This window comes from Myroides oncorhynchi, from assembly GCF_020905415.1.
GTDB classification, from domain to species: Bacteria; Bacteroidota; Bacteroidia; order Flavobacteriales; family Flavobacteriaceae; genus Flavobacterium; species Flavobacterium oncorhynchi_A.
Genome location: NZ_JAJJMP010000001.1, coordinates 367501 through 582500, shown reverse-complemented (window position 1 = coordinate 582500; position 215000 = coordinate 367501). Strand labels below are relative to the sequence as shown.

The window sequence follows — 215000 nt, the reverse complement described above, 5'->3', positions numbered from 1 at the left end:
ACATAGTATCCAATAAGGAGGCGAACCCGCTGAACTGAAACATCTAAGTAGGCGGAGGAGAAGAAAACAAAAGTGATTCCGCAAGTAGTGGCGAGCGAACGCGGAATAGCCCAAACCAAAGTTGTTACGGCAATTTTGGGGTTGTAGGACCACGATATTTCTTGCGGATTGAATTAGAACTACTTGGAAAGGTAGACCATAGAGGGTGATAGTCCCGTATAAGTAAGAGAAGATAAGAATAGTGGTATCCTGAGTAGGTCGGGGCACGTGAAACCTTGATTGAATCCGGCGGGACCATCCGCCAAGGCTAAATACTCCTGAGAGACCGATAGTGAACCAGTACCGTGAGGGAAAGGTGAAAAGAACCGTGAATAACGGAGTGAAATAGATCCTGAAACCATACGCCTACAAGCGGTCGGAGCTTCTACGTGAAGTGACGGCGTGCCTTTTGCATAATGAGCCTACGAGTTACCGTTGCTGGCAAGGATAAGTGATTAAGTCATGGATCCGTAGCGAAAGCGAGTCTTAATAGGGCGCTTTAGTCAGTAGTGGTAGACGCGAAACCGTGTGATCTACCCATGGGCAGGTTGAAGTTTAGGTAACACTAAATGGAGGACCGAACCGTTTAACGCTGAAAAGTTTTCGGATGACCTGTGGGTAGGGGTGAAAGGCCAATCAAACTCGGAAATAGCTCGTACTCCCCGAAATGCATTTAGGTGCAGCGATAGTCGATAGTTACTTAGAGGTAGAGCTACTGATTGGATGCGGGGGCTTCACCGCCTACCAATTCCTGACAAACTCCGAATGCTAAGTAATGATACCTATCAGTGAGGGCATGGGTGCTAAGGTCCATGTCCGAGAGGGAAAGAACCCAGACCATCAGCTAAGGTCCCCAAATGTATACTAAGTTGAAATAACGCGGTTTGATTGCCCAGACAGCTAGGATGTTGGCTTGGAAGCAGCCATTCATTTAAAGAGTGCGTAACAGCTCACTAGTCGAGCGATCGAGCATGGATAATAATCGGGCATAAGTATACTACCGAAGCTATGGATTTTCGCATCATATGCGAGAGTGGTAGGGGAGCATTCTAACGGGGTAGAAGGTGATTTGTGAGAATTGCTGGACCTTTTAGAAAAGAAAATGTAGGCATAAGTAACGATAAGGGGTGCGAGAAACACCCCCGCCGTAAGACTAAGGATTCCTGAGCTATGCTAATCAGCTTAGGGTTAGTCGGGACCTAAGGCACACCCGAAGGGGGACGTCGATGGCCAACGGGTTAATATTCCCGTACTACTTATAATTGTGATGGAGTGACACAGTGATGAAAGCACCGCGAACTGACGGAATAGTTCGTTGAAGCACGTACCTATTGGTTTGATAGTAAAATGCGTCAGACTAGGAGAAATGCGATAGTACTTTGCGTCTTCGGACAACGAGATAGTGTGCCTAAGGGCTGTCAAGAAAAGCTTCTAAACTTAGATTATAAGTACCCGTACCGTAAACCGACACAGGTAGTCGAGGAGAGTATCCTAAGGCGCTCGAGAGATTCATGGCTAAGGAACTAGGCAAAATAGACCTGTAACTTCGGGAGAAAGGTCGCCAGCAGCAATGCTGGCCGCAGTGAAAAGGTCCAGGCGACTGTTTATCAAAAACACAGGGCTCTGCAAAATCGTAAGATGAAGTATAGGGCCTGACACCTGCCCGGTGCTGGAAGGTTAAGAGGAGATGTTATAGATGAGCAATTGTTTAGAAGCATTGAATTGAAGCCCCAGTAAACGGCGGCCGTAACTATAACGGTCCTAAGGTAGCGAAATTCCTTGTCGGGTAAGTTCCGACCTGCACGAATGGTGTAACGATCTGGACACTGTCTCAGCCATGAGCTCGGTGAAATTGTAGTATCGGTGAAGATGCCGATTACCCGCAGTGGGACGAAAAGACCCTGTGCACCTTTACTATAGCTTAGTATTGTTCTTGGATAAGTGATGTGTAGGATAGGTGGGAGACTGTGAAATGGCGTCGCTAGGCGTTGTGGAGTCATTGTTGAAATACCACCCTTTGCTTATTTGAGATCTAACTCCGCGATTGTGGAGGACATTGCTTGGTGGGTAGTTTGACTGGGGTGGTCGCCTCCAAAAGAGTAACGGAGGCTTCTAAAGGTTCCCTCAGCACGCTTGGTAACCGTGCGTAGAGTGCAATGGTATAAGGGAGCTTGACTGAGAGACATACAGGTCGATCAGGTACGAAAGTAGAGCATAGTGATCCGGTGGTTCCGCATGGAAGGGCCATCGCTCAAAGGATAAAAGGTACGCCGGGGATAACAGGCTGATCTCCCCCAAGAGCTCATATCGACGGGGGGGTTTGGCACCTCGATGTCGGCTCGTCACATCCTGGGGCTGGAGAAGGTCCCAAGGGTTGGGCTGTTCGCCCATTAAAGTGGCACGCGAGCTGGGTTCAGAACGTCGTGAGACAGTTCGGTCTCTATCTACTGTGGGCGTTAGAAATTTGAGTGGATCTGAATCTAGTACGAGAGGACCGATTTGGACCAACCTCTAGTGCATCTGTTGTCTCGCCAGGGGCATCGCAGAGTAGCTACGTTGGGAAGGGATAAGCGCTGAAAGCATATAAGTGCGAAACCCACCACAAGATGAGATTTCTTTAAAGGGTCGTTGGAGATTACAACGTTGATAGGCTATAGATGTAAAGGCAGTAATGTCAGAGTCGAGTAGTACTAATAACCCGTAAGCTTATGTGTACTCCCCTTGTTTAATACAAGGGGAGGGCAACTTTCTAAAACACAAACGCTTGTATTCAAAAAAAGTCTAACAAAGTAGTTAAGGCATATCAATATAGTTCAAAAATATTAGTTACGTCAATGTAACAACCGATTTAAGGTGGTTATTGCAGCGGGGCTCACCTCTATCCATTTCGAACAGAGAAGTTAAGCCCGCTAGCGCAGATGGTACTGCTAACCAGTGGGAGAGTATGTCGCCGCCTTTCTTTAGAATCCCCAATCTCGTATGAGGTTGGGGATTTTTTGTTTTATAAAACACTTTTTTTATTCTTTTCATTTTGATATTTGTATCTTTAAAATCTAAAATATGAGAGAATAATATATTTGATTGTACGCAAATTGATGAATAAGCTATGTTAAAAAAGATGAAACGAATTTTGATAAGGTTAGTTATTGGCCTTTGTAGTTTAATAGTATTAGTTTTTGGACTAATGTATATTGTACCTATATTTTATGCTGATCAAATTAATATTAAAGTTAAGGAGTTAATGAAGGAGTCAATTAAAGGTGAAGTTGACTTTGATGACATTAATTTGTCTTTTTACAAAAAATTCCCTTTATTGACCGCAACTATATATAAGCCGAGTGTAGAAGGCGTTCAAGTAGATTCATTACTTGTAAATAAACTTTTTGAAGCAGAGTCTATTAATTTGGGAGTTGATATTATGGCTTTAATGGATGGCAAGCTTTCTTTTAATAAAATATATATAAATAATCCCTTAGTTTATGTGAATGTAAATGAGGGAGGTAGTGCTAACTATGATATTTTTGTACCCTCTAATGAAAAAGAAGAGACTGATGAAAGTCTTGAATTGAAGATAGAAGAACTTCATATTGAGAAAGCTGAGATTATTTATAATGATTTAGCTAGTAAATTAAGTTTTGTGGCTTCTGGTTTTGATTACCTTGGACAAGGTAAGATGAGTGATGACGTATTTGATTTAATTAGTAAGGCTAGTATCTCTTCTTTTGACTTTAATTTTGATGGAGTTCATTATGTAAAAGAGAAACCTATATTAGCTAAATTAGAGACTAAAGTGGATACAAAATCCTTGACATTTGTGTTTGCTAAGAATGATGTTCGTATTAAAGGATTACCTGTTGATTTTAAGGGACATTTTGGTTTTGTCGAGAACGGCTATGATATGTTATTTGATGTAAAGACTGAAAATGCAACTCTAGAGCAATTGCTTTCTATAATACCTCCTGAATATCAATATTGGTTAGATGATACTAGGTTGGCTGGTGACGTAGATGGTATGTTTCATTTAGAGGGGAAGTATGTCATTGTGGAGAATTTAGCTCCGAGTGTGAGTTTATCGTTAAAAGTTAAGAATGGTTTTATACAGAATAAACAAGTTGCTAAGCCCCTTGAAAATTTGAATTTAGACTTCTCATATACTTTACCTCGTTTAGATATTTACAAGGGTATTGTTGATGTAAAACAATTATCATTTGATTTAGATGGAAAGCATAGTGATTTGAATTTTAATGTAGAAGGTTTAGAAGCAATTAAGGCGAAGGGAATAATTAACGCTAACTTGAATCTTGATTTATTTCAAAAAGCTATAGGTATTGATGGATTCGCTATGAAAGGTGAATTAGCATTAAATGGTACTTTTAATGGAATGTATTCTAAGGGGGTAGTGGAACGTAGAACATTGCGCAAAGTATATCGTGATAGTACTATTACTAGTATTCCTACCTTTGATTTGAAGGGTTCTCTTAAGAATGGGTATTTTAAACTTGCTCAGTTGCCAAAAGCTCTAGAAGACATTAACTTCAATTTCGATTTAGTAGCTAAGGATTCTAATTATAAGAATACATCAGTGCGTATATCAGATGTGTCTCTTGTTGCAATGGATAATCATATTAAAGGTAATCTATATTTAAAAAATCTTCACGATTATTATATTGAAGGGGATATAGATGCTAAAGTAGACCTGGAGAATATTAAAGAATTCATTCCGGTTGAAGATATTGTTTTAAGAGGTCTTATAGATGCTAAAGGTAGTATAAAAGGGACATATGAACCTAAACGAAAACTGTTTCCTATCATAGACTCAGAGATTAAGTTTGTCAACGGATATATCCAATTCAAACGTATACCTGATCTACCAATCGAGAATATTCAAATACATACAATTATCAATAGTAAGAGAGGTTCGTTAAATGATCTAACAATTAAAGTACTTCCCATTGATTTTAAAATTGCAGGTGAACCGTTTCAGTTAGCAGCAAGTTTGTATAATTTGAACAACTTAAATTATAACGTCAAATCAAAAGGGACATTAAATATTGGAAATCTTTATAAGCTATTTAAAGTTGATGGTATAGACGTAAAAGGTAGATTACTTACGAGCTTATTCTTAAGTGGACTGCAAAGTGATGCTGTGACTGGTAATTTTGATAAGTTGAAGAATGGTGGACGTTTTGAGGTAGATAATATTACGGTAACTATGGAAATGTTTCCTAAACCTTTACACATTAAGAAGGGAGTGTTTTCTTTTTACAAGGAGAAGATGAAGTTCGAGAAGTTTGAAGCGACCTATGGTAGCTCTAAATTTTCAATGAATGGTTATTTGACTAATGTGATTGGTTATATGCTGAAAGGTGATACATTAAAGGGAAGTTTTGATTTGCAATCTCCTTATATGAATGTAGATGAATTTATGATGTTTGCCAATAACAAGACGAGTAAAACTACCACAGCTAATACAGCAAATGCTGGTGTAATTCAATTACCTAAAGATGTAAATATTACGTTCAATGCATTAGCAGATAAGATTAAATATACTGAGTATAATTTAGAAAACTTCACTGGTAATCTAGTTGTAGATAAGGGAGGAATAGATCTAAAAGACACTAAGTTTAATCTGATAGGAACTAATGTGGTTATGAATGGAACATATAAACCAACGGGTTACAGAAGTGCAGAGTTTAGTTATAATCTAAAAGCATCAGAGTTTGATATTCAAAGGGCATATAAAGAGATTACTCTATTTAGAGAAATGGTTTCTATGGCTAAGGATGCCTACGGTACAGTGGCATTAGATTATAGTTTAAAAGGAAAGTTAAACAGTAGTATGTTTCCTGTTATGAGAAGTTTAGAAGGACAAGGTACATTGTCTCTAGCAAATATTAGCTTTAAAGGATTCAAACTTTTAGGTGCTATTGCAGATAAAACAGATGCTAAGTCTTTAGAGAAAGGTACACTATCAGATGTAAATATTAAGTCTAGTATAAAAGACAATGTAATGACCATCGAACGTACTAAAATGAAGATGGCAGGGTTCCGCCCTCGTTTTGAAGGACAGGTGAGTTTAGATGGTGATTTAAACATAGGGTTTAGACTAGGATTACCTCCTATGGGAATTATTGGTATACCGATGAGAATTACAGGTAATGCAGAAGATTTTAATATTAAATTAGGTAGGTATAAAGCAAGTGAAGTTTTTGGTCAAGGTGGAGATGACGATGATGATGAGGAAGAAGGATCAGATGTTAAATCTATAAATGATTCCATACCTCCAGCACCAGTATTACCAGAAGTTGTAAAGCAAGATTCAATTGCTCCTAAAAAAGTATAAATGAAAAGCTCAGATATTATCTGAGCTTTTTTTATTTATGTAAGCTTTTAGTTATATTTTTGAAGTGTAAAATAAATAATCATGAATACCTACAGTAAGTTAAGCGATATTGAAAACCAATTTATACAACAGAGCAATGTAGACATATCTATGCATGTTTATCAAGTTGATAATCTTTTAGAGAAGCAAGTCCTTAAACAGCGTTGTGAAGAAGTCCTTCCGACAGATGAGAATCTGAAGTATTTAATCGCACGTATGTATAAAACAGTAAAGCATGATGAGAAACCAGGCGTTGGTATTGCGGCACCACAAGTAGGTATCAATAGAAGAGTTTTCTTAGTACAACGTATGGATAAAAAGGACGAACCATTTGAGTTCTTTATTAATCCTGAGATTATATGGTATTCTAAAATCTTACGTAGGGGGGATGAGGGATGTCTGTCTATTGCTGAAACGTATGGAGAAGTACATAGAAGTTTAGCTATACATATAACCTATTATGATTTGAGTGGTGAACATTTCCAGGAAGTAGTAGAGGGGTTTACAGCTGTGATTATGCAACATGAGTTTGATCACTTAGAAGGAGTACTGTTTACGGATCGTATATTAGAACAAGAGAATAATCAATATTATAATGCATCGCCTACAAGTGAGATTGTATATCAGAGATAATTACTTTAAAGGAGTATTTGTAATATTGCTTTTTTTTACACAGCAGATTTATGCACAATATCTAGATAAAGAGTATGCTTTTGAGACATTAGAGTTAAGTTGTCCTATTGATGATACAGATATGTTGGATTTATTTAAAACAGGCTTAGAAGCTCTTAATTCACCTAAGTATTATAATATAGCTGGTAAAGTATTTTTTAATATAATCCAAAGAGATAACACATTATGTGATGCTTATTTTTTCACAGGAGTGGCGTTGACAAAACAAGATAAACATGAGGCTGCTGTAACGTATTATTACTACGCGGATAGTTTATCAAGTAAGAGTAATTCAGTATTTAAGGAGGAATTAGCAGAAGCGGCATTACGAGTTAATAATATTGGATTAGCAAGGAAGAAGTATGAAGAGTTAATCAAAGACTTTCCAAATGACCCAGATGGATACTATGGCATTGGATTGACAGCTACGACTATTGGTGATGTCGTGAATGGTTTACAGAAATTGAGTATAGCAGAAGAGTTATATATCGCTGAAAAAACTTGGACTTCACAACGGGAGCAAGAAGTATATCTAATGAAAGGAATTCTATTTATCGCAGATACACAGTATGTCGCAGGCTTAGAATATCTAGATAAATGTTTCCATACTTTTCATAAGTTAGATGATTATAATGCCAACTATGCTTTAGCATGTTTTGAGTTATTTAAAGATGCAAAAGAGGAAAGTTATAAACTAAAAGCAATAGAAGCACTTAGTAGAATCAAAGATAAAAATAAATTAAATGAAGCGTTCTTAAAACGCTTTCAAGACTTAAAAATAAAAGAGGCAATGTAACAGAAATTACATTGCCTTTTTTATGCGATCTTGGTTCGGCTGAGTCCATAGTGAGTCCATAATGAGTCCATAGTGACTCCATTAAAACAAGCTTTTTAATGGAGTCCCTATGGACGCACGATGTTATTACTATGGATTAAATAGAATGAAGAGTAAAAGGGCAAAGAGGTTATTACTTGACCACAAATGGTATGTAGGGGAAGTGTCAGAGCACTTGGGATATAAGAATCCACAGCACTTCACAGTAGCGTTTAAGAAATACTACGGTGTACTACCCAGCTTATTTAAGGGATAGATTAATCTCAAAACCGATACCTCTTAGACTTGCTATACTAATGGTATCATCGTGTTGGAAGTATTTTCTCAGGCGAGTAACGAATACATCTAAGCTACGCCCATTAAAGTAATCTGCCGAAGGCCATAACTTCTGTAGGATCTCTTCACGAGAGATAATCTTTCCATTAGAAGCAATTAGTAGTAATAACAAATCTCTTTCTCGCTCTGTCAATCTAATAATCTCAGTAGGATGAACCAGTTTTAGCTGTATAGGATTAAAGGTATAACTTCCTAACAGATATTGCTCTGTCTTCGGGCTTGCAGTTCGCTTTAAGATATTTTCTATGCGAAGCTTTAGTTCTTCAGGATCACACGTTTTAGATATATAATCATCAGCACCAAGCTTTAACCCCATTAGGCGGTCTATATTTTGGTTCTTTGCTGTTAAGAATAAGAAAGGCAAGGTAGGTAATACCGTATTAATCTCTTTAGATAATGTAAAACCATCTTTCTGTGGGAGCATAATATCTAATATTGCTAAGTCAAAGTGCTCTTGTTTTATAGCCTCCACAACTTCTTCTGGAGTAATGAACCACTTCACGTCAAAACCACAGATACCTAAGTACTGTTGGATCACAGTACCATAATCAATATCGTCTTCTACTAATAACAATTTATACATAAGGTATTGTGATTTTAAAAGTAGTTCCTACTTGTAGTTTGCTATTTATATTAATATTTCCGTTAAGGGATTTTATTATTTGTTGTACTTGGTATAAGCCGATTCCTAACCCTTGTGTATTATGGATATTCCCTTCTTGTATTCTATAGAATTTCTTGAATATGTCTTTCTGTTTATCTTTAGCTATTCCCATTCCATCGTCTATAACTGTCATAATGTAATGATGAGTTTCTGATGAAATGATACATTTGATCTCTGTACCTCCATATTTAATACTGTTTTCTAATAGGTTAAGAATTACAGTTTCTATTTTAGTTTTAGGAAGAGTGATTTCTTCTTTAGTGTTCCATTCTATAGACAAGTATACTTCAGGATAAAGGTTTTGTAAATCCTCTATCATTCTTAAAGCTTCTTCTTTTTTATAGGTTTCATGTCCTTCAGAGAACACAGGAGCTAGGCTATTCTGTAGTCTATCTAATCGATCTACTTGACGCAGTAATAGCTGTACAGTAGGAGAGTCATATTCTTTTGATAGATTCTTACATCCATATTTGAGTGTTGCTATTGGTAGTTTAAATTCGTGAGAGACGTTGTCTACCATATTGTAGAGATTAATGACTTCATTTTCTTTTTGTTTAATCGTGCGATAGGTGATATAATACACTATAAGTAGCGATATGGCTACTACAGCAGTCAAAACAAGTAAAGGTAATAGTGATAGAAGAGCAATGCTTATGATATTTTTGATATCAATATATTGATTTTGATAGAGAGAGAAGTGATGTTTATACTCTTTTTGTTCCTCTCTTACATCAGTTCGTTCACTACTTTCTTGTACTTCCCAATTAGAAGTATTGGTTTTATATGATTTATCTACTTTACGAGAAGTTTGAAGTAAGGTTATTGGCCTATCTAATAAATCTTTTTTTGGGTTATGTAACTTTAATTGAGACATATCATACCTCACTGCTACTTCGTACTTTTCATTAACAAATAAACTATCTATGATGTGGCTAAAATGTTCTTCTCTTGATTTTAGTATATTCTGATTAAATTCTTTAAACTCATCTAATGTCTTTTCTCCATGTATTATTTCTAATAGCATTCGATATTGCTCATTCTCTTTCTTTATTGTGTATTTATTTAATATTCCAGAGTCTTCTAGATTGTCTATTTTGGTATTTACAACAGACACAATCTCTTTGCATTTTAGTTGAAAAGCATGGTATATGTATGCTCCCATTACTCCTATCAGTAGTAAATAGAAGAGACAGAAGATGATAAAGTAATATTTAGATTTTAGTTTTTTCATATAAACAAAGATACTTTTAAATGGCTTTTATTCTATATTTACATTTACTGTTAACCCTTCATTAACCGTTTGTTAACCGCATTTAGAAGGCTGATTCTACACCTTTGCTTAAAATTAAACAAATTATGGTACGTATACTTATTTTATGGAGCATATTATTGTTGGGTGTTGTCGTAAACGCTCAAACAATCGATACTACAATTAAAGGAAAGGTAGTGGATAGTAAACAAGAGTTATTGGCTTTTGTAACAGTGGTAGCAAAGGATGCAGATGGCAAAGTGATTCAATCTGTTTATACTGATGAAGAAGGTAATTATGTAATAGAACCTAATGTGTTGATTAGCCAAGTAGAGTTTAGTTATGTTGGTTTTCAATCCAAAGTAATAGGTATAGGTGGTGATTCATCTAAAGTAGTGTTGGCAGAAGATAATGCGGTATTAGACGAAGTGGTTATCACCGCTAAACGTCCAACGATAAAGAGAGAGATAGACCGACTAGTATTTAATGTACAAGATACATCATTAGCTACTACGAATGCTTGGGATATTCTGAAACAAACACCTGGAGTTACTTCTATAGGGGATAATCTTAGTATTAGAGGTAGTCAGAGTATATTAGTAACCATTAATGATAGAAAGGTAATGTTGACAGGAGAGCAGTTAAAGGAGATGCTTGAATCTACAGATGGTACACAGGTAGAGGCTGTAGAAGTTATCACGAACCCTCCTGCGAAGTATGATGCTCAGGGGGGAGCAGTATTAAATATTAAACTAAAGAAGAATGTCAGCTTAGGGTATAAAGGGAGTATTACAGATCGCTTTAAACAAACTACCTATGCGTATAATACGCTGAGTACACAACATACATATTCAGGTGAGAAGATTAACCTATCAGGGAGTTATTCTTTTGGTAAGGGAGAAACAGTAAGATATAATGAGGACAATGTAATCTATGAGAATGGGGATAGATGGAGTAGTGTGATGACTCGTAAAAATAAAATGAGAGGTCGTCATAGCTTTCAGTCAGAGATGGACGTGAAGGTGGATAGTACATTGACTTTAACCGTTGGTGGTAATGGATATATCAATACCAAAACTAAAGGAGATTATGTTATTCCTACGCTAATCTATACTAAAGATAATGTAGTAGAGTCTAACTATACAACCTTTAATCAGAAGCGCGCTAATATGGATACGTACACAGGCTATTTTATGTTAGACAAGAAGTTTAGTAAAGAAAAGAAGTTATTATGGTCATCTTACTTTACGTATGACAATCAAAAAGACAACCAAGATGTACTAACTGAGCTTAACTTTAAAGATCAAGTACCTACTGAACGCTTTTTTGCAACGAAAGACAAATCACGTACACGATTAGCAGTGTCAGGTATTGACTATTCTATTGATAAAGAAACAACCAAATGGGAATTAGGAGGAAAGTATAGTATCGTGAAAGCATTATATTCCTTAGATTTCTTTGAAAATAAAGATGAAGGATATAATAAAGACAAGAGTAATGACTATGAGTACCAAGAGATTAATTGGGCAGGGTATACCTCACTTACTAAACAGTGGGATAAATGGCAAGTAAAAGCAGGATTGAGAGGAGAGTACACAGGTATACAGACTAATAGCGGTGGGGTAGGGAGTAATAAACAGTCTTACTTTAAGTTATTCCCTACAGCTTATGTGAAGTATGATCTAACAGACGATCATCACTTGAGTTTTTCGTATGGAAAGCGTATTGACAGACCTTCATATTCTTGGATGAATCCTGCGAAGAGTTACTATAATCTGTTTTCATACTTTCAAGGAGATCCAGATTTAAAACCAACTATTAGTCATAATTTTAGTTTGGGATATGATTATAAAGAATGGAGTATTGAAGCTATGTATAAGAGAGAAATTAATCCTTCTATGGAAATATCTTATCAAGAGGAGGCTACGAATACACTAGTATATCACTATACAAATATTGATAAGAGACAGCAAGTAGGAATTGTATTGAATACACCATATAAAGTAGGAGAATGGTTATTACTAAATAGTTATCTAACAGCGGGATATCAAGAGGACTATTATTATGGTGTAGATAAGAAGTTATATAAGAATGATGTAGTGGGTATATATGGCCGATTATTTGCTTCAGTAGATTTACACAAGAAGAGTAATTGGAAAGTAATGATGACTTATTCTTATTCATCGCCAAGCGTACAAGGTACCTTTAGAATAAGTAGTTACCAACGTACAGATTTTATTATGAGTAGGGAGTTCTTAAAGAATAAACTATCTGCTAACCTATATGTATATAACATATTCGGTAGCGATAGACAGATTATCAGTACAAACTATGCGAATCAAAATAACTACTTTAAAGACTATAGCGATACACAAGGCTTTGCTATTTCATTAAAGTATAATTTAGGAAATCAAAAGGTGAAGTACAGCTCTAAAGAGATAGATATGCAGGAGAAAGATAGGCTTTAGTGTAAGATTACTATTTGTTAACAGTTCGTTAATAATCCTTTGAATTCTTAAATCTAATAATGACAATTTCTTTACGTGTTCAAAATCAACAGGTAATAATGAAGGAATAGTTTTGACTTCATCAATCAACCTAGTTAATAACGTAATGAAGAAAAAATTACACTTAGCAGGACTTGTATGTGCTACATTATTTAGCGCACAAGTTTTCGCTCAAACTACGCAAGCTTCTATTCAAGGAATAGTATTACAAGATAATGCTATCCAACAGGGTAAAGAAGTCTTAATCAAGAACACATCTACAGGGTTTACTACTCGTACGAAAACAAATGCTAATGGGGAGTTTGTATTTAAGGAGATACCATTAGGTGGACCATATATTGTTATCACACAGGATGAAACAGGTGCCGAGTTTAAAAAGACGGGATACTATGTTAACCAAGGTGATAATGTATTTGTTGACCTTGTGATAGGGGTAGAAGATCAGCACTTAGAGGAGATAGTGATTGATGGGAAGAGCTTAAAAAACCAAAGAGAATCTTTAGGTGCAGCGACTACATTCACAGCAAGTACGATAAAAAACTTACCGATTAACGGGCGTAACTTCTCTAATCTTACAGATTTGTCACCCTTGTCTAATGGTGGTTCTATAGGTGGACAGTTAGGTTCGTCTATTAACTTTACAATAGATGGTACTACAGCTAAGAATCCTACTTCAGGAGGAGCGACTACGAGTAGAAGTGGTGCTCCATATTCTGTATCAATGGTGGCTGTACGTGAGTTTCAGGTTGTGACGAATCAATATGATGTGACATTAGGTCGTAGTGGTGGAGGTACTGTAAGTGCTGTGACTAAAGCAGGTACTAATGAGTTCTCTGGATCGATGTTCTCTTATATGCGTGCAGACTGGTTATCTAGTCCGTATGACATCAATGGAAATAAAAAAGGAAAGACGGATTACTCTACGTATCAGTACGGGGTATCGTTAGGAGGGCCTATTATAAAGGATAAACTACATTACTTCGTAGCCTGGGATCATCAGTTAGATACACGTTCTCTAATAATTGCGGATATTAAAGGACCTCAGGATGAAGATCGTTATGGTATTACCAACCAGACTTTAGACAAATTTGTAGGTATTGCTCGCGATAAATACGGTGTATCTGATAATCCACAGTATGGAACATTCGACAAAAGAAGAAATTCTGATGCTGCTTTCTTGCGTTTAGATTGGCAGATTAATGAGAACAACTTGTTGACTGTACGCAATAACTTAACGTATGATTATAATCCATTAGGATTAGGAGATAATACTCAGATCAACTTATACGAATCTTATGGTACAGATAAGAGTGTCGATAATAGTCTATTAGCGACATTGAGAACTAATATTAGTCCTAAACTTACGAATGAGTTAAAAGTTCAGTATTTATATACTTCTCAAGATAGCTATCAAAATGCACAATTGCCAGGATGGTATATACCTCGTGCTATAGTGGAGAATGTAACATCTAATATTGGGGGAGGAGTGAGATCTGCTAATCTTCAGTTTGGAGGACATCGTTTTGCACAAGAGAAGTTTACAAATAATGTTTTCCAAATCGTAAATAACCTTTATTATACTACAGATAAAGTGAATTACACTTTTGGAATAGATGTAATGCAAACGAATTCAAAGTCAATCTATGGAAGTGAAGTGAATGGTCGTTTCCACTTTAATACAGATCCTACTTTAGGATATTCTTCTATGGATAGTTTTGAAAAACTGAGACCATATAGATATTACAGGGAGGTACCATTAGTAGATGACCTTACAGTAGATGGTAATATACTTAATGCTGGTCTATATGGACAAATGAAAACAGCGCTATATCCAGGATTAGATATGACATTAGGTCTTAGGTTAGATTACGCTAAGTATCCTACAGCAAAGTATAACCAGTTAGTATATGACGAATTAGGGTTAAGAACAGATAATAAATTAAAATCATTAATTGTACAACCTCGTATTCAATTTGACTGGAATATCAACGAGAATAACACAGACTTTGTACGTTTAGGAGGTGGTATTTTTGGTTCTGATATCAATAATTATGCAATGATTAATAACTTGACTTTTGATGGTAGTAAGTTGGCAACTGTTGACGTCATGGGAGCAGATGTACCCACACCTGATTTCTATGGCTATAGAGAAGATAAAAACTTAATACCTTCATTAAAGCAGCATCAGCTAAGTACAATCAACTTTACAGGTAAAGATGCGAAGGTACCGATGGTTTATAAAGCAAACTTATCTTATACTCATTTTTTTAATAGTAGGTTTAAAGTAAGTGTGACAGGGTATATGAACTTAGCTCGTAATAACTATTTCTATAAAGATAGAAATATGGTAGATAATCCATTCTTTACTTTAAATAATGAAGGAGGGAGAGGTGTATATGTCCCAGCTGAGACAATATTAGCTAATGGCGCATCTGACTGGAAGCAAGGTAGAAAAACAGATAAGTTAGGACGTGTTTTAGAATTAGTGAGTGAAGGTAAAGTCAATAATTATGCTTTAGTATTTGATACGAATTATAATTATTATAAAGATGGGCAAATTGCAGTAAGTTATACATGGAACTCTACGAAGGATAATACTTCTTTATGTATGTCCGTTATTTGTCATAAGCTGTAATATTGGCAATAATAAGCCTATCAAAGAGCTTTTCACCAAAGTATCTTCTATTAAGTTTATAAACGAATTCATCTAAGTAAGCTTGAAGGTATTTTCGTTTAATTTTATGGTAATTTCCCAGTAGATTTCTTTTAGCATTACTGATAGCTATATGTACCCATTTTAGAGTCTCTTTTGTTGTTTGTTCTGATGATTTTTCAGTAATATGTATCTGAACAAAATCTGAAATATCTACATAAGAAGTACTCTTATCAGTTAAGACAATGCTACTTTCTTCAATATTTTTCCTGATCATTTCATTAACACTTTCAGCTTTATGATCTTCTAAAACAACAGCTTTAAAAAAGCGTACATGATTTTGTTTTTCACCTGTTTCTATGTTCTCTAAAACTGTACTTTCAGCCATAATAGCAACATTTTGAACACCTGTAGATCCTCGACCACTTTTAGTTTTAGATTTCTCTATTTCAGATGTTTCTACTTTAAAATATCCCTCATCCATCTCTAACATTCCCTCTAAAGTATACTTGCTATCTCTATTACCCATTGCCTTGCGAAGCTTATGTACCATTGCCCATACTGGCTCATATCTTTTTAGTCCTAATTGCTTTTGAATTTCTAAAGTTGAAAAGCCTTTTTTAGTCGCTGTCATTAAGAACATTGTCTTATACCATATCAAAAAAGATAGTTTTGAATGCTCCATAATTGTACCACTTTTTAAAGTCATACGAGAACGACATTTTTTACATTCATAACTCCATCTACTTTGAATCCAATAGTGGGCATCATGACCACATCTTTGACAAGTAACTCCTAACTTATCACGTTGCTCTTTAAAATGTAAACGGCAAGCTTCTTCACTTGTAAATTCAGCCGAAAAGGTAAAAAGGTTTAGCATGACTTTCTTATGTTTTAGACTACAAATATAGCATTATGTCGTTAAACGGAGATACATTTACTTCTTTTAATGGTAACGTTGCTAACTCTGCTACATTAGGATTACCAGTAGCGAGTGATCCAAGGGATTTAAGTAAAATGAGTTATTCAGATAATCATTTTAGACATAAGTTGGTTATTTATGGTAATGCACCTAGTTTTTATGGGGTGAATGTTGGTGTTCGTTTCTCAGGAATTGGAGGGACTAGATATAGCTTGTTATCTGGAGGAAATACGAATGGAGACTTTGTCAGTGGTAGTAATGATTTAGCGTATGTATTTGATATCAATGATCCTAAGACTCCACAACATATTAAAGATGGATTACAGGCAATCATAGATAATCCAGAAGTAAGTAGTAGTCTTAAAGATTATATACAAAAAAGTTATGGCAGTGTAGCAGAACGCAATGGCGGTAAGAATAGCTTCTTTGGAGTTTTTGATTTACGTATAGCAAAAACATTTACTGTAAAAGGTAAGCATAGGTTTGAATTATCTGCAGACATTTTTAATGTAGCAAACTTGTTAAATAAAGATTGGGGAGTGAATAAGTCTATGAGAAGTCAATCGTTATATGCATTAGGAGCACCTAAGAAAGGTGATGTTGCAGCATTACCTGGTTTTGATAAAGATAAACAAGAGTTTAACTATAGAGTAAATACAAAAGGAACTCCTGTAAAGAGAGGAACTCCTTATCAAATACAAGTAGGATTAAAGTATAGTTTTAATTAACTTGCTTATAGATAGTATATTATATTAGTTTAATTAGATAATTCAAAAGAGATAGCTTGAGATAGCTATCTCTTTTATTTTATACCCACTGTAAAAGTGGCATAATGCGCTTAAATGTTGTAATTTTAACAGTTAAATGTTTGAATATGGAATTTGATTACTTTGACAAGATTAGGAAGATTAGAACTGGTATTCGTTTTTACAGTGAGCTATTAATAGAGGCTTCATGGAATATGTGGAATATCAAGACTAGGGTTGGTATCTTTTTCTTTTCATTGCTTGCAGCTTTAGCAGGGACTTATTTTTTGTCACCTGATGTTTTTACAGAGGCACAACGTTATACGATGTTTATTTTGATATTCTCTATATTGCTGTGGGCGACAGAAGCTATTCCTCCCTTTGCAGTTGGGATTATGATTATAGGTTTTCTAGTCTATACGATGGGGAATATGCAAGGGGCAACTATTTCTCCACAGGAGATATCCGCCACTTGGTCTGACAGTGTTATTTGGATATTTTTAGGAGGGTTCTTTTTAAGTGAGGGAATGCGAAAGACCAATCTCGACTTGTCGTTGTTTAAGAAGACAATCTCTATTTTTGGTTCTAATCCGAATACATTAGTATTGGGAATTATTATTGTTACCTCTATACTATCTTTGATTATCTCTAATACAGCTACAGCAGCGATGGTATTAGCTTCTGTGATGCCATTGATAGATAGAGAAGGTAAAGACTCATTGATGTCAAAAGCTATACTTATAAGTATTCCTGCAGCAGCTACCTTTGCGGGTATGATGAGTATGGTGTCAAGTCCACCTAACTTGATTGTGGTAAACGTGTTAAAGTCAAAGGGATTTGACGTAACATTCTCACAGTGGTTACTATTAGGTTTTGTACCTGCAGTAGTATTACTTGCGGCCTTTTGGTATGCAGTAGTACGCAAGTATACTTCTAAAGTTAAGGGATTAGATGTATCATTTGCTAATAAAGCATTAGATATGACTAATAATATGCGATTACAACGTCTAGCTGTTATTGTGATTTTAATAATTACTGTATTAATGTGGATGTTAGGAAGTAAATTGCATATACCTACAGCTGGGGCGGCTATGGTACCGATAGTATTCTTGCCTATGCTTGGTATTATTACAGCAGAAGATGTGCGTAGATTGCCTTGGGATACGCTGATGCTAGTAGCAGGAGGACTATCTCTAGGGATGGCTATTAAAGAACTATTAGCACCGTATTACTCACAGTTTTTAGCAGGTATGGAGTTTAATATGATTGTGATGATGATCATATTTGCTGTAGTTACAGTCTTATTCTCTAACATTATGAGTAGTACTGCTACTGCTACTATTGTGATTAATATAGCAGCTATCGTTTTACCTGCTGAGCAGTTATTACCTGTTGGTTTAGTAGTAGGTTTATGTTCTTCTTGTGGATTATTCTTACCAGTTTCTACACCACCTAACGCCATTGTATTTGGTACAGGAATGTTGAAGCAGAAAGACTTTGCCCTCGGAGGAATGTTTGGTGCTGTTTTAGGAACAACAATTATTATCTTATGGGTACTGTTCTTACAATACTTCACAGGATTCTTCGAAAGTATATAAACATTGATAAATAATAAAAGGCGTGTTCAATCAGAACACGCCTTTTTGCTTAAAATAATCTATTTGTATGAAATTAGATCCTCTCTGGGAAGTTGGTAATGATACCATCTACTTTTAATTCTTTTAGTACTTTGATATCACTAGGCTCATTTACAGTCCAAGGATAAATCTTTAAGTTAGCTTGTTTGATTTTGCTAACGTTCTCTGCATTGAGTTTTTTGAAATAAGGGTTGATAGCTACAGCTTTTACTTTATGTGCGAACTCAATAGCATCAGCAGGTTCTTTCTCTGTTAATACAGCGATGTCTATAGCCTTATTTGCTTTGCGCATTAATTCTAACTCATCCCATTTAAAACTAGAGATAATGAAGTTAGCATCTGTCCATCCTTTTTGCTTAAATGCTTCTATTACTTTAGCTGTAGGTTCTGCTGTCTTAGCACCTTTTAGCTCTATATTTAGTACAGCCTTTTTATCGATTGCTTCGATGATTTCTTCTAATGTAGGTATAAGGTATTTTTCATCTACTAGTAGCTTCTTTAATTCAGCCTTAGTATAGTCTTCTATTTTTCCTTTACCATTCGTTTTGCGTTCTAGGTTATCATCGTGGAATACCATAAGCGCACCATCTTTCACTGTGAATACATCTATCTCGATTACATCACATTTCATCTCTACAGCTTTCTTGATTGATTCTACTGTATTCTCTGTTATATGTCCCATAGCACCTCTGTGTCCTATGCGTAGTACGTTATTATCTTGTGCAAATGTTATTGAGCTCATCGCTAAACATAGTATTAAGAGCCTTTTTTGAAATTTCATAATCTTGTGTTTTAATATTGAAACAAATATGCGTGTTCTATATTATTCTAACTTTATCTAAAGATTATTGTAATGTAAAGATTAGTTAATCAACAGGATCAGATGCTTTATTATAAAGGTAAAATCTCTAAAGGCTACGTGGTTACTTATAAAAATAAAGATATAAAAAAAGCTGCTCATTTTTGAACAGCTTTAGTATGTTATTTTACTGGTGTACCGAATAAGTCAAACTCATAAGCACTATCAATGTGAATATCTGCAAACTCACCTATCTTAAGATAGTGTTGCGTAGCGTCTATTCTCACTTCGTTATCTACATCTGGACTATCAAACTCTGTACGTCCGATAAACTCAGTTCCTTCTTTTCTATCAATCACACAACGCAATGTTTGTCCAACTTTCTCTTGGTTTAAGTCAAAAGATATTTGCGCTTGGATCTCCATGATTTCGTTAGCACGTTGTTGTTTTACTTCTTCAGGAACATTGTCTTCTAAAGAATAAGCATGTGTGTTCTCTTCGTGAGAGTAAGCAAAACATCCTAGGCGTTCGAATTTCATCTCTTGTACCCAATCTTTCATGATTTGGAAATCCTCTTCAGTCTCTCCTGGGTAACCTACGATTAACGTAGTACGGATAGCCATTTCGGGTACAGCTTCTCTAAATTCTTTTAATAACTTAGTAGTCTTCGCTTGTGTAGTACCACGGCGCATAGACTTTAAGATATTATCCGAGATATGTTGTAATGGAATATCTAAGTAATTACAGATCTTAGGTTCTTTCTTCATTAACTCTAATACATCCATAGGGAATCCTGTAGGGAATGCATAGTGAAGACGGATCCATTCGATACCTTCTACTTTAGCAAGGTTCTCTAGTAACTCTGCTAAGTTTCTCTTTTTGTATAAATCTAATCCGTAGTAAGTCAAATCTTGAGCAATCAAGATTAGTTCTTTCACTCCGTTTTTAGCTAATCCTTCTGCTTCTTTTACTAACTTCTCAATAGGTTGAGATACGTGAGCACCTCTCATTAAAGGAATAGCACAGAAACTACAAGGACGGTCACATCCTTCAGCGATCTTAAGGTAAGCGTAGTTCTTAGGAGTAGTCGTCAGACGCTCTCCTAATAATTCGTGTTTATAGTCAGCACCTAATGCTTTTAATAATAAAGGCAAATCAGTAGTACCGAAATATTGGTCTACATTAGGTATTTCAGCTTCTAAATCAGGTCTATATCGCTCAGATAAACATCCAGTAACGAAGACTTTGTCAACAATACCTTCCTCTTTTTTCTCTACGTACTCAAGGATCGTGTTTACAGACTCTGCTTTTGCATTATTGATAAAACCACAAGTATTGATAACTACAATATTCGCTTCATCAGTAGCCGCTTCGTGTGTTACATCTTTTCCGCTCGCTTTTAATTGTCCCATTAACACTTCACTATCGTAAACGTTCTTAGAACAACCTAAAGTAATTACGTTGATTTTATTCTTTTTTAAAGTTTTGGTTCTCATTGATTTAAAAAAATTGGACTGCAAAATTACATCTTTTTTAGCTAGAAAGCATATGCTTTAGTATAATTATATGAATCACAGCATTTAATTATAAACATTCTGTTTTGACGAATGCCTAAAAGAATCACCTGCAAATAAAAAAGAAGACTTCTTTTTCATTTTAGGGATATAAAGGAGCTTATATGAGTTCAAAATAAGTATTTAAAACAGTGTTTTTTTTCAAAACACCTCCTTTTAAGGTGTATATAGAGAAATATTTGAAAAAGTGAATACATTTTTTTGACATGAGTAATTGTTAATATGTTTGTTTTTAGTGTGTTAGGTGTTTTTTGTTATGTTGTCACTATTTCTACAACCTCTCTCAATCCCAGTAAGAATCAGTATGCATGCTAAGTTGCTCGAGGATTACTCGAGTATTAGCCGTAAATAGTCGGTTTGAGAAAGATTATACGAGAAAAGGTTCTTGTATTGATAGGGGACTCTCGAATAGGTGAGGATCATGATTAAATAGGAGATGAGTTTTAGTTAGAAGAAGAGAGATGAACTATTAGTTATGTGTTATGATTATGATCGTGTGAAATGTGGTATATTTATTTGTATATATTAAAGAGGTGGTGTTATGGAGGTAGGAGATGGTTGAATAATGACTATAGGGGACTAAGGGGTAAGTGGCTTTTATACTTAATACTACAGTAATAAAACAAAAAAAGGTTGCCAAATAAATGACAACCTCTTGATATGGTTAAGTATATTGTTCTTAGAACAATTGCTCTTATTATAATCTAAAGATACCTCCGAATGCGATAACTGTCTGACCGAACCAGAAGTTGTGCATCGCTTTATCCGCTTTATCAGAAGTAGTACGTACATCATACATATCGATGTATCCACCTTTAAGTTCTGCTTGAACGAAGAAGTGCTTAAAGAATGTAATGTTAAGACCAGCTTTAGCAGAGAAACCTAATCCAGCTACGTGGAACTCATCGTATCTTTCTTTTCCTAATAATTTTGTATTCGTTTTTGGGAATACTAAACCAAAACCTACACCTTCAGTAAGGTTGATTTGTACTTTATCTGTATTCCAAATACCGAATAATTTAGATATATCATCTACACGGTTTATTTCAGCATTGATGTAGTTTAATCCATCAGTGTGTTCGAATGTAAGGAATTCTTCTGTCAATAGTACCTTTCCTGGTTCTCCAGGTACTCTCTCTCCATATATTCCATTTCCATTTTCACCTGTATCATTAGATCCTGGATAGTGTCCTGTATAGTTGACTATTTTGTCTTGATCCATTACATACTTCATGTGATCTACTCCAAAAGAGATGTTGTATTTATCACTGATAAAATAACCTACCCTTAAGTTAGTCTGTGGAATTGTCATACGAGTAGGGTTAATGTAGTCTATGTGCCATCCTTTAGGTCTGTCAGATGCTTGTACATTCTCTAATGTAAAGTCATAATCGTCACCTCTGAATCTGATATCAGAATTAGTAAAGTAACCACGGTTACCACCCCAGTAAATATAGAATTTACCTTTGTTAGAATCTGTATAACGCAATGGCGTAGTTACGGCTTCTTGAGCAAAACTTGTAGCGGTAGCAAGCAAGCATATTGCTGTGAAAAGTTTAAAAATACACTTCATTATTTGCTTTTTATTATATTTTATAAAATCGAACTGCAAATGTATAATAAAAAAATCTCTTTACTGGTTTATCCAATAAAGAGATTAAGTACTCTATCTTCTAAATTATCTTAGAAGTTAATATTATAAGTTAAACTAACAAAGTTGTTTGTCGTTTTAATATTTGCAGCAGTATGGTTACTAAGGCCTGTAGTATCTACTAGGTACGTTTTGTAAGACTGGGTATTTCTTGAATAAGATAAATCTAATCTAGAGCTTCCAAAAGTGTATCCTATACCAGCAGAGGCACTGTTTAAGTCACCATACATTTTAAAGTCATCTTTATATGGACTTTGTTCAAAGCGATATCCAGCTCTTAAACTAACTTGTTTAATTAAGTATTCTCCTCCAATACGAATTTCACTAGTTCCCTTCATCATCGTAGTGATTCCTTCATTTAAACCATAATACGTGTCATCACTTGTAGGTTTAAATTTATTGTCGCTATAATCTTTATAAGTATAGTCAACACTAATCAATCCTTTATCTTTAAATATGTAGGCTAAACTTCCTGTAAAATGAGACGGAGTTTGTATGCGGTAGCTATTTGATAAGTTAACAACTCTAGGAAAGAATGTAACTGTACCATCATCTTGTAAATTATTGCGCATACCTTGAGTTAATTCGTCTTTTAGTGAATACCAAGTAGGTGATTGGTATGATACCCCAGCTCTTAACTCTTCTGTAATTTTACCAATAACTCCTAGATTAAATGAGAAACCAGTACCATAAGTATATGTACTATTAAAGTAATTAATCTGAGAGATAGCTCCTTTACCGCCTGGGTTTTCAATGTTTTCGCGTGCATGGCTATCTACTGTGTGGTCTACTACATGTATATTAGCGTTTGCTCCTACATAAAATCTGTCTCCTATCTGTGCAGCGAAGTTACCTGAGAATTTGCTGGTAAAACCTCTAGAACTTACATGTCTTGACTGATCATATTTACTGTTCTGGTTATAGTTAGCTACATAGGTACCGTCTTGTTGCCCTGCTTTAATAATATCAGTTTGATGAGCAAAAAAAGCTTGTTGGCCAACATATCCTCCATAATAACCAGCATCACTATAAGTTTGATCGTAATCATTTATTCCTCCTGGATTCGCAATGTTATGAGGGACTCTAGCATTATTAGCCATATCTAAGAAGTAATCTCCTATGCTGTTATTAGGGTTAGTTCCTCTGAAGAACATGTTATTTCTTAAATTTTTAGTGTTATCATAATTTAATCCAATAGTGAACTTCTTCATAGTAGCATTTTCATTATAGTTGTTAAAAACGAAAACGGCACCCATTTGACCTAAATCTAATCCATCATAAGATTCTTTCTCAGTATTATTATAATAGTTTGACTTATTAGATTTACCTAGATAAGATAAGCTAAATGCTGCACTATTATAGTTAAAAATAGCACCACCAGCAGGGTTAATACTAATAGCTGATAAGTCTCCTCCTACAGCTCCAAAGGCTCCACTCATTCCTCTAAAACGAGCTGTACCATTTAGGTCTGACTGATTATATCTCATTATATCAGTTGGTGTAGGCTCTTGTGCATATGTAGATGCAGCTGTAAGTAGAATAGAGCTTACTAATGTATAGAAATGTTTGTTCATTTTGATTGTCATGTTTTACTTATATATTATCTACTGTAACTGCTACGTGAGCCACCTCCACCTGAGGAACTTCTAGAACCTCCACTATAGCTACTTCCACCACCACGAGAGTATGAAGATGAAGAAGAAGGCGTAGAGTATGAACTTCTTGAATAAGAGCTTCTAGAATTATTAGAATTACTGTTATTAGAAGAGTTATTATAACGAGGGTTATTTGAATTAGTCCCATAAGAAGATCTCGAATATGAGCTTCTAGAGCTATTGTTATAACTAGAATTAGAGCTGTTTCCTCTATCATAGTTTTGATATGAAGATCTCGAATAAGAAGATCGACCAGAGTTAGAGTAATTAGTATTACCTCTACCAGAATAGCTACTACGTGAATATGAAGAATTACCTTGATAACCACTATTGTTATAAGAAGATCTAGAGTAACTAGATCTACCACTATTAGGATAAGTTACAGTAGAGTAGTAACTGTTGCGGTAAGGATAGTAACCTCCGTAGTAAGGATGACCGTAGTATCCGCCCCATGGACTTCCATAGTATCCACCACCCCAGCCCCAACCGAAGCCAAATCCAAAACCACCGCCCCAATATGAGCCATAATATCCTCCGTAATAAGGAGAACCATATCCGTATCCATAATAAGGAGAGCCATAGTATCCATTATTGTAGTAATTGATACTAATACTACTTGGTTCAGTACCCCAAGAGCCATATGATACGGCTTGTTTTGGTTTGTGTTTGATCACACTGTCATTTACGGACGAAGTATATTGGTTTACATCTGTGAAGTATTCTAAGTCATCACTTTTAGACTTAAAGTATTCCTCATAGTATTTGCCGTCAGGATTTTGATTATTGCGATATTGTTGAGTGTTTCCACTTTGACTATATACACCATCATTATAAGAGGTGTTATAATACGAACCACAAGAAACAGTTAGTCCTCCTATAAGTAAAAACATTCCGATTTTACTTAGTATTTTTGAAGTTTGGATAATTGTTTTCATTTCGTTGTTTTTTTAATTGTCGGTCAAAACAAATTTAGTTAGTTTTGTGGAATTATTATAGTTAATTAAGAGTTAAACAATTTTAACTGCTAATGTATTAAAAATGAGCAAGAATATTACTAAAAGAAGTGAGGATTACTCTAAATGGTACAATGAATTAGTTGTCAAAGCAGATTTGGCAGAGAATTCAGGTGTACGTGGATGTATGGTTATCAAACCTTACGGATATGCTATCTGGGAGAAGATGCAAGCAGAGTTAGACAAGAAATTTAAAGAAACTGGTCACCAAAATGCTTATTTCCCCTTGTTTATCCCCAAGTCTTATTTTAGTAAGGAGGCAAGTCACGTAGATGGATTTGCTAAGGAGTGTGCAGTAGTGACTCATTACCGATTAAGAACAGCAGAGGACGGAAAGACTATCGAAGTAGATCCTGATGCAAGGTTAGAGGAGGAGTTAATCGTACGTCCTACATCAGAAACAATTATTTGGGATACATATAGAAAATGGATTGAGTCATACCGTGACTTACCTATCTTAGTGAATCAATGGGCGAACGTAGTTCGTTGGGAGATGAGAACTCGTTTGTTCTTAAGAACAGCTGAGTTTTTATGGCAAGAAGGACATACAGCGCATGCTACTGAAAAAGAAGCTGTAGCTGAGGCAGAACAAATGTTAGATGTATATGCAGATTTCGCGGAGAACTTTATGGCTATTCCAGTAGTTAAAGGATTCAAAACAGAGAATGAGCGTTTCGCAGGAGCGATAGAGACATACTGTATTGAAGCATTAATGCAGGATGGTAAAGCGTTACAAGCAGGTACATCACATTTTTTAGGACAGAACTTTGCTAAGGCATTTGACGTTAAGTTTACATCTCAAGAAGGTAAACAAGAGCATGTATGGGCTACTTCATGGGGAGTTAGTACACGATTAATGGGAGCATTAGTTATGACACACTCTGATGATAATGGATTGGTATTACCACCGAACTTAGCACCTATACAAGTTGTAATCGTACCTATTCATAAAACTGATGAACAGTTAGAAGCTATTCGCGAAGAGGTGAAAAAGATTACAGATAGATTTAAGAAGTTAAATATATCGTTCAAATTTGATGACCGTACAACTTTTAAACCAGGTTGGAAGTTCAATGAATATGAATTGAAAGGAGTACCTGTGCGTATAGCTGTGGGACCTAAAGATTTAGAGAATGGTACATTTGAGGTAGCACGTCGTGATACATTTACAAAAGAAGTAGTTGCTAAAGACGGAATCGTGGAATATGTCCAAGATTTATTAGAAACTATTCAAAAAGATCTTTTTGACAGAGCATATCAATATAGAGCTGATCATATGACAGAAGTAAATTCTTTTGAAGAATTTAAAGAAGTGTTAGATGGTAAAGGAGGATTTGTTTCAGCGCATTGGGATGGTACTGTTGAGACAGAAGAAAAGATTAAAGAGCTTACTAAAGCTACAATTCGCTGTATTCCAATTGATAGAAAAGAAGAAGAGGGAGTATGTGTGTTTACAGGTAAGCCATCAAAGGGAAGAGTATTATTTGCTAAAGCATATTAATTTCGATTTTTTTTGTTTTTCTCTTGCGGGATAAAAAATTTATTGTAGTTTTGCATCCGCATTAGAGAAACAAATGGTCCGTTCGTCTAGGGGTTAGGACGCCAGGTTTTCATCCTGGTAACAGGGGTTCGATTCCCCTACGGACTACAAGGTTCCTTTTTAATGGGATTTCTAATGCAAGTTGGTCCGTTCGTCTAGGGGTTAGGACGCCAGGTTTTCATCCTGGTAACAGGGGTTCGATTCCCCTACGGACTACAGTTCTTTGAATAAAATATATAGATAATTTAATGGTCCGTTCGTCTAGGGGTTAGGACGCCAGGTTTTCATCCTGGTAACAGGGGTTCGATTCCCCTACGGACTACAGATTCTTTTATAAGAGTTTATACATTATATTATTGGTCCGTTCGTCTAGGGGTTAGGACGCCAGGTTTTCATCCTGGTAACAGGGGTTCGATTCCCCTACGGACTACAGATTCTCTTTATGGGAGTTTATATATTTTAAAACAATGGTCCGTTCGTCTAGGGGTTAGGACGCCAGGTTTTCATCCTGGTAACAGGGGTTCGATTCCCCTACGGACTACAAATCTCTTTTTATTAGAGAAAAAATGATTATATTTACGGTCCGTTCGTCTAGGGGTTAGGACGCCAGGTTTTCATCCTGGTAACAGGGGTTCGATTCCCCTACGGACTACAAGAGAAAAATAGTATAGACTTAATAAAATATTTAAGAAATGGCAAATCATAAGTCAGCTTTAAAAAGAATTAGAAGTAACGAAAAGAAAAGAGTGTTAAACAGATATCAGCATAAAACAACTCGTAATGCTATCAAAGCTTTACGTTTGATCGAAGATCAAAAAGATGCTGCTGTTAAATTACCATTAGTAGTTTCAATGATTGATAAATTAGCTAAGAAAAATATCATTCATGACAACAAAGCTTCTAACTTGAAATCAAAATTAACAAAACACGTTGCTGCTTTATAATTGTATAGAGACAACGATTTGGTTTGTAAGTAAAAAAATATCAAGCTCTCAATATCTGAGAGCTTTTTTTGTTGATACTATTTGTTTTAAAATGAATATATTTGCAACGCGAAAAGAGAATTAATTTTTAAAATCCCTATATGACACCAATTAGGAATATTGCTATTATAGCACACGTTGACCACGGTAAAACTACTATGGTTGATAAAATTTTACACCACTGTCAATTATTTCGTGAGAATGAAAGCACAGGAGAATTGATTTTAGACAACGAAGATATCGAAAGAGAAAGAGGAATTACTATTGTTTCTAAGAACGTTTCGGTAAGCTATAAAGGAACAAAAATTAATATTATCGATACTCCAGGTCACGCGGATTTTGGTGGTGAAGTAGAACGTGTATTGAACATGGCTGATGGTGTTCTTTTGATTGTAGATGCTTTCGAAGGACCTATGCCTCAAACTCGTTTCGTACTTCAAAAAGCGATTAGTTTAGGTTTAAAACCTTGTGTAGTAGTAAACAAAGTTGACAAAGAAAACTGTACTCCAGAAGAAGTACACGAGAAAGTGTTTGACTTAATGTTTGAACTTGGAGCAGAAGAGTGGCAGATGGATTTCCCAGCTGTATACGGATCTGCTAAGAACAACTGGATGTCTAATGATTGGAAACAACCAACAGACTCTTTTGAACCATTATTAGATATGGTTTTAGAGCACATTCCAGCTGCTGAAATGAAAGAAGGAACTCCTCAAATGTTGATTACATCGTTAGATTTCTCTACATTCACAGGACGTATTGCTATTGGTCGTTTACATAGAGGTGTTTTAAAAGAGGGAATGAATATTTCTTTAGTTAAGAGAGACGGGAAAATCGTTAAATCTAAAATTAAAGAACTACAAACTTTCGAAGGTTTAGGACGTATGAAAGTTAGTGAAGTACGTGCAGGTGATATCTGTGCTGTAGTAGGTATTGAAGGATTTGAGATTGGTGATGTTATTGCTGATTTTGAAAACCCAGAAGCATTGCCAACTATCACTATCGATGAGCCTACAATGAGTATGTTATTTACTATTAATGACTCTCCATTCTTCGGTAAAGAAGGTAAATATGTTACCTCTAGACACATTAAAGATCGTTTAGCAAAAGAATTAGAGAAAAACTTGGCTTTACGTGTACATGATACTGATAGTGCTGATAAATTTATGGTATTCGGACGTGGTGTATTGCACTTATCTGTATTGATCGAGACAATGCGTCGTGAAGGATATGAATTACAAATTGGGCAGCCACAGGTAATCATCAAAGAAATAGATGGTGCTAAATGTGAGCCTGTAGAGGAGTTGACTATTGATATCCCAGAGAACTTATCAGGACGTGCTGTAGAGTATGTTTCCTTAAGAAAAGGTGAAATGCTAAGTATGGAACCTAAAGGAGAGCGTATGATCATTAAATTCTTAATTCCTTCTAGAGGTATTATTGGTTTAAGAAATCAACTATTAACAGCGACTGCTGGTGAGGCTATTATGTCACACCGTTTCTTAGAGTATCAACCATACAAAGGTGAAATCGCTGGACGTAACAATGGTTCATTAATCTCTATGGAGAATGGTAAAGCTATTCCTTACTCTATTGATAAATTACAAGATCGTGGTAAATTCTTCGTTAGTGCTAATGATGAGATTTACGAAGGTCAAGTTATCGGTGAGAACTCTCGTAGTGATGATATGTGTATTAACGTAACTAAGGCTAAAAAACAGTCTAACGTTCGTTCTTCAGGAAATGATGAAAAAGCGAGAATTATCCCTCCAATCATTTTCTCATTAGAGGAAGCTTTAGAGTACATCCAAAAAGATGAGTACGTTGAGGTAACTCCAAAATCTTTACGTTTAAGAAAAATCTACTTAAAAGAGACAGATCGTAAACGTAATGTTATCAAATAATAAATGTATTATTTTATATATGAAAGTAAGCCGACCATTCCTGGTCGGCTTTTTTGTTTGTATAAGGTCTTATAAGTTTGTAGGTTTAGATGCTATCTTTTTGTATATTTCAAGCAATTATCACATGTAGAAGTCTTTTTTTGACTTAAATAGGCAAATCTCTATAGGTAGTAGAATTGTATACTTTGGAATAAAATTCAAAAGAAAATAGGTAAAAAAACAGAATTTAAATAGATGTGATGAGAGTAATTAGGCAATAGAAGTATAGTTTTTGAGAGAATGATAATTTTATTTTTGTCTATTAAAAGTCTGAAATATTATTAAATTTGTAATTTGTATTAGAAAACACAACCTTAGGTTATAAATATGGCAAAGTTCGAATTGAAATTACCCAAAATGGGAGAGAGTGTTGCAGAGGCAACAATTACAAACTGGTTGAAGAATGTAGGGGATCATATTGACGCTGATGAGACAGTATTAGAAATCGCTACTGATAAAGTGGATAGTGAAGTACCGTCAGAAGTTGAAGGAACTTTGGTAGAAATATTATTCCAAGTAGATGATGTTGTTCAAGTAGGACAAACTATCGCTATTATAGAAACAGAAGGTGGTGCAGCTGCTCCAGCTCCAGTAAAGGCTAGTGCTCCTGCGGAAGCTAAAGTTATAGCGGAAACAGTAACAGCAGCGCAAGATACAGTATCAACTCCAGTAGATTTCTCTGACTCTGAGAAATTCTTTTCACCTTTAGTGAGGAATATCGCAAAAGAAGAAGGTGTCTTGTTAGCAGAATTAGAAGCTATCGTTGGAACTGGAAAAGATGCAAGAGTTACTAAAAATGATATTTTAGAGTACGTAAAAAATAGAGGTAATCAACCTCAAGCAGTTGCTGCAAAAGTAGAAGCTCCTAAAGCTGCTGCACAGACTGCTACTAAAGCAGCTCCAGTATCTGTAAACGGTGCTGACGAAATCGTAGAGATGGATCGTATGCGTAAGCTTATCGCTGGATATATGGTTAAGTCTGTTCAGACTTCTGCTCACGTACAGTCATTCATCGAAGTAGATGTGACGAATATCGTTAACTGGAGAAATAAAGTGAAAAACTCATTCGAGAAGAGAGAAGGAGAGAAATTAACATTCACACCTATCTTTATGGAAGCTGTTGCGAAAGCATTAAAAGACTTCCCTGGAATGAATATTTCTGTTGAGGGTGATTATATCATTAAGAAAAAGAATATTAACTTAGGTATGGCTGCTGCATTACCAAACGGAAACTTAATTGTACCAGTTATTAAAAATGCTGATCAATTAAACTTAGTTGGTATGGCTAAAGCTGTAAACGACTTAGGTAACCGTGCTAAAGCTGGTAAGTTAAAACCAGACGATACACAAGGTAGTACATATACAGTAACTAACGTAGGAACATTTGGAAGTGTATTCGGTACGCCGATTATCAACCAACCAGAAGTAGGTATCCTTGCTTTAGGTGCTATTCGTAAAGTACCAGCAGTTATCGAAACTCCAGAAGGAGACTTCATCGGTATCCGTCAGAAGATGTTCTTGTCTCATAGCTACGACCACAGAGTAGTAGATGGTGCATTAGGAGGACAGTTCGTTCAGAGAGTAGCTCAAATACTAGAAGCATTCGATCCAAATAGAGAAGTATAATTCTTTATCATCATAAATTAATTAAACGGTTTCACTTTAGTGAGACCGTTTTTTTTATATCTTGTTTATAAACTAAAATAGAATGAGAAAAGCTTTCTTAAATTGGAGTAGTGGTAAGGATGCCGCTTATTCATTGTATCAGATACAACAAGGAGATGAATTAGAAGTAGTACGTCTAATGACGACTGTCAATGAGCATTTCGGACGTGTATCTATGCACGGAATAAGAGAAGAAGTATTAAAACGACAAGCAGAGTGTATAGGGTTACCTTTAGATATTGTATATCTAACAGAGAAGCTAACACTAGAGGAATACGAAAGTATAATCATAAGTAAACTAAATGAGTATGCTAATAAAGGAATAGTGGATAGCATCTATGGAGATATACTCTTAGAAGATTTAAAGGTATTTAGAGAAGCTCAATTAAATAGATTAAATATCACAGGTGTATTTCCACTGTGGAATAGAGATACTACAGAATTAGTATACGAAATGATAGACAGTGGATTAAAGACAATCGTGATTTGCGTAAATGAACAATACTTAGATAAGAGTTTTATAGGGCGTACGATTGATAGGCAATTTATCGCTGATCTGCCTGAGGGAGTTGACCCTTGTGGAGAGAATGGAGAGTTTCATACCTTCGTATATGATGGACCAATGTTTAAAAAACCTGTTCCTTTTGAATTGGGTAATATTGTTTACAAAACTTATGATGCTCCTAAACAATGTCATCAAAAGGAGATATTACAGTACGGCTTTTGGTTCTTAGAGATTCTATAAGGTGAATTTGTTTTGTAGTATTTCAGGAACGGAGACTGTAGTTTTGTTTTGATAATCGAAAGTTACCATGCCTGTTTTTGCTTTAGCGATTATTTTGCTGTCTGTTTGAACTAAGTAATATAAGTCAAAGCTCACTCTACTAAAATCGCCAGCTACCACCTGAATAGATAAAGTATCACCATAGAAGGTTTCATTTTTATACTCAATAGCGACATTAGCCATAATAAGACCTACACTAGCACAATCCATTTCTGTATATCCAAAGTGTGATAAAAATAGAACTCAGGCTGCATGCGAGATTGATAATAGTTTATCATTACCTAAGTGGTTGCCATAATTAAGGTCAGTTATTCGTACAGGTATTTTCGTTTCGAAGATAAATTCAGTCGGTAGGTTTAGTTTTACTCTTGCCATAATAATATTTAGATGATAGTAATGTACAAAAAAACCAGTAGCGATGTTACTGGTTTTATATATTATAGTTTATATGTCAAATTGACAAAGAAGTTTCTACCAGGGTTAGGTATCTTGTTCCAGTCTGCATAAGTAGAATAATAAGTGTCTAATATATTTTCTACACCGATACCTATATTTAGAGATTTTGACTTAATAGCAAAGTCATAATTCGCATTCCAATCTAGTATAGCGTAAGAAGGCGTTCTAACTTCTCCATATGCTTCTGCTGCATTGTTCTTCACTGCGTTTCCTTTAATACTTAGCTGTGTTTTAAACGCATTGTATTTATAGTCAACAGCTGTTCTATAGGCTACTGGAGCTATAAAAGGTAAGGTGTTTTTGTCACTATCTTTTCCGTAGCTATAAGTTAGTCCACCTGATACTTTCCAATTCGCATCTATGTTGTATGTAAAGTTCCAATCTAATGTACCTTGTATAGCATGATCTATATTCGCATATTTCTTAACACCTAAGCCACCATATGTCATCGCATTGTACACAGGATCTATTACACCGATAATATAATTATTTAAGTAGAATATAGAACCTGATACTTTAGTAGAGAATGCAGGTGTTGCATACTTAACAAAGAAGTTTGCTTCATACGAAGATTCATTCTTTAGATTAGGATTACCGATGTAATCATAGCGATCTCCACTATTAAATAAATAATAGCCATAGCCTTCTGATACAGAAGGAGCGCGGTTACCATACCCTATACCTATTCCATATAGCCATTCATTTTCAAAACGTTCATAGTTAAGAGCAAAGTTTCCTACTGTACGTGTTTTATTCTGTTTAAAAGTATCGTCATTTAAGAATATACTCAACTGATCAACTCCTTTTTGACTCACATGATTAAAGTTAATACCTAATGTTCCAGAAACAAGTAGGCTATTCTTATCATCTATTTGCCAATGGTCTTTGATTGTAAGACCACCATAATTCGTTTTTATATTAGGCCAAGTATAAGCAAACATATTTGTAGCCCCTGGTATATTAGAAAGCATTGTCATCTCTGCTAATGACTTGTTATAATATGTATTTGCATTAATACTTACATGGTGTTTCTCTTTTACTGTGGTAGTAAGGGTAGTATAAGCACCATAAGTATCTGTCCAACCAGGCATATTCATTCGGATAGGAACTATAGGGCGCTTTGTATCATCCATTCGATGTGTGATCGTGTTGTAATACAACTTAGTTTCCCATTTGTCTATCCATGAGTCAGTAGGGGCGTAAGTATGCTTAAACGAAGTAATGATAGCCTCTGCCAATCCTACATCCATAGGAAGTGCAGGATATCCCACATCAGTAGCCTTGTCATATATAATAGAGGCTTCTAAGCTATTGCTTTCATTGATAGCATACCCAATAATACCCGAAGCGTTTAACTTTCTGAATTGAGAATATTGTATTTCTTTATTTCTCCCAGCTTTATAGTTATCAGCATCTCTAAACATAATAGAACCACTAGCGTAAAACTTCTTAGAGGTAAAGTCAAAGTTACCACCTATTATCTTTTGTTTGTTGATACTTTCAAAACCTGTTTGTACTTGTCCTTGAAAAGTATTTTGTTCTGTGAAGGATAGTTTACGCGTGCGCAAATCAATACTTCCACCAAGAGTTGCCCCAAACATAGAACCCTGTGACCCAGAAGTAATATCCATTCCATCTAGGTTGTTAACCTCAACATACGATGTGATAGGATCCATCTTATCTGTACATGCATGGAATATCTGCATACCATCTATAGTTTGTCTGGTACGTTCGATAGCCATGTTATTGATCATTGGTTCCCAAGCATAAGCACCTCTTCTCACTAAAGTAATATTCTCTTGTTTGGCAAGGTAATCATCAACTGAAGCTAAAGGTTTTTTGTCTTGTAGGTTTTTGCTTTGAGATTGGTGAGTAACAACGACTTCTTGTAGAGCGCTGTTACTTATTGTATCATTTGTCTGACCAATAACTAATGTTGGTAAGATAACGAATACGCTTATAATATGTTTTCTTTTTAATATCATGTCAAATGGGGTACTTGTATAATTAATGATGAAGTCACTTATTAGAATACGATATCAAAAAATTTGTCTCCATTTACAGTTTCTTTACCATAAGCATCTTTACTTACATTTTGACCAGCTATTATCTCACCTGCTTGGTTTTTAATCACTAGATTTAAGAACCAATATCCAGACATACTGAATGGAAGCTTGCCTTCATACTGTTTTGTAGTAGCGTTATAGTTTAGAGATATGATACCTTCTTTTACTCCATGGTTACCCATATCTGGCATTCTCGGATCTATCGTAACGATTAAGTTCTCTACTTCAGGAAACTCATTACCCATTTTCTCATTTCTATAGATCGATACAGCTATATTATTAAGACCTGTTTTCGGGTCATACATTGGGTGTAGAGCAGTATAGTGCTTCACAGCATTAAGTGAGAATGTCTCAAGTGTTTTCCTATCGCTATTTACAATCGTATTAATATCTTGACGATCGTAGAATTTACCTCCTCTAACAGTAGTTTTAAAAGTTGTATTTATTTTATTGTTCTTATTTGTAGATTCTACTTTGATCTCCCAGTAGTTAGCTCCAGGCTCCATTCCTGCCATAGAGAACATAATTTCTCCTTCGAATTTGTTCGTTGTCCCTGCTACAGGTTTAAGTTGACTGATAGGAGCAGAGTGAGACATTTTATGACCATTCTCCATCGTCATATACATTGTGATAGTCATAGAAGTATTCGTGAATGACTTATTCGATGCATCACTCAGATCGTTTATTTCTACAACTATAGGTGTTGTCGAAGGAGCGTAGAATTCTTTTACGTTGCTATATACTGTAAACTGAAAGTTGTTTTCTTTTGCTTCAAGTACTTTGATAGTTGGTTTTGTCACACCAGGATTTACACTCGGTCCTTTATCCATAGCATTATCATCAGAAGTACACGATGTAGTTAGTCCTAATGATAGTATAGTCAATGCGAAGTATATAATTTTTTTCATTTGTTTAATCTTAAAATATTTAAATAGGTGAGAGTACGTCTATTAATTATAATGAATAATAGATGCGTGAAGCGATACCGTACCTGAGATACAGTCTGCTAAGTCGATAAATACATAAGGATTAAACGAGGGGTGGCTTAGTTAAGTCTAAGGTGGGTAAGTAATAGTAATCAGTGTGATAACTATCAACTACCTCAGTAGAATAGTTATGCTCTACAAGTGGAGCTAGTGACCAATCGTATTGGTTAAAGAACAGAACTTCTAATTGTGTTTGAAAAGTCTTTTTAGCAGAGAACGGGTTCTCATCCTGAGCAGTTTTCGCTAATTCACTCTTAAGGTGACACGAACCATTACAGGCTAACTCAGGTCTGTCTTTATTAACACACAGCTCTTGTATAGCATCATAGTTTATTGCGAAGTCAAGTATAGGAAATACTGGCTTAGCAAAGAATAGTAGTACTATGAATAATATACATTGTTTCATAGTGCAAAGATACATAAGCTAGAAGTAAAAAGACTATGACTTAAATCACTTTTTGCAATTAATCAACTCTTTGGTTTAGATAATTACTCTTTTAACGAGAGATTATCAGACGTCAGCCTCTATTAGGTTTCCCAGCCGATATCTATATTATTACCGTTCTCATCTGTTGACACAGATAGATGTATATCACCCATATCAATTCCATTTATATCATAAAAGTAATTGATATAGTATTTCTCAGGATATCCATCTTGCGCTTGCACATCAATTAAAATAAGCTTTAGGTTATTGATAACTTTATCTATATTTTTAGAAGCAGGTTTATCTATACCTACTTTTTTTAGTTGTTCAGCATTAGTATTGTTGATGAAAAAGTCAATATTTTCTTTTACAATGCTGGTAGGATTTGAATAATCCTTGCGAATAGCTTCTATGTTTTGTCTATTATAGATAGCGATATTCTTACTAAAGGTTTTCTCATCAATGTTAAATCTCTCTGTATTTACTACAGCGTATATGGTATCTGTATCTACGATTATCTTTTTCATATCATCGATACTCGGCTCGTCGGTATATTCTGCTCCTTGTTCATTGACGGGAATTAAGTCAATTCTAGCAGGAGAGGGCTTGCGCAGCATGAATATGCCTATTAGTACAGCAACTATTACAACAGTATATACAATCTTTTCTTTCATCGTATTGTGGATTTTTTTAGCAGTATAAAAATACAGATATATTTTATAAGTTATTTAAAATGATTGATAATGTGTTGGATATGTTGTTTTGTTTAGTGAAAGTGAACTAGAGAATTCATATCAAATGTCTTTTTTTGGTGGTCGGCATGTGGTCGGCTTAAAAGTGCTAAAAACAGCCTATCACCTGCCTATCACTATCCTATCAATAAGGAATCATTATGGAGAGTGATGCGGTATGTAAAGGCATCATATAAACGAAAAGAGCCTAGATAATCGATGTTATCTAGGCTCTTCGTATATTTTAGTAGGTGGATTATTACATAAAGAATTCTCCTGTATCGCTCATACCGATAGGTAGAGCAGTTCGGTCTATCCATTCTTGAGCTTGTAAGCTAGGGATAGGAGCTGTGTGCACTTTAGTCGCAAATCCTTCTCGTGCTTTAGAGACTATCTGTTCTTCGATATTCGAAGAGTTGGCTGTAAAGAATTCAATCGTTTCTTCAGCGATGTGAAGTAAGGTGATTTGGGTTTTGTTATCTACTTCATAGATATCGATTATTTTAAAGTATGCACCAGACTGTAGCATCACGTGTCCATACTGTTCCATCTGTGGCACTAATGCTGAGATATCTTTCACATGTGCAGATGCAATTAGATAACGCAAATTAGTAGCTAGACCTCCGCCTTTATATGATGCATCAGCAAAAGTACGTTCTTGTATAATCTGTCCTATTTGGTATTTATTGATAAAATCTTGACTTAGTTCGCAGTCACGGTAGAATAGCGATAGTCCTGCGAAAGTCTGATTAAATATTTCTTCTATTTGATGTTTGTTCATTTGGTATGGGGTGTGCTCCTTATATTAATAAAAAGCAAAGGTAAGTGTTTTACTCTGTTACCTCTTCATTAAAATAATTCTCATTCATCTTCATTACTCGTTTCATTATCTTCTTTTGTAGAAGTTTAGGAGCGATTACTTTCATCGATTCACCGAAGCCGAGTATTTCTCTTTCGAGTTCGAAGTTAAGGACTACATCTATGCGTATCTTCATACCTGTCTCGTCCTCTTCTAATACCTGCTGGGAGTGGTGTATCGGTTTGGTCTTTACATAGGGAATGTTGTATTTATTCACCCATAAGATAACTTTTTGAGCGCGGTCTTGTGCTGTTTTGGTTACCCCAAGCGCATCCTCATAATATCGGTCGAAGTCTACGCCCTCATAATCTTTATAAGGTTCGTTCGCTAAGGCATATACATTGAGAATTCGGTCAAGTGCTAAAGTCAATAAATGCTTATGTGTACTGCTACGCACAACTACGAACCACCTGTTGCGATACTCTTTTAATAAGTAAGGATAGTAGATATTCTTAGTAGCTTCCTTAGATTTGAACGATTTGTATTCTATCAGAAGGGTTTGTTTATTCTTAATCGCCTCGTATAGCGGGCTGATATACTGGATCCCCTTAAGAAGGTGGTTACCCTCCATCTGTATATAATTTGGCGCCTTGGTACTTCGGGTAAGCAGGCTGTTATCTAACTTCGCGATTACCTCACTCATCTCGTCTATTTGACTAAATCCATTGAGGTGTTTTAGAATAGCAACTACCTCTTTTAGCTTCTCCATATCGGCATCGTTGATAGGAGAGTTTTTTATACTGTAGTTGACATCTTCATAAGTATAGTACTTTCTATCCACCACTACTATCGGTGCGTTATACCCTAATCCCTCACTGCGCATAGCCTGAATGTCGAGCTGTATGGTACGCTTGCTAATTCCAGTGTCTATGCCTTCATATTCATATAGCCCATTAGCAACCTTCTCGATGAGGTCGTTAAGCGTCCATTTTCTAAATCTGTTTTGCAGACATTCATCGATAATTCGGTAGCGTAATAGTGCTAATTTATTCGTTGCCATAGCTTTTTAGTCATTTTTGAGTACTCAAATATACGTATTCTCTTTTTTATGTACGCGTTGTATTTGCGTAGTTGTTTTTTATTTGATTTTTTTTTGGTTTTAATTAGTTGATAATTAGTGTTTAATAAAATAATTTGTAAATATTTATTGGTGCGCAATTTGGTTGCGTAGGTAGGTATGCATCTTTGTACTGTTCGAAAGATACAAACCTTGGAAGCGTTTCGATATAGCGCAGAAGTAAGGGGCAGTAGTTTACCTTATCCTGTTTGTAACCTGTAGAATAAAGAGGTTCGATTCCTCAAGCTTATGAGAGTAAGTGACTAACGGTTTAGTAAATAACGTTCGGGTCGTGGGTTCAACTCCTACTATTATCTCAGGATAATATAGCTCAGTTTGGTTAGAGCAGAACAATTGCCTTTTAAGCAATTTTAGGAGAAGTCGGGGAACTTCTATAAATATCCCCTCCATTAAAAAGGTTCAGTCAAATAGTGTTTCTGTTTTTTGTACTTCTAAGTTTTAGGCTTACAGTGCGAAAGACAACTTATCAAAGCCTGTAAAAAAAAGCTATTCTGTGGAAGAGGAATAGGGGATGATATAGAGTGGATGACTTGCTCAGTGAATCATTCAGGACTATACACGAACTATTCTATTGTGCAGTTTACTTCTTTTTCCGCCTGAGATAAGCGAGACCTATTTGGACTGTTCTTTATGATAACAAATTAAAATATTAAAAATATACAACTATGAAAAAGTTACAAGTAAAAACAAACCACGTTGCCTTAGTGTCTAAACAAGGAGAATTACAGAGAGTATATACTGCAGGTCAATATTGGTTATGGGGTGAGAAGGAAGTGGCGGAGTATAATATGTCTGAGAACTTCGGTATGCGTAGAGATATAGAAGCATTGTTACAGAATGCGGAGTTAAGCGCGATGTTAGAAGTGATCGATGTGATGGATAACGAGGTCGTGTTAGTTTATAAAAACAAGATATTTAATACAGTCTTAGGGGCAGGAAGACATATCTACTGGAAGTCAGCTAAGGAGTATTCGTTCGAAAGATTTAATACTGAAGCATTAGTTGTGGATAGCGCTATCGCAAGAAATATAATGGGGAAAGGCAATATGTCAAACTTCGTGAGAATGTACACTGTGGGGGCTAATGAGAAAGGATTGTTATTCGTAGATGGGCAGTTCGAAGAGATATTAAAAGCAGGGGAGTATAGATATTGGAAAAACGATATCAAGGTACAAATCATATTAGTAGATGTACGTCAGCAAGCAATCGATATGAACGGTCAGGAGATCTTGACAAAAGACAAAGTACAGTTGCGTATCAACTTTAACTTGGTGTACCAAGTGCAAGATTTGTTAAAGGCGTATGTCAATAATAAAGAGGTAGAGAAACAGATGTATAACGTCGTGCAGTTGATGTTGAGAGAAAAAGTAGGTAGAATGTCATTTGACGAATTGATGGAGAACAAGGAGAACTTGTCTTTAGAAATCTTAAATAGTGTGAAAGAAGAGATTGCATTATTAGGTATCGAAGTAAAAAACTGTGGTATCAAAGACATCATCTTACCAGGGGATATCAGAGAGATTATGAATCAGGTGCTTATCGCTGAGAAAAAAGCACAGGCGAATATGATCACTCGTAGAGAAGAGACTGCTGCTACACGTAGCTTGCTTAACACTGCCAAGTTAATGGAAGAGAACGAAATGCTGATGCGATTAAAAGAGATGGAGTACATCGAGAAGATCGCTGATAAGGTAGGTGAAATTAGCTTGTCTGGTGGAGGGAATGTGCTAAAGCAGTTGAGAGAGGTGTTTTCGAGGTAGTTATAGGTAATGGTTGTTAGTAATCAGTGGATGATAAAAGATGGATAATGAAGAGGGATTGGGTTATAATTAATTATTACAAATCAGATTCGTGATAAATACCTCTGTCGTTGATTAAACAACACCATTTGGCAATGTGGTTAGGTATTGGGTTAAGGATAGCAATACCTTCAGCGAGTAGGTTATCAGGATTGCCATATTCATCAGAATCATCCATATAGATTAGTACAGTGTTGCCTTCCTGTAAATAAATAGCGTTACCTAAGGAGTCAGTTTTATATTCTGTTTGGGAGAGTAGTACTATGTTGAAATCTATCATTTCATTGAAGTCAACATATAGACGAGGTTCTTTCATTCTTTCTGAGATTAGAGAGATAAAGATAAGAGGATTTTATTAGATAACTGAGTTAATTCACTACTTAGTGAATTGTGAAAAAGAATATCTTTGTGATCAGTTTAAAAACAATAAAACACAATGAAAAAACTCTTAGTATCACTTACAGCCCTATTTGCCTTTTTTGGGTGTCAGAATAAGCAAGCGCAAGGTGCAGAAGTTAAAGTACCTAATCAGACTGTTGTATTCAGTACAAATGGCAAGGTCATCAACTTTGACTTAGATAATAAAAAGGTCGTGTGGGAATATACTTCTGCTCAAGATGAAGCTGGAAATAGGAACAAGTTTACCTTCGATGAGACGACACTATTTATGCCTTTTGAGAGCGGTAAGTTTGTCGCTTTAGATATCCTAACAGGTAAAGAAAAGTGGGTGTATGAAGCGGGTCAAATAGGGATGATGGATGTGGCAGTAGATGCATCAGGTGGCTTTGAAACAGAAGCTGGTAGTGAGCCGTATTTTATGGGGCAGCCTTTACAGTATCAAGATAAAGTTTATTGAGTTATCTGTTTAGTTTCCGCTAATCGTATTTAAAGTAGTAGGTTTAGCTTTAATCATCTTTACAATTGTGTTATGAAAAATAGTTTCCTTAAATAAGGATCTATTTAATCTATATACGAACTCATTAAAGTAAGCTTGGATGTATTTCTTATTAATGTGTGAAGGCACAGTCCTAATCCACGATTTAAGTTGGTGAATTACTACGTGTAATTCTTTAAAATTAGCACCTTTATCACTTTCTTTTTGTGTGATCTTATACTTTTTTTTCAAGGGATTATACCCTCTCCATTTATCCGTAACTACATTGGCATCTTCTGAAATATGTTGTTCGAATATAGTAGTTAATGACTTAGCAGAGTAATCGTCAATACACTTAACATAGGCTCTTTTTACTTTTCTTTCAGTATTTAACTCTACAGCTATCACTGCTTTAGTTTTTTTGGTATCATAGCTTCTCCCTGGTTTTCCTTGTTCATAACCTCCCACAACAAACTCATCAACATGAACTGTTTCAGTCATAGGATATTGCTCGCTACTTTGCATAGCTAAACGAACTTTATGCATAAAGCCCCATGCTGTTGGCTGGCTTATACCATAGCGTTTACCCATTTGAATACTAGAGATACTTTTGGTAGAAGTTGTCATTTCAAACACAATCATAAATGCTTTCTGTAAACCAAATTTGACTTTGTGAAATAAGGTATTAGCTGTTGAACTCTCAACATGCTCACAGTTATAACAATAGTATGAATGATTAGATTTTAAGCAACCTTTTTTGTGTCCACATTTTACACAAGTAAAACCGTTTGACCACTTAATTTTACTTAAATAAGCTTTACATGCTTCGTCATCTGGTAGTTCTTTTACTAAGTTCAGAATGTTTTGACCCTTAAATATTTCCATACTATTGATTTTAAGATACTAAAATACGGAAGTTAATTTGATAACTCAAAAAGTTTATACTGTAACAACAGGTGGAGGAAGTTATCCATACTTCGTTATATTAAACAAAGTAGATGGTACTGAATTTCAAACTGAAGGGATAGAGACAAAGTTTAATATGTATCAACCTGTATTATGTCAAGAGAACGTATTCGTTAACTCTGCTATTTATTTAAACAAATATTCACTTCGTGGTACACCTACGAGCTATGGAATGTATGATGAAAATACTTTTGATAGTCCATTGTACACACAGATGCGCAGTGATGGAGAGACATTGTACTTTGGAGAAGAAGACGGTAAGTTTTACGCTGTTCCATTTAATAAAGATGGGAATGTAAAGGGAGATAATGATGACATTATGGATCCGAAGAACAACTTTAAGGATAACACATCTATTTATACTTGGAGATATCAGTCTAAGGAGTACCCGAGGTTAGCGACTAGTTTTGAGAGTAATGCTGTATTATATGGTAAGATGTATGTGGTCAATGTACGCAAGGCGGACAGTGATGCACAAGCTTTGATAGGATTGAATGCTAAAACAGGAAAAGAGCAGTGGAAGTATGGATCAGCAGAGGAAATCGTGAATTGGCATCAGTCAGGAGAAAGCTTGATAGGCTATACGGCAAAGAAGATATTTGTGTTAGACTTTGATGGAAAGGAATTAGCGACTTATCCTATTACAGAGGAGTTTAAACCGCTGACAAATATAGAAGAAACAAAAGAAGGTCAGTTAGTATTCTTAACAACAAAAGGAGTAACAATAATAGATAAAACAAGTAAACAAGCTAAGGTACTTATTCCTTATGAGGTAAGAGAAGAGTATCACAATACAGCTTATATAAAATATTTTAATAACTAATAGGTGATGAGTAATCAGTGATGAGTGAACAGTTCAGACTTCATAATCTTTTTACCTTTTAACTTTATAACAGAGAAAAAGATGAAAGATAATACACCTATTAATGGGAATGATTTATTGGCTTTAGGGTATCCACATACAGAATTGTTAGGGATCGCTTTAAAGGCGAATAAGAAAAGAACAGGTTATACGAAGACTGAGATGTTAGCACATTATAAAGTTGTGCTAGCTAATGCAGAGGATTATATTAACCATAAAGTTTTTGGAAAGTTGGCTACTGCTATTATAGAAGGAGTAGGACAACGCGTAGAAGAGGAAGTTATTCCACTAAGAGATGAAGCTGTCGAGTATAGTATCTACGGATCACAGCATATCGAAGAGGGAGCTATCGCACAAATGCGAACTGCTGTAAAGCTACCTGTAGCTGTAGCAGGGGCATTAATGCCTGATGCGCACCAAGGATATGGACTGCCTATCGGAGGAGTATTAGCGACAGATAACGCTGTTATTCCATATGGTGTAGGTGTGGATATTGGGTGTAGAATGGCGTTGTCTATTTTTGATATCAAAGGTGTGGAGTTCTATGGTATGGAAGATTTGCTAAAAGAACAATTGGTTAAACATACTAAGTTCGGTGCAGGTCACGGATTTCACGGACAGTATAAAGCACAACATGAGGTTTTAGATAGAGGAGAGTTTAATCTGAATCCGTTTATTAAGAAATTGCAAGATAAAGCTTGGGAACAATTGGGTTCTTCAGGAGGGGGTAACCACTTTGTAGAATGGGGATTGATGGAGTTTGCCGAGCGCGATGAGGTGTTGAAGATAGATAAAGGAACTTACTTAGCCTTATTAACACACTCGGGGTCTCGAGGGATGGGAGCAACTATAGCAGGTAGGTATACGCAGATCGCTAAGGATCTCTGTAAGTTGCCTTATGAGGCGAAGAACTTAGCTTACTTAGATCTAAATTCGGAAGCAGGTCAGGAATACTGGACGATGATGAACTTGGCGGGTGACTATGCTTCTGCCTGTCATCAAGTAATACACGAAAAGTTGACAAAGGCAATAGGAGCTGAAGTATTAGCTAAGATAGAGAACCACCATAACTTTGCATGGAAAGAGATGTACCAAGGTAAAGAGGTAATTGTTCACCGTAAGGGAGCTACTCCTGCGAGTAAAGGTGTAATGGGGATTATCCCTGGGTCTATGACTGCGCCAGGATTCTTAGTGAGAGGAAAAGGAGAAGAGGAGGCATTGAACTCCGCTTCACACGGTGCAGGACGACAAATGAGTAGAACACAGGCGATCAAAAAACTGAATACTGAGGATATTAAAGCTGTGTTAGCAGACTGTGGTGTAGAGCTAATCGGGGCAGGTAAAGATGAAGCACCGATGGCGTATAAAGATATTCATCAGGTGATAGCAGCTCAGGGGGAGTTAGTTGATGTAGTAGCGATGTTTACACCTAAGATAGTTCGTATGGCAGATGATGGAAGTAAAGAGGATTAGATAATATCAAAAACCACATGAGTAATTGGAGAGCACTGAAAAAGCTCTACTTTTTCAGTGCTCTCTCAATCGACAGCCTTTTATTTTTACATACCCTAATGTATTAAAAATAAATAATATATATAATTAATGTCATTTTTTAGCGCTTCCTATAATAAATATGATTACTTTGTTAGGAATAAAAATAGGAGATTTATGAAGATGATAAAATATATAAGAAGCTATTTGGTTGTGTTTTTTTTGATAGGTAGTATAAGTGGATGTGCAAAAAATAAGCCAGAGGTATTACAACAAGATTGCAATGTTTTGTTGGCTAAAATAATGAAGAATAGTGATTTTGAATATCCTAATAAAGATTACTATGTTAGGATAGAAGATACAACAGGGGGCAATGTTATTATCAAAGTTTATGTTCGAAACAATCTATCTGATAATCCCAAGAAACCACAAATGGTGGAGAGCGTTATCTCATGGCTAATTATACAACCTCAGCGAGATGGAATATATCAATCTATGAACGCTTTGGATTCAGTAGACCCTGATTTTAAGAAATTAAAAGTAGATACTAAAGCTTTTGAATCATTAGTGAAGTGTATAGATAGTAAATAACATGAATAGCCTACTAAGTATTTTACTAGTAAGCTGTTTTCTTTTCTCCCTTTATGACTGTGCCCAATAGAACTCACAGTGCTCAAAGTTTCGGTTTTTTAAGTCCTCTTCTTTGATCAGTACACTGAACACCCCATCATCATTAAAGTTGTTCTCTCCTATCTGCCACAGTACTATCTTATCAGAATGAATAAACTCTTCTATTTCTTCCTTACCTAATTGACAATGAGTGAATATACCGAATATTTTAGATAGATAGGTTCCTCCGAAGTAGTCCCAGTACATTCCATCCTCATCTACATCGTCTTCTTCATATTCATCTTCAGGCTCTCTATATCGATCAGAGAAAGGCTCTGTATCAGCAGTGATTTCATTAATAAGTACCCCATAGAAGAAATTGTCCTCATGCTCTACGATATGTCTTACCAATTGATGATTAGGTATATCTGTATAGATGACCTTTCCTGTATCAGTCATGATGTCTGCAAAGAAGATAAGTTGCCCCGTCTTTGGTAATAACCCTGTTTTATCATGTGGAGAACATAGCGCCAAATCTAATTGACCTGTATAGTATAATCCTTCAGGATGATCTACTCCAGGAGGTAAATCGATTACAGGACCGCCATAGCGAGATTGTCCTAGTGGAATATCTATCTCTGTGTGTAACACATCTGTTTCTTTCATCCAACTTTGTCTCCCTAGAGAAGCTGGGATATACTGACGTTTATCAGCCGAAAATTTTATAATATCAAAGGGTTTATCGTACATTGGTTTTCTGTTTTTTTAACTAATGCAAGATATAGAAACAAACTTTTAATTATATGAACCAGAAAGAACAAAAAACAATAAAGAAGTGGAGTAGTCTCATGTATTATGGACTGTTTTTTATCATCATTTCTTTTGTACAGACTAGTATAGCAATGTATCGTTTTAAAGATCAACCTTCAGGAGATATTACATTTCATTTTTTTATAGATATATTTCTAGGAGCCTTATTAGTTAGCCTATTTTATATATTATTGCTGATATTTATTATTAAGATTCCGCGTTTTAGTATTCAGATTATTATCCACAGTTTGCTACTAGTGGGGTTATGGTTTTTACAAGACCTAAGTATTTTCATTGATAGAGAAGCTTCATGGAGCACGTATTCTTTTGCAGAATCTGTTCATTATACATGGGTGTATAGTAGAATATTGATATTATGTGCATTAGCAATCTATAATTTTCTCTCTTTCAGGCTTTATAAACGCAATATTAAATAAACATGTGTTAGGCTAGATCTTCTCTGTGATTAACTGTAATATATGACAGTGTAGACTCCTTTTTAAGGTTGCTATCTTATCCTACTAAGGAAGTAACGAACTGTGATAGGGAGTGGATTTTACCTCAATAAACACAGATTAGTAAATTAATCTAAAGCCTTGAATTAATTTAAGATGTTAAATGTATATTTGTTAAATTAGTTAATTTATTTAGTATAGGTGTTTAATTTAAGTTAATGAAAGTTTTAGGTCGCGTTATTTTGTTCATTTTCATTACAGGTATAAATTGTATTTATGCTAAGCAAGGACATGTACATATCGATAAATATACTAGTTGTCTAGAATCTAATGAATTGCAACATACTGTGGAGCTCATCATGACTCATTTAGATATTGATACTTATTATCAATACGTTGATTTTGACAATATAGCTTTAAAGATTACTCCTCTTACTACATCTTCCAAAGTGTATTTTATACCTTTTCAGACCTCGTCTTCTTCCGATTGGAGTGTCTGTATTGCGACTATGAATGAAAATGATGAGATCCTATCTGCAGGATTAGCAATGAACGTCTTACCGTATGAAGATAGATTGACGATGTATCCTGTCATTGAGTTCGAAAAACCGTTTATCTATGGGAAACAGGTAAAGTATAGTATAGCAATCGATATTCTAAAAACAGGGGAAGTTGATCACAAAGAAATTGTAACTCATGAAAAATTAGTGTTTATACCCAATAAAGTTGAGACACAACTTAATAAGGTTTTACAATATGAATATAACACAGTATTTAAACGCGATGATAGTAAAGAGGATAACTTTACCTTTAGTGTTAATACTAGTGATAAATTAGAATTTACTGATATCACAACGAATGATTTTTATAATATAAACCTGTATAGAGAGCTTAATACTAGTATTAGTCTGGTACCTCAATTGAAAGAAAAGTGTAGTTCAACAAGTAAGAAAATTTCCCCATTTCTTATTAAACATCAAGTAGAAACTCCTTTTATTACTTCATATTATTTTCAGAAAACGACTGATGAGTACATTTATTATGAAGATATAGGCATGTACAAAAAATTGACATCTGTAGCTCCTTTAATGAATGTAATAAAAGTATATGAACAATGTGTACTTCGGTAAGCCCAGGGGGAAGGCAATAAAAAAAGCCTCTTGTATAGAGGCATTTTATAAGGCTAAATCAGTGGTGTTTTGATAGAAGTTTCCGACAACTTCTTAATGCGTTAAAGCTAATTACATAATTAACTTTAGTATATTGTTAATCTAGTTTTAGAAGTAAAACTTCTAAACGGAGGCAAATGTATTCTATTTTTTTGGATTAAAAAGGTAATTAAGAGGCTTTTAATAGTCTTTTTAGGACAATTTGTGATTTTATAAATCTTTTTTTGATTTTTTATAATTAAATATTATTACTTATAGTTAAGTATGTGTGGTTATAATGTATAATTATGTTTAAATTATAATGATTATTTAAATTATAAGGTACTATTGTTCTATAATTACTTTGTAGTGTTTGGCTAACGATGACTCTAGGGTAAAGCAAGAATCTTTTTTTGTAAAATAATTAGTCTTAAAATGACGATGTTATTTTACCCTAGCGAAATATATTTTTGCTTTGTATTCTTTCTCGTTTTTAGAAGGATTAGTCATTTCCAGTACAATTGCTTGTTGTGTAAAAGACTTTACTTTGACTTCGACTTCAGTACTCTCTTTTTTAATAATCAGGCTGTTCTGGTTTAGATACCATTTATGAGTATTTGATATCGCATCATCATTGATTAAGTGATTTGTGAGAACCCTGATATTGTTTTGTGGAAGTAATTGTATAATAGTTTTGAAGTGCTCCTCATCTATTGGTTCGATGATTGTATTCTTGAGGGTATTGTGTATATCATATAATTCTATCTTTTTTAACTGCCATTTGCCTATCAAGGCATGTTCTGATATGGGAAAAGTAGGTAATTGCTCTAAGGGTATAGATCCGAAACCCATAAGAAATATCAATATAATAGGCAATGTATAAAGGCTATTTTTCATTTTAGGAATTTTACGTAAAGATAGATACATTCTTATATATCATTAATTTATTTGTCTGTGTTTTATGGATTGTTGTGTATGACTTTATCCCAGAATCAGCGATAGACATATAAACGAAAAGTAATTATACAAAATAGGTCTGAATTTGATACAATCATACTATAGTATGGCTGTAGAGCTAATGAAAGAACTATAAAGTAGAATTACCTTGTAGTATTTGGATAATGCTGATTCTAGGTTTATTATTATATAAACTAATAGATAGTTATAAGCACTATCTATTAGTTATATGGAGGTGTTAAATCCCATGTTCTAGTGATTTTTATTTAAGAACAGGGGAGGAGGGTGATAGATGCTTGTGCTGTGTATCTTATTATTGATAGATTCCCATACGCTCCAAAAATGGATAGTTCCTTTTTCCCATTCTTCAGGTAGTTCGAAATGAGTGTGTTTATCAGTGCGTTTAGCGATGTGTTGTGCTACATAAAATGTGTTTAACTCATCGTGAAACACAATCATTGTCAATTGGTCGTTGGCATTAGTAAGTGCGTTTATCATAGTATCATCTCATCTCATCTCATCTCATCTCATCTCATCTTCACTTTATAATCTTTTAGAAAGCTGATCTTCTGAATAGCAGCGGGTGTCAGCAATCCTATCGATAGTATGACTCTCTCAGGTAAGATATGCACGATATTCTCTTTTACCTCTAGTCCATTAGTCATCATCTCAGAACGTATCTGATCATAGCCTGTTTTAATTTTTCCATCTGTATGCACTTCAGGATAATGTGCATTAACGAAACTCTTAATACTCTTTAGAAACTTGACCACTATAGTTAGTTTACCTCTTTGGAGTATTTGTTTAGGGGATGCTTTTTTTCCACTTTTTCGTCCTAAGCCTCTGATGATATTTTTCCCTCTGTATTTATATCCTACTACAGTACCTACTTTTCCGTGTACTCCACCTAAGATACCTTCTTTTATTTCTGCCATAATTATAGTTTTTTAGTTTAATTCAAGTTAAAGTATATCAGTTGTTTAAAGAATAGAGGATTCAAAGTATTTATAGTGTATTTACTACTAAACAGGATGTGAAAACCTTGATTATTTATATTAAGTAGTTTTAATATACCTTTTATCTACGTCAAGAGTGTCTCAAGACTACGTCAAGAGTGTCTCAAGACTACGTCAAGAGTTCTTCAACAAATGGCTTTAAATTCAGAACAATCTTGCAGGAATGTTGAAGGAGTGTTGAAGGAGATAGCATAAAGCTAGATATTTATTGAGATTAGACAGTGTTTTAGTTTTTTGTGTAAATCAGTTTATTTTGTGTAAATTATTGATACATTGTTGTTTGTATTCATTTTGGGTCAATAAAAAGTATATGTCTTTTTTAGAGATATGATCTTCAATAGTGTTTTTGGACTGTTTAAAAGAGAAAAGTAGCACTTGTGAATTGTATTTCTTGGCATTTGGGCAATTTTAGTTAGGTTTAAAATAAAAATCAGGTGTTGTTTTTTGGAGAGACTGGATGAGAGATAGGCAGTAGATATATTGTACCTTTGTGTTGATAAATAAGATTTAAAAATAGGATAACGAGATGATAAATTACCAAGAGATAAGAAAGCGATTAAGACCTATGGAGGATGTAGTATTCTATATCCCACTGACAGAAAATGAAGTAGTAGAATTAGAAAAAGGAATAGGTTTTGACTTCCCAGACTATTACCGTGAGTTCTTGTTGCTCTTCGGTTTTCAACAAGATTTTGTACCTGGATTATTTACTAGTAAAGAGGAGTTTATAGAACAGAATGGCTACCTTAAAGAATCAATGACTGATTATCTAATGATCGGAGATAATGGAGGAGAAGATTTCTGGATGCTACGTACTGAGAAAGTGCGCAGTCAGCGTGTGTTTAACTGGATAGATGATACAGTAGAGAAGACAGATTTTAACTTCGAAGACCTGATTGAGTACGCTCTTGAGCAATTAGAAGATGATGCGGTAGTGTTTTTAAGTAATGCTGACAAGAGTTGGTGTGTACAGTTTGCCATCACTACTGTTGATGAGGCTTCGTTATATAGCACACTTCCTTTAGTAGCTGATGGACAGTGGAAATCGCTAGGTAAGAGTGATGCTGGTGTAGATGAGTCTATCCGCGATATCAAGCTTAATGATCAGTTGATGTCACTACGCCGTCTTAACTATGACGAATGGAGTGCTCCGACGTACTTTATAGATTATAAAGAGAGTATCGATAGCGTGATGAGAAAGGGACTTATCAAACAATGGACTGCTATCTTAAAAGATAAATACCCAGAATTTGACTTGATCGATTACGGAATACTACCAACAGATTTTGAAATGGAATAATATATGAAAGCACTGAGAGGTGCTTTTTTTTATGGGCTTTACGGAAAACCTCATCGGGGATAGGGGAGGATGAGGTATATTTGAGATAAGAGTAATCAAAATATGGGAGCTATGTCGATTGAGAGAACAAAAGCTATAATGATGTTATTAGATAATATCATTGATAAAGAGGGAAATGGACGATATACAAGGGCAACTTTTTAAAACATCTTTAAGTAATGAAGAGTTACCTAATTCAGATGGTTTTGTCACTAAAGTACGTAATCATATAAAAGATTTAGGAATTACTATTGCTTTTGACGAAGGATGGGATAAACGTATTAGAGTAGTTGATGAAGATATAGAAAATGCTACCAAGAAACTATATAGGTTACAAGGTTTTTTAGGAATAGAATTACTGAATTATGAACTGAAAGAACATATATCCTTAGTGAAATATGTACAGTCGGATTTTACAGAAAACACAAAAGGCTTTAAGTGGTTGAGTGATTGTATGCAGGCTATTAAAGAACGAAAGAAACTTACAATTACCCATAAGCGTTTTGAAAAGGAGGAAACAAATAAAAGAGAAGATATTATTCTAGTAGTGGTCGGAAGATTAATCTTCCGACCATGACTAGCTAGTTAGCTTCCCTTTTTTTGTTTAGAATAGCATCCAACTGTATAAAACTTCGGGGCTTATTTTTTCTCAGAATATTATCTAAATAGTATACTACATGATTTTTTAGGATGAGGGATAATTCTTAACTTCGCCTGCCGAAAAGAAGCAGTTCATAAGAAGGTTGTTTTTGTAGTAAACAACAGGACTTGGAGGGCTGTTTAGCTATTTGTATTTTCTGCTAGATAAAGGGTGTGAGATTAGAAATAGCTAGGTTATATACGCTGATTTTTATAATATGAATAGAATCAGGTGTATAGATTTAAATTAATCAGTGAAGATGACGTATACAGAGGTAAAAATAAAGATAGATAACTTACAGCAACAGGTAGAGGCACTAGGAGGATTGAATAGTGAGCAATTTGTAACGCTGTCAGAGAAGTATAGATTAGAGTGTAACTATTATTCTAATTGGGCAGAGGGAAATACACTGACTAAAGAAGAGGTTCGCAGTATGATTGGGGGGATGGTGAATGTGGCGAATAAACCTCTTCGTGATTTGATGGAAATCAAGATGTATGATGAGGTATTAAAAGAGATGTTAGGTGGAGGTCTAGTAGAAGTACATCTGTCAGAGAAGTATATCAAAGAGCTTCATACTAAGCTAATATATGAAGAAAATACAGAAAACAAGTTAGCTATAGGGCAATGGAAACAATCTGCTAATGAGATGATTACTTACAAAGGGGATAAATATCCTTATGTGGGTGTAGCTGAGGTAAAAGCAGAGATGAAGGAGTTGATCAATCGTACGAATGAAGCTATTGATTATATTTTAAAGGGAAAGAAGTATGCACCGCATCCTATAGATGTGGCATTAAACTTTCACGTTGATTTCTTGAAGATTAGTCCTTTTGATAGAGGGAATAGAATTATTGCCCGTATGTTGAGTAATCAGATTTTGATTGCATTTGTGTATACTCCGTTTTGGATTACAGATAAGGAAAGTAAGGCGTATGAGCAATATCTTGCAGATGTATTATGTTACGAAGAGGCTAAAGATGATTTGTTTAGTCATATAGGTCAACAAATCCTTCGTTCACAACAGATGGTAGTAGATATCCAAGAAGGGAAGTCTATTGAAGAATCTGAGAAGTTCTACAACCAAATAGAGATGCTTAAACGCCAACTAAAAGCGAAAGAGGAAGAGCAGAGTAAGGTGAAATCAGCTGTATGGTTAGAGTCTATATTTACTCACTCTCTACATCCTTTATTTAAAACGATAGAGAATAATGTAAAAGAGAGCTTTGGAGATTTATTTGAAGAGATAATAGGACAGTATACTTTAGATGCTTCAGAAGAGGAGATAGAAGAGTCTATCATTAATGAAGAGGAAGAAAGTGTTGCTACTGAAGAAGAGATTAATGAGGATGAGGTATTAGAAGAGATGTCTAATGAAATAGATTTAGACAATTCAAGTATTGAATGGGATAGAGCAGAAGGTATACAATCTGTTATCCGTTTAGATGGGTTTAAACTAATAGAAGGAGCAGAAGCTATAGAAGTAGGCTTAGCTTGTGGGTTTACCGAATGGACTTATCTGATAGACTTAGGCAATGGTACAGTATTCGAAAAAGAATACGATCAGCAGTTAGAAGCTAAGGATATAAAAGTAATTAGTGACTATACTTGTGAATTGATTGTAAAAAGAATCAATGAAGTATAAGTCTCTTCAACCCAGAATCAGCGTTAGCCAAATACTGCAAAGTAATTCTATTTCCTAGTTCTTTCATTAGCTCTAAAAACATACTATAGTATGCTTTTAGAGCTAATTCAGATCTATTTTGTATAATTATTTTTCGTTTATCTGCCTATCACTTATTCTGGGTTCAAAAGATATAAAAACAAAAGCACTGTTAATGACAGTGCTTTTTGTTTTTATATAAATTATCAAATATTATTGTTCTAATTCGTTGATTTGGAATATTCTTTGTAGATAGTTAATTGTATTAATTATCAAAATAAGGGATTATGAATATAGAAGCTTATTTACATCCTAATTATAGGATTTGCAGTATGTCTCCAGTAGAGGCTAAGGAAGAGTTGGCTACGTGGAGTAGAGATGAGATGATTGCTTGGTTGTGTTGGTGTGATCCAGTTGGTATTTTCACAGATAGAGAAGCTGTAATAGAATATGGAGATATTATTTGGAGAAATGAAGCAATAGAATTGATAATGTATAAGATAGAAAAGATGATTAGAGAGGAATAGTTATAAAAAAAGTGTATTTTTAATTTAGAATTACAACTAATTTTAAACAAGAACTATGAAATACTATCTTATTATTTCTTTGTGTTTTAGCTTTTTAGGGTGTCAACACTTTGAGGAGGAACAAGTGTGGCCTAAAGAAGTTAGCCTAAGTAAAGAAGTTAGCCTAAGTAAAGAACAAAAAATAAAACAAGATAGTATTATTGACAAGTATGCCACTAATGGAGCGCATAGGTATCACTACTATTTAGATATGGCGAAGTGACAGGCTAATCTAGATGAAGGGTTGCAACAGGATAGTACTATCGCTTATTTATGGCAACAAAAGGCGATGCCTTATTTTAAAGTTAGGAAATATGAGTTAGGAATGACTTATTTAGATAAAGCTGTGCAGTATGATGTAAAGAGATATTTGCCCTATCGAGCTTTTATCAAATGTGTGTTTTCGAAGACTTATAAGGAGGCCATAGCGGATTTTGAAGAGTGTATAATGCGCTGGGGGGATGGTTACGAGATGGATCATACTTATACTTTTTATATCGGACTGTCTTATTTGCAATTAAATGAGTTTAAGAAAGCAGAAGAGTATTTCTTAAAAGCAGTGGCTAAACAGAAGGAGGTATTTCAGGATATACATCACTTAGATTTGTTTTATCTAGGTATTGTAAAATATGAAGAAGAATTGTATCAAGATGCGATTGATTATTTTGATTTGGCTACAAAGGAGTATAAAGAGTTTTCGGACGCATACTATTATAAGGCTCTTTGCCAAGATAAGCTAAATGATACAGAGGCAGAAGGAACCTTTAAGATATTCATGGACTATAATAAAAAGGGATATTCTATCAATGAAGCGAATGCTATCTATGAGCGTTATCCATATCAAATAGAAAAGCGTTATGCAAATTAGTTGTTTATAGGGATATTGATTCTTTGTAATAATTTCTACATTTGTTGAAAATAACAACAAGTATGAAAAAAGTATTAATGCTTATATGTTTAGTTGCTCTAACAATAGGGTGTAAGCAACAGGCTACAGTGGAAGGGGAGAAAACTGAAGTGGCTAGTACCTCAGGTGTTGAAGGAACTGTAGCTAAAAGTGATAAAATAGAACAATTGTTTAGTGAGATGTTAGTCCCAATGGAAATAGCGCAAGAGGGAGCTGAGAAGATTACAGATAAATACGGTATTGACTTTGGAGGAACGTGCTATGCCTGTGATGTAGCTGAGATTATTGTAGATGGAGAGATGATTAATCTGATGAATGCTTGTGATGTGCAGACACAAATATCTTATAAAATTACTAAGGTAGAAGAGAAAGATAAGATCATTACAGTATCAACTCCATTGAATGAGTTTGTATTTGAAAGAATAGATGATTATCCTATGTATAAGTTGACAGTTAAAGGTCAAGCGATAGATAAAGAGCACTTCAGAACGGCAGGTTTCTATACGCTGAAGAGCAAGTTAGAGACATTTACAGTACACGATTGTGGAGATTTTGAGGGATAGGAATTGGTTTACAGTGTACTGTTAACAGTTCACAGTGATTAATAAAATAAGATATAGAAAAAGTCGAGGCGATTGCTTCGACTTTTTTAGTTATTTACCCGTAACGAATAGACAGTTTTTAATACTTATCTTGTCATATATTTGATGTAAATGATTACACTTCTGAGTTACTTAATAAGCATACGTTTTAGAAAGTTTATTTCTAAGGGAGATTATATAGCTATGTCTTTAATCATAGGGCTTTATATAGGTGTCGCCTTAGTGTGTTATTTTAACTATGAAGTAGTTAGAGGAACTTATTACATAGTATTCCTAGATGCGATACTCTATCATTTAGGTAGAACAGATGTAGAACTATTAAAGGTGTATAAACATTATCGTTTCGTGCTGTGGTTAGAATATATGATATACAGTATACCTTTTTTGACTGTATTAGCATTAAAGAGAGAATTCATCGGACTATCAGTGGTAATAGTAATCTATTACTTATTATCCTATATCCCAAAGAAGCAATCAATTGTAATTAAGGTCCCTTTCTCATTAGTTAATCCCTTTTGGCACATTAGTTTTAGAAAGTATAAACTGCTTTGGATACTGCCAATAGTAATATTATTTAGTGTAATGGGAATCAAGTATAATAATGGAAATCTTGTGATTGCAAGTTTTGTGCTTGTGGGGATGATAGCAAGTATAGCGACATTTGAAAGAGAGCGAATTATTGAAATAAAAGTAAGTACATTATCTGCAAAGGAATATATAGAAAAGCAAGTCAAGACTGAGATGTGGAACACGCTGACACTAATACTTCCTGTACTTGTGTTAGTTAATGTATTGTCATTTGATTGGAATTATGTGTTTTTAGGTAGTTTAATTTTAGCTATTCCTATGTGTAATGTAATACTTAAATATGCATTCTATGAGAGTGTGTTTAAACAACAATTGTTTATAGGAGGCTGCTTCTTAGGGCTAGGGCTTCCCTTATTAGCAATCCCCTTTCTATATAAACGAGCTATTCGTCAATTAAATCAGATTAAAGATGTTGAAAATACATATTAAAGAAAAGCGATACGGTAACCAAGTAGTTTTAGAAAATGTCAAGTTTCATATTGCTACTCCTGGGATATATGGCGTAATGGGAAAGAATGGTCAGGGCAAAACGACAATGTTTAAGTGTATGATTGGATTAGAGAAGTATACAGGATCGAGTACTTTAAATGATAATGTTATATCTACGCAAGGAGTAGGATGGTGTGGAGCTGAGCCTGCTGTATATAATGAGTTAACTGCTGAGGAGTTTTATAAATTCTATCAACACTTGATTCAACAAAAGATGGAAGGGCAACAGTTATTATTTGATTTGCCATCTGATAAATTGATTAAGGAGTTCTCTACAGGGATGAAAAAGAAAGTTTATTTAAATGCTATATTTCAGAAAGAGTACCCGATGTATATCTTAGACGAACCGTTTAACGGACTAGATATAGAGTCCAATTACTATTTGATGAAGTATTTATTGCATTTATCTGAGCGTAGTATCATCTTTATATCTTCTCATATTGTAGATGTATTATATAAGCACTGTAAGTCTATTTATGTGATAAAAGAAAAAGGAATTACTTTATATCCACAAGAGGAGTTTGACAAAATAGAAGGGACATTTTTTAATTAAACCAATTATGATAAAATACAGTTATACGATAATGTATGTAGTGTATGTAGAAGCTACAGTTAAGTTTTATGAAGAGGCATTTGGGTTTGTGCGAAAGTTCGTTACCCCAGAAGCAGATTATGGAGAGTTAGTGTCAGGAGAGACTACTATTGCCTTTGCGCAAGTAGATTTAGCATTAAGCAATTTGAAAGAAGGATATCAGCAAGTGAGCTGTGATAAACCTTTTGGGATAGAGTTGGGCTTTGTGGTAGAAGATGTAGCAATAGCTATGCAGAAAGTAGAGCACGCAGGAGGTAAAGTATACGAGGATCTAACAGTGAAACCTTGGGGGCAAACAGTAGGGTACGTTTTAGATAATAATGGTTTTTTAATAGAGCTGTGTACCGCTATGTAAAGTATCTAAAAAGGATAAACTTATTTTAAAAAGATGATATACATTTGCATAGTTAATCAGTTGTTTGTAAGATGTATATAATTAATATTAGCAACGTGTAATAATAGTAATTGTCATAAAAGGTAAGGTATGATAGTTTGGTCAGGGAAAGGAATATTTGCAATACTGTTTTTGGGATTAGGAGCGCTTATAGGCAGTCTTATACCAGATTTTGGATATAAAAAAGAGGTTATTTATATCTTTGCATCACTAGGAGGGGTGTTTACTTGGCATATAGGGAGGAAGTGGAATAAGGAAGTGATTTACTATGATGAGCCGACTCAGCAGTATTATAAAACGGAGAATGAGAATACCCTTTTTTGGATACCGATGCAGTATGTAGGCATACTAGGGATGATCGGTGCTATAGGTTATCTAATAGACATTAATCTCACTGTAGGAATAATATGGACGGTGTGGCTAATTTATTTTACAGGATATAGTTACTTTGAGCGAATAGGATGGACATTTACAAAATCTGATAAGCAAGTGATGAGTAAGAGTGAAAGCACTGAGCGCAATATTCATAAACCTTCTTCAGGAGGGTGGGAGAGTAGGCAAGGTAAGTAAGTCCTGAATCAATGTTAGCAAAATAGCACAAAGTAATTAGATCTATCTAGTATAATTACTATTCGTTTATTCTGAAATAAAAGAGATTAATATGACTGAAAAGCAATTAGAAAAACAACGTAAGCAAGAGCTAAAACAACAGTGGCAAAAGGAGCAACAGTTATTATTTGATAATAGTCTACCAATGGGTAGAGTTTATTTTACTCAGTTGTTTGATGCCTTAGATCATTCTCTCGAAAAGGATGGGTGTAACCATACAAATGAAAAAACGATGGAGATATTGAAAAGTATGGATGTAGAGAATATATAAGAAGTCATTTTATGGCTTAAAGAATATGGGGGATATTGTGATTGTGAAGTACTTTGGAATGTAGAGGAGCATTTTGAGTAAGAATAATCTTTTTTATATAGCTAATTAGTGTTAAATTAGAGTAGTAATTTTTGTATATGAACTATGGGATGGATTATATTTATTGTTTTGCTAGTTGGAGCTTATTTACTTTATAAGAAAAATACTGATAGAAAGTGTAAATCAGTTAAACAGTTTAAATTAGTATCCGAAGAGTTACTTACTGTAAGCTTAGAACATAGTGAGGTTAGACAGCATCGTTATCACTATGATGGAGTTAGGGATAATACTGCTTTTCTTAATAAGGATTTCAGATATAGCTTGTCTGAAAAAAGAGCAGGAATAGATAGTGTATGGATTCAAAATAAAATTACTACAAGTTATGATCTTATACAAAATAGAATTAATTATATTGAAAGCTTAGAGTTGTATGAAGTACGCATTCCTGTTTTTTTTGATGGCAAAGAAATGAAAGCTGTCTCTGCAATGGAGATCGATAGGTCAACATTAAAAATACACCTCTTTAATGAAAAGGATGTAAAAATATTAGTGCAGAAGTATGAAACGAAGCAGGGAGAGGTTAAGTATGATTGTATTTTTGGTTTTGATTTTTTACTGAGTGATGAAAAGTACAAATCTATGTATATTAGTACTTATATGCTGTATAGTAATATCTCTTAAATATTTAATACGGATATATTTAACCCAGAATCAGCATTAGCCAAATACTACAAAGTAATTCTACCTCACAGTTCTTTCATTAGCTCTAAAATCATACTATAGTATGATTGTATCGTTAATTCAGACCTATTTTGTATAATTACTTTTCGTTTATATGTCTATCGCTGATTCTGGGTCTAAGATTGATTATCTCAATGGTCTTATAGATTCTATAGTATGAGTTTGTGTGATTAGTACGAGAGTTTATTCAGATATTTGTAATACTAAAAAATAATAGATATGAACATATTAAGCATCAATATACAGACAAATAAATTAGAAAAAAGTAAACAATTCTATGCAGAAGTGTTGGAATTACCTATAATAGAATCATTAGAAGAGAGTGTAACAGTACAGGCAGGTGATACGATACTAACTCTTGAGGAGACAACAGATGAAGTAAATGTTTATCACCTCGCATTTAATATCCCTTCTAATCAATTACAGAATGCTTTAGCTTGGGCGAAAGAACATTTGACTTTAATTGAGAATATAGAAGGTAATCTGGTAACTACATTCGAAACTTGGAAAGCACAGTCTATCTACTTTACGGATAACAATGGTAATCTATTAGAGTTTATCGCAAGAGAAGAATTACAGATAAATGTACAAGGGGACTTCTCTCCTGCACAGGTAATAAATATCAGTGAGATAGGAATCGTGGCAGAGCAACCGATGATACAAGCAGAAAAGCTGATTGCAGAGTATGGTCTTTCTTACTTTGATAAAGTACAACCTACAGAACAGTTCTTAGCTTTAGGGGATGATAATGGACTATTGATTATGGTAGCTCCTAATCGCAATTGGTTCCCAACTGCTACACCTGCTCAGTTCACTACTTCTGAAGTGATGATAGAAGATAATGAATTAGTTGCTTCACTAAAGAGTGCTGATTTATATAAGTAAAGAGATACACTAATGATTACATCCTTAGATAATTAAACGAAAAAGAGGCTACTAAGTAGTCTCTTTTTGTTATTGTAAACGATTGATTAAGTCTTGAATATTTTGTTTCCACAAAGGAAAAAGCTCTGTATTCTCTTCCCATAATTCATATAGGTGACAGTCGGGAGCAATTACTTTTTGTAGTGCCTGAATAGCCATAGGCTTTAAATCTTCTACTTGGAGTGTAGGATTGATTTGATAAAAGATATTGACATTGCTTTCATCACCTTCATCTGCTGCATCAGTTCTATATTGTGTTTTGTTTAATAGATTATCTAGATAGGCTGCAGACACTGTTACAGCATGTGCTTCGTCATATTCTAAATAGTCAGTTTGAATGGCATTTTCAAATGATTCAATAAAAAACGCCCTTGCGTCTGTAGTAATTTCACTTGTGAAGTCGTAAGCAGTATCATCATCAAAGATACCATAATCCCATGCTCCCATGTATTCATTTTGTTTGGTTAGTATTTCAAAAGTACAACTTTAATAACTAGTTTATTCAACTCTATTAGTGGTTTTTAATAAAGTCTCTCCCCAAGCATTGAGTTTCCATAGTACTTCTACTAATTGTTCTCCGAGAGGAGTGAGGTAGTACTCTACTCTTGGGGGAAGTTCGTTATAGCTTATCTTGGTCAAGATGCCATCTTGTTCTAATTCTTTTAATTGTTGGTTTAGCACACGGCGGTCAACTTTCATAATTCCCTTCAGCATTTCACTTGGACGTTTGTGCCCTTGGTTTATTTGCCAAACAATAGGCACTTTCCACTTTCCACTGATTGCATTCACTGCAAATTCGAGCGGACATATTTTTTCTTCTATCGTTGATGTCTTGGTATTCATAAAAGTGATTTTTTTATCCCTATGGGGGAAATATATGCGGTATTGTACAGTAACAAAGTGATTATCACCTTTGCAAAAATAAGACTTTAATATGAAAGACATAAAAGAAGCATTAGAGACTATTAGTCAAGGAATGCAAGCTCAAGTACCTGTAGAAACGTTAACTGCATTTGGCAACTCTATCGCAGATTTGCAAGCACGAGATTTTGGTAAGACATCTGAAGTGGGAATGAAGTTCGCAAAAGAAAAAGTACTTACAGAAGAAGGGAAAGAGAAGGAGGTCACGGAACTTTTTGGAGGGAAGAAAGTCTTGGTAAGTTTTGTACGAGGGAGTTGGTGTCCATTCTGTAATGTAGAGATGGCTCACTTGATGAGTTATTATAAAGAATTACAAGAGAATGATGTTGAGGTAATCGCAATATCACCTATGAATATTGAGTTACTTAATAAGTGGAAAGACGAAATGCAAATGTCTTTTAGCATAGCACAAGACAAGGATCTTACGTTAAGTAAAGCTTTAGGTATTGATTTTACGTTACAAGACTTCGTTACACCACATTATGAAGCATTGGGTATCGATGTTAAGATCTTTAATCACACGGATGAAGCGGAATTAGTACTTCCTGCTGTATATCTGTTAGATGAATCAGGAGTGATTGCGTTTAGATATATGGATGTGAATTATGGTACACGTCTAGATCTAGGAGAATTGGTAGGGAGTCTTTAAAGTGAATAAGAGTTTATCAAATAAATCATTTATCAGTATATTAGAGTTATATAATAATAGAGTATGACTAAATATTTTTTGCCTATCGCTTTTTTAGTAAGTGCAATAGGAATGACTTCGTGTAAAGATAGCAATCCAAAAACAGCAACAATAGTAGAAGCTATGAATACAGATAACTCGCCTGAAGAGGAAGTGCAGAAGGATTTGCTAAATGTGTTAACTGACGAAAAGGATTTGTTGATTAATGAAGGAAGTGAGCAAGTAATGAAATCCTTGATCCCTACGTTTAATCGTATTAATGCGTTTACAGAATGGGCACAGATTTCGACAGTAGACTTTACTACAGGGACAGGAGAGGGAGTAACAAAGTTATATTACAACAAAGAATTACAAGTCGAAAAGATTGTTGTACGCAAATATGAAAAGGAACAACAATCACTTGATGTGTATTATTTGAATGAGGGACGAGTTGCTTTAGTGATTAAGCAACTACTGGTTTACAATGTTGATGTAAAGGATAAGGCATTTAGTATAGAAGAAAGTGAATATACTAAAGACTGTAATTATTTCGCAAGGGGTAAACTTATCTCAATAATGAGTAATCAAGATTGCGGAGCACCGTTTGCGCATGATTATTTAGTAGAAGTGGATAAAGAAATAAAAGAGGAAGTAAAGAAATTAATTCCTTAGAATAGTACTATTGAAATAAAGCTCCTTGGAGCTTTATTCGTTTATAGAAATGAGTATGGAAAATAGAAAAGGAGCAAAAGCTATAAAAGATATTCCAACTGATGTATTGGTTGGATTAAATAAAGGAGAATTGTCAAGTGTGAATTTGACAGAATGGTTAGCGATTGATCAACGTTTATTAGTGGAGAATGTCTTAGATTCTTTAGGTAGAAATACGTATATCCCGATTGTCTTAGATGCGATAGAAGGATTAGAAAAGAAGACTGTGAATACAATTAATCAATGTATTGGTTACACATTATTTCACTTAACCAAAGAAGAGAATGACACTGAGTTATTTACTTTATTAAAGCAACACAAAAGTGATTTAGTACGTTGTTGGGCTACTTATTTTATAGGATATAATGAATCACTAAATATTAGAGAAAAGCTAAAAGGGATTAGATACTTTGCTGGAGATACACATTTTGGAGTACGTGAGATTTGCTGGATGGCGGTGAGAGCTGATATTATTGCAAATTTAGAAGAAAGTATAGCTCTACTACTACCTTGGACAGGAGACAAGAGTGAATATGTAAGAAGATTTGTGACTGAGTCAACAAGGCCAAGAGGAGTGTGGTGTAAACATATTGAAGTTTTAAAAGAAAAACCTGAGTTTGGTATACCGCTGTTAGAAGCATTAAAGTCAGATTCTTCTAAGTATGTGAAGGATAGTGTAGGGAATTGGCTAAATGATGCAGCAAAGACAAGACCTGATTTTGTAATAGAATTGTGTGATAAATGGCAAGCAGAAGTATCCCAAAAGGATACAAATTATATTATTCTTAGGGCTAAAAGAAGTTTGTAAGGTTTTATTCAAAACTACTTTTTTGATGTAATTCTACGGTATAAATAAGATTACTAGATTTTTGTTAATATCTAATTTGTATTAGATGTGTATTATTAATGTTGTTTTTTACTTATGCATTAACAGTTTTTAGCTGATATATTTTGTTATAAACTAATTTTGAGTTTTTTTATTGTTTATTATATCTCAATTGTGTGTAGAATAAAAGATATGTTTATATATATTGTTTAATGTTTGTTTTTTTATTAAAAATAATATGTTGTCTTTTTTATAGCGGTTTTTAAATGATAAAAAAAAACATTAAAATTAATTATTTATCATAATAATACATTTAAATGTTTTTATTAGTATAAATAAATAATTAATTATAGTTTGTTAAAATAACTATATGTTATTGTGTGTTTTAAAAAAAGTAATTCAATGTTTTGAGTACTAATGTTTTAGTATCTTTATCAGTGAAAAGAAAAATTAATTTTGTTGTTTATGAAAGCAGAAGTACAATTTAACGACTTCACAGGAAGTATTGCAGCAGATATCTCAGATATCATTGCAGCTAAAAAAGGTAATTATATCAGTAGTATTGGGGAGTACTTTGATATTGACCAAAAAAGGTTTAAAGTAGTAGGGATATCTTTAACGGGTATTGCAGACTTTAAAGTGACTTTAATTTGTGTAGATAAAGAAAAAAGCACAGAAAATAAGGAGCACATTGTTAATATGACCTTAGAGTTGGATGCAGCAGGGCAAAAAAACATGTTAAATGTTTTATTCAAACGTTTGAATCTTGTTTTATTTGATGCTGGCGAAAAGCATTATTCAGCACTAGAATGTGACGAGGTAGTTACATTTAATGAATTTCATACATACGATTATTTTGATGTAAATTAAAAGTAGTTAACAAGTAATTTAAAGAAACCTTCAGTTTTATACTGGAGGTTTTTTTTATTAATATTGCTTTGTCAAATTTTAAATAATAAAGGGTGAGGTGTTTTATAGGGTTGATTTTTTTATTCTTTTTTACTACCAACTATGGGCAGGTTGATTCATCTTATGTAAAAGAACATGTCAAGCCTTATGGAGCAAAAGTGTATTTTGGGAAAGATATATTGGCATTAGATTATGACTTTGAAGAAAGTAAACAGAAGCAGACTTTTCAATCTAATAAACCCACAACAATCGGAATTGGTTTTTTATGGGGAAGCTCTTCTTTGAGTTTTAGTTATGGTTTTTCTTTTATGAGAGATAAGCAAAGAGGGAAAACGAAAGCAACTGATTTTCAGTATCATTATTATGGAGATAAGTTTCTCATAGATCTGTACTATAAACGGAACAAAGGCTTCTATCGTTATTCAGATAATAAGAAGGGAGATATACCTACTATAAATAATATTTATCCTGATTTTAGCATTAATATGTATGGTTTAATGTTACAATACGTGAGTAATAATACAAGATATTCTTTAGGAGCAGCATACGACTTTAATAGAGTACAGATTAAGTCTGCTGGGTCTTTGTTAGTAGGAGGGGGAGTCTTTTATACATCATTACACAATATTCCTACTGTTTCGGAAAACATAAGTGATTTTGATAAAAGAACATATCATTTTGGACCTAATATAGGGTATGGGTATAATTGGGTTCCTTACAAAAAAACACTAGTAGCAGGAGCATTTACACTAGGTATTAATGGCGCAATAGAAGAAAATTTGTTAACTAATAAAACATCATTTATTGTTAACCCTACCGCTATTGGACGATTTACTATTGGCTATATTGGAGAAGAGTGGATAATAACAGGAACAGCTTTAACGAATGGTTTATTTTTAAATTTCAAAGAAAATTATCAGACTAGTTTGTTATCTAGTAATTTTACTTTTACAGTTATCAAGCGTTTTACTTTGAAAAAGGAAATAAGGTTTTTGAAAAAAGGGTATGATTGGAAAAGTAGCCTATTTGGAAGTAAAACAAAAAATGTTGATACTCAGTTGGACTAAATGCTAATTGTTTACTCTGTTTGTAATGTTTTTCATATATTCAACTTTTAAAATAAGAATATTTAGATATGGGATTTAATAACAATGATTATAGATTTTACCATCCGCTAGAAATTAGATGGAGTGATATGGATGCTTTAGGACATGTAAATAATGTTATGTATATAGATTATTTCCAAATAGGAAGAGGTTTTTATATGAATCAAGCGAGTACAACATGGGACTGGTATAAACATATGTTTGTTATTGCTAACATTTCATGTAATTATCTCAAAGAGATAAACTTGTCGGTTAAACATCCAAGAGTAGGAGTGAGGATTTCGAAAATGGGAAGCAAAAGTTTTGAAATAGAATATACTATTGTCAGTGAAGGTGAAAATAGGGAATTGATAGTGCACGCCATAGGAACTAGCACTCAAGTAATGATTGATATTCAGGAGAAAAAGACGATAGAAATACCAAATTGGTTAAGAGAAGAAGTTTTGGCATTTGAACCAGGACTATAGCAAAATAAAGAGTGGACTTATTTTCCCCTCTTTATTTTATGATATGTAATTAATATTTGTCATTTTTCCATATAGCAATATCTGCTAAGATACGTTGATTATCTGCATTAACTTCTTTTAAATGACTAGATGTATACAGCGTATATCTGGCTTTATTTAATTGTAATTTGACTTCATGTTCACTTATGATTTTTACTGATATTTCTTTGGTTTTATCTGTAAATTCTTGATACCTTTTATTTTCTTTGTTTTCAATTAGAGTTAAATAAATAGGCTCGGTATTATTATTTAGTTTAGAATCTTGTTGATAAACTAAAGTAGCTTCTCCATCTTTAAAAGAAAAAAAATAATTTTTAAACATGAATGTTTTTGCAGAATATACTACAGTTTTTTCATTTTGTAGTTTATAGGGTGTAGATACTATCGTTTCTGTCGTTTGACAACTTATAGAGCTTAGTAGCATTATAGATATAAGTAGGGAATAAGTTGTTTTCATAGTGATTAGTCGTTGTTGGTTATAGCTAAAATAAGATAAAAATTCAATAAACCAAATTTTTTTTTATTTAATGTGTTTTTTTATGTTTTATTTATTGAATTTATGTTTGTTTTGAGTAAGCTATGTTGTTGAAATGATAAAACTCAATATGAGAAGACAACTTGATATTTATCATATACTGCGAATAAGATTAAGGGTAATTTGAAACTATAAATCAAAGTAGTATTAATTATGAGAAAGCAACTTGTTTTACTTGCTGTATTATTGTCATTTATCAGTTGTAAAAAAGAACAAAAGAACGATACTGTAGTTACAGAGATAGGGGAGTCAGAATTGTTAATTAAAGCGAAAACCTTCTTTCAACCCATTTCGTCGGTAGAGAATAAGGATTTAGATCCTGAGAAGGTAGCATTAGGTAAATATTTGTATTTTGATAATCGCCTATCTAAAGATGGAAATATTAGTTGTAACTCTTGCCATAACTTAAATACTTATGGAGTAGATAATTTAGCATTTTCACCAGGAGATGACGGCTCTTTAGGAGGGCGTAATTCTCCTACCGTTTTTCACGCAGCGTTACATAGTATGCAATTTTGGGATGGTAGAGCAAAAGATGTTGAAGAACAAGCTGGTGGTCCCATTTTAAATCCTGTGGAGCACAATATAAAAAATGAAAAGGAATTAGAGGACAAATTAAGGAAAGTAGACATGTATAAAGCGAAGTTTGCTGCTATATACAAGTCTGATAAGGAACCTGTTACTTTTGAAAATATCACAAATGCTATTGGAGCTTTTGAGCGCACACTAATGCCAGAAAGTAGGTTTGATAAATTTCTTGAAGGAAATGTGAGCGCCCTATCTGCTCAAGAACAAAAAGGTTTGGAGGCGTTTATTTCTGTAGGTTGTATTACTTGTCATAATGGAGTAGCAATGGGAGGACAGATGTTCCAAAAGTTTGGTGTATATGGAGATTATTGGCAAGAAACTAAATCTAAAAAAGTAGATAATGGATTAGCTGATTTAAGTAATAGAGATACTGAAAAGTACTTTTTTAAAGTACCTGGCTTAAGAAATATTGTACATACTGGACCATATTTTCACGATGGTTCTGTAAAAGATTTGAAAGAAGCTGTACGAATTATGGCTAGTTTGCAAACTAATGTCAAATTAAGCCAAGAACAAATAGACGATATCACTGTATTCTTAGGAAGTTTATCAAGTGATATTAAGGATGAAGTCAAAAAATCTCCTTTTGAGTCATAAATTGAGTTAGATATGTTATTTTAATTGTAGATAAAGGTTATTCTCATTATAGGGTAACCTTTATTTTTTGAGTTAAAATGTCTTTTCTGTACTATTTTAGTAGGGTGGTCGGCATGTGGTCGGCTGTTGATGGGCATGTGGTCGGCTTAAAAGTGCTAAAAACAGCCTATCACATTAGTATCACTAGCCTATGATTGGGAACTAGTATAAAAGTTAATGTTATAAAAGTTAGGTGTTGATTTTGAGTCGTAAAACATTACATTTATTATATTTGTAATTAAATAAAAAAACAGAATAATGGAGTTGAAATTACATAGACCTATCTGTTTCTTCGATTTAGAAACAACAGGAATAGACGTAGCGAGAGATAGAGTAGTAGAAATAGCGATATTAAAAGTATTTCCTAACGGAAACAAAGAGAGTAAGACTTGGTTAGTAAATCCAGAAAGGAGTATACCTGCACAGTCTACAGCAATTCATGGTATTACAGATGAGAAGGTAGCTAATGAACCGACTTTTAAAGAGTTGTCTCCACTAATATATAATATGATCAAAGATTCTGATTTAGCTGGATTTAACTCAGATCGTTTTGATATTCCACTGTTAGCAGAAGAGTTATTAAGATCAGGAGTCGATTTTGAGATGGGAAATAGAGTTTCTGTTGATATTCAGACTATCTTTCATAAGAAGGAAGAGCGTACATTAAGTGCTGCATACAGATTCTACTGTAATGCTACATTAGAGAATGCGCACTCAGCTGATGCTGATACTAATGCTACTTATGAAATACTAAAAGCACAGTTAGACCGATATGATGACTTAGAGAATGATATGAAGTCACTTTCAGAATATACAACTCGTAAGAAGAGTGTTGATTTTGCAGGATTTATAGCTTTAAATGAAGAAGGAAAAGAAATCTTTACGTTTGGTAAACATAAAGGAGCTTTAGTTGATGAGGTATTAGATAATGAGCCGGGTTATTACGGTTGGATCCAGAATGCGGACTTTCCATTATACACAAAGAAAGTGTTGACAGGATTAAAGTTGAGAAAATTAAATAATAAGTTGTAATAATTTCTTTTATGAAAATAGTTTGTATAGGGAGAAATTACGTAGAGCATATTGAGGAACTTAACAATGAGAGGCCTTCAGAACCAGTGTTGTTTATTAAACCTGATTCTGCCTTGCTAGGAAGGGAGTGTCCTTTTGCGATTCCTGACTTCTCTAGCGATATCCATTATGAAATAGAAGTGGTTGTTAAGATTATTAAAGTAGGTAAATACATTGAACCTAAGTTTGCTCATAAATATTATGATGAGGTGACTGTGGGGATAGATTTTACTGCTAGAGATGTGCAAAGTCAATTAAAAGAAAAGGGATTGCCTTGGGAAAAGGCAAAAGCTTTTGATGGCTCAGCTATGCTTGGAGAATTTATTGACAAGAGTGAGTTAGACAATTTGTATGACACTACGTTCTCATTAATACATAATGGCAATGTGGTACAAGAAGCAAGTACAGCGCAAATGATTTGGAATATAGATGAAACTATCGCTGAAATTTCTAAGTATTTTACCCTGAAGAAAGGAGATTTGATTTTTACAGGAACACCTAAAGGTGTTGGTAATGTAAATGAAGGAGATGTGTTAGAAGGGGTTTTAGCAGGTAAAAAGTTGTTTCGTTTAAACGTAAAATAAGATTATGGCACTTCATTATGATTTAGGACCGATATTACAAACATATAATGACGATCAAGTTGTTGTTAAATCGGGTTTAATTGTCTTTGTAGATGAGTCGAAAGATTGGCTAAAGAGAATAAAGAAAGGAATTAATGACAAAGCGTATAACGATGTAATAGAAAGTATTAGTTTTCTTACACCTTCATTAGAATTTCTTGGGATGGAACAGGCTATAGAAGAAGCTTCTTCTATAGAAACATGGGCAAAGGATCAAGGCAAGACGAAGGCTATTAAAGAAACTTTTAAAATTTTTAAGGAGCGTGTGAAAAATGCTCGTAAAGAAATAAGAAAAGACTTTAACTTATAACTGTAGTATGAGAGCAAGTATAATCACAATAGGAGATGAGATATTAATTGGTCAAATTGTTGATACTAATTCTACATATTTGGCAAAAGAACTTGATACGTTAGGTTTTGATATTGTTGAGATAAAAACTGTTTCAGATAAAAAAGAAGCAATAGAACAAGCGATGACATCTCAGGTTAATGTTGTTGATTTAGTGATTATGACAGGAGGACTGGGACCTACTAAAGATGATGTGACTAAAAAAGTTTTTTGTGATTTTTTTAATGATTATTTAGTTGAGAATGAAGAGGTTCTGGCACATGTTACGATACTTTTAGAAAACTATTATAAGAAACCGATTTCAGAAATTAATAAGCAACAAGCTCTAGTTCCTTCAACATCTACTATATTGTTTAATAGTGTAGGAACAGCTCCTGGTATGTTGATGAAAAAAGAAAATACTTTCTTTGTTTCATTTCCTGGAGTGCCATTTGAAATGAAAACAATTTTTCAAGAGCAATTAGTTCCTTATGTAAAAGGACTCTTTAAAGGAGTATTTAATATACATAAAACAATTGTAACTTATGGGATTGGAGAGAGCTTATTAGCGGAGTACTTGGAAGATTGGGAGAATAATTTGCCTTCGGATATTAAATTAGCTTATTTACCCAGTCCTGGTAAAGTAAGGTTGCGTTTATCTAGTAGAGGAGAGAATCATGTCTTTCTTTCTCAAAGTATTGATATGCAGATTGATAGAATGCCTGAGGAAGCGAAAGATTATATTCGTGCTTATGAAGATATAGAGTTTCCTGAAATTATTATAAAAGAGTTGCAAATTAGAAATAAAACTATTTCTTTTGCAGAAAGTTGTACAGGTGGACAGTTAGCAGTAATGTTTAATAGAAAGCCAGGATCTTCAGTGTATTTTAAAGGAGGGGTGGTATGTTATGCTACCGAGAGTAAAATAGATATGTTAGGAGTTAATCCAGAGACAATAGATAAACATACCGTAGTTAGTAAAGAAGTAGCTTTAGAAATGGCTAAACAAGCACAATTGAAATTCAAAAGTGATTATGCGATTTCTACTACCGGTAATGCTGGACCAACAAAAGGAGATTCGAATGTAGAGGTAGGAACAGTGTATATTGGAATAGCAACACCAGATGAAGTATTGGCTATAGAATGTAAATTTGGTCAACCACGAGAAAAGGTTATAAATAGTGCTATAGCAAGGGGTTTGGAATTAATATATAATGAAATATTAAAAAAATAACGCGAAAGATTTTGTATAATAATTTTCTTTTTCGTTACTTTGCACCCTGATTTTGAATATTGAAATAAAAGATAAGAAATAATGTCAAGAGTTTGTGAAATTACTGGTAAACGCGCAATGGTTGGAAACAACGTTTCTCACGCGATGAATAAAACTAAGAGAAAGTTTTCTGTTAACTTAGTTAAAAAACGTTTCTACATTGCTGAAGAAGACAGATGGGTAACATTGAAATTATCAACGTCTGCATTAAAAACAATTAACAAAAAAGGTATTGTTGCTGTATTGAAAGATGCAAAAGCAAAAGGATTAGTAAAATAATTCGTACCCATTAAAAAATAGAATACGATGGCAAAGAAAGGGAACAGAATTCAAGTGATCTTAGAATGTACTGAACACAAAGCGTCTGGGTTACCAGGAACTTCAAGATACATCACGACTAAGAATAAGAAAAACACACCTGATAGATTGGAAATTAAAAAATTCAACCCTATCATGAAGAAAGTAACAGTTCACAAAGAAATTAAATAATTATTAGTCATGGCAAAGAAAACCGTAGCAACTTTAAGAACTTCTTCTAAAAAGTTGACTAAAGCAATCAAAATGGTTAAATCTCCTAAAACTGGAGCTTACACATTTGTTGAGTCTGTTATGGCTCCTGATTTTGTGGATGAGTTCTTAAGCAAGAAGTAATTACCATTATAAAGATTTTGAAAAGCTGTCTGTATAGACAGCTTTTTTTATTTATGTACTTTATTATAGTGGGTAAAAGGTTAGCGTTTTATTCTTTATATTTGTACTAGTTAATAAAAGTTATATGAGTTTTTTTAAGAAGTTATTTTCTTCAGAAAAGAAGGAAACTTTAGATAAAGGTTTAGAAAAGTCTAAATCTTCTTTTTTCTCAAAACTTACTAAAGCTGTAGCTGGTAAGTCTAAAGTAGATGATGATGTCCTTGATAATTTAGAGGAGATACTTGTATCATCTGATGTAGGTGTTAATACTACATTAAAAATTATTGAACGTATTGAAGAGCGTGTTTCTAAAGATAAGTATGTTGGTACTGATGAGTTAAATCAGATTCTTAGGGATGAGATTGCAAGCTTGCTATCTGAGACACAGTCTGGTGAAGCGACAGAGTTTGATATTCCAAAAGATAAGAAACCATACGTATTAATGGTTGTAGGTGTTAATGGCGCTGGTAAAACTACCACTATTGGAAAGCTTGCTTATCAGTTTAAGAAAGCTGGATTTAGTGTTGTTTTAGGTGCGGCAGATACATTTAGAGCGGCTGCAATTGATCAGTTACAAGTTTGGGCTGATAGAGTAGGAGTGCCTATTGTTAGACAGCAAATGGGAAGTGACCCTGCATCTGTTGCTTTTGATACCTTACAGTCAGCTGTTACACAAAATGCTGATATAGTTATTATAGATACTGCGGGTCGTCTGCATAATAAGATTAACTTGATGAACGAGTTAACAAAGGTTAAACGAGTTATGCAAAAGGTTATCCCTGATGCACCTCATGATGTTATGTTAGTATTAGATGGATCTACAGGTCAAAATGCTTTTGAGCAAGCAAAACAATTTACAGCAGCTACTGAAGTAAATTGCCTTGCAGTTACTAAACTAGATGGTACCGCTAAAGGCGGAGTTGTTATTGGTATATCAGATCAATTCCAAATTCCAGTGAAGTACATTGGCGTAGGTGAAGGTATCGAAGACTTACAAGTGTTTAATAAGTATGAGTTTGTGGACTCTTTCTTTAAATAAGTGAAGTGATGACTAAAGTATATAAAGTTTTTTTTGCTAGTATTTTGTTTTTGGTTGTTAGTTGTGGGAAAACTTACACTAATGAAGACTTAAAAGTGATGAATGGGTATTGGGAAATAGAGAAAGCTAAGATGCCTGAAGGTGAGGTGAAAGACTACACTATCAATGCATCAATAGATTACTTCGAAATTAATGAGAAGGGAGAAGGGATTCGTCAGAAGGTTATGCCTCAGGTTAACGGTGAGTATTTAACTAATGAGGTAGCTGAAAAGCTTACTATAATTAATGAGAATGGTATAACTTGGTTAAAATATAAAACTGATTTTGCTGAGTGGAAAGAGGAATTGATAAAATTGGATGAGGACGAGTTTGTAGTGAAGAATGAAAATGATATCATGTATTATTATAAAAAAGCAGTACCATTTACACTTAAATAAGAGAGTATATTGAAAAAGTATGATGTAAATAAGCGTATCAGAGAAGAAAGTAGTATACAGGATCTTTTGAAAATCTTTATCCAGTCAAATAACCTTGATAAAGGGATAGATAATTTGGATGTGCGTACAGCTTGGAAGAATTTATTGGGGCCTGGTATAGCAAATTATACTTTAGATATTCTTTTAAAGAGAGATGTGTTATATGTGGCTTTATCTTCTCCTATAGTGCGTGAGGAATTGACTTATGGTAAAAGTAAAATTATTCGTATGATCAATGAAGATTTGGGAAGAGATGTAATTGCGGATATTGTGTTTAGATAAATTGTTTATAATCAAAATGATAAAAAGCAACATTAGCTTAAAAACTAATGTTGCTTTTTTTATTTACATATAAAGGACTTTTTTATCTTTTATGTCTAAATTATGTTTTATATTTGTAGTGTAAAAGTAAATGATATGTTTTCTAAAGCTTGTGAGTATGCTATTCGTTCAATCGTTTTTATTTCAGTTTCTTCACTGAAAGGAGAACGTGTAGGCTTTAAAGAAATAGCGAAAGAGATAGACGCTCCGGAAGCTTTTACAGCTAAGATACTTCAGAAGCTTTCTAAGAGTGGAATTATTGAATCAGTGAAAGGTGTAGGTGGAGGATTTGAAATACCTGTATCTAATTTAGATAAGGTAAAATTATGTGAGGTCGTGAATATTATAGATGGAGATTCTATCTATAAGGGATGTGGATTGGGATTAGCAGAGTGTTCTGAAACTCATCCTTGTCCTGTGCACTTTAAGTTTAAAGCGATTCGTGAAGGGTTAAGGCAAATGTTAGAAACTACTACTTTAAAAGAGTTAGCCAATGGTACCAAATCTGGTGATACTTTTTTAAAGGTGTAATTATACGTAGGGAGTAACTTCCCTTTTTTTATATAAACATAAAAGACAAAAACATCTTCTATTAGACAATATGGACAAAAGGCAAAAGAAATTATGGATAGCATTCACGATAGTAATGTTATTCTCATTTGGGGTTCTTGGTTATTTTGGTATTGAGATATATCAAGAAGCTCCACCAGTTCCGACAGTAGTAAAGACTGTGAATGGAACTGAAGTATTATTAGCAAGTGATATAAAAGACGGTCAGAATGTCTGGCAGAGTATAGGTGGACAGGAAGTAGGTTCAGTGTGGGGACATGGAGCTTATGTGGCACCTGACTGGACTGCTGACTATCTACATAGAGAGGCTGTGTATTTATTAGATTATTATGCTAATGAAAAGTATGGTAAGCCTTATACAGAAGCATCTGTAGAAGAGCAAGCCTACTTAAAAGCACATCTTCAAAATAACGTTAGATCTAATACATACAATAAAGCTACTGGAGTCTTAACGATATCAGAAGAGCGTAATATGGCTCGTCTATATCTTCAAGAATATTATAGTAAACTATTTACTGATGATTCAGAGTTTGCACAATTGCGTAAAGACTATGCTATCCCGAATAATTCAATAACAGATCCAACTAGATTAAAACAACTAAATGCTTTCTTCTTTTGGGCTACTTGGGCTACAGTAACGAATAGGCCTGATAATGATGTAAGTTATACCCATAACTGGCCTGCAGAAGATTTAGTAGGTAACGTAGCTACAACACCTCTTATCGCTTGGTCAGGAGTAAGTGTTATCTTGTTAATCTTTGCAGTAGGAGTATTAGTGTACTATCACGTCGCATCTAAACAAGAAGAGGAAGAGATGGTGCCTGCAATAGATCCTGTGTCAAATGGGGTAGTGACTAAGAGTATGACTATTCTGAAGAAGTACTTCTGGGTGGTATGTCTGTTAATGTTATTACAGGTAGCACTAGGTATTCTAACAGCACACTATGGTGTAGAAGGACAGGGACTATATGGTATTCCATTAGATCAGATCTTACCTTATTCTGTGACTCGTACATGGCATACACAGTTGGCTATTTTTTGGATTGCGACAGCGTGGTTAGGTACAGGGTTATATATATCGCCTGCTGTAGGAGGTAAAGATCCTAAGTTCCAAGTATTCGGAGTGAATTTCTTATTTGTTGCCTTACTGATTATTGTGCTTGGTTCTATGATAGGACAGTGGTTTGGTATTATGCAGAAACTTGACTTAGTACAAAACTTCTGGTTTGGTCATCAAGGATATGAATATGTAGACTTAGGACGTTTCTGGCAGATATTCTTATTTGTTGGTTTGTTTGTATGGTTAGCATTAATGATAAGACCACTTATACCTGTATTAAAAGAGAAAGGTAGTCAACATCGAAACTTGATTATCTTATTCTTAATCTCATGTGGGGCTATTGCCTTATTCTATGGAGCTGGATTAATGTGGGGAAGACAAACTAACTTAGCCATAGCAGAGTATTGGAGATGGTGGGTAGTGCATTTATGGGTAGAAGGTTTCTTTGAAGTATTTGCAACTGTAGTGTTAGCTTTCTTATTCGTGCGAATGGGATTGATTAAAACAAAAACAGCTACTAATGGTGCATTATTCTCTACGATAGTGTTTATGTCAGGAGGGATAATAGGAACATTCCATCACTTATACTTCTCAGGTACACCAACAGCTGTAATGGCATTAGGAGCTACATTTAGTGCGCTTGAAGTAGTGCCTTTAACACTGATAGGGTATGAAGCGTATGAGAACTATAAGTTATCTACTCATAAAGGGTGGTTAGAAGATTATAAATGGCCAATATACTTTATGATAGCAGTGGCATTCTGGAACTTCTTAGGAGCGGGAGTGTTTGGGTTTATTATCAATCCACCAATAGCTCTTTATTATGTACAAGGACTTAATACAACACCTCTTCACGCACATACTGCCTTATTCGGAGTATATGGAATGTTGGGAATAGGGTTAATGTTATTTGTACTTAGAAGTATTTATAGAGATGTCAAATGGAATGATAAGTTATTAAAAATAGGGTTTTGGGGACTGAACTTAGGATTGTTATTAATGGCATTATTAAGTCTATTACCAATAGGAATATGGCAAGCGATCGAAAGTATTCAACACGGGATGTGGTATGCTCGCTCAAGTGAGTTGATGCAACTACCAGCTATGAATACCTTAAAATGGCTTCGTACAATAGGAGATGTAGTATTTACAGTGGGAATATTCGCTGTCGTATTATTTGTTTTCAAACTAACATTTAAAAAAAGCAATCATGAAAAATAGAACAGTTGGCTCATTTGTAGCAGAAGATTTTAGAACAGCAGCAATATTTAATAGATATGGAATAGACTTCTGTTGTAAAGGAGGACGTACCATAGATGAAGTATGTGAGAAAAAATCAGTGAATCAAGAGGAATTAGTAGGAGAGTTAGAACGCCTATTAACACAACAGGCAGAGGGTAGTATTGACTTTAGACAATGGCCATTAGATTTATTGGCTGATTATATAGAGAAAACGCATCACAGATATGTGGAAGAGAAAATACCTGTGTTACTACAGTTTTTAAATAAACTAAGTAGAGTGCACGGAGATAGACACCCTGAGTTACATGAGATAAATGAGCTGTTTATTGGTTGTGCTCAAGAGCTTAGTCAACACCTTAAAAAAGAAGAGTTGGTTCTATTTCCATTTGTTCGCCAGATGGTATCATCTACCATCTCAGGACAACCGCTTAATACACCTCACTTCGGTACGGTGCAAAATCCTGTAGCCATGATGATGCATGAACATGATGGAGAGGGAGAACGTTTCCGAAAAATAGCAGAGTTGTCAAATAATTATACTCCACCAGCTGATGGGTGTAATACCTATAAAGTGACGTATGCAATGTTAAAAGAATTTGAAGAGGATTTGCATAAACACATTCACTTAGAAAATAATATATTGTTTCCAAGTGCTATAGTATTAGAACAAAAGTTCGCATAATATTTTTAATTGTTATAGAAGTGCCTTATCTTAGTATTGAGGCACTTCTTGTATAAAAACGTATGAAACCTATTTATTACATCATACTCTTAGTTAACTTTTTAGTAGCAGCACTATTTGGATTGTTACTTAGAAGTATGTTCGTTTATCCGATAGAAGGGGTGACATTTTTATACATACTACACACACATTCACACATAGCACTATTAGGATGGTTATATTTATTAGCCTATGTATTATTTGTACAGAAATTTGCTCTTGATACTCCAAAAGAACAACGATTTTACACGAGGTTGTTTTGGATTACTCAGTTGGCTGTATTGGGAATGGCAGTTACCTTTCCTATTATGGGATATGCAGCCGCATCTATCACATTCTCTACTTTACACATTATTTGTTCTTATATTTTTGTAGTTCATTTATGGAAATACAATACTGTATTAGGAACACAACAAGGTACACTCCTAAAGACAGCACTGTTCTTTATGGTTCTTTCTACTTTAGGAGTTTGGTGTTTAGGCCCTGCAGTAGGAATGTTAGGTAAGACAAGTGCGTTCTACCAAATTTGCATACAGTTATTTTTGCATTTTCAGTTTGATGGATGGTTTATGACAGCATTCATTACTTTATTATTTACTACTGTATTTAAAGGCTACTCTTTATCGAAGTTTAAACCATTTTATTATACGTGGATATTGTCTGTGGTGTTAACCTATGCATTACCTTTAAGTTGGTATGTGGAGTTGCCTGTTTTACACTATTTAAGTGTGATAGGAGTTTTTCTACAACTATATGCAGTAGGATATTTAGTAAAGCCTGTTTTTAGTGCAATTAAGACAAGAACTAATAAACAAGGAGTATTTGTATGGCTATTGATAATACTAGCAGCACTGTGTTTTATAATGCGAATAACAATGCAGTTAGCCGTTGTCTCAGAAGTGTTAGCTACTCAACTGCAAGCTTTGCGCAGTTGGATAGTTGGTTTTATACATTTGAATATGCTTGGTATACTCAGTGGTTTTGGACTTTGGCTAATGATACAAGAGTATAAACTAAGCGTGAATACTTGGACTAAAGTAGCTATCATACTCTTGTTATCAGGATTTATACTGACAGAGGCTATTCTGTTTATACAGGGGTTACAAGGTTTTATAGGTGAGATATGGATAGAGAATACACCGTTGTTATTGTTTTATGCATCTATATTGTTACCTGTTAGTATAGCATGCTTTTTAGGGTCTTATTTAAAAATTAGAAAATCATGAATGAATTACACCTTTTATTAATACTTCACCTATTAGGAGCTACTATTTGGGTAGGAGGGCATATCTTGTTAAGTGTAGTAATACTACCTCAAGTATGGAAAGAGCAATCAGTAGAGAAGTTATTTAACTTCGAGAGTAGATATGAGTGGTTCGGTATGCCTGCTCTATTGATTATGCTATTAACAGGAGTTCGCATGGCTTATATCTATAATGTCAAGATAGCTACGTGGTTTGCTTTTGAAACTCCCATAGAGCGCGTTGTCTCACTTAAGTTAAGCTGTCTAATCGGTATTGCCTTATTAGCTATAAGTGCGCAGTTTTACGTGTTGCCACGTCTTAAGACAGATATCAAGAAATTGCCATTGATGACCTTTCATATCTTAGCCGTGACTACTATTAGCATCATTATGTTAATACTAGGTAGTTTTGTACGCTACGGAGGGATAAATTAAACCTTGGAAAAATATACAAAAAACAGCGTTATAGTATTGCCATAACGCTGTTTTGCATTTAATAACTAACTTTCTTATTTAATTAGAGCCAATTGTTTCTCTATTTCTGTAACAGTAGGAGTATAGTCTACACCAAGTCCTTCTTGTTGATAATCTAATTCTCCTTTAGTATTAAACACACTGATGATATTAGAGTGTGAGAAGTCCATAGGAGATATCTTTTTATAGTTGACAGCAAGTGTAGCTGCGAACTCACGAGTATCTTCTTCGTTGGAACGCAAGAATATCCATTGGTCACCATCCATCTTATTCTCTTTAGCAAAGGCTTTAAGACGTTCTGGCGTATCTACTTCTGGATCTATACTTACTAATACATATTTGACTTTATCTAAGTTTTTACCTTTTACACGTTCTTCTATATTACGCATATCTGCAACTAATCGAGGACAGGCAGCCTTACAAGATGTGTAGATCATAACCATCACTAATACATTGCCTTGTAAGTCTTTTAACTCGATGTCTTTGCCATCTTGTGTGGTCCACTTAGAGGGTAAGTTATAGATAGATAAGTCTGATATTTCTTTATTATCGGATACTTGTTCAGTTGTTTGTTCAGTACTTTGAAGTTGTTCTTCAGTTTTTTTAGTTTCGTTACAACCAATTAATAATAAGCTAAAACAAACTGATAGTGCTATTTGTATTTTTTTCATGATGTTCCTATTATAAGTTTTTTGCACATCTAAATCCTAAGTTCTTTGTCGTAAAGTTAGCTCTTAGACTACCTCTGAATCCATATCTCATAAATGCAGCATAGTCCATTAGATCAGATGCATTAATAGATGCACTGCCACAAAATAGATTTTCGTCATTCCCTTTATCCTTGCGGCTTTCACCTGATAAGAAGATAGAGTTATAGTCTGATACCCACTCCCAGATTAATCCGTGCATATCATATACTCCCCAGTAGTTTTTAAATGTACTGCCAACGGGATTGACATAAGTTTTTGGGGTTTCATACCAAGCTAAGATGTACTTGTTATACGCCTCTTTTTCTCGTGCATCCATATTCTTCGCATCTGCCATTGCTACATATTCCCATTCATCCATAGTAGGTAACCTTCTGTCTTGTAATTCGCAGTATTTCTTAGCCGCAAACCATGAGATGTTAGTTACAGGAGCATTAGCTTTAAGATCTCCATAATCTAAGTCACCTACCCAATGAGCTAAGTAACTTTTGTTAGCGAAGAGAGCTTTAATTTGTGAACGTTGATAGGTAGGGTTTTTCTTTAGAAACTCAACATACTGCTCATTTGTTACAGCATATTGATCTATTTTGAACGAAGCTACTTTAGCGTTGCCTTCTTCTGTACTACCATATAGTGGAACAAAAGTTCCACCTTTAATAGTAACCATCGGTGTGGCTTTCTGAGCATATGACAAGCTAAATGTCAGTACACTCAGAAGACACACGATGATATTTGATTTATTAAGAAAAAACATTTTATCTATTTTTTTGAACCATTTGAGGAGATACTACAGTTTTATTATTTCCCCAACTGTTATACACATAAGTAAGTACGTCCGCTATCTCTTGGTCACTTAACCCTTGACTTGTCATGATAGAGTTGTATTTTACATTGTTTACAGTAATTTCTCCTTGTAGTCCGTTAATAACTGCTTTTATTGCTCTGTTTACATCTGCATTTAAATAGTCAGATTTAGCAAGTGGAGGGAAGATCTTATCTATACCTTGTCCTTCAGATTGGTGACAAGCAAAACAAGTTCTTGTGAATACATTTTTACCATCAGCTATTTGTTGTGCTACAGTTTTGTTTTCGATTACTTCTTTTTTAGCAGCTTCTTTAGGCATATTTTGGATAGTACCACCTTCAGGAAGATAAACTCCTTCTCTGATCTTACCAGCGAATACTTTTTCATTTTCTTTTCCTTCTACTTTCAGCATACCTAGAGCCCCTTTATTAAATGCTCTAAAGATAGAGTGGTCTACGATAACGAAAGTACCTGGAGTATTTACTTTGAACTCTACGATGGCTGCACCCCCTGCAGGGATTAGTGTAGTCTGAACGTTTTCGTTGATTAGATCGCCTCCTTCTACATGTACTCTATCGAATATCTCTCCGATAACGTGGAATGAACTCACTAAGTTAGGTCCACCATTACCTACGTATAGACGAATAGTTTCTCCTACTTTAGCAGTAATCGCATTTTCGTTTACTAATCCATTTACATGCCCATTAAATACTACATAGTCAGGTTGTTCTTTTAACGCTTTATTCATATCAAAAGGTTGCAGTCCTTTCTCACCGTAGTTTCCTTTTGTGTAGAAATCTCCTTGCATGATGTAGTATTCTTTATCTACAGGAGGTAATCCACCCTCAGGCTCTACCAAGATTAATCCATACATTCCATTAGCGATATGCATACCTACAGGAGCTGTCGCACAGTGGTAGACATATAATCCTGGTTGTAGCGTTTTGAAGGAGAAGGTTACTTCGTGACCTGGAGCGACTAATGAAGAAGCTGCTCCTCCACCTGGACCTGTCACAGCATGTAGATCTATGTTGTGTGGAAGTTTATTGTCAGGGTGATTTTTAAGTGTAAACTCTACTTCATCACCTACACGTGTACGGATAAAGCTACCAGGTACTGTACCACCGAAGGTCCAATACATATATTTTACTCCGTCCACCATTTCACCTTCTTGTTCTAATATTTCTAGATTTACTTTTAATTTAGCAGCGTCTCTACTTCCTACAGGTTTGGGTACAAACGGAGGAGAAGTTAATTCTGCTTCTAAATTTCCATTAGTTACAATCTGTTCAGCCATATCTGCTGTCATCTTTGTAGTTTTATTGTCTTTCTGAGAACAACTACCGATAGTTAATAAACTTAATGCCAATGCTAAGACTCCAAGTTTGTTTTTTAATAAATGTGTTTTTGCGTTCATAAGTATGTGCTATGTTAGTTATATTTTGTATATCAAAGATAGAAGACAATAATGTCTTTTATATTGACATTTATCAGTTTTATGCAACATTTTGCACTTTTTTAAACAAAGTATGCTTTATTGTGTTATTTGTATATTATTGTTTGTTATATTGTTTATTGTTTTGTTTATTTAGGGATTTTGTGTTTACTTTTTGCTTTTTGTTGCTTAATGATATGGATTGTTTGGTCTTTATTGTGGTGTTTTTTAGTAGGGAAGGAGTTTTTAATAGTTTGTCTACTAAGATATTATGTTAAAGTAGGGACATGAAAGTACTACTCTGAATCCAAATAAGGAGGTAAGCTAAAATTAGAGAACATATAGAACAATGTTCAAGTGAGAAGTGAATTATTTTTAGATAGAGAAGTTTTGGTCTATTTGCTTAAGGACTATCTCTGCTAATAGTTTTTTAGCACGCATAATCTTAACTTTTACATTATTAAGGGGTTCGTTAAGCGCCTCTGCTATTTCGTTATAGGACATCTCTTGGAAGAATCTCATATCGATTACTTCTTGGTAGTGTGGTTTAAGTAGATTGATGTAACTTTTAAAGATAAGTAAGTTCTGCTCTTGTATTAGTTCATCTTCTTTATTCATGGTGTCATCTATAATATTGTGATACTGTTGGTTCTCTTCATCATTGATATCAAAGAAGGATATGTTCTTTCTCTTTCTAATCATATCTATATGCACGTTTTTAGCAATACTGACCAACCAAGTATTAAAAGCATAAGTAGGGTCATACTTACTGATATTGGTGAATGCCTTCGAAAAAGTTTCAATAGTAATATCCTCAGCATCTATCTCATTAGCTGTTCTTTTTAGCATAAAGTTGTAAACTTCAGACCAATAGTGATTCAGTAAAAATGTAAATGCTATCTGGTCGCCTTTTTGAGCGGCTAAAATATTTTCTTGAACTAAAGTTTTCAAATCTTTCTACGCGTAATAAAATGTATAGATGAGTAATATGTAGTTATAAAAATATGAATAATTTCTAAGAATGGCAGTGTCCAGATCAAATCTTTATCATCGAATGTTTTGAACAATCTATAATTATAGATGTATAAGATAAGATAACGGAATGCAAATAATCCTAGAACGATTTCCCAATTAAATAAAAAAGACATTAATATGGTGAATAAGGCAAAGAATAATAAGTGACAAAGGTTAAAAAATCTTATTTTTAATTGCGTAAAAAAAGAGGATGCTTTTATATGCAAATCATATTTTTTTACATTATTAATCCATGTAGAAGTTTTATTATCTACTTGTAGCCCCACAAAACTATCCTGGTCATAAGCGATAGCTACATTATTACTAGTTCCTATTTGGCTTATAAAAGCGTATTCATCACCATAAGGAGTATGCATGTGATCTATAAAACCGTTTACTTTAAAAAACAGTTCCTTGTTATAGCCTTGGTTATAAGCATTACCATGTAATGGCTTGCCAAAATGAGTCCACGAAAAAAGGTCTATAGTCTTAAAGTTATTCTGAAATCTAATTAACTGATTGATAAATGATCGTTTCTTTTTTTCGATTTTAGTATGTCCTAAGACTATTTTTTTAGATGTAGAAAACCCTTTAGTAATCGCTAAAAGCCAATTCTCAGTTCTAGGTACAACTGCTGGTTCTATAAATATAAAACGTTCGTATTTAGCCACTTTCATTCCTAGTGTAAGTGCATATTTTTTATTCCCCCAGAAAGCCTCTATATTTGCCACCTTGACTAATCTAGTTATACTAGGGTTCTTACGGCAGAATGCTTCTAATATTTCTAAACCATCATCATCAGACTCAGTGTAGACTAATACGATTTCGAAAGTAGGGTATGTCTGTGCGATAAGTAGTGATAGGAAGTTATCTAACTTTTCTTGGTGTTCTTTTACATATACTATTACAGATACAGGCTCTAAATCAGTGTGTTTTTTAGTAGGAAAGCTAGTAGCCATTGCCAATGGTCCGTAAATGATAATGTATTGCAGTATTTCAATGACAATAACAGCAATAAAAATGTAAAATAAAAGTGTTAGCATAGTGAATTTCTAATCGCTTAAGGTCAGCAAATGTACGATTAATCTGTTAATGCATTGTAAGTGCTTAATTAAAAATCATCTGATAATTTATTTAAGCTTATTTTAGGTTGATTATATGTTAGATTTTAATAATATAAAGCGCTATTTTCTTAAAAATAACACTTTATTTGTTGCGTTAAGGAAGTAAAAATAATTACTTTTTGTGATTGAATAAATACTTCAATATCTTAGAATATATTAACCTCTGCATGTATTAAAATACCAAATAGATTAAAGACTTCTTTTTGTATAGTTTTAGCTAGTTTTTGGATTTGACTACCTTCTGCCTTACCATAATTAACCAATACTAAAGCTTGGTTTTGATGTACTCCAGCATCGCCTAATCTATATCCTTTAAAACCGCTAGTCTCGATTAGCCATCCTGCTGGGATCTTAATTTCGTCTTCACTGATAGTATAAAAGGGCATTTTTGGATAACCTTTTTGTAATCTTAAGAAGTGATCTTTATTGATAATTGGATTTTTAAAGAAACTACCGCTATTGCCAATTTCTTTAGGATTAGGTAGTTTACTCTCGCGAATCTCAATGACAGCGTTACTGATATCTCTAATAGTTGGTTGTGCGATATTATTAATGTCTAATTGTCCTTTAATAGCTCCATATTCTATTTTTAAAACATGATTGTGTTTTGTTAGTTTAAAGGTTGTGGAAATAATAATAAATTGATCCTTTAGTGAGTTTTTAAAGATACTATCTCTATATCCAAATTCACATTCAGTATTAGAAAATTCGACTATTTCTTGTGTTTTTATGTTTAACGCTTTGCAACTATACATCACATCTTTTATTTCTACACCATAAGCACCTATATTCTGAATAGGTGTTGTACCTACATTACCAGGTATAAGGGATAAATTCTCTATTCCTCCATATTCATGATCTATACACCAAAGCACAAATTCATGCCAGTTTTCACCAGCTTGTGCTTCTATGTATACGAAATCTTCCTCCTCTTTAAGGACAGATATACCTTGAAGGTCTAATTTGACAACTATTTTGTTGATATCTTGAGTTAGAAGCATATTGCTACCCCCACCTAAGATGAATAGTTTGTCACTTTTATTCGCTTTCACTATTTCTTTTAAATCATTTAGATTTTTTATTTCAACAAAATATTTTGCCTTTACATCTAAACCAAAGGTGTTATATGGCTTTAGCGATACTTGTTCATGGATATTCATTGTCTTGAGTGGTGTTAGTTTAATCTTCGTTTTGTTGTATTTTAAATATTTCGTAGTCTTGATGAATACTATCTAATAAACTTTCTGTCCTATCAGCATGTGTATCAGAAATAAAAAGTTGACCAAAGGTATCTAAATTGACTAATTCTAGTATCTTTCTGACTCTGTTTTCATCTAGTTTGTCAAAGATGTCATCGAATAATAAAATAGGAGCTACTCCTCGTTGGGTTTTTAGAAAATCAAATTGTGCTAGTTTTAAAGCAATCAAGAATGATTTTTGTTGTCCTTGTGAACCAAATTTCTTGATTGGATGTGCTTTTAGTTCAAATGCCAAATCATCTTTGTGTATTCCAACAGAGGTATACTGTAGCATTCTGTCTTTCGCTATATTCTCTTGAAAGAGTTCTAACATAGACTTCTCAGATAATTGTGTCTCATACTTAAGAGAAACATCGTCTTTTTTGTCTGTGATAAGGTCGTGATAGCGAGAGAATATAGGAGTGAATTCTTCTATAAAACTCTTTCTTTTCTCATAGATAGGTTGTGCTAGTTCGGCTATTTGCTCATTATACACAGCTAAAGTTTCTCCGTCAAAATACTGATTTTGCGCAAAGCTCTTTAATAAGGCATTTCGCTGACTGATCAATTTCTGATATTGGATTAGTAGTTGAAGATAGTTGCCATCCATCTGAGAGATGACGCTATCAATGAACTTACGACGTGTCTCACTTCCTTCAGTAATAAGGTCACTATCTGAGGGTGATATTATGACTAAAGGGATAAATCCGAAGTGATCAGAGAATCTCTCATAATTTTTATTATTGCGTTTTAGTATCTTTTTTTGCCCTTTTTTAAGACTACATACAATGTGTTCGTCTTTTTCGTCTTTAACAAAAGTGCCATCGATAACAAAGAATTCTTCCTCATGCTTGATATTTTGGACAGCAATGGGGTTAAAGTAGCTCTTGCCATATGCCATATAGTAGATGGCATCTAGGATATTAGTTTTACCAACACCATTAAGTCCAATAAAGCAGTTTATTTTTTGGTTAAAAGTGAACGTATTGTCACTAATATTCTTGAAATTTAATATGTTTAATTTTTTTAAATACACTTGGTTATCAGTTATTTTAACGTTTTAGAGAGAGCTTTAGGAAATTTTGGTGCAAATTATCAAAAATATAGATAGAAAGCACTTTTATATTACAATAAAAATCCTATTTTTGCCACTCATTAAACTTTTGTATAAATGGCAACTTATAATAAAAGAGGATATAAAGCCCCTAAACCTGAACAAGAAAAAGACGATACTGAGTTTGATCAATATACTAATATTGATGCATCTAACAGTAAAACAGCTGAAGTTTTTAACTCTTTAGATCAAGGTGCTAATAGAATGGAAAGCTGGGTAGTACGCAATCAAAAAGTTATTTTTGGTTTAGTAGGAGCTGTCGCATTAGTTACTTTAGGATATGTAGGTTATGACAAACTTATTGTTGAACCTAAAAATGATGATGCTGCAAACGAAATGTTCCAAGCACAAAGCTATTATAACAATGCATTAATGGATAGTACTGCTAAGGATTCTCTTTTTGCACTTGCATTAAATGGAGGTGAGGGAAAACTAGGTTTCTTAGGTATTATAGAAAACTATAGTGGTACTCAATCAGCTAACTTAGCACAATATTATGCTGGTACAGCATATTTAAATAAAGGAGAGTTTACTAAAGCTATTGAACACTTAGAAAAATTTAAAGGGAATGATGCTGTAATAGCTCCATTGGCTTTAGGAGCTATAGGTGATGCATTCTCTGAACTTGGTCAACAAAAAGAAGCATTAGAGTATTATCAAAAAGCTGCTGCTAAGCAAAAAAATGATTTTACGACTCCTCGTTTTTTGAATAAAGCTGGTTTAATTGCTTTAGAGATGGGGAACAAAGAAGAAGCACTTAAGAACTTTAATGAAATCAAAAATAACTTTCAAGGCTCTGTTGAGTATAGAGGTGTTGATGCGTTAATAGGTTTAGCTCAATAATTATGGCAACAGCAAATAAGAACTTATCTGAATACGACAAATCTAAACTTCCGAATGGGAAAGATTTTAGAGTAGGTATCGTGGTATCAGAGTGGAACGACCAAATCACTAATGGACTGTACTCTGGTGCAGAAGCAGCACTGATAGACTGTGGTTTATTAACTGAAAACGTAGTGAGATGGAATGTACCAGGTAGCTTCGAGCTTATATTCGGTGCGAAGAAAATGATAGAAGCGGACGAAACTTTAGATGCTGTGATTGTAGTAGGTTGTGTAATCAAAGGGGAGACTATGCACTTTGACTTCGTATGTGAAGGTGTTACTCAAGGTATCAAAGATCTTAACCTAATATCTGATATCCCTGTTATCTTCTGTCTATTAACAGATAACCACATCGAGCAGTCTATCGCACGCAGTGGAGGAGAACACGGAAACAAAGGTACTGAAGCAGCTATTGCAGCTTTAAAAATGATCGAATTAAATAGAATGGCGTAACACTACGTTGCTTTAAAATATATAAAGAGGACTTCCTTAAATGGTAGTCCTCTTTTTTTGTGCGTATTATTTACTAGTATATTATCCCTGAGAATACTTACAACTTATGATCCTTTCCCATTCTTTTTTAGATCTAATCTCTCTACTACCAATCATTCTATAAAATCTAAAAAATACGAACCGCTTTTTTTGTTTTCTTTCTCTTATTGCTCCATTTTACTTCAAAATACCCATTGTATATCTCCCTTTTTTTATCAAACCACCCCATTATAGCCCCAAATACCATAATTCTCAAAAAGCAGTATATGTTTTTTAAACATCAAAAATACTTAAATAGCTGTATTTAATGTAGTTAATATTTTTTTGATTAGTCGGGACTATTTCTACTACCCCTCTCAATCCTAGTAAGAGTAAGTACTCATGCTAAGTTGCTCGACAGTTGCTCGAGTATTCGCCGTAAATGGTCACTCTGAGAACTATTAGTCGAGCAATGGTTCTCGTATTGATACATAATCTACGACTAGCTGAGCATTGGAATTAAGTAGGGGGAGGATGGAGGGGTATGTATATACGTCAAGTTTGTTTTGTGGACATACACGTCACGGACTACAAGTCTGCGACAGCGCAAGGATTGTGGCTACCGTGTGGATGTGTCTTGTGAAAGTGCACGTCACGGATTATTCTGTCAATATATAGTCTGTCGTATTCACTAAAAACATCTACTAGATATATTTTAGCACACTATAAAATCTGGTAATACTTAATAGACCCAATAATTTAGAAATAAATTATAACTTCGAAATAGTAAAGGAGTTATTAATTCTTTAAATTTGTCGTTTAAGTAGAATTCATCTAAAGAATTAGATAAAAAATATAGGAGCAAATAGATGTCAGATATTATTCGTTTACTACCGGATCACGTAGCGAATCAGATAGCCGCTGGAGAAGTAGTTCAGAGGCCTGCATCTGTGGTTAAAGAATTGATAGAGAACTCTGTCGATGCTGGAGCTACGGAGATAAAACTGATTCTGAAGGAGGCTGGTAAAACCTTAATACAAGTTATAGATAACGGAAAGGGAATGAGTGATGTAGATGCTCGTATGTCGTTCGAACGACACGCTACATCTAAGATCTCAAAGGCAGAGGATTTGTTTGCACTGAGTACTAAAGGGTTTAGAGGGGAGGCGTTAGCGTCTATCGCCGCTATCGCTCACGTGGAGTTAAAAACACGTAAGCACGATACTGAACTAGGTACGCACATCGTGATAGAAGGAACTAAATTAGTAAGCCAAGAGGTAGCTGTAACCCCTGCGGGGACGTCATTCTCTGTGAAGAATTTATTCTTTAATATTCCTGCACGACGCAATTTCTTAAAGTCAGATAACGTAGAGCTTCGCAATATTATAGATGAGTTCGAGCGAATCGTCTTAGTGCATCACAATATACATTTTTCGTTAATCCACAATGGCAGTGAGGTATTTAACCTATTGCCTAGTAATTCTCGTCAGCGTATCGTCAATGTTTATGGGACGCGTACGAATGAGAAGTTGGTGCCAATTAAGGAGAATACAGAGATTGTAGAAGTATTGGGATTCGTGGGGAAACCAGAGTTTGCAAAGAAGAGTAGAGGAGAACAGTTTTTCTTTGTGAATGACCGCTTTGTGAAGAGTGGTTATCTACATCACGCTATTATGGCGGCGTATGAAGGACTATTAAAAGAAGGGACTCATCCTAGCTATTTCATTTACTTTAACGTACCACCTGATAGTATCGATATCAATATTCATCCGACTAAGACAGAGGTAAAGTTTGACGATGAACAGGCATTATACAGTATTCTACGCTCGATCATTAAGCATAGTCTTGGACAGTTTAATGTAGCACCAGTATTAGACTTTCAACGTGATGCTAGTTTAGATACACCTTATGATTTTGAGGGAAAAGAAGCGTCTACACCTACGATAGAAGTGGATAGAAATTTTAACCCGTTTCATAGAGAATTAATCTTGCAGACTGATAAGTTTGAATACAATCCATTTGATAATAATGCGGCAATGTTTATCGGAAATACCGATAGTAATATCGAGAATAACCGCTTTATCGATGACTTAGAGAATAAAGAGAGTTATGTGACGATGAATCCTTTTGGGGATAAGATCACAAATAATGGAAATGATATAGAGAATACTCGTTTTATTGATGTTTTAGAAAGTAAAGGTAATGTATCAGAAAATATTTCGATTGAGGAGACGTTAGAAAGTAAAGGTAATGTATTAGAGAATATTTCGTTTGATGAAGCGTTAGAAAGTAAAGGGAATTCTTCTTCTGATTATATAGAAGGATTTTCTACAAGCACAGCTGATGTAGAGGAAGAAACTTCTTATGGAGATGTGTTAGAGAGCAAAGGAAATGCTATCACTCGTGATGACTATGCAGATGGAATGACTTTAGGGTCAAAAGTGAATAGAAATACGGATGTGATCGAATCTAAGATGAGTAAATCATCTGGTGGAAGTAGCAAATCATCTTCTAAAGGAGTGGTGTCATCTAAGAGTAACATTGAAGGATGGGAGAATTTGTATGAAGGATTGCGTTCGACAAGTGAGGATTTAGATGTGTCTGGCATAAAATTAGAGAGTGATTTCATAACAGGTAATCTCTTTGAAAACAAACAAGGGGAGATAACTGGAGTGAAGCGTTTTCAGATTAACAGAAAGTATATCGTGAGTCCAATCAAATCAGGAATGGTAATCATTGATCAAGGGAGAGCACATCAACGTATACTGTATGAGAAGTTTATGGAGAGCATCCAGAATCACACCGCTTCATCACAACAGTTGTTATTTCCATTGACATTGTATTATTCTCCTTATGAGGTAGAGATACTTAGAGAGTTATATCCGATGTTACAACAGACAGGATTTGGATTTGAGCATATGACACAGGATTATGTGGTGATCTCAGGACTACCTGTAAATATATCAGAGAGTGAGGCGTCTATCGTCTTAGAAGACCTAATCAGTGACTTCCAAGATGGTGTGCCAAAAACAGCAATGGGTCAGAGTGACCGCATCGCTAAATCATTAGCACATAGTTTATCTGTCAAGACAGGTACTGTGCTAAATGAAGAAGAGCAAGAGAATATCGTTAATTCGCTTTTTGCTTGTAAAGAACCGAGTGTATCACCATTTATGAAGCCTACTTTTATCACAATGAGAGTAGAAGATATAGAAAAAAAATTCGCATTATAATGAGAATATCAGAGACCGTAAAACATTTAATTATAGTAAACTTAATATTCTTCGGAGCAAGTGCATTTATGCCAGTTATCCAAGAGTTGTTTGCTATGTATTATTTTGATAATCCACGATTTTACGCATGGCAACCTTTGACCCACATGTTTATGCATGGAGGTTTGATGCATATATTATTTAATATGTTTGCTTTGTTTTCTTTTGGAACTACCTTAGAATCTATTTGGGGAGGTAAGAAGTTTCTTACATTCTATTTATTATGTGGTTTTGGAGCGGCTTTATTACATACAGGAGTTAATTACTATAGTGTACATTCAGCTGTGTCAACGTTAGTGGATAATGGATATTCATCGTCAGATGTAATGGCATTATTAGCAGAAGGGAAGTATGATTTAAGATGGGGAGGAATATTGAAAGAAGGAGAATTGACTAATTTTTTATCAGCATATAATACACCAGTAGTAGGAGCATCAGGAGCTATCTATGGATTATTAGTAGCTTTTGCTTTTATGTTCCCTAATGCAGAGTTGATGATGATGTTTATTCCAGTGCCAGTAAAGGCTAAATATTTCGTACCTGGTATATTGTTGCTTGATTTATATGGAGGAGTAGTAGGTAGTTTTAGTTTATTCGGAGGAGGCGGTGGTATTGCTCACTTTGCACATATAGGTGGTGCTTTGATGGGATATTTGTTGATGTTGTACTTTAAGAAGACGCAGTTTGATCGTAATCGCTGGGATAGATAATGAGTAAGATATTAGATGATTTAAAATACCAGTATAGAGCTGGAGGTATTGCACAGAAGATCATTTATTGGAATGTAGGGATAGGTTTAGTTGTTCTTATATTGAATGCTTTTTTCTCAGCGTTTAGTTCACATGTATTATCGTGGTTAGTATTAAATAGTAATCTGTCTGTACTAGCCTTTAAACCATGGACAATACTTACTTATTCATTTATACACGCTGGTGTAATACACTTGCTGTTTAATATGATTATGTTGTTCTTTGTGAATCGGTTATTTTCTACTTTTTTTAGTGAGAAACAATTCTTGACCTTATATATATTTGGTGCATTATTTGGGGGGATATTCTTTGTGATAGGCTCTCAGTTTATGACTACAGGAGCGGTCTTAGTAGGAGCCTCAGCAGCTACGATAGCACCATTAGTAGCAATAGCAGTTCACGCACCTATGATGCAAGTAAGATTAGCACTAATAGGCAATGTAAAGATGTGGCATATCGCTGTTTTTATCATTGTTCTAGATGTTATCCAATTAAATACAAGTAATGTAGGAGGACATTTAGCTCATCTAGGAGGAGCAGTGATGGGATATCTCTATATAAAATTATTAGAGAAAGGGTATGATTTAAGTAGTATCTTTGATAAGATAAGTAATCTATTTAAACGAAGTCAAGGGGCTAAATTTAAGAAAGTTTATGTCAATAAGAAAGTTGAGCATACGAAGAATGAGGTATGTAATGAAGGAAAAACAAGACAACAGCAAATAGATAAAATATTAGATAAAATCAGTAAATCTGGATATGAAAGTTTGACTAAAGATGAGAAGGATTTTCTATTTAGATCTGGAAATAAATAAGATATGAGGAACCTATCATGGTTTAATAAAATAGTGTATGGAACAAATATTCTAGTGGCAATAATGTCTTTAGTAGGATATTTTTTACCTTTTTTAGCACCAAAATTATTTCCTCTTTTATCCGTGTTTACACTGATATTACCTTTCTTTTTAATTATCAACTTGGCTTTTTTGTTCTATTGGTTGGTGCAACTTAAAAGGCATATTTGGTTGTCTGTTTTAATACTATTATTGGGAATTACGTTTATTAATAAGTTCTATAAGTTTACTGGACGAAATGAGGAATTGGGAGATAATGAGTTTACGCTGATGAGTTATAATGTTCGCTTATTTAATCTTTTTAATTGGATACCAGATGAAGATATTCCTAAGAAAATAAAAGAGTTTGTGGACTTACATGATCCTGATGTAGTATGTTTTCAAGAGTATTCCAAGAATAATAATATCAAATTTAGTCAGTACCCATATAAGTATATTACTGTACATGGTAATAAGATCAAAACTGGGCAAGCGATATATTCTAAGTATAGAATATTAGATAAGGGAGAGATTAATCTACCTAGTTCAAATAACAATGTGATCTTTGCTGATATTTTAAAAGGACAAGATACAATACGTGTCTATAGCATACACCTTCAATCTATCAGTATTAGTCCTGATATACATGAGAGCATAGATGAAGCTAAGTCTAAAATGATCGTTAACAGAATCGCAAAGGCATTTAAAGAACAGCAAGTGCAATCGGAGTTGATACAATCCCACATGAATGATGTCTCTATACCTAAGATTATCTGTGGTGATATGAATAATAGTGCTTATTCTTATGTGTATCGCAATATTAGAGGGGATTTAAATGATGCTTTCGTAGAAGGTGGTACAGGATTTGGGAAGACGTATGATTTTTCTTATTATCCTATGCGAATTGATTATGTATTCGTAGATCCTCGTATACATGTAAAGTCTTTTAATACGTATTCGGAATTTAAGAATTCAGATCATTACCCTTTAATTACTCGATTAGAATTGAGTGAATAGAAAATAAAAAAGAGCTAATTAGCTCTTTTTTGTTTTTATATAAGTTCTAGTGCTCTTTCTAACGCTATCCCTCGTGATCCTTTAATTAAAATTAATTTATTTAGGAAGGCTTCATTAGAAACATCTTGAATGTGCTTTTTAAATAGGTCAAATGATTCAAAGTAAAAGATATTTTTGTAATTTGTGTTTATAGCTGCTTTAGCAAATTCCTTTCCTATAAAGTAAGCTGTTTTGTTATTTACTTTGTCGATTCGTTCAATAATATCTTTATGTTCTTTTAATCCCTCCTGTCCAAGTTCTAACATATCTCCTAGGATGAATACTTTATCTCTATCATCTTTTAAATGATCAAAGTTAGTAAGTACTGCATCCATGCTACTTGGATTAGCATTATATGCATCTAATAGGATCATAGACTGGTCTTTTATAATCCATTGAGATCGATTGTTTGTAGGGATATATTGCTCAATAGCATTTTTAATATCATGTAGTTCAACATTGAAAAAATCACCAATAGTCAGAGCAGCAGCAATATTAGTAGCATTATATATACCTGTAAGATTAGAGTTAATACTCTCACCTTTGTAATAAACAGTGGCATTAGGTTGTGCTTCTAATTTATCAATTACTATATCTGCTGAATCGTCACTACCAAAAGTAAAGCGATTAAAAGTAATTGTTTTAGCATCTTGTCGAGGATCATCTATATTTACAAACGCCGTTTTATGATTGTCTTCTAGGTAGTCATATAGTTCGCTTTTAGCTTTAATAACACCTTCAAAACCTCCGAAGCCATCTAAGTGCGCTTTTCCAAAGTTAGTAATGTACCCAAAATCAGGATCTGCAATTTCACATAACATTGCTATTTCTTGTTTGTGATTAGCTCCCATTTCTATAATTCCCAAGTCTGTATCTTCAGATATAGACAATAATGTTAAAGGAACACCAATATGGTTATTTAGATTTCCCTTGGTAGCAGCTATCTTATACTTTTTGCTAAGTACAGCAGCGATAAGTTCTTTAGAAGTGGTTTTGCCATTACTACCTGTCAGGGCTATAATAGGTAAGCCTAATTGTTGTCTATGGTGTTTTGCTAATTGTTGTAAAGCTCCTAGGGAATCTGCAACATATAACATTTTAGTTGGATCAGTTACCAACTTTTTGTTGTCCATAACGACATAAGCAGCTCCATTATTTAAAGCTTCTTGAGCAAATAGATTAGCATCAAAAGAGTCTCCTTTTAATGCAAAAAAAAGTGAATTAGGCTGTATGCTTCTCGTATCCGTTGATACACCATCACACTGTAAAAAACATTGGTAAAGTTCTGTAATATCCATAGATCAAAAGTATAAAAAAAAGCCCTAATGCAATTAGGGCTTTTGAAAAAGAATATTTTAAATAATGTTAATTCTTTGTTTTGCGTTTATCAGATTTTGGACCAACTTTAGTCATTACTAATCTAAATCCTATATAATCTGTAGCTTGATCTTCTGGGAAGAATCTTCTAGTAGCAGGGTCTAACCAGTAAGCCCTATCTTTCCAAGATCCACCTTTAATTACACGTGATTTTTCATCATAAAGAGTTGCTCTTTTTAAAGGAGTAGGAGCTTCACCTTTTATTCTACCTCCTAAACCAGTCTGTATATTATCATCGAATACTGAAGGATCTAATATTTCTTGTGCAACTTGTCCAGGTAAGTTTCTAGCTCTTAACTTTCCAGTGCTAAGTGTGTCGAATTTAACTGTTTCGTTCGTTGTTATTTCTATTTTTCCGTCAGCTCCTATTTTATTTTTGTAGTATACATTTCCTTTATAGAAATTGAAATCTGTTTCGTTTTGATCAATCGTAGGATCGTAAACATCTGCCACCCATTCAGCAACGTTACCAGACATATCATATAAACCGAAATCATTAGGAGGATATGATTTTACTGCATTAGTAATATCTCCATTATCAGTTGACCAACCAGCTATACCACCATAGTCTCCACGACCTTGTTTGTAGTTCGCGTATTTAGTATTCTGAACAATTGGTTTTCCTTTTTTGCGTTTGCTGTTTTTATCCCAAGGATACTTTTTACGGCCTTTATAATTATTGTACTCTCTATTGCCAATCAATCCGATAGCAGCATATTCCCATTCAGCCTCAGTAGGTAATCTAAATTGAGATGTAAATAATCCTGAGTTCTGTGTAGCATATAGATTGCGATCTCCTTCTTTAGCTTTATTTGCTTTTCCTTTATAAGCAATATCAGAATTACCTCCATAAACAGATTCTGGAGATATTAAGTATGTGTCAGTACTAAAGTGAGCATCAGATTCAGCATCTATAATTTTTGCATCTTTCTTTAAGTAGCCAGCTTTTTCTAGAGCTAATTCGTTAACACGATCAGTTCTCCATTTAGCATAATCATTAGCTTGTACCCACGTAACTCCCACTACAGGATAGTTAGCATAGGCAGGATGTCTTAAATAGCTCGTGATAAGAGATTCGTTGAATCCAGAAGGACCTCTCCAAACTGTTGTATCAGGAATAGCACTTTTATAGATTTCTTGATATAGTTCGTTGTTTTGAGGATATACAGTACGCAACCAATATAAATATTCATTATACATTATATTAGTAGTCTCTGTTTCATCCATATAAAAAGATTGTACATACATCTCTTTAGGGTTGTTATTCCATTCTGCAAGAATATCTTCTTGAATACGTCCCATTGTAAATGTACCTCCTTCTACGGCAACCATTCCTTTGGGAGTTCGTTGTTCGTATTTGGTGTTGTATTGGAAACCACCTTTACTATCATTGATTTTCCAACCTGTAGCAGTTGAAACATTACTGTTTGAATTTCCACAACTCGTAATACTAGCAGCGATTAATATACCTGCAAGTAGTCGAAAGTTTAAAAGCTCTTTAATCTTCATCTCGTTATAAATGGATATAAAATTGTACGCAATTTAATAATTAACGTTTAATTAGCAATGTGAATACTTTCATTTAATCGAAAAAGTATCAATATTTTTTATTTTTTAATAAGCAATTACTTTTATAACGTTTAAAAGTATACTGTATTGCTTTAGTCTAAAATAATTGTATGCAATATTCTATTCTTTTGCAAATGTAAATGGATTTACTCAAAGGTAAGATAGTTTCTAGTAAATAAAAGTAATAAATAGATTTGTAATTTCGTTTTGTTTAAAAAAAGTAAGTTGAATTGAGGAACCTTTGTATGTGTGTTTCCTATTATCTAGAATTGTCATTAACCAAATATTCATAGTTCTTCTACCTCATAGTCTTTCATTAGCTTTGTAACTATTTTTTTATCACTAATTCAGATCTATCCAGTATTATTACTTGTCGCTTAATAATCTATCGTGATTATAGGGTTAAGGAGTTTAATTTTTGATAGAAAAATTAAAGAGTCTCATTTGGTTTAAAAAGAAAAATGTTAGGCTGTAAATTATATGTTTTTATGTCTTTTTATATTTTGGAACGATTATTTATAGTATGAAATATTTAAATTATGTAATAATGGTTTGATTTTGTTTGATTTGTAGTATGATTTCTATGAGTTTGGTAGAATTAAATATATTAAGTTTACCATACGTAAATATTATTATAATTCAATAGATAGAGTTTCTAGTATCTATTTGATTAGTTCGTATAAAGCATGCTTTGCTGTATTTAAATGTCTAAGAGTGATATTTAAAATAAAAGAGTGATTGTTTTAGAAATGTTAAAAAGCTTATATTTGTGAATCTTAAATAATTAAAGATGAGAAAAGTTACGGCCTTATTCCTTACTGTATTAGCAGGACAGTATATTAATGCTCAAAATGTGGTTAGACCTATAACAACAGGTGTTCCATTTCTATTGATATCTGGAGATGCTAGATCTTCTGGTATGGGAGATATGGGGGTAGGAACCTCTAGTGATGTGTTTTCACAGCAACATAATGCTGCGAAATATGCGTTTGCAACTCAATCACAAGGCTTCTCTTTAAACTATAGCCCTTATATGTCTAAGGTTAGTAATGATATGGCTTTAGGCCAGTTGACTTACTATAATAAGTTTAATGAAAGAAGTGCTATAGGAGGTAGTTTGCGCTATTTTGGAATGGGTGATATGGAGTTTAGATCAGATTATCAATCTAACGGTGTTATCAAGAAACCAAATGAATTTGCTGTAGATATCTCGTATTCACTAAAATTAAGTGATCGTTTTGGTATGGCGGTAACAGGACGTTTTATAAATTCCAATCTACGCATGCCTGAAACAGACGGGTCTAATTCAATGGCTAGTCAAGTCGCAGTTGATATTTCGGGATTTTATGAGTCTGATATGATGCGTTTTAACGGATTTGATGGTCGATGGAGAGCAGGTTTTAATATCCAAAATTTAGGACCTAAAATTAAGTACGAGGATGATCAGTTTGGTTCTTTTTTGCCAGCAAATTTAAAGTTAGGAGGTAGTTTTGATTTTATTATAGACAACCAAAATACCTTGACAGTGGGTGCGGAGATTAATAAACTACTTGTGCCTACTCCTCCAAAAGATAGAACAGATTCTGAAGAGGTTTTAAAGTATAATGATATTAGTTGGTTTAAAGGAGTGTTCAAATCATTTGGAGATGCTCCTAATGGATTTAGTGAAGAGATGAAAGAAATTGCTTGGTCTTTGGGTGCGGAATATTGGTATGATAATAAGTTTGCGTTTCGAACTGGTTACTTCCATGAAAGTCCAGAAAAAGGAGCAAGACAATATGCAACTCTTGGAGCAGGGTTTAAATACAGTATGATGACAATTGACTTATCATACTTGTTTTCAACTTCGAAAATTAATAACCCTATGGAAAATACGTTGAGATTCTCACTAACATTTGATTTAGGAAGAAAAACTTATCCAAGAGGTTAAAATCCAAATCCGCATTAGTTAAAATATTACAAAGTAATTTTGCTTCATAGCTCTTTTATTAGCTCTAAAACTATACTAAAATATAGTTGAATCACTAATTCAGATTTTTTTGTATAATAACTTTTCGTTTATCTGTCTATTGCGTATTTCGGGTTAAAAAAAATAGTATATTTGTATAAGAATCCAAACCATCCCAAACGATGTGTTTGGATTTTTTATCTCTAATTGTCAAGGATTATGAAAAAAATTGAAATCGTTACAACTTTTTTGGAATATGATTCACTAGCTGAATTAGCACCATCTGACCAGGATTTAATGAATAGAGCTATTGAAGTTCGCAAACAAGCTTATGCTCCATATTCTAAGTTTAGAGTAGGTGCTGCTATATTGTTAGAAGATGGTACTGTTGTGGTGGGGTCTAATCAAGAAAATGCAGCCTTCCCATCAGGTCTTTGTGCTGAGAGAACAGCTATTTTTTATGTTGGTGCTAATTATCCTGGTAAAAGAATAGTAAAGATGGCTATTACAGCTTCATCTGATTTAAAATTGACTAATAGCCCAATACCTCCTTGTGGAGCTTGTAGACAAAGTATTTTGGAATACGAGGTAAAACAGGACGCTCCAATTGAGATGTATTTTATGGGAGTTGAAGGGAAAGTATGTTATTCTCCATCTTTGATGAATATATTGCCCTTTCATTTTGATAAAGACTCTATGTAGAATTTAGTCAAAAGTAGAGATTCTTATAATTATGATGAGTACACTTCATTTTATGTGATAAAAACTGAAGTAGTGAAGCTATTTTTATAAGTATTTTAATATTTTTTAAAAATTAGTGATAATGATATATAATGTATCAAATTAATTATTATTTTTGATATGAGATTTATATTGCAAGGATATAATTCTTAAGCCATTAAAAAGATTTAACATTGGCTTTTTTTAATTCATAAAATGGATACATACGCCCAGATCATTACAATGTTAGCTGGCTCTAACATTGTACACGAAGAGATTTCAGTAGGTAAATTGTTACTTACATTATTTTTAGTTTTTTTGAACGGTTTTTTTGTTGCTGCGGAATTTGCAATAGTTAAAGTCCGTACCTCACAAATAGAAGTTCATCAAGAATTAAATTCAAAGGTAGCTGTAATAGCAAAAGGCATTGTAGGGAACTTAGATGCTTATTTAGCTGCTACTCAATTAGGAATTACATTAGCATCACTTGGTTTAGGGTGGGTAGGAGAGAGTTCTTTAACCCCAGTTATTATGTATTTATTTGAGTTTTTTGGATTTACTGGACCAGAATGGTACAGTGTTGCGAAAAACATATCTTTTCCATTAGCATTTGCTATTATTACGATTTTGCACATTGTTTTTGGTGAGTTAGCACCTAAGTCATTAGCAATTCACTTTCCGACAAAGACAACTTTTACAGTAGCATGGCCTTTGCGTATTTTCTATTTTGTTTTTAGACCAATTATTTGGTTAATGAATGGTTTAGCTAACGGGATATTGCGCTTAATGGGTATAAGTCCAATACATGGTGCAGATATTCATACGGAGGAAGAGTTAAAAATGATTATTACGGAAAGTCAAGAAGGTGGAGCAATCGAAGAAACTGAAAGAGTATTAATCCAAAATGTCTTTGATTTTGATGATAGAAGAGTGAATAATATTCAAAGCTTACGTAAAAATGTTTCTGCTATAGAAATTAACACTAGCGTATTAGAAGCTATCGATTATGCTATTAATGAAGGTTATTCACGTTTTCCAGTATATGAAGATAATTTAGACAATATTAAGGGGGTAATCTATACGAAGGATTTGATGAAAGCAATGATTCAGGATAAAACTAATGCTTCTTTAGCTTCTTTATTACGTGAGCCAATTTATATTTCGGAAAATACACTTATTAAAAATGTACTTAAGCAGTTTCAAGCTAAACACTTACAAATGGCGATAGCGACTAATGAAGTAGGAGAGTTTACGGGAATTGTTACGATGGAAGATATATTAGAAGAACTTGTAGGAGAGATTCAAGACGAGTACGATAACGAAGAACCTGTAGTTGTAAATATTGGAGAAGGTAGGTATGTTGTGAGTGCACATTATAACCTTTCAGACATCAATAGATTACTACCTATTAAGTTTGAAGAGAGTGAGCACTATGATACCTTAGCAGGTTTGATTAGTGAGGAATGTGCTAATGATGAGTTTAATGTGGGAGATGTTATCAGACTTGATGATTATGAGGGTAAGATACTTAAGATGTATCGCAACTCTGTAGAACAAGTAGAATTAAGTCTATTGACAAAAGATCAAAAAGAAAATCAGTCAGAAGATAAATAATTTAATAAAGGCAGCTTGAAACAAGTTGCCTTTATTGTTTATGCTATATGCCATAACAAAAGTGGATTATGTCCTAGTATTGCGACAAGTTATCAGATATTATATAAACTGTTTGGTATAGAATTCATACCATAATATATTTGTGAATATTTATAATTAAATAAAATAGTATTTATGCGATATAAAGTTTCTTATGATATAATAGAACCAGAAGATTATATACAGATGCGCCTTACTTGTGGTTTATCTGAAAAGAGAATTATGGCTGCGGTTATTGGTCTTGCGAATTCTCTGTGCTGCGTATCAATACTAGATACAGAGAATAATAATAGGTTTGTGGGTATGGGAAGATTAGTAGGTGATGGTGGATGTCATTGTCAGGTTGTGGATATTTGTGTATTACCAGAGTACCAAGGACAAGGATTAGGTAAGTTAGTAATGACCACATTGACAGAATTTATTAATGATAATCTGCCTGAGTCATGCTATGTAAACTTAATTGCAGATGGTGAAGCTTATAAGTTATATGAGCATTATGGATTTAAAGAAGTATGGCCTGTTTCTAGAGGAATGGGGTATGTCAAGAAGAATTAAGAAAGAAAAAGACGACTTTATAGCAAGGCTATAAAGTCGTCTTTTTGCTTTTAATAAGTAGTGAAACTAAGATCGCTATAGTAGCAAAATTAATCATTACGACAGTGATACTAGGCATAGTACTACTAATGTATAGACCAGTACCAATCAAGATATAATATAATAACCCGAATAAAGCACTAGCTGTACCTATCGATGATTTGTACTGTAGTAAGGCTTGACTAAGGATATTAGGAATAGCTATCCCAAATGCAGTTACAATAAATACCATTGGGATTAGAAAGTAAAGAGTGTTCCCTATTAGTATTAATACTAAAGCATTAACGATAGCTATAGTGGCTGCGATCTTCATTAAAGTAATAGGTAAATATCCTTTTTCTAATAATTTTTTGTTTAGAGAGCTTCCTATAAAAGAACCAACCGCCAGTACAATACCACTGTATCCATATACTGTTGGGCTTAAACCTTGTTGTTCAAATATAAAGGGCGCAAAAGAGTAATAACTAAATAGAAGAACATTATAAGCCATAACTAATAAAGCATATTTCCACAATAGAGAGTCAGTGTACATCGTCTTAGCTAAGGCTATTATTTTATCACAGGAGATCTTGTCTGTACGCTGTTTAGTCTCCTTTAAGGAGAAGAAGGATGTACTGAATAGCAATATTGCCAACGTTGCTAATACAGTGAATACTCCCCAGTATCCAAATTGATTAGATAGTATTCCTCCCATAAATAATCCTATGACAGGACTTACTGATAAAGCGATTCCCATGATAGAAAATACTTTAGCTAGTTCTACTCCAGTATAGCTGTCTCTCATCATTGTTTGTGTAATCACTGATCCTACGGCTATCCCAAATGCTGCAACAAATCTTGCAATAAGTATTGTTTCAAAATTGGTGGCAAGTAAGGCTAACACAGAAGCAAATGTATACGTTATTAGTCCGCTTAACATTGTTTTTCTTCTACCTATATAATCGCTTAGTATACCCCAAAAGATAACTCCTAGGGCAAAGGCTATGAAGTAAATACTTATCGTCAATAATGTAGTCTCCTTCGGTACATCAAATGCTTTAGCTAAATGCGTTAAGGCAGGACTGTAAATGGTCTCAACGAATTGAGGGAACATCATCAATACAATCATTAGCGCTAAACTGTTTTTTGTTTTCATTGTTTTTAATTTTTGACAAAGGTCTCTAGAATTTGCAGTACCTTTATAATACTATAAATTCATTAAATACCAGTTTAAGGACAAATGGCATATTTGCATTCAGAACAAGAATTTCACCCAGAACGAATAGACTTATCCGTCATAGGCTTAGCTTCTGATTTAGTTCGGCATGATTCTGGTTTTCATCAGCACGATGAACATCTGCAACTTCTCTATGCTCCTAGTGGATGTATGACTTTACTGACTAATGATATGCAGGTGATTCTACCACCTACACGCATGTTGATTATACCTGCAAGGTTATCTCATCGCGTATTCTTTAGAAATGTGGTTGCTTACCGTTCTATTTACTTTACAGTCAAAGAGAAGTTGTGGACAACTGATACTATTAAAGTATTAGAGGTCAATTCTTTAATAGAAAAATTGATAGAGCGAATATGTTTTTGGGAATGGAAGGCTTATACAGATGAGCAGTTCGCTATAGTTAAGGTATTTAGCAATGAGTTAAACGCAGCTCATATAGAGGATTATCATCTGAAGATACCAGAAGATACTAGATTAAAAGATATTATTAGACAGTTTATTATAGATAAAAGAGTTCCTCCATTTCTTAAAGAGCTAACACAAGAGGTAGGAGCAAGTGAGAAGACTATTTCTCGTATCTTTAAGAAAGAGACGGGCATGGTCTATCAAGATTGGCGATTGCAGTGGAAGTATTACCGCTCTCTGGAGTTGTTGGCTGAGGATATGACTATCTCAGAGGTAGCAGATGTATTGGAGTTTTCGTCAGATAGTGCGTTTATAGAGTTTTTTAAAAAACACGCTGGTATTACCCCACATCGATATTTAATAGGACAATAAATAGAATAAGGTATGGATCGTTTTGATGAGTTATTAAGTGATATTAGGGCTTGTAAGATATGTGAGAAGGAATTACCTCTAGGAGCGAATCCTGTGGTATTATCTAGTGTACAGTCTAAAATCATTATTATAGGCCAAGCACCTGGATTAAAAGTACATCTATCTGGTATTCCTTTTAAAGATAAAAGTGGAGAACAACTGCGTCAATGGCTAGGAGTGACAGAAGAGGAGTTCTACGATACAGCTAATTTCTCTATTATTCCTATGGGGTTTTGTTATCCAGGCAAAGGAAAGAGTGGTGACTTACCTCCTAAGAAAATATGTGCTCCCACATGGCATGCTCAGTTGTTAGAACAATTAACTTCTGTGAAGCTTATCTTGTTAATTGGAAAATACGCACAAGATTATTATTTAAAGACAAACCATTCATTGACAGAGAATGTAAATAATTTCCATGAGTATTTACCTACTTATTTTCCATTACCTCACCCTTCTCCGAGAAATAATATCTGGAAAGCAAATAATATCTGGTTTGAACAAGAGGTTATACCTGTATTACAACACCAAGTCAAATCAATCTTAAAGAAGTAATATTGCGCTATGCTTTTCTTGTAAAGGAAAGTTGTTTTCTAAACATCATATAGACTAAACTCAAGATAATAACCACAGCACTAGCATACATAATAGTAGGGATATTAGTGATATTATCTTTATAATACCACCCAGCTAAGAAAGCACCTCCACCAACACCTGCTTCTAAAGCTATATACATAGTAGATACAGCACGCCCTCGTTGATCTGGTTGGCTGAAGTCTATCGTCCAGGCATTCAATGCTGGGGATAATATACCTAAGGAGATACCATATATAAACGCACCTAGATATAGACCATTAGTAGATTCGTAGAATGCTATAATAGCTAGTGAGATAATTAGCAGTACTAATCCTATATTGATGATTAAGACACGTCCATATTTATCAGATACTTTACCTGCTACAAACCTTACTAAAAGAGATGAAATAGTAAAAATCATAAAGAAGATTCCTTTGTTTTCTAATCCTAAGTGTCCTGTCCAGTCAGGGATTAGAGTAAGGATAACTCCATAAGCTATATAGGACATAAAAGTCACAAAGGCTGCTGGGAATACCCCGAAATCGAAGATATCTTTTCTTGATATCTTTAGTAGTTTAAAGGAGAACTTCTCTTTGACTTGTAGGGTCTCTTTCATATTCATTAAGATGACTATAGAAAGTAGAGCAAAAGCAGATGAAGTATAGAATAGGAAGTCTATTGAGGTGTACATCTTTATGGTACTACCAATGGCTGGACCTATAGCCATACCTGTACTAAAACTTATACCGTGTAGGCCTAATGCTTCTCCCCATCGCTCTCTAGGTACGATATCAGCTACATAAGCTGCCGTAGCTGTAGGTTTGAATCCTGTAGAGAATCCATGTAATAATCGCAAGAATAAAAAGCCTGATACAGAGGTAAGAATAGGGTATAATAAACTACACACAAAACATACTATCGACCCAATCGCCATAATAGGTACACGTCCTATCTTGTCTGTTAGCTTACCACTAAATGGTCTGGAGATACCTGCAGTGATTGTAAATAGACCGATGATTAGTCCTTTGTATTCTGCCCCTCCTAGTCCTGATAAGTAATCAGGTAGTTCTGGAATAAGCATATTAAAGCTAGCAGAGAATAGTAAAGAGCTTAAACATACTAGTATAAACTGAGTATTGTATATAGGGTGTGAATTAAATCGAGGCACGTATTATCGTTTTTATGAGGTGCAAAGTTATTGGTTTACATTTTCTTGTACAATGTTAATCTTATGTTGTTCATAAACCCAGAATCAGCATTAGCCAAATACTACAAAGCAATTCTACTTCATAGTTCTTTCATTAGCTCTATAACCATACTATAGTATGCTGAAATCGCTAATTCAGACCTATCTTGTATAATTACTTTTCGTTTATCTGCCTATCGCTGATTCTGGGATAAACGAAAAAACTCTAGGTGTATAACATCTTTTATCGTGTTATATACCTAGAGTTTTCGTTATAATAAATAGACTTTATCTAATTATTTTTCTTTGTGATATAAAGCATCAGCAGAGATGAACTTCTCTATTATTTCAGCAGAAGCTTGTTTTCCATAGCTAGATACTAAGTAGATTGCAATAGAACTAAATAAGAATCCTGGGATGATTTCATAAATCATATCTCCAAAAAGGATAGGCCATAAAATCACAGTTACCGCTCCTATTAGCACCCCTGCAAAGGTTCCCATACCTGTTGTTTTTCTCCAGAATAGGGTGAATAAAATAGCAGGACCAAATGCAGCTCCAAAACCAGCCCAAGCATGTGCTACTAAAGCAAGTATTTTGCTGTCAGGGTCATAGGCGATAAAGATGGCAATTAATGAAATTAATAGTACAGCAAATCTACCGGTCCATACTAGTTCTTTTTGGCTAGCCCCTCTTCTGAAGTAAGCTTTATAGAAGTCCTGTGTAAGCGTACTAGATGACATTAATAATTGTGCACTTAACGTACTCATTACAGCAGCTAGAATAGCAGAAAGTAATATACCTACTACCCACGGGTTAAATAATTGTTTGATTAGCTCTATGAAGATCATTTCATTGTCTTTCGTTACGACACCTGCTACTTCAGGGTGTTTATAATAGTAGCTAATTCCTAAATAACCTATCGTTACGGCACCCCCTAGACATAGTGTCATCCATGACATACCTATTCGTCTAGCATTTTTCATTGTCTTTACGCTATCAGCAGCCATAAAGCGTGCTAAGATATGTGGCTGTCCAAAGTATCCTAGACCCCATGCTGCAGCACTAATGATTGCAATAAAACTTACATTATGTGTTAGACTTGAGTAAGAAATATTAGTAGCAATAGCAGCTTCATTTGTATAAGTAGTGATGGCATCCCATCCTCCCATGTATAAAACAATCATCACAGGAGTTAAGATTAACGCAAATAGCATTAAGGTAGCCTGAATAGTATCGCTCCAGCTTACTGCTAAAAACCCACCTATGAAGGTGTATGCTATCGTAGCTAAAGCTCCTAGATAAAGAGCATTGATATATTCCATGTGGAATAGCGTTTCGAATAATCTAGCACCTGCTACCATACCAGAAGCACAGTATATTGTGAAGAAAACTAAGATAGTAATAGCTGATACTGTTTTGACTAATTGACCGTCTTTGCCAAATCTATTGTGGAAGAAGTCGGGTAATGTCAGCGCATTATTATTGATTTCTGTATGTACACGCAGACGACCTGCTACTAACTTCCAGTTATAGTAAGCTCCGATAATTAAACCAATAGCTATCCAACTTTGAGATAATCCTTTTGCAAAAATTGCACCTGGTAACCCCATCAGTAACCATCCTGACATATCTGATGCTCCTGCTGATAAAGCTGTTACTACTGGACCAAAACTACGTCCGCCTAGGATGTAGTCAGAAAAGTCCTTTGTGCGTAAATACGCAACTACACCTATCCCTAATACCACCACTAGATAAATGGCAAATGTTATAATAGTTGGATCTAAATTTTCAAACATTATTTTGTTATTTTTTTATTAAAAATATGTAATTAAATCAAATAATGCAATTATTAAATACAATGGCAGGCTAAAATGAGGTTTGTGTAATGAAATGATGTTTTTAATTTGTGTGGATTTTAGATGAAGTATTATAAAAGTACCATCTATTTGATGGATAAATAAGTACTAGTAGTAATGAAGTGTTAAATATTTTAAGAAATTTAAAATAAACGAAAAGTTTTAATAACAAATGTTATCGCTTGTATCTTTTGGAGATTTTAGTTTTGCATAGAAGAATAAAATAAAATAATTGAGTTATTAATTTAACATCCGTATATTAGTATCTTAAAATCCATAGTATGGAAATATTTAAGGGTCAAAACATTCTGAACTTAGTAAAAGAACTACCAGATGACGAAGCATGTAAAGCTTATTTAAGTAAAATTAAGTGGTCAAACGGTTTTACTTGTGTAAAATGTGGTCATAAAAAAGGTTGCTTAAAAACTAATCATTCTTACTATTGTTATAACTGTGAACATGTTGAGAGTTCAACTGCTAATACTTTATTTCATAAAGTTAAGTTTGGTTTACATAAAGCATTTATGATTGTGTTTGAGATGACAACTTCTACCAAAAGCATCTCTAGTATTCAAATGGGTAAACGTTATGGTATAAGCCAGCCAACAGCATGGGGCTTTATGCACAAGGTTCGCCTAGCTATGCAAAGTAGTGAACAATATCCTATGACTGAGACAGTCCATGTAGATGAGTTCGTTGTGGGGGGATATGAACAAGGAAAACCAGGGAGAAGTTATGATACCAAAAAAACTAAAGCAGTGATAGCTGTTGAGTTAACTACTGATAGCAAAGTAAAAAGAGCATATGTTAAGTGTATTGACGATTATTCTGCTAAATCATTAACTACTATATTTGAACAACATATTTCAGAAGATGCTAATGTAATTACGGATAAATGGAGAGGGTATAATCCTTTGAAAAAAAAGTATAACATCACTCAAAAAGAAAGTGATAAAGGGGCTAATTTTAAAGAATTACACGTAGTAATTCACCAACTTAAATCCTGGATTAGGACTGTACCTTCACATATCAATAAGAAATACATCCAAGCTTACTTTAATGAATTCGTATATAGATTAAATAGATCCTTATTTAAGGGAACTATTTTTCATAACACAATTGTAAAGATGGTTAAAGCGAAACCAACTACCTTAAATATGATTAACGGAAACTAAACCAATAACTCAATAAAATAAATTATGACTAACAAAGATCTTGTGAAAAGCTGTTTCAAAGCATTATTAGAAAACGCTATTTATGACCCTTCAGTGATAGAACTGTATTTTTCTAAGAAATATATGCAGTGTGTAGATGGTGTGATTTTTAATTTTGATCAGTTTACAATGCATATTCAAAAGTTAAAAGAACTGACACATCAATTAACCTTAGAGTTTAATCATATCATAGAAGAAGGTGATATTGTATTTACTAATCATACAGTGTCTATTGAAAAGAAGGATGGAAGTAGAAGTCAAATAAAGGTATTAGCTACATTTATTATAAAGTGTAATCAAATAGTGTATTGTGATGAATTAACTTATCAGCAAAATGGAAAAACAGATACTAGCAATTTGGGATCTGTAGTCTAAGAATAAAAGCCCTATACTTGGGGTAGAATGTATAGGGCAAAAAAAGTAGTATGAAAAAAAAGTTTATAATAATGTTTCCAATAATTATGCCAATGAATAGTTATAAAGTGATGAAATGAAACTTTATAAGTTAAATACTCGTATTGTGAATATTGTTGTTTTTTATAACTTTAAAAATGTGAATAATTATTATGCAATATGGAATAGCTATAAAAAAAAGCAACATTATAGATACTATAATATTGCTTTTTTTTAGATAGATAAAATGAAAAACGCTATCTAATTAGATAGCGTTTTTTATTTTTAGTTAGCTTTTTGCTTTTTAGACATATTCATTATGATTGATAGTAAAATATATACTAGTATAATAATAGGTATAGCTAGATATAACAAGCTAATTAGTAGTATTAATGATATAATTACAAAACCTATCTGAAGTTTATATGCTCCTAAGTTATTTGGTTTTACTTTTAAAGAGAACAATGGAAGTTCTGCATTCATGATGATAGCACTTAGGATGCTTATCATTACTAATAAATAAGGATTGCTTAATATCGAGATAATTTCTTCTGATTTAGTTGTAGAGATAATCATCGGGATACTTAATATGAATAAAGCATTACCAGGTGTAGGTAAGCCTATAAATGAGTCAGTTTGTCTAGTATCGACATTGAATTTTGCTAATCTATATGCAGCTCCTAAAGTAATGATAAACCCTAGGTATGGTACTACTCCCATATAGTATGTTTCAGGAGTTAGATTGTATATTTCTTGATTTTCTTGAATGCTGGCTAACATTTTATATACTACTAAACCGGGTACTACTCCACTTGTCACCATATCTGCTAAAGAGTCAAGCTGTAAGCCCATTTCACTTTTTACATTTAAGATGCGTGCAACGAATCCGTCCCAGTAATCAAAAAATATCCCTAAACATACCCATAAGAATGCCATGTGGATATTGTCATCAAATGCATACACTAAGGCAATTAATCCTGAAAGTAAGTTCAATAAAGTGATAGCATTAGGAATGTGTTTTTTCATAGCTAAAATTTGTTTGTATAAACTCTATAACGAGTTACTTGTATTTTATCATACAAATGTATCATAAAGTTACTAATTTTTATAGTGTTTATAAGGATTACTTTATATAATACGATTTACCTTTAGATATGTTTTATTGTACTATCTACTATATTTATCCTGATTCTGCGATAGACATATAAACGAAAAGTAATTATACAAAATAGCACTGAATTAGTTATAGTATGGTTTAAGAACTAATGAAAGAGATATGAAGTAGAATTGCTTTGTAGTATTTGGCTAATGCGGAATCTGGGTTTAGGTGACTAAACGTTTGTTAGAGAATTAATATATTAGGTACATGTAGAAGAGAGTAAATGCGACAAGTATAGTTTTATAATAAATCAACTGCGATTTATGGGTTAAAACCACTGCGAAAGTATAGTGATGATGTAATCTTGTTAAAGTAAAAGTTAATCGATGGAGAGGAGTAATTCTCTTTATTTTTGAATGTTGTAGAGTCAGATTATTTATATATTGTTTAGAGTGTATGTTTTTATTGTAAATCAAAGATTAGTAAAGTATTTTTGTAAGAACCAAATTATACGTTGAGTTATAAATCAATAAGAACGCATGATAAAAAAAATAATATATGTACTATTCTGTCTTTGTATGGTACAGATAGCTTTTCCGAATGAACGTCCATTATCAGATCGAGCAGAGATTAGTGTATTAACTGTAGGTACAGGCGACCAGTTGTATTCATTGTTTGGACATACTGCTATACGTGTTAGCGATCCTTTCCAAGGAATAGATCGTGTGTATAATTATGGTATGTTTGCTTTTAGTGAACCTAATTTTTATGGGAAGTTCGTGAAGGGGAATTTATTGTATTTTGCGGAATATTCTACGTATAAAAACTTTTTAGAAGGATATATATACGATAACCGTTCAGTGTATGAGCAGATTTTGGATTTGTCTGATACAGAGAAGCAGGTGATATGGGGTAAACTTAATGAATCTCTAGAAGAATCTAATAAATATTATATCTATAAGTTTATCGATCAGAATTGTACGACTAAGGTGGTAGATATTGTAAATAGCAGTATCAAATCTCCTGTAAAGGTAGATGTAGAAGGGAATACAGAAACATATAGAACAATCTTGAATTCGTATTTAAGTAGTAGATATTTTGAGATGTTAGGTATTAATTTAATATTTGGTTCTAAGGTAGATGTACAGAGTACATTGTTATTTTTGCCAGATAAGTTTATGTATGGATTGGCAGAAACTAAGATAGATGATAAACCCTTAGTCTCAGAGACTATTACAGTATTTGAGCCTGATGCATCTATAGAAAATATTGGTATCAGTGTTAATTCTATGTGGTTCTTTTGTTTAATAGTATTGATCTTAACTGTATTAATGAATAATCGCGTAATAAGAAGTTGTTATTTTGTAATTATGGGGCTTTTAGGGCTTTTCTTTTTTGCAGTAGGATTTTACTCACTTCATGGTGAATTATTAAATAACAATACAATTCTATTGTGTAGTCCCTTTTTTTTGTTATTGCCTTTTTTAAGAAATAAGGTAAAGTTGATTAAAGGGCTACAAGTTTTAACATTACTAAGTGTGATCTTATATATTGTGTTAAATATTACTAGTCAGAAGTTATTAATTACCTTACCTTTAGTGTTGTTGACGATGATTAGCTTAGCAATGGAGATGAGATTACTCAAACGCAATAATAATTAATACAAAAAAATATTATAAATATATGTTCGGATTATTTAAATCTAAACCTGAATTAAAGACCTTAATACCTAATAATTTTGTGGATATACATTCACATTTGATGTTTGGTATAGATGATGGGGCGCAGACTAAAGAAGATACTAAAGCAATCATTGAGTCTATGAAAGCGTTAGGCTTTGATCAAGCGATTACTACACCACATACTACACCGTTAGTATGGGATAATACGAGAGAGGGAATCTTAGCGAAATATGATGAGGTGTTACAAGTACTACCTAAAGAAGCTGCTTCATTGAAGTTAAGAGTAGCGTCTGAGTATATGATGGATGAGAGTTTCTTGCAACGTGTGTTATCTGAAAAGTTACTAACGATAAAAGATAACTATGTATTAGTAGAGATGTCATATATTAATCCTCCGATCCAGTTAATGGATATTCTATTTCATTTAAAATCGAATGGATATGAGATTATTTTAGCACATCCTGAGCGTTATAACTTCTACCATAAAAATACAGAGATGTATAAGAAGCTAAAAAAATCAGGTTGTAAGTTTCAGATGAATCTACTGTCTACTACAGGGTATTATGGAGGACATGTACTAGAGGCGGCTAATCATTTGCTGAATAATGATATGATAGATTATGTAGGATCTGATATTCACCATATGAAACACATTAGAGGTTTTGATGCTAAGATACAAATCAAAGAAGTAAAGAATCTAGAGAAAGCGATAGCAAATAATATATTCTTTAAAGAGTAAATATAACGGCTGTAATAGCTGTATGACATTGAAGGGATTGCGTTAGCAATTCCTTTTTTAGTTATTTAGGGATAAAAGGTACATATAGATACTTCATGATTTAACTTTTAAGGTTAGTATGTAGAACAACGTACACAGACATCATACTGATCTTATAGAACATCAATGCTTTACAAATCTTGATTTAGTCTGTCCAAAAGAGATAATAACCACTTCAATACTTCTTCAATATTACTCTACTATAAATCCTTTTTACTGAAGAATTCTTGCTTCACTCTTGACGAGCTCTTGTCTCAAATAAATTGCTAAATCCTCAGCTTTTGAATATGATCTGATAACGACAGAAGTGTAGTATTAAATTAGTAGCGAAAAACAAAAAAGGGATCGCTCATGCGATCCCTTTTGTTTTTCGGTCTATTTTCTGATTAGTTATTCACCACATCTCCTTTAATGCGAAGTGCTACTACACCATTAGTATAGTTGACTGCATTAGATTCTACAGTAATAGTTCTACTGATTTTACCAGGAGCCATGTTATACTGTACGTCAATTTTACTTTTTTGACCAGGTAAAATAGGTTCTTCTGGTTTAGAAGGAACTGTACATCCACAAGTAGATCTTACAGCAGTAATAATTAATGGTTCATCACCAACGTTAGTAAATTCAAAAGATCTTATTCCATTATCTTTTCCTCTTACCACAGTTCCATAATCAATTGTGTTGTTTTCTGCTTTGAATTGAATCTTAGGTCCTTTTTGTGCAAATGTTACTGCACTTGTCAAAACCAAAACTAATAATGCTAAAATGTTTTTCATTATTTTTCTATTTGTTGTTTTGTAAAATTAAAAACTTTAGAATTACATGCAAATAAAAATAAACATTTAAAGTAAGATGTTATCTTTTGTAATTGCATTGTAATCCATATTTTTGCATGCTACAAAGATACGTAAAAAGTAATAGTGCTTAAATTAAAATTTAATTAAAGTATTATTACCTTTATAAGCGACTTTAAAAAATGTTAAAAACAAGTAAAATTATTAAGTAAATGACAATTCCTGCACAATTTGACGCAAAGCAAGTAGAGCAAAAATGGTATCAGTACTGGATGGAAAATAATTTTTTCCACTCAACTCCTGACCATAGAGAGCCTTACACGATTGTAATACCACCACCGAACGTTACGGGAGTATTACACATGGGACATATGTTGAACAATACGATTCAAGATGTATTAATACGTCGTGCTCGTTTAAAAGGGCTTAACGCTTGTTGGGTACCTGGAACAGATCACGCCTCTATCGCTACTGAAGCTAAAGTCGTCGCAAAATTGAAAGAGCAGGGTATCAATAAAAACGATTTAACACGCGAAGAGTTCTTAGCACATGCTTGGGAATGGAAAGAAGAGTACGGTGGAGTAATCCTTGATCAACTTAAAAAATTAGGTTGTTCTTGTGATTGGGATCGTACGAAGTTTACTATGGATCCAGAGATGTCTGAACAAGTGATAAAAGTATTTGTTGACCTATATAATAAAGGATTAATTTACCGTGGTTACCGTATGGTTAACTGGGATCCAGAAGCGTTAACTACACTGTCTGATGAAGAAGTAATCTATGAAGAACGCCAAGGGAAACTGTACCACTTAAAATATCAAATAGAGGGTAGTAATGAGTACTTAGTAATCGCTACTACACGTCCAGAGACTATCTTAGGTGATTCAGCTATCTGTATTAATCCTAATGATGAACGCTATGCTCACTTAAAAGGGAAGAATGCTATTGTACCAATCTGTAATAGAGTAGTACCTATCATCTTTGATGAGTATGTAGATATGGAGTTTGGAACAGGATGTTTGAAAGTAACTCCGGCTCATGATATAAACGATAAAGATTTAGGAGAGAGACATAATTTAGAGATTATCGATATCTTTAATGCTAATGCTACACTTAATGAGTTGGGTATGCATTATAAAGGTAAAGACCGTTTTGTAGTACGTAAAGAGATAGAATTAGAATTAGAATCTATCGGAGCACTAGATAAAGTAGAAAACTATATCAACAATGTAGGTACTTCTGAGCGTACAAAAGCGGTAATAGAACCAAGATTATCTGATCAGTGGTTTCTTAAAATGGAGCAGTTAGCTAAGCCTGCTTTATCTGCTGTAATGGAAACTGAAGAGGTGAAGTTATATCCAAGTAGATATAATAATACTTATAAAAGTTGGTTAGAGAATATCCGTGATTGGAATATTTCTCGTCAGTTATGGTGGGGACAACAAATACCTGCGTACTATTATGGTACTGGTAAAGAAGATTTTGTAGTAGCTGAAAATATTGAAACAGCTGTAGTATTAGCAAAAGATAAAACAGGTAATGCAGGATTAACTGCTGCTGATTTAAAACAGGATGAGGATGCTTTAGATACGTGGTTCTCTTCTTGGCTATGGCCAATGTCTGTGTTTAATGGTGTTACTGACCCAGAGAATGAAGAGTATAACTACTACTATCCTACGAATGACTTAGTGACTGGACCAGACATTATCTTTTTCTGGGTAGCACGTATGATTATGGCTGGATATGAGTACACAGGTAAAAAACCATTTACAAACGTGTACTTTACGGGTATCGTGAGAGATAAACAACGTCGTAAGATGTCTAAATCATTAGGTAACTCTCCTGATGCTTTAGGATTAATTGATAAGTTCGGTGCGGACGGAGTACGTGTAGGACTGTTATTATCTGCTGCTGCTGGTAATGATATTATGTTTGACGAAGAGTTATGTGCTCAAGGTAAGGCATTTACTAATAAAGTGTGGAATGCATTCCGTTTAATCAAAGGATGGGAAGTATCTGAGACTATCCCGCAACCAGAATCTTCTAAAGTGTCAATAGAATGGTACGAAGCTAAACTTCAGAAGACATTAGTAGAGATCGAAGACCATTTTGAGAAATATAGAATATCTGATGCACTTATGGCTATCTATAAGTTAGTTTGGGATGACTTCTGCTCTTGGTTCTTAGAAATGATTAAACCAGGATATCAACAACCAATAGACAAGGTTACTTTTGACAAAGCAATTGCATTATTAGAAGCTAACTTGAAATTGTTGCATCCATTTATGCCTTTCTTATCAGAAGAGATTTGGCAACATATTAATGAGCGTACAGCTGAGGAAGCTCTTGTAGTATCTTCTTGGCCAGAGATGACGTCTTTCGATGAGAACTTAATTAAAGAGTTTGAATTAGCGACTGAGGTTATCGCGGGTATCCGTACAATCAGAAAAGACAAGAATATTTCGTTTAAAGAAACGATTGATTTAAAAGTAATCAACAACGATAAAGTATCTATTTACTTTGACAGTATTATCTCTAAATTAGGGAACATTGTTTCTATAGAGTATGTTACTGAGCAAGTAAGCGGGGCGCTATCTTACCGAGTTAACTCTAATGAATACTTTATTCCTGTAACAGGAAGTGTAAATGTAGAAGAAGAAATCGCTAAGTTAGAAGAAGAGTTGAAATACTTAAAAGGATTCTTGAAATCTGTACAAGGTAAACTATCTAACGAGAAGTTCGTAAGTGGTGCTCCTGCTCAGGTTATTGAGAATGAAAGAAAGAAAGAAGCAGATGCTTTAGCTAAAATTGCTACTATCGAACACAGCTTAGCTGGATTAAAATAGTCGAGTAATCTCTTAAAATATAAAACCCCCTAATTAGCAGAAGTTAATTAGGGGCTTTTTTTTATCTTCGCTTTATGAAAATCAATATACATACTCATCATATTACGAATCAACACGAGATAGTAGAAATAATTAATCAGTATCCTATGACAGTTGATAATACCCTTCCTACATATTCTGTTGGGATACATCCATGGTATATTGATGAAGAGCGTTTAGATGAAGAGTTAACCTTGTTAGAAGAGGAGTTACAACAACCAAATTGTTTAGCGATAGGAGAGTGTGGATTAGATAAGAAAATCAATATTTCATTAAATATACAGATAGATGTGTTTAAGAGACAGTTACTACTTGCAGAGAAATATAAAAAAGCAGTAATTTTGCACGTCGTTTCAGCATATCAAGAAGTGATCGCTATTAAAAAAGAGTTAAACATTACAGTTCCATTGATTATTCACAGTTTTAATAAGAAACGGCAAGTAGCAGAGAGTCTTTGGAAGAATGGTTTTTTTCTTTCTTTTGGTAAACACCTTATTTATAATGAAGCTTTAAGAGATACATTTGTACAGGTACCAAGAGAGCAAATATTCTTAGAGACAGATGATGTAGAAGAGATAACAATTGCTGAGGTATATCGCATAGCAGAGCAGCTAAATGAACATATTGAGCGACAGATAGAAGAGAATTATAAGAGAATTTTTAATAGATAACAGCAGTCAGCGACTGATTAATAAATAGAATAAATGGCAATTTGGCAAGAGAGAGCAGAATTACTTTTTAAAGAAGAAGGGTTACAAAAACTAAAGAACGCAAAAGTACTAATAGTAGGAGTAGGTGGAGTAGGATCGTTTGCAGCTGAGTTTTTAGTAAGAGCAGGAATAGGAAATCTGACTATCGTAGATGGCGATACAGTTGATATAACCAATATCAATAGACAATTACCAGCATTACATTCTACTGTTGGAATGCCAAAGGTAAAGGTGGTCGGTGATAGACTGATGGATATAAATCCCGAATTGAATTTAGTGCGTATAGAAGAGTTTATTTCTCCAGAGCGAGCACACGAAATCGTGACAGCGGATTTTAATTATGTATTAGACTGTATAGATAGCGTAACTCCTAAGATAAATCTAATCTTAGCAGCTAAGCGCAAGAAAGTAAAAGTTATTAGTGCGATGGGAGCTGGTGGTAAGATGATAGCAAGCAAGGTGGTAGTAAAGGATATTGGTAAAACGACTGTTTGCCCTTTAGCAAAGCAAATCAGAAAGCGCCTTAAGAAAGAGGGGATAACTTCTGGAGTGAAAGCAGTATTCTCATTAGAGATGCCAGATGAGGATAGTCTAAAATTAACTGATGGGACGAATTATAAGAAGTCGTTCTACGGTACAAATAGTTGGATACCAGCATTGTTTGGGTTAAATGCAGCAGAAGTAGTAGTAAGATATATTATCTCGAAATAAAATAAAAAGGCTGTATCAGTAAAGAATGATACAGCCTTTTTTAGTAAGGGAAGAATTGTTGTTGTTTCCTTAATTGGGGACTTTTATTGGAACTAATATCCTATTGTGAACTGTTTGTTTAGGAACTGTTCATTTTCTATTTCATCTGTTATAGCTACTGCTACATCTTCTACAGATACTCTACTTCTACTTTCACTATCGAAGACAGGTGTATTTGTACCTATTCTATAATGTCCAGTTCGTTTACCAGGATTGTTTGGATTCATTTCTATCGCAGGACTAAAATAGGTCCATTTAAAAGTGCTTTCTTTTGCTAATATATTCTCGAAATAATCTCTTACAGCTGTAGCTCCTGGCTTGATAAAATCAGGAAAGTCTGGTGTGTCTACTAATTGTAATCCTGGCTTAATATACAATGTACCTGCACCTCCGATAACAATTAATCTTGAGACTCCTGCTTCTTTTGCAGCATTGTGTATAGCATTAGCACCTGTGGTAAAGTCCTTGTATAAATTAGGGTTTGTCCATCCAGCGTTAAATGCACTAATGACAATATCAGCACCTTTAAGGGCATTTACTAATTTGGTTTTGTCAGTAATATCTAAAGCAACTTTTTTAACTAAAGAACTATTCGATACTGTAGCTGTATTTCTAGCAATAGCTGTAACGTTATATTGACAATGAATTAATTCATTTAATATAGCAGAACCTACATATCCTGTTGCACCTATCAAAACTATATTTTTCATTTTCTTTTTTTTTTATAGGGCAAATGTACTGATAGGTAATGCTTTAAAATAATAAAGCCGACTTAATCTAGATATTTCTTAATCTAGGTTAAGTCGGCAGGTATATTGTTTCTGTCAATGTGATAGTTAGTATGCTGGTATAATCTCAGCAACCATCAACCCTTGCAGTAAAAAAATCAGTATCGATAATCCCCATAAAAACAAGAAAGCTAATTTCTGTAAAATAGGTTGTTTTACGCCAGCTTGCTTTTGTGCTTTGCTCAACATTAACATTGGCATAATTAAGGCTAATACAACTAGCGGTACTGAGGCATAACCAAGTGCTATCACAAAACCATCAGGATAAAAGATAGCAAATAACAATGGAGGTGTAAAAGTAAGTAGCATAGCAGAAGCATTGTTACTTATAAAAGGTCTGTTCTTACCTAAGTCTTGAATATAATCTTTTAAAGCCATCGCTACACCCCAAAAAGAGGTTAGTAATGCTGCAGAAGCAAATAAAGTAAAAGAGATACTTATTAATTCAGAATTATTTACTTGTCTTACAGCCTTAACTAATCCATCTAATTTTGAATTCTCTTGTAAAATGGCAGTAAATGTACTACTGTCTAAATTACCTAAAAAGGTAAGCTCCCAAACTAAATACAAGATTAAGGGAGTAATACTCCCTATTAAGAATACTAGCTTTAATTGTTTTAGATTACCATCTAGATACTTTACTAAAGTAGGGATGACAACATAAAACCCAAAGCTTGTAAAAATAACAGGAATAGTCGCTAATACAGGTATACTGTTGACTGGCATATGCTGTAAGTGTACCATTTCTATTTTAGGCAGTAATAGCGCCATTACAATACATAGAAAAAATAGTTTACAAGAAAAGACAATCTTATTACTAAAATCAACCACACGTGTACTGAAAGCTATGATACTTCCAAATATTAGTGTAAATAAGAATGCTGAGGTATGGGAAGATACTTCAATATTAAACCAATGAGCTACATTCGTTCTGAATATTTCTCCTCCTCCTGTGATATAAGCACTTACTAAGGCATACATCAGTACTAACATACTAATAGCGGTAACTGCAGCTCCAGAGTTGCCAAGGTATTTTACAGTTAATGTATTTAGTCCGTGAGTAGGAGGGTTGTATTTATATACATCTACCAAAAGTATTGCAGTATAATACATAGCAAACCAGATACAGAACAAGATAAAGGCCATAAAGGTAAACCCTACGCTTGCTGATATAATGGGCATTGCTAACATTCCTGCTCCGATTGTCGTACCTGCGACAATTAGAATACTTCCGATAATTTTTTGCATTTTGTATTTATTTAAATTTATGTAATTCGCTGAGTTTAAACTCAATTTGTTAGTCTAAAATTGGGAGTACACCCGCCGTCATTAATACTTGTATTAATAATATACCTACTCCGAAAGCAAAAATCAAGCTAAATGCTATCTTTTGAAAGAAAGTTATAGGTTCTTTTCTTTCTTGCTTTACTTTGATATACATAAGTATTGGTATGAATAGAGATGTGATGACTACTGATATTGCTGCGTAACTAAGGGCTATTACAAAGCCTTTAGGATAGTATAAAGCAAATAGTAATGGTGGTATAAATGTGATTAAGTATAGGATCACTGCATTCTTACCAAACTTCTTTTTCTTACTTAAGTCTTTTACATAGTCAAATAGCGCTAGAGCTACACCTAAGAATGATGTTAATATAGCTGCAGCAAAGAATACATTAAGAGGAATGTTCATCCACTTAGATTCAGATACACCATTGACAGCAACTATGACGGCTTCTAATCCTTTGGTCTCTTTTATAATCGCAAAGAAAGTCTCCGGTTCGATGCTACCTAGTATCGATAATTGCCAGATAAGGTAAACAGCAAGTGGCAATAAACTCCCATAGATAAAAGCTTTTTTAAGTAGCTTGATATCGCCATGTAGATATTTGACCATACTAGGTACTACAATGTGAAAACCAAATGAAGTAAAGATAACTGGAATAGAAGAGTAGAATAGTTTACTTTCTAAAGGCATCTGTAATAAGTTATCTATTTTGATATGTCCACAGATTACTACTATAACAATAAATAAGAATACTAGTTTTATTATAAATATCCATCTTGTTGCTATATCTACTACACGTGCACCTAGACCTACAATGCCTCCGAATAGAATGGTGAAGATAAATGCTGTAATTTGAGGACTTACATCAGTATCTAACCATTTGCTTAAGTTTAATCTCAGAATATCACTACCCCCAGCGATATACGCACTGACTAGGGCATACATTAGTGTTAGCATACTTATTCCAGTGACGATAGAACCTGTTTTGCCTAAGTATTTATAAGTCATTGTACTTAATCCATCTTCTGGGTTATTGTCTTTATATGTTTCTACTAATAGAATGGCGGTATAGCACATGGCTAACCAGATTAGTATCATCACTACGGTAATGCCTATAAATCCTACTCCTGATGATATAATAGGCATGGCTAACATTCCTCCGCCGATTGCTGTACCTGCTATAATAAGGGAACTTCCTATAAGTTTGCTATTCACTTTAATTTGTGTTTTTAGTTTGATTGTAGTAAAAAAATAAATATATGTTTTTATTTTTTACTATAATAATCAAATATGTTTATTTATACTAAAATGTATTATATGTTTTTAAGCTAATGCACTGTTAAAAACAAACTGTCTACTATAAATTACAGGATTGATAAACATTGTTTATCTTTGTTTATGACAAAATGAGAAAATATGAGTACCCTTAGTTTAGAACAAGAATTACAAGCCAAAAAGATTAACCCGACTGCAATGCGCCTATTGGTATTGAAGTTTTTAAAACAGCAAAAGGGAGCAGTATCGCTTGCTGATATTGAAGCAAGCTTTGATCAATCCGACAGAGTGACATTATATAGAACAGTAAAGACATTTGAAAGCAAAGGATTGCTTCATAGTATTACGACTAATAATGTGACTCAATATGCATTATGTGCTCAGGAATGCGATGAAAGTCATCATCACGATACTCATCTACATTTTGTGTGTAGTAATTGTAAAAAGACAATATGTCTAACACAAGTGTCTATTCCAAAAATAGAAATACCAGCAGGTTTTCAGTTGGATGCTATAGACGTAGTAGCTAAAGGGGTGTGTAAGGAATGTAAGTCCTAAAATCGACGATATCGATATTTAGAAAAAATGTGGTTAAGAATGGTAACAGCGTGAATTCTAGAATTCTCAATAAACCAAGTGTGCGTGTTTAAACCACCGCATACTACACCTGCTAAATATAAGTTCGACACACTTGTTTCCATAGTTTCTGTATTGTAAGTAGGAGTACGATTCTCATCTGTAGAAATAGTTACCCCTAATTGTTCTAAAAAGACAAAGTTAGGACGATATCCCGTAAGTGCAAGGACAAAGTCGTTTTTTATTGTCACTTCTTCACCTTTTACGTTGATTAGAATGCTATTATCCATTATTTCTGTAATAGTACTGTTAAATAAAGCAGTGATACTCCCCTCGGCTATTCTGTTTTCGATATCTGGTTTTACCCAATATTTGACATGAGAGCTGATTTCTTTATCTCTAATGACCATCGTTACATTAGCTCCTTTTCGGTAGCATTCTAATGCTGCATCTACAGATGAATTACTAGCACCTACTACCACTACATCCATACCAGCATAGTAATGTGGATCAGTATAGTAGTGAGATACCTTAGCTAGACTTTCACCGGGAATGTTTAGTGGATTAGGGATATCATAGAACCCTGTAGCAACAATAATATCTTTAGCGGTATAGTTATCTTTAGAAGTACCTACTTCAAATAAACCTTCATTGTTCTTAGTGCTACTTAATACAGTTTCAAACAAGTGAATATTTAAAACATTAGTTGTTGTTACTCTACGATAGTATTCTAACGCTTCACTGCGGCGGGGTTTATTCTCCTTGCTAATAAAGGGAATATTATCTAATTCTAATAATTCAGAAGAAGAGAAAAATTGCATATTGACAGGATAGTGATAAAGAGAGTTTACTAAGCATCCCTTCTCGATGATTAGATAAGACAATTCTTTCTTTTTAGCTTCTAAACCACAAGCGATACCTATAGGACCACCTCCAATTATGATTATGTCAAAATGCTTCATGATAATTCTATTTTCTTTTGTAGCTCAAAGTTACAGCTTTAATATTTTAATGAAAAAAAAAGGAGCTACTCAATGAAGAGTAACTCCTGATTATATCCTATAAAAAGACTATTTAGTAGCTTTTGTAGTAATTTTGATTTTGATATTATCGTTGATGATTTTATCTCCTGCTAAATCTTTGATGATTGAACCTGAGTTAAAGTTAACTCCCCATTTAGTTCTATCGATTTCGAATTCATCTGAAGCGATTGTAACATCTGCATCAGTAACAGTGATAACTGCTGGGAATGAAATAGAATTAGTAACTTCTTTTAGCGTTAAGTTTCCTGTAACTACTTGTTTTCCTTTTTCTTCAGCAACAGAAGTTAATTCGAATGTTGCAGTTGGGAATTTAGATACGTTAAAGAAGTGATCAGCTTTTTCCTCAGAAGTACCTTTTAAGTGACCTTCTAAACCAGCTTTCATTTCAGCATCAGTAATATCAGTAACTACAATAGAGTTCATGTCAATTACAAATTTACCATTAGTAACTTTTCCGTCTTTTACGAACACTTCACCTTCTGATACACTGATTGTTCCAGTATGGTTATCTCCTGAAACTTTACCTCCAACCCAGTCAATTTTTGAGTCAGCAGTCGCAACTTTATAACCTACTGCATCAGTTGCAGGAGCAGTTACTTCTTGTTCAGTTGTAGTTGTATCTGCAGTTTTGTTTCCACAAGATGCAAGAGTTAATGTAGCCATTACAGCTAATGATAAGACAATTTTTTTCATTTTATATGCTAATTTGTTGAAACAAAGATACACTGTAAATTATGAATAACCAATTAGTCAGAAAAAAATGACTACGTTTTTTGATGTAAAAAAGCTAAGATTACTAACTTTTAACATATTTTGTGCTTTCATTTTTGAATTAAAGCAATTAAAAAAGATGTAAATAAGAGAATGTTAGATTGTGCAGTTACCTGAGCGAGTCTTTGTTTAAACCCAAAATAAGTAATAGACAGGTAAATAAAATCAAGTATACAAAATAGGTCTGAAGCAGAATTGCTTTGTAGTATTTGGCTAACGTTGATTTCGAGCTAAATAAAAAAGGAGTTGTTTTAAAAACAACTCCTTGAATATTATTAGGCTTAAAAGTATATACTATTCAGCGATTAACTTACCTTGCATTAAAGCGAAGTGAGCAGGGAATGTACATAAGAAGTCATAAGTACCCGCTTCTGTGATTGTAAATTCAATTGTCTCAGACTGTCCACCACCAAGAGTTTTTGTATGAGCTACGATTTTATCACTGTCTTTAGCAGGAATATAATCTGTATCTGCAGCTTGAGCAGCATCAGTAGCAAAAGCAGTCATGTCAGTTCCAGGTTTTAATAACACCCAGTTATGTCCCATAATTGCTTTCTCCATTTTACCAGTATGTTTTAAAGTTAAAGTAACTTTTTCACCTACAGGAACACGAATCTCTGATTGATCAAATTTCATATCATCACCTGCATTGATTGTGATTTGAACACCTGTTACTTCTTCTGGAGTAACTGGAGTTTCAGCTGGAGTTTCAGTTGGTGTAGTTGTAGTATCTGCTTTTTTCTCACCACAAGAGAATAACATTGTACTTGTTGCTAATACAGCTAGAGCTAAGTTTAATCTTTTCATAATTGTTTTAATATTTCTTAAATTACATTTTTAAAGTGCTTTTAAGCACTCATTTTGAGTACTATAAAGGTACGATAAATAACATCACTTTATAGTTAGCAATGCTTAATTTTTGTTAAAATATTATTGTTCTTTAAAAGTAGCTAAAGTATTTAGAAAGTTGTCTTTTTGAGCTTGACTATTATCACCTGTAGTCCATGTTATATATTGATAATTAGCTTTTTTACCATCTAGCATTACCTGTATCATGTACATCATATCTTTATCTTGTGACATCTTGAGCTCATATCTCTTACCTGTAATACCATTAATACGGATATCCTCCTGACTAATCACTTCATAATTAGGTCTTTTGTTATAACTACTTAAGTTTTTATTTACAAAATAATCAAAGTTTTCAGTTTCTTTTTTATCTTCATGTGTTGTTACGATATACATTTGTTTGAATGTATTTCCGTATTGTAAATCCGCATTTGGATACAAATCTTGTATTGTAGCAAATGTTCCAGGTATTTCTATAGAATACAAGTCTGCTACTTTTACACTTTGAGTTGGTGCTACTTTTTGGTTACAGCTAACTAGCGAAGTTAGAAATAATGCTAACATGGCGATTTTTGTTTTCATAAGGTCAATTGTTTTAAATTGCTTTTAGGATTTTGTTTAAAAATACTAAAAAGTAAGATGAGAGTGATTAGTTATCAGATTTTTTTTGATTTATCCATTAAAAAACATCTGTAAAGGCTTATATTAGAAAAATAATAATCAAAAATAGTAGTTATGGCAAAATCAGTTTTAATGTTAGCAGGAGATTTCGTAGAAGATTATGAAGTGATGGTTCCTTATCAGGCATTATTATCAGTAGGTGTAAAGGTAGATGTAGTCTGTCCAGGAAAGAATAAGAATGAGGTTATTGCTACAGCAGTACACGACTTTGTGGGTTATCAGACTTATGCAGAATTAAGAGGACATAACTTTGTAATCAATAAATCTTTTGACGAAGTTAAAATAGCAGACTATGACGGATTGTATATTTGTGGAGGGCGTTCTTCTGAATATATACGTCTAAATAGCAAGGTGATTGACTTTGTGAAATATTTCTTTGAGAAGAATTTGCCTGTAGCAGCTATTTGTCACGGGATTCAGGTATTAACTCCTGCAGGTGTCTTAAAAGGAAGAACCTTAACGGCATATCCTGCAGTAGGACCAGACGTCACTCTAGCAGGAGGTACATATAAAGAAGTAGGAGTAGATAAGGTTGTAGTAGACAGTAATTTAGTTACCTCGCCAGCATGGCCTGGGCATCCTGATATTCTTCGAGAATTCTATAGAATGTTAGGTATTACTATAGGTTAGTTTGTACCATAAGATACATAGTTTGCGATGTTCTATAATGAGACTTGGTAAAACATTTCTTATTTTAGCATCGCAAATTTTTTTTAAACATGATTTCAGAAGCACAATTTAAGGCAGAACTAGATATAATTATTACAAATGCAATACGTGAAGATGTAGGTGATGGTGACCATAGCTCTTTAGCTTGTATTCCTGCTATCGCCACAGGTAAGGCAAAATTATTAGTAAAAGAAGATGGATATATAGCAGGTGTAGAGTTTGCTAAGATGGTATTAGAGTTTGTAGATCCTACTTTAATAGTAGAGGTATGTATTAACGACGGTGCCAAAGTGCAAGTGGGGGATATTATATTATATGTGTCAGGTTCGTCTCAATCTATTCTAAAGGCAGAGCGATTAATGCTTAATGCTATGCAACGCATGAGTGCTATAGCTACGAAGACACGAGTTTTCGTAAACTTATTAGAAGGTACTGATACCAAGATATTAGATACTCGTAAGACTACACCAGGTATACGTGCGATAGAGAAGTGGGCTGTGAAGATAGCTGGTGGAGAGAACCATCGTTTTGCTCTTTACGATATGATTATGCTGAAAGATAATCATATTGATTTTGCTGGAGGGATTAAAGAAGCTATAGATAAAACGAATCAGTATTTAAAAGAGAATAATAAAGAGTTAAAGATAATAGTAGAAGCTAGAAGTATCGATGAGGTAAAACAAATTTTAGCGTGTGATAATGTACACCGTATTTTACTTGATAATTTTGATTATGCGATGACACGAGAGGCTGTAGCACTGATAGGAGATCAGTGTCAGACAGAATCTTCGGGTAACATAGATGAAAGTACAGTTAGAGAGTATGCATTATGTGGTGTGAACTATGTCTCTTCAGGAGCTTTGACTCACTCAGTATATAATATGGACTTGAGTTTAAAAGCAGTATTATAGTTATTAGATAGTTTAAATAAAGAAGCGTTGCTAAAGTGATATCCTTGTATATTACATCCTAAAAAAAGTTTAACAATAGATAAAAGGAATAATGTCAAAGGAAATAGAAGAAAGAATAGATAGGATACCTATCCTTAATGCTATAGTCCGGTCGCTAAAGTGCATCCGATTTAAGGTGTTAGAGGGATATTCACTCTATGATTTAATAGAGCTGTATCTATTAGGTATTATAAAAGGAGCGTTCTCCTATCGAGCAGGATCTATTGCTTTCAGCTTTTTTATGGCTTTATTTCCCTTTGCACTATTTATACTTAATCTTATTCCTTACATACCTATAGATAATTTTCAGGTAGATTTTATGCAATTCATTGCTAGTTCGGTACCACCAACTACTTTTGACGCAGTAGAGTCCATTCTGACCGATATTATGAATAACAGTTATCGATCGCTGTTGTCTTCGGGTTTTCTATTGTCAATTTTCTTAATGACTAATGGTGTATTTGCGATTATAGGAGGCTTTGAGTCTTCTTATCACATTATTGTGTCACGTAATATTGTTCGTCAGTATTTAGTAGCATTAGTGTTATCTGTATGTTTAGCTATTTTAGTTATTTTCTCAGTAGCTTTCTTTGTTACATTAGAAGTGTTTATGTATAAGTTTCATTTGAATTCTTTGCTTATTCAGTGGTCTAGAAGTATCTTTTTATTATTAGTGGTATTAACTACTACTTCTGTATTGTATAAATTCGGAGCCAAACAAACTAAGCAAATGTCGTTTATTTCTATCGGGTCAGTATTTACTACGATACTATATATTTTAACCTCATACCTATTCGGGGTATATGTGTTGCGATTTGCTAGATATAACGAACTATATGGGTCTATTGGAACATTATTAGTGGTGATGTTCTATCTGTGGATTAACTGTATGATTCTATTGTTAGGTTTTGAATTAAATTTGACTATAAATAAATTAAAGTCAAAAAAATAGCTATATTTGATTCATAACAACTAAAATAACCCGAAACTATGAAGAATTTTTTAACAACACTGATACTTGTATTAGCAGTATCAATATCAGCTCAAGCTCAGAGTATCGTAGGTAAGTGGAAAACCATTGATGATAACACAGGTAAGGAGAAATCTATCATAGAAATCTATGAAAAAGGAGGGAAGTACTATGGCAAAGTAATAAAACTATTAAATCCGTCTAAGGCAGATCCTAAATGTGATAACTGTACAGGCAGTGATAAAGGAAAGCCTATTGAAGGACTTGTTATAATAAAAGATTTAGAAAAGAAAGGCAATGAGTACTCTGGTGGTAGAATCACTGATCCTGAAAGTGGAAAAGAGTATAAGTGTACTGTGAAGCTAAACGGAGTAGATAAACTAGATGTAAGAGGTTATATTGGAATATCGCTTATGGGAAGAACACAAACTTGGAAAAAACTATAGTCAGTAGTCGAAAAGTTAGATTTTTAAACATCGTTTAAAATAATAAAAAAGAGTAAGGCTTAAAATACAAGGTCATTAACGCAAGTTAGTGGCCTTTTTTTTGTGCCCATACAGAAGATATCAAAATATCATTTATGTGTTTAGCTCTTCAAGAGTGCGACAAGACCTCTTCAAGAGTTCTTCAACAAAGAACTGGTTTTATAGAGCATTCTTGTAGTAATGTTGAAGAAGTGTTGAAGGAATTAGCATAAAGTATGATTAATACTGGGATTATGAAGGTATGCTTTATCTAGTTTTTTTGCATGTATTATGTAATTGCTTAATTATCAATATATTGTGTTTTTTTTGGTCTCAAAAAAAGTACTACACTTTTTTAGTTAATACCCCTATAAAGAGCTGTTTTTAGTAAAAAATAGTAGAAAACTGTAGTAGCAAGTAGTAAATAATAGTATTTTTAGATATGTTAAATAGACAAGAGTGAATTGTTTTTAAAGTATTGTAGTTATTGGTGTAGACGTCACGTGCTGTTGATACACAGCGGTAGGGTATCACTATACCCCCATTATATTAGATAAAAAGTTTAATTTTAATACTGAGGTATGATGAATATAGAAGAATGTTATTATGCTAAAACAGATTGGGAGAAAGTAGAATATATAAAAGAACTTGAGTGGGAGGATATTGATTCCAAGTGGGATTTGTATAATACTATTCTACTTGATGAAGAAGAGTTTGACTTAGCTAGAATAGAGGTGTTGAAGATTTTAGAATTATACGATATTCCGATTGGTTATAAAGACAGCATAGTAAGTAGTTTATATACTGTACTAACGACTAGTTCAGATGATGAGGTAAAGGAGTATGCTGTGATGACGACTGTGAATTTTATGTCATATTCTTTTATAGTGGATTATGTGAAAGAAGTTGTTGTTGATAAAACACAAGATATAGATTATAGATATAGTGCTTTTGATTCTTTAGTACGTTCACTTGAGGTAAACGAAAAAAAAGAGATACTCGAGAAATTACTGTCAGATGAAGAAATGAAGGTGTCTGCTGAACGGGTGTTTAAGGAGTTAAAGTAGATAGGGATAATATAAAAGTTAGAAAAATGGAAAGCGATATTTATGTGTTTGAATTGATCATTAATAAGTATTCTAGAACACAACTCAGATAAAATACAGAGATAGTGAGCATCCACCATTTATATTTATAGATTAGTTTATGGAAAATACGATGACCCATATTCATGTATGGATAGGAACCTTTATAGGAAGTAAAGAGGACTTTAATCAATATTTAGAAGTTGATAAAGTAAGAGTGAAATTAGATGTTGGTGGGAGTCAATTTGATAGAGATATTGGGTTAAATTGGTATGATGAAGATCACATAGGAGTATATTACTCTGCAATTAATCTATCGCTAAAAGCTGCAGTAGATGAGATAATAGGTGCTTCAGGTATGTTAGAGGATATTTATAATTTATGTTTATCAAAAGGTATCAATGAGGCAAATACAATGCTATATTATTTTAATGATGATTTAGAGGTGGTTACTAGTGATAGATTGTCTAATGGATTGGTTTATATTGGGGTGTTTGAGGTTTAATATATGATTGATGTGCTCTTGAGATACAAGGGTAGGGACGATTACTATAATGTTTTGGAACCTATTTTAAGATGTAAGTATTTTATATTATTAATGTACAATAGTAGAGAGGCGTATCAACATAGGTTTGTATAATAGTATCTTTCACTTCTCCCTATTTTGAGATAAATAAGAGCGAATGCGATACTGAAGAGATGAGATAAAAAGAAAGAGTTTATCTTTGTGGTTATTGATTTCTAAAAAGCAGTATTGTTAGTATGAATTACTTTGTTGAGGTTATTGTCCCATTGGCGTTAGATCCTACGTTTACTTACACAGTAAGTGAGGCAGAATATGAGTTTATCCAGGTGGGTATGCGAGTAGCTGTTCCTTTTGGTCGTTCAAAAGTATATACGGCTGTGGTGATCGAGAAGCATCATAGATTACCTGAATACTACGAGGCGAAAGAGATTAATGAGATTATAGATCTTACTCCTGTGGTGACAGAGAAGCAGATAGTACTGTGGAAGTGGCTGTCAGACTATTATATGTGTACGATAGGAGATGTGTATAAGAGTGCTATGCCGTCACAGCTACTGTTAGAGAGTGAGACTATTATACAGTTTAACCCAGTAAGTAAGATAAGTCCGGACGATCTAGATGATGCAGAGTATTTAATCTATGAAGCACTTCAGGTACAGTCTATCTTAAAGGTAGAAGAGATTATCGCTATACTGAATCGCAAGAAAGTATTTCCTGTAATTAATTCGCTTCTCGAAAAAAAGATGATCTTCCTACAAGAGGAGATGGTGGAGAAATATAAGCCTAAGCAAATACGCTATGTAAAGCTTGCTGAGCAATATTTAGTAGATAATGGTTTAGCTGACTTGATGGAGATAGTGTCTCGCTCTGAGAAGCAGAGAGAGATGATCTTGAAATATTTTCAGTTGCATGCAGTTCACAAGAAGCCGATTACTGTAAAGCAGTTAGTAGAGGAGTCAGAATCTACTTCAGCTATAGTAAAAGCTTTAATCACTAAGGGAATATTTGAAGAATATTATCTAAACCAAGATCGCGTGATTTTCGGTGATGCGACACAGGATGTGATAGAGTTAAGTGATGAACAGAGTAAAGCGCTGTGGGAAATAGGCCAATCACTGGAGACAAAAGATGTGGTCTTACTACATGGGGTAACTGCTTCAGGTAAGACGGAAGTATATATAAAGTTAATTGAAAAGTACATCGCTAATGAAGGACAAGTATTGTTCTTATTACCAGAGATAGGGTTGACCACACAGATAATGATGAGGTTAACTAATTATTTTGGTAATGAAGTAGCAGTGTATAATTCGAAGTATTCTCCTAGTGAGCGATTAGAAGTTTGGGATCAAGTCTTGAATAAATCGGAAAAGTCTAAAGTGATTATTGGTACACGATTATCTGTGTTCTTACCCTTTCAAGATTTGCAATTAGTGGTGGTAGATGAAGAACACGAAGGGAATTATAAACAGCATGATCCTGCTCCTCGTTACCATGGGAGAGATAGTGCAATTATTTTAGCTAAACAACATGGAGCTAAAGTAGTATTGGGGTCTGCAACACCAAGCTTAGAAACATATTATAATGCGACACAAGGTAAGTATGGCAAAGTAGAGCTGATGAAGCGATTCACAAATGTCGTACTTCCAGAGGTAGTACTAGTTGATATAAAAGACAAATATAAACGCAAGCAGATGACAGGGCATTTCTCAGATGTGTTAATCAATGAGATTAATATGGCGTTGTCTTTAGAGGAACAAGTTATCTTGTTTCAGAATAGACGTGGATTCTCCCCTGTGGTTGAGTGTGTGACGTGTGGTGCTGTGCCAGAATGCCCACACTGTGATGTGAGTTTGACGTATCACAAGTATCAAAATGAGTTGAGATGCCACTATTGCGGATTTACATTGCCGATGCCTAAGCAGTGTATGCGCTGTCATAGTGTTGATTTGAGCACTAAGGGATTTGGTACAGAGCAGGTAGAAGAAGAGTTAAAGGAATTGTATCCGAATAAGCGTATTGCACGTATGGATCAAGATACAACACGAGGGAAGTATGGCTTTGAGAAATTAGTAGAGGCTTTTCAAGCGAGGCAGATAGATATCTTAGTGGGTACGCAGATGTTAGCGAAGGGGTTTGACTTTGATAATGTAAACTTAGTAGGGATAATGAATGCAGATAATAGCCTGTATCATCCAGACTTTAGAGCGCATGAGCGTGCTTATCAAATGATGACACAAGTGGCTGGACGAGCTGGTAGGAAGGAGAAAAAAGGAAAAGTGGTTATTCAGACTTTTAATCCATATCACAATATCATACAGCAAGTAACACATTATGATTATATAGGGATGTACAAAGAACAGATGTATGAGCGCTATAATTTTAAGTATCCACCCTTCTATAGGTTAGTGAAGTTGACTTTAAGACATAAAGAGTTTGAGAAATTAAAAGAGTCTTCGTTTTGGTTGTATAACAATCTAAAAGAACAATTAGGTATCCCAGTGTTAGGACCGGAAGAGCCCGCTATTAATAGGATACGCAATCAGTATATCAGAGTTATCTTAATTAAGATACCTCAGAATGTACCACTAGTAAAGACAAAAGAAAATATTAGAAGAATATTAAAGAGCTTTGAGGCTATCGGACAGTATCGTTCTGTAAAGGTAGTGGCAAATGTTGATTTCTATTAGCTTTAAAAAATAAAATAAGAAGAATGGAATTAAAGATAGTTATTTCAGAAGATGCTTTTAAAAGTCAAGAGAGATATGATATTATCTCTTCGAATATCTCATTTATTAACCTAGTAAGAGATGAGGGAGGGTTAATGGGAGAAGTAGTTCATCCGGATGCAATCTTAAGTTATTATGTAGATTATTATTTAGCACAGTATAAGAATGGTAACTTCTCTCAAATCGTGTGGAATACACAAGCTGATTTTGAATTCTTTGAAACAATAGCTGTTGGATTAGAAAAGATGGGAGCTGTGGCTAATCTAGCTTTGTTAACTAAACAAGTTGAGGTACTGAAGGGAATAGATGATGTTGTACTAGAAGCATTCTGTGAGTCTGATTATTTTGGGACTAACCCTACAAGAGATTTGCTAAAGAATGATGATTTCTATGGTTTAGAAGAAGACTTGGTAGATCTGAATGCTAAGTGGTTAAGAGCTCACGCGGATTTAGATGTATTATCTATAGAGGGGATGTATCAGAGAGCGGAGTTGTTATTAGACAAGAAAATAGAGAGATAAGGAAGTGTAAGGATTAAAACTTTATAAAAAGACAAATTAGTTTTGGATAGTATGTATAAAGTTGTATTTTTGCACCCAATTTTGTAACAAATAAAATTTAGTATTTATGAATCATTATGAAACTGTTTTCATCTTGAATCCCGTTTTATCTGAAACACAGATAAAGGAAACAGTAGAGAAATTCGAAGAATTTCTTACTTCTAGAGGAGCTGAGATGGTAGCTAAAGAGGACTGGGGCTTAAAAAAATTAGCTTATGAGATCCAACACAAGAAAAGTGGTTTTTACCATTTATTCCAATACACAGCACCAGCTGAGATCATCATCAACTTAGAGACTGAATTCAGACGTGACGAAAGAGTTATGCGTTTCTTAACTGTAGCTTTAGATAAACACGCTGTATCTTGGGCAGAGAGAAGAAGAGAGAAATTAAAATCTAAAAAAGCTTAATTGTTATGTCAAGTATAGAGCAATCTGCAAAAGGTAAAAAAGACGGAGATATCAGATATCTAACGCCTTTAAACATTGAAACTAACAAAACTAAAAAGTACTGTCGTTTCAAAAAATCAGGAATTCAATACATCGATTATAAAGATGCTGATTTCTTATTAAAATTCGTAAACGAACAAGGTAAAATTTTACCACGTCGTTTAACAGGAACATCTTTGAAATTCCAAAGAAAAGTATCTGTAGCAGTAAAAAGAGCACGTCATTTAGCTTTAATGCCATACGTAGCTGATTTATTAAAATAATAAAAAACTAAGGTTGTTGGTTTTCATTCGTGAAACCTAACTTCTTTTAAAAAGGACATCAACAATGGAAATTATCTTAAAACAAGACGTTCAAAAGTTAGGATTTAAAGATGACGTAGTAACTGTTAAACCAGGATACGGACGTAACTATTTAATCCCTCAAGGAATTGCTATCTTAGCTACTCCATCTGCTAAAAAAGTATTAGCTGAGAACTTAAGACAAAGAGCGCACAAAGAAGCTAAAATTGTAGCTGATGCTAAAGTTGTAGCTGAAGCATTAAAAGCTTTAGATATCAAAATCACTGTTAAAGCTGGTGGTGAGAAATTATTCGGATCTGTAACTAATGCAGATATCGCTGAGGTTTTCGCTAAAAACGGTCAATCAGTTGATAAAAAATTCATCACTTCAGGAGTTATCAAACGTTTAGGTAAATATACTGCAAACGTTCGTTTACACCGTGATGTAATCGTTGAAGTAGATTACGAAGTAATCGCTGAGCAAGAATAGTCTTAAATGATTATATATAGAAAAGACCTCCTGTTTTAGGGGGTCTTTTTTTTGCTATATATTTTCGCGAAATAAACGAATTAGGTTTTTTTCTTTTTTTGTATATTGGAAGGGTATAATAATCGACTTTGTGGTCATGTTTAGGAGGGGGATCTTGAAGATTATGTATATTTATAGAATTGTAATTTTAAGTTGATATTTAAAGAAAATATTAGATATGAATAGAATAGTAAAGTTTTTAGGTGTAGTGATTTTAGGATTGTCTTTATTTAGTTGTAAGGATGAGAAAGATATAAAAGATACCGAAGGGGTGGGGATTGAGACTGTTTCGCCTGAAAAAGAAGTGCCTGTAGAATCGATAGATGGAGGAGATTTAAAAACAACTGAAGGAATAGCTCCTTGGGAGAACTTATATGAGCAAGAGCCTACTATCTTAAAGAATACAACTAAGATTCTTAAAGTAGATAATAAGAAGGCACTTGAATTAATGAGTGAAGTGAATAAGATTGAAATTAGTAAAGATGGATTAGAGACTGTTATTGCAGCATTGAAGACTACATCAGCTAAGGATTATTTAGGAGAAGAGTTTAGCAACGCAGTAAAAGAGAATGGTGGTATAGGTGTTGGATTGCGGGTAGATGTATCTCCTAATGCAGATATAGATGGTTCTGGGAAAAGAGGAAATTTTTATCAGTTTACTGTATATGAGAACTATGAGGATAGAATAGTTACTGTAGGAACATTTGTATTTGATATAAGAACACTTTCTTTTTATGAAATGGATGTTGTAGAGGCAGATTATGTTCCTCTTAAATACGCAACAGCTAAGAAAAAAGAATTAGCAGCAATCATCAAGAATTAATTTTATCAGATTATATGAATTGGAATGAAGGTGTTATCTTTGTTTCAAATGGAATTTTATTATGAAATATACTAGGCTTACTAAAGAGCAGTTAGAGGAATTACATCCTGAGTTTATTAATTTTTTGGTCTCACAGCAGATAGATAAAAATGAATGGGATAAGATAAAGGAAGAAAAGCCTGAAGTAGCTGACCAAGAATTAGATATATTCTCTGACTTGATTTGGGAGGGTGTTTTGAATACAGCAAAGTATTTAGAGCATTATTCTAAGAATTATATCTTTTTATTCGGGTTTGATGATAAAGAGATAAAGACTATCGTTATTAAAGCTAAGCAATCGGATATAGATTTTTTAACAAAGGAAGGTTTGCAATGGTTGTCTGATGCGATTTTTACAGAAGATGTAGAAGTTAGACATGGAGGTAAAGGGTTTGGTGATGATCGAAATAGTGAAATTTTTGGTTTAATACAACAAGGAGCTATCTTAAGCGAGGGGCATTTATATGGACAATTTAAAGAAATGCTTAAGTTATAAATATTAGTTAGATGGATATTAAAGCACAATTAGAGTTACTCCGCAAAGAGTTAAATGACCATAATTATAATTATTATGTGTTAGACAATCCTACTATTTCAGATTTTGATTTTGATCAAAAATTAAAAGTATTAGAGCAACTAGAGTTAGCTCATACAGAATATTATGATATAAACTCACCTACTCAAAGGGTAGGAGGTACAGTGACCAAGAATTTTAATACTGTTGTACATCGTCATCGTATGTATTCTTTAGATAATTCGTATTCTAAAGAAGATTTACTTGACTGGGAGCAACGAGTACAAAAGGTTTTAGGAGATGTTCCTGTAGAGTTTACTTGTGAATTAAAATATGATGGAGCGTCTATTAGTATAACGTATGAGAACGGAGAAATCGCAAGAGCAGTAACACGAGGAGATGGAGTACAGGGAGATGATGTGACAAATAATATCCGCACGATTAAGTCTGTGCCTATTCGATTAAAAGGAGATTATCCAGCTAGTTTTGATATTCGTGGAGAGATTGTATTGCCACTAGCTGGTTTTGAAAAGATGAATCAAGAGTTAATTGAAATAGGAGAAACACCTTATTCTAATCCTAGAAATACCGCATCGGGAAGTTTAAAACTTCAAGATAGTGCAGAGGTAGCCAAGAGACCACTTGATTGTTTGTTATATTATGTGGTAGGAAGTGATTTAGGGATGATGACTCAATATGAGAGTCTTGGTAGAGCCAGAGAATGGGGGTTTAAAGTACCTACTATTTCGAAGTTAGCAAAAAATATAGATGAAGTATTTGAGTTTATCTCTTACTGGGACGTGCATAGACATGAGTTACCTTATGAGACAGATGGTGTGGTTATAAAAGTAAATTCATTACACTATCAGGATGAACTTGGGTATACATCTAAAGCACCTAGATGGGCAATAGCCTATAAGTTTAAAGCAGAGCAAGCAGAAACAGTATTAAATTCTATTTCTTACCAAGTAGGACGTACTGGAGCTATAACGCCTGTGGCAAATCTGGAACCTGTGCAATTAGCAGGTACAATAGTGAAAAGAGCATCACTGCACAATGCAGATCAGATAGCAAAGCTTGATATTCGAGTGAATGACTCTGTGTATGTAGAGAAAGGTGGAGAGATTATTCCAAAGATTGTTGGAGTTAATTTCGACGCACGACCTGCTGATTCAGAGCGTACGATTTACATTAAAGAATGCCCTGAGTGTGGTACTAAATTAAAGCGAAGTGAAGGGGAAGCTCAACATTATTGTTCTAATGTGTATGGTTGTCCGCCTCAGATAGCTGGTAGAATACAGCATTATATTTCTCGTAAGGCGATGGATATAGATGGGCTTGGTGAAGAAACGGTAGTTCTATTATACAAAAATGGGTTGGTAGAAAACTATGCAGATCTGTATGAATTGAGAAAAGAACAAGTTCTAGGGTTAGAACGAATGGGAGAGAAGTCTGCTGACAATCTAATCAAGGGTATAGAAGCATCTAAACAGATTCCATTTGAGCGCGTTCTTTATGCTTTAGGTATTCGTTATGTAGGTGAAACTGTTGCAAAGAAGTTAGCTAATCACTATAAGACTATTGATGCTTTAGCAGTAGCTCCTTTGATGGAATTGATTATGGTGGATGAGATAGGAGAGCGTATTGCACAGAGTGTGATAGATTTCTTTAGTAGTGATGTGAATAAAGCAATTATAGCTAGGCTAAAAGACTATGGTGTGCAGTTCGTTTTGGAAGAAAAAGAATCGACAGTCATATCAGATACATTGTTAGGAAAAACTTTAGTTGTTTCGGGAGTATTTGAAAAGATGTCTCGTGATGAAATAAAGCAAGTTATAGAAGATCATGGTGGGAAAGTAGGAAGTTCTATAACGTCTAAGACAGATTATGTCGTAGCAGGTGATAAAATGGGACCTTCTAAATTAGAAAAAGCAAACAAATTAGGAGTTACTATCTTAACCGAGAATGAGTTTTTAGATCTGATACAATAATTCAATGTTAAAAGTAGTATTGCCTATTTAGCTATTTGTTTATCTTTACAAAAAAGAGTAACTTATATGTGGTTTAATACTTTAAAGAAAAGATCACTCAGTAAAGTAGTAGAAAAGTCAACATTAAAAGCATTACCTGCGGATTTTAAATATGAGTTTAAAGAAGTAGGAATCTTAGTTAATAAATCAGATGCTCGTATTATTCCTGACTTAATCAAAGCATTTGAGAGAAAAGGGATAAGTGGTGTTAAGATAAAAGTTTTAATTTACACTTCTGAGAATAAGAAAATATTGGAAGAAGGGTGTTTTGGAATGAAAGATTTTACTATTTCTGGTAGTACTGAGAATATTGAGATACTTGATTTTATTGAAAAGCAATTTGACATATTAGTTAGTTATTATACTAATAAAGCTGTACCATTAATGTGGATGACAGCAAAGTCGAATGCTTTATTTAAGGTAGGTGTTTCGAGTGAGAATACAATGCTAAATCATTTTAGTTTAGTATTAGAAAGTCTAGAGGTAGACAGTTTTATTGAGAATTTATATAAATATATAAACGTTTTTAAACATTAATAATTTAAAATAACTATGCAATCACTTATTGGTACGGGAGTGGCATTAGTAACGCCATTTAGAAACGATTTTTCTGTAGATGTAGAAGCATTACAGGATTTGGTAGAATACACAACAGCAAGAGGGGTAGAATATCTAGTAGTATTAGGAACTACAGGAGAATCAGCTACGCTTAGCAACGAAGAGAAACAATTAGTCAAACGTACCGTTATAAAGGCTAATAAGCAAAGATTGCCATTAGTATTAGGAGTAGGAGGAAATAATACACAAGCTGTATTAGAAGAGTTAAATGAAGAGAATTTAGAAGGATTTGATGCAATATTATCGGTATCACCTTATTATAATAAACCAACGCAGGAAGGTATTTATCAGCATTTTAAGCAAATAGCACTTAAGAGTCTGTTGCCTATTATTTTATATAATGTTCCAGGTAGAACAGGGAGTAATATGGCTGTTAGTACAGTAGTACGTTTAGCAAATGAGTTTAGCAATATAATTGGTATAAAGGAAGCTGCTGGAAGCATGGTACAAGGAATGGAACTTATCCGTCAAAGTACGCGTAAAGAGTTCTTAGTTATTTCGGGGGATGATGCTATAGCATTGCCTTTAGTGTTAGCAGGTGGAGCGGGAGTTATTTCTGTTATTGGACAAGGAGTGCCACAGAAATTTACGGATATGATTCGCTTTGGTTTAAAAGGAAATGTAAAGGAAGCTTTTGAACTACAATATCAATTAATGCCTATTATAGATATGATATTTGAGCAAGGTAATCCTGCTGGAATAAAAGAGATATTAAAAGTGGAAGGTGTAATGGGAAACACATTGCGTTTACCTCTAGTTCCAGTTGATGCTGAATTAGCATCGCGAATAGACAAAGAATACAAATCGCTTAATTAAAAAAAGAGAGTTATGTTATCAGTAAAATTAGAAAAAGCGCTTAACGAGCAGATAAAAATAGAAGGTGATTCGTCACAAATTTATTTAGAAATGGCTTCTTGGGCAGAAATACAAGGATTTGAAGGTATATCAACATTTATGTTTGCGCAATCTGATGAAGAGCGTCAACACATGTTAAAACTAGTAAAGTATGTTAACCAAAGAGGAGGTCAAGCAGTTATTCCTGCAGTGACTAAACCAGAGTTAGATCATACTTCGTTTAAAGCATTGTTTAAACAGTTATTTGATCATGAGGTTTTTGTGTCTCAAAGCATCAATGAATTGGTACATGTAGCTTTAGAAGAAAGAGATTATGCAACACATAATTTCTTACAATGGTATGTAGCAGAACAGATCGAAGAGGAAGCTACAGCACGTACAATCTTAGATAAAATAAACCTTATCGGAGATGATAAAGGAGGGTTATATTTATTTGATAATGATATCAAAAACTTTAACCAACAAGGGAATACTAATCCTACAATTTAATCGTTTAAGATATAATGATTTATAAGAAAAGATGTCATTTTAGACATCTTTTCTTTTTAATATAAAAAGCTTTTTGTATAATGCAATTATTAATTTAAATTTGCATTTGCTTTTACAGGACTATCTTGGAAATGCTTTTGTCAAAAACAACGAAAAACATTTATGAAAAAATATATTGGTTTATCTATTCTTATGCTTTCTATAGCTAGCTGTGGGCCTATGCAAAAGGCTTTGAAGTCAGAAGATTACGAATTTAAAAAAGAAATTGCAAATCAGTTTTATGAGAAGAAAAAATATAGAAATGCTATTCGTTTATATGAGCAATTAGAGACTGTTTATAGAGCGAATCCGAAAGCAGAAGATATGTTTTTTAACTTTGCAATGGCTTCTTTTATGACAAAAGACTACGAAGTGGCTGCACCTCGTTTTAAAAACTTTGCAGCAACTTATCCAAGAAGTGAGAAAAGAGAAGAAGCCTTATTAATGGAAATTAAGTCAGGTTTATCTCTTTCTCCTGTATATTCTTTGGATCAAAGAATAACTTATGAAGTAATAGATAAGTTACAAAGGTTTATCGATCAATATCCTGCATCAAATTATGTTTTTGAAGCTAATTCGATTATGACGGATTTGAATAAGAAGATTGAGAAGAAGACTTTTGAAAATGCGAAGCAACTTAATACGATAGGAGAGTATACTAGAAATTATGGAGCCGCAATTATAGCACTTGATAATTTTATTTATGATTATCCAGGTACAGAATATAAAGAAGATGCCTTGTTTTATAAACTAGATTCTGCTTATAAATTAGCAATGAATAGTGTGAGTTATAAAATGGAAGATCGACTTAAATCAGCTAAAACAATGTACGATGTATTAGTACGATTTAATGCTGAAACAAAATACAAAAGTCAAGCAGATTATATGCTTGCGAACATAGATGTAGAATTAGCAAAATTTTCAAAATAACTTAAGCGAAAGAGATGGATTTAAAGAAGACAAATGCTCCAGTAAACACGATTACTTATAATAAAAGTAAGATTGAAGAGCCTACAGGAAATATTTATGAGGCGATTACTATAATTGCTAAGAGAGCAAACCAAATCAACACTGACATCAAAAATGAATTGGTTGATAAGTTAGAGGAGTTCGCTACTTACAATGATAGTTTAGACGAGGTATTTGAAAATAAAGAACAGATTGAAGTTTCTAAATTTTATGAAAAATTGCCTAAAGCACAAGCATTAGCTGTTGAAGAATGGTTAGAAGGTAAAGTTTCGTTCAAAGAAGTAGAAAAATAAAAACACTTAGTGATGTCAAATTTAGGCGGTAAAAGAATAATACTGGGCGTAACTGGTGGAATTGCCGCGTATAAAACGGCGCACTTAGTACGTTTACTTATAAAAGCAGGTGCAGAGGTTCAAGTAATCATGACACCTGCTTCTCATCAATTTGTAACTCCTTATACTTTAGCTACTTTATCAAAGAAGCCAGCTTATACTAATTTCTTCAATGCTGGTGATGAAGGAGGAACATGGAATAATCATGTAGAGTTAGCATTATGGGCGGATTTAATGATCGTTGCCCCTGCGACAGCTAATACTTTAGCTAAGATGTCTAACGGTTATTGTGATAACTTATTAATGGCTATATATTTATCTGCAAAATGTCCTGTAATGGTTGCTCCTGCAATGGATTTGGATATGTATATGCATCCAACTACAAATAAAAATTTAGAATTATTAGCAAGTTTTGGGAATATAATTATTCCAGCTGAGGATGGTGAATTAGCCAGCGGACTGATCGGAAAAGGTAGAATGGCGGAACCAGAAACTATCGTGAAGGCTGTACGAGATACGTTTAAAACAAATCAACTCCTGAGTGGGAAGAAGGTACTAGTGACTGCTGGACCAACTTATGAACCAATTGATCCTGTTCGTTTTATTGGGAATCATTCTTCAGGTAAGATGGGATACGATATTGCATTAGAAGCTGCTAAAAAAGGTGCTCAAGTAATACTTATATCGGGGCCTAGTAACCAAAAGATATTACATGAGAATGTGCAGGTAATTAAAGTTATGTCAGCTCTAGAAATGTATAATGAATGTCATAAATATTTTTCGGAGGTTGACGTAGTTGTAGCTGCTGCAGCTGTAGCAGATTATCGACCAAAAGAGGTTGCCACAGAGAAAATAAAAAAAGATAGTGAAGAGTTTATTATAGAAATGGAAAAGAACCCTGATATATTAGCTTCACTTGGTGGTATAAAAGACAAACAATATTTAGTGGGTTTTGCTTTAGAGACTCAAAATGAAATAGAACATGCAAAGGCTAAAATCAAGAAAAAGAATCTAGACTTTATCGTTTTAAATTCTTTAAAAGATGATGGAGCTGGCTTTGGAAAACCAACTAATAAAGTTACCTTTATAGATAAAGACTTTAACATTGAACCCAAGGAATTAAAGTTAAAAGAAGAAGTCGCAGTAGATATTATATATAAGATAATTAAACATTATGAATAAACTTATTTGGCTTTTCGGTTCGTTTTTTATAATTCTAAGTGGTTATGCTCAAGAGTTAAATGCAACAGTAACTGTTAATCATAGTCAAGTAGGTAATACACATCAAGCATATTTTAAATCTTTAGAGAAGTCTCTAAAAGATTTTATAAATAATACTAGTTGGACTTCAAAGAAATTTGGTTCAGTGGAGAGGATAGATTGTATGTTTTTTCTAAATGTAACAACTTATGGGAATAATACTGTATCTGGAACTCTCCAAGTAAAATCTTCTAGACCTGTGTACAATTCAAGTTATTCTACTCAAGTACTTTTATTTAATGATAAAGACATTACTTTTAATTATGTAGAGTTTGAATCTTTATACTACAATCCAACTTCTTACGATTCTAACTTAACTTCGTTAATAGGTTTCTATGCAAATTTAATTGTAGGTCTAGATGCAGAGACTTTTAATTTAGGCGGAGGAAATAGTTATTTACAGTCTGCTAATACTATTGCTAGTATGGCTCAACAATCTAATTATAGAGGGTGGAAACAAGGTGATGGAAATAATACTCGCGCAGCATTTATTAGTGATCTTACTTCTGGAATAGGATCTTCTTATAAAGAAGCCTTATATAAATATCATCGTTTAGGACTTGATAGAATGAGTAGTAATGTTAGTGAGGGGAGAGAAGGTGTTTTTCAAGCTTTGAATTCTTTAGATAATTTAAATGCTTCTAGGCCAAACTCTTTTTTGAGTCGTGTTTTTTTTGATTCAAAGACTGATGAGTTAGTTGGGATGTATAGTGGAGTTACAGATAAGAATAAAAAAAGAGTTGTAGAACTATTAAATAAATTAGCTCCTTTGAATGGTTTAAAATGGAATAGTTTGTAGTTATATATTAGATAGTATGCTTATATCATTAACAATAAAGAATTTTGCATTAATTGATACCTTAGAGATTGATTTTTCTAACGGTTTTTCTATTATTACTGGTGAAACAGGAGCAGGTAAATCCATAGTATTGGGAGCACTTGGGCTGTTGCAAGGTAAACGTGCTGATTTATCATCTTTAAAAGATAAAGAAGCGAAATGCGTTATAGAAGGAGCATTTAGTATAGCAAAGTATAGACTAAATGATGTATTCACTGATTTAGAATTAGAATACGAGGATACGACTATCATTAGAAGAGAGATCTTGCCATCCGGAAAGTCTCGCGCTTTTGTAAACGATAGTCCTGTTAATCTGAATGATTTACAGAGATTAACTGAGCACTTGATAGATATTCATTCTCAACATCAAACTATGGAGTTGTCTGATGAAAATTATCAAATGCAGATTGTTGATGCTGTAGCAGGTAATAGCAAAGTATTAGTCAAATATAAAGAACAGTTAATTCTATATAAGAAAGCTCAACATCAATTAAGAGATTTAATTCAACAGCAAGCTGACTTGTTAAAAGAACAAGATTATAATGCTTTTCTTTTAGAAGAATTGGTACAAGCTAAGTTGGATGGATTAGATCAGGTGGAATTAGAACAGGAGTATGATAAGCTTAATAATGTTGAATTTGTAAGAGAGTGTTTTGGACAATCAATAGGAGCTTTGACAGATGATCAAGTTGGAATTGGTAATCAACTGAAAGAAGTAAAACAGTTACTCCAAAAAACGAGTTCTATCTCTAAAGAATACGAAGAATTATATAATCGACTAGTTAGTGTTGAGATTGAGTTGAAGGATCTGTCTAATGAAATAGAAAGTCAATTAGATAGTGTGTCAGCTGATCCAGAACAATTAAATTTGATCAATGAACGACTCCAATTGTTATATAATCTACAGAGAAAACATCAAGTAGGCACTGTAGAGGAGTTAATTGTTCTAAGAGATAACTTAGAAGAACGTGTTGATTTAGCTAGTGGAATTGATGATAAAATTACTTCCTTAGAAAAGGAGATTGCCTCCTTAGAAGTAGTTTTAAATACTTATGGCGATGAGCTAACAAGTACAAGGTTGAAAGCTGTTCCTGTATTGATAAAACAATTATTAGAAATATTAGCATTAGTAGGTATTCCAAATGCAAATTTTAAATTTGATTTTACAATGTCAAAAGCTTTCTTAGCAAATGGAAAAGACGAACTTCAATTGTTGTTTTCAGCTAATAAAGGAATGGATTTCGGAATACTTAAAAAAGTGGCTTCAGGTGGAGAGTTGTCACGTATTATGCTTGCTATTAAAGCAATCTTAGCACGTTATTCAAACCTTCCTACTATTATATTTGATGAGATTGATACAGGTGTGTCAGGTGAAGTAGCTGATAAAATGGGAGTAATAATGAATGATATGAGTAACCATATGCAAGTATTTGCTATAACTCATTTACCTCAGATAGCAGCGAAAGGTAAACAGCATTATAAGGTGTTTAAAACTTCAAATAATGAAACTACTACATCTCAATTAGTTTTATTAAGTTATGACGAAAGAGTACGCGAGATAGCGCAAATGTTATCAGGAAAAGATATTAGTGATTCGGCGTTAGTTCACGCAAAAGAATTACTATCAAAATAACAAAAGCCATCTCTTAGAGATGGCTTTTGTTATATATTACGGTTTAGATTGTTCGTAAATTTTATGTGTTATAGTTTGTTTTTCTGTCACCCTAAAGTAACCTAAAGCTTCTTTTTCAGGTGTTGTAAGATTCTTTACATTTCCTTTAATTTTCGAAACAGGTGTTTCAAAAGGGCCTCCACCATTATTTATAGCACCAATAATTAGATTCATATAATCATAATAGTTTCTAGATATTTGATGTAGATCTATTTTTATTATATCGCCTGGTTTATAATCTTCATCTGTAGAGATATCCTCTATTAACTGTCCTTTTGAATGTTCATTTGAACGAATGCTTAGAAGTGGTCTATCGTCTTTGTATAGTAAATTAGTATAATAGTAATTTAATTCATTTTCTTGTCTTACTACATCTTGATAATAGATTCTGATTGTATAATAATCTTCACCAATGAATTTTTCTCTTCGTTGTTCTATTTTTTCTATTTTAGGTGTTTCAACTAGTTTTTCTGTAGCTTCATATATATCGTTATCATATTCTATATGTAACTTATATTCATTTTTTATTAGGTTCTTTTTGATTTTAGTTGATACATATTCACCTGTGTTATTTCGTTCTTTAAAGGGATGTCTATTGCCTTCTCCATCTTCTATCCATACTAAAGCATTATTAACTTTAGGAGTAATCGGATTATAAAAGTCAGTTGTTAAGGATAGTTTGATGATTAATGTATCATTTGGGCTCGCTGATGTAAAGTCTAGATTACCTTCTACTACTAATCTAGGCGGAGCAGTAGGTAAATCTATATGTACTACTTCTTCGCATGATAATAGAGTTATTGCTAAAGAAAGAAATGTTATATATTTTATTATTTTTTTCATTGGATTAAAATTTGAAATTGTAAGTAACACTTGGTACTAAACCAAAAATAGACATTTTGACAGCCTCATTCTGACCTCTATAATCTTCATTTTCTCTAAATGAAATAGAAGCAGCATTGGCTCTGCCGTATAAGTTATAGATACCAAAGACCCATTCACTTTGCCATCTTTTATGAGCATTGCCTTTAGGACTATAAGTTGCAGATACATCTAAATGGTGATATGAAGGTAAACTATAGGCATTTCTCTTCCCGAAATTAGGTACACTTTGACCTAAGTAATCGTATCTGCCTTCTGGATATGAGGTTGGTCTCCCAGATTGTAAAGTAAAACTAGCGCTAAGGCTCCATTTAGGATTCAATTCATACATAGCTGTTACAGAGAAGTCATGTGTTTTATCATAAGCTGTTCTGTACCATTCACCATTGTTTATACCTGGTTCTTCAGCTGTTCTTCCAGGTGTACGTTGTTCTGATTTCGATAAGGTATAAGACATCCATCCTGTTAGTCTACCTAAGTTTTTACGAAGTAATAATTCTAGACCATAAGCTCTAGATTCTCCTACTAATATAACGCGTTCTATTGCTTCATTTCCTATTAATTGAGCTCCGTCAATGTAGTCTATTCTATTCTTTCCTTTTTTATAAAACACCTCAGTCTCTAAGCTATATTTACCTTCTTTAAAATTATGGAAGTAACCTAGTGCAACTTGGTCGATAATCTCAGGCTTGATATACTTACTACTAGGCGTCCAAATATCTAATGGAGTAGGAGCAGCTGTATTTGACATTAGATGAATGTACTGTGCCATCCTGTTATAACTCGCTTTGATGGATTGGTCATCATTTAAGATATAAGCAAGTCCTAAGCGTGGTTCAAAGTTATTATAGTTCTGTATACTCTTTCCTTTACTATATGATTCTTTACCTATAGCATCTGCCATTTTATATAGTCCTAGATTACTATCATATCTGACAGGTTGGCTGTCTTGATATAGATTGATATCTTCTTTACCTAAATTAGAGAAAGTAGAGAATCGTACGCCATAATTTAGACTGAAATGTTGACCTATGCTTTGCTCTGCTTCTAAGTATGCACCACCTTCAAAAGCGTATTTAGAATCTAGTTTTCTGTAGTTTATTGATGAATCAATACGAGTAGGTTTTATAGTTCCTGGTGAGAAGTCATAGAACAGTGTACTTACTCCATATTTTAATTGAAGAGTGGTATTAATATCTTGAGTAAAGTCATATTTTAATTGATAGTTTTTAATACTAGAATCCCATTTAAACTTTAGTAAATCCATATCGAATCCATACATATAATCACTATAAGTAAGCGTTAACTTACTACTTAGGTCATCTTTGAACAAATGATGCCATTGAGTATTTAATACTGTATTTCCAAAGTTGTTTTTAAATAGATTAGCAAAGTTAAATACATCTCTACCAAAATACCCAGAGAATGTTATTTTGTTTTTGTCATCTAGTAGGAAGTTTAGTTTAGTATTTAAATCATAGAAATAGGCAGAACTGTTGTTATCTGTTAGTTTTAGGAATAAGTGGGCGTATGAAGCTCTTCCTGCCACTAGGAAAGATGATTTTCCTTTTTGAATAGGTCCTTCTGCCATTAATCTACTTGATATAATTCCTATACCTCCCGTACCGTGATATTCATTGGTATTACCATTCTTTTGAAAGACTTCTAATACTGAAGAAGCTCTTCCACCAAAGCGCGCTGGAATACCACCTTTATATAGTTTAAGATCATTAATAGCATCTGAATTGAATATAGAAAAGAAACCAAATAAATGAGATGAACTAAAGACGTTAGCATCGTCTAATAATATTAGATTTTGACCTGCACTACCACCTCGTACGTTAAATCCTGATGCTCCTTCACCTGCATTCGTTACCCCTGGTAAAGAAAGGATTGATTTAAGCACATCTGTTTCTCCAAGTACAGCGGGCATTTTCTTTACATCTTCTATAGATAGCTTATTTACACTCATCTCAGGTGTTCGGATATTAGTTTTTTTAACGTTTTGAACGATAACTAATTCTTCTAATTGAGAGGAATCTTCTTTTAACGTAATAGTAATTGTTTGATCGTTGGCTAAATCAATCTTCTTGCTATATGAGCTATAACCTAAATAGGAGATTGAAATAGTATATGTACCAGTAGGAAGATTAAAAGAAAACTCACCATTTTCATCTGTTATATCTACTTTATTTAGTTCTAAGATAGCCACGGTAGCTCCTATTAGGGATGTTTTTTTATCGACTACCTTTCCTTTTAAGACGGGGGCTTTTTGTTCGTTGATTATATTAGCATTAACTTGTTGCAAGTGCAATGGGATAGTGAACATATATAATATTAGCCCTAATATCAGTCGAGTGGACTTTGTGTAATTATTCATCAGTTTTTATGTATTATGTTTCAATGCAAAAGTAGGTAAGTGCATGATGTTATTTAGTAGATAAAACGTACATATATTATCAATTATTTTAAAGCCATTAAAATAATTGATATTTTATAAGTTTAGTTGTGCTAAAGGATTTTTTACATTTGTTATATGAAGTCATTATGGAGGTTTTATTCTAATATCTGGGTTAGGAATGTTTTAGTTATCATTCTGCTGTTTTGTGTTTTTACTTTTGCTAGTTCTGTAGATAAAAGTGATCGTTCACTAACTGATATTTGGGAAGAATTATTACCTTCTTTTTTTATTGTGTACGGATGTGTTCTGTTCAGTAATATCATTTTAATCAAGAACTATCTTATTACGAAGCGCTATAATATTTTCTTGCCGCTGATGCTTAGTTATTGGACTGCGGTGATTATTGGTACTGGATTTTTGAACATGTATACAGGTGATTTTGACTCTTGGTTAATTGAGATTGTCAATGTTATATTTCTTGCTTTTTTAGGAACTGGTACTTATTTTATTCACTTATGGGTATTAAATGACATTACTGTGAGAGAAAAGAGATTAGTAAGTACTGTAGCTGAGTTAGATTTTTTAAAAATGCAGTTGAACCCTCACTTTTTACTTAATGCAATGAATAATTTATATGGAGAAGCTCTAACCAACCCCAGTGAGACTCCTGAACGAATATTACAGCTCTCTTTACTCTTAAGGTACCAACTTGAAGCTACAAAAAAAGAATGGGTAGCATTAGATCAGGAGATTGAATTTTTAAATGAATATTTTAATTATTATAAATTTAGAACAAATGATTTAATTGTGGATATTAAATATGAAGGTAAAGTAAATAGTATTAAGGTTCCTCCTTTATTATATTTTAGTTTAGTAGAAAATGCCATCAAATTTGCTCTTCAATCTGACTCTCCATGTATAAAACTGAGGGGGAAAGTTCATAATAATCATTTATATTTTGAGCTAGAAAATAACTGTTTGCCAGATGAGATGGTACAAAAGGGAACCGGATTAGGATTAATAAACTTAGAAAGAAGATTAGAAGTGTCTCAACTTAAATATAAGTTTAAGAAGAGCAAATCGAAATATCATTATAAAACTACCTTAGAATTATGGGATTTACCTACAAATGTTTAGTTATCGATGATGAGAAGCCTGCACATCAGGTGTTGTTAAGTCATATTAAACAGTGTGAAGATTTAGAATGTATAGGACATGCTTATAGTGGAAAAGAAGCATTAACTTTTTTACAAACCAATGAAGTTGATATTCTTTTTTTGGATATTAATATGCCTTTGGTATCAGGGTTAGAATTGTTAGAAATGTTGCCTATAAAGCCAACGACAATTGTTACAACAGCTTACTCTGAATTTGCATTAGAATCATATCAAAATGATGCAATCGATTATCTTTTAAAACCAATATCTTTTAGTAAATTTTTAAAGGCTGTAGAGAAAGCTAAAATATTCTGCAAAGAAAGAAAGGATAGTATCAAAAAGAATCTACCTCATAGTATTTTAGTTAAAGAAGATGGGTTTGATTACTTTATCGATATGAATGACATTATTTATATAGAGAGTGCAGGTAATTACATAAAGATATTTACAAAGAGTAGACGTAAAAGCTATTTTATATATGGCTCTTTAGTTGGATTCAAAACAGAACTTATAGGGGGAGAGTTTGTGCAGATACATCGTTCTTTTGTTATTAATAAGCAGCATATTAAAGAGCGTTTTGTAAGTAAATTAGTTCTTGTAAATGACGATGAAGTACCTATAGGTCGTAAGTATCAGATTCTATTAGATCAGTAATAAAAAAAGGCCATCTAGTTAAAGATGACCTTTTTTAAGAATATTGATAACTATAATTATATAGTATCAATAATATTGTTTAATGTAGCACTAGGACGCATTGCTTTAGTCGTGTCAACTACATTTGATTGGTAGTATCCACCTATGTTTTGCGCTTTACCTTGAGCTCCAATTAATTCTTCATTAATTTTAGCTTCGTTTTCTATCATTGTTTTAGCTATTGGAGAAAATTTAGCTTTTAGTTCAGCATCTTTAGATTGATTAGCTAATGCCTCAGCCCAATACATTGCTAAATAGAAGTGAGAACCGCGATTATCGATAGAACCTACTCTACGTGCAGGAGACTTATCGTTATCTAAGAATTTCGCTGTAGCCTCATCTAGCGTTTCTGCTAATACCATTGCACTAGCATTGTTTTGAGTTTGGCTTAAGTGCTCAAAAGAAGCTCCTAATGCTAAGAATTCTCCTAGTGAATCCCAACGTAAGTATCCTTCTTCGATAAATTGTTCGATATGTTTAGGTGCAGAACCTCCTGCTCCTGTTTCGAATAAGCCACCACCATTCATTAATGGCACGATAGATAACATTTTAGCAGAGGTACCTACTTCTAAGATAGGGAATAAGTCAGTTAAATAGTCACGTAATACGTTTCCTGTTACAGAGATTGTATCAAGACCTTGACGGATTCTCTCTACAGAAAATTTAGTTGCGTCTACTGGATTTAAGATTCTGATATCTAAACCAGCTGTATCGTAGTCTTTTAAGTAAGTATTTACTTTAGCGATGATTTCTCTATCATGAGCTCTATTTTCGTCTAACCAGAAGATAGCTGGAGTCTCTGACAAGCGTGCACGATTTACAGCTAGTTTTACCCAGTCTTGAATAGGAGCATCTTTAGTCTGACACATTCTGAAGATATCACCTGTTTCTACATTTTGTTCGAAGAAGATATTTCCTTTTTCATCTGATACACGGATAACTCCATTTGCTTCAGCTTGGAAAGTTTTATCGTGAGAACCATATTCTTCCGCTTTTTGAGCCATAAGACCTACGTTAGGTACAGATCCCATTGTTGTAGGGTTATAAGCTCCATTAACTTTACAGTCTTCGATTACAGTTTCATATACACCTGCATAACATCTATCTGGAATAATTGCTAAAGTATCTTGAGCTTTGCCTTCTGCATTCCACATTTGACCTGAAGTACGGATCATAGCTGGCATAGAAGCATCTACGATTACATCAGATGGTACGTGCAGGTTAGTAATACCTTTATCAGAGTTTACCATTGCGATAGCTGGTCCATTAGCAATAGCAGTTTCGATAGCCGCTTTTACTTCTGCTTCTTGAGCGTGTCCTGCTAGTTTTGCGTATAAGTCACCTAATCCATTGTTAGGAATGATACCTAAGTCTGCGAATAATGTAGCGTACTTAGCATATACTTCTTTAAAATAAACTTCTACTACAGCACCGAAGATGATAGGGTCTGATACCTTCATCATAGTTGCTTTTAAGTGAGTAGAGAATAATATATTTTTAGCTTTTGCTTCTTCTTTACATTCAGATACGAAAGCTTTTAACTTGTTTACATTAAGAGCAGAAGAATCTATAATCTCTCCTTTTAATAAGGGAGCAAAGTCTTTTAACAGCTTAACTGAACCGTCTGTGCTAACAAATTCGATTTTATATTTACAATCGTTAGCAACAGTAACTGATTTTTCACTTCCGTAGAAATCTCCTTCAGTCATCGAAGCAACTCTTGTTTTAGAATCAGATACCCATGCACCCATTGAGTGTGGGTGTTTCTTAGCGTAGTTTTTAACTGCTTTTGGAGCTCTACGATCAGAGTTACCTTCACGAAGGACTGGATTTACAGCAGAGCCTAAAATCTTAGCATATTTAGCTTTGATTGCCTTTTCTTCTTCTGTTTTTGCATCAGCAGTATAATTTGGTACAGCAAAACCATGAGCTTGTAATTCTTTTATAGCAGCATTTAACTGAGGAATAGAAGCAGAGATATTAGGTAATTTAATGATATTAGCTTCAGGTGTTTTAGCTAATTCTCCTAGTTCTGCTAATGCATCTCCTATTCTCTGTTCTTCTTTTAAGAATTCAGGAAAAGTTGCTAGGATACGTCCTGCTAAAGAAATATCTCTTGTCTCAACGTCAATATTTGCTGTTTTAGCAAATGCTTGTACGATTGGTAAAAACGAATACGTAGCTAACATTGGAGCCTCGTCTGTAAACGTGTAAAGGATTTTTGATTTTTGTGTCATTTTTTTCTACTTTAAATGAAAACAATATTATCGTTAAATATATTTTGTTTAAACCTTGAAATTTATATAGCAAATATACTAATTATGTATGTTATTGCTTAGGCTTTATAGTCTTTTTAGAGTTGAATTATGAATTTGATAATAGTGACTTTCTATATTTCTGTTTTGGTATTTTTTGATATAATATTTTATCATATTAATGAAAAAGGTCACCCTGTATAAGAGTGACCTTTGGTGTTATTTCATGTTTAGTAATTTCTTCCACCATGAACGATTATCTGTTTCGGCATCTTGTCCATAACCATATCCATAACCATATCCATAACCATATCCTTTATTGGTATCTGTGTCATTTAATATAATAGACATATTAGGTAACTTACCTTCTTTGTGTAAATCATTAGGAAGTCTTAGCATACGTTTGTCTAAATAATTTGCTCTTGCTACATAGATAAATGTATCAGCATATTTAGCAATAAGTAGCGTATCTGTAACTAAACTTACTGGAGCTGTATCCACAATTATATAGTCATATTGTTTTTTAAGTTCTTCAAACATATTGCCTATTCTATCACCCATTAATAACTCTGCTGGGTTAGGAGGGATAGTACCTGCTGGTAAAGCATACATGTTTTCGTAACCATCTATCTTAACAACATATTGGTTGATATCATCCTCTTTTCTTAATAAGTAATCTGACACCCCTTTAGTAGGTAACATGATATAGTCATCTAATCTAGGATTACGAATGTCTAAACCTATAAGAAGTGTTCTTTTTCCTGATAAAGCAATTGTTGCAGCAATATTAACTGATGTAAATGTTTTTCCTTCTTTAGGGAAAGTAGATGTTAAGAAAATCATTTTTGCATTGCCATCTTGTACGCCACTAAGCATAAACTCAAGGTTCGTTCTAATGATACGCAATGCTTCAGCTGTACTTGTTCTACTAGCGATATCCACAATTTTTGAATTGTCATTTGAGTGTGGTATATCTCCTAAGAACGGTACTGATGTGTTTTCTTCAATATCTAATCTGTTTTTAACCTTAGTATCTAATAATGCTCGTAGGTATATAATAGCAAAAGGAATCAAACCTCCCATGATTAGAGCAGCAAGTAAAATAATAGCTTTTTTAGGAGCCACAGGTTTATCTGAACTTTTAGCTACATCTATGATTTTAGCATTTTGATCTGTTGCTGCTAAAGCGATAGCTGTTTCTTCTCTCTTTTGGAAAAGATATAAGTAGATTGCTTCTTTTACTTTCTGTTGTCTATCGATAATTCTAAACTCTCTCTCTTGTTTTGGAACTAATGAAAGCTTAGATCTCAATTCATTCTCTTTACTAGATAATTCTCTTCTAGTAATTTTTAAATTGCTCTCTGCTCTTAGTAGACTTTCTAATACCGATGTTTTCATAGAAGTAATTTGTTCTTCTAATTTAACAACTGTAGGGTTCAATTTAGTCGTGCTTGAGCTTAGTTTATTGCGGTCAAGTACTAATGAGTTATACTGATTGATCAAGCTGTTAGAACTAACGTCTGTAGCAACTATATTACCCGGAAGTAGTTCATTAGGTTTGCTGTTTTTTAAGAATTCAATTAGCGATGAAACAACCTTTAATTCTGTTTCATTCTCAATAATTTGCTTTTCATAGACATTAGCATTCTCTAAGTGAATTTTTAATTCAGTAGGAATATCTGTGATACTATTTTTAGCCTTATAACCTTCTACGTTTTTTTCTACATCTCCCAATTCATCTGTGATAAGCACTAAACGTGAATCGATAAACTCAGATGTTTTTTCAGAGATAAATCGCTTATCTGCTATCGCACCATCGTTGTATAAGGTAATCATCGTATTAAGATAATCCTTTGCTTTAGCTGGTGTGGCGTTAAGTAAAGATAATTCTAATACTGTTGAGAATTTATCAGTTGGTGCAATTTTAACCTCTTTTACATAGTAATCAACAACTTTTTGGACAGGATTTATTTGTATTAAAATGTTGTTGATCTCTTGAGTAGAACCTTCTTTCTTAAGATCATCTAATGTTCCTTTTCTTTTAGGTGTATTTTTAGTAACAACTAATTTACCCAAAACAGTAGTAACTGGCTCCCCAAATTTGAATGTACCAATTTCTTCCTCCTCTTCATTTAATAACAAAAATGATGTCTCAGTTCTGTTTTTAATAAAAAACGAATATTTTAAATCATCAAAATCAAATACTCTTTCTACAAAATTGATAGATACAGGGCTGTCTCCATATAAATCAGTTTTAACAAATCTATCATCATTTATATAGCTAATATTTAACTGTAATCTTCTTACTGTCTTTTCTGCTAAGCTTCTTGATTGAAGAACTTGTGTCTCATTCTCAACATTACTTTTTCCTCCTGAGAACATACCTAAATCAGCGAAGGCAGCCATTTCTGATGCGATTCCTCCACCTCTTTTTTCGTCTTTAACGATGATTGAAGTACTTATTGAGTATATTTTTTGGCTATAGCGTAAATAAACAAAGGCTAAAGCTACAGTAATGAAAACACTGAATATAAACCATCTCCAGTGAACTAAATATTTTTCTAGTTCTTCTCGTATATTTATATTAGAGTTTTCTTGATTGTCAAATTTATTTTCCATTTTTCTATTTTACGGCTAAGGCTATTACTGTTACTAAAAGTGATAATGCAGAGATAGCCAAACTTAAGTTAGGACCTACTACAGATGAGTTTACTTTAGTTTTATTAGGTTCGACATATACGATATCGTTTTGATTAAGATAGTAGTATGGTGAAACCATAAAATCTGCTTTAGTCATATCTACACGTATAGGTACTCTTCTACCGTCTATTTCTCTTATTAAAAGGATATTATCGCGTTTTCCATATACAGTTAGGTCTCCAGATAATGCTATAGCTTCTGCTAGGGTTAATCTTTCACTGCTTATGGTATGTACCCCTGGTTTATTAACTTCGCCTTGAACCGTTACTTTGTAGTTCATAATCCTTAAGTTAACGATTGGGTTTGTGATATATTGACTTATTTGCTTAGATAATAAGGTGATAGCCTCTTCTTTACTTTTTCCTCCTATCTTGATTGTCCCTAGTACTGGAAATTCAATATTGCCATTACTATCAACTAAATATAACTGTTGCGTCATAGTACCACTTGCTGCAGGAGTATTAGGATTAGTTGTCATTGTATTTACTAAGTTAAAAGGTGCTGCCGCCTCAGGATCTTGTGCAGAGACAATAATCATTAGCAAATCATCTGCTCTTAATCTCGTTTCAAATTTATTCTCATTTGACTCTTTTAAAAGGACATCTTCAACATTTTGGTAGTATACAATAGTTTCTTTTGAAGCACATGATCCTAGTAGGAAAACAAAGCTTATAAAAAGAGTTAGTTTTAGTGCAATTTTATTTTTCATTGTTATTTTTTTGCAAATATAGAGTTTCTAAATAGTGTAAAAAAAGTGTTTCTTTATATAAAGTGTCAAATATAGTTTTTTCTGAGTAGAGTTAAATGGATACTTTTGCGAAAATTAATGTAATTTATGTACTCTATTCATTTTTTTGTTTATTAAAAGTAAAAAATACTTGTAATTTAATAAAAAGATATCTTTTAGTTACTATTAATGTAAAAGTAGATACTTATTTCTTTTTAGAAAATTATTTTTTTCTTACGCAATTCAAAGTTTTGACCTAAATAGACCTTTCGTACCATTTCATCTTCAGCTAGCTCTTCTGGCACACCAGCTTTTAAGATACCTCCTTCGAACATTAAGTAGGTTTTATCTGTAATAGCTAATGTTTCTTGAACATTGTGATCAGTAATTAAAATTCCAATATTCTTGTTTTTTAGATTGGCAACAATCTTTTGAATATCTTCTACTGCTACAGGGTCAACGCCTGCAAATGGTTCGTCTAGTAAAATGAACTTTGGATCTGTAGCTAATGCTCTAGCAATCTCTGTACGTCTTCGCTCTCCACCAGATAATACATCTCCTCTATTAGTACGAACATGGTCAAGGTTAAACTCACTTATTAAAGATTCCATTTTTGCTACTTGTTCCTTCTTTGATAGCTTAGTTAATTGAAGTACACTTAAGATATTGTCTTCGATACTTAATTTTCTAAAAATAGAAGCCTCTTGTGCTAGATATCCTATACCATGCTGAGCACGTTTATACATCGGGAAATCTGTAATGTTTTTGTCATCTAGATAGATGTTACCTCCATTAGGTTTAACTAACCCCACAATCATATAGAAGGATGTAGTTTTTCCAGCTCCATTAGGACCTAGTAATCCAACAATTTCTCCTTGATTAACCTCTACAGATATACCCTTTACTACTTTTCGTTTCTTATATAACTTGATGAGATTTTCTGCTCGTAATTTCATAATTGATAGATAATGAGGTTATTCTATTTGTTTGTTATTATCTTGTCCTAACTCTTTCTTATTCTTTCTTTGGACAAAATATGAGATGTAAATACTTACTTCATATAGTATAAGTAATGGGATAGATACGATGATCTGACTTACTACATCTGGTGGCGTTATAACTGCCGCTATAATTAGAATTAAAACAATAGCGTACTTTCTATAGTCTCTTAAAAACTGTGGTGTAACTAAATTTAATACTGATAAGAAATAGATAATAATAGGCAGCTCAAAGACTAACCCACAGGCAATAGAAGTAGTCTTTACTAGCCCTATATATGAGTTTATATCAATTTGATTTTTAACGATATCACTTACTTGTAGATTAGCTAAAAAGTTAATCGATAATGGAGTAATTACATAATATCCAAATACTACTCCCATAAAGAATAAAAGAGAAGATACTACAATAAAGAGTCTAGCATATTTTTTTTCTTTAGTGTACAATGCAGGACTTATAAACTTCCATATTTCCCATAAAATGAATGGTACTGCTATAATAAAACCTGCGGAAATACATGTCCAAATTAAAACAGAAAACTGCCCATCCATAGTCCTGTTTTGAATCTCGAAAGGTAGTTCTTGCAAACAAAAACTACGGTCAAAGTCAAACCTTTGGGCTAGTTTACAAAAGAATTGATAGGTAACGAAGTCACTTTTCTTAGGTGCGAAAATTATCTTATCAAAGATAAAATCACTAAATATAAATGCTACTACACCTCCACCTAGAATGAAAGCGGAAGATCTAACTAATAACCATCTTAATTCTTCTAAATGATCAAGGAAAGACATTTCCTTGATTGTTTTTTTTGAGTTTGCCATAAATTATACTATACCTTCTTTTAATATATCGTGTAGGTGTATAACGCCTACATATTTATCGTCTTGTGTTACAAGTAATTGTGTGATAGAATTATCTTCTAATATTGATAACGCTTTAGATACATGTTCATTACTATCGATGTGTTTAGGATTGATAGACATGATATCTTTTGCTTTATAGTCATTTAGATTATTGCTTTTTTGAAGCATACGACGTAAATCTCCATCTGTGATAATTCCAATTAATCTGTCATTTTCTACTACAGCCGTTACACCTAATCTCTTTTCAGATATTTCTACGATTACATCTTGAATGCTAGATTCTGGTGATACAGATGGTTTGTTTTCGCTCTTTAATATGTTTCTGACCAAAAGTAGTAATTTTTTACCTAATGCTCCTCCTGGGTGATACATCGCAAAATCTTCTGCTGTGAATTGGCGTAATTCGATTAGACATGCAGCTAATGCATCTCCTAGTACTAACTGTGCAGTAGTGCTATTCATTGGCGCTAAGTTGTTTAATTCTGCTTCTTTATCTACTTTGGATAACAGAATGTAGTCAGAGCTTTTTGCTAAAAAAGAATTTTCATTAGCTGTTATAGCGATAAGCTTATTGTTATGTCTTTTTAACATAGGTGCTAACACCTTTATTTCTGGGCTATTTCCACTGTTAGAAATACAAATTATACAGTCTCCAGGCTGGATCAAACCAAGATCTCCATGCATCGCTTCTGCTGCATGCATGTAAATTGACGGAGTACCTGTAGAGTTAAATGTAGCTACTATTTTCGCTCCAATTAGTGCACTTTTGCCTATTCCTGTCACAATTATTCGCCCCTTGCAGTGGAAAATAGCTTCTACGGCTTTTTCAAAATCCTCGGTTAGATAGTTGATGAGTTTTTTAATGCTTTCACTTTCAGATAATAAAGTGCTTTTTGCGGTGTCTAATATGTTAATTGCTGTATTCAAAATGAGCGAATGTTAAATATTATGTTTGAACTAAAGAAATTTTGTACCTTTAGGTACTGCAAATTTATGTAAAATACCATACAAAAATAATGAAATCAACTGAAATTGACTTACACAAAGAGTTAAAGAGATATTTTGGATTTTCACAGTTCAAAGGTCTTCAGGAAGATGTGGTCAAAAGTATTATCTCAGGACACAATACTTTTGTGATTATGCCAACTGGAGGAGGAAAGTCTCTTTGTTATCAATTACCTGCATTGGTGTTAGAAGGGACTGCTATTGTTGTTTCGCCATTAATTGCCTTGATGAAAAATCAAGTAGATGCTATCAGAAGTTTGTCTTCAGAGCATGGTGTAGCACATGTGCTTAACTCTTCTCTTACTAAAACTGAGATTGCTCAGGTAAAGGAAGATATTAAAAGAGGAGTAACTAAATTGTTATATGTCGCTCCTGAATCTTTAACTAAAGAAGAGTATGTTAGCTTTTTACAAGGGGAGAAATTATCTTTTGTAGCTATTGATGAAGCCCATTGTATTTCTGAATGGGGACATGACTTTAGACCAGAGTACCGCAACTTGCGTAATATCATTAGAAGTCTTGGAGATATCCCCATTATCGGATTGACTGCTACTGCTACTCCTAAAGTTCAAGAAGATATTTTGAAGAATTTAGAGATACCAAATGCTAATACATTTAAAGCTTCTTTTAATCGACCTAATCTTTTTTATGAGATACGTCAGAAGACTAAAAATGTTGAAACAGATATTATTCGTTTTATTAAACAACATACTGGTAAATCAGGTGTGATTTATTGTTTGAGCAGAAAGAAAGTTGAAGAAATAGCTCATGTACTTCAGGTAAATGGTATTAGTGCTGTGCCTTATCACGCTGGTCTTGATGCCAAAACTCGTGCTAAGCATCAAGATATGTTTCTTATGGAGGATGTTGATGTTGTAGTTGCTACTATTGCATTCGGAATGGGAATCGATAAACCAGATGTTCGATTTGTTATTCACCATGATATTCCTAAGTCATTAGAAAGTTATTATCAAGAGACGGGTAGAGCTGGACGTGATGGAGGTGAAGGCCATTGTCTTGCATACTATTCGTATAAAGATATAGAGAAACTAGAGAAATTTATGGCTGGTAAACCTATAGCTGAGCAGGAGATAGGTTACGCATTGTTACAAGAAGTGGTGGCGTATGCTGAAACATCGATGTCTAGAAGAAAGTTTATTCTGCATTATTTTGGAGAAGAATTTGACGAAGTGAACGGTGATGGAGCGGACATGGATGATAATATTCGAAATCCTAAAACGAAAGTAGAGGCTAATGACAGTGTCGTAGAGTTGTTAAAAGTAATACGTGGTACAAAGCAAGTTTATAAAACTAAAGAAATTGTTTTTACATTATTAGGGAAAATAAACGCTTTACTAAAAGTGAATAAAACGGATACTTTAGAATTCTTTGGTTGTGGTAAATCTCATGATGAGAAATATTGGATTGCATTAATTAGACAGGTTTTAGTAGCAGATCTATTGCGTAAGGATATTGAAGCTTATGGTATTTTAAAACTTACTGAAGCTGGTCTTAACTTTATTGATAAACCTCAGTCTTTTATGATGACAGAAGATCATGAATATTCTGTTAATGAAAATGATCTTGATCTAGCTGCTAGTAAAGCAAGTTTGGTAATTGATGAAGCGCTTATTGGTATTTTAAAAGATTTACGTAAGAAAGTTGCCAAAAAATATAGTGTTCCTCCTTTTGTAGTGTTTCAAGATCCTTCTTTAGAAGAAATGGGACTAAAATATCCTATTACTTTAGAAGAGATGTCTAATATCATAGGTGTTAGTGAAGGAAAGGCGAAGAAGTATGGTAAGGAATTCGTGGATGTTATAAGTAGATATGTAGAAGAGAATGATATTATCAGACCAGATGACTTAGTCGTTAAATCTACAGGAGCTAATTCTGCCTTGAAGCTTTATATTATCCAAAATGTCGATAGAAAATTATCTTTATCTGATATTGCTAGTGCTAAAGGATTAGATATGGATGGACTGTTAAAAGAAATGGAACAGATAGTCTATTCTGGTACTAAACTTAATATATCATATTGGATAGATGATGTACTAGACGAAGATCAGCAAGAAGAAATCTATGATTATTTTATGGACTCTGAGACAGATAATATTAAGTCTGCCATGGCGGAGTTTGATGGAGATTATGATACAGAAGAGTTGAGATTAATGCGTATTCAGTTTATGACTAAAGAAGCGAATTAATTATCAGCGGATATAAATAGATAAATAGTCCTCAGTTGTCTTAGCTGGGGATTTTTTTATTTTTCATTTTATCGCAAAGGCGTTTTTGCCAAATAGTATAAACTAATTACTAAATGGATCTTGTAATAAACTTTTACTAAATGATTGACTGTTTGTTTCTAATCAAATATAGATGTGTCAGTCTAAAATTCGTATAGGTAGTTATTATATTACCTCACTCACTCTCTCTGCTCTTCTGTGATAGTAGTAGACGCTAGTATAGAGTGTGGTTCATTACTCAGCTTTTTACCCATTTGATCATTCTGTAGTTCAGTTTCTGATGTTTTAGATTGCTTGATAGTTTCTTTATTTACTTTGCGGATGTAATCAGATGGAGTCCACTTTTTTAATTCTCTTTCTTTGAAGGGGTGCCTAACAAGCGGGATAATCTCTCCTTTTCAGAAGATGTATCTGAACCTATAGGTGGATTTTGCTCCACGGCATGTACTTGATCTACCACTTGATATTCTTTTAAAGGAGGTGTAAAGGATGATGTAGTTTCTACTTCAGTACTTGTATCAACTTCTTCTAGAAAGTTTTTAAGTGATATTTCTCGAGCTTGTTCTATAGGTATAACCTCCGAAAACAGTTGGTTTCCATTCTCAACTCCCTGTTCCTCGTTCCCTGTTTCCTGCTTCCCATCTTCTGCTTTAAGCTCTTCTTTTTCTAATTCTATAATTCCATGAAAGCAGCTTGTACTATTAATACTTCTATTCTCTGCTTTCCACATACTCCAGAAGTAAATAGTACCCTTGCTCCAATCGGTAGGTACGCTGAAATGAGCATATTTATCTACGCGATTTCCTACATCGGCTATAGCAATGAACTGGTCTAAGGTCTCGTCATACAGCATCATCGTCAGTCTATCTGTATTTAGAGTTAATGCATTAATCAATCCATTTTCCCATAGCACTTTAAACTTACCTGTCTTTAGGCGATTAATCTTTTTGATGACAGCATGAGCAAGATTTCCGATAGATAATAAAGCTTCTTCAACTTTGATATGTTGTTCTCCATTGATTAAATTAATACCTTGAGTCATTAGTCTAGAAATCACTTGTTCTTTACCTGCGATCCATTTTTTACCCTTCAGCACAGGAGGACAATTCGCATTGACAAAGTCTTTGAATTTACTAGCAAATGTTGAGACCAAGCTCATCTTATCCCATTGGAGTAATTGCTTCATTGATGGTTTTTTACTTGACTTACGAGGTTTAGCACGGATGTAATTTACTCCCCTCCAAGTTACTCCAACGACTGTTCCTACTTTACCATTTACTGGACCTAGGTATACCTTGTTTGATTTCTGCCATAATTTCTGTTTTTTAGTGATGTTGTGATTTTGTTATTCCCTGTTTTCTAATATATAAAAACTGAATGCCAAGCATATAGTTATTGGGAAAGTTTTATAGACTGTTCAGCCCTTTGATGCTCTGACTTGATGGTTGAATGCGAATGGAATAGGTGTTAAAAAAGAGGAAAAATATTTCTTTTTTTAATCATATTTCATTTTGTAGAGGTGATAGTTCACATTATAGTAAGTAAAGAATGATTGCTGAATAATAGATGTATGACAGCTGGTTTCTTGGAGATTTAAGCATTATACCCAGTTATTGTCCTATTATTCTCCTATTATTGTCCTAGAATCGAGGACAAAGACAGTTGTATACTGAGATGAGTGGAGGTCGATGATATAGATGTTTAAGTTTGTTTTATTGGTAATTGGGTGGTTATTAGTGTATTGTGCTTTTTTGTTAGATAAAAAATGAAATAAAATTATTTAGAATAGTCTTTAGATTGTCTATTAGGGAAGAAGTTGAGGATAAAAATGGCGTTAAGGGATACTCAAAAATCACTTTTTAGGTTATTAGGATGGAAGAAAGTAAAAAAACTATAAAACTTGAAGAGATTTATAGAGCTAAAAAAGGACTGCGAGCCTGTATTATTGATAGAGAAAAATGAGTAATTGATTTGATATAACTATTAAGGAATTGACGAAATGATTTTTTGAAGTAAAGGGAGGTATAGAGAGAAAAGGATGTTTTATAAACTATATTATTATACCGAGATTTAGTTATTTGAAATTCAATCTCGATATAATAAGTATGTATTTTTACTCGTATAGTTCACCGCGATGTGGTTTTAAGACATCTCTAAGTTGTTTCATTTGTTCATCATTGACTACCATATAGGCGATAGTGTGTTCTGGAGCTAGTATTGTGTATTCTATAATAGTAATAGGTAGTTTTTCGATCGCTACATATTCTTTGAGATGTATTACATGATGTTCTGCTGTTTTTTGCCCAGCAGGACCTCTAAAGTCCCAAATTAGTTTTATTTGTCTTTCCATTTTTATCTTAGTCATTTGTACAAAAGTATCTAAAAAAAAGATATAGTAAGTGATATTTAACCCATATTAGGCGTTAGCCAAATATTGCAAAGCAATTCTACTTCACCACTCTTTCATTAGCTCTAAAACCATGCTATAGTATACTTGAATCAAATTCAGACCTGATTTGTATAATTACTTTTTGTTTATTTGTCTATCGCATATTCTGGGTTTAATGTGTATCACTTGATAATAAAAGTGTTCTTTTTCTCGAATAAGATATTAATGTATTAGAGGGAGAATTGTGTTTTTAGCTTACTGAATAGTAGATTAAGCTTACTTCTGATACACGAAATTAATCAATATTGCGTTAGTATTTAAAAAGAGAGGGGGAGTGTGCGAAAGAGGTTAGTAAAACCATAAGTTTTTTGTATTTTTGAGGTTGATATAAAATTATAGGCATGAAAGAAGAGTTAGTGATATTAGTAAATGAACAAGATGAACAAGTTGGAGTAATGGGGAAAATGGAGGTGCATGAGAAAGCTTTGTTACACCGTGCATTTTCTGTTTTTATATTAAATGAGAATAATGAAGTAATGTTACAGCAACGCGCTTCTGAAAAATATCACTCTCCTTTATTATGGACTAATACTTGCTGTAGTCATCAGCGAGTAGGGGAGACTAACGTAGAAGCTGGGCGTCGTCGCTTAATGGAAGAGATGGGATTCGAAGTAGAATTAAGTGATGTATTTAGTTTTATCTATAAAGCACCTTTTGCTAATGGATTAACGGAGCATGAGTTTGATCACGTTATGATAGGATATTATGATGAAGAACCAACTATTAATTTAGAAGAAGTAGAATCTTGGAAGTGGATGTCTATAGAGGGGATAAAGCTTGATATGGAGCAGCATCCAGATATATATACTGAATGGTTTAAGATTATATTTTCTAAATTTTACCATTTTATAGAAGCTCAAAAAAAGTAGTAGTATGAGATTAACTGTTAGTAGAAAAGCTCATTTTAATGCAGCACATCGTTTGCACAGGAAAGAGTGGACTGATGAGAAGAATGAACTAATCTTCGGCAAATGTAATAACCCTAACTTTCATGGGCATAATTATGAATTGATTGTACAAGTGACAGGAGAGCTGGATGAAGAGACAGGGTTCGTTATGGATCTTAAGGAGCTGTCTGATTTGATAAAATTAGAGATAGAAGAGCGATTTGACCATAAAAACTTAAATCTAGATGTGCCTGAATTTTTAACATTAATTCCTACAGCAGAAAATATAGCAGTAGTAATATGGCAAAAGCTTAGACCTTTTATCCCTAGTGATAAAGAGTTAGAAGTAATCTTGTATGAAACAGCTAGAAATTTTGTTTCTTTCAAAGGAGAGTATTAAATATAGGGATTGCTAATAGGAAAATTTGTAACTTGCACCCTCGTTTTTTAAGACAAAAGGAAAAGATAAATAAGCGTAGGCTTATTTTTAATTGAAGTGATTAATATATGAGTTTTAAACAATATCCAATACTATTTCGTCCGATTCTTAAAGATAGGATATGGGGAGGGACTAAGTTAAAGTCAATATTAGGTAAAGATATTGATTCAAATGAAGTTGGAGAAAGTTGGGAGATATCGGGGATATCTTCTGATATAAGTATTGTTGCTAACGGTGTGTATGCTGGGTTAAACTTAAATGAGTTAATCGAGAAATACCCTGTTGATATTTTAGGCGAGTCTATAATTGCTCGTTTTGATAGACAGTTTCCTTTGTTATTTAAGTTTTTAGATGCTAAAGAGGATTTGTCCATACAGTTACACCCTAATGATACTTTAGCACAGCGTCGTCATAGTTCTTTTGGTAAAACAGAGATGTGGTATGTAATGCAAGCAGATGAGTGGGCAAAAGTAGTAGTAGACTTTAAAGAAGGTGTAGTACAAAAAGACTATTTAGAACATTTAGAATCTAAAACACTTCCTTCTATATTGAAGGAAATACCTGTTAAGAAAGGAGATGTTTTTTTTATAGAGACAGGGACAGTGCATGCTATTGGAGCAGGAGTTTTGTTAGCAGAGATTCAGCAGACGTCAGATATAACGTATAGAGTATATGATTGGGATCGTTTAGATGCTCAAGGTAATTCTAGAGAGCTTCATGTAGACATGGCATTAGAAGCTATAAATTATGGAGATAAAAAAGTAGAGTTAACTTATGATAAAGTAGTTAATATTGGTAACCACGTAGTGGAGTGTCCTTTCTTTTCAGTTAATTATATTCCATTATCAGGTATTTATACTGTAAATAAAGATATTGATAGATTTTATCTTTATGTGTGTACTGAGGGCAAGGCAGATATTATGATCGGGTCAGAAGTACACTTTTTAAATTGTGGTGACACAGTACTTATACCTGCAGCTGTATCAGAGATAATCTTAAAAGGAGAGGCTACTATATTGGAAATATTTGTTTCTTAAAAGAGTAGTTTACCCCATTTTTAAATTGTAGATTTGCGTCAAATTAATATTAAATAGAGGAAATTATGGCAAGCGTAAAAAACCTTAAGAAAGATATTCACTATGTATTAGGTGATATTATTCAAGCGATTTATATTCAAGAAATGACTACTGGAGGACCAACTGCAGAGACTAATGCATTACTTGAAGAAGCATTCGTATCATTCGATGAATTAATCGGTGCAGTGAATGAGAAAAATGTTGAGAATAAAAAAGCACATTTCAAAGGAGTTTATACAAAACTTGAAAATGTTGCTGGTCAATTAGTTGAGAAAATCAACGCGATGTAAGCAAAAAAAAGTTTTAAAAAACATACGTTTTGTGTTGCGAGATTGGAAAACCATGCTATCTTTGCACTCGCAAAATGAGTCGCCGGTGTAGCTCAGCTGGCTAGAGCAGCTGATTTGTAATCAGCAGGTCGTGGGTTCGAGTCCCTCCACTGGCTCAGATGTTTTTTGAAAAATTGATATTGTAATATTTTGAGTCGCCGGTGTAGCTCAGCTGGCTAGAGCAGCTGATTTGTAATCAGCAGGTCGTGGGTTCGAGTCCCTCCACTGGCTCAAAATTTTTAAAGAAGTTAGTATTTTTATAGTACAAAGAGTTGCCGGTGTAGCTCAGCTGGCTAGAGCAGCTGATTTGTAATCAGCAGGTCGTGGGTTCGAGTCCCTCCACTGGCTCAATAACTTCTTTAAGAATTAATATTACAATAATATTGAGTCGCCGGTGTAGCTCAGCTGGCTAGAGCAGCTGATTTGTAATCAGCAGGTCGTGGGTTCGAGTCCCTCCACTGGCTCAATAATTTTTTAAAGATTAGATATTGCAATACATTGAGTCGCCGGTGTAGCTCAGCTGGCTAGAGCAGCTGATTTGTAATCAGCAGGTCGTGGGTTCGAGTCCCTCTACTGGCTCAAATGTTTTTAATATTGTATTGCAAGGCATTCATTTTGCCGGTGTAGCTCAGCTGGCTAGAGCAGCTGATTTGTAATCAGCAGGTCGTGGGTTCGAGTCCCTCCACTGGCTCAATAGTCTCCTCATAAGGGAGACTTTTTGCTTTTATACACTTTGTTAATCAATTCTTCTTTAAACTCCTTTTTATTTTTTACTTTTAGGTATTCTAGACATTGTTTAGAAGTGAGTAATCAAAATTAGTAGAAACGCTTTTCATTATGTTTTTAAGAGTTCAGGCAGATTGGTTTATCTATTTGGAGATATTTTATTTTCTTATAGCTATTATTGTAGCTATAAGAGTGATTTATGATACGGACTCAATATCAAAAACATTAGCTTATTTATTATTGGTATTCTTTGTACCTGTTTTTGGTATCATGTTCTATTTCTCATTTGGTATTAATTATCGCAAGAGAAAGATGTATTCAAAAAAACTTAAAATAAATGATGCTTATAGTTCTAAACTAACAAAAAGGTTAAATGATATTCATCTAGATCAAAACCAATTAGGCAATGTCGTAATAGAAAAGAATCGTTCTTTTATCAAGATGATATCTAGTTCTATGATGGGTGAAGGACCTTTATTAGTCGATAATAAGGCTGAAATATTAGAAAATGGAGAAGAATTCTTTCCACGACTTTTAGAGGATTTGAAACAAGCAACAAGTACAATTCATGTCGAATATTATATCTATGAAAATAATGATATAGGCAAGGAGATAGAAGAGGTGCTAATTCAAAAAGCTAAGGAGGGGGTTAAAGTTCGTTTTATCTATGATGATTTTGGATGTAAAAGTATACGAAAGAATATCGTTCGGAATCTAAGAGCAAATGGGGTAGAAGCATTTGCCTTTAATGAGATTATTTTATTAGCATTTGCCAATAGGATGAATTATCGAAATCACCGTAAAATTGTCGTAATTGATGGTAAAATAGCTTATACTGGCGGAATTAATATCTCAGACAGATATGATAATCGAAAGAAGGAGTCAAATGAGTATTTCTGGAGAGATACACATATGCGTATAGAGGGATCAGGTGCTTATGGGTTACAATATATTTTCTTAGCTGATTGGAACTTCTGTAGTAAACAAGATTTAGCTTTTGATGAAAAGTACTTTCCTATACAGGATAATTTAGCTTTAGGTGATGTTCCTCTGCAAGTAATCTCTTCAGGACCAGATTCTGATGTACCTTCTATATTGTATAGTGTTCTTAAAGCAATACAAATGGCAGATAAAGAAATCTGTATTACAACACCTTATTATATACCTGATGAATCTCTACAATTAGCTATCAAAATGGCTTCACTTAGTGGTAAAAAGGTGAAAATGATTTTGCCTGGTATCACAGATTCTAATATAGTCAAATGGGCATCAGAGTCCTATTTTCAGGAGCTTTTAGAATTTGGAGTTGAGATATATCTTTATAAAAAAGGATTTATTCATGCAAAGACATTTGTGACTGATTCAGGAATAAGTTCTATAGGAACATGTAATCTTGATCATAGAAGTTTTGATTTGAATTTTGAGGTAAATGTTGTCGTATACGACGATGCTTTTGCTAAAAAGATGAAAGAAATATTTGATAGAGACTGTAAGGATTCTATCAAATTAGAGTTACATAGATGGAATAAAAGATCTTGGAAACAACGTCTTAAGAATAGTTTTATACGATTGTTTTCTCCTTTGTTGTAAGCAAAGGAGTCGGTTGTCAAGATCAATAAAATAATATTAATAGGTATCAGTATGAATCTGCATTTGACATTCGACAAGTATATTACTCATCGACATCCCTTTGAAAATGATTATGAGGGAAAGGTAGTAACGACGTTAATAGAATCAAGAAGTAATAGAACAGAGAATAGACAGACAGTGTTATATATACATGGATTCTGTGATTATTTCTTTCAATATCATCTGATGGATCATTTGAATGAGAATGGAATAGACTTTTATGCTATTGATTTGCGTAAGTATGGTCGTTCTCTATTAGAACATCAACATCCTAATTATTGTAAATCACTCCGAGAGTATTTTACTGATATTGATTATAGTATAGAATATATCTTAAAAGCTAAACCCAGTACTACATTGTATCTATTAGGGCATAGTACTGGAGGGTTGTTGGCAACGTATTATAGTATGTTTGGTTTGCTTAAGGAGCGGTTAAGCGGATTGATGCTTAATTCACCTTTCTTGGATTTTAATGTTTCCTTTTATATGAAACCTTTTATAGGTGTCGTAGCAAAAAAGAAAGTGGCAAAAGATATGTATGCTTCTAATGATCAGATGTCTGATATATATGGTAAGTCACTTTTAAAAACATATAATGGCGAATGGGAGTATAATACAGATTGGAAGCCTGTCAAGCCTTTTCCAGTTTATTATGCTTGGATATTAGCAGTGCAGCATGCTCAAGAATTGATACAAGAAGTAGTGCTACATGAGGATTTTCCTATTTTACTGATGTATAGTGAGCAGTCAGGAAACCCTTCTAAATGGACAGCATCTTCTCAATCATCTGATATTGTTCTCAATGTTAAGGATATAGAAAAAATAGGAGCAAGATTGGGAGCCAATGTTCAGAAAGTACGTATCAAGGATGGAATACACGATTTGTTTTTATCACATCAAGAAGTAAGAGAAAATGCCTTGTCAGTAGTGACAACGTTTCTTAGTAAACATAAAAAGTAAAGAATTCTCTCAAACAAAAAAGCTGTTATCTCAATTGAGACAACAGCTTTTTTTAGTAATAATTGAAAAAATATTGTTTAGTGTAACATTGTTAGTTTATTAGAATAAACCTCCACCAGTACCACCACTTTGTTTAGTGTTTGTATCTCTGTTTTTTCTTTGTAGTGCACGTCCTTTTCCACCTCCGAAAGTATAATTTACTCCCAAGTATACTGATCTACTTTCCCAAGTAAATTGACCACTAGAAGGATAAGGATATTCAGAAGTATATTTAAATTTCATCGTATTGAATATATCACTAAATCTAGCACTAATACTTAATTTATTATCTAATAAAGCATATCTAGCACCTGCATCTATTTTGTACATTTCTTTAGAATCCATAGTGATACCATCTACAGGACCTCTATAGAATCCAAATAAGTTAAATCTTAAGTTCTTAGTAGCTTTAAAGTTACTGTTTAAACGAGCATTAAAGGCGCTAGCAGTAATATTGCGTTCTACTAAATCCATACTAGATGTTGTAGTGTTTAGTTTAGATACATAACCAGATTGTTTAATACTTGAGAAATCAATAGCTGGTTGCATATCCCACCATGCAGTTAATTTTATATTAGCAGAAAGTTCAAATCCATAAGCATCATTTGATTTGTAGTTGTCAAATGTCATTAATAATGCATTAGGGTTATCATTTTCTGGATCATCATAGATTACTTGATTGATTTCCTTGTTAATTCTTCTGTAGTAAACTCCCGCAGTTACGCTGCTTTTGTTCATAAACATTCTAGTGTAGTTTAGTTCAACAGAATTAGTGAATTGAGGTTTTAACTCAGGGTTACCCACCATTGTCATTAATGGAGTTGAGAATTGTCTTACAGGGTTAGTTTGATTGATACTAGGTCTGTCTACACGTCTACTGTAACTTAAGTTAAACATATCGTTATCAGTCATCGTATATCCTAAATAAACAGAAGGGTATAATGTCAAATAATCATCTTTAAAATTGCTTTTACCATTTAAAGTAGATTCTACTTTATAGCTTTCTAATCTGGTACCTAATTGGTAATTAAATTTCCCATAGGTCTGACCAAATGTTACATAAGCAGAGTAAATATCTTGGTCGTATTTATTATTAATATTACGAGTATCAACTGCTGAAAGTGAATTGTTAGAATTAAATGAGTTATCAGCTCTAGAGATTCTAGCTTCTGCACCTAGTTCTAATTTAGTATGATCATTTAAAGGGTTTACATAATCAATATTAACGGTAGTTAAGTTGTTTTTGTTATCACTATTATCTTGATAGAACTGATTAGGATTTGTACCATACGTAGTATTATAATCTCCATCGTTATCAGATTTATTACGACTATGGTTACCTTCAATATCTAGAGTATGGCCTTTCTTTTCAAATAAGTGTTTATATGCTAAGTTATAAGAGCTATATTTATTCGTACCAGTATATCTTGTAAATTGATGAATATCTTCAAACTGATTAGCTGGGTAAATAGTAGCATTTCTTAATTTTGTATTTCCATCATTAGTACTTTGATTAGTATAGAACGATAAAGTATTGTTGTCATTTATATAGTAATCCATCCCTACTTTATATAGGTAATTTTTATTGATAGATTTTATGCGAATCTCTGTAGGAGACATTAAGTCATAGCGCATCATATCACCTTGGTTTTTACCCTGTGAGTAAGAATAGCTACCGTTACCATAAAAATTCAGTTTTCCCTGTCTATAGTTTAAGTTAACAGAATTAGAGTTCTTTGTATAATGAGCAAAAGTTGTACCTGTGTCTATAGAACCATTAAAACCGTCCATTGTATTTTTGTGCAATACAATATTAATGATACCAGACATACCTTCAGGATTATACTTTGCACTAGGGTTAGTGATTAACTCTATACTCTTAATAGACGTAGAAGGGATTTGTTTTAATACTTGCTCAGAAGACATATTAGTAGGGCGTCCATCAATTAGGATACGTACATTTTCATTTCCTCTAAGAGAGATTTTACCATCTTTGTCTACGTTTACAGAAGGGATATTATTCATAATCTCTCCCGCTGTAGCACCAGCAGTAGTTAGGTCTCTACCTACATTGATTACTTTTCTATCTATCTTTTGTTCTATTGTAGATTGTTCTGCGATAATGTTTACTCCTTCTAAAGTAGTTGCTTCTGGAGTTAAGTTTATAGTACCAAAGTTATAAGTAGCTTCTTTTAGCTCAAATTCTTTTGTGTACGTTTGGTATCCGATAAACTGTACCTCTAAAGTATATTTACTTAAAGGAGCAGTTAATTCGAACTTACCATTGTCTTCAGACATAACTCCTGTTACTATATTTTCTCCTGATTTAAGAGAAATAGTAGCATAAGGGACTGATTGGTTTACAGTCGTATCAAAGATGATCCCTGTTATTTTTCCTTTTTGTTGCGCATATATAGAGCAAACCATCGTAAGGAAAAGGATGACACTTAGTTTAAGTTTCATAATAGTTATTAAGTTAAGTTTATTTTATATTTGATTAAGGTTACTATAATAGTCATAGTTTTGATTAAATTGTTACAACATTAAGTAATTGTTTTTTTAAAAATAATGCAATTTATTTTTTAACTAGTTGTATATTAGTACTGTATGTGTAGTTTAAAATCGGTATAAATGATATGTAAAGTGTATTACAAGCAGATTTTAAGAAAGATAAATAGTAGGTTACTATGTAAATAAAAGTTATAATAGTTAACTGTAAAAATTATAAAGTAAAAAAGTACTCAATGGATAAAGCCTCATTAATAGATAATTTCGAACGCAAAGGAGTGATATTAACTACAGAAGAGAAGGAGCTTATACTCGCTTCTTTTCAGACTGTACATGTCAAAAAGAAAGATTATTTATTAAAGGCGGGAGAGGTATGTGATTTTGAAGCTTTTGTTATACAAGGATGTTTTAAAAAATATTGTTTAGACGATAAAGGAGATGAACATATTATTCACTTTTCTATAGAAGATTGGTGGATATCAGATTTGGAGAGTTACAATAATGGACTGCCCTCTAGGACAAGTATACAAGCTTTAGAAGACAGTGAAATCTTGTTTATAACAAAAGAAGTAAAGGAGGCGTTGTATGATCAGGTATCTGGATTAGAACGGATTTATAGACGTATGACACAGCAAGAATGTGCTGCACTCCAACGGCGGATAATTAATAAATTATCTATGAACGCTACGGAGGAGTATGAGTATTTCTGTAATCGCTATCCTTCACTATTAAAGAGATTGACTAATATTCAGATTGCTTCTTATCTAGGAATTTCTCAAGAGTTCTTGAGTAAAATACGCAGTAAGAAGAAAATGTAATTTATTGAAGTAGTTCAATGTTTATGATTTAGAGACAAAGTATTTTTGTACTTAAATATAGAACAATGAAAACCAAGATATTATACGCTTCAGTATCCATTACTTTATTTTTAGGAGCGTGTCAGTCTAATAACTCAAAAGAATCTATTTCAAAGGAAACAACAAACAGTACTAGTGCTAGCCACACTAGTACCCTTATTGGGCATAAAGCTGAAATACAGTTTCCAGAGATGAAAGCTACAATTACTTATACTGATGCAGAAACGTTACATTGGAGTACTATAGGAGAAGATGGAGTGAAAAATGAGGGAGATGAAAAGTTGAGTTATAAACAACTATCTAACAATCTACATTTTTTAAACTGGATAGAAAAAGACGGTTTCACAGTAAGCCAAATTATTAATACTAAAACGGGGGAAGTCACTGCGTTTTGGTCTTATGATGGTAAAGATGGCAACCGAGAGAGTCAGTATGTTACAGGAAGTTTTACTTTAATAGACTAATTTTTTGACTCTATTTAGTTATGTTTTTGTTATTACTCTTTATTAGATAGGTCTATTTTCGTATTTTAGAGCTTTCGAAAAGGAAAATAAGATGGAAAAACAAAACAATAATATAGCAATCTTAGTGGATGGTGATAATGCACAAGCTAAGTTGTTAGATAAGATTTTAGAAGAAGTTTCTAAATATGGAAAGGTGACTGTCCGTCGTATTTATGGGGATTGGACAACACCGCAAATGAATAGCTGGAAGGATTTATTAAATGATTTATCATTTTCGCCTATACAGAAGTTTAATTATACTAGTGGAAAGAACTCTACTGATAGTTCACTGATTATTGATGCAATGGACATTCTACATGATAAGATGGTAGATGGATTCTGTATCGTATCAAGTGATAGTGATTATACGGGGTTAGCAAAGCGCATTAGAGAAGAAGGAATCTTCGTGATGGGAGTAGGAGAGAAAAAAACTCCAAATGCTTTCGTTCAATCCTGTGAGATATTTACTTACTGTGAGACGCTGATGCCTAAAGAGGTTATTGTTAGTAAAGGAGCAAGTGGAATTGTTAAGAAAACGGATTCCGATGATGATGACGATACTAAAGCGTTAACGAAGAAAGAATATAGACTGATAGATAAAGCTTTCGATATGTCTGTAGACGAGGAGGTAGAAGCATATATTGCTACTGTAGGAGGTAACCTTCGTAAGCTTAATCCTAGTTTTGACGCTAGAGATTATGGCTTTAGAAACCTAACAGAGCTATTTAAACATCTAAAAACATATGATGTTATAAACAATAATGTAAAAGGGCTTAATCATCCTTTAGTAAAGAAAAAATAACCTTCGGGTTATTTTTTTTTGCCTTTAATCGAAGTATTTCTACTATAAATAGTACATTGCAAGTACGCTTAACCAAGAAACCAAAGAACAAAACAACCCCATAAAACACCAATTATGACATTACAAGAATTAGCGGGTATTCGCAAGCAATTCGAATACTACAGACAGATGGTTGATAAGACCGTCTTACTCTTATCTCAAGATGAATTGAATCTCAAGCTAAATGAGGAAGGTAATTCAATAGCTATGATCATGCGTCATATCACGGGTAATCTACTTTCGCGTTTTACTAACTTCTTTACTGAAGATGGTGAGAAAACTTGGAGAAATAGAGATGAAGAGTTTGCAGATGGAGTATACAACAGACATGAGTTAATTACTAATTGGGATAAGGCGTGGAATGTATTGTTTGCAACTATTGATAGTATAGATGAAGAAAATATACAGTGTATCATTAAGATTCGCAATCAAGATCATACTGTAGCAGAAGCATTTTATAGACAGTTAGCGCATTATCCTTATCACATAGGTCAGATTATATTTATTGGTAAAATGATACGCAATGCTGAATGGCAGTCCCTTAGTATTCCTAAGAACAAGTCAAATGCTTACAACCAGGCCAAGTTTGACAACCCTAATTCAGATACTCATTTTGCTGATGATTATTTAAAGAAATAGGCTTGTATATAATTTTGCAGACGATTTAATAGATTCGTTATAGGCAATATGTATATATTTGTCTAGACACAATATAAAAACTATAATATGAAATTAAACACAATGGCGTGTATTGTGATAGCTTCTGCTATGGCACTATCATGCGGAGAAAAAAAAGGAACTGAAAAAGGAACTGAAGGAGTGGCAGATACAGAACAATTTGAATATAGTATTGATCAATTTGGAGATATCGAGGTATTAAAATACCAGATACCTGGATGGGAGAACTTGACATTAAAAGAGAAAGAGTTAGTTTATTATTTAAGTCAAGCAGGATATGCTGGACGTGATATCATCTGGGATCAGAACTATAAGCACAACTTGACTATTCGTAAAGCATTAGAGAATGTGTACGAAAATTATAAAGGTGATAAAGAGTCTGAAGACTGGAAAGAGTTCGTTACATATGTTAAACGCGTATGGTTCTCTAATGGTATTCACCACCATTATTCTAATGATAAGATTAAACCAGGGTTTTCTCAAGCGTATTTTTCTATTTTATTGAAAGAAACAAATACAGTGTTAGATCAAAATATCTCTAATATTTTATTTAATAACGTAGATAATAAAAAGGTAAACCTTGACTTGGCAAAAGGACTTGTGAAGGGATCTGCTGTTAATTTCTATGGTGAAGGTATCACAGAAGATGAAGTAGAAGCGTTCTATGGAGCGATGAAAAGCCCTGATCCAGACCGCCCATTATCTACTGGTTTGAACTCTAAAGTAGTTAAAGAGAATGGTAAGTTAGTAGAGAAATTATGGAAGAGTGGAGGAATGTATGGTAAAGCAATTGATCAAATTATCTTTTGGTTAGAAAAAGCAGTAACTGTAGCAGAGAATAAAGAACAAGGAGATGCACTTAAATTATTAATCAAATATTACCAAACTGGAGATTTGAAGACTTGGGATGATTATAACGTCGCTTGGGTAAAGGCTACAAAAGGAAATATCGATTATAACAATGGATTTATTGAGGTATATGCAGATCCATTAGGTCATAAAGGATCTTATGAAAGCGTGGTGCAAATTAACGACTTTGATATGTCTAAAAAGATGGCTGTGATCTCTCAATCAGCACAATGGTTTGAGGATAACTCTCCATTAATGGATGCTCATAAAAAGAAAAACGTTAAAGGTGTTACTTATAAGACTGTTATCGTAGCATCAGAAGCAGGTGACGCATCTCCAAGTACACCTATTGGAGTGAACTTACCAAATGCTGACTGGATTAGAGCAGAACACGGTTCTAAATCAATCTCATTAGGTAATATTATCGATTCTTATAACCATGCAGGTGGTTCGGACAAATTAAAAGAGTTCGTTCACGATGAAGAAGAATTAAAGTTAGAAGAGAAGTATGGAGAGTTAGCAGATAAATTACACACTGCGCTTCACGAAGTAATCGGGCATGCATCTGGACAAATTAACAAAGGAGTGGGACAACCTAAAGAGACTTTAAAAAGTTATGCTTCTACTTTAGAAGAAGGACGTGCTGACTTAGTAGGTTTATTCTATTTATACAGTCCTAAGTTACAAGAGTTAGGATTAGTAGATGATTGGAAGTCGGTAGGTAAAGCAGCTTATGATGGTTATATCCGCAACGGGTTAATGACTCAGTTAGTGCGTTTAGAGCCAGGAGCTGATATCGAAGAAGCACACATGAGAAATCGCCAATGGGTGAGTGCTTGGGTATTTGAAAAAGGTAAGAAAGACAATGTAATAGAGAAAGTAGTTCGTGATGGTAAGACATACTATAACATTACTGACTATGATAAATTACACGACTTGTTTGGACAACTTTTAAAAGAGACACAACGTATCAAGTCTGAGGGAGATTATAAAGCAGGACAAGAGTTAGTAGAAACTTATGGTGTAAAAGTAGATCAAGCGATACACAAAGAAGTATTAACGCGTAATGCTAAGTTTAATTCTGCTCCATATAGAGGATTTGTTAACCCATACATTGTGCCTGTGAAGAACGATAAAGGAGAAGTTACTGATTATAAAGTAGAACAACCTAAATCATTCGAAGAGCAAATGTTGCGTTATGCTAAAGAATACGGATTCTTACCACTTGTAAACTAATTACAAGTATAGAATACAAAGCTAATTGAAAAGATTGGCTTTTTTATTGTTTAAAAATTATTATGATTAGTCTTAAAAAATGTATTTGCTTTGAAAGAGAAAATATATCAAACAAAATCACTATTTACACAATATGAAAAAGTCTATATTATTAAGTACAACATTTTTATTGATAGGCACTCTATCACATGCTGTAGAATCTACTATTTCTAGTGATTGCCTAGAAATAAGTACAACCATAGCACCTACTTTAACGAAAGATTCTAAGTTTTATATAGAGTTTGTCGATACCGAAAATAAGGTAAATGTAAATGGAGAGGATGCAAAGAGAATGGCGCTCTCTGAATTCAGACGCTTCTCTACATGTAAGTTAGTTAGTATTAAAGAAGATGCTGATTTTGTACTTGAAGTACAAGTTTATAAATACAGTAAGAGTAAACGTCATGCTAAAATAACAGTAAAAGATGCAAAGACAGATGCCAAAGTGTATGAAACAAAATGGCTAAAGGGATCTCCTTCTGTATTTAATGGAAGTTCTGGTACGAGACAATCTATAGGATATGCACTAAAAAAGGATTTTTTAGTTAATTATCCAGAGTTTACTCAAATTAAAATATCAGATGCTCCTGAAGATTCTTTAGATTACTAAGAAGTATTGTTTTTAAATAAAAAAAGTCGGTTTGTTATAAACCGACTTTTTTTATTGGTCGCAGTCTTAGGTTATCCGTTCATTTAGAATAGTAGTTTGATTATAGAGTAAGACTCTGTTGCATAAACTCAGTGGGACGTTGACCTATAAGTTTAGTGAATACATTACTATATGATTGTGCACTATTATACCCTACAGATAATGCTATTTCGCTAATAGTATGTTGTCCTTCACTGAGTAACTCTATTGATTTAATGATACGCATCATCTGTATATATTTGGCGATGCTTATGCCTGTTTCTTTTTTGAATTGACGTTCTAAGGTACGCACACTCATAAAGCACAATTCTGCCAACTCATCTATGGTTATAGTTGCTTGATAATGTTTGTGAATATATGCTGTAGCATCCAGTAATACTTTTGTACGCGGTACAGGAGTGATAAGCGGTACAGCATTTTGCACGAAAGAGGGAAGCTCTAATAAGATGGCTCTTAAGAAAGTTTGTTCACTCTCCTCATATTCCATATTCATAGACCACTTTTCAGTATACATAATCATTTCTCTTAGTACACTTGGTATAGAGAACAGGTATAATTTATCGTAAAACAGAGGTAAGTCATCCACATCAAAGTATAGCGTACGCAGTGATACGTGTTCAGAAGCATGTGTAGTCTTATGTGGCATATTGGATGGAATATAGGCTACGTGGTTTTGAGGCAATAAGAATTGGCATGATTCAACATGTAGATATTGATATCCTGATTCTACATATACGAGTTGGGCTTTCTTGTGATGGTGAAACTCATTGTTGTGCTTCCATAGTTCCGCATGCCAAGAGAACCCTTTCTTCTCAACTTGATCTACTAACTGGGGTTTACTCATACTTGTCGTTTTAGTTATGATATATGGCGAATATAATCATTTATTAGCTTTTATTTTTGTACCCTATAATAACAATACACATTTTTTAAAACAAACAACAATGGAAAATTATATAGAAGAAACTTCTAAGATGAAGAAGATACTGATGTTATTAGGGATAATCTTCATCGCTTCTAATCTTAGAGCTCCCCTAACTTCTGTAGGTCCTGTGATCAGTGAGATAAGCAAGTCCCTTGCGTTATCTAATACTACAGCAGGTTTAGTGACTACAATACCACTGATGGCATTTGGATTTTTGTCGAGTATGGTGCCTAGGATATCACGTCGTTACGGAATGGAAATAGTCTTATTAGTCTCATTAATCTTATTGAGTATAGGATTAGTGATTAGACCTTATGGAAGTTTAGTTACTCTGTTTTTAGGAGCGGCTTTAGTAGGTATTGCTATCACAGTAGGGAATGTATTAATGCCTGCATACATCAAAAATAACTACCAGAAGAACGTTGGTACGATGATGGGAATATACTCTGTAGCGATGAACCTTACAGCAGCATTAGCAGCAGGGTTTAGTATTAGCTTAGGTAAGTTCACAGAAATGGGATGGAAGGGATCTATCGGAATATGGATAGTACTAAGTGTTGTGACTATTGTGGTTTGGTTACCACAAGTGAAGAAACATAAAGCTGTACAACCAACAGCTTCATTAGGACAGGACGAAGTAAAAGTTAATATGTACAAGTCTAAGACAGCGTGGGCAGTTACTATATTTATGGGTGTACAGTCATTACTGTTCTACTGTCTAGCAGCGTGGTTACCTAAGATGGCTATTACTTGGGGGATTCCGAGAGAAGAAGCAGGATGGTTATTATCATATATGCAGTTCGCACAGTTGCCGATGACGTTTATAGGAGCTATTATAGCAAGTAAACTTCCTAATCAGAAGCTATTAGCCATAGCGACAGGAGTCTTGTTTGCAGTAGGGATAGCAGGGTTATTAATATTTAAGGTTAACCTTATTGCACTATGGTGTGTACTGATAGGTACGGCAAGTGGATTAGCATTTAGTTTGTCGATGTTATTCTTCGTTTTGCGCACAAGTACAACTACACAGGCAGCAGAGTTATCGGGTATGGCGCAGTCTATCGGATACTTGATCGCAGCGTGTGGACCACCTATATTTGGAGCTTTATTTGATCTATCACAGGCGTGGTCATTATCACTTGTCTTTCTATTAGTAATGTCAGGTACACTGATTATATCAGGAGGTATCGCAGGTAAGAATAATTGGGTGAAGTAATAACTTTTAATTCTTCTGAATATGGCAAAAGCTATATGTTTTACCACAGGCACTTCCCTTTTGGATACTATTTAATTATTGTTAAGAAGAGAAGTACTCAGTTGGATTAGTTTTATCTTTGGGTATAGAGTTATTCAGTTAGCTCCTCATTTAAATAGATAAGATATGAAAGTTGAAATATGGTCAGACGTAATGTGCCCTTTTTGTTACGTTGGAAAGAAGAATTTTGAGAATGCGTTGGTACAGTTGCCTTTCGCAGATAAGATAGAAGTAGAGTGGAAAAGCTTTCAGCTTGATCCAGACTTGCCTGTAGAGGGATTAGAGATGTCAACGAAAGACTATTTAGCTCAACGCAAAGGTATGCCTGCTGCACAAATACAAGGGATGATGGATAATCTGCAACAAGCAGGTAATGCGGTTGGAATAGACTTTAAACAAGATCAGTCTATCCCTGTGAATACCATCAGAGCACATCGCCTTATTCACTTTGCTCAAGCGCAAGGTAAAGGGAACGAAGCAGAAGAAGCATTATTCTTAGCGCACTTCACTAACGGAAAGAATGTAGGTGATATAGAAGTATTAGTTGCTATCGCACAGGAGATAGGATTAAAAGCAGAAGAAGCAAGAACATTCTTAATCTCTGATGCGCAGTTAGAAGAGGTAAATGCAGATATCGCAGAGGCACGTACTCTAGGGGTGTCAGGAGTGCCATTCTTTGTATTGGATAGAAAATACGGTGTGTCAGGAGCACAACCTACTGAGGCATTCGTAGAAGCGTTAACACAAGCATACCAAGAAAGCCAACCTAAATTCGAGATGAAAGGTGGTAGTGATGCAGGGGCTTGTGGTCCTGAAGGATGTGAGATATAAGTGAGCATAGTTGATTTATAAATAAGAACACCCCATTAATACACTGTATTAATAGGGTGTTGTCATTTATAATTGTAAAGCGAAAATAAGTTCATTGTTGAGGTATTTATTGCTAAAAAAATGATTAAGCTAATCTTAAAAGTGACGTATAAACCCTGATATAGTTAGTATCTTTGAGCCACTAGAAAACAAAGAAAGATAAATGGGATTGAAGATTCTACATACAGCCGATTGGCACTTAGGAAAGAGATTAGATAATTTTAGTCGCTTAGAGGAACAGCGCAAAGTGCTTGACGAGATCTGTGAAATAGCAGAGCGTGAGGCAGTGGATGTTGTCTTAGTAGCAGGTGATTTATTTGATGCCTTTAACCCACCCGTAGAGGCTGTAGAGTTATTTTATAAAACATTGAAACGCCTTGCCAAAAATGGTGAGCGTCCTGTCATCGCTATAGCAGGTAACCACGATAGCCCTGAGCGCATAGATGCTCCGGATCCATTAGCACGTGAGTGTGGGATTATCTTGGTCGGATTACCTAATGCTGCTGTGACACCTTTTGAGATCGAGAACCAATTTAAAATATCGAGGTCAGCAAATGGCTTTTTTGAATTGAAGTTAGACCGATTTAAGCAGCCGATACGCATACTACATACTCCTTATGCTAACGAGCTGAGGCTTAAGAAAGCTTTAGATACTGAAGATAAGGGGACTGCTCTTAATGAAGTGCTAGGGGAGAATTGGCAAGCATTAGCAGATAAATATTGTAAGACTAAGGGAGTGAATCTACTGATCTCACACCTGTATATGATGAATCGCAATGGCGAGCTGTTAGATGAACCTGATGGAGAGAAACCTCTAAAGATCGGTAATGCTGATATTATCTATAGTGATATCATCCCAGAGCAAGTGCAGTACACTGCTCTTGGACATTTACATAGAGCACATCAGGTAGGCCCAGAGGATAGACCTGTAGTGTATTCAGGTAGTCCGCTTAGTTATAGTTTTAGTGAGGCAGGACAGCAGAAGTGTGTGATGATATTAGATGCTGAAGCAGGCAAGTCCATTACTTATACGCAAGTACCTCTAGAGAGTGGACGTCAGCTATCTCGTATGAAGTTTAGCAGTGTAGATGATGCGGTGGAGTGGTTAGTCGCTAATCCGTATCAATTAGTAGAATTAACTATCGTTAGTGATACGTTCTTAAATGCGGATGATATGAAGAGGTTATACTCTGCTCACGATGGGATTATCACTATTATTCCTCAGGTCACACTGAGTGATAAAGGCGAACAGTCTAATGCGAAGCAAGTCAATCTAGATCAGGATATGCAAGGGCTTTTTAGAGATTACTTTAAAGAGAGAAATAAAGGGCAAGAGCCTAATGAGGAGTTAATGGATTTGTTTAAAGAGATATTAGAGTAGTACAGTATGATACCAATTAAGTTAACGATAGAAGGACTGTATTCATATCAAGAGAAGCAGGTTATAGATTTCACAAGTCTAATAGAGGCAGGGTTATTCGGTATATTCGGAAAGGTCGGATCAGGTAAGTCGTCGATATTAGAGGCAATCTCTTTCGGATTATATGGAGAGACGGAGCGTATGAATAAGAATGATAAGCGTGCTTATAATATGATGAACCTAAAGTCAGACCGCTCGGTGATTGACTTTGAGTTCTATAATTTTAAAGAAGAGAAGTATCGCATCTACAGAGAGTTTAGAAGAAATTCTAAAAAATTTGATGATGTGAAGAGAGGTGATACGACGTTATATAAAGATGAAGATGGGATATGGGTACCACAGAAGGAACTTAATATGCCTGATATCGTTGGGCTAAGTTATGAGAACTTTAAACGTACGATTATTATTCCACAAGGGAAGTTTAGAGAGTTTATCGAATTAGGCGGTAAGGATAGAACCAAGATGATGCAGGAGATATTTGGTTTAGATCGTTTTGATTTGGCAGATAAGGCGAAGCGTTTATATGGTACTACTAAGGAGAGTCTAAACGTAATAGAAGGAGAATTAAAGAGTTTTAGCCAAGTTACAACAGAGGAAATTACACAAAAGAAGACACTACATCTTCAGGAGAGTGAGAAGAGTAACGAGCTGAACAAAACATATAAGCAAGAGAGCGAAAGCTATCAACAGCTCAAAGCAGTGAAAGATGACTTTGAGACATTGGCAACGAAGAAGACCGAATTAGCACTATTAGAAGAGAAGGTACCACAAATAACTACTCAGAAGAATGAGTTGATTCAGTATGAACAGCTAGATAAGGCATTCTCTGCTGTGTTAGTAGAACAGAAGAATGTAACTGAGAAAGTAGCTACTCGTGAGACAAGATTAAATACTGTCACTAAAGAAACAACTGATCTACAAGAGCAATTCACTAAAGTTAGCAATGAACTGAAGGTAGCGGAGCAACAATATGCAGGTTTAGAACACTTAAAGGCTGAGTTGTATGAGTTAAACTTAATTAAGGAAATCAAGAAAGCGCATAATGCTAAGGCTATTCTATTAGAGCGTCATAAGAAGGGAAAGGCTTTTGTAGAGGAGGCAGAGCAAGCTTTTAAGACAAGCAAAGAAGCTTTAACTCATCAAGAAAATGAACTAAATACCGCTAAGGGTAATCGAATAGATACAACTATGCTGATGTCTTTAGATGCGTGGTTTACGCAGCAGTCTTTTTTTGAGAAGAGTATGCAGGAGGTACAGCAGTCTATGGCTTCATTAAATACGGAGATACAAGCAGTAGATAGTGATATAGCAGGACTGAAATTAAAGGATATTAATCAGTGGGAACAGGAGATAGAGAACTATAGAACTACTTTCGATAAGGAGATCAGTGATATAGAAGTAGAGTTACAGAATCTTAAGGTGGCGCAGGAGTTGGCACGTTATGCTAACGAATTACACGATGGGCAAGCCTGTCCATTATGTGGATCGGCACACCATCCTCATATTCTACAGGGAGACGATGTGACTGTATCTGTACAACAGTGTGAGAATCGCTTAAAGGAGGTAAAGGATAAGCAAGACAGATTAAAGAAATACGAACGCAAGGCTGTTAGTCTATTTGATAAGAAGAAGCTACTGTTAGGTCAAGGACAAGAGAACCAACAAAGGGAACAAAACCTTAGACAACAAGTAGAACTTCATCAGCTTAATTTCGTATGGACGATAATAGAAAAAGGAAATGCAGAGCAATTTGTCAATCTTAAGAAACAAGCTGAGATAATCAGTAAGCAAGTAGAAACACTTGAGAATAAGTTAACTGTAGTCACTAAAGAAGTAGAACTACACCGTGGTCAAGTAGAGAAGTTCACTAAAGAATTAGGAAGTATAGAACTAGAAGGCGCAAGTCTAGAAAGTGACGTCAAGTCTAAGAGTGAGCAGATCATCAGACTTCAGATAGACACGTATCTAAACTTAGAAGAAACAATATTAGCGCAGCAGGTTCAGCAGCGTGAAGCTAATGTAACGTTAGTAGAACAGCGCTATAAAGACTTGACTGCTCAGTATAGTATAATGTCTCCTAAACTAGCAAGTTTACAGGCAGATGTAAAGAATGTACAAGCGGATTTAGCAGAGTTAAAACAAGCATTAGAGCAGAGTAACACTACTATTACTTCACTATTAAGTACGCATCGGTTAACTACTGTAGAAGAAGTGATCGCTGTATTAAGTAAGAATATTAATGTAGAGCAACAGAGAGAAGCTATACAGGCATTCGAAGTACAGTTAGAAGTAGTTAGAAATGCAGTGAATACGTTAGTTGATAAGCTAAAAGACATTGCTTTTGATCATGAGAAGTTCGTTAAGCAGCAGGAGGTCATCACTCAGTTAGAAACACAGGTAAAGGAGATAACGGAGGTGGTAGCTAAGTTAGCAGGTGAGGTAGAGCGACTAGAGAAAGACTATGCGAAGAAACAAACCTTACAGAAACAATACGATGTGATCGATAAGCGTGTGACTAACTTAGGTACACTGATGAATATGTTTAGTGGAGCGGGATTTGTAAACTATGTATCTTCTATCTATCTAAAGAATCTGTGTGATATGGCAAATGCTAGATTCCATAGATTGACGAATAATCAGCTGAGTTTACAGCTTAACGAAGCTAATGAGTTTGAGATTATCGATTACCTTAATAATGGTAAGGCAAGAAGTGTGAAGACACTATCAGGAGGACAGAGCTTTCAGGTGTCACTGTCGTTAGCCTTAGCGTTAGCAGAGAGTGTACAGAGTCTGTCTAAGTCAGATAAGAACTTCTTCTTTATCGATGAGGGGTTCGGTACACAGGATAGCGAGTCGGTAAACATAGTCTTCGAGACATTGAGTAATTTACATAAAGAGAACAGAATAGTAGGTATTATCTCTCACGTGGACGAACTACAAGAGCGCATCCCGATGTCTCTGTCTGTTATTAAAGATGAAGAACGAGGTAGCGAGGTAGTGATAAACTATTAAAAGATATATAGCCCAATCAGTTATGATTGGGCTTTTTTATGGTATGAGTGATTGGTAGAGGGATATTGTCTATTTTTGTTTAAAAGTCATTGCTATGAAATTAGATAAGAGTCAATTGTTAATGTTACTGTTGATATTAGGGATTAACTTGCCAATGTTGGGACAAAAGAAAATAACAAGTAGAACTATCGCTTATGATGGGATGATAGACAAGTACCCTATCAAGGCGTATATGGAATATAAAGAGAATGGCAATTGGGTTTATGGAAAATATATCTACGCAAAATATCCTACTAATGAGCCTATAACATTGGTAGGCGACATGCCTGTGAAAACATTTAGCTTTAGTGAAGAAGTGTATGATGTCAAGAGTAGGGAACGTAAAACGACAGGGATATTCCAGGCGGGAGACTTTGCTACACATAAGGTATTAGAAGGTAAGTGGACAAATAAGTCTAATAACAAGGTGATGAACTTTCTGTTTAATGCTGTAGAGAAGAATGCCGATGCAGTGTTCTATTATAAAGCCAATGTGGGTAAGTGTGAAGAGCAGAGTTATAATGAGTATTACGTAGCTTTTAATTCAGTGAAGATTTATGATGAGCACAAGCAGTTTATTCAGGAGATAACATTACCTGAATCTTATACATATAAGAAATCAGGTGTAGAAGTGAGTATGGGAGATTATAACTTCGATGGGTATTTAGATATCGTAGTGTCGCATTATTACCCATTCGTGAGTAAAGGGGATTATGGAGAATATTATTTGATCTATAACCCAACTACGAAGAAATTTAAATATGATAAGAACTTTAATACAGATTATAGTTCACTAATGACGTTAAATCCGTTGAATCAAACTTTATCTACCTTTACTGCAGATGGAAATGGAAATGAAACAGAGACAACGTATAGTGTACAGGATAATAAGCCTTATAAGATAAAGTATTGGGAAAGTACAGAGGATAGTGATAAGGTGTTAGAAGTAAAATATAAACTAGTTAATGGCAAGTCTGTTGAGGTTAGCCGTACTTATAAATAGAAATCTAAAATAATAAAGTAGTGTTAGCTATACTTATGGCATTATTTTGGCTGAGAGAATAATCACACATAAAGATTATTAAAGCAATAAACGGCATTATGGAAGAAAGTAAGAACGTTAGAGATTTAAAGACTTGGGCTCAAGTAAAGGATGAGGTATTCGGTATGATAGGAGAACCAAAAAGAGATGAGCTAGAAAAAGAGGTAGCGATATTTAGAGAACGACTACTAAAGAGAAAAGCAAAGAATAAGCATTTAGCAGAATAATATATACAACCCAATCAGTGATGATTGGGCTTTTTTGTTGTTATAGGCTCTCTATATTAGTAAATTATAGTTAAATCAAGAGGAAAGTCAATTTTATAAAAATATTAAGTCATAAATAATATACATTTGCTGTATTACAATAGAGAATCATAGGGATACCATTATGAGTATGAATTATTCAAAAGAAGAGAGAACGTCGATATATATTACAGTAGGTGTAGCAGTGTTATTATTTGTTATGCTATATTTTATACGATTTATAGAGACGCAGACCGCTCATAACTACTTCGGAGGTGGAGGAGGTGGAGGTACAGGTGTATCTATCGCTTTAGAAGGTAGTCCTGCTCCCTTAGCGACAGAAGATCATACGCCAATAGTAGAGCCTGTGAAAGAAGTGGTACAACCTGTAGAAACAGTTAAAGAAGAGCAGGTAATCGCTTATGAGAAGAATGATGAGGCACCTGTAATAGTAAATAAAGTAGATAAGACTAAGACTGATAAAAAAGTAGTAGTAACAGATAAACCTGTTGTTAAAAAGACAGAGGTAAAAGAAGTCAAGAAAGCAGAACCTGTAGCTAAGAAACCTGACGTATCTAATGCTACTAAGGATGCGCTAAGCAGTCTGATGAATGGTAGCAAAGGTGGTACTGGTAACGGAGGTAATAGTAATAATGCCAATGGTGGACTATCAGGTAGTGGTGGATATTATGGAGTAGGTAACGGTAGTGGTACAGGCTCGGGAAATGGTAGTGGTGTAGGGCCAGGTAGCGGAAGCGGAACAGGTGGTGGTACGGGAAGTGGAACAGGAACGGGTGTAGGTGGTGGAATAGGTTATTCTTTAGAAGGTAGAGCTGCTTTAGTAAAGCCACTACCAAAGTATCTGTGTAATGAGGTAGGTAAGGTAGTAGTAGAAGTTTGGGTAGACCAATCAGGGAATACGATAGAGGCTCGTGCAGGTGTAAAAGGATCAACCAATACAGTGAAGTGTCTGTTAGATCAAGCAAGGATAGCAGCTATGCAAACCAAATGGCAACCTAATCCTAAAGCTCCAGACAAGCAAGTAGGTCAGATAGTATATAACTTCTCTTTAAATTAAGAGAGTATAGAGATAAAAAAGGGATGAACTGATGTTCATCCCTTTTTGCGTATATTATTTCGCTTGTGTTGCGATAACAAATTTAAGGTTGTTCTTAACTCCTATTTGGAGTACATCTACTAACTCTTGTATCTGTGAGTCAAAAGGTATTCTTACCACTACAGCTTGGTCAGTGTGCGTTCCCATCTGTGCTAATAACTCTCCTTCTAGTTCTGATAGGGCTACTTCCTTTTTATTGATGAAGTAACGCTTATCTTCTGTGACAGAAATACTGATATGTTGTGTTGTCGTCTTCTCGTTATTTGCAGCCTTCGGTAGCATCATCTTAATCACATTAGGATTAGCTAAAGTAGAAATAATCAAAAAGAACAGCAGTAAGAAGAACATAATATCACTAAGTGAAGAGGTAGCTACTTCTGCTTGGAATCGTTTGTTTCTTTTAATTGCCATTTGGTCGTTGTATTGCATTTATAAATTCAAGAATAGCCTTCTGAGTCTTTAATAAATAATTGTCAATAGATGAGTTTAGAAGGTGATAGATAGCATACGCTATAATTCCCACGACAAGACCAGAACCACTACTAATCATCTTTTCATATAGACCTCCAGAGATATTAGCGATACTGATGTCTTCAGAGATAGATATATTATAGAAGATTTTGATAACTCCTAAGATAGTCCCTACGAAACCTAAAGTAGGTGCTATACCTGCGATAAGTCCTAAGTGACTTAACTTTTTCTCCATAGTACCAATTTCAATAGTCGCTACGCGTTCCATATTAGACTCTATCTCAGAGATAGGTCTTCCGATAGACATCGTACCTTCTTTAATCACACGTGATAATGCACTGTCTTCGTTGTCAAGAGTCATTTTTACAGAGTCAAGTTGCCCCGTTTGTAATAGAGCAACGACGTTACCCATTAAGTTCTTATTTGACTTAGTCTCTTTAGAGATATATAAATAGCGCTCTATAGATACATAGATCGTATATAATAGTAATAGGACAATAGGAATCATAAATACCCCTCCTTTTAAGACAAAGTCTAAAGCTGATATTTCAGATTGTTGAGTAGTAGTTTCAGCAAGATTAGTTGCTGCTTCTGTCACAGCGTTAACAGGGACTTGTAAGAATGTAAACATTATTTGTACGTTTTATAATCGCATCAAATATAGAGATAAAATTAACTTACTGTAAGAATGTTTTTATTCTATGCTTAAATTTATACAAAGTATAACAGTCTATTGCGAAAAGAATATCTCATAGCCCTTTTATTAGTCTTTCTGATCTATACTAATGAATCTACTAAGAATAGAAATAGCCAACCCAAATAGAGCAATAATAGCAAAGGCAGTCTTTAGAGAAGATTGTTGTGCGATAAAACCTATGATAGGAGGACCTAAGAAAAAACCAAGAAAACCAATACTAGTGACTAATGTTAACGCTTGCTGAGGTGGCATAGATTTATTATGTCCTGCAAGGTTATAACACATCGGCACGACAGCTGATACTCCTAAACCTACCACCATAAAGGCTATAATAGTAGAATATACACCAGGGAACATCACAGAAGACCCTAGACCGATAAAGAGCAAGATACCGCAGAATAGAAGTGTCTTCTGTTCTCCAAATCTTCTAACTGTAAAGTCAGATATAAAACGACCACTTGCCATCGCAAACATATAAGCGGTCAGCCCATATCCGATAAGGTGTACAGGTGCGTGTGTGATATGCTTCATATACTCACTAGACCAATCTGTCATAGTTCCCTCTGCTACCATCGCAAAGAAGGCTAATAACCCAAGCATTGTTAAGTTCTTATCAGGTAATTGAAAGCCTTTCTTTTCTTCTTTTATAGGACTTGTGCTTTGTGCTTCTGTTGTTTCAGGGATAAGATACTTAAACAATAAAAGTGAAACGACTATTCCCACTGCTGAGTAATAAATGAAGTGTTCTAAAGGAGGAACATAACTACTAATCATCTCAGCACCTAACCAAGAAGCGGCAAAACCTCCTATACTCCAAGTACCGTGTAGCGAACCAATGATTTGCCCTTTGTATAGTTTAGAGACTTTAATCGCTTGTGTGTTAATAGAAATATTAGTGATATTACTGATTGCTCCGAATAAGACTAAGTTGACTTTAAGTTGCCACAATACATCCCAATAACCAATACCGACTAATAGTACTAAGTAAGTTAGCAAGAAGAAAAGAGTTGCTTTCTTACTTCCTAATAACTCGATAATCTTACCCGCTATCGGTAACGTGATTAATGTACCTATAGAAATATATAATAATACGAAGCCCCAAGCAGAGTCATTTACTCCAAAAGCTTCTTTAATAGTAGGAATACGAGATGCCCAAGAAGCTGATATACCTCCGAAGATAAAGAATAATACAGTGACAGCTATACGGGCTAAGTGTTTTGACATAAGGTTTTTTTTGATTGTATGGTGTAAATGCAAAGGTATTAATAAAAAAACGGTCTGTATTCGCTACAGACCGTTGAGGTATTATTTATTTCTTTATTGCCTTAGCAATGCTTTCTAAGTTTTGGTTGAAGTCCATCAGTTGACTTAACACTTGAGCTGTTTGATTATCCTTGCCAGCCATTCCCAGTTTGTTTTGTTTAAGGAAGATATCTTTGATAGCCTCCCAACGTTTACGCTCTGTATCAGATAGTTTATTAGCAAGCTCTTTTAACTTCAGCAAGTTTGCTTCTGTATCAGAAGTCAAAGTCTGTGACTCATTCTCATAGTGCGTTAAGATTAACTCGTCTATCTCGCTGTCATTCATCAGTGGGACTATGCGACTCATCATCTTATTCATATCACGGTACGAACCTTGTAACTTAAAGGCAGGTTCTACTCTATACGCATTGTCCATACTAGCACTTAAGATATACTGTTGATTTACCTTTAGCACGATATCTCTTACACTTATGGCTTTTTTCAGTACAGCAGTGAATTCTTCTATCTCTTGCCCACTGAAGTTACCTTCTAAGGATAGCGACTCTTCTGACTTAGTCTCGATGTGATTGATTAACTTATAGAAATCATCAAGAGAGTTACTACTTAACTTCTGTAAGTAAGTGTTTTCTGCTATAGCATTCTCTAATAAACTCAATTTAAATAAATGTTCTGTACTACCGATTACATCTCCTAAGTTATAGGTATCAGCACGGTTAGCTAACATATCAGGTATCTGAAACTTCTCTCCTGACTCTGTATATGGGTTACCTGCCATAATAATACAGAATCGTTTCCCTCTTAAATCATACGTCTTACTTTCTCCTTCGAAGATACCATCCATCTTACGCTGTCCATCCGCAAGCGAAATAAACTTCTGTAAGAATTCAGAGCTACAGTGCTGTATATCGTCTAAGTAGAGCATCACGTTATCTGCCATCTCAAATGACAAGTTGATTTTCTTCAGCTCTTCTCTTGCTCCCGAAGTCTTCGCTTCTGTTGGGTCAATAGAAGTTATAGAGTGTCCGATAGTCGGTCCGTTAATCTTCACAAAGTGAAGACCTAATGCATTGGCTAAGTACTCCATCAGAGTAGTTTTACCGTATCCAGGAGGAGATACTAATAATAGCATTCCCATACGGGCAGTACGCTTACTATCTCCATGTACACCGATCTGTTTCGCTAAGTTGTTACCGATTAATGGGAAGTACACCTCATTAATCAGCTTATTACGTACAAATGAAGTTAGTACACGAGGTTTTAACTCATTTACTTTTAGTGATTTCTTATATTCACTAAGTAGCATATCTTTTGTAGAGATAAAGTCAGTGAACATTGGTACACTCTCTGTCTCGAATATATCCAACTTATGTATATACTCGTGATAGTCTAAAGTATAGATGTCATTAATGATTAGAGCGTGATTACCTTTTAGGTTCTTTATGACAATACTATCTGTACTTTCTTTTAAAGTATAGTTATACTGTTTCTCAAATAACAACAAACAACAAGTCTCATCGATGTACTTCTTGTATTCAGCTACCTTAGGTTCATTGTCAAGATATGAATACAACCAGTTTTGAATCAAATAGAATGCGTCAAGTGTACTTAAGTTACCATCGTTTATATCATTTTCAAAGGTTACATTAGCATTCTTTTGTTGCAAGAAAGTAACAAACTGTTTCTTTAATTGAGAAGCCTGCCCCGCTTTAGTAAAGAATACTCCGCCAGTAAACTCATCGAATAAATACTTCGCGATGTCTTTTTGATAAGCCATTGTACGCATAGGAGATTCCCACTGTGCGTATAGTTCTTCTAATTGATTTAGGATATACTGATAGTTCGCACTATTAGGGAATACCTTCTGTACAGCACTTGCGCTATTAATACTTTTTAAGATAGACTCTCTAAGCTCAGTCTCTAATTTATACCAGAATACCTGTGCAGATACACGTATAGCAGGGGCGTAGGTAAGAATACCTAAATCTGCTTTTAACTTTAATAGCGCTTGAGTGATTTCTTGCCCATCGAAGTCGTGCACTCCTTTAAGGTATCCCTCTGAGTAGTTCTGTTCTGTTCTGTATTTAATTGCTTCAGTTATATCTAAGACAGGATCCTTTTGAAGCTCCTTGTAGATTTGATACGCTAAGTATTCAGCTCTATAAACTTGATTGTTTTCAGAGATGATATCTTGATTCCATATTGCTCTATACGAGTATATTTTATCATCAGTGATAGGGTAGGAGAAGCTCGTACCTGTCAAGTGATAATATAGAATATCATTACGTCTAACGATCGTTAAGTCTAATGGTTGTTTATTGACTAAGAACTTATGTGTACCTAAGCTAATGATATTCTCTCCATCAGCGAATAAGTCTTGCTTATCTCTAAGCGTACGCAGTGCATCTTCTTGACTTGTTTTTACGCTATTCTCTAAGTTCTCTGACTTAGATACATCGCCTAAATCTTTCAACTCTATGACTAACTGACGTACTTTATCAACCATCAAGTCAGTAGAGAAGAACGCTAATATCTCTTCTTTTGATTTAAAAGAAGCGGACTTGTTCTCTATGTTCTTTAAAATACGAAGACCAATCTGTTCTAATGAACTTGTACGTCTGTTAATCTGCTCGACTAACTGTGTCTTACGAGTATCAAAAGCCTTAGATACTTCCTCGCGTTTATCTGCAATCTTTAAGATGAAATCATCAAAGTCTGCAAACTTGCTTTCAAGTTCTTCTACCTGTACACTTACCTTAGAGTGATACTCATCACACTTCTCAGGTGAGTTAGACAACTCTAAGAAGTTGATAATACTCTGATCAAGTAAGGTCAACTGTGCGTGAAACTCTGCGATAGATTCATTGGTACGCAGTGAGTCTATCTTTCTCTTTAGCTGTGAACGCACCTCATTAAGCGAAGCAAAGATGACAGAGATCTTCTCTATAATCTTCGTCGCCTGAGTAGTGTCCTCTATCTTTAAACTGTTTAAGATATCGATTAGCAATTCTAGCTCTCCTGAGATAGCCTTACAGTTCTCATCTATAACATTAGCATCTATAACCTTGGTTACTTCGCCTACTTTAGCTTTCTGATCAACTACTTTTTGCTCATAAGGAACTAAAGCTTGCTCTTGTAGTAAGAAGGCAATTGTCTTATCCGATAGAGATTCATTAGTTTTGCCTAACTGCTCTTGGTATTTATCTAAGATCGTTAAGTCTACATATTTTGTTTGGCGTGCACTGATGACCTCACCTAATAGCTTTCTGTTCTCAGCTAATAAATGTACTAAACCTTCAAGTGTGTCGCTCTTAGCATTCTTTACATTAAAGAGTTGTTTGTCTACCTTATCACTTAATTCAGTTAGTAGACCAGAGGCTCTTTTGCGTTGCTCTTGTACTTTCTCAAACTCATCTATTGCAGTATTAGCGATATTTCTAATCTGATCAAGTGGTTCGTTTAAGCTCTTAGTATCTTTGGTTTTAATCCAGAAATAAGCATCTATAATGTCATTCGCTTTTTTAGCGATGTCACCATATAATCCCTCATACGAATCTTCTTTATCGATGAGGTGGATGATTTCTTGACATTCAGCCATCGCTTTCACGATGTCTTTATTCCCTATTTTGTATAGGTGATTTTCTTTTTGCTCTTTATTCTCAACTAAAGTAGCAGTATATGGAGTTTCCCATATCTGTACTACGTGATGTCTGACTGCTTCATTCTCTGAGCGGAAGTATATCAGTTTACCATCGTTAAACAAGGTGAAACCACTACATACAATAGGTGTTTCGACAGACTGTTTAATGATGTTATATGACATCAGTGTGTAAATGTTGTTCTCTGCTTGATAGAATAGGTATAAGAAGTCCTCTCCATTATGAGATGGAATCATTCTAACGAACTCAAGATTCTTGACACTGTTATCAAATATCTTGTAATCCCCATTCTGCAAGTAATATCCATTAGAGAAGATGATACCCTGCCCATCAGGTAGTAGTATTCCTGTCTCATTTAGAGCAGGTACATTGATTACTTGTTTGGTTCTATTGTTAAAGATAAAAGCACGGAAGTCTTCTTGATACGGCTTGATGCGTATCGCGATAAAGTTACCTAAGTCTGCATAGAAGTAATCTGCATCATCTAATTGCTGATCTACGTTTAGTACAGGCTCAGAGTAAATCCCTTGCCCTTTATCTGTATTATCTTCTATTTTAAAAGTAATATCTCCTCCGACAGCTTCTATAAATACTTTATCTTGTATAGAGATATGAGGGTGTACTCCTAAACGTCGATTCTCAAGATTAGTCTTAACCCAATTAAATTCAAACTGAGGGCTTTTAACTACCTCGTGAATGCTTCTGTCATCTTGATAGATTAATTGTCCATCTTTAATCAGCCATTTAAAAGCCTTTAAACTATCAGCATTCTTACTTGTTTGGAACACCATATAGAGGTAATTCTCGGTCTTCTTAAATCGGCTGAAGATTGAGTCTCTGTAGTATTTATATAGGTTTTTATAATCATCAACGAAGTTAGCATCATTGATAAAGTCTAAAGAGTGTGGTAAGAATTGATTGTCATCGAAGCGATAGATACTAAATACATCACTTAGTTGAATGTCTGTTTTAAGCCCAAAGTGTACGTTATACGCGAAGATACAAATGTTGTCAAAGGCGATAATACCTCTAGCAGTACAGTTGTTCTCTGTCGTGATACGTTGATTAGCGATAAGCTTTAGATCTACAGAAGTAAATACCTCTTTACGGTCATCATTAAGTGCATTTAATCGTGTGATTAAATCCCCCTTTTGAGCCTGAAGCCTTCTCTGTATTATCTCATAAGTATTAGAATCAAGTGATTCTATATGTTGGTTTTCTAATTCAGCCATATATAAAGGATACTTTGTATTAGAAATGATATCTAATACGCAGGTAAATTAAAAATAGGATAAGTATATTATCTCAAACTGCAATTGGGATTTACTGAATAAATTCTACTTTGCATATTTAAGATATTAGATAAAGTCACTCTTCTCATAGGAGAAGAGTGACCTATATTATTTATGATAATCTCTTGTTACCTATGCCTAATGTTTGCACTGCATTAGCAATAGTGCCAAGTAGTCCCATATTATCTTCAGTAGCGTTTTGTTGCATTTTGATAACTAACGAAGCGATACTAAGATTCTTTAAATCTTCTGATGTAATATTGAATTGTTCAGCGTAGTATTTAATATTGTTAAATAACTCCCCTTGACTAATAGAAGATCCATCACCTAATAGAGCCATTTTAATATCTTGAGCATTCTGACTCTTATCGATTAATTGGTCAAATCCTTTCGCACGACTTACTTGGTTAATTATATTCTCAAAGAACATTGTCTCTCCACCTACGATGTCAATCTTAGCTGTTTGAAGCGCAGAAGATAGTACGTCAGCTTGTGACTTAGCAATATCTTTTTGGATATTAATAGCAGCAAGTTCAACTTCTTTTTCTTTTTGAAGTTGTAGTTTGAACTCTTCGTGTTCTTTACCTACACCATCCATTTGCTTCATAGCATTAGCTTTTTCTTTTAATCCTTGAGCATCTGCTATCGCTTTTTCTTTGATAACTTCTGCTTCCGCTAATCCCTCTTTTCTCTTCGCTTCAGCTTTTGCCTCGATACCAACAGCCTCAGCAGTAGCGATACGTTGTATTTTAGCCGCATCTACGATACTTTGTTGTTCGATAGCCTCTGCTTTCGCTTTGATAACTTCTGCTTCAGCAAGACCGATAGTCGCATCCTCACGAGCTTTCGCATCTGCAAGAATCTTACGAGCCTCTGCTTGTTTAATAGAAGCTTCTTTCTCTGCTTCAGCCTCTATCAGCATTTGTTGAGAGATTTGCTCTTGAGCAGCTTTTTTCGCCTCAGCATCTTTTACAGTTCTGATTAAGTTCTCTTCTGCTATTCTGCTCGCTTGTGTGATACCTACTTGTTTCTCTCTATCTACAGCACGGAATGCTTCTATATCTTTTATACCTTGTTGTTCCTCTACTACACCTTTCTCTAGTTGTACTCTTTCGCGGATAACATCTTGTATCGTTTTTCTCTCTTCCTCTACAGCTCTTTCTTTGTTGATCTGAGCTAACGTTACGATACGCTCTCTCTCAGTCTGTTCTAAAGCTCTGTCTTTTTCTACTCTTTCTGTTTCTACAGCATCAGTACGCTCTTTATTTTTAGCAGCGATAATTACTTGACGAAGTTTGTTTTCTTCTAATATAGCTAAGCTTTCTTCTGTAGCGATGCGTACACTCTCTGATTTAAGACGCTCCTCTTCGCGTACTTTTTGAATTTCAGCTTCTTCACGAGAGCGAATATTATCTACTTCTCTACGTTGTTTTTCTTCTTTTTCAGATAACTGTCTTTCAAGTTCTAAGATAGCCTCACGTGCTTCTACGTCTTGCTTCTTGATCACTTTTTGCTCATCTCTACGGATAAGGTTAGCATTGATATTTTGCAACGCTGTAAGCTCTGTAATCTTCTTAATACCTTCAGAATCTAAAATATTTTGAGGATCTAAGAACGAAATATTAGTTTGTTCTAAGTAATCAATAGCACAATCATCAAGGATATACCCATTTAAATCCTTGCCAATGATATTAAGAATCTCTTCTCTAAACTCTCTACGAGCCTCATATAATTCGATAAACTCAAATTTCTTACCTACTGTTTTTAAAGCTTCTGAGAACTTCGCTTCGAATATGTTACGCAACGTTTCTACATCACTTGCACGCTCACATCCTAATGTTTGAGCTACGTTTATCACATCCTCCATAGATTTATTTACTCGGATAAAGAAAGCTACTTTGATATCTGCACGGATATTATCTTTACAGATAAGACCTTCATTCTGCATTCTATCGATTTGTAGTTTTTTTACAGAGATATCCATAATCTCCATTTTATGAAATACAGGTACTACATAAATCCCTTTATTAAAAGCAACTTTTGTTCCCCCGACCCCTGTTCTAACGATTGTTTTACCCTGTGGTATTTTCTTATAGAATGATGCAAGAATTGCAAAAAATAGTAATACTAATAGAAAAAGTGCACCAATAATAATAGCTATTAAGGTTCCAAAACCAAACTCTCCCATCGTTTTTTAATGTTTATAGTTAATAATGTTCTTGTGTTATTATGTTTTTCTTACTTGGAATACATTGTCAGTATCTGATTTTTTTGTGATAATGACTCTATCTCCATATTTTATTTGACTACCGTCTATACTTGTAACTAATATTTTTATTGGGTCTTGATCAACAACAATCTCCATATTGCCATGTTTGCTCTCAACGATACTTGATAGCATTATTCCTTCTCTACCTATAAAATCAATAGCAAGCTCGCCGTGATATCCTGTGTTTTTTAGGAACTTCACTAGTGGTAGAGTAGCATAATGCGTAAGGATGATCGCTAAGAATGAAAGGGGAATTAGAATGACTACAGACCAAACCCCCATATTTACGACCTTAGGTATTGTTGTAGTTAATAGGGTACCAGCCCAAGTAAAGAACTTAAAGATGGTAAGAATTATCATAAATGGAATCTTACCCACATTCATAAACTCAAGTACTTGCATAAAGAGACTAGGCTGTCTTATATCTATGTGATCAGCTACATCTACTTCTTTATCGTGAATGACATCTATGTGATTCTGTTGTAAATCAAAGTCAGTATCTACATCAGCGTCAATATCTACATCTACATCTATTTCAGGATTGACATCCATATCTATGTCAAAACCGTCAAAACCACCTAAGACAGCTGACATTACCCAATAAATAAAGCTTATCCCCATAAGGACACTCATTATAGCGTTAGGTAAAGGGTTAAATAAATGATGAATAATTTCTGTCATTCTTTGTTAGTAGGTAAAATGTTATTTTATGTCAATTTTTAGATAATTTATCTTATCAAAGATAGAGTAAAATATTTTATTACTATGTATAAAAATTACGGATTAGATGGTGTTTGTGCGATTTTATCCCTTTTGGATACATGTATTAACAAAAAAGGCGAAACATTGCTGTTTCGCCTTTAATTTTGTTTTTGAGGTGTTTAGTTGTTAACTAAGCCCTTCTATTAATCCGTCTACTAAGTCAATTCTTAAAGCTTGAGGTGATTTTGGCAATCCAGGCATACGCATAATATCTCCTGCTATAGCTACGATAAATTCTGAACCTCTATTGATTACTAAATCATTGATTACAATGTCAAAATCTTTTGCTACACCATAAGCTGTAGCATCTGAAGAGAAAGAATATTGTGTCTTAGCAATGCATACAGGATATTGATCCATATCTGTGTTTTTTAGTTGGGCTAATTTCTTTTTAGCAGTAGAGGAGAACTCTACTTTATTGGCTCCATATATTTTTTTAGCGATATTTTCTATTTTTATAGCAATTGTCTCACTGTCATGATAAGGGAACTTAAGTGGTTTACTAGGATTACTAGCAATAGTATTAACTACAACTTCTGCTAATGCTGTAGCTCCTTCACCACCTTCGGTGAAAGCGTTGTTTATTGCAAAACCAATATGATTGTCTTTACAGTATTGTTCTACTATTTGTAATTCTTCTGCATCATCAGTTGCGTATTTATTAAATGCTACGACTATGCTTTGTCCATACGATTTGATATTCTCTACGTGCTTTGCTAAGTTCTCTAATCCTTTGCGGATACCCTCTACATGCTTCTGTTTAATCTCTTCGATAGCTATACCACCGTGCATTTTAAGCCCTTGTGCAGTAGCGACTATTACTGTAAGCTTTGGTTGTAAACCTGATTTTCTACACTTGATATCAAAGAATTTCTCTGCTCCTAAATCTGCTCCAAATCCCGCTTCGGTAATCACATAATCGCCGTAGCTCATCGCCATCTTAGTAGCTATAACAGAGTTACACCCGTGTGCGATATTAGCGAATGGTCCCCCATGTATAAAAGCTGCCGTATTCTCAGTAGTCTGTACTAAGTTAGGATTAACCGCATCTTTTAGCAATACAGTGATAGCGCCAGCTATGCCTAGATCTTTTACTGTAAACATATTGCCATCATATCTATATCCTAATAGGATGTTCTCGATACGACGTCTTAAGTCGTTAATATCTGTAGATAGACATAGGATAGCCATAATCTCAGATGCTGGAGTAATGTCAAATCCTGATTCTTGTGGTACACCATTAGCACCTCCTCTTAATCCAGTGTTGATATATCTTAAACTTCTGTCATTTACATCAAGTACTCTTTTCCATAATATCTCTTTGATTCCATTTTCAGCAGATCTATTCTGGTAGATATAGTTATCAAATAACGCACTGATCGTATTGTGAGCAGAAGTTATGGCATGAAAGTCTCCTGTGAAGTGAAGATTGATATTCTCCATTGGCAATACTTGTGCATATCCACCTCCTGCGGCTCCACCTTTCATCCCAAAACACGGACCTAAAGAAGGTTCGCGTAGTGCTACGATTGCTTTTTTGCCTATTTTATTTAATCCTAATGCCAGTCCTATGGATACTGTAGTCTTACCGATACCTGCTTTGGTAGGAGTAATTGAGGTCACTAAGATTAGGTTAGACTTGTTAATATTCTCTGTGTGCATCTCTTCTAATGGAACTTTAGCCATATATTTCCCATAGGGAATTAACGATTCTTCAGTCACACCGATAGACTGTGCTACATCTTGTATTTTTTTCAACTCACTTTCACGAGCGATTTCGATATCTGTTTTCATTAATAATAATAGTTTGTGTTATTGATGAGTAAAGATAATATTTTTATAAAAATGACATCTATTTTGTTTATTTGATAAACTTATTACTGATATTAAACTGTAAGGAGTGAAATATAAAGAAATGTGTAAAGAAAAATAGGTCTTTTAAAGTTTAAGATAATTTGGAACTCTTAATTTTACATTGCTTCTAAAAAATTAAGTAATTTATTAAATTGATAGCTATGAGTTGAAATTGATTTAATAACTGAGGTGTTTTATTATTTTTTATATCTAAATAATAACATATATCTTTACAATCTTAATAATAGATTGTTTTATAGATGAAAACTGAAGCGCAATTAAAAGAAAGAAGCGGTAATAAATGCGAATTATGTGAGGCAACAGGGCATTTAAATGTTTATGATGTACCACCAGCAGCGGCTAATGAAGCAGATAAAGAGATTTATATTTGTGATACTTGTTTAGAACAAGTCGAGAAGAGAGCAGAGTTAGATCCAGCACATTGGCAATGTCTAACGACTTCGATGTGGAGTGAGTACTCGGCTGTACAAGTAGTAGCGTGGCGTATGCTTAACCGTTTCCGCAATGAGAGTTGGGCAGCAGATAGTTTAGAGATGATGTATTTAGGCGATGAGTTATTAGAGTTCGCTAAACTTACAGGTGATCATACAGGTGATGGAAGTGTAGATTTGCACAAAGACTGTAATGGGAATATCTTAGTAGGTGGTGACACAGTAACTTTAATCAAAGATCTTGATGTAAAAGGATCTACGATTAACGCGAAAATAGGAACTGCAGTGCGTAATATCCGATTAGTACACGATAATACAGAGCAAATAGAAGGAAAGATAGATGGTCAACAAATCGTAATCTTGACCAAGTTTGTAAAGAAACAAGCATAATTAATGACCAACAATATACAAACCTCTTAGTAGCAAACTAAGAGGTTTTTTATTTGTTGGTTTGGGTGAGTCCATAGTGACTCCATTAAAATAGCTTTTTTAATGGAGTCACTATGGACACACGGTGCTGTCAATATACTTGCATATAAAAGCAGAGTCAAACAGTATTGGATGAAGATATTAATATATATAATGTAAACTAAGAATAGAAAAGTATATGGTAATATAATACTTGCTAAAATCGTTTTGAGTAAACGATTTATATTTAATATAATAGAGTATAACCATAAAGTGGTCTCTCTTTCTTTGTGAATTTTCTAGTTTAAAAAGATTGGTATAAAGATAAGTTTTTTTTGTAAACTAATTTTTAAAGTATAGAAGTCATTTCTAATCGAAAGCAAGCCATTTAGGGATGCTAAATTCTTCTAATAGATGTGCTAGTTTAGTATTTTGATAGGTGTCTTTCGTTAGCCATTTGACTTCTGCTATTTCAGCTGCAGGTTGTAGATTTACGCTACTTACTATTACGTGATAAATATGAGCTGTGACAATAGTATTAGGTTCATTAACAGCTGTAGTGCTATGCGTGCCTAATAATATAAAGTCCTTAGAAGTTATAGTAAGGTTTAATTCTTCATTTAACTCTCTGATTAATGTCTGTTCAGGTAATTCTCCTTTTTCTATCTTACCACCAGCCATCATGTAATAAGAAGAATCTTTTTTACGGACAGTTAGTAGTCTATTAGAAGAATCAGTAATTAAAGCTGAAGCTAAGTAAAGTATAGTAGGTTTGTGCATTTTATTTTAATTTTAATAAGCACTCAAATATACGTTCTATATTGTACATATATTAGGAGTATCAGTTTCTGTAAAGAGCTGGAATCATTCTTATTAGTGTTAGAACTACTAGAAAGAGATCAATTTGTAGATCAATTAATTAATTTTAATCTTTTTTTTTGGTTATTATTTAAATAATTAGCCTAATATTTATTGAAGTTTATTATTTTTACAGCGAGATAAATGAAAAAAACACTTAGACAGAATAAAACTTTAAAAAAGATATAAGATTGTTTTTAAAAAGTGTTTTTGGTAAAAAAAATATTTTATCTTTATTGTATCAAAGTAATACTCTGATGTAGTAAAGAAGAATAGAGTATTACATTAGTTTAATTTTTTAAAATCTGTAAGCCTGATATTAGGCGAAAATGAACATCACAATGGTAAAAGAAGAATTTACTGAATTATTTAAAGGGTATAAAGTACCTAGTGAAATTAAAAGTCTATTGGAATTTCAAGTATTAGAGACAATTCCATCATATTATTCTAACGCTATTTATTTAATAGATGAAGAAGTAGGTATATTAGAGTCAATTTCGGAAGAAGATGACTTTATTAATTCGTTTATTCCTTTTGCAGAAGCTAATAGTACAGGTAGTGTATATGCTTTTTGGATACAAAATAAGGAAATTAAAAGTTTAGAAGACTGCCCTATTGTAGTTTTTGGAGATGAAGGCGGAGTATTTGTTGTGTCTAAAAATGTAAAAGAGTTATTACAGATTTCTGCATATGATGTTGAGCCAGTAGTATTTATGGATGAGTTTTATTTTCAAGATAAAGAAGAATTAATAGAGGAAGCAGAGTTCGAAGCTGCCGAGTTTAATAAGGAGTACTTAGATTGGCTTCGCACAGAGGCTAAATTAAAACCTATTCTTACCATTGAAGCGATTGATGATATTATTTCGTCAGCTCAACAACAATATGCTAAAGATTTAGCTGAGTTTATAAGTAGATTTGAAGAGTAAGTAAGATTACTTGATAGTATATAAAAATATAAAAGAGAGGGGTCCTCTCTTTTTTTGTTTCGTAACTTTAAAATAAAGTATTTTGCTGAATATAAATAAAGAATATGGAAGTTACACATTTAGATGAACAGCATAGGAAAGTAATAGAAAAACCCAAGAGCAATCTTACATTAGCCATTGTAGCTACTGTAGTAGGTATTTATTCCTTTCTTTTTATAGGTTTTTTCTTGGGCTTAATAGCAATTGGTTTTGCTAAAAAGTCTTCTTATAAAATAAGTAATGGAGATTATCAAGGAGCTATTGTGGCTTTTAATACAGTAAAAAAAATTTGTTACATTATTTTTGGACTAGTACTTTTAGCAGTACTCTATACCGTTTATGTAGTTATGGAGGCTGGGGGAGTTGGTGCTTTCCTAGAAATGGTGAAAAAGGAAAGTATGAGTGGGGTAAGATAGTAGGTTTAGGTAATGAGAAAGTGGAGTATACGCTTAATGTTTTTAGTGCCTATTATCGTAATATTATATTATTACTATAAGGTATTTGGGAATGGAGTTTTTGATATTGAGACATGTTACTTTTATGAGCAGTCCGGATGGTTATGTCCTGGATGTGGCGGACAGCGAGCTGTTCAGTTTTTGCTTCAAGGCAATGTGAGGGCTGCTATTAAATACAATAGCTTTATTCTAATATTTGTACCACTACTTATATATTTCTATATTTCGATAATAGAAGTGTATATAGTGAAAAATAATAGATACCAAGAGAAGTATACATTACCTAGAAGGTTTGCTTATGGGTTGATTGTGATTGTTGTGTCATTCTGGATAGGAAGAAACTTGTAATAAATAATAACCCCTTAATTTTCTTAAGGGGGTTATTGTTATATAAGATGTTTTATTTTGCAGTGAATGTTCTTAATTCATTATTACATACATAGTATATACTTCCAGTAGCAGGATCTATCTCATAAAGAGGTTTATTATTACTTATAGATATTTTATCTACTTCTTTGCCATCTGCTTTTCTCACTTTTACTAGTTGGGTAGTTTCTCCTTCAGTTCCTCTAGCAAAAACATAAGCATATTCAGCTGTTTGTTTTAACGCATTAAATCTGTGTTTAACTTTAGGCATTAATTCACTGTCTATATCATTCATAACAGACTGCTGAGCATCCATGTTTTTTTGTGCTTTAGCTCTATCTTGTTCACTGAATACATAATCTTTACTTTCTACCACTCTTCCATTGTTATCTCTATAGCTCACTGAATAAGAAGAGTTAGCTACCATATTGTGTTTAGCATTGCTGATATTTCCAAAAGTCTTAGCTGTTATAGCTGCAGTTTTTAGCAAACGTCTTCCTGCTTCTCCTGGTTCTTTATATGTATTGTGATAAATAACATTCCCATCAGGAGCAACACCTATTACATCATTTTGTCCTACAATGCATATAATTGACCCATTGATTACTTCTAAACTTGAAATAGTTTTGTCATTCTGTACATCTATTTTGTCTCCGATAGGCTCTGGAGCATCATTCGAGTTAGGGTCAAATTTGTATATTTTACGGTGATTATATGCTAAGAACACATTGTCTTTTTCGTTATGCCCTACAGCTATAGGTCTTTTTTTACTGAATTTGATATTTCTTTTCCATATTTTTTTCCCTGATGTATAGTCTACCATATTACCATAAGTATCGGTTAGATATAATAATCTGTTGTTATCTATTTTGTCTAAGAAGTAGATTTCATCCTCTGAATTATCAGCTATTTCTATAAATTTTTTCCACTGAGCTACACCTTCTTGATTTACTAAATTCATTTCTGTGTCTGCTATATATAGATAATTATTATCTACTGGTATCACTCTTTTTATAGATTTACCTTTAGTATCTTTTTTCCACATTTTTTTTCCATCAGTATAAGAGTAGAAGTTAAAGCCAGAATTATGTGCGATTAATATTCTATCATTCCAATCTTCTGGGTAGGATAAGAATTTAGTGCTTACGTCATTCTTCCATAATTTTTCTCCATTGCTTGTATTTAAAATGTTTAATGTAGTCTTAGTGCTTAGTAGAGAGGTAGTGTTCGTGATGGTGATAATATTCTGTAAGTTTTGAGATAAGATAAAACTATTGATTTTATAATCTGTTTTCCATGTGATTTCTCCACTATCTATTTTTAAATGAAACAAGAAACCTTTAACAGTTACATATAGATCATTGTTTACTTTTAGGATTTTGTCTTCTGTTTCATTTGCTCCAACAAAGAGTGATTTAAACATAGACATTTTTTCTTGAGTACCTACTTCTGTAATCCATTTTACTTTTTTCTCTGAAGGAGATAAATATAAAAAATTAAAAGCTGTTTCATCTGCTGTAAGCATTAGTATAGCGTTATCCTCTATAATAAAGTTAGTTGTGATTATTCTAGCTTTAGCTTCTTTAGAGTTGTAAAGTACTATACCATCTAGAATATTGATAACTAAGTCATTATTATCTAATGTGATTCTAGCATAAGGAGAGTTAGGTAGTATTTCTATTTCTGTAACTACTTCTTCGAAGTAAGACATTATACTTCCTTGGGTCGTTGATTTATAATCACTTTGATAATCTTTCTTGTTGATAGACCATGTAGTTTTATTTGTACTAGGATTGTAATTAGTAATAGTGTTCTTGTCTTAGACAATAACATCGCCAGAATAAGGAACTAAACTGATTGATTCGATATTACTTTCGAATTTAGTTGTTATGTCAGCTTGTCGCTGGGCATAAGATAAACTTGCTGTAAGAGCAAGTGTAATGAGTAGTATTCTTTTTACAATATTTTTTTTGTAAAATTAAGTTAAAAATTAATTGAAACTGTCTTTGTTCGTTGATTTTGTGATTTTTACATTTGTTTCATTTGTTTTAGAGTATTTATAAATAATCTAATTTGAGTCAAATTACTTTTTTAATAGTATAATGGCTTTTAAAACGTGTTTTTTGTTGATTTTGTAATTCAATATTTTTTATTTATTATTGCTTGATTTTGTTAAAATTAGTTGTAGATTTATGTATGTATTCAAATATTGTCATTTTATAAAATTTATAGCTCATTATTGTTGTTTTATTTTTCTTAAATTTAATAGATGTATATTGCATTATAATCAGTATTTACTATCTAGTTAAGCTGAAAAAATAAAATAAAACAAGATATATATCATGTTTAAAATTATTTGATTTTATGAATTTTGATATGAAATAAAAGAGCAGTCGCAATTATAATTGCACTGATTGTTATAAATAATTTAAAAGTAAAAAAATGAAAAGTACTAGAAAGGAACATGATTTTTTAGGTGAGTTAGAAATTCCAAATGATTTATACTACGGAGTACAGACATTTAGAGCTGTTGAAAATTTTAATATCACAGGACTTACTTTAAATAAGGAAACAGGATTTATCAAAGCATTAGGTTGGGTGAAAAAAGCTGCAGCTTTAGCTAATAAAGATTGTGGAGTGTTAGACGCTAAGGTTGCTGATGCTATTTGTTTTGCTTGTGATCAAGTTATTGCAGGTAAATATGATGACCAATTCGTAAGTGATTTAATTCAAGGTGGAGCAGGTACTTCTGTGAACATGAATGCTAATGAAGTAATTGCTAACGTTGCATTAGAACACTTAGGGCATTTAAAAGGAGAGTATCAATATGTACACCCTAATAATCATGTGAACTGTTCACAGTCTACTAATGATGCTTATCCATCCGCTTTCCGTATAGCGCTTTATAATAAAATAGAGGATTTTTGTGTTGTAATAGATAAATTGCAAAAAGCATTTGCTGTTAAAGGAGATGAGTTTGCTAAAGTGTTAAAAATGGGACGTACTCAGCTACAAGATGCTGTACCAATGACTTTAGGACAAGAATTTCATGCTTTTTCAACTACCATTGGCGAGGATTTAGCTCGACTTAGAGAAGTTCAGAAACTAGTTTTAGAGGTAAATATGGGGGCAACTGCTATAGGTACTAAGGTGAATGCTCCTGAAGGCTATCCTAGTTTATGTGTTGAGTATTTGGCAAAGGAAACAAAATTACCTTTAGTATTGTCTCCTGATTTAATAGAGGCTACTAGTGATACAGGTGCTTATGTTCAAATTATGGGAACTTTAAAACGCGTAGCAGTTAAAACGTCTAAAATATGTAATGATTTACGTTTGTTAAGTTCAGGACCTCGTACAGGGTTTAACGAAATTAACCTACCTGCAATGCAACCTGGATCTTCTATTATGCCTGGAAAGGTGAACCCAGTAATTCCAGAGGTCGTAAATCAAACATGTTTTTATGTGATAGGACAAGATTTAACGGTGACTCTTGCAGCAGAGGCAGGACAATTACAATTAAATGTTATGGAACCAGTAATCGGTTTTGCAATGTTTACTTCATTTGAGTACCTAGGTAATGCAATTCAAACTTTAATAGATAAATGTATTGTTGGTATTACTGCTAATGAAAAACATTGTGCAGAATTAGTAATGGGTAGTATTGGTATAGTAACTCAGTTAAATCCACTATTGGGATATGAGGCATGTGCTAGTGTAGCTGGAGAGGCTTTACTATCTGGAAAAAGTATTCATGAAATAGTAGTTTTGGAACGTAAATTGATATCACAAGAGAAGTGGGATGAGATTTATTCTTTAGAAAATCTGATTGACCCAAAATTGATTAATTCTTAATTTAATATAGTAACAATGAAAAAGGTATTTAGTTTAGTATTTGGTGTTTTATTAGCATTCCAAATGCAAGCTCAAACAAAAGGGGCTACAAACACAACAAAAGAAGAACCACGTGTAATCATTTTAGCTACAGGCGGTACAATTGCTGGCTCTGGTGAATCTTCTACTAAGGCAGCTTATACTGCTGGAAAAATTCCAATTGAAAATCTTTTGAATGCTGTACCAGAAATGCACAAGCTTGGAAAAATTAAAGGAGAGCAAATTGCACAGATAGGAAGCCAAGATATGAATGTTGAGACTTGGCTAAAATTAAGTAACCGTATCAATGAAATCTTTGAGAAAAATGAGGCTGATGGTGTAGTAATTACTCATGGTACTGATACTCAAGAAGAAACAGCTTATTTTTTAGAATTAACGGTTAATTCAAAAAAACCTGTAGTATTAGTAGGAGCAATGAGACCTGCTACTGCAATGAGTCAAGATGGTAATAGAAACTTATTAGATGCTGTTATGGTAGCTGCATCTCCTAATAGTAAAGAAGCTGGAGTAGTCATCGCTATGAATGAAGCAGTATTCGCTGCAAGAGATGTGACTAAAACAGTTACAACTAATATGGCTACATTTCAATCTAGAAATTTTGGACCTATAGGATTAATCTTTGATGGTAAAGTAAGTTATTATTACAAGTCACTGAGATCTCCAGAGAAAAAGTTTGATGTTAAGGGATTAACTAAATTACCTCAAGTAGAGATTGTTTATGGATATGCTGATGCTAGTCCTAAAGCTGTTACAGCCGCTAAGGAAGAAGGAGTAAAAGGTATTGTATATGCAGGTATGGGAAATGGAAACTTTAATGCTCCAGTAGGAGAAGCTTTAACTGATGCTGCTAAGTCTGGTATTATTGTGTGTAGAGCAGCTAGAGCTGGTGCTGGTAGAGTTACTTTATTTAATGAGGTAGACGATAAAGCATTAGGTTTTGTGGTAGCAGATGATTTGAATCCGCAAAAAGCAAGAGTTCTTTTAATGCTTGCATTAACACAAACACAAGATAGTGGTGTTGTTCAAGATATGTTTTTCAAATATTAAGTAAATATGGATTGTAGTAACTAAATATAAGAGGAGCGCTACTGACTTTTTGCAGTTTGAGCTCCTTTTTTAATTACTTATAAAATCTCAACTAATACAGTTTAGTTATGTTATTACTTGAATTTAGTATCCTGATAGGAATGATTCTTATCGGATCACAGATGAAAGGGATTGGTCTTGGTGTTATGGGAATGGTCGGACTGAGCATTTTTGTATTCATTTTTGGTATGAAACCAGGTGATCCACCGATAGATGTAATGCTTGTTATTATGGCTATTGTATCTACTGCTGCTACTTTACAAGCTTGTGGAGGATTGGACTATTTAGTAAAATTAGCAGAAAAGGTTATTCGTAGCAATCCTTCTAATATAGTGTTTATAGCACCTTTTACAGTTTACTTTTTCTGTTTATTTGCTGGAACTGCTCACTTGTTATATTCTTTGTTACCCATTATCTCAGAGGTAGCCGCTAAAAAAAGGATTAGACCAGAGCGTCCACTGAGTATATCTGTTATTGCATCGCATTTAGCTATTACTGGTAGCCCAATGAGTGCTGCTACTGCCGCTTTTGCTGGCGCAGGAATTTTAGCTTACCCTGGTGCACTAATAGATATTATGAAAGTTTGTATTCCAGCTTGTCTTATTGGAATTTTTATAGGTTGTCTTTCTGTAATTAGAAAAGGAAAAGAATTATCAGAAGATCCTATTTTCTTAGAAAAAATGAAAGACCCTGAATTTGCCAAAAGCTTAGATTCTAATGATTCAGCAGGAGAGCAAAAAACATTGAAAAAAGGAGCGAAGACTTCTGTTGTCATATTTTCTATTGCCGTATTGATGATTGTATTGGCAGGAGCATTTCCACAGTTGTTACCTGTTTTCGAACCTGGAGCAGCAAGTTTAGTGTTGAAAGCAAATGGCGAGTTACAAATGGTTGCAGTTATTAGTATGATAACATTGACTGCTTCTGCATTAATGATGATTTCTACTAAAACTAGTGCAGTAGATGTTACTAAAGTAAGTTTGTTTAGTTCTATGGCTACAGCTGTAGTATCAGTATTTGGTGTTGTATGGATGAGTTCAACATTTATGGCTCATAATGAGATTGTGATTAAAGCTTTTATGACAGATATAGTATCTGCTCATCCTTGGACATTTGCAATTGCTGTATTTATTTTAGGAGCTCTGATGTTTAGTCAAGCTGCAACTACTAAAACAATGATGCCTTTAGGAATGTCGTTAGGGTTATCCCACCCCGCATTGATAGCTATTTTCCCAGCAGTAAATGCTGATTTTGTACTGCCAGGTTATCCAACTTTGTTAGCTGCAATTAATTTTGACCGAACAGGAAGTACTAAGATTGGAAAGTTTGTGGTAAATCACAGTTTTATGATTCCAGGTATAGTTGCTATCGGTACAGCTATTGCTGCAGGTTTTTTACTTGGAGCTGTACTCTTATAGGTTTTGAATAAAGTGAAAGACAAATAAATAATTATAAAAAAATTGCAATGAAAAAAGTTATTTTAGCATTAATGCTATGTACGCAAGTCGGTGTTTTTGCTCAAGAATCCCAGACTACTTTAGATACTATCTCTAAACCAATAATTTCAATAAAAAAACAAAAGTTATTAGAAAATGTTGACGTTATTTTTAATACGCGTTTTGGTCTTGATAATCATTTTCAAGATGGAACATTTACTAATTCGGAATTTAATAATAACCAATTTCGTTTAGAGATTAAGGGAAAGATTCATGATCGTGTTTATTTTAGATTCCGTGATAGATATACACAACAATCTGAAATAGGTAGTCGTGATCATATTAGTAGAGGAACAGATATGGCATTTATTGGCGTATATCTAACTCCTAATACAAGATTAGATATTGGTAAGATGAGTGCTGATTGGGGAGGGTTCGAGTTCGATCTAAATCCAATCGATATCTTAGAATATAATGATATGTTGAATAATGCTGATAATTTCCTTACAGGTGTTGGTATTACACATAAACTAAAAAATGGACACTCTTTTGGATTCCAGGTGTTAAATTCGCGTACTAAGTCTTTTGAAGAACAATATGTAGGGTATGATATTTCAGCTTTAGAAAAAGCAAAAGCACCATTTGCTTTTGTAGGTAATTGGAGAGGTAGTTTTTTTGATGGAAAATTTGAAACAAACTATAGTTACAGTTATTTTCAAGAAGCTAAGAGTAATGCAATGAATTATGTGTCTCTTGGTAATAAATATCAAGATAGCAAGTTAACATTAATGTATGATTTTCAATATAGTCATGAAGACATTGATAGAAAAGGTATAACTTCTCGTATTATTAATGCAAATGCGGAGCGTAATGTTGTTGGTTATAAGGGAGATGTCTTAGCTAAAGATGTTGCTTATATGGATAACTGGTTAAGAGCTGATTATTTAGTGACACCTAAGATTAACTTATCTCTTACTTTGATGACAAGTAATGCTTATGGTAAAAATATTGAAAGCACAAATAGTGGAACCGATCGATTGAGTACTAGTTATGGATTTATTCCTGCTATTCAATATTTGCCATTTAAGGATATGAATATAAGATTCTATATGTCTTACGTTGGTAGGTATTATAACTACTCTTCTTATGCAAAAAATAATCTTGGATTAGAGAACTATAATACAGGACGCCTAACTATTGGATTTATAGCTCCTCTATTGATATTATAAATAAAATTGTTTTCAGAGTTAATGAAGCACAATATTTAAAGATCAGATAGTTTTTAACTTCAATATATACTAAATAAGACCCCGAAGCTATTCGCTTCGGGTTTTTTTATGCACTTTAGTGAACAGCAGCCTCTTCAACACTTCTTCAAGAGTTTTTCAATAAAAGGCTCTTCTAGCAGAGCAATCTTGTGGTAATGTTGAAGGGGATGGTATAGAGGTAGATGTTTGTTGGGCTTAGGAGGTATTAGGCAATTTATAGGAAAATAGTAGAAATATGTATTAATAATTGAAAAACAATTAGTTGTAAATTTAAACACACATAATGAGAACGAAAAAAACTATACCACTTTTTGTCCAAAAGCTAGGTAGAAGGTTAAAATAGAAGAGATTAACAGAAAAAAGTAGCTGTAAACAACACAATAAACGTACATAATAAGGAATATACACAGCCCAAAACAAGAAAGTAAGGTACAATTAATCAAAAACACGTTATATAAGAGGTATTCGCATTTCTATCTATATATAAGAGTAAAGAAAGAAATGTATCTCCGTTTAACGACATAATGCTATATTTGTAGTCTAAAACATAAGAAAGTCATGCTAAACCTTTTTACCTTTTCGGCTGAATTTACAAGTGAAGAAGCTTGCCGTTTACATTTTAAAGAGCAACGTGATAAGTTAGGAGTTACTTGTCAAAGATGTGGTCATGATGCCCACTATTGGATTCAAAGTAGATGGAGTTATGAATGTAAAAAATGTCGTTCTCGTATGACTTTAAAAAGTGGTACAATTATGGAGCATTCAAAACTATCTTTTTTGATATGGTATAAGACAATGTTCTTAATGACAGCGACTAAAAAAGGCTTTTCAACTTTAGAAATTCAAAAGCAATTAGGACTAAAAAGATATGAGCCAGTATGGGCAATGGTACATAAGCTTCGCAAGGCAATGGGTAATAGAGATAGCAAGTATACTTTAGAGGGAATGTTAGAGATGGATGAGGGATATTTTAAAGTAGAAACATCTGAAATAGAGAAATCTAAAACTAAAAGTGGTCGAGGATCTACAGGTGTTCAAAATGTTGCTATTATGGCTGAAAGTACAGTTTTAGAGAACATAGAAACAGGTGAAAAACAAAATCATGTACGCTTTTTTAAAGCTGTTGTTTTAGAAGATCATAAAGCTGAAAGTGTTAATGAAATGATCAGGAAAAATATTGAAGAAAGTAGCATTGTCTTAACTGATAAGAGTACTTCTTATGTAGATATTTCAGATTTTGTTCAGATACATATTACTGAAAAATCATCAGAACAAACAACAAAAGAGACTCTAAAATGGGTACATATAGCTATCAGTAATGCTAAAAGAAATCTACTGGGAAATTACCATAAAATTAAACGAAAATACCTTCAAGCTTACTTAGATGAATTCGTTTATAAACTTAATAGAAGATACTTTGGTGAAAAGCTCTTTGATAGGCTTATTATTGCCAATATTACAGCTTATGACAAATAACGGACATACATAAGAAAGAATTTAAAATCTCAATATTTAACTACAATAGGTATTACAGCCTCAGGACGCGATATAATAGAAAGCAACCAAAACAAGCTCGCTATATATAAGAGTACACTATAATATATAGACTACAACATCAAAACCCCTATCAGAAGCACATCCACAAGAGAAACCTGCCAAAGGCAAAAAAAACTTTACTAGCTAAAACGTCGGATAATAGCGAGTTATAAAATACTTTCAAAAAAAGGCAATATAAAGTTTGCAAGTAAAGGAAAAGATGCTACTTTTGCATCCGCATTAGAGAAGTAGTTACTACGGTAACTAGGGATCGAAAAGCAGACGATCATATAAAAATAGTGAAGCAAGTATTACTAAAAAATAGTTTTAAAAATTTATAAAAATAAATTTGGATAACAATAAAATAAGGTAGTATCTTTGCAGTCCGCTTCAGTAAAGACGAGGGGTTAGTGAAAAAGAGGGGTTAAATTTTCTCAAAATAAATTTTGCTAATTCAAATAAGTTTTTTACTTTTGCACTCGCTTTGAAACAGAAGTGAGATAGGATAGAAGAATACGTTCATAGACATATTGGATTGACAGCATACAAATAAGAGAGTAAGGCAAATCGCAAGATTTGGATTATAGTTTTTAATTTACGAAATTAAAAATATACGATGAAGAGTTTGATCCTGGCTCAGGATGAACGCTAGCGGCAGGCCTAACACATGCAAGTCGAGGGGTAGAAGGAGCTTGCTTCTTTGAGACCGGCGCACGGGTGAGTAACGCGTATGCAACCTACCTTATACAGGGGAATAGCCCGAAGAAATTCGGATTAATGCTCCATGGTTTATTGATGTGGCATCACATTAATAATAAAGATTTATCGGTATAAGATGGGCATGCGTATCATTAGCTAGTTGGTATGGTAACGGCATACCAAGGCGACGATGATTAGGGGTCCTGAGAGGGAGATCCCCCACACTGGTACTGAGACACGGACCAGACTCCTACGGGAGGCAGCAGTGAGGAATATTGGTCAATGGAGGCAACTCTGAACCAGCCATGCCGCGTGCAGGATGACGGTCCTATGGATTGTAAACTGCTTTTGTACGGGAAGAAACCTCTCTACGAGTAGAGACTTGACGGTACCGTAAGAATAAGGATCGGCTAACTCCGTGCCAGCAGCCGCGGTAATACGGAGGATCCGAGCGTTATCCGGAATTATTGGGTTTAAAGGGTTCGTAGGCGGCTTTGTAAGTCAGTGGTGAAATTTCCTAGCTTAACTAGGACACGGCCATTGATACTGCAGAGCTTGAATAATATGGAAGTAACTAGAATATGTAGTGTAGCGGTGAAATGCTTAGATATTACATGGAATACCAATTGCGAAGGCAGGTTACTACGTATTTATTGACGCTGATGAACGAAAGCGTGGGTAGCGAACAGGATTAGATACCCTGGTAGTCCACGCCGTAAACGATGGATACTAGCTGTTCGGATTTCGGTCTGAGTGGCTAAGCGAAAGTGATAAGTATCCCACCTGGGGAGTACGTTCGCAAGAATGAAACTCAAAGGAATTGACGGGGGCCCGCACAAGCGGTGGAGCATGTGGTTTAATTCGATGATACGCGAGGAACCTTACCAGGGCTTAAATGTAGATTGACAGATTTGGAAACAGATTTTTCTTCGGACAATTTACAAGGTGCTGCATGGTTGTCGTCAGCTCGTGCCGTGAGGTGTCAGGTTAAGTCCTATAACGAGCGCAACCCCTATTGTTAGTTACCAGCGCGTTAAGGCGGGGACTCTAGCAAGACTGCCGGTGCAAACCGTGAGGAAGGTGGGGATGACGTCAAATCATCACGGCCCTTACGTCCTGGGCTACACACGTGCTACAATGGCAAGTACAGAAAGCAGCTACCTGGCAACAGGATGCGAATCTCCAAAGCTTGTCTCAGTTCGGATCGGAGTCTGCAACTCGACTCCGTGAAGCTGGAATCGCTAGTAATCGGATATCAGCCATGATCCGGTGAATACGTTCCCGGGCCTTGTACACACCGCCCGTCAAGCCATGGAAGCTGGGGGTACCTGAAGTCGGTGACCGCAAGGAGCTGCCTAGGGTAAAACTGGTAACTAGGGCTAAGTCGTAACAAGGTAGCCGTACCGGAAGGTGCGGCTGGAACACCTCCTTTCTAGAGAATAATTAGGATTATAATAACTTTACTCTCGCTGTTAATACCAAAAAAAAGATACAAACAATAAGTATAGAGTCTCGTAGCTCAGCTGGTTAGAGTACTACACTGATAATGTAGGGGTCGGCAGTTCGAGTCTGCCCGGGACTACTAAATACTTAAGGTTATGTATTAAAAGGAAATACTAGAGGTTAGCTAACCGTTTTGTGGTAGTGATACCGATAGAAAAAAACGGGGGATTAGCTCAGCTGGCTAGAGCGCCTGCCTTGCACGCAGGAGGTCATCGGTTCGACTCCGATATTCTCCACTAGGCTTTAAAAGCCAAAACGATCATTGACATATTGATAACTTAACTAACAAAATAAAGTTAGAAAAGAATACAAACAAGATATAGAAATATATTAAAATTTATAGAAAGTACGATTCGAAAGAATTGTAAGCACATAAGCAAAATAAGGGCGTATGGGGAATGCCTAGGCTCTCAGAGGCGAAGAAGGACGTGATAAGCTGCGAAAAGCTACGGGGATCGGCACACACGAATTGATCCGTAGATATCCGAATGGGGCAACCCACTATGTTGAAGACATAGTATCCAATAAGGAGGCGAACCCGCTGAACTGAAACATCTAAGTAGGCGGAGGAGAAGAAAACAAAAGTGATTCCGCAAGTAGTGGCGAGCGAACGCGGAATAGCCCAAACCAAAGTTGTTACGGCAATTTTGGGGTTGTAGGACCACGATATTTCTTGCGGATTGAATTAGAACTACTTGGAAAGGTAGACCATAGAGGGTGATAGTCCCGTATAAGTAAGAGAAGATAAGAATAGTGGTATCCTGAGTAGGTCGGGGCACGTGAAACCTTGATTGAATCCGGCGGGACCATCCGCCAAGGCTAAATACTCCTGAGAGACCGATAGTGAACCAGTACCGTGAGGGAAAGGTGAAAAGAACCGTGAATAACGGAGTGAAATAGATCCTGAAACCATACGCCTACAAGCGGTCGGAGCTTCTACGTGAAGTGACGGCGTGCCTTTTGCATAATGAGCCTACGAGTTACCGTTGCTGGCAAGGATAAGTGATTAAGTCATGGATCCGTAGCGAAAGCGAGTCTTAATAGGGCGCTTT

Annotated in this window: 194 protein-coding genes, 14 tRNA genes, 4 rRNA genes and 3 pseudogenes (2 of these 215 only partly in view); 148 read left to right on the top strand and 67 right to left on the bottom strand. The window is 34.0% G+C overall.

Features of this window, described 5'->3' with window-relative positions:
- From LNQ81_RS02510 to LNQ81_RS02485, 6 genes are all read left to right on the top strand, one after another.
- Positions 1-2753: ribosomal RNA gene (locus LNQ81_RS02510) — 23S ribosomal RNA — on the top strand; it begins 142 nt to the left of the window's first position.
- 135 nt (positions 2754-2888) lie between these two features.
- A 5S ribosomal RNA gene (gene rrf, locus LNQ81_RS02505) occupies positions 2889-2998 on the top strand.
- A gap of 282 nt (positions 2999-3280) precedes the next feature.
- Entirely contained in the window at positions 3281-6382 is a 3102-nt protein-coding gene (locus LNQ81_RS02500; RefSeq protein WP_229944603.1) for an AsmA-like C-terminal region-containing protein, read from the top strand.
- 81 nt (positions 6383-6463) lie between these two features.
- Positions 6464-7054, top strand: a complete 591-nt coding sequence (def, locus tag LNQ81_RS02495) for a peptide deformylase (RefSeq protein WP_229944601.1) — start codon at positions 6464-6466, stop codon at positions 7052-7054.
- On the top strand, positions 7017-7889 hold the full coding sequence (locus tag LNQ81_RS02490; protein ID WP_229944599.1) for a tetratricopeptide repeat protein: 873 nt from the start codon (positions 7017-7019) through the stop codon (positions 7887-7889). Before def ends, LNQ81_RS02490 begins: the two co-directional genes overlap by 38 nt.
- A 109-nt stretch (positions 7890-7998) precedes the next feature.
- Complete coding sequence (locus tag LNQ81_RS02485; protein WP_229944598.1) at positions 7999-8184, top strand: helix-turn-helix domain-containing protein; 186 nt, start codon at positions 7999-8001, stop codon at positions 8182-8184.
- On the opposite strand, the gene LNQ81_RS02480 is transcribed toward LNQ81_RS02485, so the two are convergent.
- Together LNQ81_RS02480 and LNQ81_RS02475 are read right to left on the bottom strand one after the other, a co-directional pair.
- Positions 8170-8847, bottom strand: coding sequence for a response regulator transcription factor (locus LNQ81_RS02480; RefSeq protein WP_229944597.1), 678 nt, complete (start codon positions 8845-8847; stop codon positions 8170-8172). The genes LNQ81_RS02485 and LNQ81_RS02480 overlap by 15 nt on opposite strands.
- Positions 8840-10159: a sensor histidine kinase gene (locus LNQ81_RS02475; protein WP_229944595.1), complete on the bottom strand. Its 1320-nt coding sequence runs from the start codon at positions 10157-10159 to the stop codon at positions 8840-8842. The genes LNQ81_RS02480 and LNQ81_RS02475 overlap by 8 nt, the downstream gene beginning before the upstream one ends.
- A gap of 125 nt (positions 10160-10284) precedes the next feature.
- On the opposite strand from LNQ81_RS02475, the gene LNQ81_RS02470 reads away from it, so the two are divergent.
- Both LNQ81_RS02470 and LNQ81_RS02465 read left to right on the top strand, forming a co-directional pair.
- On the top strand, positions 10285-12645 hold the full coding sequence (locus tag LNQ81_RS02470) for an outer membrane beta-barrel family protein (RefSeq protein ID WP_229944594.1): 2361 nt from the start codon (positions 10285-10287) through the stop codon (positions 12643-12645).
- A 145-nt stretch (positions 12646-12790) separates the two neighbouring features.
- Positions 12791-15286 (top strand): annotated as a pseudogene (locus LNQ81_RS02465) (TonB-dependent receptor); the annotation flags it as partial.
- A gap of 13 nt (positions 15287-15299) precedes the next feature.
- On the opposite strand, the gene LNQ81_RS02460 reads toward LNQ81_RS02465, so the two are convergent.
- Positions 15300-16217: an IS1595 family transposase gene (locus tag LNQ81_RS02460; protein ID WP_229944311.1), complete on the bottom strand. Its 918-nt coding sequence runs from the start codon at positions 16215-16217 to the stop codon at positions 15300-15302.
- A 35-nt stretch (positions 16218-16252) separates the two neighbouring features.
- Between LNQ81_RS02460 and LNQ81_RS02455 the strand changes: the two genes are divergently transcribed.
- Together LNQ81_RS02455 and LNQ81_RS02450 are read left to right on the top strand one after the other, a co-directional pair.
- Entirely contained in the window at positions 16253-16987 is a 735-nt protein-coding gene (locus LNQ81_RS02455) for a hypothetical protein (RefSeq protein WP_229944592.1), read from the top strand.
- Between the two features lie 146 nt (positions 16988-17133).
- A complete protein-coding gene (locus tag LNQ81_RS02450) occupies positions 17134-18603 on the top strand; it encodes an SLC13 family permease (protein ID WP_229944590.1) in 1470 nt (489 codons plus the stop codon).
- A gap of 73 nt (positions 18604-18676) precedes the next feature.
- On the opposite strand, the gene LNQ81_RS02445 is transcribed toward LNQ81_RS02450, so the two are convergent.
- The 5 genes from LNQ81_RS02445 to LNQ81_RS02425 all read right to left on the bottom strand — a co-directional run bounded on the left by LNQ81_RS02445 (position 18677) and on the right by LNQ81_RS02425 (position 25256).
- A complete protein-coding gene (locus LNQ81_RS02445; protein WP_229944589.1) occupies positions 18677-19423 on the bottom strand; it encodes a glycerophosphodiester phosphodiesterase in 747 nt (248 codons plus the stop codon).
- Between the two features lie 200 nt (positions 19424-19623).
- A complete protein-coding gene (rimO, locus tag LNQ81_RS02440) occupies positions 19624-20937 on the bottom strand; it encodes a 30S ribosomal protein S12 methylthiotransferase RimO (RefSeq protein WP_229944588.1) in 1314 nt (437 codons plus the stop codon).
- 775 nt (positions 20938-21712) lie between these two features.
- Positions 21713-22588: a hypothetical protein gene (locus tag LNQ81_RS02435; protein ID WP_229944586.1), complete on the bottom strand. Its 876-nt coding sequence runs from the start codon at positions 22586-22588 to the stop codon at positions 21713-21715.
- 110 nt (positions 22589-22698) lie between these two features.
- Positions 22699-24240 (bottom strand): OmpP1/FadL family transporter, encoded by a 1542-nt coding sequence (locus LNQ81_RS02430; RefSeq protein WP_229944585.1) that lies wholly within the window; start codon positions 24238-24240, stop codon positions 22699-22701.
- A 26-nt stretch (positions 24241-24266) separates the two neighbouring features.
- Positions 24267-25256, bottom strand: coding sequence for a hypothetical protein (locus LNQ81_RS02425; RefSeq protein ID WP_229944584.1), 990 nt, complete (start codon positions 25254-25256; stop codon positions 24267-24269).
- A gap of 103 nt (positions 25257-25359) precedes the next feature.
- On the opposite strand from LNQ81_RS02425, the gene proS reads away from it, so the two are divergent.
- The 11 genes from proS (at position 25360) to LNQ81_RS02370 (ending at position 32207) form a co-directional block, all read left to right on the top strand.
- Entirely contained in the window at positions 25360-26835 is a 1476-nt protein-coding gene (gene proS, locus LNQ81_RS02420) for a proline--tRNA ligase (protein WP_229944583.1), read from the top strand.
- Between the two features lie 75 nt (positions 26836-26910).
- A tRNA-Glu gene (locus LNQ81_RS02415) sits at positions 26911-26982 on the top strand.
- A gap of 36 nt (positions 26983-27018) precedes the next feature.
- Positions 27019-27090 (top strand) — tRNA-Glu (locus tag LNQ81_RS02410).
- Positions 27091-27124: 34 nt separating this feature from the next.
- Positions 27125-27196 (top strand) — tRNA-Glu (locus tag LNQ81_RS02405).
- A 36-nt stretch (positions 27197-27232) separates the two neighbouring features.
- Positions 27233-27304 (top strand) — tRNA-Glu (locus LNQ81_RS02400).
- 39 nt (positions 27305-27343) lie between these two features.
- Positions 27344-27415, top strand: a tRNA-Glu gene (locus LNQ81_RS02395).
- Positions 27416-27454: 39 nt separating this feature from the next.
- Positions 27455-27526 (top strand) — tRNA-Glu (locus tag LNQ81_RS02390).
- Positions 27527-27566: 40 nt separating this feature from the next.
- Positions 27567-27818, top strand: coding sequence for a 30S ribosomal protein S20 (gene rpsT, locus LNQ81_RS02385; protein WP_121966952.1), 252 nt, complete (start codon positions 27567-27569; stop codon positions 27816-27818).
- A 140-nt stretch (positions 27819-27958) separates the two neighbouring features.
- Positions 27959-29758, top strand: a complete 1800-nt coding sequence (typA, locus tag LNQ81_RS02380) for a translational GTPase TypA (protein ID WP_229944582.1) — start codon at positions 27959-27961, stop codon at positions 29756-29758.
- Between the two features lie 366 nt (positions 29759-30124).
- Positions 30125-31423, top strand: a complete 1299-nt coding sequence (locus LNQ81_RS02375; RefSeq protein WP_229944581.1) for a dihydrolipoamide acetyltransferase family protein — start codon at positions 30125-30127, stop codon at positions 31421-31423.
- 82 nt (positions 31424-31505) lie between these two features.
- Positions 31506-32207 (top strand): Dph6-related ATP pyrophosphatase, encoded by a 702-nt coding sequence (locus tag LNQ81_RS02370; RefSeq protein ID WP_229944580.1) that lies wholly within the window; start codon positions 31506-31508, stop codon positions 32205-32207.
- Here LNQ81_RS02370 and LNQ81_RS02365 read toward each other — a convergent pair.
- The 8 genes and pseudogenes from LNQ81_RS02365 to LNQ81_RS02335 all read right to left on the bottom strand — a co-directional run.
- Positions 32202-32471: pseudogene (locus LNQ81_RS02365) on the bottom strand (acyl-CoA thioesterase); the annotation flags it as partial. The gene LNQ81_RS02370 and the pseudogene LNQ81_RS02365 overlap by 6 nt on opposite strands.
- Positions 32472-32489: 18 nt before the next feature.
- On the bottom strand, positions 32490-32621 hold the full coding sequence (locus LNQ81_RS18165) for a hypothetical protein (RefSeq protein ID WP_255669390.1): 132 nt from the start codon (positions 32619-32621) through the stop codon (positions 32490-32492).
- A 62-nt stretch (positions 32622-32683) separates the two neighbouring features.
- A complete protein-coding gene (locus tag LNQ81_RS02360; RefSeq protein ID WP_229944578.1) occupies positions 32684-34687 on the bottom strand; it encodes a TonB-dependent receptor in 2004 nt (667 codons plus the stop codon).
- A gap of 41 nt (positions 34688-34728) precedes the next feature.
- Positions 34729-35676 (bottom strand): hypothetical protein, encoded by a 948-nt coding sequence (locus LNQ81_RS02355; RefSeq protein WP_229944577.1) that lies wholly within the window; start codon positions 35674-35676, stop codon positions 34729-34731.
- A 121-nt stretch (positions 35677-35797) separates the two neighbouring features.
- Positions 35798-36160 carry a hypothetical protein gene (locus tag LNQ81_RS02350; RefSeq protein ID WP_229944576.1) on the bottom strand — a complete coding sequence of 121 codons (363 nt, stop codon included), beginning with the start codon at positions 36158-36160 and terminating at the stop codon, positions 35798-35800.
- Positions 36161-36282: 122 nt separating this feature from the next.
- Positions 36283-36855 (bottom strand): DUF2004 domain-containing protein, encoded by a 573-nt coding sequence (locus LNQ81_RS02345; protein WP_229944575.1) that lies wholly within the window; start codon positions 36853-36855, stop codon positions 36283-36285.
- A 316-nt stretch (positions 36856-37171) separates the two neighbouring features.
- The gene (locus LNQ81_RS02340) at positions 37172-37693 is read right to left on the bottom strand and encodes a hypothetical protein (protein ID WP_229944574.1); all 522 of its coding nucleotides are present in this window, start codon (positions 37691-37693) and stop codon (positions 37172-37174) included.
- Between the two features lie 49 nt (positions 37694-37742).
- Positions 37743-38771 (bottom strand): helix-turn-helix transcriptional regulator, encoded by a 1029-nt coding sequence (locus tag LNQ81_RS02335; protein WP_229944573.1) that lies wholly within the window; start codon positions 38769-38771, stop codon positions 37743-37745.
- Between the two features lie 743 nt (positions 38772-39514).
- Between LNQ81_RS02335 and LNQ81_RS02330 the strand changes: the two genes are divergently transcribed.
- Positions 39515-40609 carry a slipin family protein gene (locus LNQ81_RS02330; RefSeq protein ID WP_229944572.1) on the top strand — a complete coding sequence of 365 codons (1095 nt, stop codon included), beginning with the start codon at positions 39515-39517 and terminating at the stop codon, positions 40607-40609.
- Between the two features lie 76 nt (positions 40610-40685).
- Here the strand turns inward: LNQ81_RS02330 and LNQ81_RS02325 are convergent, their stop codons facing one another.
- Positions 40686-40964, bottom strand: a complete 279-nt coding sequence (locus LNQ81_RS02325; RefSeq protein WP_229944571.1) for a hypothetical protein — start codon at positions 40962-40964, stop codon at positions 40686-40688.
- A gap of 120 nt (positions 40965-41084) precedes the next feature.
- On the opposite strand from LNQ81_RS02325, the gene LNQ81_RS02320 reads away from it, so the two are divergent.
- Positions 41085-41504 carry an outer membrane protein assembly factor BamB family protein gene (locus LNQ81_RS02320; RefSeq protein ID WP_229944570.1) on the top strand — a complete coding sequence of 140 codons (420 nt, stop codon included), beginning with the start codon at positions 41085-41087 and terminating at the stop codon, positions 41502-41504.
- A gap of 9 nt (positions 41505-41513) precedes the next feature.
- On the opposite strand, the gene LNQ81_RS02315 is transcribed toward LNQ81_RS02320, so the two are convergent.
- Entirely contained in the window at positions 41514-42407 is an 894-nt protein-coding gene (locus LNQ81_RS02315) for an IS1595 family transposase (RefSeq protein ID WP_229944569.1), read from the bottom strand.
- A 37-nt stretch (positions 42408-42444) separates the two neighbouring features.
- On the opposite strand from LNQ81_RS02315, the gene LNQ81_RS02310 reads away from it, so the two are divergent.
- From LNQ81_RS02310 to LNQ81_RS02300, 3 genes are all read left to right on the top strand, one after another.
- The gene (locus LNQ81_RS02310) at positions 42445-43311 is read left to right on the top strand and encodes a hypothetical protein (RefSeq protein ID WP_229944568.1); all 867 of its coding nucleotides are present in this window, start codon (positions 42445-42447) and stop codon (positions 43309-43311) included.
- A gap of 81 nt (positions 43312-43392) precedes the next feature.
- The gene (locus tag LNQ81_RS02305; RefSeq protein WP_229944567.1) at positions 43393-44823 is read left to right on the top strand and encodes an RtcB family protein; all 1431 of its coding nucleotides are present in this window, start codon (positions 43393-43395) and stop codon (positions 44821-44823) included.
- Positions 44824-45018: 195 nt separating this feature from the next.
- A complete protein-coding gene (locus LNQ81_RS02300; protein WP_229944566.1) occupies positions 45019-45432 on the top strand; it encodes a hypothetical protein in 414 nt (137 codons plus the stop codon).
- A 51-nt stretch (positions 45433-45483) separates the two neighbouring features.
- On the opposite strand, the gene LNQ81_RS02295 is transcribed toward LNQ81_RS02300, so the two are convergent.
- Positions 45484-46200, bottom strand: coding sequence for a DUF1963 domain-containing protein (locus LNQ81_RS02295; protein ID WP_229944565.1), 717 nt, complete (start codon positions 46198-46200; stop codon positions 45484-45486).
- Between the two features lie 53 nt (positions 46201-46253).
- On the opposite strand from LNQ81_RS02295, the gene LNQ81_RS02290 reads away from it, so the two are divergent.
- Together LNQ81_RS02290 and LNQ81_RS02285 are read left to right on the top strand one after the other, a co-directional pair.
- A complete protein-coding gene (locus LNQ81_RS02290) occupies positions 46254-46697 on the top strand; it encodes a hypothetical protein (RefSeq protein ID WP_229944564.1) in 444 nt (147 codons plus the stop codon).
- 236 nt (positions 46698-46933) lie between these two features.
- Entirely contained in the window at positions 46934-47845 is a 912-nt protein-coding gene (locus LNQ81_RS02285) for a hypothetical protein (RefSeq protein ID WP_229944563.1), read from the top strand.
- 462 nt (positions 47846-48307) lie between these two features.
- On the opposite strand, the gene LNQ81_RS02280 is transcribed toward LNQ81_RS02285, so the two are convergent.
- The 3 genes from LNQ81_RS02280 to LNQ81_RS02270 all read right to left on the bottom strand — a co-directional run bounded on the left by LNQ81_RS02280 (position 48308) and on the right by LNQ81_RS02270 (position 49755).
- Entirely contained in the window at positions 48308-48760 is a 453-nt protein-coding gene (locus LNQ81_RS02280; protein ID WP_229944562.1) for a hypothetical protein, read from the bottom strand.
- Between the two features lie 312 nt (positions 48761-49072).
- Positions 49073-49318: a hypothetical protein gene (locus LNQ81_RS02275; RefSeq protein ID WP_229944561.1), complete on the bottom strand. Its 246-nt coding sequence runs from the start codon at positions 49316-49318 to the stop codon at positions 49073-49075.
- A 29-nt stretch (positions 49319-49347) separates the two neighbouring features.
- Positions 49348-49755: a DUF6266 family protein gene (locus LNQ81_RS02270; RefSeq protein WP_229944560.1), complete on the bottom strand. Its 408-nt coding sequence runs from the start codon at positions 49753-49755 to the stop codon at positions 49348-49350.
- 607 nt (positions 49756-50362) lie between these two features.
- Between LNQ81_RS02270 and LNQ81_RS02265 the strand changes: the two genes are divergently transcribed.
- From LNQ81_RS02265 to LNQ81_RS02200, 15 genes and pseudogenes are all read left to right on the top strand, one after another.
- Positions 50363-51136, top strand: a complete 774-nt coding sequence (locus tag LNQ81_RS02265; RefSeq protein WP_229944559.1) for an SMI1/KNR4 family protein — start codon at positions 50363-50365, stop codon at positions 51134-51136.
- Positions 51137-51311: 175 nt separating this feature from the next.
- Positions 51312-51752 carry a hypothetical protein gene (locus LNQ81_RS02260; protein ID WP_229944558.1) on the top strand — a complete coding sequence of 147 codons (441 nt, stop codon included), beginning with the start codon at positions 51312-51314 and terminating at the stop codon, positions 51750-51752.
- A 322-nt stretch (positions 51753-52074) separates the two neighbouring features.
- Positions 52075-53460, top strand: a complete 1386-nt coding sequence (locus LNQ81_RS02255) for a Fic family protein (protein ID WP_229944557.1) — start codon at positions 52075-52077, stop codon at positions 53458-53460.
- A gap of 305 nt (positions 53461-53765) precedes the next feature.
- Positions 53766-54005 (top strand): hypothetical protein, encoded by a 240-nt coding sequence (locus tag LNQ81_RS02250; RefSeq protein WP_229944556.1) that lies wholly within the window; start codon positions 53766-53768, stop codon positions 54003-54005.
- Positions 54006-54060: 55 nt separating this feature from the next.
- Positions 54061-54267: a hypothetical protein gene (locus LNQ81_RS02245; RefSeq protein ID WP_229944555.1), complete on the top strand. Its 207-nt coding sequence runs from the start codon at positions 54061-54063 to the stop codon at positions 54265-54267.
- A 21-nt stretch (positions 54268-54288) separates the two neighbouring features.
- Entirely contained in the window at positions 54289-54912 is a 624-nt protein-coding gene (locus LNQ81_RS02240) for a tetratricopeptide repeat protein (RefSeq protein ID WP_229944554.1), read from the top strand.
- Between the two features lie 62 nt (positions 54913-54974).
- Positions 54975-55514 carry a hypothetical protein gene (locus LNQ81_RS02235; RefSeq protein ID WP_229944553.1) on the top strand — a complete coding sequence of 180 codons (540 nt, stop codon included), beginning with the start codon at positions 54975-54977 and terminating at the stop codon, positions 55512-55514.
- Positions 55515-55664: 150 nt separating this feature from the next.
- Complete coding sequence (locus LNQ81_RS02230; RefSeq protein ID WP_229944552.1) at positions 55665-56570, top strand: hypothetical protein; 906 nt, start codon at positions 55665-55667, stop codon at positions 56568-56570.
- Entirely contained in the window at positions 56551-57183 is a 633-nt protein-coding gene (locus tag LNQ81_RS02225) for an ATP-binding cassette domain-containing protein (protein WP_229944551.1), read from the top strand. The genes LNQ81_RS02230 and LNQ81_RS02225 overlap by 20 nt, the downstream gene beginning before the upstream one ends.
- Before the next feature lie 7 nt (positions 57184-57190).
- On the top strand, positions 57191-57577 hold the full coding sequence (locus tag LNQ81_RS02220) for a VOC family protein (protein WP_229944550.1): 387 nt from the start codon (positions 57191-57193) through the stop codon (positions 57575-57577).
- A gap of 129 nt (positions 57578-57706) precedes the next feature.
- On the top strand, positions 57707-58186 hold the full coding sequence (locus tag LNQ81_RS02215) for a hypothetical protein (RefSeq protein ID WP_229944549.1): 480 nt from the start codon (positions 57707-57709) through the stop codon (positions 58184-58186).
- A gap of 91 nt (positions 58187-58277) precedes the next feature.
- Positions 58278-58496, top strand: a complete 219-nt coding sequence (locus LNQ81_RS02210) for a hypothetical protein (protein WP_229944548.1) — start codon at positions 58278-58280, stop codon at positions 58494-58496.
- A 3-nt stretch (positions 58497-58499) separates the two neighbouring features.
- Positions 58500-58577: pseudogene (locus tag LNQ81_RS18235) on the top strand (DUF2695 domain-containing protein); the annotation flags it as partial.
- 63 nt (positions 58578-58640) lie between these two features.
- The gene (locus LNQ81_RS02205; protein WP_229944547.1) at positions 58641-59216 is read left to right on the top strand and encodes a hypothetical protein; all 576 of its coding nucleotides are present in this window, start codon (positions 58641-58643) and stop codon (positions 59214-59216) included.
- 279 nt (positions 59217-59495) lie between these two features.
- Positions 59496-60161 carry a VOC family protein gene (locus LNQ81_RS02200; protein ID WP_229944546.1) on the top strand — a complete coding sequence of 222 codons (666 nt, stop codon included), beginning with the start codon at positions 59496-59498 and terminating at the stop codon, positions 60159-60161.
- 69 nt (positions 60162-60230) lie between these two features.
- Here LNQ81_RS02200 and LNQ81_RS02195 read toward each other — a convergent pair whose 3' ends face one another.
- Positions 60231-60647, bottom strand: coding sequence for a DUF4259 domain-containing protein (locus tag LNQ81_RS02195; protein ID WP_229944545.1), 417 nt, complete (start codon positions 60645-60647; stop codon positions 60231-60233).
- A gap of 51 nt (positions 60648-60698) precedes the next feature.
- Complete coding sequence (locus tag LNQ81_RS02190; RefSeq protein ID WP_229944544.1) at positions 60699-61043, bottom strand: winged helix-turn-helix transcriptional regulator; 345 nt, start codon at positions 61041-61043, stop codon at positions 60699-60701.
- Between the two features lie 91 nt (positions 61044-61134).
- Between LNQ81_RS02190 and LNQ81_RS02185 the strand changes: the two genes are divergently transcribed.
- The 6 genes from LNQ81_RS02185 to LNQ81_RS02160 all read left to right on the top strand — a co-directional run bounded on the left by LNQ81_RS02185 (position 61135) and on the right by LNQ81_RS02160 (position 65807).
- Positions 61135-61770 (top strand): redoxin domain-containing protein, encoded by a 636-nt coding sequence (locus LNQ81_RS02185; protein ID WP_229944543.1) that lies wholly within the window; start codon positions 61135-61137, stop codon positions 61768-61770.
- 63 nt (positions 61771-61833) lie between these two features.
- Complete coding sequence (locus LNQ81_RS02180) at positions 61834-62460, top strand: hypothetical protein (RefSeq protein ID WP_229944542.1); 627 nt, start codon at positions 61834-61836, stop codon at positions 62458-62460.
- A 55-nt stretch (positions 62461-62515) separates the two neighbouring features.
- The gene (locus tag LNQ81_RS02175) at positions 62516-63307 is read left to right on the top strand and encodes a DNA alkylation repair protein (protein ID WP_229944541.1); all 792 of its coding nucleotides are present in this window, start codon (positions 62516-62518) and stop codon (positions 63305-63307) included.
- A 483-nt stretch (positions 63308-63790) separates the two neighbouring features.
- Positions 63791-64195: a hypothetical protein gene (locus LNQ81_RS02170; protein ID WP_229944540.1), complete on the top strand. Its 405-nt coding sequence runs from the start codon at positions 63791-63793 to the stop codon at positions 64193-64195.
- Between the two features lie 92 nt (positions 64196-64287).
- The gene (locus LNQ81_RS02165) at positions 64288-65301 is read left to right on the top strand and encodes a DUF4421 family protein (RefSeq protein ID WP_229944539.1); all 1014 of its coding nucleotides are present in this window, start codon (positions 64288-64290) and stop codon (positions 65299-65301) included.
- Positions 65302-65369: 68 nt separating this feature from the next.
- A complete protein-coding gene (locus tag LNQ81_RS02160; RefSeq protein WP_229944538.1) occupies positions 65370-65807 on the top strand; it encodes an acyl-CoA thioesterase in 438 nt (145 codons plus the stop codon).
- A 49-nt stretch (positions 65808-65856) separates the two neighbouring features.
- Here LNQ81_RS02160 and LNQ81_RS02155 read toward each other — a convergent pair whose 3' ends face one another.
- Positions 65857-66303, bottom strand: a complete 447-nt coding sequence (locus LNQ81_RS02155; protein WP_229944537.1) for a hypothetical protein — start codon at positions 66301-66303, stop codon at positions 65857-65859.
- Positions 66304-66534: 231 nt separating this feature from the next.
- Here LNQ81_RS02155 and LNQ81_RS02150 point away from each other — a divergent pair, with 231 nt between their 5' ends.
- The 16 genes from LNQ81_RS02150 to LNQ81_RS02075 all read left to right on the top strand — a co-directional run bounded on the left by LNQ81_RS02150 (position 66535) and on the right by LNQ81_RS02075 (position 78697).
- Positions 66535-67566, top strand: coding sequence for a cytochrome-c peroxidase (locus LNQ81_RS02150; protein WP_229944536.1), 1032 nt, complete (start codon positions 66535-66537; stop codon positions 67564-67566).
- Between the two features lie 297 nt (positions 67567-67863).
- Positions 67864-68637, top strand: coding sequence for a 3'-5' exonuclease (locus LNQ81_RS02145; RefSeq protein WP_229944535.1), 774 nt, complete (start codon positions 67864-67866; stop codon positions 68635-68637).
- A gap of 11 nt (positions 68638-68648) precedes the next feature.
- Positions 68649-69260 (top strand): fumarylacetoacetate hydrolase family protein, encoded by a 612-nt coding sequence (locus tag LNQ81_RS02140; RefSeq protein ID WP_229944534.1) that lies wholly within the window; start codon positions 68649-68651, stop codon positions 69258-69260.
- Positions 69261-69264: 4 nt separating this feature from the next.
- Positions 69265-69609: a histidine kinase gene (locus LNQ81_RS02135; RefSeq protein ID WP_229944533.1), complete on the top strand. Its 345-nt coding sequence runs from the start codon at positions 69265-69267 to the stop codon at positions 69607-69609.
- Positions 69610-69616: 7 nt separating this feature from the next.
- The gene (locus LNQ81_RS02130) at positions 69617-70861 is read left to right on the top strand and encodes a CinA family nicotinamide mononucleotide deamidase-related protein (RefSeq protein ID WP_229944532.1); all 1245 of its coding nucleotides are present in this window, start codon (positions 69617-69619) and stop codon (positions 70859-70861) included.
- Between the two features lie 81 nt (positions 70862-70942).
- Entirely contained in the window at positions 70943-71179 is a 237-nt protein-coding gene (gene rpmB / locus LNQ81_RS02125; RefSeq protein WP_038986280.1) for a 50S ribosomal protein L28, read from the top strand.
- 27 nt (positions 71180-71206) lie between these two features.
- Positions 71207-71389 carry a 50S ribosomal protein L33 gene (gene rpmG / locus LNQ81_RS02120; protein ID WP_006260303.1) on the top strand — a complete coding sequence of 61 codons (183 nt, stop codon included), beginning with the start codon at positions 71207-71209 and terminating at the stop codon, positions 71387-71389.
- Between the two features lie 9 nt (positions 71390-71398).
- A complete protein-coding gene (locus tag LNQ81_RS02115) occupies positions 71399-71551 on the top strand; it encodes a DUF4295 domain-containing protein (RefSeq protein WP_229944531.1) in 153 nt (50 codons plus the stop codon).
- A gap of 124 nt (positions 71552-71675) precedes the next feature.
- Complete coding sequence (gene ftsY / locus LNQ81_RS02110; protein ID WP_229944530.1) at positions 71676-72629, top strand: signal recognition particle-docking protein FtsY; 954 nt, start codon at positions 71676-71678, stop codon at positions 72627-72629.
- Positions 72630-72637: 8 nt separating this feature from the next.
- Positions 72638-73066 carry a hypothetical protein gene (locus LNQ81_RS02105; RefSeq protein ID WP_229944529.1) on the top strand — a complete coding sequence of 143 codons (429 nt, stop codon included), beginning with the start codon at positions 72638-72640 and terminating at the stop codon, positions 73064-73066.
- 9 nt (positions 73067-73075) lie between these two features.
- Positions 73076-73387 (top strand): DciA family protein, encoded by a 312-nt coding sequence (locus tag LNQ81_RS02100; RefSeq protein ID WP_229944528.1) that lies wholly within the window; start codon positions 73076-73078, stop codon positions 73385-73387.
- Between the two features lie 135 nt (positions 73388-73522).
- Entirely contained in the window at positions 73523-73957 is a 435-nt protein-coding gene (locus tag LNQ81_RS02095) for an RrF2 family transcriptional regulator (protein ID WP_229944527.1), read from the top strand.
- Between the two features lie 70 nt (positions 73958-74027).
- Positions 74028-76277: a nitric-oxide reductase large subunit gene (locus LNQ81_RS02090; RefSeq protein ID WP_229944526.1), complete on the top strand. Its 2250-nt coding sequence runs from the start codon at positions 74028-74030 to the stop codon at positions 76275-76277.
- Positions 76267-76980, top strand: a complete 714-nt coding sequence (gene ric / locus LNQ81_RS02085) for an iron-sulfur cluster repair di-iron protein (RefSeq protein ID WP_229944525.1) — start codon at positions 76267-76269, stop codon at positions 76978-76980. Before LNQ81_RS02090 ends, ric begins: the two co-directional genes overlap by 11 nt.
- A gap of 62 nt (positions 76981-77042) precedes the next feature.
- The gene (locus LNQ81_RS02080; RefSeq protein ID WP_229944524.1) at positions 77043-78245 is read left to right on the top strand and encodes a hypothetical protein; all 1203 of its coding nucleotides are present in this window, start codon (positions 77043-77045) and stop codon (positions 78243-78245) included.
- On the top strand, positions 78242-78697 hold the full coding sequence (locus tag LNQ81_RS02075) for a CopD family protein (RefSeq protein ID WP_229944523.1): 456 nt from the start codon (positions 78242-78244) through the stop codon (positions 78695-78697). The genes LNQ81_RS02080 and LNQ81_RS02075 overlap by 4 nt, the downstream gene beginning before the upstream one ends.
- Before the next feature lie 74 nt (positions 78698-78771).
- Here LNQ81_RS02075 and LNQ81_RS02070 read toward each other — a convergent pair whose 3' ends face one another.
- The 7 genes from LNQ81_RS02070 to recF all read right to left on the bottom strand — a co-directional run bounded on the left by LNQ81_RS02070 (position 78772) and on the right by recF (position 86095).
- Complete coding sequence (locus LNQ81_RS02070; protein ID WP_229944522.1) at positions 78772-79407, bottom strand: SCO family protein; 636 nt, start codon at positions 79405-79407, stop codon at positions 78772-78774.
- Between the two features lie 10 nt (positions 79408-79417).
- Entirely contained in the window at positions 79418-80197 is a 780-nt protein-coding gene (locus LNQ81_RS02065; protein WP_229944521.1) for a formylglycine-generating enzyme family protein, read from the bottom strand.
- Position 80198: 1 nt separating this feature from the next.
- On the bottom strand, positions 80199-81665 hold the full coding sequence (nirK, locus tag LNQ81_RS02060) for a copper-containing nitrite reductase (RefSeq protein WP_229944520.1): 1467 nt from the start codon (positions 81663-81665) through the stop codon (positions 80199-80201).
- Positions 81666-82058: 393 nt separating this feature from the next.
- The gene (locus LNQ81_RS02055) at positions 82059-82634 is read right to left on the bottom strand and encodes an RNA polymerase sigma factor (protein ID WP_229944519.1); all 576 of its coding nucleotides are present in this window, start codon (positions 82632-82634) and stop codon (positions 82059-82061) included.
- The gene (locus LNQ81_RS02050; RefSeq protein ID WP_229944518.1) at positions 82631-83740 is read right to left on the bottom strand and encodes a glycosyltransferase; all 1110 of its coding nucleotides are present in this window, start codon (positions 83738-83740) and stop codon (positions 82631-82633) included. Before LNQ81_RS02050 ends, LNQ81_RS02055 begins: the two co-directional genes overlap by 4 nt.
- 227 nt (positions 83741-83967) lie before the next feature.
- Positions 83968-84981 (bottom strand): UDP-N-acetylmuramate dehydrogenase, encoded by a 1014-nt coding sequence (murB, locus tag LNQ81_RS02045; protein ID WP_229944517.1) that lies wholly within the window; start codon positions 84979-84981, stop codon positions 83968-83970.
- Between the two features lie 19 nt (positions 84982-85000).
- The gene (gene recF, locus LNQ81_RS02040) at positions 85001-86095 is read right to left on the bottom strand and encodes a DNA replication/repair protein RecF (protein ID WP_229944516.1); all 1095 of its coding nucleotides are present in this window, start codon (positions 86093-86095) and stop codon (positions 85001-85003) included.
- A 135-nt stretch (positions 86096-86230) separates the two neighbouring features.
- Between recF and LNQ81_RS02035 the strand changes: the two genes are divergently transcribed.
- From LNQ81_RS02035 to LNQ81_RS02010, 6 genes are all read left to right on the top strand, one after another.
- Entirely contained in the window at positions 86231-87016 is a 786-nt protein-coding gene (locus LNQ81_RS02035) for a tetratricopeptide repeat protein (protein ID WP_229944515.1), read from the top strand.
- A gap of 2 nt (positions 87017-87018) precedes the next feature.
- On the top strand, positions 87019-87510 hold the full coding sequence (ribH, locus tag LNQ81_RS02030; RefSeq protein WP_229944514.1) for a 6,7-dimethyl-8-ribityllumazine synthase: 492 nt from the start codon (positions 87019-87021) through the stop codon (positions 87508-87510).
- An 887-nt stretch (positions 87511-88397) separates the two neighbouring features.
- A complete protein-coding gene (gene mutL / locus LNQ81_RS02025; RefSeq protein WP_229944513.1) occupies positions 88398-90761 on the top strand; it encodes a DNA mismatch repair endonuclease MutL in 2364 nt (787 codons plus the stop codon).
- A complete protein-coding gene (locus tag LNQ81_RS02020) occupies positions 90761-91510 on the top strand; it encodes a rhomboid family intramembrane serine protease (RefSeq protein ID WP_229944512.1) in 750 nt (249 codons plus the stop codon). Before mutL ends, LNQ81_RS02020 begins: the two co-directional genes overlap by 1 nt.
- The gene (locus tag LNQ81_RS02015; protein ID WP_229944511.1) at positions 91510-92364 is read left to right on the top strand and encodes a rhomboid family intramembrane serine protease; all 855 of its coding nucleotides are present in this window, start codon (positions 91510-91512) and stop codon (positions 92362-92364) included. Before LNQ81_RS02020 ends, LNQ81_RS02015 begins: the two co-directional genes overlap by 1 nt.
- Before the next feature lie 3 nt (positions 92365-92367).
- The gene (locus LNQ81_RS02010; RefSeq protein WP_229944510.1) at positions 92368-93399 is read left to right on the top strand and encodes an endonuclease/exonuclease/phosphatase family protein; all 1032 of its coding nucleotides are present in this window, start codon (positions 92368-92370) and stop codon (positions 93397-93399) included.
- A gap of 35 nt (positions 93400-93434) precedes the next feature.
- Here LNQ81_RS02010 and LNQ81_RS02005 read toward each other — a convergent pair whose 3' ends face one another.
- Together LNQ81_RS02005 and gldJ are read right to left on the bottom strand one after the other, a co-directional pair.
- Complete coding sequence (locus LNQ81_RS02005) at positions 93435-94736, bottom strand: UDP-N-acetylmuramoyl-tripeptide--D-alanyl-D-alanine ligase (RefSeq protein ID WP_229944509.1); 1302 nt, start codon at positions 94734-94736, stop codon at positions 93435-93437.
- Positions 94737-94803: 67 nt separating this feature from the next.
- Positions 94804-96324 carry a gliding motility lipoprotein GldJ gene (gene gldJ / locus LNQ81_RS02000; RefSeq protein ID WP_229944508.1) on the bottom strand — a complete coding sequence of 507 codons (1521 nt, stop codon included), beginning with the start codon at positions 96322-96324 and terminating at the stop codon, positions 94804-94806.
- Between the two features lie 850 nt (positions 96325-97174).
- Here gldJ and porV point away from each other — a divergent pair.
- From porV to LNQ81_RS01980, 4 genes are all read left to right on the top strand, one after another.
- A complete protein-coding gene (gene porV / locus LNQ81_RS01995) occupies positions 97175-98314 on the top strand; it encodes a type IX secretion system outer membrane channel protein PorV (protein WP_229944507.1) in 1140 nt (379 codons plus the stop codon).
- A gap of 237 nt (positions 98315-98551) precedes the next feature.
- Complete coding sequence (gene cdd / locus LNQ81_RS01990; protein WP_229944506.1) at positions 98552-99034, top strand: cytidine deaminase; 483 nt, start codon at positions 98552-98554, stop codon at positions 99032-99034.
- A 234-nt stretch (positions 99035-99268) separates the two neighbouring features.
- Positions 99269-100666 carry a hemolysin family protein gene (locus LNQ81_RS01985; protein WP_229944505.1) on the top strand — a complete coding sequence of 466 codons (1398 nt, stop codon included), beginning with the start codon at positions 99269-99271 and terminating at the stop codon, positions 100664-100666.
- 174 nt (positions 100667-100840) lie between these two features.
- A complete protein-coding gene (locus LNQ81_RS01980; protein WP_229944504.1) occupies positions 100841-101260 on the top strand; it encodes a GNAT family N-acetyltransferase in 420 nt (139 codons plus the stop codon).
- Positions 101261-101288: 28 nt separating this feature from the next.
- On the opposite strand, the gene LNQ81_RS01975 is transcribed toward LNQ81_RS01980, so the two are convergent.
- On the bottom strand, positions 101289-102434 hold the full coding sequence (locus tag LNQ81_RS01975) for a multidrug effflux MFS transporter (protein WP_229944503.1): 1146 nt from the start codon (positions 102432-102434) through the stop codon (positions 101289-101291).
- Positions 102435-102518: 84 nt separating this feature from the next.
- Here LNQ81_RS01975 and LNQ81_RS01970 point away from each other — a divergent pair, with 84 nt between their 5' ends.
- Together LNQ81_RS01970 and LNQ81_RS01965 are read left to right on the top strand one after the other, a co-directional pair.
- Positions 102519-103295, top strand: a complete 777-nt coding sequence (locus LNQ81_RS01970) for an AraC family transcriptional regulator (protein WP_229944502.1) — start codon at positions 102519-102521, stop codon at positions 103293-103295.
- 12 nt (positions 103296-103307) lie between these two features.
- Positions 103308-103886 (top strand): uracil-DNA glycosylase family protein, encoded by a 579-nt coding sequence (locus LNQ81_RS01965; protein ID WP_229944501.1) that lies wholly within the window; start codon positions 103308-103310, stop codon positions 103884-103886.
- 7 nt (positions 103887-103893) lie between these two features.
- On the opposite strand, the gene LNQ81_RS01960 is transcribed toward LNQ81_RS01965, so the two are convergent.
- Complete coding sequence (locus LNQ81_RS01960) at positions 103894-105075, bottom strand: MFS transporter (RefSeq protein WP_229944500.1); 1182 nt, start codon at positions 105073-105075, stop codon at positions 103894-103896.
- Between the two features lie 314 nt (positions 105076-105389).
- Complete coding sequence (gene putP / locus LNQ81_RS01955; RefSeq protein WP_229944499.1) at positions 105390-106892, bottom strand: sodium/proline symporter PutP; 1503 nt, start codon at positions 106890-106892, stop codon at positions 105390-105392.
- Positions 106893-107233: 341 nt separating this feature from the next.
- On the opposite strand from putP, the gene LNQ81_RS01950 reads away from it, so the two are divergent.
- Both LNQ81_RS01950 and LNQ81_RS01945 read left to right on the top strand, forming a co-directional pair.
- Entirely contained in the window at positions 107234-108127 is an 894-nt protein-coding gene (locus LNQ81_RS01950) for an IS1595 family transposase (protein WP_229944191.1), read from the top strand.
- 24 nt (positions 108128-108151) lie between these two features.
- Positions 108152-108541 (top strand): hypothetical protein, encoded by a 390-nt coding sequence (locus tag LNQ81_RS01945; protein ID WP_229944498.1) that lies wholly within the window; start codon positions 108152-108154, stop codon positions 108539-108541.
- 303 nt (positions 108542-108844) lie between these two features.
- On the opposite strand, the gene LNQ81_RS01940 is transcribed toward LNQ81_RS01945, so the two are convergent.
- Positions 108845-109585, bottom strand: coding sequence for a CDP-alcohol phosphatidyltransferase family protein (locus LNQ81_RS01940; RefSeq protein ID WP_229944497.1), 741 nt, complete (start codon positions 109583-109585; stop codon positions 108845-108847).
- A 612-nt stretch (positions 109586-110197) separates the two neighbouring features.
- Between LNQ81_RS01940 and LNQ81_RS01935 the strand changes: the two genes are divergently transcribed.
- Positions 110198-111319 carry a lipoprotein N-acyltransferase Lnb domain-containing protein gene (locus LNQ81_RS01935; RefSeq protein ID WP_229944496.1) on the top strand — a complete coding sequence of 374 codons (1122 nt, stop codon included), beginning with the start codon at positions 110198-110200 and terminating at the stop codon, positions 111317-111319.
- A gap of 22 nt (positions 111320-111341) precedes the next feature.
- A complete protein-coding gene (locus LNQ81_RS01930) occupies positions 111342-112079 on the top strand; it encodes a tyrosine-protein phosphatase (RefSeq protein WP_229944495.1) in 738 nt (245 codons plus the stop codon).
- A 425-nt stretch (positions 112080-112504) separates the two neighbouring features.
- On the opposite strand, the gene LNQ81_RS01925 is transcribed toward LNQ81_RS01930, so the two are convergent.
- Positions 112505-112894 (bottom strand): DUF1573 domain-containing protein, encoded by a 390-nt coding sequence (locus LNQ81_RS01925; protein ID WP_229944494.1) that lies wholly within the window; start codon positions 112892-112894, stop codon positions 112505-112507.
- Between the two features lie 230 nt (positions 112895-113124).
- On the opposite strand from LNQ81_RS01925, the gene LNQ81_RS01920 reads away from it, so the two are divergent.
- From LNQ81_RS01920 to LNQ81_RS01910, 3 genes are all read left to right on the top strand, one after another.
- On the top strand, positions 113125-115758 hold the full coding sequence (locus LNQ81_RS01920; RefSeq protein ID WP_229944493.1) for a valine--tRNA ligase: 2634 nt from the start codon (positions 113125-113127) through the stop codon (positions 115756-115758).
- 74 nt (positions 115759-115832) lie between these two features.
- Entirely contained in the window at positions 115833-116468 is a 636-nt protein-coding gene (locus LNQ81_RS01915) for a TatD family hydrolase (RefSeq protein ID WP_229944492.1), read from the top strand.
- Positions 116469-116501: 33 nt separating this feature from the next.
- A complete protein-coding gene (locus LNQ81_RS01910) occupies positions 116502-117218 on the top strand; it encodes a tRNA threonylcarbamoyladenosine dehydratase (RefSeq protein ID WP_229944491.1) in 717 nt (238 codons plus the stop codon).
- A 92-nt stretch (positions 117219-117310) separates the two neighbouring features.
- On the opposite strand, the gene LNQ81_RS01905 is transcribed toward LNQ81_RS01910, so the two are convergent.
- From LNQ81_RS01905 to LNQ81_RS01895, 3 genes are all read right to left on the bottom strand, one after another.
- The gene (locus LNQ81_RS01905; protein ID WP_229944490.1) at positions 117311-117967 is read right to left on the bottom strand and encodes an NAD(P)-dependent oxidoreductase; all 657 of its coding nucleotides are present in this window, start codon (positions 117965-117967) and stop codon (positions 117311-117313) included.
- A 126-nt stretch (positions 117968-118093) separates the two neighbouring features.
- Positions 118094-119293: an aromatic amino acid transport family protein gene (locus tag LNQ81_RS01900; RefSeq protein ID WP_229944489.1), complete on the bottom strand. Its 1200-nt coding sequence runs from the start codon at positions 119291-119293 to the stop codon at positions 118094-118096.
- Between the two features lie 49 nt (positions 119294-119342).
- Positions 119343-120548 (bottom strand): aromatic amino acid transport family protein, encoded by a 1206-nt coding sequence (locus LNQ81_RS01895; RefSeq protein ID WP_229944488.1) that lies wholly within the window; start codon positions 120546-120548, stop codon positions 119343-119345.
- A gap of 201 nt (positions 120549-120749) precedes the next feature.
- On the opposite strand from LNQ81_RS01895, the gene LNQ81_RS01890 reads away from it, so the two are divergent.
- Positions 120750-121166, top strand: a complete 417-nt coding sequence (locus LNQ81_RS01890; protein ID WP_229944487.1) for a Fur family transcriptional regulator — start codon at positions 120750-120752, stop codon at positions 121164-121166.
- Here LNQ81_RS01890 and LNQ81_RS01885 read toward each other — a convergent pair.
- From LNQ81_RS01885 to LNQ81_RS01870, 4 genes are all read right to left on the bottom strand, one after another.
- Positions 121163-122146 (bottom strand): YpdA family putative bacillithiol disulfide reductase, encoded by a 984-nt coding sequence (locus LNQ81_RS01885; protein ID WP_229944486.1) that lies wholly within the window; start codon positions 122144-122146, stop codon positions 121163-121165. The two genes, LNQ81_RS01890 and LNQ81_RS01885, sit on opposite strands and share 4 nt — an antisense overlap.
- A gap of 108 nt (positions 122147-122254) precedes the next feature.
- Positions 122255-122920, bottom strand: a complete 666-nt coding sequence (locus tag LNQ81_RS01880; RefSeq protein WP_229944485.1) for a YceI family protein — start codon at positions 122918-122920, stop codon at positions 122255-122257.
- Positions 122921-123292: 372 nt separating this feature from the next.
- On the bottom strand, positions 123293-123805 hold the full coding sequence (gene azu / locus LNQ81_RS01875; RefSeq protein ID WP_229944484.1) for an azurin: 513 nt from the start codon (positions 123803-123805) through the stop codon (positions 123293-123295).
- Positions 123806-123928: 123 nt separating this feature from the next.
- Positions 123929-124429 carry a hypothetical protein gene (locus LNQ81_RS01870; RefSeq protein WP_229944483.1) on the bottom strand — a complete coding sequence of 167 codons (501 nt, stop codon included), beginning with the start codon at positions 124427-124429 and terminating at the stop codon, positions 123929-123931.
- A gap of 153 nt (positions 124430-124582) precedes the next feature.
- Here LNQ81_RS01870 and LNQ81_RS01865 point away from each other — a divergent pair, with 153 nt between their 5' ends.
- The 22 genes from LNQ81_RS01865 to recN all read left to right on the top strand — a co-directional run bounded on the left by LNQ81_RS01865 (position 124583) and on the right by recN (position 144175).
- Positions 124583-125158: a DJ-1/PfpI family protein gene (locus tag LNQ81_RS01865; RefSeq protein WP_229944482.1), complete on the top strand. Its 576-nt coding sequence runs from the start codon at positions 124583-124585 to the stop codon at positions 125156-125158.
- An 89-nt stretch (positions 125159-125247) separates the two neighbouring features.
- Positions 125248-126108 (top strand): carboxylating nicotinate-nucleotide diphosphorylase, encoded by an 861-nt coding sequence (gene nadC / locus LNQ81_RS01860; protein ID WP_229944481.1) that lies wholly within the window; start codon positions 125248-125250, stop codon positions 126106-126108.
- A 91-nt stretch (positions 126109-126199) separates the two neighbouring features.
- Positions 126200-127099: a YihY/virulence factor BrkB family protein gene (locus LNQ81_RS01855; protein ID WP_229944480.1), complete on the top strand. Its 900-nt coding sequence runs from the start codon at positions 126200-126202 to the stop codon at positions 127097-127099.
- Between the two features lie 38 nt (positions 127100-127137).
- Entirely contained in the window at positions 127138-127563 is a 426-nt protein-coding gene (locus LNQ81_RS01850; protein ID WP_229944479.1) for a DUF2147 domain-containing protein, read from the top strand.
- A 599-nt stretch (positions 127564-128162) separates the two neighbouring features.
- Positions 128163-128648: a hypothetical protein gene (locus LNQ81_RS01845; protein ID WP_229944478.1), complete on the top strand. Its 486-nt coding sequence runs from the start codon at positions 128163-128165 to the stop codon at positions 128646-128648.
- A 139-nt stretch (positions 128649-128787) separates the two neighbouring features.
- Positions 128788-129171, top strand: coding sequence for an immunity 22 family protein (locus LNQ81_RS01840; protein ID WP_229944477.1), 384 nt, complete (start codon positions 128788-128790; stop codon positions 129169-129171).
- 257 nt (positions 129172-129428) lie between these two features.
- Entirely contained in the window at positions 129429-131879 is a 2451-nt protein-coding gene (priA, locus tag LNQ81_RS01835) for a replication restart helicase PriA (RefSeq protein WP_229944476.1), read from the top strand.
- Between the two features lie 23 nt (positions 131880-131902).
- Positions 131903-132439, top strand: a complete 537-nt coding sequence (locus tag LNQ81_RS01830; protein WP_229944475.1) for a DMP19 family protein — start codon at positions 131903-131905, stop codon at positions 132437-132439.
- 106 nt (positions 132440-132545) lie between these two features.
- Positions 132546-132887 (top strand): 30S ribosomal protein S6, encoded by a 342-nt coding sequence (rpsF, locus tag LNQ81_RS01825; protein ID WP_229944474.1) that lies wholly within the window; start codon positions 132546-132548, stop codon positions 132885-132887.
- Between the two features lie 5 nt (positions 132888-132892).
- Positions 132893-133189 (top strand): 30S ribosomal protein S18, encoded by a 297-nt coding sequence (rpsR, locus tag LNQ81_RS01820; RefSeq protein WP_010256901.1) that lies wholly within the window; start codon positions 132893-132895, stop codon positions 133187-133189.
- Between the two features lie 64 nt (positions 133190-133253).
- The gene (gene rplI / locus LNQ81_RS01815; protein ID WP_229944473.1) at positions 133254-133697 is read left to right on the top strand and encodes a 50S ribosomal protein L9; all 444 of its coding nucleotides are present in this window, start codon (positions 133254-133256) and stop codon (positions 133695-133697) included.
- 217 nt (positions 133698-133914) lie between these two features.
- Positions 133915-134559: a hypothetical protein gene (locus tag LNQ81_RS01810; RefSeq protein WP_229944472.1), complete on the top strand. Its 645-nt coding sequence runs from the start codon at positions 133915-133917 to the stop codon at positions 134557-134559.
- Between the two features lie 61 nt (positions 134560-134620).
- The gene (locus tag LNQ81_RS01805; protein ID WP_229944471.1) at positions 134621-135094 is read left to right on the top strand and encodes a DUF6495 family protein; all 474 of its coding nucleotides are present in this window, start codon (positions 134621-134623) and stop codon (positions 135092-135094) included.
- A gap of 11 nt (positions 135095-135105) precedes the next feature.
- The gene (gene ligA / locus LNQ81_RS01800) at positions 135106-137103 is read left to right on the top strand and encodes an NAD-dependent DNA ligase LigA (protein ID WP_229944470.1); all 1998 of its coding nucleotides are present in this window, start codon (positions 135106-135108) and stop codon (positions 137101-137103) included.
- A 66-nt stretch (positions 137104-137169) separates the two neighbouring features.
- Complete coding sequence (locus LNQ81_RS01795) at positions 137170-137679, top strand: DUF6913 domain-containing protein (protein ID WP_229944469.1); 510 nt, start codon at positions 137170-137172, stop codon at positions 137677-137679.
- A gap of 15 nt (positions 137680-137694) precedes the next feature.
- Positions 137695-138576 (top strand): 4-hydroxy-tetrahydrodipicolinate synthase, encoded by an 882-nt coding sequence (gene dapA / locus LNQ81_RS01790; RefSeq protein WP_229944468.1) that lies wholly within the window; start codon positions 137695-137697, stop codon positions 138574-138576.
- A gap of 12 nt (positions 138577-138588) precedes the next feature.
- Positions 138589-139104, top strand: coding sequence for a ferritin (locus LNQ81_RS01785; protein WP_229944467.1), 516 nt, complete (start codon positions 138589-138591; stop codon positions 139102-139104).
- Positions 139105-139266: 162 nt separating this feature from the next.
- Positions 139267-140073, top strand: coding sequence for an outer membrane protein assembly factor BamD (locus LNQ81_RS01780; RefSeq protein ID WP_229944466.1), 807 nt, complete (start codon positions 139267-139269; stop codon positions 140071-140073).
- Between the two features lie 14 nt (positions 140074-140087).
- Entirely contained in the window at positions 140088-140405 is a 318-nt protein-coding gene (locus tag LNQ81_RS01775; protein ID WP_229944465.1) for a DNA-directed RNA polymerase subunit omega, read from the top strand.
- A gap of 12 nt (positions 140406-140417) precedes the next feature.
- A complete protein-coding gene (gene coaBC / locus LNQ81_RS01770) occupies positions 140418-141626 on the top strand; it encodes a bifunctional phosphopantothenoylcysteine decarboxylase/phosphopantothenate--cysteine ligase CoaBC (protein WP_229944464.1) in 1209 nt (402 codons plus the stop codon).
- The gene (gene porD / locus LNQ81_RS01765) at positions 141619-142503 is read left to right on the top strand and encodes a type IX secretion system protein PorD (protein ID WP_229944463.1); all 885 of its coding nucleotides are present in this window, start codon (positions 141619-141621) and stop codon (positions 142501-142503) included. The genes coaBC and porD overlap by 8 nt, the downstream gene beginning before the upstream one ends.
- A 16-nt stretch (positions 142504-142519) precedes the next feature.
- Positions 142520-144175 (top strand): DNA repair protein RecN, encoded by a 1656-nt coding sequence (gene recN, locus LNQ81_RS01760; RefSeq protein ID WP_229944462.1) that lies wholly within the window; start codon positions 142520-142522, stop codon positions 144173-144175.
- Positions 144176-144211: 36 nt separating this feature from the next.
- Here the strand turns inward: recN and LNQ81_RS01755 are convergent, their stop codons facing one another.
- Positions 144212-145057 (bottom strand): DUF4249 domain-containing protein, encoded by an 846-nt coding sequence (locus LNQ81_RS01755; protein ID WP_229944461.1) that lies wholly within the window; start codon positions 145055-145057, stop codon positions 144212-144214.
- A gap of 4 nt (positions 145058-145061) precedes the next feature.
- Positions 145062-147476, bottom strand: a complete 2415-nt coding sequence (locus LNQ81_RS01750) for a TonB-dependent receptor (protein WP_229944460.1) — start codon at positions 147474-147476, stop codon at positions 145062-145064.
- Between the two features lie 156 nt (positions 147477-147632).
- Between LNQ81_RS01750 and LNQ81_RS01745 the strand changes: the two genes are divergently transcribed.
- On the top strand, positions 147633-148634 hold the full coding sequence (locus LNQ81_RS01745; RefSeq protein WP_229944459.1) for a sensor histidine kinase: 1002 nt from the start codon (positions 147633-147635) through the stop codon (positions 148632-148634).
- On the top strand, positions 148610-149308 hold the full coding sequence (locus tag LNQ81_RS01740) for a LytR/AlgR family response regulator transcription factor (RefSeq protein WP_229944457.1): 699 nt from the start codon (positions 148610-148612) through the stop codon (positions 149306-149308). The genes LNQ81_RS01745 and LNQ81_RS01740 overlap by 25 nt, the downstream gene beginning before the upstream one ends.
- A gap of 56 nt (positions 149309-149364) precedes the next feature.
- Here LNQ81_RS01740 and LNQ81_RS01735 read toward each other — a convergent pair whose 3' ends face one another.
- From LNQ81_RS01735 to LNQ81_RS01710, 6 genes are all read right to left on the bottom strand, one after another.
- Entirely contained in the window at positions 149365-151584 is a 2220-nt protein-coding gene (locus LNQ81_RS01735) for an NADP-dependent isocitrate dehydrogenase (protein ID WP_229944456.1), read from the bottom strand.
- Between the two features lie 237 nt (positions 151585-151821).
- Positions 151822-154221, bottom strand: coding sequence for a GumC family protein (locus tag LNQ81_RS01730; protein WP_229944455.1), 2400 nt, complete (start codon positions 154219-154221; stop codon positions 151822-151824).
- Positions 154222-154225: 4 nt separating this feature from the next.
- On the bottom strand, positions 154226-155011 hold the full coding sequence (locus tag LNQ81_RS01725; protein WP_229944454.1) for a polysaccharide biosynthesis/export family protein: 786 nt from the start codon (positions 155009-155011) through the stop codon (positions 154226-154228).
- A gap of 233 nt (positions 155012-155244) precedes the next feature.
- Positions 155245-155985: an LPS export ABC transporter ATP-binding protein gene (lptB, locus tag LNQ81_RS01720; protein WP_229944453.1), complete on the bottom strand. Its 741-nt coding sequence runs from the start codon at positions 155983-155985 to the stop codon at positions 155245-155247.
- A gap of 18 nt (positions 155986-156003) precedes the next feature.
- The gene (gene tatC, locus LNQ81_RS01715) at positions 156004-156819 is read right to left on the bottom strand and encodes a twin-arginine translocase subunit TatC (RefSeq protein WP_418887958.1); all 816 of its coding nucleotides are present in this window, start codon (positions 156817-156819) and stop codon (positions 156004-156006) included.
- Between the two features lie 33 nt (positions 156820-156852).
- A complete protein-coding gene (locus tag LNQ81_RS01710; RefSeq protein WP_229944451.1) occupies positions 156853-157818 on the bottom strand; it encodes a KpsF/GutQ family sugar-phosphate isomerase in 966 nt (321 codons plus the stop codon).
- Positions 157819-157907: 89 nt separating this feature from the next.
- Between LNQ81_RS01710 and LNQ81_RS01705 the strand changes: the two genes are divergently transcribed.
- Complete coding sequence (locus tag LNQ81_RS01705; protein ID WP_229944450.1) at positions 157908-160103, top strand: ATP-dependent DNA helicase RecQ; 2196 nt, start codon at positions 157908-157910, stop codon at positions 160101-160103.
- A 385-nt stretch (positions 160104-160488) separates the two neighbouring features.
- Here the strand turns inward: LNQ81_RS01705 and LNQ81_RS01700 are convergent, their stop codons facing one another.
- The gene (locus LNQ81_RS01700; RefSeq protein ID WP_229949220.1) at positions 160489-161367 is read right to left on the bottom strand and encodes a DUF6266 family protein; all 879 of its coding nucleotides are present in this window, start codon (positions 161365-161367) and stop codon (positions 160489-160491) included.
- Between the two features lie 888 nt (positions 161368-162255).
- Positions 162256-162492, bottom strand: a complete 237-nt coding sequence (locus tag LNQ81_RS01695) for a hypothetical protein (RefSeq protein WP_229944449.1) — start codon at positions 162490-162492, stop codon at positions 162256-162258.
- Between the two features lie 440 nt (positions 162493-162932).
- Here LNQ81_RS01695 and idi point away from each other — a divergent pair, with 440 nt between their 5' ends.
- The 12 genes from idi (at position 162933) to LNQ81_RS01635 (ending at position 168637) form a co-directional block, all read left to right on the top strand.
- Positions 162933-163460, top strand: coding sequence for an isopentenyl-diphosphate Delta-isomerase (gene idi / locus LNQ81_RS01690; RefSeq protein WP_229944448.1), 528 nt, complete (start codon positions 162933-162935; stop codon positions 163458-163460).
- A 4-nt stretch (positions 163461-163464) separates the two neighbouring features.
- Positions 163465-163878, top strand: coding sequence for a 6-carboxytetrahydropterin synthase (locus tag LNQ81_RS01685; RefSeq protein ID WP_229944447.1), 414 nt, complete (start codon positions 163465-163467; stop codon positions 163876-163878).
- Positions 163879-163985: 107 nt separating this feature from the next.
- On the top strand, positions 163986-164954 hold the full coding sequence (locus tag LNQ81_RS01680) for a type I phosphomannose isomerase catalytic subunit (RefSeq protein ID WP_229944446.1): 969 nt from the start codon (positions 163986-163988) through the stop codon (positions 164952-164954).
- Positions 164955-165019: 65 nt separating this feature from the next.
- Positions 165020-165283, top strand: coding sequence for a hypothetical protein (locus tag LNQ81_RS01675; protein WP_229944445.1), 264 nt, complete (start codon positions 165020-165022; stop codon positions 165281-165283).
- An 81-nt stretch (positions 165284-165364) separates the two neighbouring features.
- Positions 165365-165438: transfer RNA gene (locus tag LNQ81_RS01670), tRNA-Thr, on the top strand.
- Between the two features lie 41 nt (positions 165439-165479).
- Positions 165480-165553 (top strand) — tRNA-Thr (locus tag LNQ81_RS01665).
- A gap of 43 nt (positions 165554-165596) precedes the next feature.
- Positions 165597-165670: transfer RNA gene (locus tag LNQ81_RS01660), tRNA-Thr, on the top strand.
- 42 nt (positions 165671-165712) lie between these two features.
- Positions 165713-165786: transfer RNA gene (locus tag LNQ81_RS01655), tRNA-Thr, on the top strand.
- A gap of 41 nt (positions 165787-165827) precedes the next feature.
- A tRNA-Thr gene (locus tag LNQ81_RS01650) sits at positions 165828-165901 on the top strand.
- 38 nt (positions 165902-165939) lie between these two features.
- Positions 165940-166013: transfer RNA gene (locus tag LNQ81_RS01645), tRNA-Thr, on the top strand.
- Positions 166014-166159: 146 nt separating this feature from the next.
- The gene (gene cls / locus LNQ81_RS01640) at positions 166160-167638 is read left to right on the top strand and encodes a cardiolipin synthase (RefSeq protein ID WP_229944444.1); all 1479 of its coding nucleotides are present in this window, start codon (positions 166160-166162) and stop codon (positions 167636-167638) included.
- A gap of 51 nt (positions 167639-167689) precedes the next feature.
- On the top strand, positions 167690-168637 hold the full coding sequence (locus tag LNQ81_RS01635) for an alpha/beta hydrolase (RefSeq protein WP_229944443.1): 948 nt from the start codon (positions 167690-167692) through the stop codon (positions 168635-168637).
- A 99-nt stretch (positions 168638-168736) separates the two neighbouring features.
- On the opposite strand, the gene LNQ81_RS01630 is transcribed toward LNQ81_RS01635, so the two are convergent.
- On the bottom strand, positions 168737-171139 hold the full coding sequence (locus LNQ81_RS01630) for a TonB-dependent receptor (RefSeq protein WP_229944442.1): 2403 nt from the start codon (positions 171137-171139) through the stop codon (positions 168737-168739).
- A gap of 281 nt (positions 171140-171420) precedes the next feature.
- On the opposite strand from LNQ81_RS01630, the gene LNQ81_RS01625 reads away from it, so the two are divergent.
- The 6 genes from LNQ81_RS01625 to LNQ81_RS01600 all read left to right on the top strand — a co-directional run bounded on the left by LNQ81_RS01625 (position 171421) and on the right by LNQ81_RS01600 (position 176797).
- On the top strand, positions 171421-172002 hold the full coding sequence (locus LNQ81_RS01625) for a Crp/Fnr family transcriptional regulator (protein WP_229944441.1): 582 nt from the start codon (positions 171421-171423) through the stop codon (positions 172000-172002).
- A gap of 65 nt (positions 172003-172067) precedes the next feature.
- Entirely contained in the window at positions 172068-172505 is a 438-nt protein-coding gene (locus LNQ81_RS01620; protein ID WP_229944440.1) for a MoaF-related domain-containing protein, read from the top strand.
- Between the two features lie 91 nt (positions 172506-172596).
- Complete coding sequence (locus LNQ81_RS01615) at positions 172597-173346, top strand: NYN domain-containing protein (RefSeq protein ID WP_229944439.1); 750 nt, start codon at positions 172597-172599, stop codon at positions 173344-173346.
- Positions 173347-173460: 114 nt separating this feature from the next.
- Entirely contained in the window at positions 173461-174024 is a 564-nt protein-coding gene (locus LNQ81_RS01610) for a DUF1572 family protein (protein WP_229944437.1), read from the top strand.
- A gap of 87 nt (positions 174025-174111) precedes the next feature.
- On the top strand, positions 174112-176148 hold the full coding sequence (locus tag LNQ81_RS01605; RefSeq protein ID WP_229944435.1) for a dipeptidyl-peptidase 3 family protein: 2037 nt from the start codon (positions 174112-174114) through the stop codon (positions 176146-176148).
- Positions 176149-176281: 133 nt separating this feature from the next.
- Positions 176282-176797, top strand: a complete 516-nt coding sequence (locus LNQ81_RS01600; RefSeq protein ID WP_229944434.1) for a hypothetical protein — start codon at positions 176282-176284, stop codon at positions 176795-176797.
- Between the two features lie 100 nt (positions 176798-176897).
- On the opposite strand, the gene LNQ81_RS01595 is transcribed toward LNQ81_RS01600, so the two are convergent.
- Positions 176898-177680 (bottom strand): AraC family transcriptional regulator, encoded by a 783-nt coding sequence (locus LNQ81_RS01595; protein WP_229944433.1) that lies wholly within the window; start codon positions 177678-177680, stop codon positions 176898-176900.
- 100 nt (positions 177681-177780) lie between these two features.
- Here LNQ81_RS01595 and LNQ81_RS01590 point away from each other — a divergent pair, with 100 nt between their 5' ends.
- The 7 genes from LNQ81_RS01590 to LNQ81_RS01560 all read left to right on the top strand — a co-directional run bounded on the left by LNQ81_RS01590 (position 177781) and on the right by LNQ81_RS01560 (position 186722).
- Positions 177781-178977: a CynX/NimT family MFS transporter gene (locus tag LNQ81_RS01590; protein WP_229944432.1), complete on the top strand. Its 1197-nt coding sequence runs from the start codon at positions 177781-177783 to the stop codon at positions 178975-178977.
- A gap of 165 nt (positions 178978-179142) precedes the next feature.
- Positions 179143-179847 carry a DsbA family oxidoreductase gene (locus LNQ81_RS01585; RefSeq protein WP_229944430.1) on the top strand — a complete coding sequence of 235 codons (705 nt, stop codon included), beginning with the start codon at positions 179143-179145 and terminating at the stop codon, positions 179845-179847.
- A gap of 202 nt (positions 179848-180049) precedes the next feature.
- Positions 180050-181267 (top strand): metallophosphoesterase family protein, encoded by a 1218-nt coding sequence (locus LNQ81_RS01580; protein WP_229944429.1) that lies wholly within the window; start codon positions 180050-180052, stop codon positions 181265-181267.
- Positions 181268-181273: 6 nt separating this feature from the next.
- Positions 181274-184318: an SbcC/MukB-like Walker B domain-containing protein gene (locus tag LNQ81_RS01575; protein WP_229944427.1), complete on the top strand. Its 3045-nt coding sequence runs from the start codon at positions 181274-181276 to the stop codon at positions 184316-184318.
- A gap of 94 nt (positions 184319-184412) precedes the next feature.
- The gene (locus LNQ81_RS01570; protein WP_229944426.1) at positions 184413-185360 is read left to right on the top strand and encodes an XAC2610-related protein; all 948 of its coding nucleotides are present in this window, start codon (positions 184413-184415) and stop codon (positions 185358-185360) included.
- Positions 185361-185458: 98 nt separating this feature from the next.
- Positions 185459-185626, top strand: coding sequence for a hypothetical protein (locus LNQ81_RS01565; protein ID WP_229944424.1), 168 nt, complete (start codon positions 185459-185461; stop codon positions 185624-185626).
- A 169-nt stretch (positions 185627-185795) separates the two neighbouring features.
- Positions 185796-186722 carry an energy transducer TonB gene (locus LNQ81_RS01560; protein WP_229944423.1) on the top strand — a complete coding sequence of 309 codons (927 nt, stop codon included), beginning with the start codon at positions 185796-185798 and terminating at the stop codon, positions 186720-186722.
- 54 nt (positions 186723-186776) lie between these two features.
- Here the strand turns inward: LNQ81_RS01560 and LNQ81_RS01555 are convergent, their stop codons facing one another.
- From LNQ81_RS01555 to LNQ81_RS01525, 7 genes are all read right to left on the bottom strand, one after another.
- Positions 186777-187172 carry an ExbD/TolR family protein gene (locus tag LNQ81_RS01555; RefSeq protein ID WP_173835546.1) on the bottom strand — a complete coding sequence of 132 codons (396 nt, stop codon included), beginning with the start codon at positions 187170-187172 and terminating at the stop codon, positions 186777-186779.
- Entirely contained in the window at positions 187162-187863 is a 702-nt protein-coding gene (locus LNQ81_RS01550) for a MotA/TolQ/ExbB proton channel family protein (protein WP_229944421.1), read from the bottom strand. The genes LNQ81_RS01555 and LNQ81_RS01550 overlap by 11 nt, the downstream gene beginning before the upstream one ends.
- Before the next feature lie 132 nt (positions 187864-187995).
- Entirely contained in the window at positions 187996-189153 is a 1158-nt protein-coding gene (locus LNQ81_RS01545; RefSeq protein WP_229944420.1) for an MFS transporter, read from the bottom strand.
- A gap of 85 nt (positions 189154-189238) precedes the next feature.
- Entirely contained in the window at positions 189239-194080 is a 4842-nt protein-coding gene (locus LNQ81_RS01540; protein ID WP_229944418.1) for a DNA repair ATPase, read from the bottom strand.
- A 172-nt stretch (positions 194081-194252) separates the two neighbouring features.
- Positions 194253-196328 carry a flotillin family protein gene (locus LNQ81_RS01535; protein WP_229944416.1) on the bottom strand — a complete coding sequence of 692 codons (2076 nt, stop codon included), beginning with the start codon at positions 196326-196328 and terminating at the stop codon, positions 194253-194255.
- A 39-nt stretch (positions 196329-196367) separates the two neighbouring features.
- A complete protein-coding gene (locus LNQ81_RS01530; protein ID WP_229944415.1) occupies positions 196368-197090 on the bottom strand; it encodes an OB-fold-containig protein in 723 nt (240 codons plus the stop codon).
- Between the two features lie 207 nt (positions 197091-197297).
- Positions 197298-198965, bottom strand: a complete 1668-nt coding sequence (locus LNQ81_RS01525; protein ID WP_229944414.1) for a formate--tetrahydrofolate ligase — start codon at positions 198963-198965, stop codon at positions 197298-197300.
- Between the two features lie 320 nt (positions 198966-199285).
- Between LNQ81_RS01525 and LNQ81_RS01520 the strand changes: the two genes are divergently transcribed.
- Entirely contained in the window at positions 199286-199867 is a 582-nt protein-coding gene (locus LNQ81_RS01520) for a PhnA domain-containing protein (protein ID WP_229944412.1), read from the top strand.
- A gap of 387 nt (positions 199868-200254) precedes the next feature.
- Here the strand turns inward: LNQ81_RS01520 and LNQ81_RS01515 are convergent, their stop codons facing one another.
- Positions 200255-200665 (bottom strand): NUDIX hydrolase, encoded by a 411-nt coding sequence (locus LNQ81_RS01515; protein ID WP_229944410.1) that lies wholly within the window; start codon positions 200663-200665, stop codon positions 200255-200257.
- Between the two features lie 419 nt (positions 200666-201084).
- Between LNQ81_RS01515 and LNQ81_RS01510 the strand changes: the two genes are divergently transcribed.
- The 3 genes from LNQ81_RS01510 to LNQ81_RS01500 all read left to right on the top strand — a co-directional run bounded on the left by LNQ81_RS01510 (position 201085) and on the right by LNQ81_RS01500 (position 202511).
- The gene (locus tag LNQ81_RS01510; protein WP_229944409.1) at positions 201085-201669 is read left to right on the top strand and encodes a cell wall assembly protein; all 585 of its coding nucleotides are present in this window, start codon (positions 201085-201087) and stop codon (positions 201667-201669) included.
- A gap of 104 nt (positions 201670-201773) precedes the next feature.
- A complete protein-coding gene (locus tag LNQ81_RS01505; protein WP_229944407.1) occupies positions 201774-202124 on the top strand; it encodes a CD225/dispanin family protein in 351 nt (116 codons plus the stop codon).
- Between the two features lie 12 nt (positions 202125-202136).
- On the top strand, positions 202137-202511 hold the full coding sequence (locus tag LNQ81_RS01500; RefSeq protein WP_229944406.1) for a DUF2752 domain-containing protein: 375 nt from the start codon (positions 202137-202139) through the stop codon (positions 202509-202511).
- A 52-nt stretch (positions 202512-202563) separates the two neighbouring features.
- Here LNQ81_RS01500 and LNQ81_RS01495 read toward each other — a convergent pair whose 3' ends face one another.
- Positions 202564-204240: an outer membrane protein assembly factor BamB family protein gene (locus tag LNQ81_RS01495; RefSeq protein WP_229944404.1), complete on the bottom strand. Its 1677-nt coding sequence runs from the start codon at positions 204238-204240 to the stop codon at positions 202564-202566.
- Between the two features lie 731 nt (positions 204241-204971).
- On the opposite strand from LNQ81_RS01495, the gene aspA reads away from it, so the two are divergent.
- The 9 genes from aspA to LNQ81_RS01450 form a co-directional block, all read left to right on the top strand.
- Positions 204972-206381, top strand: a complete 1410-nt coding sequence (gene aspA, locus LNQ81_RS01490) for an aspartate ammonia-lyase (RefSeq protein WP_229944402.1) — start codon at positions 204972-204974, stop codon at positions 206379-206381.
- Positions 206382-206396: 15 nt separating this feature from the next.
- On the top strand, positions 206397-207467 hold the full coding sequence (locus LNQ81_RS01485) for a type II asparaginase (protein ID WP_229944400.1): 1071 nt from the start codon (positions 206397-206399) through the stop codon (positions 207465-207467).
- Between the two features lie 107 nt (positions 207468-207574).
- Positions 207575-208924: an anaerobic C4-dicarboxylate transporter family protein gene (locus LNQ81_RS01480; protein WP_229944399.1), complete on the top strand. Its 1350-nt coding sequence runs from the start codon at positions 207575-207577 to the stop codon at positions 208922-208924.
- A gap of 47 nt (positions 208925-208971) precedes the next feature.
- Positions 208972-210171, top strand: coding sequence for a porin (locus LNQ81_RS01475; RefSeq protein ID WP_229944397.1), 1200 nt, complete (start codon positions 208972-208974; stop codon positions 210169-210171).
- Between the two features lie 597 nt (positions 210172-210768).
- Complete coding sequence (locus tag LNQ81_RS01470) at positions 210769-211686, top strand: IS1595 family transposase (RefSeq protein WP_229944311.1); 918 nt, start codon at positions 210769-210771, stop codon at positions 211684-211686.
- A 673-nt stretch (positions 211687-212359) separates the two neighbouring features.
- Positions 212360-213877: ribosomal RNA gene (locus LNQ81_RS01465) — 16S ribosomal RNA — on the top strand.
- Positions 213878-213953: 76 nt separating this feature from the next.
- Positions 213954-214027 (top strand) — tRNA-Ile (locus LNQ81_RS01460).
- A gap of 83 nt (positions 214028-214110) precedes the next feature.
- Positions 214111-214184, top strand: a tRNA-Ala gene (locus LNQ81_RS01455).
- 134 nt (positions 214185-214318) lie between these two features.
- Positions 214319-215000 (top strand): 23S ribosomal RNA (locus tag LNQ81_RS01450); it runs 2213 nt beyond the window's last position.
- The 16S and 23S rRNA genes sit together here with 2 tRNA genes alongside, the layout of an rRNA operon.

Excerpts from the sequence above, each read along its gene's own strand:
- nadC (WP_229944481.1), top strand. The coding sequence starts at position 125,248 with ATGATTTCAGAAGCACAATTTAAGGCAGAACTAGATATAATTATTACA.
- LNQ81_RS02460 (WP_229944311.1), bottom strand. The coding sequence starts at position 16,217 with ATGCTAAACCTTTTTACCTTTTCGGCTGAATTTACAAGTGAAGAAGCT.
- azu (WP_229944484.1), bottom strand. The coding sequence starts at position 123,805 with ATGAAAAGATTAAACTTAGCTCTAGCTGTATTAGCAACAAGTACAATG.
- LNQ81_RS01555 (WP_173835546.1), bottom strand. The coding sequence starts at position 187,172 with ATGGCAATTAAAAGAAACAAACGATTCCAAGCAGAAGTAGCTACCTCT.
- porV (WP_229944507.1), top strand. The coding sequence starts at position 97,175 with ATGAGAAAAGTTACGGCCTTATTCCTTACTGTATTAGCAGGACAGTAT.
- LNQ81_RS02360 (WP_229944578.1), bottom strand. The coding sequence starts at position 34,687 with ATGATATTAAAAAGAAAACATATTATAAGCGTATTCGTTATCTTACCA.
- LNQ81_RS01930 (WP_229944495.1), top strand. The coding sequence starts at position 111,342 with ATGTTCGGATTATTTAAATCTAAACCTGAATTAAAGACCTTAATACCT.
- LNQ81_RS02290 (WP_229944564.1), top strand. The coding sequence starts at position 46,254 with ATGAACCAGAAAGAACAAAAAACAATAAAGAAGTGGAGTAGTCTCATG.
- LNQ81_RS01585 (WP_229944430.1), top strand. The coding sequence starts at position 179,143 with ATGAAAGTTGAAATATGGTCAGACGTAATGTGCCCTTTTTGTTACGTT.
- LNQ81_RS02195 (WP_229944545.1), bottom strand. The coding sequence starts at position 60,647 with ATGGGAGCATGGGATTATGGTATCTTTGATGATGATACTGCTTACGAC.
- LNQ81_RS02160 (WP_229944538.1), top strand. The coding sequence starts at position 65,370 with ATGGGATTTAATAACAATGATTATAGATTTTACCATCCGCTAGAAATT.
- rpmB (WP_038986280.1), top strand. The coding sequence starts at position 70,943 with ATGTCAAGAGTTTGTGAAATTACTGGTAAACGCGCAATGGTTGGAAAC.
- proS (WP_229944583.1), top strand. The coding sequence starts at position 25,360 with ATGAGCAAGAATATTACTAAAAGAAGTGAGGATTACTCTAAATGGTAC.
- LNQ81_RS02325 (WP_229944571.1), bottom strand. The coding sequence starts at position 40,964 with ATGAAAGAACCTCGTCTATATGTTGACTTCAATGAAATGATAGATTTC.
- def (WP_229944601.1), top strand. The coding sequence starts at position 6,464 with ATGAATACCTACAGTAAGTTAAGCGATATTGAAAACCAATTTATACAA.
- LNQ81_RS01785 (WP_229944467.1), top strand. The coding sequence starts at position 138,589 with ATGTTATCAGTAAAATTAGAAAAAGCGCTTAACGAGCAGATAAAAATA.
- ligA (WP_229944470.1), top strand. The coding sequence starts at position 135,106 with ATGGATATTAAAGCACAATTAGAGTTACTCCGCAAAGAGTTAAATGAC.
- LNQ81_RS02150 (WP_229944536.1), top strand. The coding sequence starts at position 66,535 with ATGAGAAAGCAACTTGTTTTACTTGCTGTATTATTGTCATTTATCAGT.
- priA (WP_229944476.1), top strand. The coding sequence starts at position 129,429 with ATGAATTACTTTGTTGAGGTTATTGTCCCATTGGCGTTAGATCCTACG.
- LNQ81_RS01975 (WP_229944503.1), bottom strand. The coding sequence starts at position 102,434 with ATGAAAACAAAAAACAGTTTAGCGCTAATGATTGTATTGATGATGTTC.
- LNQ81_RS01870 (WP_229944483.1), bottom strand. The coding sequence starts at position 124,429 with ATGAAAACAAAAATCGCCATGTTAGCATTATTTCTAACTTCGCTAGTT.
- LNQ81_RS01900 (WP_229944489.1), bottom strand. The coding sequence starts at position 119,293 with ATGCAAAAAATTATCGGAAGTATTCTAATTGTCGCAGGTACGACAATC.
- LNQ81_RS01775 (WP_229944465.1), top strand. The coding sequence starts at position 140,088 with ATGGATTTAAAGAAGACAAATGCTCCAGTAAACACGATTACTTATAAT.
- LNQ81_RS02095 (WP_229944527.1), top strand. The coding sequence starts at position 73,523 with ATGTTTTCTAAAGCTTGTGAGTATGCTATTCGTTCAATCGTTTTTATT.
- rimO (WP_229944588.1), bottom strand. The coding sequence starts at position 20,937 with ATGAGAACCAAAACTTTAAAAAAGAATAAAATCAACGTAATTACTTTA.
- LNQ81_RS01485 (WP_229944400.1), top strand. The coding sequence starts at position 206,397 with ATGAAAAAGGTATTTAGTTTAGTATTTGGTGTTTTATTAGCATTCCAA.
- ftsY (WP_229944530.1), top strand. The coding sequence starts at position 71,676 with ATGAGTTTTTTTAAGAAGTTATTTTCTTCAGAAAAGAAGGAAACTTTA.
- LNQ81_RS02300 (WP_229944566.1), top strand. The coding sequence starts at position 45,019 with ATGAAGATGATAAAATATATAAGAAGCTATTTGGTTGTGTTTTTTTTG.
- LNQ81_RS02255 (WP_229944557.1), top strand. The coding sequence starts at position 52,075 with ATGACGTATACAGAGGTAAAAATAAAGATAGATAACTTACAGCAACAG.
- LNQ81_RS01850 (WP_229944479.1), top strand. The coding sequence starts at position 127,138 with ATGAAGAATTTTTTAACAACACTGATACTTGTATTAGCAGTATCAATA.
- LNQ81_RS01705 (WP_229944450.1), top strand. The coding sequence starts at position 157,908 with ATGAAATCAACTGAAATTGACTTACACAAAGAGTTAAAGAGATATTTT.
- LNQ81_RS02430 (WP_229944585.1), bottom strand. The coding sequence starts at position 24,240 with ATGAACAAACATTTCTATACATTAGTAAGCTCTATTCTACTTACAGCT.
- LNQ81_RS02190 (WP_229944544.1), bottom strand. The coding sequence starts at position 61,043 with ATGAATACCAAGACATCAACGATAGAAGAAAAAATATGTCCGCTCGAA.
- LNQ81_RS02375 (WP_229944581.1), top strand. The coding sequence starts at position 30,125 with ATGGCAAAGTTCGAATTGAAATTACCCAAAATGGGAGAGAGTGTTGCA.
- LNQ81_RS01935 (WP_229944496.1), top strand. The coding sequence starts at position 110,198 with ATGATAAAAAAAATAATATATGTACTATTCTGTCTTTGTATGGTACAG.
- LNQ81_RS01505 (WP_229944407.1), top strand. The coding sequence starts at position 201,774 with ATGGAAGTTACACATTTAGATGAACAGCATAGGAAAGTAATAGAAAAA.
- idi (WP_229944448.1), top strand. The coding sequence starts at position 162,933 with ATGAAAGAAGAGTTAGTGATATTAGTAAATGAACAAGATGAACAAGTT.
- typA (WP_229944582.1), top strand. The coding sequence starts at position 27,959 with ATGACACCAATTAGGAATATTGCTATTATAGCACACGTTGACCACGGT.
- LNQ81_RS02370 (WP_229944580.1), top strand. The coding sequence starts at position 31,506 with ATGAGAAAAGCTTTCTTAAATTGGAGTAGTGGTAAGGATGCCGCTTAT.
- LNQ81_RS01550 (WP_229944421.1), bottom strand. The coding sequence starts at position 187,863 with ATGTTTACATTCTTACAAGTCCCTGTTAACGCTGTGACAGAAGCAGCA.
- LNQ81_RS02145 (WP_229944535.1), top strand. The coding sequence starts at position 67,864 with ATGGAGTTGAAATTACATAGACCTATCTGTTTCTTCGATTTAGAAACA.
- LNQ81_RS02200 (WP_229944546.1), top strand. The coding sequence starts at position 59,496 with ATGAACATATTAAGCATCAATATACAGACAAATAAATTAGAAAAAAGT.
- LNQ81_RS01605 (WP_229944435.1), top strand. The coding sequence starts at position 174,112 with ATGAAATTAAACACAATGGCGTGTATTGTGATAGCTTCTGCTATGGCA.
- LNQ81_RS02180 (WP_229944542.1), top strand. The coding sequence starts at position 61,834 with ATGACTAAATATTTTTTGCCTATCGCTTTTTTAGTAAGTGCAATAGGA.
- LNQ81_RS01610 (WP_229944437.1), top strand. The coding sequence starts at position 173,461 with ATGACATTACAAGAATTAGCGGGTATTCGCAAGCAATTCGAATACTAC.
- LNQ81_RS02355 (WP_229944577.1), bottom strand. The coding sequence starts at position 35,676 with ATGAAAAAAATTATATACTTCGCATTGACTATACTATCATTAGGACTA.
- LNQ81_RS01830 (WP_229944475.1), top strand. The coding sequence starts at position 131,903 with ATGGAATTAAAGATAGTTATTTCAGAAGATGCTTTTAAAAGTCAAGAG.
- LNQ81_RS02220 (WP_229944550.1), top strand. The coding sequence starts at position 57,191 with ATGATAAAATACAGTTATACGATAATGTATGTAGTGTATGTAGAAGCT.
- LNQ81_RS01945 (WP_229944498.1), top strand. The coding sequence starts at position 108,152 with ATGACTAACAAAGATCTTGTGAAAAGCTGTTTCAAAGCATTATTAGAA.
- LNQ81_RS02250 (WP_229944556.1), top strand. The coding sequence starts at position 53,766 with ATGAATATAGAAGCTTATTTACATCCTAATTATAGGATTTGCAGTATG.
- LNQ81_RS02500 (WP_229944603.1), top strand. The coding sequence starts at position 3,281 with ATGAAGGAGTCAATTAAAGGTGAAGTTGACTTTGATGACATTAATTTG.
- aspA (WP_229944402.1), top strand. The coding sequence starts at position 204,972 with ATGAAAAGTACTAGAAAGGAACATGATTTTTTAGGTGAGTTAGAAATT.
- recN (WP_229944462.1), top strand. The coding sequence starts at position 142,520 with ATGCTTATATCATTAACAATAAAGAATTTTGCATTAATTGATACCTTA.
- LNQ81_RS01510 (WP_229944409.1), top strand. The coding sequence starts at position 201,085 with ATGGTAAAAGAAGAATTTACTGAATTATTTAAAGGGTATAAAGTACCT.
- LNQ81_RS02215 (WP_229944549.1), top strand. The coding sequence starts at position 57,707 with ATGATAGTTTGGTCAGGGAAAGGAATATTTGCAATACTGTTTTTGGGA.
- LNQ81_RS01905 (WP_229944490.1), bottom strand. The coding sequence starts at position 117,967 with ATGAAAAATATAGTTTTGATAGGTGCAACAGGATATGTAGGTTCTGCT.
- LNQ81_RS02210 (WP_229944548.1), top strand. The coding sequence starts at position 58,278 with ATGACTGAAAAGCAATTAGAAAAACAACGTAAGCAAGAGCTAAAACAA.
- LNQ81_RS01615 (WP_229944439.1), top strand. The coding sequence starts at position 172,597 with ATGGAAAAACAAAACAATAATATAGCAATCTTAGTGGATGGTGATAAT.
- LNQ81_RS02185 (WP_229944543.1), top strand. The coding sequence starts at position 61,135 with ATGAAAGACATAAAAGAAGCATTAGAGACTATTAGTCAAGGAATGCAA.
- LNQ81_RS01985 (WP_229944505.1), top strand. The coding sequence starts at position 99,269 with ATGGATACATACGCCCAGATCATTACAATGTTAGCTGGCTCTAACATT.
- LNQ81_RS01635 (WP_229944443.1), top strand. The coding sequence starts at position 167,690 with ATGAATCTGCATTTGACATTCGACAAGTATATTACTCATCGACATCCC.
- coaBC (WP_229944464.1), top strand. The coding sequence starts at position 140,418 with ATGTCAAATTTAGGCGGTAAAAGAATAATACTGGGCGTAACTGGTGGA.
- LNQ81_RS02135 (WP_229944533.1), top strand. The coding sequence starts at position 69,265 with ATGGCACTTCATTATGATTTAGGACCGATATTACAAACATATAATGAC.
- LNQ81_RS02445 (WP_229944589.1), bottom strand. The coding sequence starts at position 19,423 with ATGAAATTTCAAAAAAGGCTCTTAATACTATGTTTAGCGATGAGCTCA.
- cls (WP_229944444.1), top strand. The coding sequence starts at position 166,160 with ATGTTTTTAAGAGTTCAGGCAGATTGGTTTATCTATTTGGAGATATTT.
- LNQ81_RS01965 (WP_229944501.1), top strand. The coding sequence starts at position 103,308 with ATGGATCGTTTTGATGAGTTATTAAGTGATATTAGGGCTTGTAAGATA.
- LNQ81_RS02015 (WP_229944511.1), top strand. The coding sequence starts at position 91,510 with ATGAGTAAGATATTAGATGATTTAAAATACCAGTATAGAGCTGGAGGT.
- LNQ81_RS02010 (WP_229944510.1), top strand. The coding sequence starts at position 92,368 with ATGAGGAACCTATCATGGTTTAATAAAATAGTGTATGGAACAAATATT.
- LNQ81_RS18165 (WP_255669390.1), bottom strand. The coding sequence starts at position 32,621 with ATGGCAAGAGTAAAACTAAACCTACCGACTGAATTTATCTTCGAAACG.
- LNQ81_RS01750 (WP_229944460.1), bottom strand. The coding sequence starts at position 147,476 with ATGAATAATTACACAAAGTCCACTCGACTGATATTAGGGCTAATATTA.
- LNQ81_RS02235 (WP_229944553.1), top strand. The coding sequence starts at position 54,975 with ATGAAAAAAGTATTAATGCTTATATGTTTAGTTGCTCTAACAATAGGG.
- LNQ81_RS01675 (WP_229944445.1), top strand. The coding sequence starts at position 165,020 with ATGGCAAGCGTAAAAAACCTTAAGAAAGATATTCACTATGTATTAGGT.
- LNQ81_RS02075 (WP_229944523.1), top strand. The coding sequence starts at position 78,242 with ATGAATGAATTACACCTTTTATTAATACTTCACCTATTAGGAGCTACT.
- LNQ81_RS01530 (WP_229944415.1), bottom strand. The coding sequence starts at position 197,090 with ATGACAGAAATTATTCATCATTTATTTAACCCTTTACCTAACGCTATA.
- LNQ81_RS01560 (WP_229944423.1), top strand. The coding sequence starts at position 185,796 with ATGAATTATTCAAAAGAAGAGAGAACGTCGATATATATTACAGTAGGT.
- LNQ81_RS01540 (WP_229944418.1), bottom strand. The coding sequence starts at position 194,080 with ATGGCTGAATTAGAAAACCAACATATAGAATCACTTGATTCTAATACT.
- LNQ81_RS01855 (WP_229944480.1), top strand. The coding sequence starts at position 126,200 with ATGTCAAAGGAAATAGAAGAAAGAATAGATAGGATACCTATCCTTAAT.
- LNQ81_RS02305 (WP_229944567.1), top strand. The coding sequence starts at position 43,393 with ATGAAAGATAATACACCTATTAATGGGAATGATTTATTGGCTTTAGGG.
- LNQ81_RS02105 (WP_229944529.1), top strand. The coding sequence starts at position 72,638 with ATGACTAAAGTATATAAAGTTTTTTTTGCTAGTATTTTGTTTTTGGTT.
- LNQ81_RS01950 (WP_229944191.1), top strand. The coding sequence starts at position 107,234 with ATGGAAATATTTAAGGGTCAAAACATTCTGAACTTAGTAAAAGAACTA.
- LNQ81_RS01595 (WP_229944433.1), bottom strand. The coding sequence starts at position 177,680 with ATGAGTAAACCCCAGTTAGTAGATCAAGTTGAGAAGAAAGGGTTCTCT.
- LNQ81_RS02080 (WP_229944524.1), top strand. The coding sequence starts at position 77,043 with ATGAAACCTATTTATTACATCATACTCTTAGTTAACTTTTTAGTAGCA.
- LNQ81_RS02350 (WP_229944576.1), bottom strand. The coding sequence starts at position 36,160 with ATGAAACAATGTATATTATTCATAGTACTACTATTCTTTGCTAAGCCA.
- LNQ81_RS02170 (WP_229944540.1), top strand. The coding sequence starts at position 63,791 with ATGAAAGCAGAAGTACAATTTAACGACTTCACAGGAAGTATTGCAGCA.
- LNQ81_RS01805 (WP_229944471.1), top strand. The coding sequence starts at position 134,621 with ATGAAATATACTAGGCTTACTAAAGAGCAGTTAGAGGAATTACATCCT.
- LNQ81_RS02035 (WP_229944515.1), top strand. The coding sequence starts at position 86,231 with ATGGCAACTTATAATAAAAGAGGATATAAAGCCCCTAAACCTGAACAA.
- rpmG (WP_006260303.1), top strand. The coding sequence starts at position 71,207 with ATGGCAAAGAAAGGGAACAGAATTCAAGTGATCTTAGAATGTACTGAA.
- LNQ81_RS01970 (WP_229944502.1), top strand. The coding sequence starts at position 102,519 with ATGGCATATTTGCATTCAGAACAAGAATTTCACCCAGAACGAATAGAC.
- LNQ81_RS01755 (WP_229944461.1), bottom strand. The coding sequence starts at position 145,057 with ATGAAAAAAATAATAAAATATATAACATTTCTTTCTTTAGCAATAACT.
- LNQ81_RS02005 (WP_229944509.1), bottom strand. The coding sequence starts at position 94,736 with ATGGATATTACAGAACTTTACCAATGTTTTTTACAGTGTGATGGTGTA.
- LNQ81_RS02205 (WP_229944547.1), top strand. The coding sequence starts at position 58,641 with ATGGGATGGATTATATTTATTGTTTTGCTAGTTGGAGCTTATTTACTT.
- LNQ81_RS02230 (WP_229944552.1), top strand. The coding sequence starts at position 55,665 with ATGATTACACTTCTGAGTTACTTAATAAGCATACGTTTTAGAAAGTTT.
- LNQ81_RS02175 (WP_229944541.1), top strand. The coding sequence starts at position 62,516 with ATGGAAAATAGAAAAGGAGCAAAAGCTATAAAAGATATTCCAACTGAT.
- LNQ81_RS02295 (WP_229944565.1), bottom strand. The coding sequence starts at position 46,200 with ATGTACGATAAACCCTTTGATATTATAAAATTTTCGGCTGATAAACGT.
- LNQ81_RS02490 (WP_229944599.1), top strand. The coding sequence starts at position 7,017 with ATGCATCGCCTACAAGTGAGATTGTATATCAGAGATAATTACTTTAAA.
- LNQ81_RS01480 (WP_229944399.1), top strand. The coding sequence starts at position 207,575 with ATGTTATTACTTGAATTTAGTATCCTGATAGGAATGATTCTTATCGGA.
- LNQ81_RS01940 (WP_229944497.1), bottom strand. The coding sequence starts at position 109,585 with ATGAAAAAACACATTCCTAATGCTATCACTTTATTGAACTTACTTTCA.
- LNQ81_RS01795 (WP_229944469.1), top strand. The coding sequence starts at position 137,170 with ATGTGGTTTAATACTTTAAAGAAAAGATCACTCAGTAAAGTAGTAGAA.
- porD (WP_229944463.1), top strand. The coding sequence starts at position 141,619 with ATGAATAAACTTATTTGGCTTTTCGGTTCGTTTTTTATAATTCTAAGT.
- LNQ81_RS01730 (WP_229944455.1), bottom strand. The coding sequence starts at position 154,221 with ATGGAAAATAAATTTGACAATCAAGAAAACTCTAATATAAATATACGA.
- LNQ81_RS01475 (WP_229944397.1), top strand. The coding sequence starts at position 208,972 with ATGAAAAAAGTTATTTTAGCATTAATGCTATGTACGCAAGTCGGTGTT.
- LNQ81_RS01745 (WP_229944459.1), top strand. The coding sequence starts at position 147,633 with ATGAAGTCATTATGGAGGTTTTATTCTAATATCTGGGTTAGGAATGTT.
- rpsT (WP_121966952.1), top strand. The coding sequence starts at position 27,567 with ATGGCAAATCATAAGTCAGCTTTAAAAAGAATTAGAAGTAACGAAAAG.
- LNQ81_RS01810 (WP_229944472.1), top strand. The coding sequence starts at position 133,915 with ATGAATAGAATAGTAAAGTTTTTAGGTGTAGTGATTTTAGGATTGTCT.
- LNQ81_RS02320 (WP_229944570.1), top strand. The coding sequence starts at position 41,085 with ATGAAAAAACTCTTAGTATCACTTACAGCCCTATTTGCCTTTTTTGGG.
- LNQ81_RS01910 (WP_229944491.1), top strand. The coding sequence starts at position 116,502 with ATGGCAATTTGGCAAGAGAGAGCAGAATTACTTTTTAAAGAAGAAGGG.
- LNQ81_RS02435 (WP_229944586.1), bottom strand. The coding sequence starts at position 22,588 with ATGAAGTGTATTTTTAAACTTTTCACAGCAATATGCTTGCTTGCTACC.
- LNQ81_RS02020 (WP_229944512.1), top strand. The coding sequence starts at position 90,761 with ATGAGAATATCAGAGACCGTAAAACATTTAATTATAGTAAACTTAATA.
- LNQ81_RS01470 (WP_229944311.1), top strand. The coding sequence starts at position 210,769 with ATGCTAAACCTTTTTACCTTTTCGGCTGAATTTACAAGTGAAGAAGCT.
- rpsF (WP_229944474.1), top strand. The coding sequence starts at position 132,546 with ATGAATCATTATGAAACTGTTTTCATCTTGAATCCCGTTTTATCTGAA.
- LNQ81_RS01600 (WP_229944434.1), top strand. The coding sequence starts at position 176,282 with ATGAAAAAGTCTATATTATTAAGTACAACATTTTTATTGATAGGCACT.
- LNQ81_RS02050 (WP_229944518.1), bottom strand. The coding sequence starts at position 83,740 with ATGCTAACACTTTTATTTTACATTTTTATTGCTGTTATTGTCATTGAA.
- rpsR (WP_010256901.1), top strand. The coding sequence starts at position 132,893 with ATGTCAAGTATAGAGCAATCTGCAAAAGGTAAAAAAGACGGAGATATC.
- LNQ81_RS02425 (WP_229944584.1), bottom strand. The coding sequence starts at position 25,256 with ATGAAAACAATTATCCAAACTTCAAAAATACTAAGTAAAATCGGAATG.
- LNQ81_RS01500 (WP_229944406.1), top strand. The coding sequence starts at position 202,137 with ATGAGAAAGTGGAGTATACGCTTAATGTTTTTAGTGCCTATTATCGTA.
- LNQ81_RS02475 (WP_229944595.1), bottom strand. The coding sequence starts at position 10,159 with ATGAAAAAACTAAAATCTAAATATTACTTTATCATCTTCTGTCTCTTC.
- LNQ81_RS02245 (WP_229944555.1), top strand. The coding sequence starts at position 54,061 with ATGAAATACTATCTTATTATTTCTTTGTGTTTTAGCTTTTTAGGGTGT.
- LNQ81_RS02140 (WP_229944534.1), top strand. The coding sequence starts at position 68,649 with ATGAAAATAGTTTGTATAGGGAGAAATTACGTAGAGCATATTGAGGAA.
- LNQ81_RS01685 (WP_229944447.1), top strand. The coding sequence starts at position 163,465 with ATGAGATTAACTGTTAGTAGAAAAGCTCATTTTAATGCAGCACATCGT.
- LNQ81_RS01725 (WP_229944454.1), bottom strand. The coding sequence starts at position 155,011 with ATGAAAAATAAAATTGCACTAAAACTAACTCTTTTTATAAGCTTTGTT.
- LNQ81_RS02455 (WP_229944592.1), top strand. The coding sequence starts at position 16,253 with ATGTCGTTAAACGGAGATACATTTACTTCTTTTAATGGTAACGTTGCT.
- LNQ81_RS01625 (WP_229944441.1), top strand. The coding sequence starts at position 171,421 with ATGGATAAAGCCTCATTAATAGATAATTTCGAACGCAAAGGAGTGATA.
- LNQ81_RS01915 (WP_229944492.1), top strand. The coding sequence starts at position 115,833 with ATGAAAATCAATATACATACTCATCATATTACGAATCAACACGAGATA.
- LNQ81_RS02275 (WP_229944561.1), bottom strand. The coding sequence starts at position 49,318 with ATGATAAACGCACTTACTAATGCCAACGACCAATTGACAATGATTGTG.
- LNQ81_RS02330 (WP_229944572.1), top strand. The coding sequence starts at position 39,515 with ATGAAAAAGTTACAAGTAAAAACAAACCACGTTGCCTTAGTGTCTAAA.
- LNQ81_RS01885 (WP_229944486.1), bottom strand. The coding sequence starts at position 122,146 with ATGAAGCATTTTGACATAATCATAATTGGAGGTGGTCCTATAGGTATC.
- LNQ81_RS01630 (WP_229944442.1), bottom strand. The coding sequence starts at position 171,139 with ATGAAACTTAAACTAAGTGTCATCCTTTTCCTTACGATGGTTTGCTCT.
- LNQ81_RS02130 (WP_229944532.1), top strand. The coding sequence starts at position 69,617 with ATGAGAGCAAGTATAATCACAATAGGAGATGAGATATTAATTGGTCAA.
- LNQ81_RS01680 (WP_229944446.1), top strand. The coding sequence starts at position 163,986 with ATGAGTTTTAAACAATATCCAATACTATTTCGTCCGATTCTTAAAGAT.
- LNQ81_RS01920 (WP_229944493.1), top strand. The coding sequence starts at position 113,125 with ATGACAATTCCTGCACAATTTGACGCAAAGCAAGTAGAGCAAAAATGG.
- mutL (WP_229944513.1), top strand. The coding sequence starts at position 88,398 with ATGTCAGATATTATTCGTTTACTACCGGATCACGTAGCGAATCAGATA.
- LNQ81_RS01925 (WP_229944494.1), bottom strand. The coding sequence starts at position 112,894 with ATGAAAAACATTTTAGCATTATTAGTTTTGGTTTTGACAAGTGCAGTA.
- LNQ81_RS01515 (WP_229944410.1), bottom strand. The coding sequence starts at position 200,665 with ATGCACAAACCTACTATACTTTACTTAGCTTCAGCTTTAATTACTGAT.
- LNQ81_RS02480 (WP_229944597.1), bottom strand. The coding sequence starts at position 8,847 with ATGTATAAATTGTTATTAGTAGAAGACGATATTGATTATGGTACTGTG.
- LNQ81_RS01780 (WP_229944466.1), top strand. The coding sequence starts at position 139,267 with ATGAAAAAATATATTGGTTTATCTATTCTTATGCTTTCTATAGCTAGC.
- LNQ81_RS02345 (WP_229944575.1), bottom strand. The coding sequence starts at position 36,855 with ATGAAAGAAAAGATTGTATATACTGTTGTAATAGTTGCTGTACTAATA.
- lptB (WP_229944453.1), bottom strand. The coding sequence starts at position 155,985 with ATGAAATTACGAGCAGAAAATCTCATCAAGTTATATAAGAAACGAAAA.
- LNQ81_RS02340 (WP_229944574.1), bottom strand. The coding sequence starts at position 37,693 with ATGAACAAACATCAAATAGAAGAAATATTTAATCAGACTTTCGCAGGA.
- LNQ81_RS01565 (WP_229944424.1), top strand. The coding sequence starts at position 185,459 with ATGGAAGAAAGTAAGAACGTTAGAGATTTAAAGACTTGGGCTCAAGTA.
- LNQ81_RS01580 (WP_229944429.1), top strand. The coding sequence starts at position 180,050 with ATGGGATTGAAGATTCTACATACAGCCGATTGGCACTTAGGAAAGAGA.
- LNQ81_RS02065 (WP_229944521.1), bottom strand. The coding sequence starts at position 80,197 with ATGTTTTTTCTTAATAAATCAAATATCATCGTGTGTCTTCTGAGTGTA.
- LNQ81_RS02270 (WP_229944560.1), bottom strand. The coding sequence starts at position 49,755 with ATGGCAGAAATAAAAGAAGGTATCTTAGGTGGAGTACACGGAAAAGTA.
- LNQ81_RS01545 (WP_229944420.1), bottom strand. The coding sequence starts at position 189,153 with ATGTCAAAACACTTAGCCCGTATAGCTGTCACTGTATTATTCTTTATC.
- putP (WP_229944499.1), bottom strand. The coding sequence starts at position 106,892 with ATGTTTGAAAATTTAGATCCAACTATTATAACATTTGCCATTTATCTA.
- cdd (WP_229944506.1), top strand. The coding sequence starts at position 98,552 with ATGAAAAAAATTGAAATCGTTACAACTTTTTTGGAATATGATTCACTA.
- ric (WP_229944525.1), top strand. The coding sequence starts at position 76,267 with ATGAAAAATAGAACAGTTGGCTCATTTGTAGCAGAAGATTTTAGAACA.
- LNQ81_RS01740 (WP_229944457.1), top strand. The coding sequence starts at position 148,610 with ATGGGATTTACCTACAAATGTTTAGTTATCGATGATGAGAAGCCTGCA.
- LNQ81_RS01880 (WP_229944485.1), bottom strand. The coding sequence starts at position 122,920 with ATGAAAAAAATTGTCTTATCATTAGCTGTAATGGCTACATTAACTCTT.
- LNQ81_RS02450 (WP_229944590.1), top strand. The coding sequence starts at position 17,134 with ATGGAATTTGATTACTTTGACAAGATTAGGAAGATTAGAACTGGTATT.
- LNQ81_RS01590 (WP_229944432.1), top strand. The coding sequence starts at position 177,781 with ATGGAAAATTATATAGAAGAAACTTCTAAGATGAAGAAGATACTGATG.
- gldJ (WP_229944508.1), bottom strand. The coding sequence starts at position 96,324 with ATGAAGATTAAAGAGCTTTTAAACTTTCGACTACTTGCAGGTATATTA.
- LNQ81_RS02155 (WP_229944537.1), bottom strand. The coding sequence starts at position 66,303 with ATGAAAACAACTTATTCCCTACTTATATCTATAATGCTACTAAGCTCT.
- LNQ81_RS01890 (WP_229944487.1), top strand. The coding sequence starts at position 120,750 with ATGAGTACCCTTAGTTTAGAACAAGAATTACAAGCCAAAAAGATTAAC.
- LNQ81_RS02285 (WP_229944563.1), top strand. The coding sequence starts at position 46,934 with ATGAAAGTTTTAGGTCGCGTTATTTTGTTCATTTTCATTACAGGTATA.
- LNQ81_RS01840 (WP_229944477.1), top strand. The coding sequence starts at position 128,788 with ATGGAAAATACGATGACCCATATTCATGTATGGATAGGAACCTTTATA.
- LNQ81_RS01525 (WP_229944414.1), bottom strand. The coding sequence starts at position 198,965 with ATGAAAACAGATATCGAAATCGCTCGTGAAAGTGAGTTGAAAAAAATA.
- LNQ81_RS02070 (WP_229944522.1), bottom strand. The coding sequence starts at position 79,407 with ATGAAAAAAATACAAATAGCACTATCAGTTTGTTTTAGCTTATTATTA.
- LNQ81_RS02315 (WP_229944569.1), bottom strand. The coding sequence starts at position 42,407 with ATGGAAATATTTAAGGGTCAAAACATTCTGAACTTAGTAAAAGAACTA.
- murB (WP_229944517.1), bottom strand. The coding sequence starts at position 84,981 with ATGAATATCCATGAACAAGTATCGCTAAAGCCATATAACACCTTTGGT.
- LNQ81_RS01495 (WP_229944404.1), bottom strand. The coding sequence starts at position 204,240 with ATGTCTTACTTCGAAGAAGTAGTTACAGAAATAGAAATACTACCTAAC.
- LNQ81_RS01520 (WP_229944412.1), top strand. The coding sequence starts at position 199,286 with ATGAAAACTGAAGCGCAATTAAAAGAAAGAAGCGGTAATAAATGCGAA.
- LNQ81_RS02485 (WP_229944598.1), top strand. The coding sequence starts at position 7,999 with ATGGACGCACGATGTTATTACTATGGATTAAATAGAATGAAGAGTAAA.
- LNQ81_RS02265 (WP_229944559.1), top strand. The coding sequence starts at position 50,363 with ATGATAAATTACCAAGAGATAAGAAAGCGATTAAGACCTATGGAGGAT.
- tatC (WP_418887958.1), bottom strand. The coding sequence starts at position 156,819 with ATGTCTTTCCTTGATCATTTAGAAGAATTAAGATGGTTATTAGTTAGA.
- LNQ81_RS02335 (WP_229944573.1), bottom strand. The coding sequence starts at position 38,771 with ATGGCAACGAATAAATTAGCACTATTACGCTACCGAATTATCGATGAA.
- LNQ81_RS01575 (WP_229944427.1), top strand. The coding sequence starts at position 181,274 with ATGATACCAATTAAGTTAACGATAGAAGGACTGTATTCATATCAAGAG.
- LNQ81_RS01865 (WP_229944482.1), top strand. The coding sequence starts at position 124,583 with ATGGCAAAATCAGTTTTAATGTTAGCAGGAGATTTCGTAGAAGATTAT.
- rplI (WP_229944473.1), top strand. The coding sequence starts at position 133,254 with ATGGAAATTATCTTAAAACAAGACGTTCAAAAGTTAGGATTTAAAGAT.
- LNQ81_RS01695 (WP_229944449.1), bottom strand. The coding sequence starts at position 162,492 with ATGGAAAGACAAATAAAACTAATTTGGGACTTTAGAGGTCCTGCTGGG.
- LNQ81_RS02225 (WP_229944551.1), top strand. The coding sequence starts at position 56,551 with ATGTTGAAAATACATATTAAAGAAAAGCGATACGGTAACCAAGTAGTT.
- LNQ81_RS02115 (WP_229944531.1), top strand. The coding sequence starts at position 71,399 with ATGGCAAAGAAAACCGTAGCAACTTTAAGAACTTCTTCTAAAAAGTTG.
- LNQ81_RS02090 (WP_229944526.1), top strand. The coding sequence starts at position 74,028 with ATGGACAAAAGGCAAAAGAAATTATGGATAGCATTCACGATAGTAATG.
- LNQ81_RS01620 (WP_229944440.1), top strand. The coding sequence starts at position 172,068 with ATGAAAACCAAGATATTATACGCTTCAGTATCCATTACTTTATTTTTA.
- LNQ81_RS01980 (WP_229944504.1), top strand. The coding sequence starts at position 100,841 with ATGCGATATAAAGTTTCTTATGATATAATAGAACCAGAAGATTATATA.
- LNQ81_RS01535 (WP_229944416.1), bottom strand. The coding sequence starts at position 196,328 with ATGGGAGAGTTTGGTTTTGGAACCTTAATAGCTATTATTATTGGTGCA.
- LNQ81_RS02470 (WP_229944594.1), top strand. The coding sequence starts at position 10,285 with ATGGTACGTATACTTATTTTATGGAGCATATTATTGTTGGGTGTTGTC.
- LNQ81_RS01570 (WP_229944426.1), top strand. The coding sequence starts at position 184,413 with ATGAAATTAGATAAGAGTCAATTGTTAATGTTACTGTTGATATTAGGG.
- nirK (WP_229944520.1), bottom strand. The coding sequence starts at position 81,665 with ATGAACGCAAAAACACATTTATTAAAAAACAAACTTGGAGTCTTAGCA.
- LNQ81_RS01845 (WP_229944478.1), top strand. The coding sequence starts at position 128,163 with ATGATGAATATAGAAGAATGTTATTATGCTAAAACAGATTGGGAGAAA.
- dapA (WP_229944468.1), top strand. The coding sequence starts at position 137,695 with ATGCAATCACTTATTGGTACGGGAGTGGCATTAGTAACGCCATTTAGA.
- ribH (WP_229944514.1), top strand. The coding sequence starts at position 87,019 with ATGGCAACAGCAAATAAGAACTTATCTGAATACGACAAATCTAAACTT.
- LNQ81_RS01735 (WP_229944456.1), bottom strand. The coding sequence starts at position 151,584 with ATGACACAAAAATCAAAAATCCTTTACACGTTTACAGACGAGGCTCCA.
- LNQ81_RS02260 (WP_229944558.1), top strand. The coding sequence starts at position 51,312 with ATGGACGATATACAAGGGCAACTTTTTAAAACATCTTTAAGTAATGAA.
- LNQ81_RS02280 (WP_229944562.1), bottom strand. The coding sequence starts at position 48,760 with ATGAAAAATAGCCTTTATACATTGCCTATTATATTGATATTTCTTATG.